General features: G+C 64.5%; 202 protein-coding genes, 6 tRNA genes, 6 pseudogenes and 1 riboswitch (2 of these 215 only partly in view). Of the genes and pseudogenes, 112 read left to right on the plus strand and 102 right to left on the minus strand.

Annotated features, from left to right (window positions below; translation table 11 throughout):
* The 5 genes from EJ073_RS01635 to EJ073_RS01655 form a co-directional block, all read right to left on the minus strand.
* A protein-coding gene (locus EJ073_RS01635; RefSeq protein ID WP_126054140.1) for a slipin family protein crosses the window boundary here: on the minus strand, positions 1–84 show its 5' end (the start). The gene continues 960 nt to the left of window position 1, outside the view; 84 of the gene's 1,044 nt are visible here — the first part of the coding sequence; it begins with the start codon at positions 82–84; the stop codon falls past the left edge of the window.
* A gap of 449 nt (positions 85–533) precedes the next feature.
* A tRNA-Arg gene (locus EJ073_RS01640) sits at positions 534–609 on the minus strand.
* Positions 610–611: 2 nt separating this feature from the next.
* Positions 612–685: transfer RNA gene (locus tag EJ073_RS01645), tRNA-OTHER, on the minus strand.
* 220 nt (positions 686–905) lie between these two features.
* Complete coding sequence (locus EJ073_RS01650) at positions 906–1,454, minus strand: histidine phosphatase family protein (protein WP_126054141.1); 549 nt, start codon at positions 1,452–1,454, stop codon at positions 906–908.
* Between the two features lie 83 nt (positions 1,455–1,537).
* Positions 1,538–4,549: a caspase domain-containing protein gene (locus EJ073_RS01655; protein WP_126054142.1), complete on the minus strand. Its 3,012-nt coding sequence runs from the start codon at positions 4,547–4,549 to the stop codon at positions 1,538–1,540.
* A 142-nt stretch (positions 4,550–4,691) separates the two neighbouring features.
* Here EJ073_RS01655 and EJ073_RS01660 point away from each other — a divergent pair, with 142 nt between their 5' ends.
* From EJ073_RS01660 to EJ073_RS01670, 3 genes are all read left to right on the plus strand, one after another.
* Complete coding sequence (locus EJ073_RS01660; RefSeq protein WP_126054143.1) at positions 4,692–5,642, plus strand: AEC family transporter; 951 nt, start codon at positions 4,692–4,694, stop codon at positions 5,640–5,642.
* Positions 5,643–5,817: 175 nt separating this feature from the next.
* Complete coding sequence (locus EJ073_RS01665) at positions 5,818–7,275, plus strand: NAD-dependent succinate-semialdehyde dehydrogenase (protein WP_126054144.1); 1,458 nt, start codon at positions 5,818–5,820, stop codon at positions 7,273–7,275.
* 96 nt (positions 7,276–7,371) lie between these two features.
* Positions 7,372–8,400 carry an aldose epimerase family protein gene (locus EJ073_RS01670; protein ID WP_126054145.1) on the plus strand — a complete coding sequence of 343 codons (1,029 nt, stop codon included), beginning with the start codon at positions 7,372–7,374 and terminating at the stop codon, positions 8,398–8,400.
* A 168-nt stretch (positions 8,401–8,568) separates the two neighbouring features.
* On the opposite strand, the pseudogene EJ073_RS01675 reads toward EJ073_RS01670, so the two are convergent.
* Positions 8,569–9,488: pseudogene (locus EJ073_RS01675) on the minus strand (sugar kinase).
* Between the two features lie 208 nt (positions 9,489–9,696).
* On the opposite strand from EJ073_RS01675, the gene EJ073_RS01680 reads away from it, so the two are divergent.
* Both EJ073_RS01680 and EJ073_RS01685 read left to right on the plus strand, forming a co-directional pair.
* Positions 9,697–10,140 carry a FixH family protein gene (locus tag EJ073_RS01680; RefSeq protein ID WP_126059054.1) on the plus strand — a complete coding sequence of 148 codons (444 nt, stop codon included), beginning with the start codon at positions 9,697–9,699 and terminating at the stop codon, positions 10,138–10,140.
* A 7-nt stretch (positions 10,141–10,147) separates the two neighbouring features.
* Entirely contained in the window at positions 10,148–11,356 is a 1,209-nt protein-coding gene (locus tag EJ073_RS01685) for a cytochrome c peroxidase (protein WP_126054146.1), read from the plus strand.
* A gap of 1 nt (position 11,357) precedes the next feature.
* On the opposite strand, the gene EJ073_RS01690 is transcribed toward EJ073_RS01685, so the two are convergent.
* Entirely contained in the window at positions 11,358–11,810 is a 453-nt protein-coding gene (locus EJ073_RS01690; protein WP_126059055.1) for an Lrp/AsnC ligand binding domain-containing protein, read from the minus strand.
* Positions 11,811–11,974: 164 nt separating this feature from the next.
* On the opposite strand from EJ073_RS01690, the gene putA reads away from it, so the two are divergent.
* Complete coding sequence (gene putA / locus EJ073_RS01695) at positions 11,975–15,586, plus strand: bifunctional proline dehydrogenase/L-glutamate gamma-semialdehyde dehydrogenase PutA (protein WP_126054147.1); 3,612 nt, start codon at positions 11,975–11,977, stop codon at positions 15,584–15,586.
* 88 nt (positions 15,587–15,674) lie between these two features.
* Positions 15,675–16,703, plus strand: coding sequence for a glycosyltransferase (locus EJ073_RS01700; RefSeq protein ID WP_126054148.1), 1,029 nt, complete (start codon positions 15,675–15,677; stop codon positions 16,701–16,703).
* 24 nt (positions 16,704–16,727) lie between these two features.
* On the opposite strand, the gene EJ073_RS01705 is transcribed toward EJ073_RS01700, so the two are convergent.
* Genes EJ073_RS01705 through EJ073_RS01720 form a run of 4 tightly spaced genes read right to left on the minus strand, consistent with a single transcriptional unit; the run spans position 16,728 to position 20,736 of the window.
* Positions 16,728–17,042, minus strand: coding sequence for an antibiotic biosynthesis monooxygenase (locus EJ073_RS01705; protein ID WP_126054149.1), 315 nt, complete (start codon positions 17,040–17,042; stop codon positions 16,728–16,730).
* Between the two features lie 34 nt (positions 17,043–17,076).
* On the minus strand, positions 17,077–18,120 hold the full coding sequence (locus EJ073_RS01710) for a TonB family protein (RefSeq protein WP_348627229.1): 1,044 nt from the start codon (positions 18,118–18,120) through the stop codon (positions 17,077–17,079).
* Between the two features lie 40 nt (positions 18,121–18,160).
* Positions 18,161–18,589, minus strand: coding sequence for a hypothetical protein (locus tag EJ073_RS01715; RefSeq protein ID WP_126054150.1), 429 nt, complete (start codon positions 18,587–18,589; stop codon positions 18,161–18,163).
* A gap of 5 nt (positions 18,590–18,594) precedes the next feature.
* Positions 18,595–20,736, minus strand: coding sequence for a TonB-dependent hemoglobin/transferrin/lactoferrin family receptor (locus tag EJ073_RS01720; protein ID WP_245455450.1), 2,142 nt, complete (start codon positions 20,734–20,736; stop codon positions 18,595–18,597).
* Positions 20,737–21,013: 277 nt separating this feature from the next.
* Here EJ073_RS01720 and hemP point away from each other — a divergent pair, with 277 nt between their 5' ends.
* From hemP to EJ073_RS01745, 5 genes are read left to right on the plus strand one after another with little or no spacing between them, the layout of a single operon-like run.
* Entirely contained in the window at positions 21,014–21,220 is a 207-nt protein-coding gene (gene hemP, locus EJ073_RS01725) for a hemin uptake protein HemP (protein ID WP_126054152.1), read from the plus strand.
* A gap of 36 nt (positions 21,221–21,256) precedes the next feature.
* Positions 21,257–22,318 carry a hemin-degrading factor gene (locus tag EJ073_RS01730; RefSeq protein WP_126054153.1) on the plus strand — a complete coding sequence of 354 codons (1,062 nt, stop codon included), beginning with the start codon at positions 21,257–21,259 and terminating at the stop codon, positions 22,316–22,318.
* An 11-nt stretch (positions 22,319–22,329) separates the two neighbouring features.
* Entirely contained in the window at positions 22,330–23,223 is an 894-nt protein-coding gene (locus EJ073_RS01735) for a hemin ABC transporter substrate-binding protein (protein ID WP_189375141.1), read from the plus strand.
* A gap of 2 nt (positions 23,224–23,225) precedes the next feature.
* The gene (locus EJ073_RS01740; RefSeq protein WP_126054155.1) at positions 23,226–24,326 is read left to right on the plus strand and encodes an iron ABC transporter permease; all 1,101 of its coding nucleotides are present in this window, start codon (positions 23,226–23,228) and stop codon (positions 24,324–24,326) included.
* Positions 24,327–24,333: 7 nt separating this feature from the next.
* A complete protein-coding gene (locus tag EJ073_RS01745) occupies positions 24,334–25,122 on the plus strand; it encodes a heme ABC transporter ATP-binding protein (protein WP_126054156.1) in 789 nt (262 codons plus the stop codon).
* A 13-nt stretch (positions 25,123–25,135) separates the two neighbouring features.
* Here EJ073_RS01745 and rirA read toward each other — a convergent pair whose 3' ends face one another.
* Entirely contained in the window at positions 25,136–25,597 is a 462-nt protein-coding gene (gene rirA, locus EJ073_RS01750; RefSeq protein WP_126054157.1) for an iron-responsive transcriptional regulator RirA, read from the minus strand.
* A 201-nt stretch (positions 25,598–25,798) separates the two neighbouring features.
* Here rirA and EJ073_RS01755 point away from each other — a divergent pair, with 201 nt between their 5' ends.
* From EJ073_RS01755 to EJ073_RS01765, 3 genes are all read left to right on the plus strand, one after another.
* Entirely contained in the window at positions 25,799–27,094 is a 1,296-nt protein-coding gene (locus EJ073_RS01755; protein WP_126054158.1) for a DUF445 domain-containing protein, read from the plus strand.
* Positions 27,095–27,161: 67 nt separating this feature from the next.
* Positions 27,162–27,590, plus strand: coding sequence for a phasin family protein (locus tag EJ073_RS01760; RefSeq protein WP_126054159.1), 429 nt, complete (start codon positions 27,162–27,164; stop codon positions 27,588–27,590).
* Positions 27,591–27,815: 225 nt separating this feature from the next.
* Complete coding sequence (locus EJ073_RS01765) at positions 27,816–28,307, plus strand: MaoC family dehydratase (RefSeq protein ID WP_126054160.1); 492 nt, start codon at positions 27,816–27,818, stop codon at positions 28,305–28,307.
* On the opposite strand, the gene EJ073_RS01770 is transcribed toward EJ073_RS01765, so the two are convergent.
* Positions 28,304–29,725: an MFS transporter gene (locus tag EJ073_RS01770; protein ID WP_245455662.1), complete on the minus strand. Its 1,422-nt coding sequence runs from the start codon at positions 29,723–29,725 to the stop codon at positions 28,304–28,306. The two genes, EJ073_RS01765 and EJ073_RS01770, sit on opposite strands and share 4 nt — an antisense overlap.
* 170 nt (positions 29,726–29,895) lie before the next feature.
* Between EJ073_RS01770 and EJ073_RS01775 the strand changes: the two genes are divergently transcribed.
* Positions 29,896–30,786, plus strand: coding sequence for a LysR family transcriptional regulator (locus EJ073_RS01775; protein ID WP_126054162.1), 891 nt, complete (start codon positions 29,896–29,898; stop codon positions 30,784–30,786).
* A 5-nt stretch (positions 30,787–30,791) separates the two neighbouring features.
* Here EJ073_RS01775 and EJ073_RS01780 read toward each other — a convergent pair whose 3' ends face one another.
* A complete protein-coding gene (locus tag EJ073_RS01780) occupies positions 30,792–32,210 on the minus strand; it encodes a PLP-dependent aminotransferase family protein (RefSeq protein WP_126054163.1) in 1,419 nt (472 codons plus the stop codon).
* A gap of 106 nt (positions 32,211–32,316) precedes the next feature.
* Here EJ073_RS01780 and EJ073_RS01785 point away from each other — a divergent pair, with 106 nt between their 5' ends.
* Positions 32,317–33,210, plus strand: coding sequence for a DMT family transporter (locus EJ073_RS01785; protein ID WP_126054164.1), 894 nt, complete (start codon positions 32,317–32,319; stop codon positions 33,208–33,210).
* A 15-nt stretch (positions 33,211–33,225) separates the two neighbouring features.
* On the opposite strand, the gene EJ073_RS01790 is transcribed toward EJ073_RS01785, so the two are convergent.
* The 3 genes from EJ073_RS01790 to EJ073_RS01800 are packed head-to-tail and all read right to left on the minus strand — an operon-like array spanning position 33,226 to position 35,655.
* Positions 33,226–34,266, minus strand: a complete 1,041-nt coding sequence (locus tag EJ073_RS01790) for a zinc-dependent alcohol dehydrogenase family protein (RefSeq protein WP_126054165.1) — start codon at positions 34,264–34,266, stop codon at positions 33,226–33,228.
* A gap of 35 nt (positions 34,267–34,301) precedes the next feature.
* Positions 34,302–34,952, minus strand: coding sequence for a maleylacetoacetate isomerase (gene maiA / locus EJ073_RS01795; RefSeq protein WP_126054166.1), 651 nt, complete (start codon positions 34,950–34,952; stop codon positions 34,302–34,304).
* Positions 34,953–34,956: 4 nt separating this feature from the next.
* Positions 34,957–35,655: a fumarylacetoacetate hydrolase family protein gene (locus EJ073_RS01800; RefSeq protein ID WP_126054167.1), complete on the minus strand. Its 699-nt coding sequence runs from the start codon at positions 35,653–35,655 to the stop codon at positions 34,957–34,959.
* A gap of 71 nt (positions 35,656–35,726) precedes the next feature.
* On the opposite strand from EJ073_RS01800, the gene EJ073_RS01805 reads away from it, so the two are divergent.
* Positions 35,727–35,966 carry a hypothetical protein gene (locus EJ073_RS01805; RefSeq protein ID WP_126054168.1) on the plus strand — a complete coding sequence of 80 codons (240 nt, stop codon included), beginning with the start codon at positions 35,727–35,729 and terminating at the stop codon, positions 35,964–35,966.
* A 12-nt stretch (positions 35,967–35,978) separates the two neighbouring features.
* Positions 35,979–36,662: a response regulator transcription factor gene (locus EJ073_RS01810; protein ID WP_126054169.1), complete on the plus strand. Its 684-nt coding sequence runs from the start codon at positions 35,979–35,981 to the stop codon at positions 36,660–36,662.
* Between the two features lie 90 nt (positions 36,663–36,752).
* Here the strand turns inward: EJ073_RS01810 and EJ073_RS01815 are convergent, their stop codons facing one another.
* The 4 genes from EJ073_RS01815 to EJ073_RS01830 are packed head-to-tail and all read right to left on the minus strand — an operon-like array spanning position 36,753 to position 40,058.
* Entirely contained in the window at positions 36,753–37,181 is a 429-nt protein-coding gene (locus EJ073_RS01815; RefSeq protein ID WP_126054170.1) for a hypothetical protein, read from the minus strand.
* A 13-nt stretch (positions 37,182–37,194) separates the two neighbouring features.
* Positions 37,195–37,455 (minus strand): hypothetical protein, encoded by a 261-nt coding sequence (locus EJ073_RS01820; protein ID WP_126054171.1) that lies wholly within the window; start codon positions 37,453–37,455, stop codon positions 37,195–37,197.
* 8 nt (positions 37,456–37,463) lie between these two features.
* A complete protein-coding gene (locus tag EJ073_RS01825; RefSeq protein WP_126054172.1) occupies positions 37,464–38,807 on the minus strand; it encodes a hybrid sensor histidine kinase/response regulator in 1,344 nt (447 codons plus the stop codon).
* Positions 38,808–38,822: 15 nt separating this feature from the next.
* The gene (locus EJ073_RS01830; RefSeq protein WP_126054173.1) at positions 38,823–40,058 is read right to left on the minus strand and encodes an FIST signal transduction protein; all 1,236 of its coding nucleotides are present in this window, start codon (positions 40,056–40,058) and stop codon (positions 38,823–38,825) included.
* Positions 40,059–40,272: 214 nt separating this feature from the next.
* Between EJ073_RS01830 and EJ073_RS01835 the strand changes: the two genes are divergently transcribed.
* The 3 genes from EJ073_RS01835 (at position 40,273) to EJ073_RS01845 (ending at position 44,058) form a co-directional block, all read left to right on the plus strand.
* Positions 40,273–40,773, plus strand: coding sequence for a (2Fe-2S)-binding protein (locus EJ073_RS01835; RefSeq protein WP_126054174.1), 501 nt, complete (start codon positions 40,273–40,275; stop codon positions 40,771–40,773).
* A 124-nt stretch (positions 40,774–40,897) separates the two neighbouring features.
* On the plus strand, positions 40,898–43,249 hold the full coding sequence (locus EJ073_RS01840) for a xanthine dehydrogenase family protein molybdopterin-binding subunit (protein ID WP_126054175.1): 2,352 nt from the start codon (positions 40,898–40,900) through the stop codon (positions 43,247–43,249).
* A 14-nt stretch (positions 43,250–43,263) separates the two neighbouring features.
* Entirely contained in the window at positions 43,264–44,058 is a 795-nt protein-coding gene (locus EJ073_RS01845; RefSeq protein ID WP_126054176.1) for a xanthine dehydrogenase family protein subunit M, read from the plus strand.
* A 69-nt stretch (positions 44,059–44,127) separates the two neighbouring features.
* Here EJ073_RS01845 and EJ073_RS01850 read toward each other — a convergent pair whose 3' ends face one another.
* The 3 genes from EJ073_RS01850 to EJ073_RS01860 form a co-directional block, all read right to left on the minus strand.
* Positions 44,128–44,616 (minus strand): SRPBCC family protein, encoded by a 489-nt coding sequence (locus EJ073_RS01850; protein WP_126054177.1) that lies wholly within the window; start codon positions 44,614–44,616, stop codon positions 44,128–44,130.
* 76 nt (positions 44,617–44,692) lie between these two features.
* A complete protein-coding gene (locus EJ073_RS01855) occupies positions 44,693–45,187 on the minus strand; it encodes a GNAT family N-acetyltransferase (protein WP_126054178.1) in 495 nt (164 codons plus the stop codon).
* A gap of 16 nt (positions 45,188–45,203) precedes the next feature.
* Positions 45,204–45,962: a copper homeostasis protein CutC gene (locus EJ073_RS01860; RefSeq protein ID WP_245455451.1), complete on the minus strand. Its 759-nt coding sequence runs from the start codon at positions 45,960–45,962 to the stop codon at positions 45,204–45,206.
* A 292-nt stretch (positions 45,963–46,254) separates the two neighbouring features.
* Here EJ073_RS01860 and EJ073_RS01865 point away from each other — a divergent pair, with 292 nt between their 5' ends.
* On the plus strand, positions 46,255–46,710 hold the full coding sequence (locus EJ073_RS01865; protein WP_126054180.1) for a carboxymuconolactone decarboxylase family protein: 456 nt from the start codon (positions 46,255–46,257) through the stop codon (positions 46,708–46,710).
* Positions 46,711–46,716: 6 nt separating this feature from the next.
* Here the strand turns inward: EJ073_RS01865 and EJ073_RS01870 are convergent, their stop codons facing one another.
* From EJ073_RS01870 to EJ073_RS01885, 5 genes are all read right to left on the minus strand, one after another.
* On the minus strand, positions 46,717–47,145 hold the full coding sequence (locus EJ073_RS01870) for a cupin domain-containing protein (RefSeq protein WP_126054181.1): 429 nt from the start codon (positions 47,143–47,145) through the stop codon (positions 46,717–46,719).
* 180 nt (positions 47,146–47,325) lie between these two features.
* A complete protein-coding gene (locus EJ073_RS01875; RefSeq protein WP_126054182.1) occupies positions 47,326–47,505 on the minus strand; it encodes a hypothetical protein in 180 nt (59 codons plus the stop codon).
* 151 nt (positions 47,506–47,656) lie between these two features.
* Positions 47,657–47,815, minus strand: a complete 159-nt coding sequence (locus EJ073_RS31375; RefSeq protein ID WP_189347342.1) for a hypothetical protein — start codon at positions 47,813–47,815, stop codon at positions 47,657–47,659.
* Positions 47,816–47,972: 157 nt separating this feature from the next.
* Complete coding sequence (locus EJ073_RS01880; RefSeq protein ID WP_126054183.1) at positions 47,973–48,152, minus strand: hypothetical protein; 180 nt, start codon at positions 48,150–48,152, stop codon at positions 47,973–47,975.
* 485 nt (positions 48,153–48,637) lie between these two features.
* Positions 48,638–48,712, minus strand: a tRNA-Asn gene (locus EJ073_RS01885).
* Between the two features lie 216 nt (positions 48,713–48,928).
* On the opposite strand from EJ073_RS01885, the gene EJ073_RS01890 reads away from it, so the two are divergent.
* The 9 genes and pseudogenes from EJ073_RS01890 (at position 48,929) to EJ073_RS01930 (ending at position 60,564) form a co-directional block, all read left to right on the plus strand.
* Positions 48,929–49,186 (plus strand): hypothetical protein, encoded by a 258-nt coding sequence (locus EJ073_RS01890; protein ID WP_126054184.1) that lies wholly within the window; start codon positions 48,929–48,931, stop codon positions 49,184–49,186.
* A 154-nt stretch (positions 49,187–49,340) separates the two neighbouring features.
* Positions 49,341–49,414 (plus strand) — tRNA-Cys (locus EJ073_RS01895).
* 92 nt (positions 49,415–49,506) lie between these two features.
* Positions 49,507–50,180, plus strand: a pseudogene (locus EJ073_RS01900) (protein-L-isoaspartate O-methyltransferase).
* A 183-nt stretch (positions 50,181–50,363) separates the two neighbouring features.
* Positions 50,364–51,752 (plus strand): TolC family outer membrane protein, encoded by a 1,389-nt coding sequence (locus EJ073_RS01905; protein ID WP_126054185.1) that lies wholly within the window; start codon positions 50,364–50,366, stop codon positions 51,750–51,752.
* A 266-nt stretch (positions 51,753–52,018) separates the two neighbouring features.
* A complete protein-coding gene (locus EJ073_RS01910; RefSeq protein ID WP_126054186.1) occupies positions 52,019–52,843 on the plus strand; it encodes a PopZ family protein in 825 nt (274 codons plus the stop codon).
* A 474-nt stretch (positions 52,844–53,317) separates the two neighbouring features.
* The gene (locus tag EJ073_RS01915) at positions 53,318–56,101 is read left to right on the plus strand and encodes a valine--tRNA ligase (protein WP_126054187.1); all 2,784 of its coding nucleotides are present in this window, start codon (positions 53,318–53,320) and stop codon (positions 56,099–56,101) included.
* A 360-nt stretch (positions 56,102–56,461) separates the two neighbouring features.
* A complete protein-coding gene (locus EJ073_RS01920) occupies positions 56,462–57,727 on the plus strand; it encodes an OmpP1/FadL family transporter (RefSeq protein WP_126054188.1) in 1,266 nt (421 codons plus the stop codon).
* Positions 57,728–58,028: 301 nt separating this feature from the next.
* The gene (gene ilvD / locus EJ073_RS01925; protein WP_126054189.1) at positions 58,029–59,753 is read left to right on the plus strand and encodes a dihydroxy-acid dehydratase; all 1,725 of its coding nucleotides are present in this window, start codon (positions 58,029–58,031) and stop codon (positions 59,751–59,753) included.
* Complete coding sequence (locus EJ073_RS01930) at positions 59,740–60,564, plus strand: tetratricopeptide repeat protein (protein WP_126054190.1); 825 nt, start codon at positions 59,740–59,742, stop codon at positions 60,562–60,564. Before ilvD ends, EJ073_RS01930 begins: the two co-directional genes overlap by 14 nt.
* A 31-nt stretch (positions 60,565–60,595) precedes the next feature.
* On the opposite strand, the gene EJ073_RS01935 is transcribed toward EJ073_RS01930, so the two are convergent.
* The 4 genes from EJ073_RS01935 to erpA form a co-directional block, all read right to left on the minus strand.
* On the minus strand, positions 60,596–60,889 hold the full coding sequence (locus EJ073_RS01935; RefSeq protein ID WP_126054191.1) for a hypothetical protein: 294 nt from the start codon (positions 60,887–60,889) through the stop codon (positions 60,596–60,598).
* A gap of 79 nt (positions 60,890–60,968) precedes the next feature.
* Positions 60,969–61,763, minus strand: coding sequence for an exodeoxyribonuclease III (gene xth / locus EJ073_RS01940; protein WP_126054192.1), 795 nt, complete (start codon positions 61,761–61,763; stop codon positions 60,969–60,971).
* On the minus strand, positions 61,760–62,164 hold the full coding sequence (locus EJ073_RS01945; protein WP_126054193.1) for a VOC family protein: 405 nt from the start codon (positions 62,162–62,164) through the stop codon (positions 61,760–61,762). The genes xth and EJ073_RS01945 overlap by 4 nt, the downstream gene beginning before the upstream one ends.
* Before the next feature lie 10 nt (positions 62,165–62,174).
* Positions 62,175–62,522, minus strand: coding sequence for an iron-sulfur cluster insertion protein ErpA (erpA, locus tag EJ073_RS01950; RefSeq protein ID WP_126054194.1), 348 nt, complete (start codon positions 62,520–62,522; stop codon positions 62,175–62,177).
* Positions 62,523–62,592: 70 nt separating this feature from the next.
* Here erpA and EJ073_RS01955 point away from each other — a divergent pair, with 70 nt between their 5' ends.
* From EJ073_RS01955 to EJ073_RS02015, 13 genes are all read left to right on the plus strand, one after another.
* Entirely contained in the window at positions 62,593–63,822 is a 1,230-nt protein-coding gene (locus tag EJ073_RS01955; RefSeq protein ID WP_126054195.1) for a deoxyguanosinetriphosphate triphosphohydrolase, read from the plus strand.
* Positions 63,823–63,886: 64 nt separating this feature from the next.
* Positions 63,887–65,644 (plus strand): arginine--tRNA ligase, encoded by a 1,758-nt coding sequence (argS, locus tag EJ073_RS01960; RefSeq protein ID WP_126054196.1) that lies wholly within the window; start codon positions 63,887–63,889, stop codon positions 65,642–65,644.
* A gap of 103 nt (positions 65,645–65,747) precedes the next feature.
* On the plus strand, positions 65,748–69,284 hold the full coding sequence (locus tag EJ073_RS01965) for an SPOR domain-containing protein (RefSeq protein ID WP_126054197.1): 3,537 nt from the start codon (positions 65,748–65,750) through the stop codon (positions 69,282–69,284).
* A 127-nt stretch (positions 69,285–69,411) separates the two neighbouring features.
* Positions 69,412–70,431: a beta-N-acetylhexosaminidase gene (gene nagZ / locus EJ073_RS01970; RefSeq protein ID WP_126054198.1), complete on the plus strand. Its 1,020-nt coding sequence runs from the start codon at positions 69,412–69,414 to the stop codon at positions 70,429–70,431.
* 63 nt (positions 70,432–70,494) lie between these two features.
* A complete protein-coding gene (locus EJ073_RS01975) occupies positions 70,495–71,295 on the plus strand; it encodes a ScpA family protein (RefSeq protein WP_126059057.1) in 801 nt (266 codons plus the stop codon).
* The gene (scpB, locus tag EJ073_RS01980) at positions 71,292–72,047 is read left to right on the plus strand and encodes an SMC-Scp complex subunit ScpB (RefSeq protein WP_126054199.1); all 756 of its coding nucleotides are present in this window, start codon (positions 71,292–71,294) and stop codon (positions 72,045–72,047) included. The genes EJ073_RS01975 and scpB overlap by 4 nt, the downstream gene beginning before the upstream one ends.
* A gap of 180 nt (positions 72,048–72,227) precedes the next feature.
* Positions 72,228–72,446 carry a twin-arginine translocase TatA/TatE family subunit gene (locus EJ073_RS01985; protein ID WP_126054200.1) on the plus strand — a complete coding sequence of 73 codons (219 nt, stop codon included), beginning with the start codon at positions 72,228–72,230 and terminating at the stop codon, positions 72,444–72,446.
* Between the two features lie 29 nt (positions 72,447–72,475).
* Entirely contained in the window at positions 72,476–73,234 is a 759-nt protein-coding gene (tatB, locus tag EJ073_RS01990; protein ID WP_126054201.1) for a Sec-independent protein translocase protein TatB, read from the plus strand.
* Positions 73,231–74,106 carry a twin-arginine translocase subunit TatC gene (gene tatC / locus EJ073_RS01995; RefSeq protein WP_126054202.1) on the plus strand — a complete coding sequence of 292 codons (876 nt, stop codon included), beginning with the start codon at positions 73,231–73,233 and terminating at the stop codon, positions 74,104–74,106. Before tatB ends, tatC begins: the two co-directional genes overlap by 4 nt.
* Positions 74,107–74,202: 96 nt before the next feature.
* Positions 74,203–75,507 (plus strand): serine--tRNA ligase, encoded by a 1,305-nt coding sequence (serS, locus tag EJ073_RS02000; protein WP_126054203.1) that lies wholly within the window; start codon positions 74,203–74,205, stop codon positions 75,505–75,507.
* Positions 75,507–76,265, plus strand: coding sequence for a 5'/3'-nucleotidase SurE (gene surE / locus EJ073_RS02005; RefSeq protein ID WP_126054204.1), 759 nt, complete (start codon positions 75,507–75,509; stop codon positions 76,263–76,265). Before serS ends, surE begins: the two co-directional genes overlap by 1 nt.
* On the plus strand, positions 76,262–76,921 hold the full coding sequence (locus EJ073_RS02010) for a protein-L-isoaspartate(D-aspartate) O-methyltransferase (RefSeq protein WP_126054205.1): 660 nt from the start codon (positions 76,262–76,264) through the stop codon (positions 76,919–76,921). Before surE ends, EJ073_RS02010 begins: the two co-directional genes overlap by 4 nt.
* A gap of 115 nt (positions 76,922–77,036) precedes the next feature.
* Positions 77,037–78,554, plus strand: coding sequence for a peptidoglycan DD-metalloendopeptidase family protein (locus EJ073_RS02015; RefSeq protein ID WP_126054206.1), 1,518 nt, complete (start codon positions 77,037–77,039; stop codon positions 78,552–78,554).
* 96 nt (positions 78,555–78,650) lie between these two features.
* On the opposite strand, the gene EJ073_RS02020 is transcribed toward EJ073_RS02015, so the two are convergent.
* The gene (locus tag EJ073_RS02020) at positions 78,651–79,526 is read right to left on the minus strand and encodes an ATP-binding protein (protein WP_126054207.1); all 876 of its coding nucleotides are present in this window, start codon (positions 79,524–79,526) and stop codon (positions 78,651–78,653) included.
* 276 nt (positions 79,527–79,802) lie between these two features.
* On the opposite strand from EJ073_RS02020, the gene yajC reads away from it, so the two are divergent.
* The 6 genes from yajC to EJ073_RS02050 all read left to right on the plus strand — a co-directional run bounded on the left by yajC (position 79,803) and on the right by EJ073_RS02050 (position 85,459).
* Positions 79,803–80,141, plus strand: coding sequence for a preprotein translocase subunit YajC (yajC, locus tag EJ073_RS02025; protein ID WP_126054208.1), 339 nt, complete (start codon positions 79,803–79,805; stop codon positions 80,139–80,141).
* A 52-nt stretch (positions 80,142–80,193) separates the two neighbouring features.
* Positions 80,194–82,749, plus strand: coding sequence for a protein translocase subunit SecDF (gene secDF, locus EJ073_RS02030; protein ID WP_126054209.1), 2,556 nt, complete (start codon positions 80,194–80,196; stop codon positions 82,747–82,749).
* 10 nt (positions 82,750–82,759) lie between these two features.
* Positions 82,760–83,149, plus strand: a complete 390-nt coding sequence (locus tag EJ073_RS02035) for an Mth938-like domain-containing protein (RefSeq protein ID WP_126054210.1) — start codon at positions 82,760–82,762, stop codon at positions 83,147–83,149.
* A 25-nt stretch (positions 83,150–83,174) separates the two neighbouring features.
* Positions 83,175–83,999, plus strand: a complete 825-nt coding sequence (locus tag EJ073_RS02040; protein ID WP_126054211.1) for a phytoene/squalene synthase family protein — start codon at positions 83,175–83,177, stop codon at positions 83,997–83,999.
* An 81-nt stretch (positions 84,000–84,080) separates the two neighbouring features.
* A complete protein-coding gene (locus tag EJ073_RS02045) occupies positions 84,081–84,509 on the plus strand; it encodes a hypothetical protein (RefSeq protein ID WP_126054212.1) in 429 nt (142 codons plus the stop codon).
* Positions 84,509–85,459: a sterol desaturase family protein gene (locus EJ073_RS02050; RefSeq protein ID WP_190233819.1), complete on the plus strand. Its 951-nt coding sequence runs from the start codon at positions 84,509–84,511 to the stop codon at positions 85,457–85,459. The genes EJ073_RS02045 and EJ073_RS02050 overlap by 1 nt, the downstream gene beginning before the upstream one ends.
* Here EJ073_RS02050 and trmFO read toward each other — a convergent pair whose 3' ends face one another.
* The 3 genes from trmFO to EJ073_RS02065 form a co-directional block, all read right to left on the minus strand.
* The gene (gene trmFO, locus EJ073_RS02055) at positions 85,460–86,869 is read right to left on the minus strand and encodes a methylenetetrahydrofolate--tRNA-(uracil(54)-C(5))-methyltransferase (FADH(2)-oxidizing) TrmFO (protein ID WP_126054214.1); all 1,410 of its coding nucleotides are present in this window, start codon (positions 86,867–86,869) and stop codon (positions 85,460–85,462) included. It abuts the gene before it with no gap.
* 413 nt (positions 86,870–87,282) lie between these two features.
* Positions 87,283–87,423, minus strand: a complete 141-nt coding sequence (locus tag EJ073_RS02060; protein WP_126054215.1) for a DUF1127 domain-containing protein — start codon at positions 87,421–87,423, stop codon at positions 87,283–87,285.
* 51 nt (positions 87,424–87,474) lie between these two features.
* Complete coding sequence (locus tag EJ073_RS02065; protein ID WP_006335194.1) at positions 87,475–87,615, minus strand: DUF1127 domain-containing protein; 141 nt, start codon at positions 87,613–87,615, stop codon at positions 87,475–87,477.
* Positions 87,616–87,846: 231 nt separating this feature from the next.
* Here EJ073_RS02065 and EJ073_RS02070 point away from each other — a divergent pair, with 231 nt between their 5' ends.
* The 3 genes from EJ073_RS02070 (at position 87,847) to EJ073_RS02080 (ending at position 91,055) form a co-directional block, all read left to right on the plus strand.
* A complete protein-coding gene (locus EJ073_RS02070; protein ID WP_126054216.1) occupies positions 87,847–88,965 on the plus strand; it encodes a DUF2157 domain-containing protein in 1,119 nt (372 codons plus the stop codon).
* On the plus strand, positions 88,962–89,543 hold the full coding sequence (locus EJ073_RS02075; protein ID WP_126054217.1) for a GDYXXLXY domain-containing protein: 582 nt from the start codon (positions 88,962–88,964) through the stop codon (positions 89,541–89,543). The genes EJ073_RS02070 and EJ073_RS02075 overlap by 4 nt, the downstream gene beginning before the upstream one ends.
* A 63-nt stretch (positions 89,544–89,606) precedes the next feature.
* Positions 89,607–91,055 carry an aromatic amino acid lyase gene (locus tag EJ073_RS02080; RefSeq protein WP_126054218.1) on the plus strand — a complete coding sequence of 483 codons (1,449 nt, stop codon included), beginning with the start codon at positions 89,607–89,609 and terminating at the stop codon, positions 91,053–91,055.
* 31 nt (positions 91,056–91,086) lie between these two features.
* On the opposite strand, the gene EJ073_RS02085 is transcribed toward EJ073_RS02080, so the two are convergent.
* Positions 91,087–91,169, minus strand: a tRNA-Leu gene (locus EJ073_RS02085).
* 343 nt (positions 91,170–91,512) lie between these two features.
* Between EJ073_RS02085 and tig the strand changes: the two genes are divergently transcribed.
* The 5 genes from tig to EJ073_RS02110 all read left to right on the plus strand — a co-directional run bounded on the left by tig (position 91,513) and on the right by EJ073_RS02110 (position 96,422).
* Positions 91,513–93,003 (plus strand): trigger factor, encoded by a 1,491-nt coding sequence (gene tig / locus EJ073_RS02090; RefSeq protein WP_126059058.1) that lies wholly within the window; start codon positions 91,513–91,515, stop codon positions 93,001–93,003.
* A gap of 179 nt (positions 93,004–93,182) precedes the next feature.
* Positions 93,183–93,707 carry a hypothetical protein gene (locus tag EJ073_RS02095; protein WP_126054219.1) on the plus strand — a complete coding sequence of 175 codons (525 nt, stop codon included), beginning with the start codon at positions 93,183–93,185 and terminating at the stop codon, positions 93,705–93,707.
* 185 nt (positions 93,708–93,892) lie between these two features.
* On the plus strand, positions 93,893–94,273 hold the full coding sequence (locus tag EJ073_RS02100; protein WP_126054220.1) for a cytochrome c family protein: 381 nt from the start codon (positions 93,893–93,895) through the stop codon (positions 94,271–94,273).
* Between the two features lie 34 nt (positions 94,274–94,307).
* Positions 94,308–95,237, plus strand: coding sequence for a heme o synthase (locus EJ073_RS02105; protein ID WP_126054221.1), 930 nt, complete (start codon positions 94,308–94,310; stop codon positions 95,235–95,237).
* 366 nt (positions 95,238–95,603) lie between these two features.
* Positions 95,604–96,422, plus strand: coding sequence for a DUF2189 domain-containing protein (locus EJ073_RS02110; RefSeq protein WP_126054222.1), 819 nt, complete (start codon positions 95,604–95,606; stop codon positions 96,420–96,422).
* Positions 96,423–96,566: 144 nt separating this feature from the next.
* Here EJ073_RS02110 and EJ073_RS02115 read toward each other — a convergent pair whose 3' ends face one another.
* From EJ073_RS02115 to map, 9 genes are all read right to left on the minus strand, one after another.
* Positions 96,567–97,040 carry an aminoacyl-tRNA deacylase gene (locus tag EJ073_RS02115; protein ID WP_126054223.1) on the minus strand — a complete coding sequence of 158 codons (474 nt, stop codon included), beginning with the start codon at positions 97,038–97,040 and terminating at the stop codon, positions 96,567–96,569.
* Between the two features lie 134 nt (positions 97,041–97,174).
* The gene (locus EJ073_RS02120; RefSeq protein WP_126054224.1) at positions 97,175–97,573 is read right to left on the minus strand and encodes a cytochrome C oxidase subunit IV family protein; all 399 of its coding nucleotides are present in this window, start codon (positions 97,571–97,573) and stop codon (positions 97,175–97,177) included.
* A gap of 26 nt (positions 97,574–97,599) precedes the next feature.
* On the minus strand, positions 97,600–98,322 hold the full coding sequence (locus tag EJ073_RS02125) for a heme-copper oxidase subunit III family protein (RefSeq protein ID WP_126054225.1): 723 nt from the start codon (positions 98,320–98,322) through the stop codon (positions 97,600–97,602).
* Between the two features lie 10 nt (positions 98,323–98,332).
* Entirely contained in the window at positions 98,333–99,037 is a 705-nt protein-coding gene (locus tag EJ073_RS02130) for a cytochrome c oxidase subunit 3 (RefSeq protein ID WP_126054226.1), read from the minus strand.
* Positions 99,034–100,803 (minus strand): cytochrome c oxidase subunit I, encoded by a 1,770-nt coding sequence (gene ctaD / locus EJ073_RS02135; RefSeq protein ID WP_126054227.1) that lies wholly within the window; start codon positions 100,801–100,803, stop codon positions 99,034–99,036. The genes EJ073_RS02130 and ctaD overlap by 4 nt, the downstream gene beginning before the upstream one ends.
* Positions 100,804–100,824: 21 nt before the next feature.
* The gene (locus EJ073_RS02140; RefSeq protein ID WP_126054228.1) at positions 100,825–101,697 is read right to left on the minus strand and encodes a cytochrome c oxidase subunit II; all 873 of its coding nucleotides are present in this window, start codon (positions 101,695–101,697) and stop codon (positions 100,825–100,827) included.
* Positions 101,698–101,850: 153 nt separating this feature from the next.
* Positions 101,851–102,615 (minus strand): TIGR01458 family HAD-type hydrolase, encoded by a 765-nt coding sequence (locus EJ073_RS02145; protein WP_348627231.1) that lies wholly within the window; start codon positions 102,613–102,615, stop codon positions 101,851–101,853.
* A 139-nt stretch (positions 102,616–102,754) separates the two neighbouring features.
* A complete protein-coding gene (gene radC, locus EJ073_RS02150) occupies positions 102,755–103,525 on the minus strand; it encodes a DNA repair protein RadC (RefSeq protein WP_126054230.1) in 771 nt (256 codons plus the stop codon).
* A gap of 32 nt (positions 103,526–103,557) precedes the next feature.
* Complete coding sequence (gene map, locus EJ073_RS02155; RefSeq protein WP_126054231.1) at positions 103,558–104,385, minus strand: type I methionyl aminopeptidase; 828 nt, start codon at positions 104,383–104,385, stop codon at positions 103,558–103,560.
* A gap of 298 nt (positions 104,386–104,683) precedes the next feature.
* On the opposite strand from map, the gene EJ073_RS02160 reads away from it, so the two are divergent.
* Together EJ073_RS02160 and EJ073_RS02165 are read left to right on the plus strand one after the other, a co-directional pair.
* Positions 104,684–104,971 (plus strand): hypothetical protein, encoded by a 288-nt coding sequence (locus EJ073_RS02160; protein ID WP_245455452.1) that lies wholly within the window; start codon positions 104,684–104,686, stop codon positions 104,969–104,971.
* Positions 104,972–105,291: 320 nt separating this feature from the next.
* Complete coding sequence (locus EJ073_RS02165; RefSeq protein WP_126054233.1) at positions 105,292–105,588, plus strand: DUF982 domain-containing protein; 297 nt, start codon at positions 105,292–105,294, stop codon at positions 105,586–105,588.
* Between the two features lie 27 nt (positions 105,589–105,615).
* On the opposite strand, the gene EJ073_RS02170 is transcribed toward EJ073_RS02165, so the two are convergent.
* From EJ073_RS02170 to EJ073_RS02200, 7 genes are all read right to left on the minus strand, one after another.
* Positions 105,616–105,975, minus strand: a complete 360-nt coding sequence (locus tag EJ073_RS02170; protein ID WP_126054234.1) for a hypothetical protein — start codon at positions 105,973–105,975, stop codon at positions 105,616–105,618.
* A 50-nt stretch (positions 105,976–106,025) separates the two neighbouring features.
* Positions 106,026–106,712, minus strand: a complete 687-nt coding sequence (locus EJ073_RS02175) for an aspartyl/asparaginyl beta-hydroxylase domain-containing protein (RefSeq protein ID WP_126054235.1) — start codon at positions 106,710–106,712, stop codon at positions 106,026–106,028.
* Between the two features lie 96 nt (positions 106,713–106,808).
* Complete coding sequence (locus EJ073_RS02180) at positions 106,809–108,275, minus strand: efflux transporter outer membrane subunit (RefSeq protein WP_126054236.1); 1,467 nt, start codon at positions 108,273–108,275, stop codon at positions 106,809–106,811.
* 97 nt (positions 108,276–108,372) lie between these two features.
* The gene (locus EJ073_RS02185) at positions 108,373–111,504 is read right to left on the minus strand and encodes an efflux RND transporter permease subunit (RefSeq protein ID WP_126054237.1); all 3,132 of its coding nucleotides are present in this window, start codon (positions 111,502–111,504) and stop codon (positions 108,373–108,375) included.
* Complete coding sequence (locus tag EJ073_RS02190) at positions 111,501–112,652, minus strand: efflux RND transporter periplasmic adaptor subunit (RefSeq protein ID WP_126054238.1); 1,152 nt, start codon at positions 112,650–112,652, stop codon at positions 111,501–111,503. The genes EJ073_RS02185 and EJ073_RS02190 overlap by 4 nt, the downstream gene beginning before the upstream one ends.
* The gene (locus EJ073_RS02195; protein WP_245455453.1) at positions 112,633–112,821 is read right to left on the minus strand and encodes a hypothetical protein; all 189 of its coding nucleotides are present in this window, start codon (positions 112,819–112,821) and stop codon (positions 112,633–112,635) included. Before EJ073_RS02195 ends, EJ073_RS02190 begins: the two co-directional genes overlap by 20 nt.
* Before the next feature lie 111 nt (positions 112,822–112,932).
* Complete coding sequence (locus EJ073_RS02200; protein ID WP_126054240.1) at positions 112,933–113,634, minus strand: hypothetical protein; 702 nt, start codon at positions 113,632–113,634, stop codon at positions 112,933–112,935.
* 229 nt (positions 113,635–113,863) lie between these two features.
* On the opposite strand from EJ073_RS02200, the gene EJ073_RS02205 reads away from it, so the two are divergent.
* The 3 genes from EJ073_RS02205 to EJ073_RS02215 all read left to right on the plus strand — a co-directional run bounded on the left by EJ073_RS02205 (position 113,864) and on the right by EJ073_RS02215 (position 118,252).
* Complete coding sequence (locus EJ073_RS02205) at positions 113,864–114,586, plus strand: response regulator transcription factor (RefSeq protein WP_126054241.1); 723 nt, start codon at positions 113,864–113,866, stop codon at positions 114,584–114,586.
* On the plus strand, positions 114,583–115,881 hold the full coding sequence (locus EJ073_RS02210; protein ID WP_126054242.1) for an ATP-binding protein: 1,299 nt from the start codon (positions 114,583–114,585) through the stop codon (positions 115,879–115,881). The genes EJ073_RS02205 and EJ073_RS02210 overlap by 4 nt, the downstream gene beginning before the upstream one ends.
* Positions 115,882–116,047: 166 nt before the next feature.
* Entirely contained in the window at positions 116,048–118,252 is a 2,205-nt protein-coding gene (locus EJ073_RS02215; RefSeq protein WP_126059059.1) for an adenylate/guanylate cyclase domain-containing protein, read from the plus strand.
* Between the two features lie 161 nt (positions 118,253–118,413).
* Here EJ073_RS02215 and EJ073_RS02220 read toward each other — a convergent pair whose 3' ends face one another.
* Entirely contained in the window at positions 118,414–119,286 is an 873-nt protein-coding gene (locus tag EJ073_RS02220) for a FecR domain-containing protein (RefSeq protein ID WP_126054243.1), read from the minus strand.
* A 99-nt stretch (positions 119,287–119,385) separates the two neighbouring features.
* Here EJ073_RS02220 and EJ073_RS02225 point away from each other — a divergent pair, with 99 nt between their 5' ends.
* Positions 119,386–119,790: a hypothetical protein gene (locus EJ073_RS02225; protein ID WP_126054244.1), complete on the plus strand. Its 405-nt coding sequence runs from the start codon at positions 119,386–119,388 to the stop codon at positions 119,788–119,790.
* A gap of 301 nt (positions 119,791–120,091) precedes the next feature.
* On the opposite strand, the gene EJ073_RS02230 is transcribed toward EJ073_RS02225, so the two are convergent.
* From EJ073_RS02230 to phaC, 4 genes are all read right to left on the minus strand, one after another.
* A complete protein-coding gene (locus EJ073_RS02230; RefSeq protein WP_126054245.1) occupies positions 120,092–120,382 on the minus strand; it encodes a hypothetical protein in 291 nt (96 codons plus the stop codon).
* Between the two features lie 300 nt (positions 120,383–120,682).
* A tRNA-Glu gene (locus tag EJ073_RS02235) sits at positions 120,683–120,757 on the minus strand.
* Between the two features lie 191 nt (positions 120,758–120,948).
* On the minus strand, positions 120,949–122,088 hold the full coding sequence (locus EJ073_RS02240) for a YcbK family protein (protein WP_245455454.1): 1,140 nt from the start codon (positions 122,086–122,088) through the stop codon (positions 120,949–120,951).
* Between the two features lie 326 nt (positions 122,089–122,414).
* Positions 122,415–124,250 (minus strand): class I poly(R)-hydroxyalkanoic acid synthase, encoded by a 1,836-nt coding sequence (gene phaC / locus EJ073_RS02245; RefSeq protein ID WP_126054247.1) that lies wholly within the window; start codon positions 124,248–124,250, stop codon positions 122,415–122,417.
* Positions 124,251–124,347: 97 nt separating this feature from the next.
* Between phaC and EJ073_RS02250 the strand changes: the two genes are divergently transcribed.
* From EJ073_RS02250 to recJ, 5 genes and pseudogenes are all read left to right on the plus strand, one after another.
* Positions 124,348–124,755: a hypothetical protein gene (locus EJ073_RS02250; RefSeq protein WP_127407160.1), complete on the plus strand. Its 408-nt coding sequence runs from the start codon at positions 124,348–124,350 to the stop codon at positions 124,753–124,755.
* A 45-nt stretch (positions 124,756–124,800) separates the two neighbouring features.
* Entirely contained in the window at positions 124,801–126,018 is a 1,218-nt protein-coding gene (locus EJ073_RS02255) for an LL-diaminopimelate aminotransferase (protein WP_126054248.1), read from the plus strand.
* Between the two features lie 46 nt (positions 126,019–126,064).
* On the plus strand, positions 126,065–127,378 hold the full coding sequence (locus EJ073_RS02260) for a homoserine dehydrogenase (RefSeq protein ID WP_126054249.1): 1,314 nt from the start codon (positions 126,065–126,067) through the stop codon (positions 127,376–127,378).
* A 225-nt stretch (positions 127,379–127,603) separates the two neighbouring features.
* Positions 127,604–128,587 carry a class II fructose-bisphosphatase gene (gene glpX, locus EJ073_RS02265; RefSeq protein ID WP_126054250.1) on the plus strand — a complete coding sequence of 328 codons (984 nt, stop codon included), beginning with the start codon at positions 127,604–127,606 and terminating at the stop codon, positions 128,585–128,587.
* Positions 128,588–128,652: 65 nt separating this feature from the next.
* Positions 128,653–130,436, plus strand: a pseudogene (recJ, locus tag EJ073_RS02270) (single-stranded-DNA-specific exonuclease RecJ).
* Positions 130,437–130,457: 21 nt separating this feature from the next.
* Here recJ and EJ073_RS02275 read toward each other — a convergent pair.
* The 3 genes from EJ073_RS02275 to folE all read right to left on the minus strand — a co-directional run bounded on the left by EJ073_RS02275 (position 130,458) and on the right by folE (position 132,645).
* Positions 130,458–131,429, minus strand: a complete 972-nt coding sequence (locus EJ073_RS02275) for a patatin family protein (protein ID WP_126054251.1) — start codon at positions 131,427–131,429, stop codon at positions 130,458–130,460.
* Between the two features lie 85 nt (positions 131,430–131,514).
* Complete coding sequence (hisI, locus tag EJ073_RS02280; RefSeq protein WP_126054252.1) at positions 131,515–131,973, minus strand: phosphoribosyl-AMP cyclohydrolase; 459 nt, start codon at positions 131,971–131,973, stop codon at positions 131,515–131,517.
* A gap of 36 nt (positions 131,974–132,009) precedes the next feature.
* Complete coding sequence (folE, locus tag EJ073_RS02285) at positions 132,010–132,645, minus strand: GTP cyclohydrolase I FolE (protein WP_126054253.1); 636 nt, start codon at positions 132,643–132,645, stop codon at positions 132,010–132,012.
* Between the two features lie 242 nt (positions 132,646–132,887).
* On the opposite strand from folE, the gene EJ073_RS02290 reads away from it, so the two are divergent.
* Positions 132,888–133,334, plus strand: a complete 447-nt coding sequence (locus EJ073_RS02290) for an iron-sulfur cluster assembly scaffold protein (RefSeq protein ID WP_126054254.1) — start codon at positions 132,888–132,890, stop codon at positions 133,332–133,334.
* Positions 133,335–133,342: 8 nt separating this feature from the next.
* On the opposite strand, the gene EJ073_RS02295 is transcribed toward EJ073_RS02290, so the two are convergent.
* Positions 133,343–134,248, minus strand: coding sequence for a LysR substrate-binding domain-containing protein (locus EJ073_RS02295; RefSeq protein ID WP_126054255.1), 906 nt, complete (start codon positions 134,246–134,248; stop codon positions 133,343–133,345).
* Between the two features lie 319 nt (positions 134,249–134,567).
* Here EJ073_RS02295 and yidD point away from each other — a divergent pair, with 319 nt between their 5' ends.
* The 4 genes from yidD (at position 134,568) to EJ073_RS02315 (ending at position 139,061) form a co-directional block, all read left to right on the plus strand.
* Positions 134,568–134,942, plus strand: a complete 375-nt coding sequence (gene yidD / locus EJ073_RS02300) for a membrane protein insertion efficiency factor YidD (RefSeq protein ID WP_126054256.1) — start codon at positions 134,568–134,570, stop codon at positions 134,940–134,942.
* Between the two features lie 146 nt (positions 134,943–135,088).
* A complete protein-coding gene (blaOXA, locus tag EJ073_RS02305) occupies positions 135,089–135,907 on the plus strand; it encodes a class D beta-lactamase (protein WP_126054257.1) in 819 nt (272 codons plus the stop codon).
* A gap of 153 nt (positions 135,908–136,060) precedes the next feature.
* On the plus strand, positions 136,061–138,037 hold the full coding sequence (gene thrS, locus EJ073_RS02310; protein ID WP_126054258.1) for a threonine--tRNA ligase: 1,977 nt from the start codon (positions 136,061–136,063) through the stop codon (positions 138,035–138,037).
* An 85-nt stretch (positions 138,038–138,122) separates the two neighbouring features.
* On the plus strand, positions 138,123–139,061 hold the full coding sequence (locus EJ073_RS02315) for a 1-acyl-sn-glycerol-3-phosphate acyltransferase (protein WP_126054259.1): 939 nt from the start codon (positions 138,123–138,125) through the stop codon (positions 139,059–139,061).
* 12 nt (positions 139,062–139,073) lie between these two features.
* On the opposite strand, the pseudogene EJ073_RS02320 reads toward EJ073_RS02315, so the two are convergent.
* Positions 139,074–140,038: pseudogene (locus tag EJ073_RS02320) on the minus strand (hypothetical protein).
* Positions 140,039–140,202: 164 nt separating this feature from the next.
* On the opposite strand from EJ073_RS02320, the gene EJ073_RS02325 reads away from it, so the two are divergent.
* Genes EJ073_RS02325 through EJ073_RS02335 form a run of 3 tightly spaced genes read left to right on the plus strand, consistent with a single transcriptional unit; the run spans position 140,203 to position 142,117 of the window.
* The gene (locus tag EJ073_RS02325) at positions 140,203–140,787 is read left to right on the plus strand and encodes a nitroreductase (protein WP_126054260.1); all 585 of its coding nucleotides are present in this window, start codon (positions 140,203–140,205) and stop codon (positions 140,785–140,787) included.
* 1 nt (position 140,788) lies between these two features.
* Entirely contained in the window at positions 140,789–141,397 is a 609-nt protein-coding gene (locus EJ073_RS02330) for a flavin reductase family protein (protein WP_126054261.1), read from the plus strand.
* A 45-nt stretch (positions 141,398–141,442) separates the two neighbouring features.
* On the plus strand, positions 141,443–142,117 hold the full coding sequence (locus EJ073_RS02335) for an isoprenylcysteine carboxylmethyltransferase family protein (RefSeq protein ID WP_126054262.1): 675 nt from the start codon (positions 141,443–141,445) through the stop codon (positions 142,115–142,117).
* A 33-nt stretch (positions 142,118–142,150) separates the two neighbouring features.
* On the opposite strand, the gene EJ073_RS02340 is transcribed toward EJ073_RS02335, so the two are convergent.
* Together EJ073_RS02340 and EJ073_RS02345 are read right to left on the minus strand one after the other, a co-directional pair.
* On the minus strand, positions 142,151–143,032 hold the full coding sequence (locus EJ073_RS02340) for a CoA ester lyase (RefSeq protein WP_126054263.1): 882 nt from the start codon (positions 143,030–143,032) through the stop codon (positions 142,151–142,153).
* Positions 143,032–143,484, minus strand: a complete 453-nt coding sequence (locus EJ073_RS02345) for a MaoC family dehydratase (RefSeq protein ID WP_126054264.1) — start codon at positions 143,482–143,484, stop codon at positions 143,032–143,034. Before EJ073_RS02345 ends, EJ073_RS02340 begins: the two co-directional genes overlap by 1 nt.
* 152 nt (positions 143,485–143,636) lie before the next feature.
* On the opposite strand from EJ073_RS02345, the gene EJ073_RS02350 reads away from it, so the two are divergent.
* Positions 143,637–144,758: a DUF2336 domain-containing protein gene (locus tag EJ073_RS02350; protein ID WP_126054265.1), complete on the plus strand. Its 1,122-nt coding sequence runs from the start codon at positions 143,637–143,639 to the stop codon at positions 144,756–144,758.
* 50 nt (positions 144,759–144,808) lie between these two features.
* Here the strand turns inward: EJ073_RS02350 and EJ073_RS02355 are convergent, their stop codons facing one another.
* Positions 144,809–146,875 carry an FUSC family protein gene (locus EJ073_RS02355; protein ID WP_126054266.1) on the minus strand — a complete coding sequence of 689 codons (2,067 nt, stop codon included), beginning with the start codon at positions 146,873–146,875 and terminating at the stop codon, positions 144,809–144,811.
* Between the two features lie 43 nt (positions 146,876–146,918).
* Positions 146,919–148,976, minus strand: a complete 2,058-nt coding sequence (gene parE / locus EJ073_RS02360; protein WP_126054267.1) for a DNA topoisomerase IV subunit B — start codon at positions 148,974–148,976, stop codon at positions 146,919–146,921.
* A gap of 253 nt (positions 148,977–149,229) precedes the next feature.
* Here parE and cpaB point away from each other — a divergent pair, with 253 nt between their 5' ends.
* The 9 genes from cpaB (at position 149,230) to EJ073_RS02405 (ending at position 158,678) form a co-directional block, all read left to right on the plus strand.
* Positions 149,230–150,141, plus strand: a complete 912-nt coding sequence (gene cpaB / locus EJ073_RS02365; RefSeq protein WP_126054268.1) for a Flp pilus assembly protein CpaB — start codon at positions 149,230–149,232, stop codon at positions 150,139–150,141.
* A gap of 114 nt (positions 150,142–150,255) precedes the next feature.
* Positions 150,256–151,611 (plus strand): type II and III secretion system protein family protein, encoded by a 1,356-nt coding sequence (locus EJ073_RS02370; protein WP_245455664.1) that lies wholly within the window; start codon positions 150,256–150,258, stop codon positions 151,609–151,611.
* 4 nt (positions 151,612–151,615) lie between these two features.
* Entirely contained in the window at positions 151,616–151,891 is a 276-nt protein-coding gene (locus EJ073_RS02375) for a hypothetical protein (RefSeq protein ID WP_126054270.1), read from the plus strand.
* 28 nt (positions 151,892–151,919) lie between these two features.
* Positions 151,920–153,134, plus strand: coding sequence for a response regulator (locus tag EJ073_RS02380; protein WP_126054271.1), 1,215 nt, complete (start codon positions 151,920–151,922; stop codon positions 153,132–153,134).
* The gene (locus tag EJ073_RS02385; protein ID WP_126054272.1) at positions 153,131–154,552 is read left to right on the plus strand and encodes a CpaF family protein; all 1,422 of its coding nucleotides are present in this window, start codon (positions 153,131–153,133) and stop codon (positions 154,550–154,552) included. The genes EJ073_RS02380 and EJ073_RS02385 overlap by 4 nt, the downstream gene beginning before the upstream one ends.
* 3 nt (positions 154,553–154,555) lie before the next feature.
* Positions 154,556–155,521, plus strand: coding sequence for a type II secretion system F family protein (locus EJ073_RS02390; RefSeq protein ID WP_126054273.1), 966 nt, complete (start codon positions 154,556–154,558; stop codon positions 155,519–155,521).
* 1 nt (position 155,522) lies between these two features.
* Entirely contained in the window at positions 155,523–156,491 is a 969-nt protein-coding gene (locus EJ073_RS02395; RefSeq protein WP_126054274.1) for a type II secretion system F family protein, read from the plus strand.
* Between the two features lie 136 nt (positions 156,492–156,627).
* Positions 156,628–157,104, plus strand: coding sequence for a tetratricopeptide repeat protein (locus EJ073_RS02400; RefSeq protein WP_126054275.1), 477 nt, complete (start codon positions 156,628–156,630; stop codon positions 157,102–157,104).
* 401 nt (positions 157,105–157,505) lie between these two features.
* On the plus strand, positions 157,506–158,678 hold the full coding sequence (locus EJ073_RS02405; RefSeq protein ID WP_126054276.1) for a diguanylate cyclase: 1,173 nt from the start codon (positions 157,506–157,508) through the stop codon (positions 158,676–158,678).
* Positions 158,679–158,691: 13 nt separating this feature from the next.
* On the opposite strand, the gene gcvP is transcribed toward EJ073_RS02405, so the two are convergent.
* Genes gcvP through gcvT form a run of 3 tightly spaced genes read right to left on the minus strand, consistent with a single transcriptional unit; the run spans position 158,692 to position 162,994 of the window.
* Entirely contained in the window at positions 158,692–161,502 is a 2,811-nt protein-coding gene (gcvP, locus tag EJ073_RS02410) for an aminomethyl-transferring glycine dehydrogenase (protein WP_126054277.1), read from the minus strand.
* Between the two features lie 16 nt (positions 161,503–161,518).
* The gene (gcvH, locus tag EJ073_RS02415) at positions 161,519–161,887 is read right to left on the minus strand and encodes a glycine cleavage system protein GcvH (protein ID WP_126054278.1); all 369 of its coding nucleotides are present in this window, start codon (positions 161,885–161,887) and stop codon (positions 161,519–161,521) included.
* Positions 161,888–161,893: 6 nt separating this feature from the next.
* Positions 161,894–162,994: a glycine cleavage system aminomethyltransferase GcvT gene (gene gcvT / locus EJ073_RS02420; protein ID WP_126054279.1), complete on the minus strand. Its 1,101-nt coding sequence runs from the start codon at positions 162,992–162,994 to the stop codon at positions 161,894–161,896.
* A gap of 149 nt (positions 162,995–163,143) precedes the next feature.
* Positions 163,144–163,230, minus strand: a riboswitch (glycine riboswitch).
* Between the two features lie 189 nt (positions 163,231–163,419).
* On the opposite strand from gcvT, the gene EJ073_RS02425 reads away from it, so the two are divergent.
* Positions 163,420–164,421 carry a hypothetical protein gene (locus EJ073_RS02425; RefSeq protein ID WP_126054280.1) on the plus strand — a complete coding sequence of 334 codons (1,002 nt, stop codon included), beginning with the start codon at positions 163,420–163,422 and terminating at the stop codon, positions 164,419–164,421.
* 192 nt (positions 164,422–164,613) lie between these two features.
* Here EJ073_RS02425 and EJ073_RS02430 read toward each other — a convergent pair whose 3' ends face one another.
* From EJ073_RS02430 to EJ073_RS02455, 6 genes are all read right to left on the minus strand, one after another.
* A complete protein-coding gene (locus EJ073_RS02430; RefSeq protein WP_126054281.1) occupies positions 164,614–165,405 on the minus strand; it encodes a molybdopterin-binding protein in 792 nt (263 codons plus the stop codon).
* A gap of 1 nt (position 165,406) precedes the next feature.
* On the minus strand, positions 165,407–166,228 hold the full coding sequence (locus EJ073_RS02435; protein ID WP_245455665.1) for a cytochrome b/b6 domain-containing protein: 822 nt from the start codon (positions 166,226–166,228) through the stop codon (positions 165,407–165,409).
* A 144-nt stretch (positions 166,229–166,372) separates the two neighbouring features.
* Positions 166,373–167,050 carry a DUF1345 domain-containing protein gene (locus EJ073_RS02440; RefSeq protein WP_126054283.1) on the minus strand — a complete coding sequence of 226 codons (678 nt, stop codon included), beginning with the start codon at positions 167,048–167,050 and terminating at the stop codon, positions 166,373–166,375.
* A gap of 25 nt (positions 167,051–167,075) precedes the next feature.
* Entirely contained in the window at positions 167,076–167,543 is a 468-nt protein-coding gene (locus EJ073_RS02445) for a YaiI/YqxD family protein (protein WP_126054284.1), read from the minus strand.
* 64 nt (positions 167,544–167,607) lie between these two features.
* Entirely contained in the window at positions 167,608–168,177 is a 570-nt protein-coding gene (gfa, locus tag EJ073_RS02450; protein ID WP_126054285.1) for an S-(hydroxymethyl)glutathione synthase, read from the minus strand.
* A gap of 63 nt (positions 168,178–168,240) precedes the next feature.
* Positions 168,241–169,368 (minus strand): S-(hydroxymethyl)glutathione dehydrogenase/class III alcohol dehydrogenase, encoded by a 1,128-nt coding sequence (locus tag EJ073_RS02455; protein WP_126054286.1) that lies wholly within the window; start codon positions 169,366–169,368, stop codon positions 168,241–168,243.
* A 261-nt stretch (positions 169,369–169,629) separates the two neighbouring features.
* Here EJ073_RS02455 and EJ073_RS02460 point away from each other — a divergent pair, with 261 nt between their 5' ends.
* The 3 genes from EJ073_RS02460 to EJ073_RS02470 all read left to right on the plus strand — a co-directional run bounded on the left by EJ073_RS02460 (position 169,630) and on the right by EJ073_RS02470 (position 176,313).
* On the plus strand, positions 169,630–171,642 hold the full coding sequence (locus tag EJ073_RS02460) for an acetyl/propionyl/methylcrotonyl-CoA carboxylase subunit alpha (RefSeq protein WP_126054287.1): 2,013 nt from the start codon (positions 169,630–169,632) through the stop codon (positions 171,640–171,642).
* A gap of 92 nt (positions 171,643–171,734) precedes the next feature.
* A complete protein-coding gene (dnaE, locus tag EJ073_RS02465) occupies positions 171,735–175,262 on the plus strand; it encodes a DNA polymerase III subunit alpha (RefSeq protein ID WP_126054288.1) in 3,528 nt (1,175 codons plus the stop codon).
* 40 nt (positions 175,263–175,302) lie between these two features.
* Positions 175,303–176,313, plus strand: a complete 1,011-nt coding sequence (locus EJ073_RS02470; protein WP_126054289.1) for a methyltransferase — start codon at positions 175,303–175,305, stop codon at positions 176,311–176,313.
* Positions 176,314–176,366: 53 nt separating this feature from the next.
* Here EJ073_RS02470 and EJ073_RS02475 read toward each other — a convergent pair whose 3' ends face one another.
* Positions 176,367–177,248 carry a DMT family transporter gene (locus tag EJ073_RS02475; RefSeq protein ID WP_126054290.1) on the minus strand — a complete coding sequence of 294 codons (882 nt, stop codon included), beginning with the start codon at positions 177,246–177,248 and terminating at the stop codon, positions 176,367–176,369.
* Positions 177,249–177,426: 178 nt separating this feature from the next.
* Here EJ073_RS02475 and EJ073_RS02480 point away from each other — a divergent pair, with 178 nt between their 5' ends.
* Positions 177,427–177,930 carry a hypothetical protein gene (locus tag EJ073_RS02480; RefSeq protein WP_126054291.1) on the plus strand — a complete coding sequence of 168 codons (504 nt, stop codon included), beginning with the start codon at positions 177,427–177,429 and terminating at the stop codon, positions 177,928–177,930.
* Between the two features lie 20 nt (positions 177,931–177,950).
* Here EJ073_RS02480 and EJ073_RS02485 read toward each other — a convergent pair whose 3' ends face one another.
* Positions 177,951–179,279, minus strand: a complete 1,329-nt coding sequence (locus EJ073_RS02485) for a DNA polymerase IV (RefSeq protein WP_126054292.1) — start codon at positions 179,277–179,279, stop codon at positions 177,951–177,953.
* A gap of 65 nt (positions 179,280–179,344) precedes the next feature.
* On the opposite strand from EJ073_RS02485, the gene EJ073_RS02490 reads away from it, so the two are divergent.
* The gene (locus EJ073_RS02490) at positions 179,345–179,932 is read left to right on the plus strand and encodes a GNAT family N-acetyltransferase (protein WP_126054293.1); all 588 of its coding nucleotides are present in this window, start codon (positions 179,345–179,347) and stop codon (positions 179,930–179,932) included.
* An 81-nt stretch (positions 179,933–180,013) separates the two neighbouring features.
* On the plus strand, positions 180,014–181,555 hold the full coding sequence (locus EJ073_RS02495; RefSeq protein WP_126054294.1) for a hypothetical protein: 1,542 nt from the start codon (positions 180,014–180,016) through the stop codon (positions 181,553–181,555).
* Between the two features lie 42 nt (positions 181,556–181,597).
* On the opposite strand, the gene EJ073_RS02500 is transcribed toward EJ073_RS02495, so the two are convergent.
* Together EJ073_RS02500 and EJ073_RS02505 are read right to left on the minus strand one after the other, a co-directional pair.
* Positions 181,598–182,251, minus strand: coding sequence for a hypothetical protein (locus tag EJ073_RS02500; RefSeq protein WP_126054295.1), 654 nt, complete (start codon positions 182,249–182,251; stop codon positions 181,598–181,600).
* Complete coding sequence (locus tag EJ073_RS02505; protein ID WP_126054296.1) at positions 182,248–182,547, minus strand: DUF3572 domain-containing protein; 300 nt, start codon at positions 182,545–182,547, stop codon at positions 182,248–182,250. The genes EJ073_RS02500 and EJ073_RS02505 overlap by 4 nt, the downstream gene beginning before the upstream one ends.
* A gap of 223 nt (positions 182,548–182,770) precedes the next feature.
* Between EJ073_RS02505 and EJ073_RS02510 the strand changes: the two genes are divergently transcribed.
* Positions 182,771–183,142, plus strand: coding sequence for a response regulator (locus tag EJ073_RS02510; protein ID WP_126059060.1), 372 nt, complete (start codon positions 182,771–182,773; stop codon positions 183,140–183,142).
* A gap of 27 nt (positions 183,143–183,169) precedes the next feature.
* Positions 183,170–184,543, plus strand: coding sequence for a PleD family two-component system response regulator (locus tag EJ073_RS02515; protein ID WP_126054297.1), 1,374 nt, complete (start codon positions 183,170–183,172; stop codon positions 184,541–184,543).
* Between the two features lie 416 nt (positions 184,544–184,959).
* Here EJ073_RS02515 and rpmG read toward each other — a convergent pair whose 3' ends face one another.
* The 8 genes from rpmG to EJ073_RS02560 form a co-directional block, all read right to left on the minus strand.
* Positions 184,960–185,127: a 50S ribosomal protein L33 gene (gene rpmG / locus EJ073_RS02525; protein ID WP_006201775.1), complete on the minus strand. Its 168-nt coding sequence runs from the start codon at positions 185,125–185,127 to the stop codon at positions 184,960–184,962.
* Positions 185,128–185,313: 186 nt separating this feature from the next.
* The gene (locus EJ073_RS02530; protein WP_126054298.1) at positions 185,314–185,772 is read right to left on the minus strand and encodes a hypothetical protein; all 459 of its coding nucleotides are present in this window, start codon (positions 185,770–185,772) and stop codon (positions 185,314–185,316) included.
* Positions 185,773–185,850: 78 nt separating this feature from the next.
* Positions 185,851–187,026 (minus strand): MFS transporter, encoded by a 1,176-nt coding sequence (locus EJ073_RS02535; RefSeq protein ID WP_126054299.1) that lies wholly within the window; start codon positions 187,024–187,026, stop codon positions 185,851–185,853.
* Between the two features lie 16 nt (positions 187,027–187,042).
* Positions 187,043–187,774, minus strand: a complete 732-nt coding sequence (locus EJ073_RS02540; protein WP_245455455.1) for an NUDIX hydrolase — start codon at positions 187,772–187,774, stop codon at positions 187,043–187,045.
* Positions 187,775–187,954: 180 nt separating this feature from the next.
* Positions 187,955–188,407, minus strand: coding sequence for a DUF983 domain-containing protein (locus EJ073_RS02545; protein WP_126054301.1), 453 nt, complete (start codon positions 188,405–188,407; stop codon positions 187,955–187,957).
* Positions 188,407–190,713: a ribonuclease R gene (gene rnr / locus EJ073_RS02550; RefSeq protein ID WP_126054302.1), complete on the minus strand. Its 2,307-nt coding sequence runs from the start codon at positions 190,711–190,713 to the stop codon at positions 188,407–188,409. Before rnr ends, EJ073_RS02545 begins: the two co-directional genes overlap by 1 nt.
* A gap of 5 nt (positions 190,714–190,718) precedes the next feature.
* Positions 190,719–193,286 (minus strand): type I DNA topoisomerase, encoded by a 2,568-nt coding sequence (gene topA / locus EJ073_RS02555; RefSeq protein ID WP_126054303.1) that lies wholly within the window; start codon positions 193,284–193,286, stop codon positions 190,719–190,721.
* Positions 193,287–193,627: 341 nt separating this feature from the next.
* The gene (locus EJ073_RS02560; protein ID WP_126054304.1) at positions 193,628–194,005 is read right to left on the minus strand and encodes a hypothetical protein; all 378 of its coding nucleotides are present in this window, start codon (positions 194,003–194,005) and stop codon (positions 193,628–193,630) included.
* Between the two features lie 182 nt (positions 194,006–194,187).
* On the opposite strand from EJ073_RS02560, the gene EJ073_RS02565 reads away from it, so the two are divergent.
* Positions 194,188–194,934 carry a cytochrome c biogenesis CcdA family protein gene (locus tag EJ073_RS02565; protein WP_126054305.1) on the plus strand — a complete coding sequence of 249 codons (747 nt, stop codon included), beginning with the start codon at positions 194,188–194,190 and terminating at the stop codon, positions 194,932–194,934.
* Positions 194,935–195,050: 116 nt separating this feature from the next.
* Here EJ073_RS02565 and EJ073_RS02570 read toward each other — a convergent pair whose 3' ends face one another.
* Positions 195,051–196,796: an adenylate/guanylate cyclase domain-containing protein gene (locus EJ073_RS02570; protein ID WP_126054306.1), complete on the minus strand. Its 1,746-nt coding sequence runs from the start codon at positions 196,794–196,796 to the stop codon at positions 195,051–195,053.
* Between the two features lie 612 nt (positions 196,797–197,408).
* Here EJ073_RS02570 and glmU point away from each other — a divergent pair.
* Positions 197,409–198,779 carry a bifunctional UDP-N-acetylglucosamine diphosphorylase/glucosamine-1-phosphate N-acetyltransferase GlmU gene (glmU, locus tag EJ073_RS02575; protein WP_126054307.1) on the plus strand — a complete coding sequence of 457 codons (1,371 nt, stop codon included), beginning with the start codon at positions 197,409–197,411 and terminating at the stop codon, positions 198,777–198,779.
* A gap of 41 nt (positions 198,780–198,820) precedes the next feature.
* Here the strand turns inward: glmU and EJ073_RS02580 are convergent, their stop codons facing one another.
* A complete protein-coding gene (locus tag EJ073_RS02580) occupies positions 198,821–199,153 on the minus strand; it encodes an ADP-ribosylation/crystallin J1 (RefSeq protein ID WP_126054308.1) in 333 nt (110 codons plus the stop codon).
* A 212-nt stretch (positions 199,154–199,365) separates the two neighbouring features.
* Here EJ073_RS02580 and glmS point away from each other — a divergent pair, with 212 nt between their 5' ends.
* Complete coding sequence (gene glmS, locus EJ073_RS02585) at positions 199,366–201,189, plus strand: glutamine--fructose-6-phosphate transaminase (isomerizing) (RefSeq protein WP_126054309.1); 1,824 nt, start codon at positions 199,366–199,368, stop codon at positions 201,187–201,189.
* A 104-nt stretch (positions 201,190–201,293) separates the two neighbouring features.
* Positions 201,294–202,052, plus strand: coding sequence for a DUF502 domain-containing protein (locus EJ073_RS02590; protein ID WP_126054310.1), 759 nt, complete (start codon positions 201,294–201,296; stop codon positions 202,050–202,052).
* Here the strand turns inward: EJ073_RS02590 and recG are convergent.
* Positions 202,004–204,111 (minus strand): annotated as a pseudogene (gene recG, locus EJ073_RS02595) (ATP-dependent DNA helicase RecG). The gene EJ073_RS02590 and the pseudogene recG sit on opposite strands and share 49 nt — an antisense overlap.
* Before the next feature lie 92 nt (positions 204,112–204,203).
* Between recG and EJ073_RS02600 the strand changes: the two are divergent.
* The 4 genes from EJ073_RS02600 (at position 204,204) to EJ073_RS02615 (ending at position 210,594) form a co-directional block, all read left to right on the plus strand.
* Positions 204,204–204,491, plus strand: a complete 288-nt coding sequence (locus EJ073_RS02600; protein ID WP_126059061.1) for a succinate dehydrogenase assembly factor 2 — start codon at positions 204,204–204,206, stop codon at positions 204,489–204,491.
* A 13-nt stretch (positions 204,492–204,504) separates the two neighbouring features.
* The gene (mfd, locus tag EJ073_RS02605; RefSeq protein WP_126054311.1) at positions 204,505–208,002 is read left to right on the plus strand and encodes a transcription-repair coupling factor; all 3,498 of its coding nucleotides are present in this window, start codon (positions 204,505–204,507) and stop codon (positions 208,000–208,002) included.
* Between the two features lie 333 nt (positions 208,003–208,335).
* The gene (locus EJ073_RS02610; protein ID WP_126054312.1) at positions 208,336–209,709 is read left to right on the plus strand and encodes a 3-deoxy-7-phosphoheptulonate synthase class II; all 1,374 of its coding nucleotides are present in this window, start codon (positions 208,336–208,338) and stop codon (positions 209,707–209,709) included.
* 180 nt (positions 209,710–209,889) lie between these two features.
* Complete coding sequence (locus EJ073_RS02615; protein ID WP_126054313.1) at positions 209,890–210,594, plus strand: hypothetical protein; 705 nt, start codon at positions 209,890–209,892, stop codon at positions 210,592–210,594.
* Between the two features lie 12 nt (positions 210,595–210,606).
* Here the strand turns inward: EJ073_RS02615 and EJ073_RS02620 are convergent, their stop codons facing one another.
* The 3 genes from EJ073_RS02620 to EJ073_RS02630 all read right to left on the minus strand — a co-directional run bounded on the left by EJ073_RS02620 (position 210,607) and on the right by EJ073_RS02630 (position 212,886).
* On the minus strand, positions 210,607–211,371 hold the full coding sequence (locus EJ073_RS02620; protein ID WP_126054314.1) for an RES family NAD+ phosphorylase: 765 nt from the start codon (positions 211,369–211,371) through the stop codon (positions 210,607–210,609).
* The gene (locus tag EJ073_RS02625) at positions 211,331–211,714 is read right to left on the minus strand and encodes an MbcA/ParS/Xre antitoxin family protein (RefSeq protein ID WP_126054315.1); all 384 of its coding nucleotides are present in this window, start codon (positions 211,712–211,714) and stop codon (positions 211,331–211,333) included. Before EJ073_RS02625 ends, EJ073_RS02620 begins: the two co-directional genes overlap by 41 nt.
* Positions 211,715–211,815: 101 nt before the next feature.
* Entirely contained in the window at positions 211,816–212,886 is a 1,071-nt protein-coding gene (locus EJ073_RS02630; protein ID WP_126054316.1) for a diguanylate cyclase, read from the minus strand.
* A gap of 320 nt (positions 212,887–213,206) precedes the next feature.
* Here EJ073_RS02630 and EJ073_RS02635 point away from each other — a divergent pair.
* The 3 genes and pseudogenes from EJ073_RS02635 (at position 213,207) to EJ073_RS02645 (ending at position 214,744) form a co-directional block, all read left to right on the plus strand.
* Positions 213,207–213,634, plus strand: a pseudogene (locus EJ073_RS02635) (GFA family protein).
* Between the two features lie 110 nt (positions 213,635–213,744).
* Positions 213,745–214,104, plus strand: coding sequence for a diacylglycerol kinase (locus EJ073_RS02640; RefSeq protein ID WP_126054317.1), 360 nt, complete (start codon positions 213,745–213,747; stop codon positions 214,102–214,104).
* A gap of 40 nt (positions 214,105–214,144) precedes the next feature.
* The gene (locus tag EJ073_RS02645) at positions 214,145–214,744 is read left to right on the plus strand and encodes a hemerythrin domain-containing protein (RefSeq protein ID WP_126054318.1); all 600 of its coding nucleotides are present in this window, start codon (positions 214,145–214,147) and stop codon (positions 214,742–214,744) included.
* Between the two features lie 3 nt (positions 214,745–214,747).
* Here EJ073_RS02645 and EJ073_RS02650 read toward each other — a convergent pair whose 3' ends face one another.
* On the minus strand, positions 214,748–215,359 hold the full coding sequence (locus tag EJ073_RS02650) for a DedA family protein (RefSeq protein WP_126054319.1): 612 nt from the start codon (positions 215,357–215,359) through the stop codon (positions 214,748–214,750).
* Complete coding sequence (locus tag EJ073_RS02655; protein WP_126054320.1) at positions 215,359–215,919, minus strand: DUF1003 domain-containing protein; 561 nt, start codon at positions 215,917–215,919, stop codon at positions 215,359–215,361. Before EJ073_RS02655 ends, EJ073_RS02650 begins: the two co-directional genes overlap by 1 nt.
* A gap of 89 nt (positions 215,920–216,008) precedes the next feature.
* Here EJ073_RS02655 and EJ073_RS02660 point away from each other — a divergent pair, with 89 nt between their 5' ends.
* From EJ073_RS02660 to EJ073_RS02670, 3 genes are all read left to right on the plus strand, one after another.
* Positions 216,009–216,722: a DNA-3-methyladenine glycosylase I gene (locus EJ073_RS02660; RefSeq protein WP_126054321.1), complete on the plus strand. Its 714-nt coding sequence runs from the start codon at positions 216,009–216,011 to the stop codon at positions 216,720–216,722.
* 127 nt (positions 216,723–216,849) lie between these two features.
* On the plus strand, positions 216,850–218,526 hold the full coding sequence (locus EJ073_RS02665; protein WP_126054322.1) for an NAD+ synthase: 1,677 nt from the start codon (positions 216,850–216,852) through the stop codon (positions 218,524–218,526).
* 423 nt (positions 218,527–218,949) lie between these two features.
* A complete protein-coding gene (locus EJ073_RS02670; RefSeq protein ID WP_126054323.1) occupies positions 218,950–220,755 on the plus strand; it encodes an ABC transporter ATP-binding protein in 1,806 nt (601 codons plus the stop codon).
* 70 nt (positions 220,756–220,825) lie between these two features.
* Here the strand turns inward: EJ073_RS02670 and EJ073_RS02675 are convergent, their stop codons facing one another.
* The 5 genes from EJ073_RS02675 to EJ073_RS02695 all read right to left on the minus strand — a co-directional run bounded on the left by EJ073_RS02675 (position 220,826) and on the right by EJ073_RS02695 (position 224,249).
* A complete protein-coding gene (locus EJ073_RS02675) occupies positions 220,826–221,137 on the minus strand; it encodes a PilZ domain-containing protein (protein WP_126054324.1) in 312 nt (103 codons plus the stop codon).
* 105 nt (positions 221,138–221,242) lie between these two features.
* Positions 221,243–221,731: an NUDIX hydrolase gene (locus EJ073_RS02680; protein WP_126054325.1), complete on the minus strand. Its 489-nt coding sequence runs from the start codon at positions 221,729–221,731 to the stop codon at positions 221,243–221,245.
* 209 nt (positions 221,732–221,940) lie between these two features.
* Positions 221,941–222,441: a xanthine phosphoribosyltransferase gene (gene gpt / locus EJ073_RS02685; protein WP_027145490.1), complete on the minus strand. Its 501-nt coding sequence runs from the start codon at positions 222,439–222,441 to the stop codon at positions 221,941–221,943.
* Positions 222,442–222,590: 149 nt separating this feature from the next.
* Complete coding sequence (locus EJ073_RS02690; protein ID WP_126054326.1) at positions 222,591–223,424, minus strand: universal stress protein; 834 nt, start codon at positions 223,422–223,424, stop codon at positions 222,591–222,593.
* An 81-nt stretch (positions 223,425–223,505) separates the two neighbouring features.
* On the minus strand, positions 223,506–224,249 hold the full coding sequence (locus EJ073_RS02695) for a competence/damage-inducible protein A (protein WP_126054327.1): 744 nt from the start codon (positions 224,247–224,249) through the stop codon (positions 223,506–223,508).
* A 136-nt stretch (positions 224,250–224,385) separates the two neighbouring features.
* Between EJ073_RS02695 and EJ073_RS02700 the strand changes: the two genes are divergently transcribed.
* A protein-coding gene (locus EJ073_RS02700) for an alpha/beta fold hydrolase (protein WP_245455456.1) crosses the window boundary here: on the plus strand, positions 224,386–224,927 show its 5' portion. 115 nt of this gene lie beyond the right edge of the window; the window shows 542 of its 657 coding nt (coding positions 1–542); the start codon lies at positions 224,386–224,388; the stop codon falls past the right edge of the window.

Raw genomic sequence — 224,927 nt, forward strand, 5'->3', positions numbered from 1 at the left:
CGAAACGAATTCCGGGTTCTTCAGATCGTGCCGGGACACTTCAAGGCGCCCGCGCCGGTTGGCAAGCCAATGCTCGCCCGGCATCAGGACAGCCTTGATCTCCCCTTGTAGAGGGTGACGGCCCGTTCGTTTTCCTTAACAAGGACGCGCTCGCGCCCAAGAACCTTGTCGAGAATGGTCATTGTCTTCACTCCTGTCGGGCATGGCCCCATGCGAGGCGTCAACTCATGCGTCGATCATCCTTTTCGTTTCTCGGTTCCTTTCCCGGCACGAATGATCCGGAGACCGGTGGCATCGCCAGGCAGCGGGCCGTCGGGAGCGGATCGCGAGACAGCGAAGCGGGCGCCGGAGGCCTTGGCCTCCCTTGCCGGCGACACTGCGCCTTGATCGTCACCGCGGGCCTGGCCGCGAGCCGATGGCGTCGGACCTTTCGATGCGGCCTTGGCCGAAGGCCTAGGCCGTCCGTCAGGTCTTTCGCATTCCGGTCCCCGGACCGATTTTTCCGAATAACACCGTGACAGGGTGGCTTGGCTTGGAAGGCCAATGGAGAAGGATTCGAACCTTCGACCGTCAGATTCGCGATCTGATGCTCTACCCAACTGAGCTATCCGTGGTGCAGACAGCAGGATTCGAACCTGCGACCTCCGGACCCAAATCCGGTGCTCTCCCCCTGAGCTACATCCGCGATCCCAACCTCCGAAACGGCGCCGTACACAGGGCGGCAGAGCCGCCTGCGCGGGCGGAGGCAAAAGCTCCAACCGTTGTGCTCGCTTCGGTTTTCGTGACCGGGAGCGCGCCTATAGACCCTGCGACGGGTTGTCGCAAGCGGCATTGTCGCGGCGGATTTGCGGCTTCTTTCGGTAGTGGCATTTCGGCAACAGATGCCGCCGCCGATCGCGGCCTCGTCAGAAGGTGACGCGGCCAAGCACTTTGAGGCCGTCGCCCTGCGGCTCGACGACCACCGCCTCGCCTTCGCGGGGCGTGACGCCGGTCAGCGCCACGATGTTCTCCAGATGGGTGACCAGCACCAGATTGTCGGAACCGGAATAGCCGCGGATCTCGGCCATGATTGCCGCGAGCTGCGCGGCCTTTTCCGCAGGGTCGGTCTTCAGGAGGTCGAGCGGCGCGAAGGGCTCCGGCTCAGCCTCGAAAGCGATGCGGGCGGTGTCGAGGCAGCGGCAGTAACGGCTGGAGAGCACGCGCTCGATGGGCGCGGCACGGGCAGCGAATAAAGCGCCGATCCGGCTTGCCTGTTGCTGGCCGCGCGCCGAGAGGTTGAGCTGGGTCGGGCATTGGGCGATGTCGAAATTGGCTGGATCGGCGGTGCCGGTGACCATGGCATGGCGCAGCAGCACGATATGGCCGCCGTCACGCAACAGTGCCCAGCCGGCATCCGTCGCATGCGCCGCGGCTGGGGCGACGAGCAGCATCAGCGCCAGCAGAAATCGAACCATCGGCCATCCTTCTTGCGTCCACCGGCGATGACGGCGGTGTGCGCATATAGGGACCGCAAAGCCGGCTGAAAGACAAGCACGGGCTATTTCTTCGCTAGTTGCTGCTTCACCAGCTCGATCTTCTTGTCGGTGAGCGGGATCGGGATGGTGTAGCCGGCTTCGGCAAAACCCTGCTTGGCGTTCTCGAAGAACTCGATCGCTTTCATATATTCGGCGTCGCCGCCGCCTTGGCTGGCGCGGTTCCAATGGACGTCGCCGAGATTGTTCTGAGCGAAGGCCCATTGCAGCGGTTGGCTCTCACGGGTGAACACCTTGAGTGTCGCCTGGAAGGCGGCTTCGGCCTCGTCCAGATATTTGCCGCTGCGTTCGAGCGTGCCGAGATTGAGCAGGCTCATGCCGATGCCGTTCTGCGCGTTTGCCCAGTCGACGGGCGCGGTTTCGAAGGTCTGCACCTCGAGCGCGGCCCGGCGCGCGGCGACCGACTCGGCCAGGGACTTGGTATCGCCTTCGGCCATGCTCAGCCAATGCAGCGCCGAGCCGAGGCCGGCCTGGGCCAGCGCCCATTGCCGCGGCGTCGTCTCGCGCTTGTATTCTCGCAACGCGTCGCGATAGGCCATCGCCGCATCCCTGTAGTGTTCCGGCTTGTCGGACAGGCCGCCGAGCAATTGCAGCGTGTTGCCGAGATTGTAGGCGGTCATCGCCCAGTCGAGCGGAAAGGCGCGCCTGGTGTAGATGCGCCGCGCCGCCCGGAAGGCGGCAACCGACTGCTCCAGTCTCGCCGGATCGCGGGCGCGCTGGCCGAGCGTCTGGTAGACCGAGCCGAGATTGTTCTGGGTGGAAGCCCAGTCCATCGGGAAACGCTTGCGGGTGAAGACGGTCAGCGCATCGCCATAGGCCGTCGCCGCTTCTTCGAGCTCGCCAGTGCCGAGATCGAAGCGGGCGGCGCTGCTCAGCGCGTTGCCGAGATTGAGCCGGCTGGTCGCCCAGGAAACCGGGAAGGTCTCGCGCGTGCGGATCTCGAGCGCGGCGCGGAAGGCCGCGGCCGCCTCGGTGATCTTCGCCTGATCGTTGCGCTGCGTGCCCAGCGACACCAGCGTGTTGCCGAGATTGTTCTCAACCATCGCCCACTGCGCCGGCGACTTCTCGCGCGTATATTCCTGCAGCGCCAGCCGATAGGCGGCCTCGGCCTCGGTGAGGCGTTCACCGCCGGGCTCCCGCTCCGAGAGCGCATAGAGCGCCAGGCCGAGATTGTTCTGCGAGGCCGCCCAGTCGAGCGGCACTTTCTCGCGCGGGCGCTTCACCAGCGTCGCGCGCATGGCGGCAACCGCCTCGTTCAAGTGCTTGGGGTCGCTCTCGCGCTCGCCGATCTTCAACAGCACATTGGCGAGATTGTTCTGGGCCGCGGCCCAATTGAGATCGTCCTTCTCGCGCTCGAAGACGGCAAGCGAGTCACGGAAGATCTGGGCTGCCGCTTCAAGCCTGGTCGTGTCGGTCTCGCGTTCGCCGATCGTCTGCAGCACCACCGCCATGTTGTTGCGGGTGATCGCCCAGTCGCGGTTCTGTTCGCCGTTGGGAATGAAGTTCAGGATTATCCGGTAGGCGTCGATGGCCTGTTGCAGCGCCTGTTTGTCGCCGGTGGCGGCACCGTGGGCGTTGAGCGCCTCGGCCTCCTGGTTCTTGTAGTTCCAGCGCAGCTTGTCGTCCCATTTCTCGACTAGCGCGAGGGCCTTGCCGTAGTCGCTCGCCGCCGATTTGTAGTCGAAGACCAGGGCGGAGGAGTCGGCGCGCCTGGCATAGATGGCGGCGTCTGCGAGCCGCTTCTGCTTGACCAGTTCCTCCGCCTGGTCGACGGCGCCGCTGGTCTGCTCGACCCGGGCCACCGCCTCGTCGAGGAACTTTCGCGCACTGACGATGGCGCCCTGGCCGATCGCCTTGTCGGCCGAGGCGACGAGGCGCTTGATCTCGGGGTCGTCGGTGCTGAGCGCGTCGCGCTCTGACAGCATCTTCTTCAGCCGCTCGGCCTGGGCATCGAGGAGCTTTTCCAGGTCCGTTGGATCCTCTGGTATCTTCTCCGTGCCCAGCGCCTTGAGCACGCCATAGAGCGCGTCGAGCGGCACGCCGTCCTGCTGCGAAGCCAGTTCCACTTGCGAGCGCTTCGGATCGGGCAGGTCGGCGATGGTCAAAAGCAGTTGCCGCCGCTCGCCGGTGATCAGCCCGTCATCGCCGGTCGGCTCCTGCGGCGCGACGCCGAAATAGAGCAATCTGCGCAGGCTTTCATTGACCCAGGGTCGCTGCCGCGCCTTGGTGTCGAGATAGACCTCCTCGGTCACCATGCGCATGACCGATCCGAATTCGGTGCCCTTCATCGCGGCGAGGTGGCGCAGCAGCGCCGCCGCATAGGGGCTGTTCTCGCCGGCGGCGCCATCGAGCGCCGGGCGTCCCGGCTCGGCGGCGAAGCCGACCACGGTTCCGAGGTTTTCCGTCGCCGGCGCGCTGCCGAGCGCCTTGGCGCCGCGCAACGGTTCCAGCCCGCCGGCGCCGATCGGCGAGGCCGAGGCGGTCGGCGCGCGGCGCAACTCCGCGCCGGGCGGGAACGGATTGGTGCGGCAGGCATCGAGCAGCATGATCGTCACCGGCACCGTCTTCTTCAGATCGTCCATGACGGCGGAGATCGGCACCAGCGCATTGTCGGCGTCCTTCAGCGAGGACATATCGGCATCGACCGGGACCAGGTAGTTCACGCCGCCGGCCTCGATGCCGTGACCGGAATAATAGATGAAGGCGACATCGGCGCCTTCGGCATCCTCGACGAAGCGCTCAAGGTCGCGCTTCAGTTTCGCGGCATCGCGATCGGTGACGCTGCGGGCATCGAAGCCGAGGTCGGTCAGCATCTTGGCCATGTCGCGGGCGTCATTGGCCGGGTTTGGCAGGGTGGCGATGTGCTCGTACGCCGATTGGCCGACGATGAGGGCGACGCCCTTGAGGTTCTCCGCGCCTTTGGCCAGCGTCGCGACAAGGCAGAGCAAGCCGGCGACGAAAACCGTCAGGCATGCCCTTGCCGAAAGGTGATGGTTCGAGCCCTCGACCAGACCCATTCGCCGCGTATCCCCTGACGATCCCAAGCCTCTATAACGCTGCCAGCCGACCTTGATCAATTCGGGCGGGGGCAGGAAGCGGGTGGGCCTTCCTCGGCCGGCGCGATTGCGTTGCAAACGGGGCTCGCCTATCACGGGAAAAATGTCTCCGCTCACCGAAACCGTCCTCTTCGTCTTCAGCCTCGTCGCGCTCGGCTACCTTGCCGGCTTCACCGGCTATCTGAAGCCGGCGAGCGGCGAGGGCATCTCCGAATTCGCCATCAACGTGGCGATGCCGCTGCTTCTGTTCCAAACGATGGTGAAGTCCGACTTCCACGGCGTGGCGCCATGGTCGCTGTGGGGCGCCTATTTCACGGCGGTCGCGATCACCTGGGCGGTGGGGCATCTCGTCACCACGCGGGTCTTCGGCAGGGATTCGCGCACGGGCATCGTCGGCGGCGTGTCGTCTGGCTATTCCAACATCGTCCTGCTCGGCGCGCCCTTCATCCTCGGCATATTCGGACCGAGCGGCTTCGAGGTCCTGTCGCTGCTGGTCTCCGTCCACCTGCCGGTCACGATGATGGCCTCGATCGTCCTGTTCGAGATGTTCGGCCGCGGCGCCGGCGAGCCCGCGCATCCGCTGCGTGTCGTCACCAGCTTCCTCAGGCGGCTGTTCCTCAATCCGCTGATCATCGGCATACTCGCCGGACTTGCCTTCCGCCTGAGCGGCGCGCCGCTGCCGGAGCTCGTCTCGCGTGTGGTCGATGCCCTGGCGGATACCGCCGGGCCGGTGGCGCTGTTCGCCATGGGGCTCAGCCTGCGCCGCTTCGGCATCTCCGGCAACATCCGGCCGGCGCTGGCGCTGTCGGCGCTGAAACTGTTCCTGATGCCGGGGCTAGTGCTTGGCCTGGTCTGGGTGCTTGGCCTGCCGCCGCTGACGGCCAAGGTGGCGGTGGTGGCGGCGGCTCTGCCCTCGGGCATCAATTCCTACCTGATCGCCGTCCAGTTCAACACCGGCCAGGCGCTGGCGTCGAACCAGATAACCATCGCGACGGCGAGCGCGGTGGTGACCACGTCCTTCTGGCTGACGGTGGTTCTCCACGTCTTCGGATAGGGGAGCGGCCGGCCAACTCTCGCCTTTGCTGGTCCAACCCCTATATGCCATCTTGCGATTGCTTGCCGGCCTTTCCCTAGGTTAAGAGCAGTGGCTCCAGCGTGCGGACATCGCGCACGCGCATTGAAGATATCCAGAAAAACGGCCGATCAGCGCGCCGAACGGAGGCCAGACCATGCTTCAGAAAACCAGCCATTTCATGCGCCAGGCCAATCTCATCAACGGTGAATGGGTGCAGGCCGACAGCGGCCAGACGGTCGACGTCAACAATCCGGCCACCGGCCTCAAGATCGGCACCGTGCCGAAGGCCGGCAGGGCCGAGACGCGCCGCGCCATCGAGGCCGCCGAGGAAGCCTTCAAGAGCTGGCGCAAGACCACCGCGCTCGAGCGCTCGAAGCTTTTGCGCAAGCTGCACGACGCGATGATGGACAATCAGGACGTGCTCGCGGAACTCTTGACCATAGAGCAGGGCAAGTCGCTGTTTGAATCGAAGGGCGAGATCGGCTCGGCCGCCGCCTACATACTGTGGTTCGCCGAGGAAGGCCGGCGCACCTACGGCGACATCGTGCCGTCGCCCTGGGGCGACCGCCGCATCCTGGTGACCAAGGAGCCGGTCGGCGTCATCGCCGCCATCACGCCGTGGAACTTCCCGTCCTCGATGCTCGCCCGCAAGCTCGGCCCGGCGCTCGCCGCGGGCTGCACCGCGGTGGTCAAGCCGGCCTCGCAGACGCCGTATTCGGGCCTCGCCTGGGGCGCGCTTGCCGAGGAGGTCGGCTTCCCCAAGGGCGTCATCAACATCCTGACCGGTTCGGCCGCCGAGATCGGCGACGAGATCTGCGCCAACCCGCTGGTCAAGAAGATCACCTTCACCGGCTCGACCGAAGTCGGCAAGATCCTGATCCAGAAGTCGTCCGTGACGGTCAAGAAAGTGTCGATGGAGCTCGGCGGCAATGCGCCGTTCATCGTCTTCGACGACGCCGACATCGACCGCGCCGTCACCGGCGCCATCACCGCCAAATACCGCAATTCCGGCCAGACCTGCGTGTGCACCAACCGCTTCCTCGTGCAGGCCGGCGTCTACGACAAGTTCGTCGAGAAGCTGGCCGCGGCAAGCAACAATCTGAAGGTCGGGTCCGGCCTTGAAGAGGGTGTGCAGCAGGGACCGCTGATCGACGACAAGGCGGTCGAGAAGGTCGAGGAACTGATCGCCGACGCCACGTCGAAGGGCGGCAAGGTGGTGGCCGGCGGCAAGCGCCATGCACTCGGCGGTTCGTTCTTCCAGCCGACGGTGATCGCCAATGCCACGCCGACGATGCGCTTCATGAAGGAAGAGATCTTCGGCCCGGTCGCTCCGGTGTTCAAGTTCGAGACCGAGGAAGAGGCGATCGCGCTCGCCAACGACACCGAATTCGGCCTCGCCTGCTATTTCTACACCGGCGATCTCGGCCGCGCATTCCGCGTCATGGAAGGGCTGAAATACGGCATGGTCGGTGTCAATGAGGGCCTGATCACCACACCGGAAGCGCCGTTCGGCGGCGTCAAGGAATCCGGTCTCGGCAAGGAAGGCGGACATCAGGGTATCGAGGACTATCTCGACACCAAATATGTCTGCATCGGCGGCCTCGGCCTCTGACAGCAAACGGAAGGGCAGGCGCAAGGCCTGCCTTTCCCATAATCCAACCCGGCCGGGACCGGCTGAGTCGACAGATCAACGAACTGACTTTCGGGCATGACGATGAAGGACGGCGAAGTCTTCGGCACGACGCAGGCGGGCGAACCCGTGCGCCGTTTCACCATTCGCGGCGGCGGCCTCACCGCCAACATCATCGGGCTTGGCGCCATCGTCCAGGATCTGCGGCTTGCCGGCCACGACGCGCCGCTGGTGCTGGGCTACGACCGTTTCGAGCCCTATGAGACCGACAGGGCCTTCTTCGGCGCCGTGGTCGGCCGCTTCGCCAACCGCATCCGCGATGGCCGCTTCACCATCGCCGGCAAGCGCTACCAGACAGAGCGCAACTTCCTCGACAAGCACACGCTGCATGGCGGCTCGGAAGGCTATTTCCACCGTCCGTGGACGGTCTCGCTGCATGGCCGGGATTTCGTCACGCTGACCTTGCATGACGCTGACGGCACGATGGGCTTTCCCGGCGCGCTCGACGTAACCTGCACCTACCGGCTCAAAATCCCCGGCACGCTCAGCGTCGAACTGACCGCCACGACCTCCGAGGAGCCGACGCTGTGCAATCTCGCGCAGCACTCTTACTTTAACCTCGACGACGGCGGCGCCGGCGATATCCTCGACCATCGGCTGATGCTCAATGCCGGCGCCTACACGCCGGTCGATGCGGAGATGATCCCGACGGGCGTGGTGAAGCCGGTCGACGACACGCCGTTCGACTTCCGCCAGGCGCGGGCATTGCGCATGGAGAGCGAGGGCGAGCAGCTTCCCTACGACCTGAACTTCTGCCTCGCCTCCACGCACGGGCCGCTCAAGCAGGCCGCCTGGGCGCAAGGCGCCTCATCGGGCGTCGAGATGGAGGTCTGGACCACGGAACCCGGTCTGCAGCTCTATACCGGCCAGTATCTGGCGCCGTCCTCGGCAGGGCTGGAGGGGCGTCAGTACAGGGCCTATTCAGGCCTCTGCCTGGAGGCGCAGGTCTGGCCGGACGCGCCGAACCGGCCCTATTTCCCGCAGGCCACGCTGTGGCCGGGGCAGATCTATCATCAGGTGACGGAATATCGGTTCCGGCTACCTTAAGCGTGCCGATATTCAGGTGAGGCCGGCCTGCGAACGCTGGTTTTCTGCGCTTCCGCTGCTCACGTACTCGAGTACGCTCCGCTCCGGTTCTCGAAAACCACCGTTTTGGTCGCTTCGCGCCCGTCTTCGACTCCGACTCGGCCTGACCTGAGTCTCAATACACCTTAGCTAGTTGCCGAACGCTGCTCTCAGCGTTTCAAATGGCGCCAGGGCGCCGCGCACCTGCACGACCGCGGCGGCAACGCGATGCGCGCGCAGCGCCGCGTCGGCGGGGCATGACCGGCAAGCCGGGCGGCGAGATAGCCGCCATTGAAGGAATCGCCGGCACCGGTGGTATCGACTGGCGTCGCGACATGCACGGCCGGAACCGGCTGGAAGGCACCCTTGACGGCGATCAGCGCCGCGTCCTCGCCATTCTTGACGACGACCTCGCCGACAAGTCGGCCGAGCCGGCCGGCGGTCACCTGTGGTGTCGCATCGCCAAACAGCATCTGCTCATCGGGAAAGGTCGGCAGCGCGATGTCGGTGACGGCAAGTGCTTCGGTGATTGCCGCTTGCGCCTCCTCGCGGCTGCGCCAGAGCAGCGGCCGGTAGTTGGGGTCGAATGCGACGCGCGAACCAGCCGCCCGCGCCTTGGCCACCGCATTGAGCAATGTCTTGCGCGAAGCCTCCTCTAGAATTGCCAAAGTGATTCCGGAAAAATAGACCAGCGCCTGGTTTTCAAGGCTTTTTGCCAAGGCGCCAGGGTCCGAAGCCAGTTGCCTGGCGGCGGCGTCGGCGCGCCAGTAGGTGAAGGCGCGTTCGGCGCCGGTCAGCGTGATGGCGTAAAGGCCTGGTCGGGCGCCTGGAATGACAGGGCTTTGGCCGATGCCGATGCCGTTTTCGGCGAAGAAGGCGATCTGCCCTTGCGAGAACGGGTCGTCGCCGAAGGCCGAGACATAAGTCGCCGGCCGCTCGCCGCTCAGCGCATGCAGCGCCCACAGCATGTTGAACGTGTCGCCGGCAAAGCCCATGCGCCAGTTCGGTCCCGCCTGGCCCGACAGTTCGAGCATGCACTCGCCGATCGAGGCGACGCCATTTGCAGCCATCTATCTGTCTCCCCGTGCATGTCGCGCAAAAGTGTCTAGCGTTTTGGGGATGACGACATGCACAAACCAACGAGGTGCTGCTGTAGCTTTTTGCGATGGGCAACGCCATGCTTGGCGGCTGCGGTTTTTTGCGTCAGAAGCGGTTTCCCACAGTCGCGGCGGGATGCGATCCGCCCGCTGGAACGTTGTCTTTGGAAAAGGAACCGGTTTGGCATCCCTATGGCGTTATCTTCTCGTGGGTCTTGGTCTGGCCGCCTTGCTGGCAGGTGTCCTTGCGATCGTCTATCTGACCGCTCCGCAAACGGCGTCGGGCCCCGATACGTCGCGCTCGAAGACCTCGGCAAACGGGCTGTTCGTTGCCAGCTTCCAGCCGGAGCGGGATGTGGTCCGGCAGGGCGAATTGCAGGCTTGGCTGCTGACGCTGAAGACAGTCAAGGGCGATCCGGTGGAGGGAGCGGCGATTGCCGTTTCCGGCGGCATGCCGCAGCACAATCACGGCCTGCCGACCAGCCCGCAGGCGACCGACTATCTCGGCGAAGGACGCTATCGCATCGATGGGCTGAAATTCACGATGAGCGGCTGGTGGCAACTGCGCTTGGCCATTTCGGCGGCGGCCGGTTCAGATACGGTCGTCTTCAACGTGGTGTTGTGAGCGGTCGATGAGGCGCCTCCTGCGAGTCCTGCCTCTCGTCGCACTGGTCGCCATGGCGCTGCTTGCCGGCTGCGGCAAGCCGCAGGTTTCCGATGCCGAGAAGAAGGTCATTGCCTCGCTGGCGCTGAACACGCTGCCGCCGCTGAAGCCCGACACCACCAATCGCTTCGCCGATGTGCCGGCGGCCGCGGCCCTGGGCTCGACGCTGTTCTTCGACCAGGGCATGAGCCGCGACGGCACCGTGTCCTGCTCGACTTGCCACAAGATCGATCGCCAGTTCCAGGACGACCTGCCGCAAGCGGTCGGCATCGGCCGCACCAACCGACGCACCATGCCGCTGGCAGGCGTGGCGCGCGATCCCTGGTTCTTCTGGGACGGGCGGCGCGACAGCCTGTGGGCGCAGGCGTTGACGCCGCTCGAAAACCCGCTCGAGCATGGCGGAAACCGCGCCGCTTTCGCGCATTACATCAAGAAACGCTTCGGCGAGCGCTACGAGCGCATCTTCGGGCCGCTGCCCGATCTCTCCACTGTGCCCGCCAATGCCAGCCCGCTCGGCACGGATGCGGAGAAGGCGGCCTGGGCCGCCATGCCCGTCAGCAAGGTCGAGGACGTCAACCGCGTCTTTGCCAATATCGGCAAGGCGATCGGCGCTTTCGAGCGGTCGATCGAGCCGCCGCAGACGCGCTTCGACCGTTTCGCCATCGATCTGGCATCTGGCGCCGAGCCACAAGGGGACGACGCCCTGTCGCCCGAAGAGATGCTTGGGCTGAGACTGTTCATCGGCAAGGCTAATTGCGTGACCTGCCACAATGGCCCGCGTTTCACTGACAACTCTTTCCACAATACCGGCGTGCCGCCGGTCAAGGACCTGCCGCCGGATCGCGGCCGCATCGATGCCGTGGTGCAGGTCGAGGCCGATCCGTTCAACTGCTTAGGCAAGTTCCGCGACGGCGACGACAACGCGTGCCGCGAGCTGCGCTTCATGGTGAAGGGCGGGCCGGACCTGGTGCGCGCCTACAAGACGCCGTCGCTCCGAGGCGCCGCTGCGCGCGCGCCCTACATGCATGCCGGACAGTTTGCGTCGCTCGAAGAGGTGGTCGAGCATTATTCGAAGGCGCCGGCGAGCGTCGAAGGTGTTTCCGAGGTCCACCCCGTCGAGCTTTCAGACCGCGAGCGCGCGGCGCTGGTGGCGTTCCTGAAGACGCTGTCAGAATGAGCTAGCGGTCCTTGACCGTCTCCATCGCCACGAAGGTGGAAGTCTGGGCGACATGGGGAAGCGCCGAAATGCGCTCGCCCAGCACCCGGCGGTAGGCGGCGATGTCGGTGGTGCGGACCTTCAACAGATAGTCGAAGCTCGACGCCATCATATGACATTGCTCGATCTCCGGCACCGCCTGCACGGCGCGGTTGAAGGCGTCGAGCGCGGCCGAGCGGGTGTCCGACAATTTCACCTGGACGAACGCGACATGGCCTTCTCCCATGCGCTCGCGATCGATGATCGCCTGGTAACCCCTGATGTAACCGTCCTTCTCCAGGCGCTTGACGCGCGCCTGCACCGGCGTCTTCGACAGGCCGACCTTGCCGGCCAGCTCAGACATGGAAAGCCGCCCGTCGCGCGCCAGTGCCGAAAGGATGTTGCGGTCGATGCGGTCCAATTGGTCTTCGATGATCGAATTCACAGTCTAAATGGCGAGAAGGTCGCGGCAGATCATAGTTCATTGGAACTGGCATGTCGATTTCTTTGGACCGACCGAAAACGGCAATTGTGCTAGCTTGCGCCATTCGGTCCGGTGACCGCCGGCCCGCTCCCTTAAGCTCGCTAGATAGGACAGCCATGCCCGCGCTCGATGCCATCCGCCAGCAGATCCGTGCCAACTACTTGCCCGACGAGGACGCCGCGGTGAAGCGGCTCGCCGACGGTGCGGGGCTTTCGGCGGATGACCGCAAGGCGATCTCGGCCCGCGCCGCCGATCTGGTGCGCGCGGTGCGCGGCTCGACCGATCCGAGGCTAATGGAAGTGTTCCTCTCGGCTTACGGATTATCGACCAAGGAAGGTGTCGCGCTGATGTGCCTGGCCGAGGCGCTGCTGCGCGTGCCCGACGCCGAGACGATGGACGATCTCATCGCCGACAAGATCGCGCCGCACGACTGGTCGGCGCATTCGGGCAGCTCGAGCTCCATCTTCGTCAATGCCTCGACCTGGGCGCTGATGCTGACCGGGCGCGTGCTGGACGAGGGCGAGGGCGGCATCGAGGGCACGCTGCGCGCCATGGTGCGCCGGCTGGGCGAACCCGTTATCCGCAAGGCGGTGGCGGCCGCCATGCGCGAGATGGGCGAGCAGTTCGTGCTCGGCCGCACCATCGCCGAGGCCGTCAAGCGCGGCCGGCCGATGACGCAGAAGGGCTATCTTTATTCCTTCGACATGCTGGGCGAGGCGGCCCGCACCGAGGCCGACGCGCTGCGCTATCACAAGGCCTATGCCGACGCGATCTCCTCACTCGATTCCGGTTCCAACGGGCCGGACATCCGCAACAACCACGGCATTTCGGTCAAGCTTTCGGCGCTGCATCCGCGCTACGAAGTGGCGCAGAAGGAGACGATGCTGCCGGTGATGGCCGAGCGGCTGCTGTCGCTGGCGCTGGCGGCGCGGCATTCGCGCATGGGGCTCAACATCGACGCCGAGGAGGCGGACCGCCTCGATCTGTCGCTCGACGTCATCGAGCGCGTGCTGGCCGAGCCGGAGCTTGCCGGCTGGAACGGTTTCGGCGTGGTGGTGCAAGCGTATGGGCCGCGCGCGGCCTTCGTCATCGACTGGCTCCACGCGCTGGCGAAAAAGTACGACCGCACCATCATGGTGCGGCTGGTCAAGGGCGCCTATTGGGACACCGAGATCAAGCGGGCGCAGACACTGGGGCTCGCCGGCTATCCGGTCTTCACCCGCAAGACCAACACCGATGTGTCCTACATGGCCTGCGCGAAGAAGCTGCTGTCGATGACCGATCGCATCTATCCGCAGTTCGCCACCCACAACGCGCACACGGTGGCCGCCATCCTGTCGATGGCCAAGGATCGCGACTCTTTCGAGTTCCAGCGGCTGCACGGCATGGGCGAGGCGCTGCACGAGACGGTGCGCCAGGCCGAAGGCACCCGCTGCCGCATCTATGCGCCGGTCGGCGCGCATTCCGACCTGCTCGCCTATCTGGTGCGCCGTCTGCTGGAAAACGGCGCCAACTCCTCCTTCGTCCACCAGCTCACCGACGAGGAGGTGGAACCGGAAGACATCGCCCGCGACCCGCTGGAAACGGTCGAGACGCAGGGGCCGGCCGCCAATCCGGCGATCGCCCGTCCCGCCGGGATCTTCGGCGCCGGCCGCCGCAATTCCAGGGGCGTCGACATCACCGATCCGGTGACGCTGGCGGCGATCGACAAGGCCAAGGCCGAGTTTGCTGGGCCGGACCGCTGGCACGCGAAGCCGGTCACGCGCGCCGCCGGCTACGGCAAGGAGCGCAAGGTAGTCAATCCGGCGAAGCCCGACGAGGTTGTCGGCACGATCCACGAGGCGGCCGCCAAGCAGGTCGCCACCGCCGTACGCATCGCGGTCGAGGCGCAGCCGGCTTGGGCCAAGCGCCCGGTCGCCGAGCGCGCGGCGATCCTGAACCGCGCCGCCGACCTCTATGAGGCCAACGCGGCCGAGTTCTTCGCGCTCGCCACCCGCGAGGCCGGCAAATCGCTGGCCGACGGCGTCGCCGAGGTGCGCGAGGCGGTCGATTTCCTGCGCTACTACGCCGCCGAGGCCGCCAATGCGGAAACGGGCACCGAGGCGCGCGGCGCGATCGTCTGCATCTCGCCGTGGAATTTCCCGCTCGCCATCTTCACCGGCCAGATCGCCGCGGCGCTCGTCACCGGCAATTCGGTGATCGCCAAGCCGGCAGAACAGACGCCGCTGATCGCCTTCCGCGCCGTCGAGATGCTGCGCGAGGCGGGCGTGCCGGAAGACATCATCCAGCTTCTGCCCGGCGATGGCCCCTCGGTCGGCGCGCCGCTGACGGCCGACCCGCGTATCGCCGGCGTCTGCTTCACCGGCTCGACCGAGGTCGCCAAGCTGATCGAGAAGCAACTGGCCGACACCGCCGCACCCGACGCCATGCTGGTCGCCGAGACCGGGGGGCTCAACGCCATGATCGTCGATTCCACCGCGCTGCCCGAGCAGGCGGTGCGCGACATCCTCGCCTCCGCCTTCCAGAGCGCCGGCCAGCGCTGCTCGGCGCTGCGCGTGCTCTATGTCCAGAAGGACGTAGAGAAGAAGATGCTGGAGATGCTGAGGGGCGCGATGGAAGCGCTCAACCTCGGCGATCCCTGGCTGATCTCGACCGATGTCGGCCCGGTCATCGACGACGAGGCGCAAACGTCGATCCGCGACTATTGCACCAGGATGGGCCTGCAGGGCCGGCTGATCGCCAAGCTCGAAGCGCCGAAGAGCGGCCGCTTCGTCGCGCCGCATGTCTTCCGCGTCAAGGGCATCGAGGAGATGGAGCGCGAGGTGTTCGGCCCGGTGCTGCATGTCGCCAGCTTCGACGCCGACGAGATCGACGCCGTTATCGCCGCCATCAACCGCAAGGGCTATGGCCTGACCTTCGGCCTGCACACGCGCATTGAAGGCCGCGTCCAGCATTTCGTCGACGGCATCCATGCCGGCAACATCTATGTCAACCGCAACCAGATCGGCGCCGTGGTCGGCTCGCAGCCGTTCGGTGGCGAGGGGCTTTCGGGCACGGGACCGAAGGCCGGCGGGCCGCATTACCTGCGGCGCTTCCGCAAGGGGCCGGAGGCAGGCACGCATGTCGCCGAGGGCCACAAGGTGACGGCAACCGAACTTGCCGACAATCTGCCCGATCCGACGCTCGGCGGCTGGTCGACGCGGCCCGACCGGGTGGCGATCCTGCGGAAGCACCTGCGCGGCAAGGGCGCGGCCGCCATCGGCGCGGCGGCAAGTATCGATTTCGGTCAGGTCGACCTGCCGGGTCCGACGGGGGAGGCCAACACGCTGTCGCTGGCACCGCGTGGCCGCGTGCTCTGCCTCGGTCCGGATACGGACACGCTGCTGGCGCAGGCGATCCAGGCGCTTGCCGCCGGCAACGCCGTGCTCGCGGTGGCGCCGGGCGCGCCGGCGGCGCTGTCGGCGCTAACCGGCAAGGGCCTGCCGATCGCCGCCATAGACGGCCGGCCGGACCCCGTCGAGGCGCGCGCACTGCGCGTCGATGTCGTCGCATTCTCAGGCACGCCGGAGGCGGCGCGCATCGTGCGCAAGGTTATCGCCGAGCGCGCCGGCCCGATCGTGCCGCTGGTCAGCGAGGTGCTCAATCCGGCTGCCTATGCGCATGAGCGCGCCGTCTGCGTCGACACCACGGCGGCGGGCGGCAATGCCAGCCTGCTGGCTGCCGCCTAAGGCACAGCCCAAGTCCGGGCGCGTGTTGCAAGGAGACCGCGCACCCGGATAAACATGCGCCGATCGATTACGCGGCGAGGCCGAACAGATGGAAGATAAATCGCCGTTCACGCTCCCGCGTGTCAGCGTGGTCATCACCAGTCACAACTATCGCGCCTATGTCGAGGACGCGATCCGCTCGGTTCTGGCACAGACCTATCGCAATTGGGACTGCGTGATCGTCGACGATGCCTCGGCCGACGGCTCGGCCGATCATATCCGTGCGCTGCTTGAAAAGATCGGCGATCCGCGCCTGCGCCTCCTGGCGCGGCCGCAAAACGGCGGCCAACTCGCCGCGTTCCGCGACGGCTTTGCAGCAAGCGACGCGCATTTCGTGGCGTTTCTCGATTCCGACGACATCTGGCTGCCGGACTTCCTGCTCGCGCATCTGTCGGCGCATCTCTACGCGACGCAGCCGGCGTCGCTGTCCAGCTCCGATCTTTTCCTCGTCGATCGCGAGCGCGCCTTGCTGGCCAGTAGCTTTGCGCTGCCGCGCAGGGAAGCGCACGCGCGCGGGACAATGATCCCACCCCACATACAGCATGGCGGACTCGCCTATCGGTCGGATTTTCCGGTGACCTATTTCGGACCCGATAGCTATGGCTGGATATGGGCGCCGACATCGTCGATGGTTTTCCGGCGTGGCGCGCTGGAACCCGTCCTGGCATTCCCCTTCAAGGTGTCGATCGGAACCGATTACCTGACGGCGACATGCGCGCATCTGGCCGCCGGCAGCCTCATCCTGTCGGAGTGCCTCGGCCTCTATCGCCTGCATGGCGCCAATGCCTCCGGCGGTCTCGCCTATGCCGGCGGCCGTATGCAGCTGTCGCCGGCCTATGCCTCCCTGGACGCCGCCATGGGCGCGGACGTGCTCGACTATGTCCTTGCCAATGCGGAGAGGCTCGGCGCCATCCACGGCAGGGATTTCGTGTCCGGCTTCCTGTCCAGCCATGTGAGGCGGTTCGGCGATTTGGCGAGCGATCCGCGGCTTGCGCCGCTTCTTGATCGCAAGAGCCGCTTGCGGCAGGCGCGCAAACGCTTTGTGCGGACGCTACGCCGGCTGGCTGGCGGTTCCTGAGGCTAGGCTCTCCCGAATAGCTCGTCAGGCGCCCTCGACGACCGAAAAGCCTTCGAATTGCGGATGGCCGAGATAGTGCACCTTGGAGGTGCCGGCGTTGCGGTGCGCGGCGCGGAAATTTTCCGATTTGGTCCAGGCGACGAAATCCTCGTGGCTGGCCCACACCGTGTGTGAGGCAAACAGCGTGTAGCCTTCGGCCTCGTTCAGCGGACCGCGCAGCAGGTGGAACTCCCTGAAACCTTTCATTTCAGACAGGCTGGAATCACGGTTCTTCCAGACATCCTCGAAGGCGTCTTCCGAGCCGTTCTGGACCTTGAAGCGGTTCATGGCGATGTACATTGGTTTCCTTTCATGCGGTTCGTTCCATCCACTTTCAAAATGGACCGATTTCGGCCTCGAACACCAAACTCCTGCTTGCGATGCGCGACGGAATTGGAGGGAAGGGGGCAGCATTGCGAACGATGCCGAGCGCGACCTGATCGAAACTCGACGATCCAGAGGTTTGCAGGATGCGTAGATCGTCGATACCACCACCGCTGCCGATCACGAAAGTCACGACGGCATTATTGACCGCGGTCAATTGCACTGACGGCGGAACGGCGCGGTTGACGCGGCTGAGCTTCCTGATGACGTCGCCGCGGTAATTGTACTCCGCAGCCTCGCTGCCTGCCTCTTTCTGCTTCTTGCCCTTGCTGGCCGCCTGTGCCAGCCGGTCTTGGCCCTCTGCGGTGCCGCGCTTGTTGTCCGTTTCTCTCGCTGTCGGGGATGGTGCCGACGGAGTCGGACGGGCGCTGGGGATTGGCGGCTGGTCTGGAACAACGACGGGAGTTTCATGGGTGGCAGGGGATTCGGTGCTGGCGACAACACTCTGGTCATCGGGGCGCGGGGAGCCAGCCACCAGTACGTCTGGCCGGCCGGCAGGTTCCGGCGACACTGCGGGAGGCTGTGCGGCTGCTTCCCGAGTGGGCTCGGAAGGCTGCGTTGGTGGCGCTGGTCTGACCGGCTTTGCCGGCTCCGGCCTGGCCGGCTTTGGCTCCAGCGTGACATTTATCGCCACCGGATCCCTGTCAAGCGCGCTGCCGGCAACCTTGTCTCCGGACTGGTCGCTGCCTTCCGATTGCTCCGAATCCGGCGATTTGAACGTGCTGGAAGGCGAGATCAGAAAGAACGCCGCCGCGGCGCCGTGGAGAATGCAGGAGACAATGACGGCAGCGGGCCATTTGCCGTTGCGGGCCGCCGCCTGCGCAAGTTCAGGCGGCTTGGCCGGCGCTATCGCCAGCTCGCTGCCGGCGTCGGAGAGGGGGATGATTTCCTGCATGTCGCGGGCCGGAAATTGCAGCGGCCTGCATGCAAAAGTCAAATCAAGATCATTTGCCCGCGGAGGTAACGCGCCGAGGCCGAGCAGCGGCCAGGCCACGGTCTCTTGCCTGAATGCGGGATGCAGCCCCAATGCCGTCTCAGACCCCGAAGGCGATGGTGGTTCGGGTCGAGGTCTTCAGTCCGCGCATGCAGGCGGCGGGCTCCACGCTTGCGCCGGCGCATTCGGTCGCGCTGTTGATCAGCACGCGGCTGACCTTGGCGCAGTCGGTGCCGGCAAGATCGAAACGCGTCACCTTGGTCTTGCTTACGGGAAGGTCCTTGAAGTCGAGTACGGTCAGGCGGTCGACGACGCCGGCCTCGTTGAACAGGGCGATCTCGAAGGCCGTTTTCGACAGGTCGGCGCCGAGCGCGTTGTTGACCACGAAGGTCAGCCTGCAGCCCTTGTCGGAGGGCTGCGCGGCATTGAGTTCGAGGTTGAGTTGAGGAACCGGCGAGGACTGGGCCCACGCCGGCGCCGCCGCAAGCGACAAGGTCAGCAGACGAAGCAGTCCCGTCAAGCTTGTCATTGTCGTCAGCCTCCAAAGCGCATGGTCGCCGCCAGCTTCAACGTGATGCCGGGTTCGTAGAGAACGGCAGTCGTGCTGCCGTTCAGCGGGTTGGTGTATTTGACGTCGAACAGATTGTCGGCGCGGAAGTCGAGTTTGAGATTGTCGGTCGCCTGGTAGCTGGCGAAGGCGTTGACCAGCGTATAGTCCTTGGCCACGGAGTTGCCCTTGGGCTTGCCGTTGTATTGCACCTCGCCGCCGACGGTCAGCTTGTCCTGGAGGAAACGAAGGCCGAGCTGCGCGGTGACCTGGGAGGAGGGGATGGTGGCAAGGTCGGCGCGCTCGCCTTCATAGGAAATGGTGTGGCCGTTGATGATCGAGGCCGAAAGCCCGGCATAACCCCAGCGGGCATCATAGACGCTTTCCAGTTCGAAGCCGTCGATCTTGGCCTTGGCGAAGTTCTGGTACTGGAAGCAGATCGGGATGCCGGGACCGAACGGGCAGCCGCTGGTCGGGTCGAAGGCCGAGAGCGTGACGCCGTCGATGTAGTCTTCGACATCGTTGTTGAAATAGGCGGCCTTGAGCCGCAGCGCGTCGCCGCCTTCGAAAATGTCGTTCCGCTTGTAGTTGACGCCGAACTCGACGGTCTTGCCGATTTCTGGCTTGAGATTGGGGTTGGGCAGGAACGGGAAGGTGACTCCTGCCGGATGGTTGCCGCTGATTAGGGTCTCCGTCAGCGAGGGCGAGCGGTAGCCTTCCGCGTAGGTGCCATAGAACTGCAGGCCAGACAGGCTGGCGCTTTCGAAGGGCGAGACGCCGACGGTGATGCGCGGCGACAGCCTGTCGCCGGACGTCTCGTTATCCGAATCCTTCAGGCTGTAGCTGTCGTAACGCAGGCCGGTGATGACCTCGAGCCATTCCCAGGTGAGCTTGTCCTGAACATATGCGCCCGAAACGTTGCGCTTGCCGGAGGGCGTGTAGAAGCTGTCGCCGCCGGCGGTGCCGCCCGTCTCGACATCGTCGCCGACCCAATCGCCGCCATAGGTCAGCTCGTGCGCGATGTCGGCGGTCTCGAAGCGAGAGGTGTTCCAGATGTCGATGCCGGTGGTGTCGACGTCGAAGGTCGAGGTCGAACCGGCCGGCAGCACGACGGGAAGACCGGTTTCCGGATCGAAGCGGTTTTGCGCGATGAGGCTGGTCAGATCGAGATTGGTCCTGTTGTAGGAGGCGTTGATGTGGAGGTCGAGCCAGCTCCTGGCGTCGTCGGTGATGTTGTAGCGGGCTGTAAATGTGTTCGACTTCAGGTCGACATCGTTGGCCGGCACGCCGCTGCTGGTCTCCGTCCAGCCGTCGCTGGAGCCGACCCAGCCGAGTTTCAACTCGCTGTTCTCGGTCGGGCGGATCGTGGTCTTGAGCAGGCCGCTCAGCACGTCGAAGCCGGTGCCGGCGACAGTGTCGCCGCCGCCATTCTTGTAGTCGTCATAGTCGCGGTAGACGATGTTGCCGAGCACATCCCAGTTCTCGTTGAAGCGGTAGGCGCCGGTGGCGCTGGTGGTCCAGCCCTTGCCGTTGCTTTCATAACGGCCGGTGAGCGCGCTAGCCCAGCTTTCCTCCGGCTTGAGGAAATCCTCGGCATCCTTGGTGTCGAAGAAGACGACGCCGCCGATGGCGCCGGAGCCGTAGGTGTTGGCGACCGGACCGCGGATCACGTCGACGGATTTGATAAGTTCAGGGTCGACGTAAAAGGTCGACTGCGTGCCATGATCGGAGCGCTGGAAATCCTGCCTGGCGCCGTCGATGATGACCGCGACGCGGCCGAAATCCTGCAGGCCGCGGATGTTGATGCTGGAGCTGACGCGGCGCGCGTCGGCCTGCACGGTTACCCCCGGCACGCCGAGCAGCATCTCGTTCGACGTCGTCGCCATGCGGCGATCGAGCTGCTCTCGGTCGACATGGCTGGCGGAGGCAAGCGACTGGATCGCCGTCTCGCCGGTGCGGCTGAGGACCAGGATCTTGTCGAGCAGCGTCGCCTCGGCCGGCTTCGTCTCTTCTGTCTTCTTTGCAGAATCGGTCTGCTGCCGCTCGCTTGCAGGCTGGGCGGCCTGTTGCGCGTTTGCCGGCGGTGTCAGGATCGCGATCACCGCCGCGCCGGCCAGAAGCGCGGCCATTCCCTTTGCCATAGACCGTTGCGCCGGGCCCGCGTTCTCATACGCCAGACCCAGCCTTTGCCAATTCGCCAACCCCATGCCCCAACTCCAAATCCAGTTCGATGCTGGCTGGCCGAGGCTCGCTGGCATTTTTCATCGCATCCGGTGCGTTAAATGTTGACTCATTTACTCCGGTATTGCACTGGTTATAAAACATGATTATTCGAGTCAAGAAATTAATCGGCATTTTATGCAGGCGTCCGGCCAGGTGGCCGGCACAGGGAAAGGACCGACCCAGATGAACACGCACAACGCAAACGATTTCCGCTATCGCGTCCGTCGTTCCGAAGACGTTGCCACCCGTTTCGACCGGGTTCCGCTGGCGGTGAGGACGCTCTCCAGCAACACGCTTTTCCAAGGCGAGCACGAGATCGGCATCGAGCACCATGGTGCGCTCTATCGGTTGAAGATCACCCGCCAGGGCAAGCTGATCCTCAACAAGTAAGCAGCAACCGACGACCGGCTGAAGGCAGGGGAAGACATGGACCAGCGCGTGAAACCCACACCGCATGAAATCCGGCGGGCGCGGGAAGACAATCCGAAAGCGCGCGAGCGCGACCTTGCCGCCGAACTCGGCATCTCGGAAGCGGAGCTCGCCGCGGCCCATTGCGGGCAGGGCGTCGTGCGGGTCGAGCCGCGCGTCAACGATTTGCTGACCGGCCTCGAAGCTGTCGGCGAGGTGATGGCGCTGACCCGCAATGAGAGCGCCGTTCACGAGAAGATCGGCGTCTACGACAAGGTCGTCACCGGCAACCACAACGCCATGGTGCTCGGCGAGAACATCGACCTGCGCATCTTCCCGAAAGTCTGGGCGCACGGCTTTGCCGTCGAGAAGCGCGACGGCGGCGACATCCGCCGCAGCCTGCAGTTCTTCGATGCTTCGGGCGAGGCGGTGCACAAGGTGCATCTGAGGCCCGCCTCGAACCTCTACGCCTACCATAAGCTGGTGGCGGAACTGGAATCGTCGAACCAGGAGCCGATCGTTTCCGTGTCGGCAAGCGGGAGCGACGACGAGGCCGAGGTCGAGGGGCAGGCGGCCAGCATCGACGATCTGCGCGACCGGTGGAGCAGGCTCACCGACGTGCATCAGTTCTTCGGCATGCTCAAGACGCTGAAGCTCAGCCGCCGCCAGGCTGTGCGCATGGTCGGCCAGGATTATGCCTGGCTGCTCGACAAGGATGCCGTAGCTGCCATGTTCCACCACGCCGCCGAAGGCGCGATGCCGATCATGTGCTTCGTGGGCAACCGCGGCTGCATCCAGATCCATTCCGGTCCGATCAAGTCGGTCAAGCCGATGGGACCGTGGATCAACGTGCTCGACGAGACGTTCCACCTGCATCTCAGGAACGACCGCATCCACGAGGTCTGGGCCGTGCGCAAGCCGACCAAGGACGGTCACGTCACCTCGCTCGAAGCCTACGGCGCCGACGGCAAGATGATCGTCCAGTTCTTTGGCAAGCGTCACGAAGGCGAGGGCGAGCGCGACGACTGGCGCTTCCTGGCCGAAAACCTGCCGCGCATTCCAAGCCCGACCGCGGCCTGAGGACGATGACCATGGTTTCCTTCCCCAGGCTGTCGCCGCTGACGCTCGCCCTGGCGATCGTGCTTTCGCTGCTCCTCGGCGTCCCGCAGGCTCGCGCCGAGAAAGCGGCGGCCTTTGCCGATACGTCGAAGATCATTGCCATCGGTGGCTCGATCACCGAGATCGTCTATGCGCTTGGCGAACAGGGCCATCTCGTCGCGCGCGACTCGACCAGCCGCTATCCGGAAGCCGCACTCAAGCTGCCCGACGTCGGCTATATGCGCCAGCTGTCGCCGGAAGGCGTGCTGTCGGTCAATCCATCGGGAATACTGGCCTTGCACGGCAGCGGCCCGAAGGAAGCGGTCGAGGTGCTGAAGAAGTCGAGCGTTCCGTTCATCGATGTGCCCGAACACTACACCCATGACGGGATCCTGGAGAAGATCCGCGTCGTCGGCAAGGCGCTCGGCGTCGATGCCAAGGCGGACAGGCTGGCCGCCGAGGTCGACGCCCGGCTGAAGGCCGCCGAGCAGCAGACGGCATCGATCAAGGAGCGTAAGCGCATCCTGTTCGTGCTGTCGACGCAGGGCGGCAAGATTCTTGCCGCCGGCAGCGAAACCGCCGCCGATGGCATCGTCAATCTGGCCGGCGGCGTCAATGCGGTCGAAGGCTTCTCCGGCTACAAGCAGATGTCGGACGAGGCGATCGTCACCGCCAGGCCGGAGGTCATCCTGATGATGGACAATGCCGGACCGGCGGTGTCCGACGACGAGCTGTTCTCGAACCCGTCCATCGCCTCGACGCCGGCCGGTGCTGCCCGCAAGGTCATCCGCATGGATGGCGGCTACCTGCTCGGCTTCGGACCGCGCACGGCAGAAGCCATCCGTGACCTTGCCGTTTCGCTCTATGGCGGCCAGGTCACGGACTGATCATGGCGGATCAATCGGTCGTCGGCGCGGCGGGGAGGATGGCGACGGTCGATGGCGACCGCTCGGCGCGCGCTCGCCTCGTCATACTGCTTCTGTGCCTGGCGCTTGCCCTCTCGGTGCTGCTGTCGCTGACATCGGGCGCTTCCGACGCCTCTACGGTCGGCGTCGTTCGTGACTGGCTCACCGGTGCGGTGCCAGGCGACGCGGCATTGAGCGCCCGCGACCGGCTGATCATCTACGACATTCGCTTGCCGCGCGTCCTGCTCGGGGTATTGACCGGCGCAGCACTCGCCGTGTCAGGGGCGGTAATGCAAGGGCTGTTCCGCAATCCGCTCGCCGATCCCGGCCTGATCGGCGTCTCGGCCGGCTCCAGCCTCGGCGCCGTCGCCGTCATCGTGCTCGGCTCGACCTGGCTTGCGCCATTCACCCTGGCGCTCGGCACGCTGGCCTTGCCGCTCGCGGCGTTCGCTGGCGGGCTGGCGGTGACGCTGCTGCTCTACCGGGTCGCGACCAGGCATGGCCGCACCTCGGTCGCCACCATGCTGCTTGCCGGCCTTGCGCTGGCCGCGCTCGCCATGGCGCTGATCGGCATATTGATCTTCATGGCCGACGATCGGCAGTTGCGCGACCTGACCTTCTGGCAACTCGGCTCGCTCGCCGGGGCGACCTGGCAAAAGATCGGCTCCGTCGGGCCCGTCATCGTTCTGGCGCTGTCGTCAATGCCGTTCCTGGCGCGCGGCCTCAACGCGCTGGCGCTGGGCGAAGCCACCGCCGGCCATTTGGGCATTCCGGTGCAGCGGCTGAAATACACGGCCATCATCGGCGTCTCGGCGGCGGTCGGCGCATCGGTGGCGGCAAGCGGCGGCATCGGCTTTGTCGGCATCGTCGTGCCGCATCTGCTGCGGCTGCTGATCGGACCGGACAATCGCTACCTGCTGCCGGCGTCGGCCTTGCTCGGCGGCTCGCTCTTGCTTCTGGCCGACGCGGTTGCCCGCACCATCGTAGCGCCCGCCGAACTGCCGATCGGCATCGTCACGGCGGTCGCCGGCGCGCCGTTCTTCCTGTGGATCCTGCTGCGCAAGCGCAGCGTGATCGACCTGTGAGGTTGGCATGATCGAAGCGCGCGATGTCTCGGTGGCGATCGGCGGCAGGAGCATCGTCGCCCATGTCGACTTCGTGGCGCCGCCGGGCGAGATCGCGGCCGTCGTCGGGCCCAACGGGTCCGGCAAGACGACCTTCCTCAAGGCGCTGTCGGGGGAGCTTGCCTATACGGGCGGCATTGCGCTCAACGGGCGCGACCTCACGGCGATGAAGCCGGTGCAGGCGGCGACCTATCGCGCCGTGCTGCCGCAGGCGACGACATTGTCGTTTCCGTTCACGGTGCGCGAGATCGTCAGGCTCGGCCTTGTCGGCGGACGCTCCGGCGTGCTGCCCGGCGAGGACGCGCGACTGCCCGAACGGGCGCTGGCCCGCGTCGATCTCGACGGCTTTGCCGGACGCTTCTACCAGGAGCTTTCAGGTGGCGAGCAGCAGCGCGTGCAGCTTGCCCGCGTGCTCTGCCAGGTCTGGGCGCCGGTGCTCGACGGCAAGCCACGTTACCTGTTCCTCGACGAGCCGGTGTCCAGCCTCGACGTCAAGCACCAACTGATCATCATGGACATTGCCCGCGACTTCGCCAGGCGCGGCGGCGGCGTGGTGGCCATCCTGCACGACCTCAACCTGACCGCCATGTATGCCGACCGCATCCACGTCATGCATCGCGGCCGGCTCGCCGCCGCGGGCGCGCCGCAGCACGTGCTGACCGACGAACTGATCGAGAAGGTGTTCGATTGCCGGTTGAAAGTTGGCGTGCTGCCGGTAGCCAATATGCCGTTCGTTTTGCCGCAATCGGCGGCCTAGCCGCCGGCTGCAATCAGGCGGCGGGGGCGCGCTGCTCCAGCATGTCGATGCCAAGCAGATGGCGCACATTCGGGCGCGCCGCCACCAGGTCTGCGATCGTGTAGCGCGACAGCACGGCAAAGAAGGCGTTGAGCGCCTCGCGCAGCGCCGAGTTCAGCACGCAGCTGTCGACCAGCGGGCATTCGGCCGCGTCGTTCTCGAAGCATTCGGCCATGGCGAAGCTCTCTTCGGTCACCCGCACGACGTCGAACAGGCTGATCTGCTCGGCCGGACGGCCAAGCCTGACGCCGCCATTCCTGCCACGAACCGTCTCGACCAGACCGTGCTCGACCAGCGGCTGCAGAATCTTGAACAGGAACAGCTCCGACACCGAATAGGCCGCGGCAATCTCGGGGATGCGGCTCAGCCGTTCGGTATTGGCGGCGCAATACATCAGGATGCGCATGGCATAATTGGTCTGGCGCGTCAGCCGCATTTCGTCCTCATGAACCAGTAGCTTGGACCCAATATGGCCTATACCTTGGAACAATTCCAGACTGGCGGCGCACGATAGATGAATAAACGCGTCAACTTTATGTGCATGGTGGCGCAAATTGTGAGCCGGACAGGGTATGGCGGGCATTTGGCCGGCGACGACCCTAGATAAGATCGCAACATCGATCAGGAGCGGCTCAGCATGTCACAAGCGGCCCCGGCCATGAACCATGTCCGATTCGACACCGACGCCGATGCCAAGCTTGCGGCGCTGCGGCGCACCAAGCTGGTGGCCGCCACGGCGCTGGCGCTTTGCGTTCTGGTCTTCGGGCTCGCCAAGTCGCTCGAGGGCACCTATCCGTGGCTCGGCTTCGTCGCTGCCTTCGCCGAGGCGGCAACCATCGGCGGCCTCGCCGACTGGTATGCGGTGGTGGCGCTGTTCAGGCGGCCGCTCGGCCTGCCGATCCCGCACACGGCCATCATCCCGGAGAACCAGGAGCGCATCGCCGACAATCTTGGCCGCTTCATCGAGGTCAATTTCCTGGCGCCGGAGCCGGTGCGCGAGAAGCTGGCCGAGGTCGACTTTTCCGCTTTGGTCGCCGACTGGCTGGCCGATGCCGAGCGCGCCGCCGGCCTGTCGCGCTTTGTCGCCCGCCTGGTGCCGCAGACGCTTGCCGCTGTCGAACAGTCCGGCCTGCGCGGCTTTGTCACCAGCCGCATGCTGGATGAGGTCGAGAAGGTGCCGCTGGCGCCGCTTGCCGCCGAGCTCCTGTCGACGCTCACCGACGATCGCCGTCACCAGAAACTGTTCGACGAATTCACCAGGGTGATCGGCCGCTTCCTCAACGACGAGGAGGCGCTCTCCGCCATGCGCGAGAAGATCCGCGAGGAATTGCCGTCGCTGTTCAACCTGTTTCGCGCCGATGCCTATCTGCTCAAGAAGATCGTAGCCTCAGCCGGCACGCTGCTCGAGGAGGTGAGGACCGATCCCGACCACCCGATGCGGGCCGAGTTCGACCGGTTTGCGAAGACTTTCATCGAGCGGCTGAGGACGTCGAAGCAATATGCCAGGCGGGCCGAGCAGCTGAAGCGCGATTTCCTGGCGCGGCCGGAAATGAAGGCGCTGGCCGGCGACATGTGGGAAAGCCTGCGGCAGTTCATAGAGCAGGACGCCAGGGCCGAGAATTCCCTGATCCGCGCCCACCTCGCCAACATGTTCGTCGAGGTCGGCCGCCATCTGGCCAGCGACGCGCGGATCAGGGCCGACATGAACCAGGGGTTCGTGGTGGCGCTGTCGTCCTTCGTAGAGAGCCAGAAGAGCGGCGTGTCGAAATTCATCGCCGACCAGGTCAAACGCTGGGATCTTGGCCAACTCACCCGGCTAATCGAGATGAACATCGGCAAGGACCTGCAATATATCCGCTTCAACGGCATGGTCATCGGCGGCCTTGCCGGCATCGTGCTTTACACGGCCGAGCGGTTGTTCCTCGTCAATTGACGCAAGCGTGGCGTGCTCTATTCTTCTGTCAGGGAAGGCCTTCGCGGCAGATTGGGGAGCAGAAGCCATGGCGAAACAACCGGACTCCGACTCGTTCCTGGACATGTTCAGCAGATTCGGCCGCGACCTGAAGATGCCGAATGTCGATGTCGAAGCCATAATCAGCCACCACCGCAAGAATCTCGAAGCGCTCGAAAAGTCCGCCAGGGCAGGCGCGGCCGGAGCGTCCTCGTTGCTTGCGCGGCAACGCGAGATGGTGCAGGAGGCGCTGCGCGAGATCACCGATCTGGCACAAAATTACCGGGCACCCGGCAATCCGCAGGAATTGATGACGAGGCAGGCGGAGTTCGCCCGCAAATCCTTCGAGACGGCGCTGAAGAATGCCGGCGAGGTGGCTGAAATGGCCAGGAAATCCGGCACGGAATCCATCGAGATCCTGCGCGAGCGCATCAAGGACGCGATGGCCGAAATTCGCTCCGGCTACGAGAAGAAGTGACTTTTCCAGTCAGCTTCGCTTTGCTGCCTGCCAGATATGATCGTGCATTTCGGGCGTTAAGTCCCGGGCGCGCGGAGGCCGCGCTTGCCTTCCGGCGACACTGTGGATGAGCTGCCACCCACGGCGGCAAAACGCGGCCTGTCGGAACCGAATTGCCCGGCGGCGAATTGACAGGGGGCTCCGCTTCGTGGTCGGGAGACGGGCGAAACGATCGGGAAAGCAGGAATGACGGAAGCACGGCCGAGGACGCCGCCGACCTTCGAGCAGTTGAGGACGATGGCCGGGCTGGAAGTCGGGGTGTCGGAATGGACGACGGTCGACCAGCACCGTATCGACCAGTTCGCCGAATGCACCGGCGACCACCAGTGGATCCATGTTGACCCTGAAAGGGCGAAGCGGCAGAGCCCGTTCCGCACCACGATCGCGCATGGCTATCTGACGCTGTCGATCATCGGCGCGCTGGCACTCGACATGGGCATCGTACCCGAAAACACCCAGGCCGCCTTCAATTACGGCTTCGACAAGGTCCGCTTCCTGTCTCCGGTTAGAGTCGGATCGAGAATACGGCTCCGCACCACGCTGCTGTCGATGGAGGACAAGGGCCCCGGCCAGTATCTGATGAAGGCCGCCAATACGGTCGAGATCGAGGGCGAGCAGAAGCCGGCCCTGACAGCCGAGACGCTGGTCATGCTCTACGAGCGCCGCAAGCGGGCTTAGGCAAGATCCTTGCGCTTGCCGCCCGCCCGCCGGCTGAACAGGGCAAGGCCGAGCGCAACCAGCGCAAGCGCCATCGCGACTCGGAACGTGACCTGCATCCCTAGCAGGGTTGCCGATGGGGTCGCTGAATCTGCTCCAGCAGATGCCGCGGCGAATATGGCGCCCATCAGCGATGCGCCGGTGATCAGGCCGAGATTGCGCGACAGGTTGACGAGGCCGGAGACGACGCCGCGCTGGTCGGCGGTCGCGGCCCCCATCACCGCGGTGTTATTCGCGGTCTGGAACAGGGCGTAGCCGCCGCTCAGCGCCAGGACCGGGACGACGTAGCCGGGAATGCCGAACGCGATCCGGATCGACGAGAGGGCAAACGTGCCGAGAACGAGCGAGGCCAGGCCGGCGATCATCGTCGGCTGGGCACCGAAGCGGTCGACCAGCCGCCCCGCCGGCACCGCAGCCAGCGTCGCGACCAACGGTGCCGTGGACATTACCAGGCCGACGGTGGCGGGGTCGAGGCCCAGCGCTCTGGAGAGGTAGAACGGCGCGACCACCAACTGGCCCATCACCACGGTCGAGACGACGACGCTCATGGCGAGGCTTGCGGTCAGCATGCGGTCGCCGAATGCAGCCAGGCGGACGAGCGGAGTCTCGACCTTCAATTCCGTCACGATGAACAAGGCGACGCCAAGGGCGGCAACGGCAAGCAGGCCGAGATTGAGCAGACCAAAGCTGCCCTTGCCCAGTGTCATGGCCAGCGCATAGGCGGCCAGCGTCAAGGCGAGCAGAACCGTCCCAGGAGTATCGAAGGTGCTTCGTCCCGGCCCGGACCTGCCTTCGTTGGGCAGTGCGCGCCAGGCAAGCGCGAAAGCCAGCATGCCGAGCGGCACATTGACCAGGAAGATCGCCCGCCAGCCGGCGCCGGCGATCAGCAACCCGCCGAGCGACGGGCCAAGCATGGTGCCGATCGACGACATGGCGCCGAGCAGGCCCATGGCGCTGCCGATCCTGGCCTTAGGGACGGTGCCGGCGACGAAGGCCAGCGTCAGCGCCATCATCACCGCCGCGCCAAGGCCTTGCGCGGCCCGCACCGCGATCAGCAGGCCAAGCGACGGCGCCAGCGCGCAGAGCGCCGAGCTGGCCGTGAACAGGGCGATGCCGCCGAGCAGCAGCGGCCGGCGGCCGACAATGTCGGCCAGCCGCCCGGCGCTGACGATCATGGTGGTGATGGCAAGCAGGTAGGCCAGCACCACCCATTGCACGGACTGGAACGAGGCGCCGAACGCCTGCATCAGGGCCGGCAGGCCGACGCTGGCGATGCTGGTGCCGAGCGAGGGCAACAGCGTGGCAAGCGACAGGCTGGCCAGCGCCCATCCGACCCGCGTGGGCGCAGCGCGGCCATTCCAGCTGCTCTCGGTTCCAATTTTTTCCGCAATGTCCGCCAAGATTTTGCTCCTTTGCCCTGGCATTGCCGGTGGCACCGCCAAGGCCGATCTGTCGGCCGGTCGTACGCTTGTGGCTGGCATGGCGGAAGACGCAGTATTTGCATCTTATTCATGCATGCGACGCCATATATCCGTGCTATGGTCCGGGCATGCCGTCGCCCGACCTCAACCTGCTTGTCGCGCTGGATGTCCTGCTGAACGAAGGCAGTGTGGCGCGCGCCGCGCAAAGGCTGCGCCTCAGCCCGTCGGCGATGAGCCGCACGCTGGCGCGCCTGCGCGAGGCGACCGGCGATCCGCTGCTGGTCCGCGCCGGCCGGGGCCTTGTGCCGACGCCGCGCGCGCAGGAATTGCGGCTGCAGGTGGGCCGCGTGGTCGAGGAGGGCGAAGCTCTACTGCGCCCCGCCAGGCTGCTAGACCTGCAAGGCCTGGATCGGACTTTCACGCTGCGCACCAATGAGAGCTTCGTCGAGGAGTTCGGGCCGCGGCTTGTCGCCAGCGTCGGCGCGCAAGCTCCCAATGTGCGGCTGCGTTTCGCGCCGAAGTCCGACAAGGACGTCGCTTCGCTGCGCGACGCGACCATCGATCTGGAGATCGGCGTCGCCGGCGAGACCGGACCCGAGATCCGCATCCAGACGCTCTTTCGCGACCGCTTCATCGGCGCGGCGCGGGCCGGCCATCCGCTGAGCCAGGGCGCCGTCACGCCGGAGCGCTTCGCGGCCGGCCGCCACATCAGCGTTTCGAGGCGCGGCCGCGAGAGGGGACCGATCGACGAGGCGCTGGAACAGCTTGGGCTGCGGCGGACCGTGGTATCCATGGTGTCGGGCTTTTCGGCGGCACTCGCCCTGGCGCGCGCGTCCGACCTGATCGCCAGCGTCCCTGAGCGGCACACCGAAGGGGCGCGCGCCGGCATGTTCAGCTTTGCCTTGCCGGTCGCGACGGCGGAGGTGACCATCTCGATGCTCTGGCACCCGCGCCTCGACGCCGATCCGGCGCAACGCTGGCTGCGCGATTGCGTGCGGGAGATTTGCGCGGCGCGCTGACCGGACTACCCGGACATCGCCGCTGCGAGCGCCGTGAAGATGTGTTCGTCACCCGACTGGGCGACGTTGAAGCGCAGGAAGCGGCTGGCCGTTCCGGACAGGCTGAACGCATTGCCGGGCGCCAGCACGACATTGTCGGCCAGCGCGCGGCGGGCGACTTCGGCTGCATCCACGCCCTCCGGCAGGCTGCACCACAGGAACAGGCCGGCCGGCTGGTCGATCCACGGCGTGATGCCGATCGACTTCAGGCGGGCACTCGTTTCGGCCATGGCGCGCGCAAGCCGGATGCGCAACGCCTCGACATGCTTGCGGTAGCTGCCGTCCTTCAGCAGGGTCAGCACCAGTTCGGCCGCCAGCCTGCCGCCGCCGAAGGTCGTGGCGATCTTGAGATCGGTGAGCTGCTCGATCCAGTCGCGGGGCGCGGCGATGAAGCCGCAGCGCACCGAGGCCGACAGCGTCTTGGAGAAGCTGCCGATCTGGACGACGCGGTTGAGGCCATCGAACGCCGCCAGGCGCGGGGCCGGGCTATGCTCGAAATCGGCGAAGATATCGTCCTCGACGATGGTGAGGTCGGCCTGGTCGGCGAGCTTGAGCAGCCGGTGGGCGGTGACCGGCGACAGGATCGCGCCTGTCGGATTGTGGATGCCGGAATTGGTGATGTAGAGGCGCGGCCGGTGCTCGGCCAGCACCTCGGCGAACAGGTCGATGTCCGGGCCCGACGGTGTGTAGGGAACGCTGACGACCTTGGCGCGATGGGCGCGCAGCAAGGCGTGGAAGTTGAAATAACAGGGGTCGTCGACCAGCACGGTGTCGCCGGGTTCGATCAGAAAGCGGCACAGGAGATCGATGGCCTGGGTGCCCGATTCCGTCAGCATGATCTGTTCGGGCGAGGCTTCGATGCCATGCCCGGCCATGCGCCGCACCAGCAAGTGCCGCAACGGCGCCAGGCCGAGCGGCGTACCGTAATCGGCAAGCGCGACATCGTCGGCGCGAGCCGCCGTGCGCAGCGCCCGCCGCAAGGCGGCCTGCGGCATCCATGCGGCTGGCAGCCAGCCGCAGCCGGGTTTTAGCACCTCGTCGCCGGCTTCCAGCGACTGGCGCGAGACCCAGAGCGGATCGACCTCGCGGTCAAGCCGGGGGCCGATCTCGGCCAGCGACAAGGGCGCCAGCTGGCCGGCGGCGTAGAAGCCCGACCCCGGGCGCGAGCGGATCGTGCCTTCGGCGGCGAGCCTCTCATAGGCCTCGACGACGGTGGATTTCGAAACTCGCATGGATTTGGCGAAGGCGCGGATCGACGGCAGCCGCGCCCCAGGCGTCAGGCTGCGGGCAGCGATCCGCTGACGGATGGTCGCCATGACAGTTTCGACAAGCGTGGTTGCGGCAAAAGTGCGCGCAGCGTCGGGTTCCAGAGCGAGTTCGGTCATCTGTATTGCCCAATCGGCCATTACAGTTTTGCAAAACTGTACCGCATTGTCTCTGGCCGCACCATAGGGCTCTGCCCGATAGAGGGCGAAAGAGATGAGGCCTGCAATGGACAAGACCGCGAGTGGCTGGGTGAACGGATTCATCGGCGTGTTGATTTTCAGTGGCTCGCTGCCGGCGACGCGCGTGGCGGTTGCGGATCTCGATCCGACATTCCTGACCTCGGCCCGAGCGGCGATTGCCGGCCTGCTTGGCCTGGCGATGCTCGCCTTGTTCCGGCAGAAGCGGCCGGAGCGCGAGGATCTGCTGTCGCTGGCGATCGTCGCACTGGGTGTGGTCGTTGGTTTTCCGCTGCTCACGGCGCTGGCGCTCAAGCATGTCACCTCGGCCCACTCCATCATCTTCGTCGGCCTGCTGCCGCTGGCGACGGCGATCTTCGGCGTGCTGCGCGGCGGCGACCGTCCAAGACCGGCATTCTGGCTGTTCTCATGCCTCGGCAGCGCGCTGGTGGCGGGTTTTGCTCTGACGCAAGGCGTGACCGCATCGCCGGTCGGCGACGGCCTGATGCTGGCTGCCATCATCGCCTGCGGACTGGGCTATGCCGAGGGTGCAGCGCTGTCGCGCAGATTGGGCGGCTGGCAGGTGATCTGCTGGGCTTTGGTGCTGTCGCTGCCGATCACGCTGGTGCTGACCTTTGCGACGCTGCCGCCATCCTTCGCCGACGTCGGCTCAAGCGCCTGGATCGGTCTCGCCTATGTCTCGCTGTTCAGCATGCTGATTGGTTTCGTGTTCTGGTATCGCGGCCTTGCGCAAGGCGGCATCGCCGCCGTCGGCCAGTTGCAACTGCTGCAGCCCTTCTTCGGCCTGGCGCTGGCGGCGACGCTGCTGCACGAGCAGGTCAGCCCGCTGATGTTGGTCGTCACGCTCGGCGTAGTGCTGTGCGTCGTCGGCGCCAAGAAATTCGCAAAGCAGGAGTTGCCGAGACGCGCGGCTTCGGCGTGACGGCGCCATCCGCACCTAGAACTTCGTCACCACGCCGATGCCGATGCCCTCGAAGCCGCCCATCGCCATCAAGGCCGCGGGCGCTTCTTCGAGGCTGATCTTCTTGCCGACCAGAAGTTCCGGCTTCAGCTTGCCGGTGCGGATCATCTCCATCATCGCCGTATAGCGGTACGCCTGCATGCCGTGGCTGCCGAGAATCTCGAGCTCGAAGGCGATCACCTTGTCCATCGGCACCTGCGGGCGCGCGTCGTCGGCCAGCATCAGGCCGACCTGAACGTGACGGCCGCGCCGGCGCAGATTGGCGATCGAGTTGAACGAGGTGGTCGGGTGACCGAGCGCGTCCATGGACATGTGCGCGCCGCCATTGGTGATCTGCTTGACCGCCTTGACCACGTTGGGCGTGTTCGAGGCATTGATGGTCGCCACGGCGCCGATCTTCCTGGCGAAGTCCAGCTTCTCGTCGGTGAGGTCGATGGCGATGACGTTGGCGCCCATCGAACTGGCGATCATGATCGCCGACAGGCCGACGCCGCCGCAGCCATGCACGGCCACCCATTCGCCCGGCTTCACCCGGCCCTGGTCGACGATAGCGCGGAAGGAGGTGACGAAGCGGCAGCCGAGGCTGGCGGCGGTGGCGAAGTCCATCTCGTCCGGCAGGCGCACCAGGTTGGTGTCGGCATGGTCGATGGCGACATATTCGGCGAAGGAACCCCAGCCGGTGAAGCCCGGCTGCGTCTGGTGCTCGCAGACCTGGTGATTGCCCGACGTGCATTCGAAGCAGCGGCCGCAGCCGACGGCGAACGGCACGGTGACACGGTCGCCGGCTTTCCAGCGGGTCACGCGCTTGCCGGCGGCGACGACAATGCCGGCCAGTTCGTGGCCGGGCACATGCGGCAGGGTGATGCCGTCATCATGGCCCATCCAGCCGTGCCAGTCGCTGCGGCAAAGCCCGGTCGCCTCGACCTTGATGACGACGCCTTCCGGGGCGGGCTTGGGGTCGGGAACGGTCTGGATCGTCGGCGTCTCGCCGAACTTCTCGAACACGACAGCTTTCATCGGCAACTCCCAATGCTCTACCCAGAATTGTGCGGCTACTCCGCGTCTATCTGATTCTCCGGCGCCGCCTTGCGGAAAGCCGGCAGCGCCATGCAGGCGGCGTGGATCCGCGAGATCACCGGGTAGGGCGCCATGTCGACGCCGAAGCGGGCATTGTTGGTGACCTGGGCGGCGAGGCAGATATCTGCAAGGCCGGGCGTGTCGCCGTGACAGAAGGTGCCGGTCTCGGGCGCTGAAGCGAGAATCGTCTCAAGCGGCTGAAACCCTTCGTTCACCCAGTGCCGGAACCAGTTGACGACATCCTGGTCGCCGGCGCCGAACAGCGTGCGCAGCGAGGTCAGCACGCGCAGATTGTTCACCGGATGGATGTCGCAGGCGATCATCTGCGCCAGCATTCTGACGCGCGCCCGGCCGCGCGCGTCCTTCGGCAGAAGCGGCGGCTCGGGCACGGTCTCGTCGAGATATTCGATGATCGCCAGCGACTGCGTCAAAAGCCGGCCGTCGCCAAGGATCAGCGCCGGCACCAGCCCTTGCGGATTGACCGCGAGATAGGTGGCTTCGAGGTGCTCGCCGTGGCGCAGATGGTGCGGCACGTAATCGTAACTGAGGCCCTTCATCTCCAGCGCGATGCGCACGCGGTAGGAGGTGGAGGAGCGGTAGTAGTTATGGAGGATTAGGTCGCTCATCGCTTCACGTCGTCGGTTGACCGATGGTGATTTCGATGGCGCCGATGCCTTCGACGCCGCCGGTCATCGTTTCGCCCGGCCCGACCGCGCCGACGCCGGCCGGCGTGCCGGTGAAGATCAGGTCTCCCGGCTCGAGCGTCACCGCCTCGCTGCAGATCGAGACGATGTCGGCAAGCGGCCAGATCAGCTCGGCAAGGTCGGCATCCTGCCGGACCTCGCCGTCGACGGCGAGCCAAATTCGGCCTTTCGAGGGATGGCCGGACTTCTGCGCCGGGACCAGTGGGCCGCATGGGGCGGAACGGTCGAAAGCCTTCGACCAGTCCCAGGGGCGCGCCGCCTTCTTCGCTTGGTCCTGCAGGTCGCGCCGGGTGAGGTCGATGCCGACGGCATAGCCCCAGACATGGGCAAGCGCCTCGTCGCGCGGAATGCGGAAGCCCGCATTGCCGATCGCCGCGACCAGTTCGATCTCGTGATGCAGGTTCGCGGTCAGCGGCGGGTAGGGGATGGTGGCGCCGCTGTCGACCACCGCGTCGGCCGGCTTGGTGAAGAAGAAGGGCGGATCGCGCTCGTCATTGCCGAGTTCGCGGGCATGCGCGGCGTAATTGCGGCCGACGCAGAAGATGCGGCGCACCGCGAAGCGTTCGTGCGAGCCGGCGACAGCAACCGACGGTGTTGCGGGCAAGGGGAGGACGAATTCCGTCATGCGCTTCTTTCAATCTATATTTCTGGCCGGCACATTCGGCCGAATTGGGCCACCGGGCAAGGGATGCGCAATTGCAAGGCACTGGTCCTGCCGGCGGGCGCCCGCTGGACATCAGCGGAACAAGGCCGCGCCGAGTTTCAAAAATCGTCGCGGCCAAAAGAAACAGCGCTGTGGGCCATCCGGCGGCATGTCGTTTACTTTCGCGGGTATGGCGCCGCCTGGGCACTGCAATCGACGGCAAGAATGGCGATGTATTGTTTGCCAATAATCTGGCCATGGTTGCCGGATTATCCTATTCTGAGCGCAAGTGAAGCGACCACATCATGACCGCAGTCAACGATCGCGCCCGGTTTCTGATCATCGACGACCATCCGCTGTTCCGCGAGGCGCTGCACAGCGCCGTGCAGATGGCCTATCCGGACGTCGATACGGTCGAGGCGCGCTCGATCGCCGAGGCGCTCGACCTGCTGGCCGGCCCGAAGCCGTTCGACCTCGCGCTGCTCGACCTCAGCATGCCCGACGTTCACGGGTTCGACGGGCTGCTGCAGCTCAGGACCCGCCATCCGCGCCTGCCGGTGGTGATCGTCTCGGGCTATGAGGAGCCGCGCATCATTTCCGAGGCGCTGTCCTACGGCGCGGCCGGCTTCATCCCGAAATCGGCGCGTAAGAGCGATCTCGCCGCCGCCATCCGCTCGGTGATGGATGGCGCGATCTATGTGCCGGAGACCTATGAGATCCAGGCGCCCGACGCCGACAGCGTCGACCGCGCCGACATGGTGCAGCGCCTGGCGCGGCTGACGCCGCAGCAACTGAGGGTCCTCCAGATGCTGCGCCAGGGTATGCTCAACAAGCAGATCGCCTATGAGCTGCAGGTCGGCGAGACCACGGTGAAGGCGCATGTCTCCGAAATCCTGCGCAAGCTCAACGTCTACAGCCGTACGCAAGCGGTGATCGAGGTGTCGAAGCTCGACAATGCGGAGCTGTTTCGGGATCAGGCGGGGTTTTGAGGTTTGCAATCACCCTGCAGGTGATAACGCCGAGCGAGCACGAAAAAGTGCACTGTCACCGTAATTCATTTCCGACAGACCCACAGGCCCCTAAAACGATATCGACGAAACGACTGCTCTCACTTCATCCAGTTCTTCATTCATAATCTCGCTTTCTTCGCCAAGGCCGACATAGGTCACGAAAGCAAAATCGTTCCCATTCGACAAGTACCAAGCAGACAACGTTTCATCTGCTTTCCGATACAATACGCCAACACTCATTGTGCTTGCGAATTTCTCCTCCGAAATATGATTGGTGTCTATGAGGTTGTTGTGGCAAAATTCGATCATGAACGATCTAAGAACATCGAAACCCGCGTTTGGTTTTTCCCCGCTCCGATATTTGGCGATAGAGAATTGAAGAGCGCCGACACCCGATGCCTTGGCTAAGGTAGGGGGCCACGCTCCAGGAACGTCGTCGGTTATGTCTTCCCATCCGGCAGCCAGGTCGAATGTGATGCCATGGAATTGTACTATCATTGCGATTTCTGGATCACTCCTGAGCTACTTGCTTAAGCTCGCGGCCATCGACAAAAAGTTGGACAATTCCTCCATCCGGGGGCCACAGGGACAGATATTTTCCGCTTTCCTCGATTTCGATGCGATTGGCAGAAGCGGATTCGGCGAAGAATCGGAATTCCACTTCTACTGTGGGATCGATCAGGTACTGGCGCGCCCAAGGCTCTACGACGATCCGGATCGCCCTATCTGTGTTGTTTCTGTAGACGATGGTTTGGTTGAGAGGCATCTGCAAGGACAGCCCTAAGCCAACAAATGCGCCAGCAGCGCCCGAAGCTGCGCCGGCTTCAGCGGCTTGCGCATCAGCTCGATGCCGGCGGAGCGGGCGGCCTTGGCGACAGGTTCCGAGCCGTCGGCGGTGACGATCAGCGCCGGCACCGGGCGGCCGAGATAGTCGCGGACCTCGGCGATGGTCGCGGTGCCGAGGTCGCCGCCGTCGAGATGCTGGTCGGCAATGACGATGTCGGGCACCCAGTCGGTGTCGCCGAGGAGATCGAGCGCATCGTCGGTCGAGGTCGCGGCGCGCACCTGGCACTGCCAGCGTTCGAGCAGGAAGGTCATCGCCTGCAGTACGTCGGCATCGTTCTCGACCAGCAAAACCTTGGTGCCGAACAGGCCGTAGCCGCGCGGCCGCTCCAGATCCGCCGTGCTGACGATCGCGTCGGCCGCGGCCCCCATGCCGACCGGAACGTCGATGTGGAAGATGGTGCCACGGCCGAGCTTCGACGAGAACGTCACGGGATGGCCGAGCGCCGCCGCCATGCGGCGTACGATGGCGAGGCCCAGTCCCAGCCCGCCGCCGGAAAGCCCGGTGTCGGTGAGCGCCGTGCTACCACGATGGAACTCCTCGAACACCGCCTCGCGCTGGTCGTCGGCGATGCCGCAGCCGGTGTCGGCGACGTCTATGCGGATGATATCGCCGCGATGCCTGGTGCCGACCAGCACGCCGCCGGAGCGGGTATAGCGCAGCGCATTGGACAGGATGTTCTGCAGGATGCGGCGCAACAGCGTGCGGTCGGAGCGCACCAGGACATGGACCGGCCGGAATTTCAGCGACAAGCCCTTCTTCTCCGCCTCCGGCAGGAAGTCCGAACGCAGCGAGGAAAACAGCGCCTCCAGGCTGACATCGCCGATCTCGGGCTGCACCACGCCGGCGTCGAGCTTGGAGATATCGAGCAGCGTGCGCAGTAGGTCCTCCATGGTCTCCAGCGAGCGCTCGACCTGGCGCACAAGCTTCTTGCCTTCCTCGCTGGTCTGCACTTCGGCCAGCGCCGAGACGGAGAGATGGGCGGCGTTCAGCGGCTGCAGCACGTCGTGGCTGGCGGCGGCCAGGAACCTGGTCTTGGAAAGGTTCGCCAGCTCGGCGGTTTCCTTGGCGGCGATGAGGTCGATGTTGGTCTGCTCGAGCCGGCGCAGGGTTGAGTGCAGCTCCTCGGTGCGGTTGCGCACCCGGTTCTCCAGCGAGATCGCGGTCTGGAACAGCGAGAAGGCATTGCCCTGCTGGTCCATCGAGCGCTCGACGCGGCTGACGAGGGCGGCGTTGATCTTCTTCAGCTTTTCGAGGTCGTTGATATCCCGGAGCGGCATGGGGCGGCCCGCGCGCTATTCGGCGGCCAGGCGATCGCCGAAGGCGATGCCGGTGAAGGTCTGGTTGAGGTGCATCGAGCGGTACTGTTCGCCGTAGGTGCCAAAACCGATGACGTTGTTGACGCGGTAGAGTTCGGAAATATCCCTGAACACCTGGCGGTTGCGCGCGTCGAGCCGCCGCAGCACGCAGTCGAAGCCGAGGATCATGTCGATGCCGCCCAGCCGCTCCCGGACGTCGCTGAGCGCGGCGCGCGTCGCCTCCACCATGTTCTTCGGCTGGGCGATGGAGAGCACGACGCCGTCGTCGATGGCGCAGAAGAAGGAGAGCGAGCCGTCGGCATGCATCCTCTGGATCGAGCGGCAGTAATATTCGCCGCGCACCTTCACCACCACCGGATGCGAGGCGAAGCTCAGCGGCGTCAGCGTATGCGGCAGGATCCCCACCGAGGCGGCATATTCCTCGGCGGCGTTGACGGCGTTGAATTCGCGCACGATGCGGTGATCGGGGTCGGAAGCGGTCACCACCAGCTTCTCGTCGGTGGGGATGAAATTGTCGGTCTTGAAGACGTGGAAGGGGATTTCGGTGGCGATCAGCATGATGATGGCGCTGTCGGAGGTGACCTTGCCGTTCGAGATCAGCGTGGTGGTCTCGAATTTGAGATCGTCGCCCGCCGAGCCGCCGATCAGCGGAATGCCGTCGAGCCCCCAATGGATGGCCGACGTCACTGCCTCCTCGGCATAGGACAGCCCGTCGATGAAGCAGAGCGCGAAGGTATCCTTGGCCCGTTCGTGCCCGACGCGGCCGCGCAGCGAGCGCCTGAGCGCCGCCACCTCGCCGGTGATCCTGTCCATGCCCGAGGAAGAGAGATTGTCGACCATGATGCTGGCCGTCGCGAACGAGGCGGAAGGCAGGAGCAGGGCAAGGATGTGGCCTTCCTCGAGGCCTTGCGGCGTGATTTCGCCTGCGGTCGAGCAGCCGGCATAGGCAAGCGCCGGCGCATGCTCCGTCAGCGCTTCCGACAGCACCCCCGCATCGACCAGGCTTTGGGAGAAGAACAGCAGCGCGAAGCCGGCGTCGATCGCCGCGGATTCCGCCGCGACCGCACGGGCAAAGGCGCCGGCGTCGGGCTCATCCGTGGTGAGCGCCGAGAGGCCGCATGCATAGCGCGTGCGCGAACTGGCCAGCTGCCTTCTCCTGCGTTTTCCTCCGACGTGTTTTTGTGCGCGTCGGGCGCGCGGCGTCGAAGGCATTGTTGTCTTCAAGGGGAGGCTTTGGCAATGGGCCGCCCCCCTCCGGCGTGACCGAAAGTACAATATGCGCCGTTTCGGGCGAACTGCATTCTCGCGCCGTGGAGGGGCTCGGTGTACTTTTTCCCGCATTTCTGTGCGGCATCAAGCAAACAGCCGGCGCGCCGGGAGGAAACGGCGCCAGGACACCAAGGCAAAAAATACCCAGGGAGGTTTCATGTCGGACATATCGTTGACGGTGAACGGCAAACGGGTCAGCGGCGCCGTCGAGGACCGCACGCTTCTGGTTCATTTCCTGCGGGAGGTTCTCGGCCTCACCGGGACGCATGTCGGCTGCGACACATCGCAATGCGGCGCCTGCATAGTGCATCTCGATGGCAGGGCGGTGAAGTCCTGCTCGATGCTGGCGGCGCAGGCCGCGGGGTCGAGCGTGGTGACGATCGAGGGGCTCGCCAACGGCGCCGACCTGCACCCGGTGCAGGCCGCGTTCAAGGAGCATCACGGTCTGCAATGCGGCTTCTGCACGCCGGGCATGATCATGACGGCGACCGACATGATCGCGCGCCATCCGGAAGGCCTCGACGAGGCCACGGTGCGCGCCGAGCTCGAAGGCAATATCTGCCGCTGCACCGGCTACCACAACATCGTGAAGGCGATCCTCGCCGCCTCGAAGGCGATGTCGAAGGGCGCCAAGGGCAAGGCGAAACAAGCTGCTTGATAGGGGAGTAAGGGAGTAGGGCAGTAAGGGAGTAGGTGAGTACGCCGTACCGAACCCGCTGCCGATTTCCCTACTGCCTTACTCCCTTACTGACCTACTCCCCTAAATTCCGGAGGAATTGCTAATGGGCATTGAAGGTGTTGGCGCCCGGGTGGCGCGCAAGGAAGACAAGCGGTTCATCACCGGCGCCGGCCGCTATGTCGACGACATGGTGGTTCCCGGCATGAAGCATGCCGCGTTCGTGCGCAGCCCGCACGCGCATGCGCAGATAAAGAAGATCGACGTCAAGAAGGCGCAAGCCATGCCGGGCGTCATCGGCGTCCTGACCGGCAAGGAGCTCAAGGCCGACGGCATCGGCAACCTCATCTGCGGCTGGATGATCCATTCCAAGGACGGCACGCCGATGAAGATGGGCGCATGGTCGCCGCTGGCCGTCGACAAGGTCCGCTATGTCGGCGATGCGGTCGTCATCGTGGTGGCCGAAACCAAGGGCCAGGCGCGAGACGCGGCCGAAGCTGTCGAGATCAGCTACAAGGAACTGAAGGCGGTGGTCGACGCGACCAAGGCGCTGGAGAAAGGCGCGTCGCAGATCCATACCGAAGCCGAGAACAACCTGATCTTCGACTGGGAGATCGGCGACGCCAAGGCGGTCGACGCGGCGATCAAGGGCGCGGCGCACGTCACCCGCATGAAGATCGTCAACAACCGGCTGGTGCCCAACGCGATGGAGCCCAGGGCAGCGCTTGGCCACTACGACAAGGCCGAGGATCACTACACCTGCTGGACGACATCGCAGAACCCGCATGTCGCGCGGCTGGTGATGAGCGCCTTCTACAACATCGCGCCGGAGAACAAATTGCGCGTCATCGCCCCCGATGTCGGCGGCGGCTTCGGCTCGAAGATCTACATCTACCCGGAAGAGATCGTCTGCCTGTGGGCCTCGAAGAAGACCGGCGTGCCGGTGAAATGGGTCGCCGACCGCACCGAGAGCTTCCTTTCGGATGCGCATGGCCGCGACCATGTCTCGACGGTGGAGATGGCCTTCGACAGGAACAACCGCATCACCGGCCTCAAGGTCGACACGATCGCCAATCTTGGCGCCTACATGTCGCTGTTCTCGTCCTGCGTGCCGACCTATCTCTATGCCACGCTGTTGTCGGGCCAGTACGACATCCCGGCGATCCACGCCAACGTTCGCACCGTCTACACCAACACGGCGCCCGTCGATGCCTATCGCGGGGCAGGGCGGCCGGAAGCGACCTATCTGCTGGAGCGCACGATGGAGACCGCCGCGCGCGAGCTCGGCGTGTCGCCGGCGGAGCTTCGACGCGCGAACTTCATCACATCCTTCCCGCACCAGACACCGGTGATCATGAACTATGACGCCGGCGACTATGGAGCCTCGCTCGACGCGGCGATGAAGGCATCGGACTATGTGGGCTTTGCCAAGCGTAAGGCCGCAGCCGCCAAGCAAGGCAAGCTGCGCGGCATCGGCATGAGCTGCTATATCGAGGCCTGCGGCATCGCGCCGTCGGCGGCGGTCGGCTCGCTCGGCGCCGGCGTCGGCCTGTGGGAATCAGCCGAGGTGCGCGTCAACGCCGTCGGCACGATTGAGGTGCTGACCGGCTCGCACAGCCATGGCCAGGGCCATGAGACGACCTTCGCGCAACTGGTCAACCAGCGCTTCGGGGTGCCGATCGACAGCGTGTCGATCGTCCATGGCGACACCGACAAGGTGCAGATGGGCATGGGCACCTACGGCTCGCGCTCGGGCGCAGTCGGCATGTCGGCGATCTCCAAGGCGCTCGACAAGGTCGAGGCCAAGGCGAAGAAGATCGCCGCGCATCTGCTCGAGGCCGACGAGAGCGACATCGTCATCGAAAACGGCGCGTTGAAGGTCGCCGGTACCGACAAGAACGTGCCGTGGTTCCAGATGGCGCTCGCCGCCTACACCGCCCACAATCTGCCGGCAGGCATGGAACCGGGCCTCAAGGAGACGGCGTTCTACGATCCGGCCAATTTCACCTTCCCGGCCGGCTGCTACATTTGCGAGGTCGAGATCGATCCGGAGACCGGGTCGACCGAGATCGTCCAGTTCGTGGCCGCCGACGATTTCGGCAACATCATCAACCCGATGATCGTCGAGGGCCAGGTGCATGGCGGCATCGCCCAGGGCGTCGGCCAGGCGCTGCTGGAAGGCGCCTACTACGACGCCAGCGGTCAATTGCTGACGGCGAGTTATATGGATTATACGATGCCCCGCGCGGACGACCTGCCGTCGTTCAAGGTCTCGACCTCGAACACGCCCTGCCCGAGCAATCCGCTGGGCATCAAGGGCTGCGGCGAGGCCGGTGCCATCGGCTCACCGCCGGCAGTGATCAATGCCATCACCGACGCCATCGGCATCGCCGACATCGCCATGCCGGCATCGCCCTCCACGGTGTGGACCGCGATCCGTTCGAAGACCAAGCACTGAGGGAGGGAGCAAGCATGTATTCGGTCAACTATCACCGCGCCGCCTCGGTTGCCGAGGCCGCCAAGCTGCTGAAGAACGGCGATGCCAAGCTCCTGTCGGGCGGCATGACGCTGATCCCCGCCATGAAGACGCGGCTCGCCGCGCCCTCCGACCTCGTCGACGTGTCGCGGCTGAAGGACCTTCAGGGCGTCAAGGTGTCGGGCAAGACGGTGACCATCGGCGCCGCCACCACGCACCATGATGTCGCCAATGACGAGAAGCTGAGGAAGGCCTGCCCGGCGCTCGCCCATTTGGCCTCGCTGATCGGCGACCCGGCCGTGCGCCACAGAGGCACCATCGGCGGTTCGATCGCCAACAACGATCCGGCGGCCGACTATCCGGCGGCACTGCTGGCGCTGGGGGCCACGATCGTGACCAACAAACGCGAGATCGCCGCCGACAAGTTCTTCAAGGGCCTGTTCGAGACGGCGCTGAAGGATGGCGAGATCATCACGGCGGTGAGCTTCACCGCGCCGGCCAAGGCGGCCTACGAAAAGTTCCGCAACCCGGCCTCGCGCTATGCGATCGTCGGCGTGTTCGTGGCCAAGGGCAAGGACGGGGTCCGTGCCGCCGTTACCGGCGCCGGCGACGATGGCGTGTTCCGCTCGAAGGAGATTGAGGCGGCGCTGGCGAAGAACTTCGCGGCTGCGGCTCTCGATGGCGTGAAGGTGCCGGCGAAGAACCTGATGAGCGACATCCACGCTTCGGCGGAGTACCGGGCCAATCTAATCGCGGTCATGGCCAAGCGCGCTGTTGCCGCCGCCGGCTGACACTTGCCATCACGTGAATAGAGAAGGGGCCGTTATGGCCCCCTTTTCGCCGCCGTCGCTGGGCCTGGATCAGGCTGCCTGGCGATTTTTCCGTCCGGACAGATAGCGGCGCAGGCCGGCTTCGCCACGCGGCGTCGTCCAGCGGTGGTTCCAGGCAAAGGCCTGCCTCAGCAGTGGCGCCAGAAACTTCAGGATCGGCCTCAGCACCGTGACCTGCCAGATCAGGTTGACCCGGGTGCCATTCCCCGAGGGCGACAGCTCCGCCCGCCACAGACCGTCGAAATCGCCAAAGGTCTTGACCACCACAAGCCGGCCGGGTTCGAGCTCGGCCGCCTCGATGATGAAGTTCAGTTCGTAGGGCAGGGCGCCGCGGGCGCGGGCCCTGGCCCGCGAGCCGACCACGCCCTTGCCCTTCTTGTCGAGCGGCACGACCTCCTTGTAGACGTCGCCCCACCAGAGCGGAAGCAACTCGGCGTCGGACAGCACATCCCACACTTCCTGCGGCGTCGCTTCTGGAATGTCCCAGCGCTCGTCGAAGCGGAAGACGTTGCTTGGCATCACGGTTCGCCCCCAGTGGCGGAGACGATCACTTTAGCGACGGCTTGTTTCATGCGCCAGTGCCGCTCGCCGGCGCTCAGGCGAGTTGTCGGAGGTAGTAGCGCACGGCCTTCTTGCCGCCATGGATGACCGCGTCGCCGACCTCGGCGAATCCCAGCGCCGCATGAAAGGCGTCCGAAGCCGGATTGGGCGGATCGGCATTCACCTCGCAGGTGACGATCGCTTGGCCGGAGCGCGCGACATACTCGAACAGATCCTCGTAGAGCCGGCGGGCATGGCCAAGGCCGCGCGCCGCTGCGGCGACGACGACCCGGTCGACATAGACGAAGCGCGGGTAGCGTTCGCGGAACCAGAGGAAGTTCGGGCTGTCGTAGTCGGCGTCCTGGTCGAAGGTCATGATGAAGGCCTCGAGCGCGCCAATGCGGCGCGCATAAAACGCCTCTCCGAGCAGGAAGGAGAGCCGCTCGGCTTCAAGCCAGGACAGTTCCGCCGCATGCTCGTTGTTGAGCGCGAGGATGGCGGGCTCATCTTCGGGCGAAACGCGGTCGATCGGCGAGCGTCCTTCGGTCATCGCATCTTCCCCGGGGTCAGGCCCTGACGGCCGCGATGGTCGCCGCCACCAATGCCCCGTCGGTCACCGTGGTTCGGTATTCGCGGTCGAGATCGCTGCCGCCCATGCCGACGCGCGGGTTGCGGTAGCGCATGGCGCTCGGCACATCGGCAAGTGCCGCGAAATGCATTTCCTTCAGCCCGGTCCTGGCGAGCACCTCGGCGATATTGTCGGGATCGAGCCCGCCGCAGCCGAGGATGATGATGCGCTCGCCAGCCTGGCGGACGAGCGCGGCCAGAAGCTCGGCGCCCTCCAGTGCCGAGTCGCGCTGGCCGCTGGTCAGCACGCGGCCGACCTTGCAGCGGACCAGTGCCTCGAGTGCCTCGGCCGGGTCGCGCGTCATGTCGAAGGCGCGGTGGCAGGTGACGTTGAGCGCGCCAGCCGCACGCGCCAGTTCACCCATGCGGGTCTCGTCGATGGTGCCGTCGGCGTTCAGGCAGCCGACGACGACGCCGGCGACGCAGAGGTCGGCAAGCGCGCTGACATCGGCGAGCATCGAACGGTATTCGGCCTCGCTATAGAGGAAATCGCCGCCGCGCGGCCTGACGATGACGTGGAACGGAATGGTGGCAAGCTCGAGCGCCGCGCGCACAGTGCCGAGGCTCGGCGTGATGCCGCCTTCGACCAGGCTGGCGCAGAGTTCGACCCGGTCGGCGCCGGCGGCCTGCGCGGCAAGCAGCCCGTCAATGCCTTCGACACAGAGCTCGATCAGGGTTGGCTGAGAATTCTTGGTCAAGATGCGGTCCGTCCGTATTTTCGGCGACAGCCCTAGCATCGGGTCCGCTGCCGTGAAAGCGGCAATGATCGGTCCAGCAGGCGGCGGGCGGCCTGCATTCGACAAGGTATGCTTGACAATTCAATAACTGAGGAGTTATGAGTTAATTCATAGCCGACGGGTTATTTATCGGGTGCGGCGGGAAAGGCGTCGCCCAGCCCGCCGCTCGGCGAAACAAGGAACCCTGGAGAAGCCAGGAACTCCGGATGCTCGGCACCCGGGGCTTGTAATAACACGCCCGAAGGAGACCATTGTGCAAGCACGACTGAAAAACCCCGTAATGCTCATTCCCGGCGCACTGCAGGCATTGCTGGCCCTGGACAAGTCGACCGAGGCGGCCGACGTGCCGTATGTGACGCGCAAGCTCGTCCACCTGCGCGCCAGCCAGATCAATGGCTGCAGCGTCTGCGTCGATATGCACGCGCGTGAGTTGAAGAAGGCCGGCGAGAAGGACGAGCGCATCTTTGCCGTCTCCGCCTGGCGGCGGACGCCTTACTTCAGCGAGCCGGAACGCGCCGCGCTTGCGCTGGCGGAAGCCACGACCCGGCTGAGCGACCGGGCCGACCCGGTGCCGGATCCGATCTGGGACGAAGCTGCCCGGCACTATGATGAAAAGCAACTGGCCGCACTGGTGGTGCAGATCGCCCTGATCAACGCCTTCAACCGCCTCAACGCCGCCACCGAGCAACCTGTCGGCGCGTGGGGGTGAGGGCGATTACTGGCGCAGCACCGTGTTCTTGGCGCCTTGCTCGACCTGGTCGATGACCAGCAGCTTCACCGGACTGTCGCCGATATTGGTGGCCTGGTGCCACTGGCCGATCATCTCGACGATGAAATCGCCGGTCTTGTAGGTGTTGCTGTTGCCGGTCTCGACATTGGTCACCTTGAGCGTCCCGGCCTCGACATAGGCGTAGCGCGGAAACGGATGCTTGTGGACCGGCAAGGTCGCGCCGACGGCGATCTCGAAGGTCGAAACGATGACCTCGACATTCTTCTGCGGCAGCGTGATCGGCTGGCCGGACGCCGTTTCCGTGCGATCGGCGAGCGGGGTCACGACGACAGGGTTTGCGCCGCTGTCCAGAGCGTTGGCGGCGGTTGCGGACAGCGCGACGGTCAGCAGCGCCGATGCCAGGACGTTTCGCATGATTCCTCCTCGGGTCTGGCAGACCATGGCGCGACGTGCGTGCGGGCGCAAGATTCGATGACAGTCCGCGCGCCACATCAGCATGACTGACGGCACGGGCTGTCGTGGCCGCAGCGGTGAGGAGTGCGAAAATGCGAGAATTGCGCGTCAGCCGCCGCTTCGGCTCATTCTGAGAGCCCTTCAACGCTTCATGAGGTCACGGTTGGACCGGATCTCGTGGCCGTACGAGCCGCTCGGCAGGTCAGCGGCCGCCTGCCGGAAGCTGTCTTCTATCCGTGTTGTGTAACGGCCTTCATTCTCCAGCCTGTCCCACAGGACAAAGCAGACTGCCAAGGCGATCACAATGAGCACCGGTCGCATCGGAAAATCTCCCTGAAGAGCTCCCGACAAAGCGCCTTGCATGATGATCCTGGTTTGGTCGAAATACAAGCGATTGCTAATATATAATGCCAACGCCTGCCGCACGCCTCTCAAATGGAGCGGCGGAATTTGTGACGAGCAGGTTACCGCGCTAGCCGGCGATGGCCATGCCAATGGCAATTCCCAGCCCGATGGCGATACCCATCAGGAGCTTGCCGGCGAGGTTGAGCGCGATAGCGCGGCCAACGGCGCGCACGTTGCTGCGGGGCTGTGCCACAGCCCTGGTCAGGTCGTCGAAAGTCGCTTCCACGGTTGCCACCCTGCGATCTTTTGAGGGTAGCCTAAATCATATCTCGGGTTATGTGAATCCCCATTTTGCTCTATGGCGGCGGCAAGCCACCGGCTGGCGCCACGAGGTGCATCTCCGCCCAGGACAGGCCCAGCCGCAACACCCGTTCAGCGCCCGCTCAGCGCCCGCTCAGGCGGCGCGCGGTGGCCGGCCCGGGCCCGCGCATATAGTGGAGTTCCGGCCGGTAGCGTGGCGCGACGAACTCGCGAAAGGCCAATGCCAAGCGGGTGAGGGCCATGCCCAGGGCCGTGACCAGGACCATCGTGGGAAGGCCGAACAGAAGTTTGTGCGACATCATTGTCCCAACCTCATATGCCGGTGTCGATAGGAACAGCGTCTTTGCGCCGGCATGCCTGAAGCTGTGGCAGCAAGAACCGTGCCACGCCTGCCCGGCGCGCGATTTGCCGCCTGAACCGAGGCGCGCAGGCGTCTCATAATGGGTCATTTGCTGCTGGCACCACAATTGCAACGTCAGCAGTGCCGGGTGTTGGGACCGGCACTTGGGGCGCAGGGGTGCCTCGCCGCTCCGCGAATGGAGCGGCGAGGTCGCTGCTTCGTTGTCATCGCTCTCGGTCGTACTCGCTGGTCATCGCCGAGCGGCAATCGGAGTGCTCACCGCTTCTCCCGAGGTCGCCAGCTATCCCGCAGGAAGCACGCCGCACGCGAGCCAACGCCGATCGATTCCGCGTGCAACTCGGCGCCTGGCGAAGTCGAATTGCGCAAATATGCCGTGGATCGGCCGTCTTCGGCCAATCCTGAAAACTCTGCAAATCTTGAAATTGTTGGCTCCCCGGGCCGGATTCGAACCAGCGACCAACCGGTTAACAGCCGGTTGCTCTACCACTGAGCTACCGGGGAACAGAGGCTCTTGTGTAAGTGGCGCTGCCTATAGCAAACCCGTTTCGGCTTTGCAAAGAAGCATTTCACATTTTTTTCCGCCATTTTGTGCATGGCAGTTTCTGGCAATCGCCGGCCGGGCTCCTCATATGAGCAATTCCGCAGGGAACGTGAGCGGGAAAAGGCCGTTCTGGCTATTGCTGGCCGATGACTCTATTCATGGAAACCAGGCACGACATGACTGCAGCAGGCGACAACGCACCGGCGCGGAAAATCACGGTCTTCGGCCGTGAATTCACCATGCCGCGCTCGCGCGGGCTCAGGATCGCCATCGGCGTCGTGCTGATTCTGGGCGGCATTCTCGGCTTCCTGCCCATCCTGGGCTTCTGGATGATCCCGATCGGATTGCTGGTGCTCTCCTATGAATTCGCCATGGTGCGCCGGCACCGGCGCCGCATCGTGGTATGGTGGGAACGCCGGCGTCGTCCGGATTGACTTGTCGGCCGGCGGCCACGGGCGCGCTGATGGAAACCGATCGGAAACGGTGTCCAGTTGTCCAATGAGGGAAAGCGCCGGGATTAACGCGCGGGCGCTTGACGGCATTTCACCGCCAACATATTGAGTTCGCTCGGAACGCCGGGAGCAACGAGGCCTCGTGGCGGAGTGGTTACGCAGAGGACTGCAAATCCTTGCACCCCGGTTCGATTCCGGGCGAGGCCTCCAGTTGCCGGCCCCCAATGGGGCAGGGGTTCCGGTTGGATTGAACCGCGGTCGAGGTGCGGCAAGCGGGATTTGTTGGGCGGACTGGTAGGAAAATGAGCGCTGATTTCTCCGAACGCCGCGTCAAGATGGTCGATGGCCAGGTCCGCACCACCGACGTGACCAGCGCGCCGCTGATCGAGGCCATGCTGTCGGTGCCGCGTGAGGCCTTTGTCGGCGACGGACAGCGCGATCTAGCCTATATCGATGAGGACATCCGCATTTCCAGCGGCGCCAACGGCAGCGGCGCGCGCTATCTGATGGAACCGTCTCCCCTCGCCAAGCTCCTGCAACTGGCTGAGATCGGCGCCGGTGATTCGGTGCTGGATGTCGGTTGCGGCACCGGCTATTCGGCGGCTCTTCTGTCGAGGCTGGCCCGCTCTGTCGTTGCACTGGAAAGCGATTCGGTGCTGGCGGACGGCGCTCGATCGGCGCTCGCGGCGCTGGCCTGCGACAATGTGACAGTGATCACCGGGCCGCTCCCGCAGGGTCATGCCTCCAAGGCGCCCTACGACGTCATCTTCATCGGCGGAAGCGTCGAGGAAGTGCCGGCCGCTTTGCTCGACCAGCTTGCGGAGGAGGGCCGACTCGTTGCCGTGGAAGGTCAGGGCAATTCCGGCGTGGCCCGGCTGTTTTTCAAGGCAGGGGGGTTGTAACGGGAAGACGGGCATTCAATGCGGCAATAAAGCCACTACCCGGATTTGAACGTACCCACGCATTTGAATTCTGAGCGGTTTTGCCTTGCAGTGAAGGCGCTGTCGTGATCGCTTGTGTTTGAACAATCGTTGCTGATCGCATAAACCGGGCATTTCGGGGCAGTCAGCGGGGGAACGATAGAAGCGCGGCGCCGGCTGTTCAGAGATGAGTGGCTGTCGTGGCGCGGTTCCCATGCAAAACGAATGAGGGATATTACGTGCCGTCCGTAAGCAAGACTGTTCTAGCCGCCTTCCTGGCCTCCGCGACCACCCTTTCGCCGCTGGCCGCCTCCGCGGAAAGCATCACCGGAGCGCTCGCAAAGGCCTACCAGAACAATTCCACACTGAATTCCGCCCGGGCCGGGGTGCGGGTCACCGACGAGGGCGTGGCCATCGCCAAGTCCGGCTGGCGCCCGACCGTCACCGGTTCCGGCAGCATCGACTACTCGAGCAGCCATCTCAACGGCACGAACCAGAGCGTGCGGCTGACCACCGGCAATTTCGGCGTCCAGATCGACCAGACGCTGTTCGACGGCTTTCAGACCAAGAACAATGTCGCGGCCGCGGAAGCCCAGGTGAGGGCCTCGGTCGAAAGTCTGCGCAACACCGAGGAGAACATCCTGTTCAACGCGGCGAGCGCCTATATGGACGTGATTCGCGACCGCCAGGTCGCTGTGCTCACCGAACAGAATCTGCAGTTCCTGACCGAGCAGGCGCGCGCCGCGCGTTCGCGATTCGAGGTCGGCGAGGGCACAAGAACCGACGTCGCCCAGGCTGATGCCTCGCGCTCGACGGCGGTGGCGCAGCTCAGCGCCGCCCGCGCCCAGGCGCTGGCCAGCGCGGCGACCTATCACCAGATCGTTGGCGACGAGCCCGGCAAGCTCAAGGCCGCGGCGCCGCTGGCCAAGCTGTTGCCGTCCAGCCTCGACGGCGCGATCGCGATTGCCGCCACCGAACATCCCGCCATCCTCGCGACGGAGCATCTGGTCGATGCCGCGGCATTCTCGGTCAAATCCCAGGAGGGCGCGCTGCTGCCGCAGCTTTCCGCCAATGCCGGTGTTTCCAGCGCTTACCGCAACACCGTTCCCGGCGTGCTGAGCACGTCCGACGGCACGACGAATTCGGCCAGCATCGGCGCGACGCTGACCATTCCGATCTATTCGGGCGGCCGTACCTCGGCGCTGGTGCGCCAGAGGAAAGAATCGCTGAGCCAGGCCCGGATCGAGGTCGATGTCAGCCGCGACACCGTGCGCCAGGCGGTGACGTCGGCCTGGACGCAATACACCGCCGCGCAGCAAAGCGTCGCCGCCAACAGGCAAGTCATCGCCGCCGCGCAACTGGCGCTCAACGGCGTCATCGAGGAGCGCAATGTCGGCCAGCGCACCACGCTCGACGTGTTGAACGCGCAGAACGCCGTCATCAGCGCCAAGATCAACCTTGCCAGTTCCGAGCGCGACGTGGTGGTGGCGAGCTATGCCATCCTGTCCGCGATCGGTCGCCTTTCGGTCGATCGTCTCGCCCTGAACGTGACGAAGTACAAGCCCGAAGAGCACTACAAGGCCGTCAAGGACAAGTGGTACGGGCTGCGCACGCCGGACGGCCGCTGACCGCTGCGTGTTGCCAGGTTCAAGAGCGCCGCGCGTCCGGGGATGCGCGGCGCTTTTGCTTTAGGCGGCTGTCCCAATGTCGCAGCGACCAGCTCCAGCCGTAGATGCGCTGATCGGCCTGTGTCGCCTAATCTGTTGAAATCCCACATCTCCCCAGATTGGGGATTCTCGGACGACGATCCGTCGGTTACCCTGTCGCCATGATTCGAATCCGGCCTTGCCGGAGCGGAAATCTGGAATGAGTCACAAGGGCGGCGGATGTGACAATGGCGACGGCAAGCAGCGCGCAGCGCGAACCCTCCATGGAAGAGATACTGGCTTCCATCCGGAGGATCATTGAGGACAGCGACACCGGCCGCAAACAGGCGGGGGACGCGAACGAATTGCGCCAGGATCTCCAGCCCGCGCCGACCGCCGCGCCGGCAAATGACGTGGATGCCTTCCGCGCCGAGCTCAATGCGGAGGTCCGCAAGCCCGCCTCCCTGGCCGAGGTTCAGGCACAGCTGGCGGCAGAGCCGACCGCCGCCCGCGTGGAAACGCCATCGCGCACGGATGCGGCCGCGGCCGTTGCGGCCAAGGCGCCGGTGACACTCGCGGAGGTGAGTGCAAGGATCGCCGCCGAACCGGCACTGGCTCAGCCGGCGGGATTTGCGGAAACCAGCGACACGATCGTCGCCGACTGGCAGCGCGAGATCGCCGCTGTCGGTGAAACGGCGAAGGCGGGTGCCGCGAGGCCGGAAAGGGTCGAGCCGAGCGCCCCGGATGTTGTGCCGGACGTTGCGATTGCCGAGGACGAGCTGGCGGATGAGGCCGCCTATGAACCGGCTGTTTCGCGCGTCGCTGCGGCGCCACCGCCCGAGGCGCCGCCCGCCCGCACGGCGATCCTTTCCGAGCATGTCGGCCGCCAGGTCGCCGCTGCCTTTGGCGAGCTTTCCGATGCCTTCGCCAGCCGCAGCAAGAAGACCTTCGACGAGATGGCCGAGGACATGCTGCGGCCGATGCTGCAGGATTGGCTGGACAACAACCTGCCGACGCTGGTCGAGCGCCTGGTACGCGAGGAAATCGAGCGCGTGGCGCGCGGCGCGCAATAGTTCCGTCGATAAGGTCAAACAAATGAAAGCGCCGCCTCAGGCGGCGCTTTTTTTGGCCGTGGCTCGGTCGGCTGACCTGGATGGCCAGGATCAGCGGTCAAGGACCGGCCCTTCAAAGCCATATACCGCCGTTATTCTCGGCTGATGCGCCGACGACTGACTTACAGCTATCGACTGCGGGCAACCCGGCCGCCGATCGCTATCGTGACCTGACGGGGGTTACAATTCACCATACTTTCTGGCACTTGCATGTCCGCCGCTCCGACTACGGCCCCGACTGTCAGGCATGTGGAAAGCCGTACCGCACATCAAGGGCAAAGTTCTGCGCCGAATGCGGGCATGGCCTGGCGTTGAAATGACCGGGGCGAAGCCTATTTGCCGCTGAAGGATCAAGGCAGCCCTGCGGTTGACTTGGCCAAAACCTTCCGATTTACACCGGGTCAGCAAACTCCCGACAGCGCGGACCGTTTTCCCATGCTCGAAAAAACCTACGACGCCAAAACCGTCGAGCCGAAGATCGCCAAAATCTGGGAAGTGGCCGATGCCTTCCGCGCCGGTGCCGGCGCGGAGGAGGGGGCGGAGGCCTTCACCATCGTTATCCCGCCGCCGAACGTCACCGGCTCGCTGCATATGGGCCATGCGCTCAACAACACGCTGCAGGACATTTTGGTGCGCTTCGAGCGCATGCGCGGCAAGAACGTGCTGTGGCAGCCTGGCATGGACCATGCCGGCATCGCCACGCAAATGGTGGTCGAGCGCCAGCTGATGGAAAAGCAGATCCATCGCCGCGACCTGGCTCGCGAGGAGTTCATCGAGAAGGTCTGGGAGTGGAAGGCCGAATCCGGCGGTGCGATCTTCAACCAGCTGAAGCGGCTCGGCGCCTCGGCCGATTGGTCGCGCGAACGCTTCACCATGGACGAGGGCCTGTCCAGGGCGGTTCTGGAAGTGTTCGTGACGCTCTACAAGGAAGGGCTGATCTACAAGGACAAGCGCCTTGTGAACTGGGACCCGAAGCTGCTCACCGCGATCTCCGATCTCGAAGTCGAGCAGCATGAGGTCAACGGCAATCTCTGGCATTTCCGCTATCCGGTCGAGGGCGCGGCGTTCGACCCGGAAGACCCCAGGACGTTCATCACGGTCGCGACGACGCGTCCCGAGACGATGCTTGGCGATACGGCGGTGGCGGTGCACCCGGACGACGAGCGCTTCCGGCACCTGGTCGGCAAGAACGTCATCCTGCCGATCGTCGGCCGCAGGATTCCCGTCGTGGCGGACGAATATTCCGATCCGGAAAAGGGCTCGGGCGCGGTCAAGATCACGCCGGCGCACGACTTCAACGACTTCGAGGTGGGCAAGCGCCACAAGCTGCCGGCGATCAACATCCTCACCGTCGAGGCGGCGATCAACCTCAAGGACAATGAGGATTTCCTGGCCGGTCTCGAGGGGACGCCAGAACGCCAGGCCGTATGGGACGAACTCAACGGCCTCGACCGTTTCGTCGCGCGCAAGAAGATCGTCGAGCTGATGGAGGCCGGTGGCTTCCTCGACAAGATCGAGCCGCACCGCCACACCGTGCCGCATGGCGACCGCGGTGGCGTGCCGATCGAGCCGTTCCTGACCGACCAGTGGTATGTCAACGCGGCCGAGCTGGCGAAGCCCGCGATCGCCTCGGTTCGCGAGGGCCGTACCAATTTCGTGCCGAAGAATTGGGAAAAGACCTATTACGACTGGATGGAGAACATCCAGCCCTGGTGCATCTCGCGCCAGCTGTGGTGGGGCCATCAGATCCCGGCCTGGTACGGGCCGGATGGACGCGTCTTTGTCGAGAAGACCGAGGAAGAGGCGCTCGCCGCGGCGATCGAATACTATCTGGCGCTGGAGGGGCCGTGGAAGGCCTGGGTCGAGGACAAGCTCGAGAATTTCAAGCCGGGCGAGATCCTGACCCGCGACGAGGACGTGCTGGACACCTGGTTCTCTTCCGCGCTTTGGCCGTTCTCGACGCTGGGCTGGCCGGACCAGACGCCGGAGCTCAAGACCTACTATCAGACCGACGTTCTGGTCACCGGCTTCGACATCATCTTCTTCTGGGTCGCCCGCATGATGATGATGGGCCTGCATTTCATGGACGAGGAGCCGTTCCACACGGTCTATGTCCATGCGCTGGTGCGCGACAAGAACGGGCAGAAGATGTCGAAGTCGAAAGGCAACGTCATCGATCCGCTCGAGCTCATCGACGAATACGGCGCCGACGCGCTGCGCTTCACGCTTGCGGTGATGGCCGCGCAGGGGCGCGATGTGAAGCTCGATCCGGCGCGCATCGCCGGCTACCGCAATTTCGGCACCAAGCTCTGGAACGCGACACGCTTCGCCGAGATGAACGAGGTGGCGCGCAACGACGATTTCCGGCTGAACGACGCCAAGCTCGCGGTCAACCGCTGGATCCTCACCGAGCTGACGCGGGCGGCGCGTGAAATCACCGACGGCATTTCCTCATACCGCTTCAACGACGCGGCGGGTGCCGCCTACCGGTTCGTCTGGAATCTGTTCTGCGACTGGTACCTGGAACTCCTGAAGCCTGTATTCATGGGCACGGACGAGGCGGCCAAGGCTGAGAGCCGAGCTTGCGTCGCCTTCGTGCTCGACGAGATCTACAAGCTGTTGCATCCGATGATGCCGTTCATGACCGAGGAGTTGTGGGCGCAGACCGCCGGCGAGGGCCAGGAGCGCGCTTCGCTGCTTTGCCACGCCGCCTGGCCGTCGCCGGACTTCGAGGACGCGGACGCGGCCGCCGACATCAACTGGCTGGTCGATCTCGTCTCCGGCATCCGCTCGGTGCGCTCGGAAATGAACGTGCCGCCGGCGGCGATCGCGCCGCTGATGGTGATCGGCGCCAACACGCTGACGCAAGAGCGGCTGGAGCGCCACGCCCAGGCCATCAAGCGGCTGGCGCGCGTCGGCGACATCGCGCTGGTCGACGCGCCGCCGAAGGGCTCGGCGCAGATGGTGCTCAACGAGGCGACGGTGTGCCTGCCGCTCGGCAGCCTGATCGACCTCGCGGCGGAAGCGGCGCGGCTGCAGAAGGAACTGGCCAAGGTGACCGAGGAGATCGCCCGCCTGCACAAGAAGCTGTCGAACGAGAAATTCGTCGCCAACGCGCCGGAAGAAGTGGTCGAGGCCGAGCGTGAAAAACTCGACGAATACCGCGAGGCGCAAGAGAAGCTTTCGGTGGCGTTGACCCGGGTGCGCGACGCCGGCTGAAGTCAAGATTCGCCTCTACTAGCAGGCAGGTTTCCGGTAGGTTAATTGCCTCGAAAACGGCCATGCCGTTGCGTTAATTTTGACGTAAACGGAAAGTTTTAGCCCCATTGTTGCCATAATGTAACAATGGGGCCAAATAGCCCCGAAAGGCCTTGTTTTTGAGCTTTTTGTGACAGGTTTCACAGATTTTTTCCGCCGAGTTGCCCCGGCAAAGCCATTTTTCGGCTAGGCGGCGGCATAGGCCGATAGGCCCGAAAGGAAGCCGGCCAAGGTGTACATGTACGCCTCCTGAATTCATTGTTGCGCCGTTAACCCGAATTGGTTCTAGCTTGATCCACTAGTATTTCGGGGAGGATATCCATGAACAATTTGCGTTTGAAAGCACTGCTGGGGGCGGGGTGCTTTTCGCTGGCCGCGATCGGTTCCGCGCATGCCGGCGGCCTGGAACGCGGCGGTTACGACATCGACCTGCTGTTCGATCCAGCGCAGGTCACCGGCGAGGCTTCCGCCACCTATGTGATGCCGCAACGAGACCTGAAGAACGTGGTGGACATCGACCCGACAAATGGGCCGCTTAATTTGTTGGGCGCATCCAACTCCGCCCGCGATACCGAAAGCTACTGGGTGCCAAGTGCCGGCATCAAGATCGGCATGGGCCCTGTCGATTGCCTCGGCGACTACGGCCAACCGATCGGAGCGTTCAGCAATCCCGGCGCCAATTGGGCCGGTGCGAACGGCAATATCATAACCAAGGTAAAGAGCGAAGCGCTGGGCGCAACCTGCTCGTACAAGATGGACCTTGGCAAAGGTCAGTTTCGGGTTCTTGGCGGCGTATTTCACGAGGATGTTTCGGGCTTCAAGGAGCAGTTGGTTGCTCCTCTCCCGGCATTCTTGGGCACGGGCGTAGGACGCCTCGATCTCGAGGGAGATGGCTGGGGATGGCGTGCCGGTGTCGCCTATGAGATTCCGGAAATCGCTCTGCGCGCCAGCCTGGTCTACAATTCGGCGGTGAAGCTCGACAACCTCGCCGGAACGCTCGACCTGACCCAGGTTTCCAGCATCATCGATCCGACAAATCCGCTGCTAGGTACCGTAACCAATGTCTATGGCTCCTCTGAAGTGCCGGACTCGGTGGAACTGAAGCTGCAGTCTGGTATCGCGCCAGGATGGCTGGCCTTCGGCTCCATCAAGTGGATGAACTGGAGCCAATTGCAGAGCATTCCGTTCTGCCCGACTGCGACGAAGGGCGTGTTTGCCTGCACCACCACCAGCGTGGTTCGCGCGACGTCATTGGATCTGCTCTACAGGGACGGATGGACTGTCTCCGGCGGCATCGGCCACAAGTTCAACGATCAGTGGAGCGGTGCGGCAGTTCTTACCTGGGATCGTGGTACCACCACCGGCCTCAGCGCCCAGACCGACACCTGGACCATCAGCGGCGGCGTGGCGTACACGCCGACCCAGAACATCGAGCTCCGTTTCGGTGGCGCGCTGGGCGTGCTCACCAGCGGGTCGATACATCCTGTCGTCGGCAGCGACGGCGTCACCTACGGCACCGACTATACCGCCGACTTCGGCAACGACCTTGTTTCCGCCGTCTCCACCTCGTTTAAGGTGAAGTGGTAAGCCCTTCAAACTGAACACAAAAGGCCGGGCATTGCCCGGCCTTTTTCGTTGGTGCCGTCAGGCGTGCGGGCGTCGCCGTAGCCGCACCAATCTCGCCGCGGTGCAGATTCGCCGCACATCCCGCGCCCCTCACAATTGTGACGTTTTAGCAACACTTTATGAACAACCCCAGCGCTACAGTTCCGGCCAGGGGGATTGCCCATTTCCCGCCATAAACCCGGCGCACCTCGAAATGGTCTCGGGACACGCGCCAAAAGGCTCGGCGATGGGGCAGGCCGCACCGCCCGCGGCAAGGACGAGTATGGACGCCAGAGTTATCTCCAAGGCCAAGCTGCCCAGCCGCTACGTGACCGTGGGTCCGGCGCGCGCGCCGCATCGCTCGTACCTCTACGCCATGGGATTGTCGGCGGCCGAGATCGCGCAGCCGCTGGTCGGCGTCGCCAGCTGCTGGAACGAGGCGGCACCCTGCAACATCTCGCTGATGCGTCAGGCGCAGGTGGTCAAGAAAGGCGTCGCCGCCGCCAACGGCACACCGCGCGAGTTCTGCACCATCACCGTCACCGACGGCATCGCCATGGGCCACCAGGGCATGAAATCGTCGCTTGTGTCGCGCGAGGTGATCGCCGATTCCGTCGAGCTGACCATGCGCGGCCATTGCTACGACGCGCTGGTCGGTCTTGCCGGTTGCGACAAGTCGCTGCCCGGCATGATGATGGCCATGGTGCGCCTCAACGTGCCATCGATCTTCATCTATGGCGGCTCGATCCTTCCCGGCAGCTATCGCGGCCGGCAGATCACCGTGCAAGACGTGTTCGAGGCGGTCGGCCAGCATTCGGTCGGCACGATCAGCGACGCCGAACTGCTCGAGATCGAACAGGCAGCCTGTCCGTCGGCCGGCTCGTGCGGCGCCCAGTTCACCGCCAACACGATGGCCACCGTCGCCGAGGCGATCGGCCTGGCGCTGCCCTATTCCTGCGGCGCGCCGGCACCCTACGAGATGCGCGACCGCTTCAACTACGCCTCCGGCGAAAAGGTTATGGAGCTGATCGCGAAGAACATCCGGCCACGCGACATCATCACGCTGAAGTCGCTGGAGAACGCCGCGACCGTCGTGTCCGCCACCGGCGGCTCGACCAATGCCGCGCTGCACCTGCCGGCGATCGCGCATGAGGCCGGGATCAAGTTCGACCTCTTCGACGTCGCCGCGATCTTCGAGAAGACACCTTACATCGCCGATCTCAAGCCCGGCGGCAAATATGTCGCCAAGGACATGTTCGAGGCCGGCGGCATTCCGCTGTTGATGAAGACACTGCTCGACCATGGTTACCTGCATGGCGATTGCATGACCGTGACCGGCCGTACTTTGGCCGAAAACATGCAGCATGTTGCCTGGAATGACAGCCAGGATGTGGTCCGTCCCGCCAACCGGCCAATCACCAAGACAGGCGGTGTCGTGGGCCTGAAGGGCAACCTTGCCCCCGAAGGCGCGATCGTGAAGGTCGCGGGCATGTCGGAACTGAAATTCTCGGGTCCGGCGCGTTGCTTCGATTCGGAAGAGGAGTGCTTCGAAGCGGTCACGCAGCGCAACTACAAGGAAGGCGAGGTTCTCGTCATCCGCTACGAGGGTCCGCGCGGCGGTCCGGGCATGCGGGAAATGCTGTCGACGACGGCGGCTCTCTACGGTCAGGGCATGGGCGGCAAGGTGGCGCTGATCACCGACGGACGGTTCTCGGGCGCGACGCGCGGCTTCTGCATCGGCCATGTCGGGCCGGAGGCGGCTATCGGCGGTCCGATCGGGCTCATCAGGGACGGTGACGTGATCTCGATCGATGCGGTCAACGGCACGATCGAGGTGGCGCTGTCCGACGCCGAGCTGGCGGCGAGGAAGAAGACGTGGAAGGCGCGCAAGACCGACTATCAGTCGGGCGCGATCTGGAAATATGCGCAGACGGTCGGATCGGCCCGCGACGGCGCGGTGACCCACCCGGGCGGTGCGAAAGAAACACATTGCTATGCGGATATCTGAGGTGTTGAGGTCGTCTGTCTTTTCGGCACTGGTCGCTGTGGCGACCTTGGGCGCCGTGGGCCAAGCCATGGCCTTCGACGACAAGGTATTCGACGACAAGACCGGCGTGAAGCCGCAGTCCAGCCCGTGGGCGGTGTTCCAGTTCGGCTTTTCCGCCTACAAGAACGGCCACAAGGACCAGGCGGTCGAGGCTTATAAATACGCCGCCGAGAACGGCCAGATTGGCGCCACCTGGAAGCTTGCGCGCATGTATGCCGAAGGCGACGGCGTGGCACGCGACGACTATGCGGCCTTCAAGTTCTTCTCGGAGATCGTCGACCAGGATGTCGAGCCGGGTTCGCCGGAGGAGAGCTATGTCTCCGACGCGCTGGTGGCGCTCGGCGACTATCTGCGCAAGGGCATACCCGGCAGCCCCGTCACGGAGAACGAGGTCGCGGCGCAGGAATACTACATGCGCGCGGCCGCCAACTACCGCAATCCGAACGCCCAATTCGAGATCGGGCAGATGTTCCTGAAGGGCGAGGGCGGCGTCAAGGCAAGCGTCAAGCAGGCCGGGCGCTGGCTCCAACTGGCGGCCGAGAAGGGCCATGCCGGCGCGCAGGCGACGCTCGGCAACCTCCTGTTCCAGAGCGGCAAGGTGGTGCGCGGCCTGGCGATGATGACGGCCGCACTCGAGCGTGCCGCACCGGCCGACCAGCCGTGGATCCGCAGCATGCAGGAAGAGGCCTTCGCCGCCGCCGGCGAAGCCGACCGCCGCACGGCCATCTCCCTGGCCGACGACATCCTGACGAAGGGCGGCGGCGACCAGTAAGCCGCGCCGCTGCCAAGTCACCCCAGGTAAATCAGTTCTCGGTCGGTTCCGTCGGCACCATGCTTGGCGCAGGCGTCGAGATCGGCGTGGTCATGACCGGCGGGGTCGTGCCCCGGCAGTCGTCATGGATCTTGGTCCACGAGGTGTTGTTGAGAACCATGTCGCAGCGGGCGAGGTGGCTTTCGCCGGCAATCGTCAGGCAGGCGGTCTCACCAATCTTGAACGATTTGCCGTTGGCAAGGCATGCCTGGGCGGCAAGCACCGGTGCCGGCGCGATCAACGCCAACACAAGACCAGCCGAGCAAAGAACAAACCGGATCGCCATCGAACCCCCGCAGCAAGTCGCATCAAACGCGCAATTTGTGGCGATATCAGGGTTTTGCGGAGATTTGCGTGAGTAGCCGTCAGGCGGGCTGCAGCGCCAGTTCGATCGCCACCGGCACGTGGTCGGATGGCTTCTCCCAGGCGCGGACATGCTTTTCGACCGAGGCCGAGGAAAAACGGTTGGCGGCTTCGGGCGACAAAAGCAGGTGGTCGATGCGGATGCCGTTGTTCTTCTGCCAGGCGCCGGCCTGATAGTCCCAGAACGTGTAGACATCGGACGAATCGGTGACGGCGCGCACTGCTTCGGTGAAGCCGAGGTTCTTCAGCCGACGGAAGGCCTGCCGCGTCTGCGGCTGGAACAGCGCGTCGCCCAGCCAGTTGTCCGGGAACCGGGCGTCGGCGGCTTCGGGGATGACATTGTAGTCGCCGGCCAGCACCAGCGCCTCCTCGAGCCGCAGCCGCTCCTGCGCCCACCTCTCCAGCCGCGCCATCCAGGACAGCTTGTAGGAGAACTTCTTCTCGTCGTCGATCGGATTGCCGTTCGGCAGATAGAGCGAGGCGACACGCAGCGCGCCCCTGTCGGTCGAGAACACGCCCTCGATGAAGCGCGCCTGCTCGTCCTCGTCATCGCCGGGCAGGCCCTTGATAACTTCGTCGAAGCGCAGCTTCGACAGGAGGGCGACGCCGTTGAAGCCCTTCTGGCCATGGGTCTCGACATTGTAGCCGAGCGCCTCGACCTCGGCGCGCGGGAACTGTTCGTCGACCGATTTGATCTCCTGCAGGCAGACGATGTCGGGCGCGCTTTCGGTCAGCCAGTGGGTGAGGTTGCCGATGCGGGCGCGCACGCCGTTGATGTTCCAGGTGACGATTTTCATGGATTGCCCTTGGGATCTTCGGACGGGAGGCGTTCGACGAGGCCGATCGTATTGCCTGCCGGGTCCTTTAGGAAGGCCATCCACTCGCTTTCCCCCGCCGGACCGAACTGGCCCTCGGTGTCGCGATGGACGAGTGCCGGCGGCGCGGTGAAGGGAATGCCCGCGGCCTTCGCCTGCGCATGGAAGGCTTCGAGGCCGGTAATGTCGAGATAGACGATGCCCGCCGGCACGCCATCGGTGAAGAACAGGCGCACGTCGCCGGCCATGATGAAGGCGATGCCCGGCGGATCGTAGCGCGCATGCACGCCCATGCCGAGCACGTCACGCCAGAAGGCGAGCGTGATGTCGAGATCGCGGCCGGCCGAGAGCGCGACCTGACGGACCGCGCCGATCGCAGGCATCCGATTTCTGCTAAACAGAGAAACTGGTGCCGCAGCCGCAGGAGGCGACGGCATTGGGGTTCCTGATCTGGAACGACTGGCCCATCAGGTCGTCGACGAAGTCGATCACCGAGCCGCCCATATAGACCAGCGACAGGTCGTCGATCAGCACGGTGGCGCCGTCCTTCTCGATGGCGACGTCGTCGTCGTTGCGCGTGTCGACGAGGTCGAACTTGTAGGAAAAGCCGGAGCAGCCGCCGCCTTCGACCGAGACGCGCAGCGCCGTCTTGCCCGGCTCGCCGGAAACGATCCTGGCGATCCGCTTGGCGGCGGCGTCGGTCATCTCGACCTTCATGGCAGTCTTGGCATCCGCGCCCATCGGCGTCACCTTGCTTTCGGTTTCATATGATAGGTATGAAGCGGGCGGGGCCAAGTCAACTGGTGGGTGAATGGACGTGCGGCAGGGCAAGGATGCTCTCGGCGACATAGGGTTCGGCTACCGGCCGCGCGCCGCCTATGCCAGCGATCCCGCGCGCTCGCGCGGCCGCCTGTTCGAGGAGGCCGAAAGCCCGACCCGCACGCCGTTCCAGCGCGATCGCGACCGCATCATCCATTCGACCGCCTTCCGCCGCCTGAAGCACAAGACGCAGGTGTTCGTCGCGCATGAGGGCGACCACTACCGCACGAGGCTGACGCATTCGATCGAAGTGGCGCAGATCGCACGCGCGCTGGCGCGGGCGCTGCGCGGCGACGAGGATCTGGCGGAGGCGGTGGCGCTGGTGCATGATTTTGGCCATACGCCGTTCGGCCATACCGGCGAGGAGGCGTTGAACGAGAAGATGGCCGCCTGGGGCGGCTTCGACCACAATGCGCAGTCGCTGCGCGTGGTGACGCGGCTGGAGCGGCGCTATGCCGAGTTCGACGGTCTGAACCTCACCTGGGAGACGCTGGAGGGGCTGGTCAAGCACAACGGGCCATTGACGAATGCCAAAGGGCAGGGGCTGAAGGGCCCGGTGCCGCAGGCGATCCGTGACTATTCGCAATTGCACGATCTCGAGCTCGACCGGTTCGCCGGCATCGAGGCGCAATGCGCGGCGATCGCCGACGACATCGCCTACAACACCCATGACATCGACGACGGTCTGCGGTCGGGCTTCCTGACGCTCGACATGCTGGAGGACGTCACCTTGCCGGGCTCGATCCTGGCGAGCGTACGAGCGCGCTACCCGGCGCTCGATCCGGTGCGCACCGGCCACGAGCTGATGCGGCGGCAGATCACTATGATGGTCGAGGACGTGATTGCCTCCACCCACGCCAACCTCGAGCGGCTAAAGCCCGAGAGCGCCGACGCGGTGCGGGCGGCGGGCGAGACGATGGTGACCTTCTCGGCCGGCATGGCCGCGACCGAGAAGGAGTTGAAAGCCTTTCTCTACAAGCACCTTTACCGGCACAGCGAGGTCATGCGGGTGCGGGCCGATGCCGAACGGATCGTGCGCGACCTGTTCGACTTCTATTTCGCCGCGCCGCGCGCCATGCCGGACGGCTGGCGCGAAGGACTCGATAGAGCGCAGGACCGCATCAAGGCGCGCGCCGTGGCGGATTTCCTGGCAGGCATGACCGACACCTATGCGCTGAAGGAACATCGGCGCTTGTTTGACCACACGCCCGATTTGAGCTAGGGCGGACGCGATTTTGCCGGCCAACGAGCCGGATTCCCTTGCACAGCCGCCAGAGCCAGACCCAATGAACATATTCGCCGATTTCAACGCGCGAGTCATAAAAGCCGTCGAAGCGCTTGATCTGAGAGACAAGGATGGCGCGTTGCTCGACTTGTCGCGCATCGCCGTCGAGCCGCCGCGCGACGCCAGCCATGGCGATCTCGCCACCAACGCCGCGATGGTGCTGGCCAAGCCGACCGGGCAGAACCCGCGCGCGTTGGCCGAAAGGCTGGCCGAGGCGCTGCGTGGCGACGCCGACGTCGCGGCGGCCGACGTCGCCGGTCCGGGCTTCGTCAATCTCAGGCTGCAGGATGGGTTCTGGCAGGCGCATCTGGCGGCGCTCCTCGGCGAAGGTCGCAACTATGGCCGCTCGACCATCGGCGGCGGCCGCAAGGCCAATGTCGAATATGTCTCGGCCAATCCGACCGGGCCCATGCATGTCGGCCATTGCCGGGGCGCGGTGGTGGGCGACACGCTCGCCAATCTGATGGCCTTCGCCGGCTACGATGTGACCAAGGAATATGTCATCAACGACGCTGGCTCGCAGATCGACGTGCTCGGCCGCTCGGCCCTGCTGCGCTATCGCGAGGCGCTCGGCGAGACGATCGGCGAGATCCCGCCCGGCCTCTATCCGGGCGACTATCTCGTGCCGGTCGGCCAGGCGCTGGCGCAGGAGTTCGGCGGCAAACTGCTGCAGATGCCGGAGGACGAGGCGCTGGCCATCGTCAAGGATCGCACTATCGACGCAATGATGGCGATGATCCGTGAGGACCTGGCGCTGCTCAACGTGCATCACGACGTGTTCTTCTCCGAGCGCACGCTGCACGCCGACCATGCCAAGAAGATCAGGGCGGCGATCGCCGACCTGACGCTGAAGGGTCATATCTACAAGGGCAAGCTGCCGCCGCCCAAGGGCGAGAAGCCGGACGACTGGGAAGACCGCGAGCAGACCCTGTTCCGCTCGACGGCCGTCGGCGACGACATGGACCGGGCGCTGGTCAAGTCGGACGGTTCCTTCACCTATTTCGCCGCCGATGTCGCCTACCTCAAGGACAAGGTGGAGCGCGGCTTCGTCGACCTGATCTATGTGCTGGGCGCCGACCATGGCGGATACGTCAAGCGGCTGGAGGCGCTCGCCCGGGCCATCGCCGGCGACGAGGTGAAGCTCACAGTGCTGCTTTGCCAACTGGTGAAGTTGTTCCGCGACGGCGAGCCGGTCCGCATGTCCAAGCGCTCCGGCGATTTCGTCACACTGCGCGAGGTGGTCGAAGAGGTCGGTCGCGATCCGATCCGCTTTATGATGCTTTACCGCAAGAACGACGCGCCGCTCGACTTCGATTTCGCCAAGGTGACCGAGCAATCGAAGGACAATCCGGTGTTCTACGTGCAGTACGCCTCGGCGCGCTGCCACTCGGTGTTCCGGCAGGCGAGCGAGCAGTTGGGCGAGGCTAATTTCGATCGCAACCGGCTGACGGCTTCGGTGGCTTCGCTCTCGGACGAGGGCGAAATCGGCCTGATCCGGAAGCTGGCTGAATATCCCAGGCTGATTGAGTCCGCGGCTCTTGCATTGGAGCCGCACAGGCTGGCATTCTACCTCTACGATCTGGCTTCCAGCTTCCATGGACACTGGAACCGGGGGACCGATAATCCCGACTTACGTTTTGTTAAGGTTAACGACCGACAATTGACGTATGCCAGACTAGGGCTGGTGCAGGCTGTTTCGGACGTTTTGACGTCCGGCCTGACGCTGATAGGGGCGGATGCGCCCACCGAGATGCGTTAGGTTTGACTAAAAAACCTGTCACCTTTTGCCCACATTGCGCTGGTAAGGGCCAACCCTGCGCGACGTCCATGGCGTCCGACTGTGTGCGAGTTCGGGAACAATAATGGCAGACAGAACCCAGCTGAAAGTAGCCGATCGCAACGACATCGCTGACGACGATCCGTTTGCGGAACTGACCAGGATCATGGGTTTCGACCCGCGCCAGCCGGTAAAGCCGCAGGCGCCTGTCCAGAAGGCTGCGCCCGCCAATCAGCCTGCCGCGGAGGGCGATTTCGACATCGACCTCGAGAAGGAACTGATGGGCGAGTTCGGCGCGGAGGAGAGCAAAGCCGTCGCGCAACCGAAAGAGCCGGCTTTCGAAGCCGCGGCCCGCAACGCGCTTGACGACGAGCTTGCGGCGTCGCTCGACCAGGACTTCGTGTTCGACGATATCGAGGACCATCATTTCGCCACCGCGCCCGCGGCAGGCGCTGTAGCGGCGCCGCAGGTCGATGCGGAGCCTGAGCTCGCAGCGGCCTTCGATGATGATCTCGGCCAGGCGGTCGCCAGTTCGCTCGAAGACGTCTCTCCGCTCGACGACGATCTGCCGATGGACGACGAGCTTGCCGCGTCGCTCGATCGGGAATTCCAGCTCGGCGATCATGCCGTCGAGGCAGTCGACCATCGTGCCGCAGAGGTTGCAGCGCCGGCGGTCGAAACCGCGTTCGAGGACGATTTCGATAATGCTGTTTCCCTGTCGCTCGAGGATGAACTGACGCTCGACGACCACGCGTCCGCTGATGACTACGTCGCTCTGGCCGTTGCCGAACATCCGGCGCCTGTTCAGGCTGTTGCCGACCAAGCGATTTCAGAGGAGGACTTTTCTGGTCACTTCGACGAGGCGATGGCCGATGTCGACACGGATATCGAGGCGCAGGCGGAACACCCGGCTGAAATCGATGAGCCGCTGACCGTCGAACAGCCTGCCGACGCTGCTTATGCCGCCGACACAGACGGTTCCGAGCTTGCCGAGCAGGCGTCCTTCGACGACGATTTCGCGCTCAGCATCGACGATGCCGAAGAGTCGCTGGCTGCCGCAGTGCCTGTCGAGCCTGTATATGCCGTCGAAGGCGATGCCACAGACCTTGCCGCGCAGGAAGCCTTCGAAGATGATGTCGAGCATGCGCTGACCGAAGAGGTTGAAGAGCCGGCTGCCGAATTCGCCGCCTTTGCGGACGAGCCGATCGCGCCTGCGGTCTTCGAGCTTGATATCGAAGATGCGCCGGCCGGAGAGGTTGAAGAACCTGCTGCCGAGATCGCCGCCGCTGCGGCCGAACCGATCACGCCCGCGGCCGTTGCGGTCGAGCCATCGGAACCTGCGACCGCCGCCAATGAGCGAAGCCTCGAGGATGAGCTTAACGCGCTGCTCGGCGCAATGAGCGCGCGGCCGATGCCCGTCGCTAGGGAACCCGAACCTATCCGTCAGCCGGTGGCGGAGAAGCCCGCGGATCAGCAGACCGTCGATGACCTCGATTGGGATCTCGACGGCCACGAGGACGCCCAGCCGCAGCAGGATGAGGCGGCCAAATCGGCCGAAGCCGATTCCGGCGATCTTCCGGGGGGTGAACTCGAAGGCCTGGATCTTTCTGCCAAGAATGCAACGGCCTCCGCCGACATTGACTTCGACGATGACGCATTTGATGCCGCCTTTGCCAAGGGCATTGAGGGCGATCGGGAGCCTGGCCATTCCGTGGCACCCGCCTCGCCTTCGCAGGACTGGCTGCGCTCGACCCCGCCCGAACCGGCGCGGTCGTGGAGCCGCGTGACCCCGGTCGCCGCACCTGCCCAGGCTTCATTCACAGCCCAGCCGACGGCGTCGGTGGCGCCGGTTTCGATCGCGCCGTCATACCGGCAGGAGCCGGTCGTGGAGGACGTTCCGGTCTATGCAGAGCCTGAGCCTGAGCCCGCGCAGCCGGACTATCAGCAAGCCTATGACGAGATGCCTGACGTCGAGACGGTCGACGTGCCGGAGCGTGTGGTGGCGCTTGCCGACGACCTCGAAATTCCCGAACTGGACTTCGAGGAAGAAAAGCCGGCAGCGCCGGCCTATGACGATCTCGATGCCGAGTTTGCCGGTCTGCTGAATGAAATGAACGCGGTCGAGGTCGCGCCCGCGCCGACACCGGCTCGAGCCGCCGCCTATGAGGACGACAGCTACGGCGCCGGATTCAAGCCGGGCCACGATCACGGCGACGCGCGCGCCTATGCGGCGGCGAAGCCGGCTGAAATGCTCGCAGCCCCAGCGCCGGTTTCCCAGGCCGCCGCGACGGGCGGCTTCGATATGGACAACCTGCCCGGCAGCCGGCCGGTCGCGCAGGCCGACGATTTCGCGGTCGATGAGCTCGACTACGACCCCGAGCTTGACCAGGAGATGGCGGTGCCGGGCCTTGCCGAGCGTGAGGCCGCTAGGCCGCGCGGCCGTGGCGTGCTGATCGCCGCCGTGGTCGGCGCCGTGGCCCTGGCCGGTGGTCTTGGCGCCTTTGCCTTGTCCTTTGGCGGCAAGGGCGGCAGCGAGGCGCCGGTTATCGTCAAGGCCGACAACGCGCCAATCAAGGTCAAGCCGGAGAATCCGGGCGGCACGGTGGTGCCAAACCAGGACAACAAGGTCTACGACGCGGTGGTCAAGGGTACCAAGCCGGCCGAGCCGGTGCAGGAAAAGCTGGTCACCAACACCGAAGAGCCAGTCGATGTGAAAGCCAAGGAGCCGGAGAGCCGCGTCGTCGATCTTTCGCCGGCCGATACCGACGCCGCTGCGGGCACGGACGCCGTGGGCAATGCCGCCGCGACGGCGATGCCGGGCGTGGATGCGCCGGGCAGCGCCGATGCGGCGCCGGCGCCGAAATCCGAGGATCGCATAGCCCAGGTCCTGCAGGAAGCCGACAAGGGGACCAATCCGGAAGTCGTCGCCGTCGCGCCACGCAAGGTCAGGACCATGATGGTCAAGCCCGATGGCTCGCTGGTTGCGCGCGAGGATCCTGCACCCGAGGCTGCTTCGCAGGTTGCTGCCGCCGAACCGGCCGATCCGGCGCCGCAGCATGTCGCCCCCGCGGCGCAGGCCGGCGCCGAGCAGACCGGCACAGTGGCGCCGGCGACCGATCAGGCGAGCGATCAGCCGACCGACCAGGTTGTCAGCGCCGACCAGACCGAGGCCGCACAGCCGCTCAAGCCGGCCGAGGCGCCAAAGGCCGAGGCGAAGGCCGAAGCCAAGACGCAGGCCGCCCACACCCAGTCGGCCAACACGCCGGCCACTGTTCCGGTGGCGCCGCAGCGTCCGTCCGACCAGCCGGTCGACGTCGTCGGCGAGGTGAAGCCCGACCAGGTCGCCTCCATATCGCCGAGCGCAGCAGCGGCAGGTGGTGGTTCGTGGTCGATGCAGATCGCCTCGCAGCCGACGGTTGAAAGCGCGCAGTCCACATACCAGGACCTGCAGCGCCGCTACGGCAGCGTGCTGTCGGGCCGCACCGCCAACATCGTCAAGGCCGAGATCGCCGGCAAGGGCACCTTCTACCGCGTCCGCGTGCCGGCGCAGTCGCGCAACGACGCGATCGCCCTGTGCACCAGCTATAAGGCGGCCGGCGGCAACTGCTTCGTGTCGCGCTGAGTCTGGGCGCAATCCAGTCAACCCGGCGCGGCCGCAGGGCCGCGCCGGTTTTTTGCGGGATCGGGCCTTCAACCGCTTGTCATGCGGGTGATTCCCTTTGTCCGCGCGAAGCCCTAAGCTCCAAGGCATGACCGAATCAAAATCCATGATCCTCGGCTGCGCCGGGAAATCGCTCACCCCAGAGGAAATCCGCTTCTATCGCGACGAGCGGCCCTGGGGTTTCATCCTGTTTGCCCGCAATGTCGGCGAGACCGAGCAGATCCGCGATCTGGTGGCTTCGATGCGCGACGCCGTCGGGCGTACGGACGCGCCGGTGTTCATCGACCAGGAAGGCGGCCGGGTGCAGCGCCTGCGGCCGCCGCTGGCACCGAACTATCCTGCGGGTGGCGCGCTCGGCGCGCTGTGGCGCAATGACCGCGAGGCCGGCCGCCGCGCCGCATGGCTGATGGCGCGCTTGCATGCCTTCGACCTGCTTCGTCATGGCATAACCGCCGATTGCCTGCCCGTGCTCGACGTGCCGGTGGAAGGCGCCAGCGATGTCATCGGCGCGCGCGCCTACGGCAAGGAGCCGGGTGCCGTGATCGAGCTCGGCCGCGCCGCGGCCGAGGGGCTGATGTCGGGCGGCGTGCTGCCGGTGATGAAGCACATTCCCGGGCACGGGCGGGCCTTTGCCGACACGCATTTCGAACTGCCGACCGTCGACACGCCGCTCAGCGAACTGCGCAGCCATGATTTCGCTCCGTTCAAGGCGCTCAACGATTTGCCGATGGCAATGACGGCGCATGTCGTCTACAGCGCCGTCGATCCGGAAAACCCGGCAACGACCTCGGCAAAGGTGGTCAACGACATCATCCGCGGCGAGATCGGCTTCGACGGTCTGCTGATGAGCGACGACACCTCGATGAAGGCACTTTCTGGGGATTTCCCGACAAAGGCGGCGGCGATCCTTGCGGCGGGCTGCGATCTGGTCCTTCACTGCAACGGCGTTTTCGAGGAAATGTCAGGCATTGCGTCACGCACCACGGCGCTTGCCGGCAAGTCGCTCGAGCGCGCCGAGCGGGCGCTGTCCTATATTAAAGATCGCGACCTCGCGAACGAGACCGAGATACGCGCCGAGTTTGCCACCTATTTCGACGCGGTGGCCTGACAGGGGAAAGAGACAGGGGCAGTGGCGGAAACATTGGACAGCAAGGCCGCGAAGGCCGCACCGATGGACCGTCTGTGGGCCGAGAACGACGATGCGCGCGTCACCGGCGATCCGTCGCTGGTCGTCGACGTCGCCGGCTTCGAGGGCCCGCTCGACCTTCTCCTGCACCTGGCGCGCAACCAGAAGGTCGATCTGGCGCGCATATCGATCCTGGCGCTGGCTGAGCAGTACCTCGCCTTCATCGAGAAGGTGAGGGCGCTGAGGCTGGAGCTTGCCGCCGACTATCTGGTGATGGCGGCGTGGCTCGCCTTCCTGAAGTCGAAACTTCTGATCCCCAAGCAGCCGGGCGAAGAGGGCGAGAGCGGCGAGGAACTGGCGGCGGTGCTGCAGTTCCGGCTGAAGCGGCTGGAGGCGATGCGCGATGCCTCGGCAAGGCTGGTCAACCGCAACCGGCTCGGCCGCGACGTGTTCGCGCGCGGCATGCCGGAGATGGTCATCATCGAGAAGCGCAACGCGTACTCCGCCTCGCTTTACGATCTGCTCACCGCCTATGCGCAGCAGCGCCAGAAGCAGGCGATCAACAATGTGACGATCGCCAGGCGTGGCGTGTGGTCGCTCAAAGATGCGCGCGACATCCTGAACAGGCTGGTCGGCACGCTCAGCGACTGGACGGCGCTGGACAGTTTCCTGATCGAGTATCTCGCGGCGCCGGAGGAGCGGCGCACGGCGGTCGCCAGCTCCTTCGCCGCGACGCTCGAACTGGTGCGTGAGGGCAAATTGGACTTGCGGCAGGAGCAGGTGTTCGCGCCGATCTATCTGCGCGGCCGCGCGCAAGGCATAAAGGCAGTCGAGGTGGTAGCATGAGCGAACGCGCCAACGCTTCGGTCATTCCGTTCAAGGTCGAGGACGAGGCCGAGGAACCTGCGGTCGAGCAGGCTTGCGTCGAGAATCCGGCCGAGCGGCTCGCTCTGGCGGAAGCCGTGCGCATGGCCGAGGCAATCATCTTCGCCAGCGCCGAGCCGGTCAGCGAAAAGCAGCTTGCCGCACGTCTGCCCGACGGCATCAACGTCACCGCTGCTATGGCCGACCTGCAGCAGATCTATGCCAGGCGCGGCGTCAATCTGGTGCGTGTCGGCGATGCCTGGGCCTTCCGTACCGCCGGCGATCTCGCCTTCCTGATGAGCCGCGACACCATCCAGCAAAGGAAGCTCTCCCGCGCGGCGCTCGAAGTGCTGGCGATCATCGCCTATCACCAGCCGGTGACGCGGGCCGAGATCGAGGACATCAGAGGCGTCGAAACCTCCAAGGGCACGCTCGACACGCTGATGGAGACGGAATGGATCAGGATGCGCGGCCGACGCCGTACGCCCGGCCGTCCCGTCACCTACGGCACGACGGACGCCTTCCTCGATCATTTCGCGCTGGAGGAGATCCGCGATCTTCCCGGCATGGAGGAACTGAAAGGCGCCGGGCTGCTTTCGACCCGCATGCCATCGAATTTCTCCGTGCCGCTGCCGCCGGCCGACCCTGACGCGCTGACCGAGGACGAGGATGCATTGACCGACATCGACCTCGAGGAACTCGGCCTGTTGACGCCGCGCGTCACGGAAGATTGACCCGTAAGATCCGTTGAAAACGGGCGGCAGGCGATGGGCTGCGCGGATTCGTAGCGGGCACTCGCGGCAAAAGTGCGTGACTTCCGACCGCCTTTCATCAACTCTGTTGCGGTTGTGTTTGAATCCCAACGCGAAAACGCATAGATCATCGCCAGGGAAATCATTCGAGAGAGAGTAGCTATGGGTTCGTTTTCGATTTGGCACTGGATGATCGTGCTGGTGATCGTGCTGCTGGTGTTCGGCCGCGGCAAGATTCCCGAGCTGATGGGCGACATGGCCAAGGGCATCAAGAGCTTCAAGAAGGGCATGGCCGACGACGACGCTGACGACAAGCGCACCGTCGAGCACCGCGCCGACGAAACCGTTTCGGCGGTGAAGGAGAAGGCCAGCAAGAGCTGAGCCCGAGGTTCTAGTCGGAACAGATTGCCATGTTTGAAGTCGGCTGGACCGAGATGCTGGTGATCGCGGTCGTCATGATCGTGGTCGTCGGGCCGAAGGATTTGCCCAATATGCTGCGCACCTTCGGCCGCACGACGGCAAAGCTGCGCGCCATGGCCGCCGACTTCCAGAAGCAGTTCAACGAGGCGCTGAAGGAAGCCGAGCTCGACGACGTCAAGAAGTCGGTCGACGAGCTCAGGGGGCTCAGCCCGGTCGCCGAGATCCGCAAGCAGCTCAATCCGTTCGAGCAGGCGGCGGCCGATGTCCGCTCTGGCGTCGATGCGGCGATGAAGCCGAAGCCTGCCGTCGATCCGGCCACGCCCGTTGCTTCGACGCCACAAGCCAGCGAACCGCTGAAGAACGGCGCCACGGTATTGCCTGGCGTCGAGGCGCCGGAAGCGACGCCGGCGGCGCCGATCTTTCCAGCGATGACCGACGATGCCGTGGTAACGCCGGCGGTTGCCGCTGCAACGGCGGCGCCGCAGACGGTGGAAGCCAAGAAGCCGGCCACGGCGAAGGCCGTCAAGGCACCAGCAACCGTGGCGAGGGCGACGGCTGCGAAGGCAAAGCCGACGCCAGCGAAAGCGGCCAAGCCAGCCGCGCCAGCAAAGACATCCAAGCCGGCCGCAACCAAGGCGGCGAGCAAGGCTGATGTGAAGCCCGCGCCGGCGACGAAGCCCGCGCCGGCGACGAAGCCCGCGCCGGCGACGAAGCCCGCGCCTAAGAAGACGGCGGGAGCCGCCAAGTGAGCGTCACGGACCAGGAAAGAGACGAAATTGAGAAATCGTCGGCGCCGCTGATCGAGCATCTGATCGAGCTGCGCCGGCGGCTGATCTGGTCGCTCGGCGGCTTCTTTGTCGCCTTCCTCGTCTGCTTCTTCTTTGCCAAGCGGCTGTTCAACCTTCTGGTCATCCCGTTCAAGTGGGCGACCCAGTGGGCCGGGCTCGACCCGCACAAGGTCGAGCTGATCTACACCGCGCCGCAGGAGTTCTTCTTCACGCAGGTGAAGCTTGCCATGTTCGGCGGCATGGTCATCGCCTTTCCGCTGATCGCTACGCAGATCTACAAATTCATCGCGCCCGGCCTCTACAAGAACGAGCGCAACGCATTCCTGCCGTTCCTGATCGCCTCGCCGATCCTGTTCCTGATGGGCGCGTCGCTGGTCTATTTCTTCTTCACGCCGATGGTGATGTGGTTCTTCCTCGCCATGCAGCAGACCGGCACCAACGACCAGGTGCAGATATCGCTGCTGCCAAAAGTGTCGGAATATCTCAGCCTGATCATGACGCTGATCTTCTCCTTCGGCCTGGTGTTCCAGTTGCCCGTGGTGACCAGCCTGATGACCAGAGTCGGCATGCTGTCGTCGAAGGCGCTGGCCGAGAAGCGCAAATGGGCGATCGTCATCGCCTTCGTCGTCGCCGCCGTGCTGACGCCGCCCGATCCGATGAGCCAGATCGGCCTCGCCATCCCGACCATCCTGCTCTACGAGGTCGCCATCTGGTCGGCCCGGCTGATCGAACGCGGCCAGGAGCGGGACCGTCTGGCGCGCGAGAAGCAGGAGGCCGGAGCGGAAATGGCCGAGAAGGCCGCTGATGCGTCGTCGACGCAGGCTCCAAGCTAGGCAGAGCCGGAAAAACACGGGCGGCGGCATTCGCCCGTCTTGCATCGATCATGGATGCGGTTTACGCCCTCGGGCCTTAGCCAAGGACGGACAACCATGCTTGACATCAAATGGATTCGCGACAACCCGAAGGCTCTTGCCGAGGCGTTGGTGAAGCGCTCGTGGTCAGCCGGGGAGGCGCAATCCACTGTCGACGGGCTGATCGCCAAGGACGAGGCGCGGCGCGAGCATTTGACAGAGCTGCAGGTGAAGCAGGAACGCCGCAACGCCGCCTCAAAGGAGATCGGCAACGCCATGCGTTCGGGCGACGCGGCGCTTGCCGAGAAGCTCAAGGCCGAAGTCGGCGAGATCAAGGCCTTCATCCAGAACGGCGAAGCGCGCGAGCGCGAGCTCGACAAGGCGCTGAACGACGCGCTGGCCGTGCTGCCCAACGTGCCGCTGGACGATGTGCCGGTCGGCAGGGACGAGCATGACAATGTCGTCAAGCGCATTGTCGGCAAGGCGCCGGCGCGGCCGAACTGGGTGAAGGAGCACTTCGAGGTCGGCGAAGCGCTGGGCATGATGGATTTCGAGCGGGCGGCGAGGCTTTCCGGCTCGCGCTTCACGGTGCTGACCGGCCAACTCGCGCGTATGGAGCGCGCGCTTGGCCAGTTCATGCTCGACCTGCACACGACCGAACATGGCTACGAGGAAGTCCAGCCACCATTGATGGTGCGCGACGAGGTGCTGTTCGGCACCGGGCAATTGCCGAAATTCGAGGGCGACCTCTTCTTCACTCCGCATGGCGATGGCCGCCTGGGCTTGATCCCCACCGCCGAAGTGTCGCTTACCAACCTCGTGCGCGAGGAGATCACCGCGCACGAAAAACTGCCGTTGCGCTTTACAGCGCTGACGCCATGCTTCCGCTCGGAAGCGGGGTCGGCAGGGCGCGACACGCGCGGCATGCTGCGCCAGCACCAATTTTACAAGGTGGAGCTGGTCTCTCTCACCGATCAGGAGACGTCGATCGCCGAGCATGAGCGCATGACGGAATGCGCCGAGGCGGTGCTGAAGCGACTGGAGCTGCCGTTCCGCACGGTGACGCTGTGCACCGGCGACATGGGGTTCGGCGCGCGCAAGACCTATGACATCGAGGTGTGGCTGCCCGGCCAGAACGCCTATCGCGAAATCTCGTCCTGCTCGGTCTGCGGCGATTTCCAGGCCAGGCGCATGGATGCCCGCTACAAGGACAAGGACGGCAAAGGCAACCGCTTCGTCCATACACTCAACGGTTCGGGCACCGCCGTCGGCCGCGCGCTGATCGCCGTCATCGAAAACTACCAGAATGAGGATGGCAGCGTAACCATTCCTGAAGCGCTGCGGCCTTACATGGGCGGTCTGACGAAGATCGAATCGAAGTAATGCGCATTCTGCTGACCAATGACGACGGCATCCACGCCGAGGGCCTGGCGTCGCTCGAGCGCATCGCGCGTACGCTGTCGGACGACGTCTGGGTGGTGGCGCCGGAGCAGGATCAATCCGGCTACGCGCATTCGCTGTCGATCTCCGAGCCGCTGCGGCTAAGGAAGATCGGCGACAAGCACTACGCCGTGCGCGGCACGCCGACCGATTGCGTCATCATGGGTGTCAAGAAGATCCTGCCGGGCATGCCCGACCTCATCCTGTCCGGCGTCAATTCCGGCGCCAACATCGCCGACGACGTCACCTATTCGGGCACCGTCGCGGGCGCCATGGAGGGCGCGCTGCTCGGCGTCCGCTCAATCGCGGTCAGCCAGGCCTATTCCTATGCCGGCGAGGACCGCGTCGTTCCCTACGAGACCACCGAGGCGCTGGCGCCTGCGCTGCTGAAAAAGCTGGTCGCAATGCCATTGCCGGACGGCGTGCTGCTCAACGTCAATTTTCCGAATTGCGCGCCCGACGAGATCGAGGGCACCGTCGTCACCTCGCAAGGCAAGCTGGTGCACAGCCTGTGGGTGGACGAGCGCCGCGACGGGCGCGGCCTGCCTTACTACTGGCTGCGCTTCGGTCGCGAGCCGGTCGAAGGCAAGAAGGGCACCGATCTCCATGCCATGCGCAACCGGCTGGTGTCGGTGACGCCGTTGCAGCTCGACCTTACCGCTCATGAAATTCGCGACCAACTGACCAAGGCGCTCGCATGAACCAGCCGATTTCAGTCGACGACCGCGAAGGTTTTGCCGCCTTCCTGCTGCGCCTGCGCGGCCGGGGGTCGGCGCCGAAGCCGCTGATTGCCGCCTTCGAGGCGACGCCGCGCCGTGGCTTCCTGTCCGGCCAGTTCCATTCGCTCGCCTGGTCGGACGGCATGCTGCCGATCGAATGCGGCGAGGCGATCGAGGGCGCCGACCTGCAGGCCGCGGTACTCGCGGCGCTTGGCATCGAGCCCGGCAACCGCGTGCTGGAGATTGGCACCGGGACTGGCTACACGGCGGCGGTGATGTCGCGGCTGGCGTCGCGCATCGTCACCATCGACCGTTACAAGACGCTGACCGAGCAGGCCAAACAGCGCTTCGAGGCGCTCGGCATCGGCAACGTCATCGTCCGCCAGGCGGATGGCTCCAACGGATTGCCGAATGAAGGGCCGTTCGACCGCATCGTCGCCTGGGCGGCCTTCGACAGCCTGCCGCGTTTCCTGCTCGACCAGTTGTCGAGCGGCGGTGTGGTCATCGCGCCGATCGGCCCGGAGGAGGGCGAGCAGGTGCTGGCAAAGCTCACCAAAGTCGGCAGCCGCTTCGAGCGCGAGGACATCGGTATCGTCAGGCTGCAGCCGATCCTGCGCAGCGTCGCCTCGGTTATCTAACCCTCCTCGAATATTTTAAGAAAATTTTCGCCGGATTCTAAGGGGTTAACCGGCCAGTAACATTAACGCGCTTTAATCATGACCAGTTTGTACCGGGTCTGTGCGGGTTAGTGCGATGCAATTCAGTGTTTTGAAGGCAAACGGACGCAATCTGGCGCGTGGCTGCGCCGTCCTCATGATCGCAGGCGCCGCCGCGGGGTGCAGCTCCCAGGTCGCCCGCTTCAATGGTGTCGACGACGTCTTCACCTCGTCGACCAACAATCAGCGCGCCATCATCGACAAGCAGGACGTCGCCCAGCCCTATCCGGGCGATGCGGTGGCGCCGGCGCCTGTCGACGGCAGTCATACCCAGTCGGTGAGCCGCTCCAGCCTCGAGCCGGTTTCGGTGCAGCAGTTGCCGCCGCCGGTGTCACAGCCAGCCCAGGCGTCCGCGGCGAAGCCGGTGCGCACCGCTTCGGAGCCGGTCCTGGCGCCGCCCGCCACGCATGTCGACAGGACGACGACCGGCACCGCCGCCCCGGCGACGAAGCCGTTCAAGGAGGCGCAGCCCGACGCGCCGAAGATGGCGGCCGCCGGCACGCCGCGCGCCACCGAGATCGTGGTCCGGGACGGCGAGACCATCTCCGGCCTGGCGCAGCACTACAAGGTGCCGGCCGACGTGATCATGAAGGTCAACGGGCTGAGCGCGACCAAGGGCCTGAAGACGGGCCAAAAGCTGGTCATTCCCGCCTATGCCTATTCGAGCAAGGAGCCGGCACAGAAACTCGCCGACACCAAGCCCGCCAATGCGCCGAAGCCCGCAAGCGCGCCCGAGAAGATCGCCGTGCTGCCGCAGCAGCCGAAGCTCAAGGACGGCAAGTCGGCCGCGCCGGTCGACGCTAACGCCGCCGCTAGCGGATCGAAGGACGCCAAGCCTGCGACGCAGGTCGCTTCGGCTAAGCCGGCCGGCGCCGGCGGCACCTACACGGTCCAGCAGGGCGACACCCTGTCGTCCATCGCCAGGAAGACCGGTGTCGGCGTCGTGGCGCTGAAGCAGGCGAACGGCATGCAGGACGGCCTGCTCAAGATCGGCCAGACGCTGAAGGTTCCAGCCGGCGGCACCGCGACTGTCGCCGCCGCCAAGCCGGTCAAGGTCGACCCGGTGACGACCGCCACCACTCAGCCGGCCGCGAAGCCGACCGAGACGCTCGCCTCCTACACGCCGCCGAAGAAGGACGCCAAGGTCATCCAGCAGGCCGAGGACGACGACGCGGTGGCGCCGGATGCAACCGGCATCGGCAAAATGCGCTGGCCGGTGCGCGGCCGCGTGATCTCCAATTTTGGCGGCGGCAAGGACGGCGTCGACATTGCGGTCCCGGAGGGCACGCCAGTCAAGGCTGCAGAGAACGGCGTCGTCATCTATGCCGGCGACGGGCTGAAGGAATTCGGCAACACCGTCCTGGTGCGGCACGAGAACGGGCTGGTCACCGTCTACGGCCACGCCAGCTCGATCGAGGTGCAGCGCGGCCAGAAGGTCAAGCGCGGCCAGGAGATCGCGCTGTCCGGCATGAGCGGCACCACCGACTCGCCGAAGCTGCACTTCGAAGTGCGCAAGAACTCCGCCCCGGTCGATCCGTCGGGCTATCTCGAATAGAAGAAGAAAAATTGCGGGCCGTCTGAGACCTCCAGTCCAGCCCGCCGGCTCAGCCCGCTCCGCAAGGGGCGGGCTTTTTCAGCTGTCTGCCTGACCTCAATCCTTCAGCGGCTTGCCGAGACGGCCGGCAAGGTCCTGGGTGAACTGCCATGCGACGCGGCCGGAGCGGCTGCCGCGCGTCGTCGCCCATTCCAGCGCCTCGGCGCGCAGCGCATCGGGGTCGATGGCCAGGCCGTGATAGCGGACATAGCCGTCGATCATGTCGAGATATTCGTCCTGCGAACATTTGTGGAAGCCGAGCCAGAGGCCGAAGCGATCGGACAGCGAGACCTTTTCTTCCACGGCTTCCGACGGGTTGATGGCGGTCGAGCGTTCATTGTCGATCATGTCGCGCGGCAAAAGATGCCGCCGGTTCGAGGTGGCGTAGAAGATGACGTTGGCGGGGCGGCCCTCGACACCGCCTTCAAGTGCTGCCTTCAGCGACTTGTAGGAGGTGTCGTCGTGGTCGAAGGAGAGGTCATCGCAAAACAGGATGAACCGGAAAGGCGCCGCCTTGAGCAAACCCATCAGCTTGGGCAGCGTGTCGATATCCTCGCGGTGGATCTCGATCAGCTTGAGCGGCCGATCGAGCTCGTCGGAGGCGTTGACGGCGGCGTGCACCGCCTTGACCAGCGACGATTTGCCCATGCCGCGCGCGCCCCACAACAGCACATTGTTGGCGGCAAAGCCCGAGGCGAAGCGCTCGGTGTTGTCGAGCAGGATGTCGCGCACCCGGTCGACGCCTCGGATCAGCCCGATGTCGACGCGGTTGACCTTGCGCACCGGCTCCAGATAGCCGGGATCGGCCTGCCAGACGAAGCAGTCGGCCGCCGCAAGGTCGGTTTGCGGTACCGGCGGCGGGGCGAGGCGAGTGACCGCTTCGATCAGGCGGTCGAGCTTCTGGTTCAGGGCGTCAAGGGTGCTGTCGGTCATGTCTTGTCTTTTTGGTCTGGCGTTCGGGATCGGCACCGGCGGAAATCCGCTCTTTCGCGGCGGGATAAGAACCGCTTCCAACCTTTTGCCGGAGCATGATCTTTTCCGCGGACCGCACCCGGCATTCGGCGATCATGCTCTAACACGCGCCAACCGGCCGGAAAAGCAGCGGATTCGCCCGGCGGCGCAGTTGCATTGGCAACTTTACCGACTATATTCCGGCCAAATTTCGCGGGGCCGCCTCGTGGCGGTTTTTCACCTTCCAGGAGTATCTTGATGTTCGTTACACCGGCATACGCCCAGGGCGTCGGCGCCTCGCCAGACATGTTCATCAGCATTTTGCCGTTTGTCCTGATTTTCGTGATCATGTATTTTCTGATCATCAGGCCGCAGCGCGCGCAGCTGAAGAAGCGCCAGGAGATGCTCTCGGCGGTGCGGCGCGGCGACACGGTCGTGACCGGCGGCGGTTTCGTCGGCAAGGTGACCAAGGTGATCGACGACCACGAACTCGAGATCGACCTCGGCGGTGGCACCAAGGTGACGGCGCTGCGCTCGACGATCTCGGACGTGCGCGTCAAGGGCGAGCCAGTGGCGAACCAGAATGCCAAGAAATAACCGAATTGAAGGCGGAACGCTGCCGCATGTACGCCTGAACGGATAAGAACGAATGCTCTATTTTTCGCGCCTGAAGATGATCCTGATCTGGCTGGCCGTGGCCGCCACAGTGGTCCTCGCCGCGCCCAATCTCTTCCCTGCCAGCACGTTGGCGCAACTGCCCAACTGGGTGCCGAAGCGGCAGATGACGCTCGGTCTCGACCTGCAGGGTGGTTCGCACATCCTGCTTCAGATGAACCAGAACGACCTGATCAAGGATCGACTGGAGACGTCACGCGACGAGATCAGGACGCTGCTGCGCGACGCCAACCCCAAGATCAACTATACCGGCCTGTCCGGATCCGGGCGCACGGTGCAGGTCCGCATCACCGATCCCAGCCAGATCGACGCCGCCAAGAAGGTGCTGAAGCCGCTGACCGACCCGGTGGCGGCGGGGCTGTTCACCGGCGGCTCCGTCCAGGAGATGACGCTGGACGATTCCGAGCCGGGCCTGCTCAAGTTCACCGTCACCGACGCCGGCATCAAATACCGCACCTCGACGGCGCTGACGCAGTCGATCGAGGTCGTCGAACGGCGCGTCAACGAACTCGGCACCACCGAACCGATCGTGCAGCGGCAGGGCGACGACCGTATTCTTGTCCAGGTGCCGGGCTTGCAGGACCCGCAAAGGCTGAAGGAAATCCTTGGCCAGACCGCCAAGCTGACATTCCAGATGGTCGACCAGTCGATGCCGGTGCAGGACGCGCTCAACGGCCGTCCGCCGGCAGGCTCCTCGATCCTCTATTCGCAGGACGATCCGCCGGTACCCTATCTGATCGAAAACCGCGTCATCGTTTCGGGCGAGAATCTCGTCGACGCGCAGGCGACCTACAATTCGCAGAACAACGAGCCTGTCGTTTCCTTCCGTTTCGATTCCAAGGGAGCCACCCGCTTCGGCCAGGCGACGGCGCAAAATGTCGGCAAGCTGTTCGCCATCATCCTCGACAACCAGGTGATCTCGGCGCCGCAGATCCGTGAGCCGATCCTCGGCGGCACCGGTCAGATCTCCGGCAATTTCACCGCTCAGAGCGCCAACGACCTCGCCGTGCTGCTGCGCGCAGGCGCGCTGCCGGCGACGCTGACCGTGATCGAGGAGCGCACGGTGGGTCCGGGCCTGGGACAGGATTCCATCCATGCCGGCAAGGTCGCCGGCATCATCGGCTCGATCCTCGTCGTCGCCTTCATGTTCGTCGCTTACGGCTTCCTCGGCTTCCTCGCCAATATCGCGCTCGCGGTGCATGTGGCGATGATCGTCGGGCTGTTGTCGCTGCTCGGCGCGACGCTGACCTTGCCTGGTATCGCCGGTATCGTGCTGACCATCGGCATGGCGGTCGATTCCAACGTGCTGATCTACGAGCGTATCCGCGAGGAGCGGCGCAACGGCCGCTCGGTGATCCAGGCGATCGATACCGGCTTCACCAAGGCGCTGGCGACCATCGTCGATTCCAACGTCACGTCGCTGATCGCGACAGTGGTGCTGTTCTACCTCGGCACCGGCCCGGTGAAGGGTTTTGCCATCACCTACGCCATCGGCATCCTGACCACGGTCTTCACCGCCTTCACCTTCACCAGGCTGCTAGTGTCGATCTGGCTGCGCCGCGCCCGGCCGAAGGAACTGCCGAAGGCGCCGGTGACCTTCATTCCGCCGGGTACGAAGATTCCGTTCATGGGTATCCGCCGTTGGACCTTCGCGCTGTCCAGCCTGCTGTCGATCCTGTCGGTCGTGCTGTTCATGACCGTCGACATCAATTACGGCATCGACTTCAAGGGCGGCTCGCTGATCGAGGTGCAGGCCAAGACCGGCAATGCCGATCTCGCCGACATCCGCGGCAGGCTCACGGAGCTCAACATCGGCGAAGTGCAAGTGCAGCAGTTCGGCGAGCCGAACGACGTGCTGATCCGCGTCGGCACCCAGGACGGCGGCGAGAACGCCGAGCAGACCGTCATCGACAAGGTGCGCGGCGAGTTGCAGGACCAGTATGATTTCCGCCGCGTCGAAGTGGTGGGACCGACGGTTTCGGGCGAACTCGCCAAGCAGGGCACGATCGCCATGCTGATCGCGCTGGTCGGCATCCTGATCTATGTCTGGTTCCGTTTCGAATGGCAGTTCGCTGTCGGCGCCATCATCGCCACGATCCACGATGTGGTCATGACGATCGGCTTCTTCGTCATCACCGGGCTGGAATTCAACCAGTCGTCGCTGGCGGCAATCCTGACCATCATCGGTTATTCGCTGAACGACACCATCGTCGTCTACGACCGCGTCCGCGAGGATCTTCGAAAATACAAGAAGATGCCGCTGCCGCAGCTGTTGAACAACGCCATCAACGAGACCCTGTCGAGAACGACGCTGACCTCGGTGACCACGATCCTGGCACTGCTGGCGCTGGTGCTGTTCGGCGGCGAGGTGATCCGTTCGTTCACCATGGCGATGCTGTTCGGCGTGGTGTTCGGCACCTATTCGTCGATCTTCATCGCCGCGCCGCTGCTGATCCTGTTCAAGTTGCGGCCGCAGGCCACGGCCGCCGACGAGGAGAAGCCGGTGAACGGCAAGGCCGTGGCGACCTGACGCCGCGGCCGTGGCCAAGGGCATCGTCATCCGCGAGGCGCATTTCCCCGGCCGGGCGCCGATCGAGGCCTATGGCAATGGCGGCTTCCGCTTCGCCGATATGTCGCATCGCGGCTCGCTGCTCTGCCTGCCGTCCGGCATCCATGGCTGGGAGCCGGCCGATCCGCTGGCGTTGACGGTGGCGGACTTCAGCAAGCTGCTCGCCGAGGCCGGCAAGGTCGAGATCGTGCTGGTCGGCACCGGCAAGGATCTGCGGCCGCTGCCTACGGCGCTGCGCGCGGCATTGAAAGAGGCCGGCATCGCCGCCGATCCGATGTCGACCGGCGCGGCGGTGCGGACCTACAATGTCCTGCTCGCCGAAGACCGCGCCGTGGCCGCGGCGCTGATTGCCGTCGACTGACGTGGCTGATACCGCCAACATCGTCATGGATGCGGTGCGCGCTTCTGACCATGACCGTTATCTCAGCGCGCTCTACGCGCCCGCCGACAAGCGCGACGCGCTGTTTTCGCTCTATGCCTTCAATGCAGAGATCGCGTCCGTGCGCGACCGTATCCACGAGCCGTTACCCGGCGAGGTACGGCTGCAATGGTGGCGCGATGTCATCGCGGCAGAGAACGATGCGGAGACCGGTCACCCGATCGCCGACGCACTGAGGGCGACGATTTCCGCCAATCGACTGCCGAAGACAGCCTTCGACAACATGCTCGAAGCGCGCATCTTCGACCTCTACGATGATCCGATGCCGTCGCGCACCGATCTCGAAGGCTATTGTGGCGAGACCGCCGCGGCACTCATCCAGCTTGCGGCGATGATGCTCGATCCCCAGGAGGCACCGCGTTTTGCCGACCTGGCGGGGAGGGCGGGTTGTGCGCAAGCGATCACCGGTCTTTTGCTGCTGTTGCCGCTGTACCGGAGGCGTGGCCAATGTTTTGTGCCTGCGGACATCCTCGCAGCGGCCGGCTCATCATCGGAAGAGTTCGTCAAAGGGGAGGGCGGCCCCGGCGCGCAACGCGCAGTGGCGGCGATGATCGCGCTCGCGCGAGACCATCTCGGTGCCTTCGAGCGAGGCGCCCCGGCGCTGCCGGCTTCGCTGCGCCCCGCATTCCTGCCGCTCGCGCTGACGCGTGCCTATCTCGGCAGGATGGAGAAGACTGAGCAATCGCCGCGCGGCGGTGCAGCAAAGCTTTCCACCTTGCGCAAGCATTGGCTGCTCCTGCGTCATGCCAGCCGAGGCTGGACGCCCCTTTGACGTAAACGTCAATCGTGCTAGGGGTTCTGCCTGTCGGACTCGCGTCGAAGAAGCGTGAGCCGCCGGAGGAGACGCCTTTCCATGAGCCTGCCCGTGCTGGTCGTCCTTGTCGTGTTTGGCATCGCGCTGTCGGTCGCGGCCGTGCATTTCACCGGCGGCACTACTACCGCGATGCTTGCCGGCGCGGATCGGGCACTTCAACGCTTCGCCGAGGACTTTCCGGACGAAATGGTGGCGAGGGTGCGTCTAACGGCGGATCGGCGGGCGGCGTTTCTCGAGCTTGGGCCGGCGCGCACCGGCATCGTCAGCAGCATCGGCGATTGCTTCCTGACGCGCATCGTCACGCCGCGCGATATCCTGGCCCTGACCGCAGACGACCCGCGGTCGATCTCCATCAGGCTCAACGACTTCACCTGGAAGGGCGGGCGCTTTGTCTTTGCCGACGAGGCCGACGCCAGGGCGGTGGCGGCGGCCTTGCAAGACCATGATCGGAACCGGGAGGCCGCGTGATGGACGATTACAATTTCCCGGAGGTCACCAAGCTTGCCATCCCGTTCTTCGTCGCCGCCATCCTGATCGAGCTCTGGCTGGTGCGAACCGGCCGCGCCAAGGGCTCGTTCGAAACGCGCGACACGCTGACCAGCCTGATGATGGAGACCGGCAATGTCGTGGCCGGCCTGTTGCTCGGTGTTTTGTCCTACTGGGCGCTGCTGTGGCTGTGGCAGTTTCGCTTCTTCAATCTCGGCCTGTCGGTCTGGGTGTTTTTGGCTGCCTTCCTGCTCGATGATTTGCGCTACTATGTCTATCACCGCATCGCGCACCGGGTGCGTTGGGTGTGGGCCGAGCACGTCAACCACCACTCCAGCCAGCACTACAATCTGTCGACGGCGCTCAGGCAAAGCTGGACCGGGCTGTTCACCTTCATGTTCGTGCTGCAGGCGCCGCTGGTGCTGCTCGGCTTCCACCCGGCGGTGATTGCCTTCACCTTCGGCTTCAACCTGGTCTGGCAGTTCTGGATCCACACCGAAGCGATCGGCAAGATGTGGGGCTGGTTCGAGTTCATCTTCAATACGCCCTCGCACCACCGCGTCCACCACGCCACCAATCCGCGCTATCTGGACGCCAACTATGCCGGCACGCTGATCATCTGGGACCGCATGTTCGGCACGTTCGTCGAGGAACTGGAGGAGGACCGGCCACGCTATGGCATCGTCAAGAACATCGGCACCTTCAACCCGCTGAAAGTGGCCTTCCACGAATGGATCGGCATGTTCAAGGACACGCTGATGCCAGGGCTGACGCTGCGCCAGCGTTTCAACTATTTCGTCCGGCCGCCCGGCTGGAGCCATGACGGTTCGCGCGAGACGTCGGAGACGCTGAAGGCGGCCTATGTCAGGCGAAATCCAGGCGATGCGGGCAAGCCGGGCTTGCCGACTGCGAACGCGGAGCCTGCGGAGTAGCTATTCAGCCGCCTCTGCCTGCGCCGGCAGGCCCAGCCATTGGCGGCAATCGGCCAGCGCGCGCCCCGTGATCGCGTGGCGCTTGGCGACCGTCTTGTCCTTGCCGCGCAGGCGTTTGCCTTCGATCTTCGGCGCTTCCACCGGCGGGAAAAGGCCGAAATTGACGTTCATCGGCTGGAAGGAGCGTTTGCCCGGTTCGTCGTCGGAAACGAGGTGGCCGCCGGTGATGTGGTTGAGCAGGGCGCCGAAGGCGGTGGTGAGTGGCGGCAACGATGGCGCATGGCCGAGACGCTCGGCGGCGGCGAAGCGGCCGGCGAGCAGGCCGATGGCCGCGCTCTCGACATAGCCTTCGCAGCCGGTGATCTGGCCGGCAAAGCGCAGGCCTGGCCGCGATTTAAGCTGCAGCGAAGCGTCAAGCAGGGTCGGCGAGTTGATGTAGGTGTTGCGGTGCAGGCCGCCGAGGCGGGCGAAATCGGCGTTTTCCAGGCCGGGAATGGTGCGGAACACGCGCACCTGCTCGGCATGCTTCAGCTTGGTCTGGAAGCCGACCATATTGTAGAGCGTGCCCAGTGCATTGTCCTGGCGCAGCTGGACGACGGCGTACGCCTTCACCGATGGATTGTGGACGTTGGTCAGCCCCATCGGCTTCATCGGTCCGTGGCGCAGCGTCTCGACGCCGCGTTCAGCCATCACCTCGATCGGCAGGCAACCGTCGAAATAGGGCGTGCCTTCCCATTCTTTGAACTCGGTCTTCTGGCCGTCGACCAGCGCCTGGACGAAGGCGAGATACTGGTCCTTGTCCATCGGGCAGTTGATGTAGTCCTTGCCGGTGCCGCCGGGGCCGACCTTGTCGTAGCGCGACTGGAACCAGCAGGTGTCCATGTCGATCGTGTCGAAATGCACGATCGGCGCGATCGCATCGAAGAAGGCGAGCGCATCGGCGCCAGTGGCCTGCGCGATCGATTGGGCCAGCGAAGGTGCGGTCAGCGGGCCGGTGGCGATGATCGCCTGGTCCCAGTCCGCCGGCGGCAGGCCGGGCACTTCCTCGCGCTGGATGGTGATCAGCGGATGCGCTTCGATCTTTCGGGTCACCGCCTCGGAAAAGCCGTCGCGGTCGACGGCCAGCGCGCCGCCGGCCGGCACCTGGTTCGCGTCGCCCGCGCTCATGATCAGCGAACCGGCAAGCCGCATTTCGGCATGCAACAGGCCGACCGCGTTGGTTTCGGCATCGTCGGAACGGAAGGAGTTGGAGCAGACGAGCTCGGCCAGACCATCGGTCTTGTGCGCATCGGTGCCGCGGACGGGCCGCATCTCATGCAGCACGACCGGAACGCCGGCCTCAGCGATCTGCCAGGCGGCTTCGGAGCCGGCGAGGCCGCCGCCGATGACGTGAACGGGATTTTTGCTCATGGGCGCCGGAATAATCGCTTGTCGCCGCGATTGCAATTGGCGCGAAGGACAGGAAAGGGCCGAAGGGCGGCAAAGCCGGCCTCAGAAACACAACACCCGCCGGGGAGGAGGTCCGGCGGGTGTCGTTTTGGGGGTCGATCCTCGGGAGGAGGTGAAGATCGACCGTATTCGTCATCGCCGGGGAGGAGGTCGGCTCTGACGAAATTCCTTTCGCCGTTTGAAAAGGGGCGAAACCTTTGGAAGACGAACTGCATTCGCTTCGAAAGACGAACAATGTTCGCTTCGGGAACAACGCCCGCCGGGGGAGGAGGTCCGGCGGGCGCCGTTTCAGTGGTCAACCCTTGGGAGGAGGTAAGGGTTGGCCGTATCCGTCAGGGTCGGGGAGGAGGTCGACCCTGGCGAAATTCTTGTACTTAGACCGCCTTGCGGGCGACCATCTTGATCTCGTCACGGACGATGCCGAGATCATGGAGCTGGCGATTCGACAGACGACCCAGCTCGGTAACCGTCTCGCGATAAACGCGCCAGTTACGATAGTTGCGGATCAGGTTCATTGTCGTTCTCTTCTTCAAAACTGGTTCGGACCATTCGCGGCCCGAAGCGGATTAGACCGCCTTGCGAGCGACGTAGTGGATGTCGCTGCGGCTGATGCCGAGGTCGGTCAGTTCACGGTTCGACAGGCGGCTCAGCTCGGAGACGGTGTCCCGGTAGCGGCGCCAGTTGCGGTAGTTGCGGATCAGGTTCATGGTAGTGCTCGTTTCGTCTTTCGTTCGGGTCATTCCGTTTGTGTACGAACAGAAAATAGGTGGGGTCATATCGATTTAAAAGTGCCATTGGCGCATGGCAGCAATGCAAATTGTGCAATGCAACACTAACGGCCATACGGCTTCGACATAAAGAAGCCCGAATCCGAAAATGCCGTGGTGTCAACGGTTTGACCGTGTGGGCTGGAAAAAGATCGAGGGCAGGGGGAAGGCATGGCGAGTTATGCGTCGCGGGTCAGGTCCGACATCGCCCGATGGCGGCAGGCTGGGCTGATCGATACGCCGACAGCCGAGGCGTTGACGCGCGATGTCGAAGCCAATGATCGGAGGTCGCTGAGCTTCGGGTCGATCCTGGCGATGATGGCGGCGCTTTTGTTCGGTGCCGCTATCCTGATCTTCGTCGCCGCCAATTGGGAAGCCATCCCACGGCTCGTTCGCGTCGCGGCGCTGTTCGCCGTCATCGTCGCCGGCTACGTCGGCGGCGCGGTGCTGAAGACACGCGACCATGGGGCAATCGGCGAGGCGCTGTGGATCGTGGCGGCGGCCGCTTTCGGCGGTTCGATCGCGCTGATCGGCCAGATGTACCACCTGACAGGCGACGAGGCCTCGGCGCTGCTCACATGGGGAGCCGGCACGGCCTTGGCGGCGGTCGCGTTGCGCTCGAACCCGCTCACCGTCGCCTCCCTCGGCATCGCCGACGCCTGGCTGCTTCTCAAATGGGGCGGTTTTTTCCGGCGCTCGGAATTTCCCCATCTCTTCGCAGCCATTGCGCTGGTGCTGTTCGCGATTTCGTTCTGGACCCGCAGCCGGGCGGCGCGGCATCTGATCATTCTGTCGGTCCTCTTCTATCTCGTGCTGCTGTCAATGGATCACAACACGCTGCAGGTCTCCGTTCCGCTGACGTTCGTTTCGGCGCTACTTTTTGCCGCCGCGGTCTTCGCCGCCGCACCGGTCGACAGAATCGTGCAGCTTGGCGGCCGGCTGCCCCTGCACGCGCTGATCGGCTTCCTCACCGGCATGGCGATGATCCAGTTCGAACTGGCCGACGAGGCGAGCTACAATGGCGCCTTCGCCATTGCCTCGGCGGTCGCGCTTGCCGCCATTGTCGCGGCGATCATGCTGGGTGGCCGCGAGAGCAGGGGCCTGCGCTGGGTCGCCTATGCCGGCTTCGCCTTTGAGCTCGCCATCATCTATGTGGTGATGTTGCAGTCGATGCTTGGCACCGCCGGCTTCTTCCTGGCCGCTGCAGTGCTGCTCGGCATAATGGCGCTGGTCATCATCCGCGTCGAAAAACGCATGAACGCGCCGACCACCGAAGGAGCCAAGGCATGACCGGCAAAAGACTGATCATCTCGGCGCTGCTGCTGGCGCTCGTCCAGATCGGCTTCCTCGGATGGATCATCGTCGGCAGGGCCGCAATCCTGCGGGATGGCAAGGAGGTCCTCCTGAAGGTCGAGCCGATCGATCCGCGCGATCTTCTGCGCGGCGACTATATCGTGCTGGGCTACGAGATCTCGCGCATCCCAGTGAAGCTGATCGCCAACATTCCGCCCGGCAAGTTCACCAGCAACGACTCAGAGCTCGTCGTCAGGTTGAAGCAGGGCGTCGAAGGCTATTGGCAGCCGAGCGCAGCCTGGTTTGATGCCGCACCGATGCCTGCGGCCTCCGACGAGGTCGACATCGTCGGGCAGGTGGCCGATGGCTGGGACCTGCGCGAGCCCGAAGCGACGATCGCGCCGGACTACGGCATCGAGCGCTTCTATCTGCCGGAAGGCGAGGGCATGGCGATCCAGAACGACATGCGGGTGCGGCCGTTCGCCGTCCGTGTCGCCATCGCCGCAAACGGGACACCGCAGGTCAAGGCGTTGATGGATGGCGACAAGACGCTGTTCGAGGAGCCGCTCTACTAGGGGCGGCCGCACCCGTGCGCATCTCGCGAAAACCTTGGATCTCCCGTCCGAGCAGTGTGAAGCATGACAATTGAACTGACGGCGCGCGGAGACATCAACCTCGATGCGGTCTTTCGTGTCGCCTGGCGGAAGGAGCCGGTGCGGATTAGCGACAAGGCTTTGCGTCGGATCGAGGAATGCCGCGCCTCGTTTCTGCGTCTCATCGAGACGGATCCCGCACCGATCATCTATGGCGTCACCACGGCGATGGGCGAACTGGCGAGCCGCAAGCTCGAGCGTGACGAGCGCGACCGCCATGCGCGCATCAAGGCGTTCGCTGCCGCGACCTCTTTCGGCGAGCCGCTGCCGGAGCGCGTGGTCAGGGCGATCGTGCTTGCCCGTCTCACCAACTTCATTGAAGGCAATGCCGCCACCTCGCCGCGCATCGCGCAAGCTGTTGCCGCCATGCTGGACGGCGGGCCGATGCCGATCGTGCCGTCGCAGGGCCAGGGCGGCGCCGGCGAGATCCTGGCTCTCTATCCGCTGTTCGCCGGGCTTTCGACGCGCTTCGACCTGGAGGTCAAGGAGCGGGGATCGCTCATCAACGGCTCGCCCTGCGCGGCGGCGCTGGTGGCGGACGCCGCGCTCGCGGCGCGCCGCCGCATCGGCCTCGCGCACAAGGTGTTTGCGCTGTCGATCGAAGCCTTTCGCGCACCGCTCGAACATTACGACGCCGCACTCGACGGGCTTTGGGGCGACGAACACGAGGCGGCAGCGCTGCAAGGTTTGAGGGAATATCTCACCGGCGCCGGCGACGGACGGCGCAACTACCAGGCGCCGGTCAGCTACCGCATCGTGCCGCGCGTGCTTGGCCAGGCGCATCGCGCGCTTTCCGGCGCGGAACGGGCGGCGACCGTGTCGCTGGCGTCGATCTCGGACAATCCGGTCTACGTACCGCCGGACGAGGCGTATCCGCTCGGGCGCTGCATCAGCACCGGCGGCTATCACAATGCGATGGCCACGCCTGCGCTCGACGATCTGGCAGCGATCTGGGCCGACGTCTGCCTGCTCTGCGACCGCCACGCCTCGAAGCTCCTGAACGGTAAGGTCTCCCTGCTGCCCGATCTTTTGATGACGGACCGGCATTGGGCCGACAGCGACGGCCACGGCAATGTCGGCTATGTGCCGATGGCGATCACCGGTTATCTGGAGCAGGCGAAGCTCGCGGCGCAACGCACCTTCATCCCAGGAACGGAATCTGCCGGTGCCGGCCAGGACGATGTCGCGACCACGGCGTTCCTCGCCTGGACCAAGGAGGCGACCGCCGGCCGCTGCCTCGACGCGGCGATGGCGATGCTGGCGATGATCGCCTCGCAGGCCCTTCACGTCACCGGCCGCGAGGCACCGCCTGCGCTGCAGCCGTTCGTTGCCGACGTCAGGACCATCGTACCGGCGGTCGGGGCCGACCGCGTGCTCGGTCCTGAACTGGCGGGATTGAGCGAATGGTTCACCGGCAAGGTCTTCGAGACGTGACCGTGGCGACTCGGTTTGTCAGCCGATGGGCTGGTGCGGGTAGAGGGACTCGAACCCCCACGTTTTCACGCCAGAACCTAAATCTGGTGCGTCTACCAATTCCGCCATACCCGCGTCGCCCGGCAATCCCATGTAGCCATCATTCTGTCAATGTCGCGATCAAAATGACCCTCAACCGCCTGAATGCGAAGATAGTTGAAAATTAGGCTGGCCTGTGACAAAAGGCGTGTCGAATGTGACGGGACGCGACGATCCGCTTCTACAGAATGTGATAAGAAGTAGGAAAAACAAAGACTTATTCACATTTTGGAACGCAGTTTGGAAAGGCTTTGAGCCGCTTTAGCGGTCAAACCGCAAGTTTCCGTTACCAAAAGCCATTCCCGGCAAGATTATACCGGCAGGCTGTAAGCGGCATGGGCCGTCTGGCAGTCTCATGGGTGAGAACAAAGGTTTTATGATGCAGGTCACCGAAACGCTCAACTCCGGTCTCAAGCGCGAGATCAAGATCACCGTGCCGGCCGGTGACATGGAAGCCAAGCTGATGGCGCGGCTTACGGATGCCCGCAACAAGGTTCGCATCAATGGCTTCCGCCCCGGCAAAGTGCCGGTGCAGCACCTGCGCAAGGTCTACGGCAAGTCGTTCATGGCCGAGGTCGTCAACGAGATCCTCAACGATTCGACGCGTTCGATCATCACCGGGCGCGGCGAGAAGGCCGCCATGCAGCCTGAAGTGATCATGACCGAGGACGAGAAAGAGGCCGAAAAGATCCTGGCCGGCGGCGCCGATTTCGAGTTCCGCCTCAACTACGAGATCATCCCGGCGATCGAGATCAAGGATTTCTCCGACATCAAGGTGACACGCCAGGTGTTCGATGTGCCGGACACGGAAATCGACGAGCAGGTCAAGCGCATCGCGGAATCGGCGCGCAGCTATGAGCCGAAGACCGGCAAGGCAGCCGAAGGCGACCGCGTGACCATTGACTATGTCGGCAAGATCGGTGGCGAGGCGTTCTCCGGCGGCGCCGGCAACGACCAGCCGCTGGTGTTGGGTTCCAAAGAGTTCATCCCGGGCTTCGAGGACCAGCTGATCGGCGCCAAGGCCGGCGACGAGAAGCAGGTCACCGTCACCTTCCCGGAAAACTACCAGGCTGCGCATCTGGCCGGCAAGGAAGCCACCTTCGACGTCACCGTCAAGGAAGTGGCGAAGCCGGGCGAACTCGAGATCAATGACGAGACGGCCAAGAACCTCGGCCTGGAATCGCTGGAGCGCCTGCGCGAGATCGTGCGCGGCCAGATCGAGAACCAGTTCGGCTCGATGACGCGCCAGAAGGTCAAGCGCCAGCTGCTCGACCAGCTCGACGCATCCTATTCGTTCGAGGCGCCCTCGAAGCTCGTCGAGGCCGAGTTCAACAACATCTGGAACCAGGTCAACCGCGATCTGGAAGCCGCCGGCCGCACCTTCGCCGACGAAGAGACGACGGAAGAAGAGGCGCGCGCGGAATATATGCGCCTGGCGGAGCGCCGCGTGCGCCTCGGCCTGGTGCTCGCCGAAATCGGCGAGAAGGCCGGCGTCACCGTCTCTGACGAGGAATTGCAGCGCGGCCTGTTCGAGCAGGTTCGCCGCTTTCCCGCCAACCAGCAGCAGGAAGCCTTCGAGTTCTACCGCAACAACCCGGACGCGCTGAACACGCTGCGCGCGCCGATGTTCGAGGAGAAGGTGGTCGACCATCTGCTCGGCCAGATCTCCGTCACCGACGTCAAGGTCGGCAAGGAAGAACTGATGGCCGACGACGAGGACAGCGAGACCGTGGCCAAGGCGAAGCCGGCGAAAAAGGCTGCATCGAAGAAGGCCGAAGCCAAGGCAAGTGAAGCCAAGGCCGGCGACGACGCAGAGGAACCAAAAAAGAAGGCGGCGCCGAAAAAGAAGGCCGCCAAGGACGCCGAGTAACGCGCGTACCAGACTTGAATTTGCCAAAGGCCGCCCTCGGGCGGCCTTTTTCGTTGAGGCCTGGTGTTGTGGCTTCGGCGCAACAGCGGCGTGCTCGAATGGTGGCGCGCGGCTGGCGATACGAAACCTTGATGATTATCTGCGCTTGTGTCGCGAAACAGAGGGCGTTGGAGGCATCGTTGAGGCGGTTCGTCGAAAAGGGCGGCGTGGTGGCGGCGGCGCTCGCTTTCATCTCTGCCTGCGGCGTGGCCGAGGCCGATGCCGCTCTCGACAATTGGCGTTTCGATACCAGCAATGACGGTCTGGTCACCGCCTCGCTTTATGCCGACAACAAGCTTCTCACCGGTGGCGGCGCGCTGGGCTACAGTCCGGTGCTGACCATCGCCTGCCAGCCGGGTGGCGAGCCGCACTGGAGCGAATGGGTGCAGCTCAACGATGCCGTGTCCGCCAGCCGCAAGATCACCATGTCGGTTACTGTCGACGGCGACCGCAAATTCGATGAGAGCTGGTCCGTCGGTACGCGCGGCAAGGTGCTGGTCAGGGATGGCGCCGATGGCATCAAGCGGCTGGTGCCGGCGAGCCGGCTTCTGCTTTCCTGGCGCTTCGGCCTGCTGGCGGGACGCGGCGAGGCGGATTTCGACCTTTCCGGACTTGGCGAGGCGGTCGACAGGATCGCCGGGGCTTGCAACACCGATCCACCCTGAGCGCGTCCTAAACCATCGCAATCTCTGGCTTTTTCTATCCGCCGTTCGGAATCCGTGGTATGTAGGTGCCGCAATTCCACTGCGGCAGTGCGGATATTCCGTACTTGCCATCAAAGGGCGCAAGCCGACGTGATCGGCTGCGTGAATCGTCCAAGGCAGGATGACGACCAGGGAGGAAGTGCCATATGCGCGCCATCGCATTTATTGCAGCCGTGTCCGTAACAGCCTTCACCGCCCATCCCTCGCAGGCGCAGGACGCCGCGGCGGGTGAGAAGGTTTTCGTCAAATGCAAGGTCTGCCACATCGCGGACGAGGACAAGAACAAGATCGGCCCTTCATTGCATGGCGTTATTGGCCGCACGGCGGGCACGCACCCTGATTTCGCATACTCCCAGGCGATGATCGATGCCGGCAAGTCCGGCGTCAAATGGGACGACCCGACGCTGACGACCTATCTTCACGATCCCAAGGCCATGGTCAAAGGGACCAAGATGGCGTTTGCCGGTCTCAAGAACGACCAGGACGTGGCCAACGTCATCGCCTATCTCAAGCAGTTCTCGCAATAGTCATTCTTCCTGCCTCCATCGGTGGTCGCCTGCAATGTCGACTAGGGAAAGCCGCCTCGAGGACAACGGCATTCGCCTCTCGGAAGCGACGGCCGCCGATTTCTTCGCGCTGCTCAAACCGCGCGTCATGGCGCTTGCCGTCTTCACTGCTTTCGTCGGCTTGATGGTGGCGCCCGGCGTGATGAACCCGGTCATCGCCGTGATCGCGATCGCGGCGATCGCCATCGGGGCAGGTGCGGCCGGTGCGCTCAACATGTGGTACGACGCCGATATCGATGCGTTGATGACGCGTACGTCGAAGCGGCCGGTGCCTTCGGGCCGCGTCACGCCGGGCGAAGCGCTCGGCTTTGGCCTGGTGCTTTCGGCGCTCTCAGTGATGACGCTGGGCGTGCTGGTTGGCTGGCTCGCGGCGTCGCTGCTTGCCTTCACCATCTTCTTTTACGTCGTGATCTACACGATGTGGCTGAAGCGTTCGACGCCGCAGAACATCGTCATCGGCGGTGCGGCGGGCGCGCTTCCTCCGGTCATCGGCTGGGCGGCCGCCACCGGTGCCGTCGGTGTCGAAAGCCTCATCCTGTTCCTGATCATCTTCCTGTGGACGCCGCCGCATTTCTGGGCGCTGGCCTTGTTCAAGGTCGGCGACTACGCCGCCGCCGGTATTCCGATGATGCCGAACGTGGCGGGCGAGGCTTCAACGCGCAGACAGATCTTCGCCTACGCGCTCATCCTGGCGCCGATCGGGGTGCTGCCCTGGCCTTTCGGATTCGCCAGCGGATTCTACGGGGTCGTCGCAGCGGCGCTGGGTATCGGTTTCATCTGGCGTGCCTGGAAGGTGCTGGCCGCTCGCGACAATGAGATGACGCCGGCAAAGGCGCTGTTTGCTTTTTCGATCGCTTATCTCTTCGCGATTTTCGCCACGCTGCTCTGCGACAGGATCGTTTCGCGCGTGGTCGCCTCACTCTGATCCCGATGGGCATGAGCCAGGTTCGCAGCCGCAGCCCGCGGGCCGCCTAGAACCTTGCTTCCAAAGCCATCACGCCGGCAGCGCAAAGAATCCGAGCAGCAGCAGAATGAGTATCCCAAGGCCGAGTATGAGAAGCGTCCGAGTGTCCATGACCTTCACCTTCGACCTGCAGGAGAATAGCGAAAAAAGGATCTTCGAGCCAGCCTGTGCTTGGGCCCACCCGGATCCCTTGCCGACAAAGGGCGACAAGTCCCGCGCAAAAGTGTATGGTGTTTGTGGTGCAGGTTGCGGTTTGCGTGACCAATCACGCAGAACGATAGCACCATGAAACCGCGACCGCGCCGGACCTGATCTGGAGGAATGGTCATGGCGAGCTTTCACGTTATTGCAGGTGCCAGCGAAACGCTGGAGCATACGAGAATTCGAAAAATCGGCGTTTCCGATCTTTTCGACGCGCTCAGACGCGGCGTCGACGATTTTATGGTCAAGCCCTCGCATATCGTGTTTCTCTGCCTGATCTATCCGCTGGTCGGCGTGGTTCTCGCCGCCTGGACATCGGGCGCCAACGCGTTGCCGTTGCTGTTTCCGCTGGTCTCCGGCTTCGCGCTGCTCGGCCCGTTCGCCGCGATCGGCCTCTACGAAATCAGCCGCCGGCGGGAGGCCGGTCTCGATGCCTCCTGGAGCCATGCCTTCGAGGTCAAGAACTCGCCCGCCTTGCCGTCGATCGCGGCGGTCGGAATCATGCTGTTTGCGATCTTCATCGCCTGGCTTCTGACCGCCCAGGCATTCTACGTGCATCTCTTCGGCCCGACGCCGCCGGCATCGCTGTCCGGCTTCATCAACGAAATATTCGCCACCGGGCGCGGCTGGACGCTGATCGTGCTCGGCCATGCCATCGGCTTCGTCTTTGCCGTGGTGGTGCTGTGCACCACGGTCGTCGCCTTCCCGCTGCTGCTCGATCGTGATGTCGGCGCGTACGAGGCGATCCACACCTCGGTGCGCGTGGTGATGGCGAACCCGATCGTGATGGCGGTCTGGGGGTTGATCGTCGCCGTTGCGCTGATCATCGGATCGATCCCGGTCTTCGCCGGCCTGGCGGTGGTGCTGCCGATTCTCGGCCACGCCACCTGGCACGTCTATCGCAAGGTCGTGGAACCGCCACCTTCGGTCAAACCGGCAGGTTGAGATTTGGGGCCGCGCCGTTTCGGCGCGGCTTAAAGCGCGTCGCGTCTGAACGGATTCAGGCGACGCGCTTTAAGCTTTTGTCTTTGTGCATGTCGTTGTCCCAAAACCGCTGCACACTTTTGGGTGACATGCATTTAGCTAGCTTCAGTAGGCCGGATGGCTGAAGCGGGCCTGGCGCGCATCCGTTGTCAGGTTACGAAAGTCCTTGCCGCTGACATGAACGAGCGTCCTGTGGTCGCCGCCTTCGAAATAGATGTCGTCGGCGTTGCCAAGGCTTTCGTCGAGGATCACCGGCACGTCATAGGCGGCTCCGATCGGTGGCACCGCGCCGATGTCGCAATCGCCGAAGAGCGAGACCACCTCGTCCTCGGAAGCAAGCCCGAGACGCTTATCCATGATGCTTTGCAACGTGCCGAGCTCGATCCTGTGCGTGCTCGGGACCACGGCCAGCGCATAACCGAGCTCGTGGTGGACGACCACCGATTTGGCCATGATGCTGCCGGGCACATGCGCGGCGATGGCGGACTGCCGGCTGGTGGACGTGCGGTGATGCTCGACGGTGTCATAGGAAACGCCCTTGCCGTCGATGAAATGCTTCAGTTTGTTCGCGATCGTCATTTTGGCTCCCCTTGCTTCAGGTTGTGATGCAATTGGAACGACGGCTGTCTTCGACCGTCTCCGATACCGACAAAGATGGCTCAGCCATCCATTGTTTCAAGGCGAGGCGACCGTCCAGCAACTCCGGCTGTGCGTCAGGGTCCGGCACCGAAAAACGTTACACGGGTGAAAAGCGTGTAGTCGGACTCGAAGACCATCATCATCGTGAACACCAGCACCAATATCGGCGGCAGGATGATCGCATAGGCGAGCGCCAGCCTTTCCCAGGCCATGTGCATGAAGACGGCGACGATCAGCCCGGCCTTGAGCATCATGAAGATCAGGATCAGCGACCATCTGAGATAGCCGTGCAGCCCGAAATAGTCGACCAAGTAGGAGCAGGTGCTGAGGATGAACAGCCACACCCAGACCACCAGGTAGAGCTTGATCGGATGCTCCTGATGCGCCTCGGCCACGGCGACCGTCGCAGCGTCATGCGCGTGGTCGGCGTGCAGTGCGTGTTGCCCGAGACCGTTTGCGGTTGCTTCAGCCATAGCTTCCTCTCAACAAAGCCTGCTTCTCACCAAAGATAGAAGAAGGCGAAAATGAACACCCAGACCAGGTCGACGAAGTGCCAGTAGAGGCCCATGATCTCGACATTCTCGTAGCGGCCCCTGCGGCTTGTGAAGAAGCCGGGCCGCCCGATGTCGTAGTCGCCGCGCCAGACCTTGCGCGCCGTGATGATCAGGAAGATCACGCCGATCGTGACGTGGGTGCCGTGGAAGCCGGTGATCATGAAGAACGAGGAGCCGAATTGCGCGGCGCCCCAGGGATTGCCCCAGGGCCGTACCCCTTCGGTGATCAGCTTGGTCCACTCGAAGGCCTGCATGCCGACGAAGGTGGCGCCAAGCGCGGCGGTCAACAGCATCAGGATCGCGGTCTTGCGGCGGTCGCGGCGGTAGCCGAAATTGACCGCCATGGCCATCGTGCCGCTGCTCGAGATCAGTACGAAGGTCATGATGGCGATCAGGATCAGCGGAATCTCCTGGCCGCCGATGCGCAGCGCGAAGACCTCGCTCGGATTGGGCCATGGCACGCGCGTCGACATGCGCGCCGTCATGTAGGAGAGCAGGAAGCAGCCGAAGATGAAGGTGTCGCTGAGCAGGAAGATCCACATCATGGCCTTGCCCCAGGACACGTTCTTGAACGCGCGCTGGTCCGAGGCCCAGTCAGCGGCAATGCCTTGCCAGCCGGAAGGCCTTGGCTCCGTTTGGCCGCTATGCACCAGTGTCGTCTCAGCCATCGCCTGCCTCCTAGGTCAGCAGCTGCCGGCAAATGTCGATGAACGTCGCGGCCCAGCCGGCCAGAAGGGCGAAGATGCAGAGCCAGACGAAAAGCAGGAAATGCCAGTACATGGCGCAGAGCTCGACGCCGAGGCGCAGCCGCTCCGGCCGAGCGCCGTTCCAGGCGCTAGCGCTCGTCCTGCCAAGGCCGATCAGACCCCCCAGTATGTGCAGGCCGTGCATGCCGGTGATCAGATAGAAAAAGCTGTTGGCCGGGTTGGCGGCGAGAAGATAGCCATCCTCGGTCAGTTGCCGCCACGCCACGAGCTGCCCGATGAGGAAGCCAAGCGCTGTTACCCCGGCCGTGACAAGACCCAGCCGGACATTGTCGACCTGGCATTTGCGCGCGGCGGCGACGGCGCATTGCAGCGCGATGCTGCTCAGCACCAGCACGCCGGTGTTCAGCCAGAGGAGGCGCGGCAGTGGCAGCGGCCGCCAATCCGACAGGCCCATGCGCATGAAATAGGCGCTGGTGAACAGCGAGAACAGGCAGCCGACGACGGCGAGGAAGACGCCGAGGCCGATCTTGGCGGTGGGCAGGGCCGACCGGTCGAGGTCGACGAAATCCCCTGCCAGGCCTTGTTCCAACCATGGTTTCGCCGTCAGCCGCTGGTGCGAGAGCCACCAGCCGGCGAAACCGGCGATCACAGCCAGGAAGACCAGGATGACGCTCATGCCGGCTCCTTGGAGAGGCCGAAATTGCCCGGCACGTTCTGCGGAATGAAGTCCTCCTTGGCGCCCGGCACGCTGTAGTCATAGGCCCAGCGATAGACAATCGGCAGCTCCTTGCCGAAATTGCCATGGGTCGGCGGGGTCTCCGGCGTCTGCCATTCCAGCGTCGTCGCCCGCCAAGGATTGCCGCCGGCCTCGCGGCCATTGCGGATGCTCCAGATCAGGTTGAACAGGAACACCATCTGGGCGAAGCCGACTATGAAGGCCATGATCGAGATGAACGAGTTCAGATGATGGGCCGACTCCGTCATTATCGTCATATCGGTCAGCTCCGCGTAGCGCCGCGGAATGCCGATCAGGCCAAGATAGTGCATGGGGAAGAAGATCAGATAGGCGCCAAGGAAGGTCACCCAGAAATGGAAGCGGCCGAGTGTCTCGTCGAGCATGCGGCCGGTGACTTTCGGGTACCAATGGTAGATCGCGCCCAGGATCACTAGGATCGGCGCGACGCCCATGACCATGTGGAAATGGGCGACGACGAACATCGTGTCCGACAGCGGTACGTCGACGACGACATTGCCGAGGAACAGCCCGGTCAGCCCGCCATTGACGAAGGTGACGATGAAGGCGAGCGCGAACAGCATCGGTATGGTGAGATGGATGTCGCCGCGCCACAGCGTCAGCACCCAGTTATAGACCTTGATGGCGGTCGGAACGGCGATGATCAGCGTGGTGGTGGCGAAGAAGAAACCGAAATAGGGGTGCATGCCGCTGACATACATGTGGTGCGCCCAGACCACAAAGCTCAGCGCACCGATGCCGACGATGGCCCAGACCATCATCCGGTAGCCAAAAATGTTCTTGCGCGCATGGGTGCTGATGAGGTCGGAGACGATGCCGAAGGCCGGCAGCGCGACGATGTAAACCTCGGGGTGGCCGAAGAACCAGAACAGATGCTGGAACAGGATCGGGCTGCCGCCATTGTGCTGCAGTTGTTCGCCCATCTCGACGATCGCCGGCATGAAGAAGGAGGTGCCGAGCACGCGGTCGAGCAGCATCATCACGCAAGCGACGAAAAGCGCGGGAAAGGCGAGCAGCGCCATCACGGTGGCGGTGAAGATGCCCCAGACGGTGAGCGGCAGCCGCATCATCGTCATGCCGCGGGTGCGCGCCTGCAGCACGGTCACGACATAGTTCAGGCCGCCCATGGTGAAGCCGATGATGAACAGGATAAGTGAGGAGAGCATCAGGATGATGCCCCAGTCCTGGCCGCCGGGCGTGCCGGTCATGATGGCCTGCGGCGGGTACAGCGTCCAGCCGGCGCCGGTCGGTCCGCCGGGCGCGAAGAAGCTCGACACCAGGACCAGCACGGCGAGCAGGTAGATCCAGTAGCTCAGCATGTTGACATAGGGAAACACCATGTCGCGCGCGCCGACCATAAGCGGGATCAGGTAATTGCCGAAGCCCCCTAGGAAGAGCGCGGTGAGCAGGTAGATCACCATGATCATGCCGTGCATGGTGATGAACTGGTAATAGGCCTCGGGGGTGATGAAGTCGAACGTGCCGGGGAAGCCAAGCTGCAGCCGCATCAGCCAGGACAGCATCAGCGCCACGAAGCCGATCGCCGTCGCCGTCGCCGAATACTGGATGGCGATGACCTTGGCGTCCTGCGAGAAGACGTATTTCGTCCACCAGCTGTGCGGATGGTAAAGTTCCATTTCCGCGACTTCGGCCGGCGGTACGGCATCTGCAGGCGTGATATCGACCATGGCGGCACCTCCGTGCCCTGTTCAGCGTGCCTCGACAGTTTCGAGTTTTGCCGCAACGTCCAGACCAGACGCCGTCGCCTGGTCGGCCGAGCCCGTCTTCTGGGGCGCCGACAGTTGCGCGAAAGTCTGCTGCTGGCCTAGCCAGGCCAGGTAGTCCTGTTCGGTATCGACCATGACCACGCCATGCATCAGCGGGTGACCCTGGCCGCAGAGTTCCGCGCACAGGACCTGGAAGGTTCCGGTCCTGGTCGGGGTGAACCAGAAATAGGTGACTGAGCCCGGGATCATGTCCATCTTGGCGCGGAATTCCGGGATGTAGAAATCGTGCAGCACGTCGACCGAGCGCAGCACCATCTTGACCGGCTTGCCGATCGGCAGGTGCAGATCGGCCGCCTCGACCACGACATCGTCCTGGCCGTTGGGATCGCCGGGGATGACGCCGAGCGGATTTTCAGCCGTTATGTCGCGAGTGTCAGAGGTGCCGAGCTTGCCGTCCTTGCCGGGCAAGCGGAAGCTCCATTGCCATTGCTGGCCGATGACTTCGACCTCGGTCGCGTCGCTCGGGACAGTGACGAAGCGGCTCCAGACGAACAGGCCGGGCACCAGAAGGGCGGTAACACCCACTCCCGTGACGACCGTCAGCCACCATTCGAGGCGCTTGTTCTCCGGTTCATAGGCGGCGCGGTTGCCTTCCCGGTGGCGGAAGCGGAACACGCAATAGGCCATGAAAAGCACCACGGCGGCGAAGACGACGCCGGTGATCCAGAAGGTTATGATGATGGTGTTGTCGATATAGTCCCAGTTCGAGGCAATCGGCGTCCACCACCATGGGCTCAGGAAGTGAAACACCACAGAGCCCACAACAACCAAAACGAGTACAAGCGCAATGGCCATGTCCCGTCCTCCCGGCATTCGAGGGGGCGCGAAGCCGTCCCGGTGAATGCCGCTGGCATCATAGCGTGATTTGCGGTTGAAATTCCAGAGCCGACTATGCGTGGGATGTACATGTGGACAAACTGGCGCGTCTGCAGTCACGGAGCCTCGTTTTCAGGTCGGACTGGATCGCGCGATGATCCAATCGGCGGCCGCCGCGAGATCGGCGACGGTCGCGGTCGGCGGCGGATCGAAGCGCTTCTCGTCGCCGCGGCGATATTTGCCGGTGCGCACCAGCAAGGCGCCCGAAAGCCCCGCGCGGAGCGCGCCGGCTATGTCGGCCTCGGCGTCGTCGCCAACCATGATCGCCTGTTCCGGCGGACAATTCATCGAGGCCAGCGCCGAGAGAAAGAATGCCGGTGACGGCTTGCCGAGAACGGTCGCGCGTTTCAGCGAGGCAAACTCCAGTGCGGCGACAAATGGCCCGGCATCGAGGCTGAGCGCGCCATCGGCATCGCGAAATGTCCGGTTAGTGGCGAGAGCCAGCAATTCGGCCCCCGCGACCAGTTCGCGGAACGCGTCGTTCAACACCGCGTAAGTCAATGCGTCGCCAGCGTCGCCGACGATGACGGCGCGCTTGTCGCGGGCCGGCAATTCGCCGAAATCCGGTTCGAGGCCGGGGTGGACCAGCAGATATGGCGCGCGGCCGTTGCGCAGCAGCCATTCGCGCGCGGCCTGCGCCGGGGTGAAGACATCGGCCTTGGCGGCGGTGAGGCCCATCGCCCCCAGATGGTCGAGAACCTTCTTTTTCGACGAGCGCGTGGTGTTGCTGACGAAGCGTATGGAAAAACCGGCCTGGCGCAGACGCGCGACGGCGTCGACCCCGCCCGATATGGCAGTCGCGCCATCATAGATGACGCCTGCGAGGTCCAGCAGCACGCCCCTTGTCATCACCCCAGCATGACGAGGAGCGCGCCATGCGTCAAATGCGAAAGGGATCAGATTGCGGCAAGTAGCTATGCTACCTATGCTTTCGTCGGGCCAAGTCGCCGGCGTGGGGCAGAGATCGACACCGAACTCAGATCAACAACAGCCCCTTCATGCTCGCATTGCCCTTTCGGCCGATGATGATGTGGTCGTGGACGCCGATGCCGAGCGGTTTTGCCGTTTCGATGATCTGCTTGGTCATCTCGATGTCGGCGCGCGACGGTGTCGGGTCGCCGGACGGATGGTTGTGGACCAGGATGATGGCGCTGGCCGAAAGCTCCAGCGCGCGCTTGACCACCTCGCGCGGATAGACCGGCGTGTGGTCGACGGTGCCGACCTGCTGCACTTCGTCGGCGATCAGCCCGTTCTTCTTGTCGAGGAACAGCACGCGAAACTGCTCGCGGTTTTCGAAGGCCATGGCTGACCGGCAATAGTCGAGAAGCTGCGTCCAGTTGGAGACGATTTCGCGGCCGTGCACCTCGCCGCGCGCCATGCGCTGCGCGGCCGCGGCGATCACCTTCAGGTCGACCGCCACCGAGGGGCCGATGCCCTTCACCTCCTGCAGCAGGTTGACCGGCGCGCCGAGCACTTCGGCGAAGGTGCCGAAGCGCGCCAGCAAGGCCTTGGCGATCGGCTTGGTGTCGACGCGCGGGATCAGCCGGAAGAGCAGCAGTTCGAGAAGTTCGTAGTCGGGGAGGGCGTCGGCGCCGGCGGCCGTGAAACGCTCACGCAAACGGTCACGATGGCCATGATAGTGCGGCTGTTCTGGTGTCGCCCTCTTTTCGACCGCCGCTTTGCCGGCCGGCGGTTCGATCCACCGCTCGGAGAAAAATCCCCGCTCGTCATCGCCGGTTTTTCCCATGAACCCGCCACCCCCGAAGGCTTTGAGGGAGACTAGGCCGGCAGGCCGGGGCGGTCGAGTTTTTTCGGCGAGAGCGTGAAGATCTCGCAGCCGGTGTCGGTGACGCCGATCGTGTGCTCGTATTGCGCCGACAGCGAGCGGTCGCGTGTGACCGCGGTCCAGCCGTCCGACAGCACCTTCACATGCGGGCGGCCGAGATTGATCATCGGCTCGACGGTGAAGATCATGCCCGGCCGCATCTCGACGCCTTCGGTGGCGGTGCCGTAGTGCAGGATGTTCGGCGCGTCGTGGAAAAGCTGGCCGACGCCGTGGCCGCAGAAATCGCGCACCACCGAGCAGCGCTCGGCCTCGGCATAGGTCTGGATGGCAGCGCCGATGGCGCCGGTGCGGGCGCCCGGCCTGATCGCGGCGATGCCGCGCATCAGGCACTCATGGGTGACCTCGAGCAGGCGCTCTGCGGCGCGCTTGATGGTGCCCACCGGATACATGCGCGAGGAATCGCCATGCCAGCCGTCGAGGATGTACGTGACGTCGATGTTGACGATGTCGCTGTCCTTCAGCGGCTTGTTGTCGGGAATGCCGTGGCAGACGACGTGGTTGATCGAGGTGCACGACGATTTGGTGTAGCCGCGATAGTTGAGCGTCGCCGGCAGCGCGCCATGGTCCATGCCGAACTCGAAGACGAAACGGTCGATCGTCTCGGTGGTGACGCCCGGCGCGACCATCGGCACCAGCTCGTCGAGGCAGCGTGCGGTGAGCTCGCAGGCCTTGCGCATGCCGGCAAAGCCTTCCTCGCCATAGAGGCGGATCTGGCCGGTGTTTCTGAGCGGTGCCGTGGCGGCGTCGAGATAGGTGACCATTTATGTCCGTTTGCCGGGGTGGTTGGCTCCTGATGCGAGCCGTCACGAAAAATCCCCCCAGATTTGGCACCGGAAGCCGCAAGGTTCAAGGACGAACTGCCGCTGCCGGACTTAAGCCCGCACTATTCGGCCCCGATGGCCGATGTCCCAGCCGTCCGCCCGGTCCGGTGCCGGATTGGCGCGGTGCTTTTCTCATGCGGCTCGACGGGGTAGGGCGAAGGGAAGAGTTTGGAGACTTGATGGCTTCCACGCGCGCAAGATCAATGCTGTCACTGGTTAGGGCGGCCTGCTGCTGCCGGTGTCGCTGCTCGGTCTCGCCCAGCAGCAGGCGATCAGCGCTGCCGCTTCGGGCGGCGCCGGCATCAGCTTGGCGCGGCAGGGCGACCAGGTCGCGCTGCCGCGCATCACCGGCAAGACGCAGGCGCTCGAGCTCCGCGCCGGCCGGGCGCTGCCGGTCAAGTTCCTGAGCAGCGATGCCGGCGCGCTTGCGCTGGCGGCCCATATTCTCCTGGTCGACCAGAATTCGCCGATCCAGGCGGCAGCCGCGCCAGCCGCCATATCCGCGCGGCAGGCGAGCACCAACTAGCCGCGCGCGCCGCCTTCCGCTTGATCTCGGCGGTCGCGGACCGCGCCATCAAACCATTCCCCATTCTTTCGCGCCGCGACCCGCGCGGCGGCCGTCCGTGGTCGCGTGGCGCGCCATTTTCGGAAACATGTTCACTGCAACTTCAACGCAACGCATCAAGACATTCAAGACACTGACGCGCGGTGCCTCGGCCGCGCTGTTTCTCTCGGTCCAGGCCGGGCTTACCGCACTCAGGACACATTCCTGAGTCAAAAGCCCGGCCAAAGCGATTTTTCAGGACGAACGCCGGTGCCGTGACAGCACCGGTCGGGAGACTTGGAATGGACAGATTGCAATTCGAGGTGCCGGTGCGCATCGCGCCTGCGCCCGGCCTGCCGGTCGAGGAGATCTACGGCGTCGAGCAGGCGCTCGATTTCCTGCAGGCCTGGCCGGCCCGTCGCCAGGGCAAGGTCCATGAGGCCGCCTTCAACGCCTGCTTCGGCGCCACGGTGGATGTGGTCAAGACCGAGGATGCCTGTCGCGCCTTTATGGCGTTCTGCCGCGTCAGCGGCCTGCTGGCCAGGGACATGATGGTTCCCGGCAAGCGCGGCGGCGAGGCGAGGGGGCTGCGGGTGTAAGCTTGCATCGTCCGCCTTTGCCGGCATCTAGCGGCTGAATTTCAGGTCCGGCTTGTCGCCGTCCCAACCCTGAAGCCCTCCAGGCGCCTCGCGAAAGCGCAGGCACCTTGTGCCCATCTTGCCGGCGATGCAGATCTGGTCGCCTTTAACGGACCAGCTTACGGACAGCGTGAAGGGCATGGGGCCACGGATGCTTCCCGTCCCATCCTTCTTGAGCGTGAATTTGAGCGTCTTGCCGTCGGGTGTATCCGCAGACCAGGGACGGCCGTCGGCGAGAACGGCGGCTGCCCTCTGCGGCGACAGGAAGGCCTGGTCCTGCGCGGCAAATGCAGCACCACCGGTAAGAATTGCGATCGAGGCTGCCACGAGCGGCACATTGATCTTCATTGCGATCTCCAGTCTTCGCTTGATTTGTTGGAAGGGCAGTCGGCCCGCATTCAGCCCGAAAAAGACACGCCCCGGTGGCGCATCCCAGTCTGCACGCCGCGAACGATCAGCCGGGACAGGATTTCCATGTCCAGCGGCATTCGCGGACGCCAGACATCAAGGAGAAGGGCGATCCGGGGCTGGTCGGCGTGGTTTGTCACCTCGTGCGGGAAGGTGTCGTCCCACAACATGCATTCGCCGTCGGCGATGCGTCTTTCCTGATGGTTGATCATCATGATCGTTGCCGGCCGCCCATCAGCCTGGCGCGGGATGGCGAGGCCAAGGTGAAACCGCATGATGCCGCGAAAAGGTCCGCGATGGCTGGGGATGTGCTTGCGCGGGGCCAGGAACGAGATCGCCGCCGATTTTACCTCCGGGCATCCGGCAAGCAGCCGGCTGAGCACCGGCATACGCACCAGGTTTTCCGGAACCGGAAGATCGTAGGCCTTGAGCACGAACATGCGCCAGTCGAGGCCGTCATTGGCCGAGATCTCCGCCTGCTCCGGCATGATATCGTGGAAGCGCGGCACCTTGCCGTGTTGCACCGAAAGCGCCTCGTCGCGGATCGCCTGCCAGGCGGCGGTGAACTTCGTGGCATTGGGAAAATGCGTGCCGGCATCAAGAATCGCCGGTGCATCTATGCGCTTTTCGTAGATACGACGGACGAGACCGGTTCCGAGATCGTAGGCGCTCGACATTTCATCACCTCGATGGGTTTACAGATATGGTGGGCGATTGCTTCCGGGCTGTTGCTCACGGAGATTTGTTTGCGCTGTTGAACTCTGCCTCCAATGTCATTGCGTCTTCGCGGCCAGCCTGGGGCCGGTGCTGGCGTCGACGATTTCGGGCTTTGCACTGTCGATGACGCCGTCCCAGCCACCGCCGAGTGCCTTGTTGAGCGCGATGTAGTCGGTGGCCAAGGAGACGCGGCTTTGCAGCATCGTGTCCTCGGCCGAATAGAGCGAGCGCTCAGCGTCCAGCACATCGAGCAAATTGGTTTCGCCGGACGTGTAGAGCGTCCGCTCGAGACGCGCCGCGTCGCCGTAGGATTTCGCCGACGAGGCAAGCTTGCCATTCCTGATGCGCTCCTGCGTCAGCGAAACGCTGGCGTTTTCCACATCCTCCAGCGCCGTCAGCACCGATGCCTTGTAGGCGATGAAATACTTGTCGCGCTCGGTCCTGGCGACGTCGGCGGCTGCCTCCAGCTTGCCGGCGCTGAACAGCGGCACGCTGAGCGTCGGCCCAAAGGACCAGCCGATGGTCGAGTTCTTGCCGAGATCGCCGAGCCTGAGGGCCGAGGTGTCGATGTTCCCGGTCAAGCTGACGCTCGGATAGCGGGCCGCCTCGGCCTGGCCGATCCTGGCGGTGTACTGAGCGTATTGCCGCTCCGCCAGGCGCACGTCGGGGCGGGCAAGCAGGATATCGGCGGGAATGCCGGCCGGCACCGGCAGGCGAGGCGCGGGAATAGGCGCGCCACGCTTCAGCCTGTCGTTCAGAGCCGCCGGCGGCCGTCCGGTGAGGACGGAAAGACGGTGCACCGCCTCGGCATAGCTTGCCTCCAGCGTCGGCACGTCGGCCTCGGTGCTCGCTGCCTGTCCCATGGCCTTGGCGACATCGGCTGCCGTCGCCGTGCCGGCTTCAGCCATGGTGCGGGTAAGGGCCGCGGTCTGTTTTTGCGACGCCGCCGAGCGGCGGGCAAGTTGAATACGGGCCTGATAACCGCGCGCCTGGGCGTAGTTCGAGGCGACATCGCCGATCATTGTGAGCAGCGTCGAGCGCAGCTCTTCCTCTGACGCATCCAGCCCGTAGCGGGCCGCCTCGACGCTTCTGCGGTTAGCACCGAACAGGTCCAGTTCCCAACTGGCGTCGAAACCGGATTGATATTCGCTGTAGACACTGTCCGAACCCGAGGTGGTCACGGCTGACTTGTTGCGCGTTGCCGATCCCGAGCTGTCCACGGACGGGAACAGGCTCGCCGCGCTCTGGCGATAGCTGGCGCGGGCCTCGCGTATCCTGGCCTTGGCGGTGGCGACGTCGAGATTGCCGGCAACCGCTTCCTCTACGAGCGCGTCGAGCTCCGGGTCGCTCAGCCGCTGCCACCATTTCGACAATTGTGCCGGCTTTGCCGGCGAAGCCTTCTTCTGGCTGCTCCAGGCCGCCGGCATCGGCAGAAGCGGCTTCTGATAGTCCGGGCCGACGACGCACCCGGCGAGCGTGGTCGCCGCCAGCATGACGACGCTCAGCCTAACCCAACTCGTCATACGCGTTACCTCAAATTCGATTGATCTTTGCCGGGCGCGAACAGTGCGCTCTGGCGGGATGGTCGAGCTGCAGGATCCAATCGGGGTCGCCTGGCGATCAGGCGTTCCCGGTTAGGCTTTCGGGCGAGACGGTAGGCTTTGCGGCTTCGGGCCCCTCGGCCAGCAGCTTGCTCAAATGGCGGGCGAGGAAGCGCTGGATGTCGTCCATGAAGGTGTAGACGACGGGCACGTAGACGAGGCTGAGCACGGTCGAGGAGAGGAGCCCGCCGATCACCGCGATCGCCATCGGCGCGCGCGTCTCGGCGTCGGCGCCGATGCCGAGCGCGATCGGCAGCATGCCGGCGCCCATGGCGATCGAGGTCATGACGATCGGTCGGGCGCGCTTGCGGGCGGCGTCGAGCAGCGCCTCGAAGCGGCCGAGGCCACGCTCCTTCTCGGCGACCAGCGCATATTCGACGAGCAGGATCGAGTTCTTCGCCGCGATGCCCATCAGCATCAGAAGGCCGATCAGCGGCGTGACGCCAAGCGCGTTGCCGGTGAGGAGCAGCAGGCCGAGCGCGCCGCCGACCGAGAGCGGCAGCGCGACCAGGATGGTCACCGGCTGGACGAAGCTGCGGAACAGGAGGACCAGCGTCAGATACATCAGCAGGATGCCGGCGGCGATCGCCGTGGCGAAGCCGGTGAACAGCTCCTGCATGCGGGCGGCGTCGCCGCGCGCCAGCTCGTGGACGCCGGCCGGCAGGCTCCGCATGATCGGCAGGGCGCGGATGGCCGCGGTGCCTTCGCCTAATGTCAGACCGGAAAGATCCGCCTCGACGGTGGCGCTGCGGCTGCGCTCCACCCGGGTCAGGCTGTTCGGCCCGGCGTTGAAGCCGATGTCGGCTACGGCGCCGAGCGGGACTGTGCCCTTGGAGCCGGTCAGCGGCAGGACGGCAAGCTTTGCCGGATCGTCGATGACGCCGTCCGGCAGGGTGACGACAATCGACACCTGGCGATCGCCAAGGTTGAACTTCGCCAGGTTGGTGTCGGTGTCGCCGATGGTGGCGATCTTGACCGTCGCAGCGATCTCCGTCGGCGTGACACCAAGCTCGGCCGCCTTGGCGCTGTCGGGGCGCACGATCAGCTCGGGCTTGGTGGTCGCGGCGGTCGAGGTCGGGTTGATCAGGCCGGGCACCGACTTCATCTCGTCGATCAGGGCATCGCTCGCCTTTTCGAGCGCTGCGCCATCATCGCCGACCAGCGTGATCGACACCTTGGCGCCGGAGAAGCCGTCGGCGCCGAACTGGATGCGGGCACCAGGAATGTCGTTCAGCTTCGGCGAGGCTTCGGCTTCGAACGCCTGCTGGCTGAGCAAGCGTTCGGCGCGCGGCTTCAGATTGATCGTGACGGTGGCGGTGCGCACCTCGGCCGAGCTCGAACTCTGGTTCGGCCCGCCGCCCGAGGAAGCGGCCGTGCCGATCGTGGCGAAGACGCTGTCGACGGCCGGTTCACGCTCGAGGCGCTCTGTAATGTCCTGCACCACGGCCGTTGTCTGCTCGATCGTCGAGCCCGGCTGCAGTTCGACCGAGATCATTGAGCGGCCGCGATCGGCCGCCGCCATGAATTCGGTAGGCAGTTTCGTGGCCAGGAGCATCGAGCCGGCGAAGAAGGCTATGCCGGCGAACAGCGTGATCCAGCGGCAATTGAGCGCCTTGCGCAGCAGCCAGAGATAGGTCGGCACCCAGGCCGGGAGGTCGTCCTCGCTGTGGCCGCCGGCGCGCACCAGATAGGCGCCCAACAGCGGCGTGAGCATGCGCGCCACCAGCAGCGAGAACAGCACCGACACGCAGACGGCGATGGCGAAGCTGATGAAGAATTTTCCGGGAATGCCGGGCATGAAGGCCACCGGCAGGAACACCGCGACGATGGTCGCGGTGGTCGCCACCACGGCAAGGCCGATCTCGTCGGCGGCCTCGATCGCCGCCTGATAGGCGCTGGCGCCGGTCTGGCGCATATGGCGAACGATGTTCTCGATCTCGACGATGGCGTCGTCGACGAGGATGCCGACCACCAGCGACAGCGCGAGCAAGGTGATGTTGCTCAGCGAGATGTCCAGGGCCGCCATGACGGCGAAGGTCGGGATCAGCGACAGCGGCATGGCGACGGCCGACACCAGCGTCGCCCTGATGTCGCGCAGGAACAACCAGACCACGCCGACGGCGAGCAGGGCGCCGAGCCACAGCGCCTCGAGGGCCGCGTCATAGCTTTCCTGCACGAAACCGGACGAGGAGGTGACCTCGCTGAACTTCGCCCCAGTGGCTTTCGCGCCGATTTCGGCGATCGCCGCGCGCGCGGCCTTGACGACGTCGATCTCGCTCGATCCGACCGACCTGTAGACGTTGAAGGCAACGACTTGCTTGCCGTCGAGATAGGCGGCCTGGCGCGGCTTCTCCCAGCTGTCGACCACGGTGCCGAGATCGGAAAGCTTGACGTCGCCGGCGCTGGAAAGCGCCATGCGGGTGTCGGCGAGCGCCTCGACCGTGGTGGCGCTGGCCAGCGTGCGCACAGACTGCTCCTGGCCGCCGATGGTGGCGCGGCCGCCGGGCTGGTTGACGTTGTTCGATGCCAGCGTCTGGCTGACGTCGCCGGCGCTGATGCCGAGCGCGGCCAGGCGGTCGGGATCGAGCTCGACGCGGATGACACGGTCGACGCCGCCGGAGCGGGTGATCTTGGAGACGCCGTCGACGCCGAGCAGGGCCTTGGCCACGTCGTTGTCAATGTACCAGCTCAGTTGATCGGGCGACATGGTCGGCGCCTCGACGACATAGGTCAGCACCGAATTGCCGTTGGCGTTGACCTTGGCCACGACCGGTGTCTGGGCGGCGGCCGGCAGGCTGGACTGCACGCCCGAGACCGCGTTGCGGACGTCGTTGGTGGCAGTCTCCGGATCGGTGCCGAGGGTGAACTCGACCGTGGTGACGGACGAGCCCTCGCTGATCGAGGTCGAGACATCGTCGACGCCTTCCAGTGTCGCCACGGCATTCTCGATCACCCGCGCGACCTGAACTTCCATCTCGCTCGGAGCCGCGCCCGGCTGCGCCACAGTCACGGTGACGGTCGGCAGGTCGATGTCGGGCATGTTGTTGGTGCGCAGCTGCATGAAGCCGTAGAGGCCGGCGATGGTAAGCGACAGGAAGAGCACGATGGTCGGAACCGGGTTGCGGATCGACCAGGAAGAAATGGCGTTCATTGCGCGCTCCCCGTCGAGCCCGCGGCAGCGCCGGCGTCGGCCACGGCGGAGGCGACGCGCACCAGATTGCCGTCCGAGAGGAAGCCGGCGCCGGCGACCACGACATGATCGCCTTCGGAGAGACCGCTTTCGATGGCGACACGGCCGCTCTGGCGCGTGCCGGTCGTGACGAGACGCGCGCTGACCTTGTCGGCAGCGTCGACGACGAAGACAGCCGGCTTGCCGTCATGCCAGACAAGCGCGGCTTCGGCGACGCTCAGCCGTTGCGAGGCGGCGGTCGCGATCGAGACGCGGGCGAACATGCCCGGCTTCAGGCGGGAGGCTTCGCCGAGCGAGACATAGACGGTGGCGAGCCGCGTGGTGGTGTTGACCGTTTCGGCGATCGAGGAAACGCTGCCGGCAAAGTGGCGGCCGGAGGCGTCGACAACGTCGGCGGCCTGCCCAACGGAGATCGCCGCCAGGTCCTTCTCGGGCACAAGCACGCCGACCTCCAGCCTGCCGTCGCGGATGATCTTCATCAGTTCGGTTCCGGCCTGGACGATCGACCCGGCGACCGCCGGCTTGCTGGAGACGATGCCATCGAACGGCGCACGGATGGTGGTGCGGTCGAGCTCGGCCTGCAGCCGCTCAGTGGCGGCTTGCGCCTGGTCGACCCCAGCCTTGCCGGTCTTGACGGCGGTTGTCTTCTCCTCTGCAGTCTCGGCGCTGACGGCGTTGCTGGCCAAGAGTTTGTCGGCGCGGGCGGCTGCCGATTTCGCGGATTCAAGCGTCGCCTGCGCCTCCGCGACCGCTGCCTTCTGCTCCGCGAGCTGGGCTTTGAGCAGCGAGTCATCCAGCCGGGCCACGACATCGCCCGCCTTCACATGATCGCCTTCGGCAACCAGCACGTCGGTCAGGCGCAAGCCGCTCTCCTCCGCTCCAATCGTCGCTTCCTGCCAGGCGGCGACCGTGGCGGTGGCGCTGACGGAAGCCGTGATCGCCTCGGAGCGGACCACCTCGACGGAAACGGTCAGCGTGGCGGCCTGAGCGGCCGTCCGCGCCGCTGGTTCGGGCGCGCCGCGGCCATAGGCTTTCAGCGCCACGACGGCGGCGAGCGCAACCAATGCGGCCAGCAGGAGGAGATGCCTCTTACGCAATTTTCTGGTCATGATTCTTGCTGCTTGAAGGGTCGGAGAGCGGAAGCGATAGGCGGTAGGCGGCGAAGCTCAGCCGGATCGCGCCCTTGAGCGTCTCCGCCGGCAGGACCAATGGCGTGGAGCGGGCGCGGTGGCCGATCGGCAGGCCTGGGCCGATGGAGGCGATCAGCCGCAGCATCATCAGGGCTTCCCACAATTGTCGTGCTTTCGTTTTTCAATGACTGCAGTCTGCCGCCTGCAGAACCGGCCGGCCCGTGAACGGGTGGGTCAGCGGGCCGGCCGGTGCAGCCGGTCAGAGTTGTTCGCCATTCCGGGGTAGGGGTGGCGGAAGCTGTCCGCCGCCAGGCAGACCTCCGGGGCCGGCTGCATCGTCCGGCGGATTGCCCCAGGGACCGGGGGGAGGGCCGTGGGGTCGTTCCGCCGAAGCGAGGATCTCGAGCTGCTCGGGCGTCAGCTTGGTGCGGAGCGCTGAGATCGCGTCCTTGAGCCTGGCTGCCGCGATGGCGTGCTGCGTCACGTCGTCGGCCAGCTTCTCCTGGAAGGCGAAGGGATCGCGGGCCTCAGGCTTGCCGGCGGGACCGTTGCCTGCCGCATCGGGGCCGCGCCCGCCGGTGCCGCCCGGACCATGGTCGGGCCGCGGTGGCGCCAGCACCGCCTGCAGGGCGCTGGTATAGTCGCGCCAAGCGTCGAGCTGCTCGGATCGCACACCGATCTTGGTCTCAAGCGCGGAAAGCCGGGCCGCGAGCATGAATTCCGGCGGCGGTCCCATCCGGCGTTCACCAAAGCGCTGCGGACCGTGGCCTTCCGGACCGAAGCCGTCCGGTCCGTGCCGCATCGGCCCATGTGGGCCGGGCCAGGGCATTGGCCCCCGGTCCGCGCCGTCCGGCTGCGCCAGCATCGGCGGCTGGTCACCGGGCGCATCCGGCTGCGCCGCCAGCACGGGATGAATGGCCGCGACCGAGAACAGGCCGAGCGCAAAAAGTCTGCTTCGCATGACGTAATCCTTTCCTGCATGCTTCGGATCGCTGGAGGATAGGAAGCGTCTTTTGCCGCTTTGCTTCGGCGCGTTGCTGAAGGTTTCCGCAAAAGGGAGATTTGTTTCCCAATGTTTCCGGGCGCCGGGTGGAAACATTGGGTTGCAATTTTCCATGCCGCTTGCCCGCCGCGCTCCTATAATCGCCGGCAAACAAGCAAACAGGGCAGGAAATGCAGGCGGGCAGGTAATGCAGGCACAACCCCACATCCTCGTCGTCGACGACGACCGCGAAATCAGGACGCTGCTCGGGCGCTATCTCGATGGGCAGGGCTTTCGCGTCTCGGTGGCGGCTGACCGGCGCGAATCCGAGCAGAAGCTCGGCTCGGGCCAGTTCGACCTGATCGTGCTCGACGTCATGCTGCCCGACGGCTCGGGCCTCGACATCTGCAGGGCGCTGCGCGATCGCAAGCCGCATATTCCGGTCATCCTACTGACGGCGCTGAAGGAGGATGTGGACCGCATCATCGGGCTGGAGCTCGGCGCCGACGACTATCTCGGCAAACCGTTCAACCCGCGCGAGCTTGCCGCCCGCATCCGTGCCGTGCTCAGGCGCTCAGCACCGGAAGAGGCTCCGCCGCGTGTGCGCGTCTACCAGTTCGCCGGCTACAGGCTGGAGCCGGACACGCGCAAGGTGATGGATGCCGAGGGCGCGCTGATCGACCTCACCGGCGCTGAGTTCGACCTGCTGCAGGTCTTCCTCGACCGCCCCGGACGGCTGTTGTCGCGCGATCAGTTACTCGATCTGACGCAAGGCCGCGAGCGTGACCCGCTCGACCGATCCGTCGACGTGCTGATGAGCCGACTGCGGCGCAAGTTCGGTGACGCGGGCGAGGGTCCGCTGTTCAAGACGGTGCGCAATGGCGGCTACCAGCTCACCGCGCGCGTCGAGACGGCCGAGGCCGAAGCATGACCTCGCTGCGCCGGCGCCTGATCATCCTGCTGGTCGCGTCGATCGTCGGCGTCGTGGGCCTTGCCACGTTCGTCGCGATCAAGGTGCTCGGCGGGCCGTCCCCCGAGCTCATCATGCGGCCGGTCGCCCGCCAGGTGCAGCTCATGGTGCAACTGGTTCCGGGCCATGTGGCCGGTCCGAGTGACGCGCCGATCAACATCAGCGACCGTCCCGCCGACGGTTTCGAGGACCTCAAGCACACGCGAGTGCTCAACGACATCCTGCATGACGACGGTCTCGACCTTTCGGCGACCGTCAGCCGCAACCCCGGCAGTCCCGGCATGGTCGCCTCGGTCGCGCTGCCCGGCAATCGCTGGATGATCGTCGACGTGCCGGACTTCAATCCACCGCGCGATGTCTGGTTCGTGCTGGCCGGCTGGATCACGCTGATCGCGCTCGGCGCCACGGCGGTCTCGGTCTATTTCACCGCCGTGCTGGTGCGGCCGCTGGAGATGCTGGAGACGGCGGTCAGCAAGATCGGATCGGACGGCGTGCTGGCGGCGGTGCCGGAGAAGGGGTCGGCGGAAGTCCGGGCGACGGCGCATGCGCTCAATCAGCTCTCCGCCAGGCTGAAGACGGCGATGGAGAGCCGCATGCGGCTGGTCGCCGCCGCCGGCCATGACCTGAGGACGCCGATGACGCGGATGCGGCTCAGGGCTGAATTCCTCGACGACGACCGCGAAAAATGGCTGCACGACCTCGATGAGCTCGACCGCATCGCCGACAGCGCGATCCGGCTGGTGCGCGAGGAGGTCAACCAGGATGCCGTCGAGCCGGTCGACCTGGCGAGGCTGCTGCGCGACATCCAGGCCGAGATGATCTCGCTCGGACATCCGGTCTCTGTCGGCCAGCTCGACAAAGTCTCGGTCAAGGCCGGCGCGCTTGGCCTCAGGCGGGCTCTGCGCAACCTGATCGTCAACGCCGCTACACATGGCAGGGGCTGCAGCGTTGCCCTGACGAGCGCCGGCGGCCAGGCCGTGCTGACCATCGACGATGATGGGCCGGGCATTCCGCCGGAACTGCTCAACAAGGCGTTCGAGCCGTTCTTCCGGGTCAATCCGGGGCGGCTGCAATCGATACCGGGGGCGGGGCTGGGGCTGGCCATCGCCAAGGAGATCATCGAGCGCTACGGCGGGACGATCGCTCTAGAGAACAGGGCGGGCGGGGGCTGTCGCAGAGGGTGGCTTTTCGAGCCGTTTCCTAGTGCAAAGAACACCAGTCAACTCGAAGCCTTGCGCGTGCGCATGCTCACTTAACCTGTTCAATCTCAGGAGCCGGCGCTAGGCCTTTCGGCGTTGCCTGCTAGGTTGGCGATTGCGTATTCGCCGGGAACAATGCAGCCTAGGCTTGGGGTTCGAGAAGCTACTTCCCGGGCGGGACCATGCAGGACGGATTCGCGGCACGGCAACTGGTGCAGAAGTCATGACACGCGCTCAGTTGGCCGGTGTCATCCTGGGCTTGTCGCTGGTAGCGGCGCTTACCATTGTCCGGGCGAGCGACCCGCAGCCGTTGAGACTCGCCCGCGAAGCGACGTTCGACCAATATCAGCGGCTGGCACCTCGCAGCTTCGAGGCGATGCCCGTCCGCGTGGTCGACATAGACGAGGCTTCATTGCGGCAGTTCGGGCAGTGGCCGTGGCCCAGGGATCGCATGGCGGCTCTGGTCGACAAACTGACGGAGCTTGGCGCGGCAGTCATCGCGTTCGACATCCTTTTCGCCGAACCCGATCGTCTGTCGCCTCGCAGTGTTGTCCGCGACGTGCCAGGCATCGATCCTGCCCTGCTCGATCGCCTGCCCGACAACGACGAGATCTTCGCCCGGTCGATCGCCGGCAAGCCGGTTGTCCTGGGTTACGGCATCTCCAACGAAGGGAACTATCATCCGCAGGTGAAGGCTGGCATTGCCTTTACGGGCGAGAGCCCGGTCGATGCTCCTCCCCATATCAGGGCAGCCACACCGCTGCGGCCGCAGCTTGAGGCCAATGCCGCCGGCATCGGACATATCAGCCTCAATCCAGGCAAATCGACCGCTGTCGTGAGGACAGCTCCACTCTTTCTGACTGATGGCGAGCAGCTTTATCCGGGTCTTGCTCTCGAAGCCATGAGGGTAGCGCAGGGCGCCTCCACCTATCTGATTGCCGGCGCGCCGGAAGGGCAGGGCATAATGACCTCCGTCAAGATCGGCGACTTCGTTATCCCGGTGACCTCGGCAGGCGAACTCTGGCTCTATGTCAGTCCCGACAGGGCGGAACGGTATGTTTCGGCGAAGGACGTGCTTGCACCCAATGGCGTCTCGCCCCAAACAAGGGCCGCGATCGAGGGCAACATCGTGTTTGTCGGCACCTCCTCCGCCGGGCTGCAGGATATTCGTGTCACGGCGCTCGGTGAGAACGTGCCGGGCGTCTCGCTCCACGCGCAGATGGTTGAACAGGTACTGTCCGGCCACTATCTGTCGCGGCCCGACTGGGCAAACGGGCTGGAAATCGCGTCGATCGCGATGCTGGGCAGCCTTCTGGTGCTTCTCACGATTTTCGTAAGCCCCGCGATTGCTCTCGCCTGCGGCCTGGCGATCACCGGTATGGCGCTCGTCGCATCATGGCTTGCCTTTTCGCTTGCGGGACTGCTGTTCGACCCGTTTGCGCCAATCGTCATGGGCTCGATCACGCATTTCGCGACCACCTCTTTCCGCTTCCTGGTGACTGACCGGGAGCGGCGCGCGATCCGGCGGGCCTTCGGTCAATATCTGTCGCCATCGCTGCTCTACCGTATCGAGCACACCCGCGACGCGCTTCGTCTTGGCGGCGACGACCGCGAGCTGACCGTGATGTTTGTCGATGTACGCAACTTCACCGAGATCAGCGAAAGACTGCCGCCCACCGCCGTCGTGCGGTTTCTGAACACGCTTCTCGACGCGCTCAGCCGTCATGTCACCGCCAACGAAGGCACACTCGACAAGTTCATCGGCGATTCGATCATGGCCTTTTGGAATGCCCCGATCGATGTCGCCGATCATCCCGCCAAAGCCGTTCGCGCGGCATTGGCCATGCGCGAGACGATTGCTCGCCTCAACGAAAGCGACGCATTCGGATTCGGCGCCGAGCAGACGGTTCGCATCGGCATCGGAATCCATACCGGCGTCGCCTGCGTCGGAAACATGGGTGCTGAGTCGCGATTCAACTATTCGGCGGTGGGCGACGCAGTGAACACCGCAGCGCGTATCGAGACGGTGTGCAAGACGGTGAGCTTCGACATCCTCGCGTCCGACGACACCGTAAGATCGCTGCCAGGCTGGGCTTTCCTCGACGCGGGATCGCTGGAGCTCAAGGGAAAAAGGGCGAGGACGAGAATCAATGCCGTCGTCGGCGATGAAAGTGTTGCCTCGTCGCCGGATTTTGCGGAATTGCGGCTTCTGCACGGCAAGCTCGTCGAAGCGTTGCGTTCGCGCTCGCCTGGCAGCCGAAAGATCATCGCGGCGGCCAAAGCCAAGGCCGCGGGCCTGCCGGCGGGCTTGCAGGACTTCTATGGCAGGATATCGCGCAGAGCGGATGATTTTCTTGCCAAACGGGCGGGTGCGGCGGCGGAAGCGAATGCCGGCTATGCGGAGCAACAATTCGGCTCCAACTCCTGACCTGCATTTGGACAGGGCAGTTGACCGCCGCGCTCGCTGCTCTTCAAGGGCAATGAGTTCGGCCACACCGATCTAGAAGCACTTAGCCCCGACCGGCCAGCGAAGCCGAATAGCGGAAGCGCCAGGAAAAAGAGCAGCTATCCGTTGCTCTTGCCGCCGCCCTATCCCTTCTTGCCAGGACCGTAGGATTTTCCGGGATTGCTGGGGTCGTGCTTGCCGGGGTCATTTCCATGACCGTTGTTGCCATCATCCGTTGGCGGGGCCGGCGGGTCCGGCGGATCCGGCGGATTGGGTGTGCCCGGACTGGGTGGACTGGGCGCCCGTTGCTGCTGCGGCCGCGGCGTATGCTCCTGCTGAATGGCGGCCGTAAGCCCGCAATTTCCGCCCGTACCGAAGCCTCCCGAAAGCTGCTGAGTGCCGGTCAGAAACGGCAACGCCCGCTGGGTGCCGAGTGCGGTGAGCACAGATCGATTGACCTTGGTAACGTCGCTCATAGCGCCTGATGGCGACGCGACCACACAATCGCAACGCTGCTTCAGTTCCCGGCATCCGCCACCGCTGCAGAACCGAGCCGACCCCTTCAGGAGCACGACGGCGGTTTTGCCGTTGGGCGCGATGTGAACATCGAATGCTGTTCCCCGCACGCCTATCGTGCCTGCAGGCGTGACGATCTGGTAGGCGGACGAGGACGAACTTCCGCTTATCCAGCGAAACGTTCCCTTGGCAGCGCGGATGGTAAGGTTCTTCACCGAATTATCATCGTTGAAGACGTACTTGTCGATGACGACGGAGGAACCCCACCCTACCGCCAGCTTGGTGCCATCCATGAACACGAATTGGCCAAGCCCGGTATTGGATGTCCTGATACGTTCGTCCCGGTGAACGGGTGCGCTGACCACCAGCGGTCCGGTTGCGCCGGTGACGGCAGTCTTGATCACGACTGCCTTGCCGACTGTTTCGGCGGCGGCTATCGGTGTCGCATTGTTGAGCGTCGCGGCAAGCGCGACAACAGCAACCCACCTCAAGGACGGCATTGCATCCTCCTGTAAGATCGATCTTTATTAGCAATTTCTTTATTAGCACATGTACCAAAGGTTGTCTTTACGGGAGGGCATACGTCAATTTGAGTAGACATGGCTCGTTTCCGCAGGCGAAGTTCGATCGGCAATTCGCAATTCGGCGGCGACCCGATGAACGGCCATCTGGACGAAATTCGCATCACGGTCGGTCATAACCGTTACGAGCTCGGACACGAGCTTCACGCCGCCGACTGCGGCTTTTCCCAAGGTCAAAAAATGCCGCGCGGTGCAAGGCAGGCATACTGGGCCGGCCTCAATGCGTCAGCGGTTGAACTTGCCTTCGTAGCCGTAGGAAATGTCACTCGGCAGACTGAGCGCTGCTTGCCGGAATTCGAGATTGAATATCTGATCCGTATACCGGCCATCGTTCAACAGCCCGTCCCATGCGAAGAACGCGGCAACCGCGACAAGGATGAGCATAAACGTTCGCATCGGAACCCCCTCTCTCAAGAGGGCTGAAGCTCTCCCATGGAATGCTTGCGCATCCTCAACACCAGCAAGCGCGTGGCCGCGAACGGTGTCATGACGAGAAACGTCATCGCGACGCTGATGAGGAATGACAACTGACAGAATGCGCTGGGAACGTAACAAACAGCTTCCATAGACCTAACCCCTTCAAACCACGGTTACTCTGGTGGCCTCCCTCCGCCCGCTCTCCAAGCATGATCCTGCTTCGGCAGAAATACAATAGGTTGCTAATATAAGATTGTCATCGCTTTGCTCTCCGCTGGCCAGCAGCACGAGCCTCGGCCTCAGCTTCTCAGTATTTGATTTTTCTTGATTCTATAGGTCCCAGCCCGGCAGATACGCGTCGCGCGACGTCTCTAACTAGATGATGGATCGCGCTCGGCTCGTTCTTGGCATATGCCGTGAAGAATTCCATCGACTGTGCAACCTGATAAATTTCCCGGAAGTTCCGCGACATCAACCCATCGTTGTCTTCAAACGGGTTCAACATCACGCACTCCATCCGCTCTACGGCGTCAGGAAATCTCGCGAGGTAGGCTTTGAGGAACTCCTCGATCTGTTCGTCGCTGAAATGCTTACCCATGGTCTCCTCCGCGCAGCAGTACATAGATAGCTAGTCCGGCAATCAGCAGGAGGATTGTAGTCTGCTGAGAGTTGTAAGGGTCGGCGAAGACGCCGAGCTCTGTGAAACCTCATATCGGGGTTCGCTGTTAGAGCAGCCGGCGAGAGCCGCAGCAGCCAGGCAAAGAACGGCAGTTCACATTTCCCCCTCTATTTCGCATGAGGAGCGGGAGCGTGACAGGTATCGCCCGCGCCGACAAAGCCGGGAGGGATATTGGCCATAAATTGGACAGCGAAGGGAGATTGCCAGCAAAGTGCTTGCTGGTACGCCCAAGGGGAATCGAACCCCTGTTACCGCCGTGAAAGGGCGGTGTCCTGACCGCTAGACGATGGGCGCGCTCAGATGAAGCGGCTTATAATTGCGTTGTTCGCAGCCGGCAACCCGTCTGCCGCTGCCTGCGACAACTTTTTTCTAGAGTGGCAAAAACCGCTCTTTCGGCGAGCCAAAGGCGCGGTTTTCGGCCTCGCGTAATCTTCCGGGATGTTCGGTGCTTTGCCTCGGCCGGCAGAAGTAAGCCGCCGCCGTCGCTAGCCGCGCCGGCGGCAGCGCCAGTTCCAGTCGCGCTCGGGGCCGACGTCGACATGGACGGATTCGGTGTGGCAATAGGTGCCGACGCCGCCGCGGCCGGGCATGGTACGGATGTAGCTCGCCAGCTCCCATTTGGAGACGCCGGGAACCTGGATGTCGGCGGCGGCGCAGTACATGTGCAGCGAATTCTTGGCGCCGTTGGCGCGGCGGTTGCGGGCCGGGTCGCGATAGCCTGAGGTGACGACCATCTTGCGGCCATAGTGGCCCTCGATCGTCTTCAGCACGCGCACCAGCGACGGCTTCAGGCAGGCGACGTCGACGCTTTCGTTCTGCTTCAGCAGGCCATTGGGCGCCAGCCTCGCCATGCCGGCGGCCGACGCCACCTGGTAGGAGCCGCCCTCGTCCTCGTTAAGGTCGACGTCGCTCTCATCGTCGATGCCGGATTTGCGCTTGATCTCGAACAGCGCGGTCTGGCGCACGCCGGGCAAGGCATCGGCGCCGGTGATGTGATTGCTTGGATCGTCGAGCGAGGCCAGTTGCACCGGCTTTTCGGCCGGGGTGGCGGAAGCGAGCGTGATGATCGGCTTGGCGGGCGCAGTCGCCTTGGCAACGGCCGGCTGCTCGCCCGAGCGCGCGTTGACCAGCGGCGCTGGGGCTGCCGAGGCCGGCGTGGTGCTGAACAGCGAGGCAAACAGGCCCTTCTTCGGCGCGGCGATCTGCTGCTGGGGTGCTTCGCCCGCCGTCACGTAGACGCCGTTGTTCATTGGCTGCGCGGCCGCCGCTTCAGCCTGCGGCTTGGGCGCGGTCGCGGCGGCGTCGCCAGCAGCGACCTGCTGGGCCACGACCTGTGTCTGTTCGGCTGTCTGCGCGGGCTGAACCAGCGGCTGCGGCGTGTTGCCGGCAACGGTGTCGGCACCGGCCGGCACGTTGATAGGGAAGGCCGATCCCGGCTTCGTCACCGGCACGTAGGCGACCTTTTCAGGCAAGGGCTTGTCGCCATCACCCATTACGGTCGATATCGCCTCCGAAGAGGCCGAAGTCACCTGCAGCGACGAATCGGTTGATGTTGCTGGCTTGGCGCTGGTTGCAGCGCTCATCTCGGTGGAGGTGGCATTATAGCCGGGCATGCCGACCGACATGGTGGGGTCGCCGGCGGAGGTGCAGGAGGCCAGAAGCACGGAGAAAAGCGCTGCCGCAATGCTGCGACCTTCCCTCCGCGCGAGACGCCAACCACCGGACTTCAAAACTAAATTCCCCCTCGGTAGCCGGCCGGCTCGTCATCGCCGCAGCGTTCTACGCCCCTCGCTACGACTGTTCTGTTCCCAAACCGGAAACGGGACCTGTGTCAAATCTGCAAGCCTCGGAAGTAATCGTTTTTTCCAGGCGAATTGAAGCCACCAGATAGTTGACGCCACCATTTCGACCTGTTTTGACGGGCCGTCAACTCACCAGACATTACAGTCTGTTACACGCGCACCTTGACATAGGTGCCCGGCGCATCCCCCAAGGTTTTCATATGCTTGCCGGGTTTGCGCGCCTGCACGCGCGCGTTGTTCTGGGTTTCGACCCAGTGCTGCCAGTGCGTCCACCAGGAGCCGGGATGCTCCACGGCCGAGGCGAACCACTGGCCGAAGTCGCCCACCGGCTTGCCGCCCGTCCAGTACTGGTACTTGTTCGCGGTCGGCGGATTGACGACGCCGGCGATGTGGCCGGAGCCGGCCATCACATACTCGACGCTGCCGCCGAAATAGCGCGAGCCGAGGAACACCGAGAGCGCCGGCGCGATGTGATCCTCTTTGGTCGCCAGGTTATAGACGGGGATCTTGATATCGGCCAGCGAGACGGTGCGGCCGGCAAGCTCCATCGTGCCGCGCGACAGATTGTTCTCGAGATAGCAGTTGCGCAGGTAGAAGGAATGGTTGGCCGCCGCCATGCGGGTTGAATCGGCGTTCCAGTACAAGAGGTCGAAGGGCAGGGGATCCTTGCCGCGCATGTAGTTGTTGATGACATAGGGCCAGATAAGGTCGCCCGAGCGCAGCATGTTGAAGGCGGTCGCCATCTTGGTGCCGTCGAGATAGCCCTTCTCGTTCATCGAGCGCTCGACCGCCGCCACCTGATCCTCGTCGACGAACACTTTCAGGTCGCCGGCATGGGTGAAGTCGACCTGCGTGGTGAAGAAGGTCGCCGATTTGATGCGGTTGTCGCCTTCCTGCGCCAGCAGCGCCAGGGCCGCCGCCAGCAGCGTGCCGCCGACGCAATAGCCGATGGCGTTGACGTCCTTCTCGCCGGTGGCCTTCTCGACCATGTCGAGGCCGTATTGCAGGCCTTCGCGGATATAGGCTTCCCAACCCTTGGAACCGTGGCGCTCGTCTGGATTGATCCAGGAGATGACGAAGACGGTATGGCCTTGCTCGATCGCCCAGCGGATGAAGGATTTCTGTGGGTTGAGATCGAGGATATAGAACTTGTTGATCCATGGCGGGCAGATCAGCAAGGGGCGCTTGAGCACTGTCTCGGTCGCCGGATCGTATTGGATGATCTCGGCGACGTCGCTGCGGCCGACCACCTTGCCGGGCGTCGTCGCTACGTTCTTGCCGATCTCGAAGGGCGAGTAGTCGGCCTGCCTGAGCTTCAGGTCGCCCTTGCCGGCGGCGATGTCCTCGGCCAGCATCTTCATGCCGCGTACCAGATTCTCGCCATTGGACGCGACGGTCTCGCGAAACAGCTCCGGATTGGTCAGGATGAAGTTCGACGGCGCGATCGCGTTCGACACCTGCTTGACGTAGAAGCTGGCCTTGTGGCGGGTGTGCTCGTCGAGCCCCTCGGCATGCTCGACCAGATCGCCTGCCCAGCGCGAGGTGACGAGATAGGCCTGCTTGAGGAAATCGAAGAAGGCGTTGCGGCCCCATTCCGGGTCCTGGAAGCGCTTGTCGCCGCGTTCGGGCTTGACGGCGTCGTCCGGCGCCTCGGCATTCGGGCTGACGCGCTGGATGGCGTTTGCCCACACCGTCATGTAGCCGGCGAAGAGCCGCGTCTGCGCTTCCAACGCGCGCTGCGGATCGGAGAGCCAGTATTCGCTGAGCTTAGAGAAGGTCTTGACCATGTCGACCACCGGCTCGGCGACATGGTCGCGCACCTCCCCCTTCTCGCGCGGCTCGGCCCAGGCGGAAGCCGCCTTGCCGGCCTGCTCGATCATACGCGCCATGTTCAACGCGAAGCGTTCAGGGTCCTTGACCAGATATTGCTCGACCGTCGAAGGTCCGCCATCTTCCGCTTTGTCCGAATCGGGCGCTTTGGACATGGTTCGCGGGGTTCCTCCCGGGGCGTTTTCTTGACATATTATCATGGGACATCTGACCGGGTCCAACACGCTCTAACCCGGCTGCCAGGAAAACAATATGACGATTAATATTGGCAAGACGGTTTTTTCGGCAAGCGCACGCATTTGCCGCATGGCCGCGGCGATGGCCTTGCTGTCTGCCGGTCTGGCGGCGGGCGGCTGCTCGACGAGCAACACCACGAACGCGGCGCCGGTCGCCGGCGTCGAAGGGCCAAAGGACACCGGTTCCTATCCGAACCTCAACATCCCGCCGCAGGTGGCCGCCAAGCAACTCACCAAGGAGGAGACCGACGCCAAGCTTGCCCAGTTGAAGGGCGAGCAGCAGGCGCAACTCGCCAAGAGCGGTGGCGGCGACCAGACCGCAAGCCCGGCGGCGCTCAACTCGCTGGCCAAGAACCATGGCGATCAGGCGCTGAAGCAGATCGAGACGAAATGCGATCCCGCCCTCGACCCTAGCTGCAATTAGGGATATATCGCGCGCCGAAACCACCTTTGAATGTCTGGAACTGACATGGAAGAATTTCACAAGGTCCGCCGGCTTCCGCCTTACGTGTTCGAGCAGGTCAACCGGCTGAAGGCCAGCGCCCGCTCGCGCGGCGCCGACATCATCGACCTTGGCATGGGCAATCCGGACCTGCCGACGCCGAAGGCCATCGTCGACAAATTGTGCGAAGTGGTGCGCGATCCGCGCACGCATCGCTATTCCTCGTCGCGCGGCATTCCGGGCCTGCGACGCGCCCAGGCGGCGTACTATCAGCGCCGCTTCGGCGTGAAGCTCAACCCCGATACGCAGGTGGTGGCAACCCTCGGCTCGAAGGAAGGCTTCGCCAACATGGCGCAGGCGATCACCGCGCCCGGCGACGTCATCCTGTGCCCGAATCCGACCTATCCGATCCACGCTTTCGGCTTCATCATGTCGGGCGGCGTCATCCGCTCGCTGCAGGTGGAGCCCGACGACGGCTTCATCCCGGCGGTCGAGCGCGGCATCCGCCACTCGATCCCGAAGCCGCTGGCGCTGATCCTCAACTATCCGTCGAACCCGACGGCGCTGGTCGCCTCGCTCGATTTCTACAAGGACGTCGTCGCCTTCGCCAAGAAGAACGACATCATCATCCTGTCCGACCTCGCCTATTCGGAGATCTATTTCGACGGCAACCCGCCGCCCTCGGTGCTGCAGGTGCCGGGCGCGATCGACGTCTGCGTCGAGTTCACATCGATGTCGAAGACCTTCTCCATGCCCGGCTGGCGCATGGGCTTCGCCGTCGGCAACGAGCGGCTGATCTCGGCGCTGACGCGCGTCAAGTCCTATCTCGACTATGGCGCGTTCACGCCGATCCAGGTGGCGGCGGCGCATGCGCTCAATGGCGATGGCGCCGACATTGCCGAAGTGCGCGAGGTCTACCACAAGCGCCGCGACGTGATGGTCGATTCCTTCAGCCGCGCCGGCTGGAACATACCGGCGCCGGCGGCCTCGATGTTCGCCTGGGCGCCGATCCCGGAACAGTTTCGTCATCTCGGCTCGCTCGAATTCTCCAAGCTCTTGATCGAGCACGCCGACGTAGCGGTGGCGCCGGGCGTCGGCTTCGGCGAGCATGGCGACGATTTCGTGCGCGTGGCGCTGGTCGAGAACGAGCACCGCATCCGCCAGGCGGCCCGCAACATCAAGCGCTTCCTGGCGTCCACCGCCAAGCAGCCCAACAATGTGGTGCCGCTCTCCGCGCACCGCTGAGTTCGCCTGACATCACCGATCGAATTTTTGAGGGGCATCGCCGGACATGGCTGAAGCGTTGCGTGTTGGAATTGCCGGCCTCGGCACGGTCGGCGCCTCGGTGGCGCGCGTGTTGCGCGACAAGGCGGCCGAGCTCACCCGCCAGTGCGGCCGCGACATCGTCGTGGCAGCCGTCTCGGCCCGCGATCCCAAGCGCGACCGCGGCGTCGACCTTGGCGGCGCGCAATGGTTCGACGATGCGGTCAAGATGGCGGAGGCGGCCGATATCGACGTCTTTGTCGAACTGATCGGCGGCGACGAGGGACCCGCGCGAGCCTCGGTGAAAGCGGCACTCGAGGCCGGCCGCCATGTGGTGACCGCCAATAAGGCGTTGCTGGCCAAGCATGGCGTGCAGCTGGCCGAGATCGCCGAGAAGAAGGGTGTGCTTTTGAATTACGAGGCCGCGGTGGCCGGTGGCATCCCCGTCATCAAGACGATGCGCGAGGCGATGGCCGGCAATTCGGTCACCAGGGTCTTCGGCATCCTCAACGGCACCTGCAACTACATCCTGACTCGCATGGAAGCCGAAGGCATCTCCTTCGACGCGGTCCTCAAGGATGCGCAAAGGCTCGGCTATGCCGAGGCCGATCCGACCTTCGATATCGAGGGCCACGACACGGCGCACAAGCTGTCGATCCTGACCAGCCTTGCCTTCGGCACGAGGATCGCCGCCAACGACATCTATATGGAAGGCATCTCCAACATCACCCAAGCCGACATCCGCGCGGCCGGGGACCTCGGCTATCGCATCAAGCTGCTCGGCGTCGCGCAGCGCACCGAGAGCGGCATCGAGCAGCGCGTGCACCCGACCATGGTGCCGACGGCTTCCGTCATCGCGCAGGTGCACGGCGTCACCAACGCGGTGGCGATCGAGACCGACATTCTGGGCGAGCTTCTGCTTTCCGGCCCAGGTGCGGGCGGCAACGCCACCGCTTCGGCGGTGATCGGCGATATCGCCGACATCGCCAAGAGCCGGCCGGGCTTCCAGCACGGACCGGTCTTCGGCCGCCCGGCGAAGGAGCTGAGGCCGTACAAGCGGGCCCAGATGCGCAGCCATGCCGGCGGCTATTTCATCCGGCTCACCGTGCATGACCGCATCGGCGTCTTCGCCGCGATCGCCAAGCGCATGGCCGACAACGACATCTCGCTGGAATCGATCGTCCAGCAGGCCGCAGGCCCGGAAACACACGCGCAGAAGACGGTCATCCTCGTCACCCACGAGACGACGGAAGCAGCGGTGCGCAAGGCCGTCGAGGGCATCACCAAGGATGGCCACCTGACTGACAAGCCGCAGGTGATCCGCATCGAACGGGCCGAATAGTTCGGACCAACTTCGCCTTCAATCGATTGATATTGCTGGGATTTCAAAAAATCCCCGGCCAAGTCTTGCCGTTGTCACGGAGCTTTGACACAAGAAACGCGCCTCTGCGGGAGGCGGGAGCAATTCCAGGAAAACTGCGCAGCGGTTTTCCCCGCCGAATTGCTCAAAACAAGTGTTAGAGCGACTCAAGATACGACCGCTCGCGTCAACGAGGATTTCCCACAGATGAACGTGGCCCAGAACATTGTCGCCGGCCTTGACCGGATACTCACCATGGAACTGGTGCGCGTCACCGAGCGGGCGGCGGTGGCGGCTGCCAGGCTGCGCGGGCGGGGCGACGAGAAGGCGGCCGACCAGGTCGCGGTCGACGCCATGCGCCAGGAGCTGAACCGGCTGGCTATCAAGGGCACGGTGGTGATCGGCGAGGGCGAGCGCGACGAGGCGCCGATGCTCTATATCGGCGAGGAGGTCGGTACCGGCATAGGTCCGGCGGTCGATATCGCGCTCGATCCGCTCGAAGGCACGACGATCTGCGCCAAGAACCTGCCCAATGCGCTTGCCGTCATCGCCATCGCGGAAAAGGGCAGCCTGCTATTCGCGCCCGACGTCTATATGGACAAGATCGCCATCGGGCCGGGCTATGCCGACGGCGTCATCGACATCGACGCGACGCCGGCCGAAAACATCGCCAGCCTGGCCAAGGCCAAGGGTGTCGCGGTGTCCGACATCACCGCTTGCATCCTCGACCGCCCACGCCACGCCAAATTGATCGACGCGGTGCGCGCGACCGGCGCGGCGATAAGGCTGATCGGCGACGGCGATGTCGCCGGCGTCATCCACACCACGGACCCCGACGAGACCGGCATCGACATCTATCTCGGCACCGGCGGCGCTCCGGAAGGCGTGTTGGCGGCGGCGGCGTTGCGCTGCACCGGTGGCCAGATGCAGGGGCGGCTGATCCTCGATACGCCGGAGAAGGTGGCGCGCGCGGCCAAGATGGGCATTGCCGACCCGAAGCGGGTCTACCAGGCGAAGGACATGGCGCGCGGCGACGTGCTGTTCGCGGCGACCGGCGTCACCGACGGCAACATGCTCGACGGCGTCAAGTTCGGCCGCACCTACATCACCACGCACACGATCGTGCTGCGCTCGTCGTCGCGGACGGTGCGCGAGATCAAAGCGCGTCACCAGGATCTGGAAAAGTTTTGATTCCGTCCCGATTGGCCGTCGCATATTAGTATCGGCACTATGAAAATATGCGGACGGCGCGTCGCATGACGGGCGAAAGACGGCTTTTCCTGGATGTCAGGCAATCGGCGACCGGTGTCTCGTGGGAGCATCGGCTGACTGAACGGCAGGACATGACGGCGCTCGCCATCGCGCAGGGCCATGGCGTCCCGGACATCGTGGCAAGGGTGTTGGCCGGGCGCGGCGTCAGCGCGGAGCAGACAGAGCGCTTCCTCGACCCGACGATCCGCGACCTGCTGCCGAACCCGGCCTCGCTCACCGATATGGACAAGGCCGCCTCCCGCATCGCGGAGGCGATCATCGCCAAGGAGAAGGTGGCGATCTTCGGCGACTACGATGTCGACGGCGCGGCCTCGTCGGCGCTGCTCAAGCGATTCCTCGCGCATTTCTCGGTGCCGTCGGAAATCTACATACCCGACCGTATCTTCGAGGGGTACGGTCCCAATCCGGAAGCCATGCGCGACCTCATCTCGCGCGGCGCCAAGCTGATCGTCACGGTCGACTGCGGCACCAACAGCGCCACTTCGATCGACGCGGCCAAGCAGGCCGGCGCCGATGTCGTGGTGCTCGACCACCATCAGGTCGGCGGCCCGCTGCCGGTGGCGAATGCTGTGGTCAATCCCAACCGCGAGGACGATCTCTCGGGGCAGGGTCATCTTTGCGCCGCCGGCGTCGTCTTCCTCTGCCTGGTGCAGACGGCGAAGATCCTGCGAAGCCGGCTGTCGGAGGCCGCCCCGCCGGACCTGCTGTCGCTGCTCGACCTGGTGGCGCTGGCGACCGTCTGCGACGTGGTGCCGCTCACCGGCGTCAACCGCGCCTTCGTGGTCAAGGGGTTGCAGGTGGCGCGCCAGCAGAGAAGCGAGGGGTTGGCAGCCCTTTCCCGGGTGTCGCGCATCGGCGAGCCGATCAGCACCTTTCACCTCGCCTACCTGATCGGGCCGCGCATCAATGCCGGGGGCGCATCGGCGATGCCGCGCTCGGCAGCCGCCTGCTTGCCACCGACGATCCGGTCGAGGCCGGCACGATCGCCGAGACGCTAGACCGGCTGAACCAGGAGCGCCAGCAGATGGAGCTGGAGATGCTGGCCGAGGCGCGCACCGAGGCCGATGCCGAGCTTGCCGGCGGCAATGGCCCGGCCATCGTCGTCACCGCCAGCCAGACCTGGCATCCGGGCATCGTCGGCCTGCTCGCCTCACGCCTCAAGGACCATGCGCGCCGGCCGGCCTTCGCCATCGCCTTCAACGCCAATGGGGTCGGCACCGGCTCGGGCCGCTCGGTGTCGGGATTCGATCTCGGCCGGCTGGTGCGCGAGGCGGCCGATGCCGGGCTGATCGTCAAGGGCGGCGGCCATGGCATGGCGGCCGGCATCACGGTGGAGCGGGCCGGGCTCGGCGCTCTCAGGGCCTTCTTCGAGGAGCGCGCGGCGGCCGACGTGTTCCGGCTGCAGGACGAGGAAAGCCTGGCGATCGATGGCGCGCTCGCCGCCGAGGGCGCGACGCTCTCCCTGCTCGATGCGCTGGAACAGGCCGGCCCGTTCGGCGCCGGCCATGTGGCGCCGGTGTTCGCGCTGCCGCGCCACCGGCTGACCGATGCGCGACCGGTCGGCACCAACCACATCCGCGCCGAGCTGCAGTCGCAAAGCGGTGGCCGCATCCAGGCGATCGCCTTTCGCGCCGTCGATACGGCACTCGGCGAATTCCTGTTCAGGAACCGGGGCAAGACGGTGCATGTCGCCGGGTCGCTGTCCGGCAATTACTGGAACGGCAACCGGACGGTGCAGTTCCGCATCACCGACGCGGCGCTTGCTTGAAAACCTGGCTGTAGCTTGAGATCAGGCCAGAACGGTCTGCAGGCGGGTCAGTTCGTTTATCTGCGCCATCGTCGCCTGGTAGCCGAGGCGGATCGCCTCGTCGGCGCGATGGAATTCGGTCAGGCCAATATGGCTGAGCTTGGGCTGCAGCGACATATCGGGCGGATCGCCGGCGAGCCTGGCGCGCGAGATCCGGTCCTGGATGATGTTGAAGGCTTCGACCATGACGCCGGTGATGCCGAGCCGCGTCTGGTGCGACTGGTGCACACTGTCGGCCCTGCCGGGTCCCGGCGCGTCCTTTTCAATGACCAGTTCACCGGCGCTGTGCTTGATGACGGCGGCGCGGCCGAACAGGTCATAGTGGAGGTTGACCGCCACGACGAGCGGCTGCTCGTAGGCGCGGCAAACCGAAACCGGCACCGGGTTGACCAGCGCGCCGTCGACCAGAATGCGGCCGTTGCAATTCACCGGCTCGAACACGCCGGGCAGCGCGTAGGAGGCGCGCATAGCCGTGATCAGCGAGCCCTTGGACAGCCAGATCTCGTGGCCGGTGCGGATTTCCGAGGTGACGGCGACGAAGGGCTTCGACAAATCCTCGAAGCGGATGCCGGCCAGATGCTCGCGCAGCCTTGCGTCGAGCTTCATGCCGCCGAACAGGCCGCTGCCGCGCAGGTTGAGATCGAGGAGGCCGAAGATGCGACGCTTGGTCAGGCTGCGGGCGAATTCCTCCAACTCGTCCATCTTGCCGGCCAGGTAGCAGCCGCCAACCAGCGCGCCGATCGAGGTGCCGGCGATCATCGACACTTCGATGCCGGCCTCGTCAAGCGCGCGCAGCACGCCTATATGGGCCCAGCCGCGCGCGCAGCCACCGCCGAGTGCCAGCGAAATACCCGTCTTCTTGCCAGGCTTCTGATCGGATGCGCCGCCGGACGAGGAGGGGCCATTGGCCTCTCGAACGTCTGGTCTGCCACGTAATGACGCCCATTCGAGCATCATAATCTCCCCTTATCCCACATCCTTTCTACAGCAAGGATGTTTGAGAATAGTGAATATTAGTGGTTTGTGAATATTGAATGGTTCACACCGGCTTCCGATACGTCTGTTCCGTATCGAACAGCGGCCTGCTGCCATCGTCGGCAAGCGTTGCCTTACCGTCGATCAGCCCCACCGTCCGATAAAAGCAGGAACGTCGACCGGTGTGACAAGTTGCGTCGTGGCCCAACACTTTCACGCGAAGCCATATCGAATCCTGGTCACAATCCGTGAGCATCTCTACGACGGTCTGGACATTGCCCGAGGTCTCGCCCTTCTTCCACAGCGCGTTACGCGAGCGCGACCAATAGTGGGCGATGCCGGTCTCCAGCGTCAGCGCCAGGGCCTCAGCATTCATGTGCGCCACCATCAGCAGCTTGCCGTCCTCGGCGTCGGTGACGACCGCGGTGACGAGGCCGGCCGCATCGAAGCGCGGGCAGAAGGCGGTGCCTTCCTCCAGTGCTTTCTTGTCCGAGGGAGCTTTCGGGAATTCCAGTGCCGACATCACCGGTCCTTGTCTTGGATGGCCGGCGAGGGCCGCTCAGGCCCCGCCGCCGCGCACCATGGTGACGAAGCGGACCTGCTCCTCGGGCGTGTCCTTGAAGACGCCGGTGAAGGTCGAGGTCAGCGTGGTGGAGCCCTGCTTGCGGATGCCGCGCATGGCCATGCACATATGCTCGGCCTCGATCATGACGGCGACGCCGCGCGGATTGAGCACGTCCTGGATGACGCCGGCGATCTGCGCCGTCATCGCTTCCTGGGTCTGCAGGCGATGGGCGAAGATGTCGACGACGCGGGCGATCTTGGAGAGGCCGACGACCTTGCCGTCGGGCAGATAGCCGACATGCGCCTTGCCGATGATCGGCACCATGTGGTGTTCGCAATGCGAGTGGAAGGTAATGTCCTTGACCAGCACGAGGTCGTCATAGCCGGCGACTTCCTCAAAGGTGCGGCCAAGTTCGTCGGCCGGGCACATGTCGTAGCCGTTGAACATTTCGCGAAACGCCTTGGTGACGCGCTTCGGCGTGTCGATCAGGCCCTCGCGGTCCGGATTGTCACCGGTCCAGCGCAACAGCGTGCGCACGGCCGCCTCGACTTCGGCTTCGCTCGGCCGGTCGGTGACGGGCTTTTCCATATAGGCGGAAGGGGGCATGAATTTCTTGATGACGGCATCCATAAAGGCGTCTCCCGTAGTTCCTCTCTCAGGAGGAACGAGTTGAACGGACCACGACCTTTCGGGTGTTAGAAACTCGCCCGGTTTCCAGCCCGTAAGCGGCGTGAACAAATTTGGGCACTGACGGCGGCGCTTGGTTGCCTTGTCGATGCCCGACTGCCAGCATTATATATGGTCGTGCCGAGCGAATGAAAGACGCATCAGCGGCAAACCCTGTTCGTTGGGCGGCGACAGATTGGAAAAAAATGATCGACGACGTCTACAATGCGAAAATCCTGGGCTTCGCCGGAAACATCGGGCGCGTCGGTCGGCTTGACCACCCCGACGCGACGGCGCGCGCGCATTCCAAACTGTGCGGTTCGACCGTCACCGTCGACCTGAAGATGGACGGCGACGTCGTCACCGATTTCGCGCATGACGTGAAGGCCTGCGCGCTCGGCCAGGCCTCGTCCTCGATCATGGCCCAGAATGTCGTCGGCGCGCACGCGGATGAGTTGCGCGCTGTGCGCGAAACCATGCTGAAGATGTTGAAGGAAAACGGCGCGCCGCCTGAAGGCCGTTTCGCCGACCTCAAATTCCTTGAGCCGGTGCGCGACTACAAGGCGCGCCATGCCTCGACCATGCTGACCTTCGATGCTGTGGTCGACGCCATCGGCCAGATCGAGAGGAAACGCGCCGGGCAGGCGGCTTAAGGATCGGGCTAGGCAGTTCTTCCGGTCACGGCGAACTCGCTTCTGATCCAGTCGGCGAACGCCTTGGCGGGTTCCGGCAGATCCCGCAAGCTCCTGGCCACCAGCCAATAGGCGCCGGAAGCAACATCGATGTCGAACGGCTTTATCAAAGTGCCTGACGCGAGTTCCTCGCCGATCTGCAAAAGATCGCCGAGCGCCACGCCGTGGCCGAGCAACGCTGCCTGCTTGGAAAGTGAGATGTCTGCCAGCATCGGACCCCGCGCGGGTACCGCGTCGGCGGGCACGCCGGCGGCCTGGAACCAGCGCGCCCAACCCTGGCGGTTCTCCTCGTGCAGCAGCGTGTAGTGGCGAAGGTCGATCGGCTTTTCCAGGGGAGGGCCCGATGCCAGCAGCCCTGGCGACAGCACCGGTGAATCGACAGTCGAGGCCAGGCGCTCGGCTTCGGTGCGCGGCCATGACGTGGCGTGCGCGCTGAAACGCAAGGCGAGTTCGGGCTGGTCGCTGCGGAACTCGATCGGCCGTACATCGACTTCCAGCGACACGTCGATGTCGGGCCGCAATTGGCGAAAGCGATTGAGCCGCGGGACCAGCCATACAGCGGCTAGCGATGGTTCAACGCTGACGCGGACCACCGATTGCGCCGGCGATGCCACCAGATCCGAAAGCACCCGGTCGATGTCGTCGAAGCTTCTGACCAATTGGTCGAGCAACCGTTGCCCCGCATCCGTCAGTTCGACCCGCCGATGCAGGCGGTGAAACAACGGCTGGCGCAGGAAAGTCTCGAGCTCGCGGATCTGCCGGCTGATCGCCGCCTGAGAGACATAAAGCTCCTCCGCTGCGCGGCTGAAGCTCAAATGTCGCCCGGCCGTCTCGAAGCTCCTGAGCGCTGTCAGTGGCAGCCGTCCTCGTTTCATTTCGCATAACCTCAGGTTATCCGAGGAGGAAATTATACTCGTTTGAGGAGGAAGGCCAGCGGTAGTCCAATCGATGCTCAAAGGAGCACTGCGATGAACCAGCTTCTGGACATTCTCAACGAGGTCATGCGGATCGCAACATTCCAGTGGCATGGCGCAGCCACGCCGAACCGCCACCATGATCGCAGCGATCTTCCCTCTCACCATGCCCAGTGGACCGACCGGCATCCTGTCCGCCGCTCGAGGTCGTGAGGCAAAGACCATTGCGTTCCCGGCGCGAAGCCCACATCTATCGCGCAGTGAAACAGGCTGCGGAGAGATGAGCGACTATCCTGGATATACGCACGGCGCCGGGCCGACCCGGCGCGGGCGCAACTGGCCGGGACCTTGGCGCAAGACGCCGGGCCGCGTCTTCGGCACGTCGCTCGTCCGTCTCTATCAATTGACGCTGTCCGGCTTCGTCGGCAATTCCTGCCGGCATTTGCCGACCTGCTCCGAATACGCGCATGAGGCGATCGCGCGCCACGGCCTGTGGGCCGGCGGCTGGATGGGGTTTTTCCGGGTGTTGCGCTGCGGCCCGTTCGGAACACACGGCATCGACCTCGTGCCCGAGACGCTCGCCAAGCGCTACGTATGGTTCATGCCGTGGCGCTATCGGCAGATCGGCAGGAAGCGCGGCAATCCCGAAGCCTGAGCGCCCGCCAAGGAGCGGCGGCCAAAGCTTCCTTAACGATTTGGTTAGGTTAACCGCATGTTGCTGTGAACTCGCGCATTTGAGACAAAATCGAGACAAGAGGCTTGGATAAATACGCTCCTGCCGCCCTTCAGGAGAGAAACGTCATGCGCCAGATAGACCGCCTTCCGTTCGTTTTTGCCATCGTTCTCTTCCTGCTGGCCTGGCTGCTCGGGTTCCCGATGCGCGCACAGTCGGCGCCGCTCGGCGATATCGAATGCACGCTGATCCAGGATGCGGCGAGCGGCGACACACTCTATCGCGACGGTGCCTGCGACCAACGCTTCAGCCCGGCCTCTACCTTCAAGCTGCCGCTGGCGCTGATCGGCTTTGACGCCGGCATCCTCGCCGACGAACACGCGCCGAACTGGGACTACAAGCCCGAGTTCAACGCGGTGAAGCGCGACCGGAAGACGGTCGATCCGACGATCTGGGAGAGAGACTCGGTCCTGTGGTATTCGCGCGAGATTACCCGCCGGCTCGGCGCTGAAAGATTTGCCGGCTATGTGTCGAAATTCGGCTACGGCAACGCTGATGTCACCGGCGATGCCGGCAAGAACGACGGCCTCACTCATTCCTGGGTGAACTCCTCGCTGGAGATATCGCCTGTCGAGCAAACCGCCTTCCTGCGCCGGCTGCTGGCCGGCAAGATGCCGGTTTCTGCCAAGGCGCATCAGATGGCGGAAGCGATCGTCCCGAGCTTCCAGGCAGGGAACTGGGCAGTGCAGGGCAAGACCGGCAGCACAAGGCTTGGCAATGGCGGCAAGGACATGCGCTCGCTCGGCTGGTTCGTCGGCTGGGCTGAAAAAGGCGAGCGCCGGATCGTCTTTGCCCGGTTGGTCGTCGGCACCAACCGCACCGACATGCCCAAGGGCTTGAAGACGCGCGCGGCGTTCTTGAAAGAGCTGCCCGGCTTGATCAAATAGGCGGAACGAGCGCTTTACGGCGCTGAAATCTACCCATAAAAGACTGCCGCCGCCGGACGCATCCGGCTTCTTGCGCATGCTCCAACCACTGCACTTTGGGCGACATGCATTTCACCACCCGCGCTCGTTTGCGGGACTGGATAGGAGAACTCTATGCTGAATTCCGTTTCCCTGACATTTCCCGACGGCTCCGTCCGCGACTACGACGCGGCGATGACCGGCGCCGGCCTTGCCGAATCGATCTCGAAGTCGCTGGCCAAAAAGGCGGTGGCCTATGCCATCGACGGCACCGTGCGCGACCTTTCCGATCCGCTCGGCAAGCCCGGCAAGGTCGAGATCATCACCCGCGAGGATCCGCGGGCGCTGGAACTGATCCGGCACGACGCCGCGCACGTGCTGGCGGAAGCCGTGCAGGAACTGTGGCCGGGAACGCAGGTGACCATCGGGCCGGTGATCGAGAACGGATTCTACTACGACTTCGCCCGCAACGAGCCGTTCACGCCGGACGATTTCCCGGTGATCGAGAAGAAGATGCGCGAGATCATCCAGCGCAACAAGCCGTTCAGCAAGGAAGTCTGGTCGCGCGAGAAGGCGAAGAAAGTGTTTGCCGACAAGGGCGAGCGCTACAAGCTGGAACTGATCGACGCCATTCCGGACGACCAGGACCTGAAGATCTACGCGCAGGGCGACTGGTTCGACCTCTGCCGCGGTCCGCACATGGCCTCGACCGGGCAGATCGGCAATGCCTTCAAGCTGATGAAGGTCGCCGGCGCCTATTGGCGTGGTGACTCGAACAACCCGATGCTGACGCGCATCTACGGCACCGCCTGGGCCGACCAGGCGCAGCTCGACGCCTACCAGACGATGCTGGAGGAGGCCGAGAAACGCGATCACCGCAAGCTCGGCCGCGAGATGGACCTGTTCCATTTCCAGGAAGAGGGACCCGGCGTCGTCTTCTGGCATGCCAAGGGCTGGAAGATGTTCCAGAACCTGGTCAACTACATGCGCCGACGCCTCGACGAGCAGGGCTATCAGGAGGTCAACGCACCGCAGGTTCTGGACAAGAGCCTGTGGGAGACATCGGGCCACTGGGGCTGGTATCGCGACGCCATGTTCAAGGTGACGGTGGCCGGCGACGACACCGACGACGACCGGGTGTTCGCACTGAAACCGATGAACTGCCCCGGCCACGTGCAGATCTTCAAGCATGGGTTGAAGTCTTACCGCGATCTGCCCGTCAAGCTTGCGGAATTCGGCAATGTGCATCGCTACGAACCTTCGGGCGCGCTGCACGGGCTGATGCGCGTGCGCGGCTTCACGCAGGACGATGCGCATATCTTCTGCACCGAGGAGCAGCTTGCGGCGGAGTGCCTGCGCATCAACGACCTGATCCTGTCGACCTATGCCGACTTCGGCTTCGACGAGATCAGCGTGAAGCTGTCGACGCGGCCGGACAAGCGCGTCGGCACGGACGAGGCCTGGGACCATGCCGAGGAGATCATGAGCGGCGTGCTGGAAACGATCCGCACACGGTCAGGCAACCGCATCAAGACCTCGATCAACCCGGGCGAGGGTGCGTTCTACGGCCCGAAATTCGAATATGTGCTGAAGGACGCCATCGGCCGCGAATGGCAGTGCGGCACCACGCAGGTCGACTTCAACCTGCCGGAGCGTTTCGGCGCCTTCTACATCGGATCGGATTCGGAAAAGAAGCAACCGGTGATGGTGCATCGCGCCATCTGCGGCTCGATGGAGCGGTTCCTCGGCATCCTGATCGAGAACTATTCCGGCCATTTCCCGCTGTGGTTCGCGCCGCTGCAGGTGGTGGTCGCCACGATCACATCCGATGCCGACGACTATGCGAATGAGGTGGTGGCCAAACTCAAGGCCGCCGGGCTTCTGGCGGAAGCGGATCTGCGCAACGAGAAGATCAACTACAAGGTCCGCGAGCATTCGCTGGCCAAGGTCCCCGTCATTCTCGTGTGCGGCAAGCGCGAAGCTGAGGAGCAGACGGTCAACGTCCGCCGGTTGGGGTCGCGCGACCAGGAATCGCTCGGCCTGGCCGAGGCGATCGCACAATTGAGCGAGGAAGCGATAACGCCGGATCGCAGGCGCAAACGCGCTGCCTGAATCCGCACATTCCCGATGGCTTGGCGGTGGAGCGATCCACCGCCATTTTCACATGGCTGTCACGCCAAAGCTGTAACGAGCCGCGATGCTCAAGCTGAAACTGCGGGAAAGACCGTTTCCCGAGCTTTCCTACGCCAACCCGCATCAGCCGGCGCTGACGCGCTGGTTCATCCATTCCGTCGAGGGCCTGTCCGGCCGCGACCGTTTTGCCGCGCTCTATGATTTCTGGCGGCGCCAGGTGGCGCCGAGCGGCGAGCGCGTGTTCAGCCGCATGCTGGAGCTCATTGACGTCAAGGTCCGGAACGCCGCTCCATGGCCGCCGGCGATGCTGCCCGACACGCCGCTGGTGATCGTCGCCAACCATCCGTTCGGCATCGGCGACGGTATCGCCGTGCTTTCGCTGGCCGAGCAGCTCGGACGGCCGTTCCGCGTCATGATCCACAAGGACCTGCTCAAGATCCGCGAGATGGAACCCTACTCGCTGCCGATCGACTTCTCCGAAACCAAGGAAGCGGTGAAGAACAACATGGCGGTGCGCCATGAGGCGGTGCGGCTGTTGAAGGAAGGTGTCACGATCATCGTCTTCCCGGCCGGCGGCGTCGCCACCGCGCCGAAAGGATTTGGCCTGGCGCGCGACCTGCCTTGGAAGATATTTCCGGCCCGGCTGATCCAGGACGCCAGGGCTTCCGTCATCCCGATGCATTTTTCCGGCCAGAACGGACGGCTGTTCCATCTGGTCAGCGGTCCAATGAACATGGCCGAGCGCGAGGGCCGGGTGGCGAAGTTCGTCGGCAGGGCGTCGCTGACGCTGCGCACCTCGCTGCTCATTCGTGAATTCGCGCGGTTGTCCGGCAAGGCCATAGACGTGCGCGTCGGCGACATCCTGACCTGGGACGAGTTGGAGCCGCTGCGCGACCGCAAGGCGCTGCTCGATCGGCTCCATCGCGGCGTCTTCGACCTGGCGCCTGCCGCGCCGCGCGGCCGGGCGCAATTCCTGCCGCGCCGCATGCGCAAGGCGGCCTGACGGGCAGGTTGATCAGTCCGCGCCTTCCTCGGGATCGATCGCCGAAGCCTCTGTGGCGAGAACCTCGATCTCCTGGTTCTGGCCGGCGACGACGGTGAAATCCTTCTGGTAGATGCGGTCGCGGTTCTTGGCGATAATGGTGTAGTCGCCTTCGGCCAGCACCATCGAGGCGAAGGCGCCGACAGTTTCCTTGATCGGGTCGCCGGATTCGTTGAGCAGCGACCAGGAAGTGTCGGCGATCGCTTCGCCGCCGGCCTCGCGCACCAGCTTCATCGTCATCTCGGCGGCGCGGTGCTCGACGGTCGCTTCGGTCAGCTTGCCGGCCTCGACACGGATGTCGGAGCGGATGACCGCATTCACCGAACCATAGGTGGAGACGACATGGTAGGTGCCGGCATTCAACCGCACCACTGCGTTCGGCTCGACATCGGGGACGATCAGGGCGCGGTCGCCATTGGCCTCGACCTTGTCCTCGTAGATCGAGAACCGCAGCTTCTTCGGCGGTATGTGCACGCCCCCGACAGCACGGCGTCGAGCTTGAGGCCACCGGCGTCGAGCACCAGGCTTTCGCGCTTGGCCTCCTTGCCCACGGTGATGCGCTTGGTGGCGCCGGCCCGCCCATAGGAAGCATGGACAAGATAGCTGCCTGGCTCCAGCTGGAACACGGCGGTGCCGCCATGCGCCGAAGCCACCATCGGCAGCTTGCCGTCGCTGGCCGGCTCGGGCTTGAAGACCCGCCAGACGATGCCGCGGGTGATGTCGTTGCCCTTGTCCGTCAGTTGCGCCGAGAGCGTGATGGCGCCGCCGCCGCTCAAGGCCAGCGATGTCTCGCCTTTCGGCGTCGCGTAGCTGGAAATCCCCGGCAGCTTCAGATTGCTGATGCCGTCCGCGTTCTGCGCCACGGCCGACGAAACCGGCGCCATGAACAGCGCCGCCGCCAGCCAGACCAGGAAAAGACGCAGTGTCCCCTCAAACATGCCTTGCGTTGAAGCCCAAGGCGGTGGCAATTTCAAGGCCTGAGAGTCCCAATCCCGTTCCGCAGGGCTCTTGCCATCCGGCGCGAAGCGCCAATGCCCGAGCCGCCCGAATTTCCCACAGGCGCGCTTCAGCCCAAAACCGAACTTCCAGGAGACTTGCGCCCATGGCGTCGCCGATCATCGACTTCCTGCTGACCCGGAACTCCGCGCCGATTCCAGACCTGAAAGAGCCGGCGCCCAGCGATGCCGAGATCGCCACCCTGATCACCGCCGCCACGCGCGTGCCGGATCACGGCCGGCTCGAGCCCTGGCGCTTCATCCTCTATCGCGGCGAGGCGCGCGTCGAAATCGGCAAGAAGCTGGCGGCCTTGGCCGAACAGCGCGAGGGACCGCTGCCCGAGGGCCGGCGTAACCAGGAACTCGCGCGGTTCTCGCGCGCGCCGCTGGTGATCGGCGTGGTGTCGGTGCCGAAGGAGAATCCGAAGATCCCGCAATGGGAGATGTTTCTCTCGGGCGGCATGGCGGCTATGAATCTGATGATCGCCGCCAATGCGCTGGGCTATGGCACCAACATGATCAGCAACTGGTATTCCGACGTGCCGGAGGGCAGGGCGATCCTTGGCCTGGCGCCGGAAGAGCGCGTGATCGGCTTCGTCCATATCGGCTCCTACCAAGGGCCGGCGCCGGAGCGGCCGCGGCCCGACCCGGCAAAGCTTTACGCCGACTATCAGGGACCGTGGGCTGGCTAGAATGTTCTACGAACCCTCGAAAGGGCACGGCCTGCCGCACGATCCGTCAAAGGCGATCGTGGCGCCGCGACCGATCGGCTGGATCTCGACCATCGACCGCCAGGGCAAGATCAACCTCGCGCCTTATTCGTTCTTCAATGCCTTTTCGACAAAGCCCTTCATCGTCTGGTTCTCATCGGAGGGTGAGAAGGACAGCGCCACCTTCGCCGAAGAGACCGGCGAGTTCGTCGCCAATCTGGTCAGCCGCGATCTGGCGCAGAAGATGAACCGCACCGCGGTCGACGCGCCGCGCGGCGTCAGCGAGTTCGGCTATGCCGATCTGACGATGGCGCCGTCGCGCCTTGTCGCGCCGCCGCGGGTGGCGGAGGCGCCGGCCGCGCTCGAGTGCCGGGTGACGGAGATCATCCGGCCGCGTGCGCTCGACGGCACGCAGACGAGTGCCGTCGTCGTCGCCGGCGAGGTGGTTGGCGTCCATATCGACGATGCCTATCTGAAGGACGGTATCTTCGACATCGTCAGGGCCGGCAATGTCGGCCGGCTCGGCTATATGGACTATGCCAGCATCGACGAGATTTTCTCGATGCGCCGGCCGCGCTGGGGAAAGGACTAGCAGAGCTCAGGTAAACGGCGGCGGGACATTCGCGGAAGGTTGGCCATGATCGCAAGACTGATCCTGCAGACTTTCGTGTGGTTCGGCGTCATGGGCGCCGTGCTGTTCCTCTCGGCCGGCACGCTGAACTGGCCGGGAGCCTGGGTGTATCTGGTGGCGATGATTGGACTCAGCCTCACCATGGGCGTGTCGCTCGCCCGGCGCGATCCCGGGCTGATGAACGAGCGGCTGCGCCCTCCGATCCAGAAGGACCAGACCGCGGCCGACAAGGTGCTCCTCTCCATACTGCTCATCGCCATCTTTACGTGGCTGGGTCTCATGGGGCTCGACTTTCGCCACGGCTGGTCGGCGGTTCCTTTCTGGGGACTGGCACTCGGTGGGCTGGTCCTGCTGGTCGGTATCTGGATCTGCTACCTGACGATGCTGGAGAACAGTTTTGCGGCGCCTGTAGTGAAGATCCAGGGTGAGCGCGGACAGCATGTGATTACCACGGGCCCCTACAGCTATGTCCGCCATCCGATGTATGCCGGCGCCATCCCCTACTTTGCCGGCACGGCGCTTCTGCTTGGCTCCTGGTGGGGGCTGGCCTCGGTGCTCTTTTTCATCGTGCTCCTGGCGGTCCGCATCTTTATCGAGGAGAGGACGCTGCGGACCGGCCTGCAGGGCTATGACGACTACGCGGCAAATGTCCGCTACCGGCTGATCCCGCTGGTCTGGTAGCCGCTGGCCAAGCGATCGGCGGCGAGCGATCGACTAGGCAGAAATCCCTGCCGCCCTGGCGCGGGCCAGCAATCGCTCGGCGAGCCGCAGGTGCGGCCGGTCGACCATTTTGCCGTCGATGCCGACGACGCCGGGATTACCCGCCGCCGCGAACGCGTCGACGATTGCCTGGGAGTGTCGCACGGCTTCCGCCGACGGCGTGAAGGCGGCGTTGATGACCGGCACCTGCGCCGGGTGGATGGCCATCTTGCCGGTGAAACCGTCGCGCTCGGCCTCGCGGCACTCGGCTCCGAAAGCTTCCATGTCGCGGAAATCCGGAAAAACGGTGTCGATCGCCGCGACTTCCGCCGCACTGGCCGCAAGGATGGTCATGGCGCGGGCAAGGCGGAAGACGTCGGTGTAGCGGCCGCTCGCGTCGCGCGCGGCGCGGGCGCCGATCGCGGCCGACAGATCCTCGGCGCCCCAGGTGAGGCCGGCAAGCCGCGCGCTGGCGCCGGCATAGGTTGCGGCCGTCAGCACGCCCGCCGGTGTTTCGGTGATGATCGGCAGGATCCTGATCGCGCCGTCAGGCAGGCCGTTTTCAGCCTCGTGCACCCTGAGCTTAGCCGAGAGCTGCTGGACATCCTGGCCGCTGTTCGACTTCGGCAGCATGATGCCGTCCGGCGCGGCTGCAACAAGCGCCGTCAGATCGTCGTCGGTGAGCCCCGTCGACAGATCGTTGACGCGCACATAGATCACGGATGCCGTCTGGTTCCTGTGTCCGGCGATGAAACGCGCCGCGATGTCGCGCGCCAACCGTTTGTTGCCCGTCGCGACGGAATCCTCGAGGTCGACGATGACCACGTCGGCGCCGGCGGCAAACCCCTTTTCGAGCTTCCTTTCGGAATCGCCCGGAACGAAAAGCAGCGAGCGCATCAGCCTGCCTTCTTCAGCATCATCGCCTGCCTCGTGCATTTGGCGACGAGAACATCATGCTGGTTGTAGGCGCGGTGTTCGAACTCGACAATGCCGCGGTCAGCCTTCGATTTGGACTCGCGCACCGAAATCACCGTGGTCTCGACACGGATGGTGTCGCCATGGAAGACCGGGTGCGGGAACACGGTTTCCTTCATGCCGAGATTGGCGACAGTGGTGCCGACGGTGATGTCGTTGACCGAAATGCCGATCATCAGGCCGAGCGTGAACAGCGAGTTGACCAGCGGTCTGCCCCATTCGCTCCTGGCGGCGAAGTCGAAGTCGATGTGCAGCGGCTGCGGGTTCAGCGTCATCACCGAAAACAGCATGTTGTCGCTCTCGGTGACGGTCTTGCGCAGCGTGTGGCGGAAGACGTGGCCGACGACGAACTCTTCGAGATAAAGCCCGGCCATGCACGATCTCCTCAGCGCCTCACGGGTTGATAGGCGCTGCCTGCCGCGCCCGCAAGCCAGTTAATAAACATGGTGAACCGTTCGTAAACCATTTCAGGCCTACGGTTTCCAGCGGGGCCGGGCCGTTCCGGCAAGGGGCGTAAGCAGGCGGTATGATTGTTTCGCATTTCCTGAAATGGATTGACACGGCAAGGGTTGCCGAGCGCGCCGCCGCGGCCAGCGCGCTGGCTCGCGCCTATATCAATTCCGACCTGCCTTTCGAGGACCGCTGCGCCGCGGAAGCCGCGCTGACGCTGCTGCTCGATGATGCCTCGTCGAAAGTGCGGCTGGCGCTGGCCGAGGCGCTGTCGATGAGCCATCACGCGCCGATACAGATCATCAGCGCGCTGGCTTCCGACCAGCCGGAAGTGGCCGCGATGGTGCTGGCGCGTTCGCCGCTGCTTACCGATGCCGATTTGATCGATCGGGTCGCCGGCGGCCAGAAGGCGACGCAGAAGCTGATCGCCGACCGGCCTGTCGTCTCGATGGCGCTGGCGGCGGCGATCGCCGAAATCGGCGAGCCGGAGGCCTGCGCGGTGCTGCTCGCCAACAGCGGCGCCGACATCGCCACGCTAAGCTTCCGCCGCATGGCGGAGCGCCACGGCCATCTGCCGCTGGTGCGCGAGGCACTGGTAGCCGACCGCCGCTTGCCCGCCGACTGCCGGCACATGCTCCTGGTCAAGCTCGGCGAAACGCTGAAAGGTTCGCCGCTGGTGCTGGCGCTGATGGGCGCCGCAAGAGCCGACCGCGTGATGCGCGATGCCTGCGCGAAGGCCTCGGTGACACTGATCGAAGGCACGCGTGCGGAGGAGCATGCCGCGCTCATCGAACATCTCAGGCTGCGCGGTGACCTGACCGCCAGCTTCATCATCCGTACCATCGCGCATGGCAAGGTCGACTTCTTCGGCTCAGCGCTGGTGGCGCTCGCTCAGCAGTCCGAGCAGCGAGTGAGGGCTCTTATGGCCGGCGGCCATGACGTAGCGCTGCAGGCTCTGTTCCGCAGCGCCGGCCTTGCCGCGGCCACCCACGGCATCATCCTGCGTGCGCTCAAGGTGTGGCGCGAAGTGGCCAATGGCAAGCGCATCGCCGGCGTGCAGGAAGTGAGCTGGCTGATGCTGAAGGAGCTCGGCGGGCAATCGGCCGAGGGCGATCTTGCCGGGCTGGTGAAGTCGATCCATCTCGAAGCCCTGCGCTACAATGCGCGCGGGCATGCTCTTGCCATAGCGGCGGCCTGACCTGACGCAATTCCGGACGGAAAACCCGTTTCTTACTTTCCCGGAATTGCCTAGGCCTTGTTCTTCATGAAGAAATCGGGGTGGTCCTCCATCGCCGCGGCGATGATGCGCAGCGAGGCGGCGATCTGCAGCATTTCGGGCCGGTCGCTTCGCTCGGCGATGCTCGCCGCATATTGCCTTGCGACGGCGACGGTCGCTGTCTGCGGCTCGCCCGGCCTCCTGAACAGCAATTCCCGCGCCAGGCCGCGCAGGAAATTGCCGACCGACTCCATGGTCTCGCGCGGAACGAGGGAATTCAGCTGGGCGCTGCGCAGCCGCAGAACCTCAAGCCCGACGGTCACGACGGCGATGCTGCCGCCCAGGATGGGGTCGCCTCTGCGACCCGTCCGCTGCAACTGCGGCATCAGCTGGTTGATGCGGTCGTAGGCCAGACTCTCGAAGGCCGAACGCCGGGGGATGCGCTCATGCAGGCAAAGCCGCGCCAGGTCTTCCCGCATTGCCTGGGAGATGCGGTCGACGGTGACCCAGGGATCGGCCGGCAGCACGACGATGAAGACGCCGATGGCGATCAGAATGCCGACCAGGATCGAGGCCGACCCGGCAAGAAACGGGCCGGGATCATAGACCATCTGCTGGTGCGGGCTGAGGAAGGCAAGGAAGTTGATGGCGAAGGCGGTGGCGACGCCGACATGGCGCGGATTGGCCATGCCGAGCGCTGCCGGCACCATGATCGGCACGACGAAGAGCGCGAACCAGCCGAAGCCGGGCCACGCCGGCAGCGCTATCTGGCCGACAAGGAATGCAAAGGGAAGCGCCAGCAGCGTTCCGGTAAAGAAGCCCCAGGCCGACTGGACCGGATCGGGGCGCGAGGCGAACAGGCTGGAGACGACGGCGACGAGGATGACGGTGCCGGCCGTCTCCGACCATTTTGTCGTCAGCCAGAAGGCCGCCACCAGTAGCGTGGCGAGGCCGGCGCGCACGGCGTTGCGCCATGCGGCGTGGTAGTCCCGGTGCACGACCAGTGCCGGCTGGCGCCGGTCGCGGGACGGCCGCGAGACCGGCGAGCGCAGCGCGTCGAGGCCGCGCATCACCTGCTTCAGCGCCTCCGCGAAATCGGCGGCGATGGCAAGGCGGGTGAGGGTGCCAACCTTGTCCTCGTCGGGCCCGGCGGGCACCGGCGGGGCCTCTCGCGCCTTGCTGGCGATCGCGTCAAGCCGCGCCACCCAGGGACCGGTGTCGTCGAGCGCGCCGGGTGTCGCCGCCAGTTCGCCGACGAAAGCCTTCAACTCGCTGCGAACCGGGATGAGAGCCGCGTTCTTCGGCGCGGCATGGCTATGCAATGCACGTGCCGCCGAGAGCGCCCACAGAAGCTGGCCGATCGTGCGACGGACCGGATGGGCGCGGGTGGCGAAGCTTGGCGCCTCGAGCCTTGCATAGGTGCGCATCTCGGCCAGCGTCTGGGCGTCGGTGATCAGCTTGCGCTGGAGACCGGCAAGCGTTGGGGCGTCACCGCCCGAGAAGGCGCCGCCGGCGTAGGTGGCAAGATCAAGGATGCTGCGCTTCAGCCTGGATATGATGGCGTCTGCCGCCAGCTTAGGCAGGATCAGCCGGCTGGTCAGGCCGGCGCAGACGATGCCGAGCACGATCTCGGCGCAGCGCGCGACGGCGAGATCGACGACAAGGTGCGGCTGACCGAACGCGGGCAGGCCGATGATCATCGCGGTGTAGCCGGCAAGCGCGGCGCCATAGGCTTCCGGATTGCGCAGCAGCGACGAGACCAGCGTGCAGATCCCGATCCAGATCGCGAGCGCGGCGACCAGTAGCCAAGGGTTGGCGCCGAACAGCGAGGTGATGCCGATCGCGGCCAGGCCGCCGGCCAATGTTCCGATCAGCCGGTAGAAGCCCTTGGCCAGCACCATGCCGGCGACCGGCTGGGCAACGATGAAAACCGTCATCATCGCCCATTGCGGATGATCGAGCCTGAGGGCATAGGCGGAAAGAAGCGCGACCAGCCCAGCCGACACCGTGCGCAGGGCGAAGATCCAATCCGAACGCGTCGGCTGTGTCAGTCCGCCGAACCTTGCCTCGATAACATCCTTCAGCCGCGCCAAGGTCACATGCTCGTCTCCGCACCGGAGCCTGATATGGACCGGTCGGCGGTCAGATATCCAGCACGTCCGCCTCGGCGAATTCGGCGCGCTCCTGGATGAAGCGGAAGCGCGCCTCCGGCTTGGTGCCCATCAGCGCGTCGACCGCGTCCTTGGTCGCCGCTTCGGCGTCGATCACGTCGACCCTGAGCAGCGTGCGCTTCCTGGGATCCATGGTGGTCTCCTTGAGCTGAGAGGCCATCATCTCGCCCAAGCCCTTGAAGCGGCCGATCTCGACCTTGGCGCGGCCTGTGAACTCGGTGCGCAGCAGCTCGTCCTTGTGCGCGTCGTCTCGAGCATAAGCGATCTTGCCGCCCTGCCGGATCGAATAGAGCGGCGGCACCGCCATGTAGAGATGGCCGCCACGCACAAGGTTCGGCATCTCCTGATAGAAGAAGGTGATCAGCAGCGAGGCGATGTGGGCGCCGTCGACATCGGCGTCTGTCATGATGATGACGCGGTCGTAGCGCAGGTCCTCGTCGCGGTATTTCGAGCGCGTGCCGCAGCCGAGCGCCTGGACAAGGTCGGAGATCTGCTGGTTGGCGGCGAGCTTGTCGTTGCCGGCGCTGGCGACGTTGAGGATCTTGCCGCGCAGCGGCAGCACCGCCTGGCTGGCGCGGTCGCGCGCCTGCTTCGCCGAGCCGCCGGCGGAATCGCCTTCGACGATGAACAGTTCGGCACCGGCGGCGGCGTTCTGCGTGCAGTCCGCGAGCTTGCCCGGCAGGCGCAGCTTGCGCACCGCGCTCTTGCGCGACACTTCCTTTTCCTGGCGCCGGCGCACGCGCTCGTCGGCGCGCGCAATCACCCAGTCGAGAAGCTTGGAGCCCTCCTGCGGATTGTCGGCCAGCCAGTGGTCAAACGGATCGCGGATGGCGTTTTCGACGATGCGCATCGCCTCGATCGTCGCCAGCCTGTCCTTGGTCTGGCCGACGAATTCCGGCTCGCGGATGAACACCGAGAGCATGCCGGCGGCCGAGATCATGACGTCTTCCGAGGTGATGACCGAGGCGCGCTTGTTGCCGATGAGATCGGCATAGGCACGCAGCCCGCGCGTCAGCACGTTGCGGAAGCCGGCCTCATGCGTGCCGCCTTCGGCGGTCGGGATGGTGTTGCAGTAGGAATTGAGGAAGCCGTCGCCGCCGAACCAGGTCACCGCCCATTCCAGCGATCCGTGGCCGCCCTGCTTGTCGCTTTTTCCCGCGAAGACCTCGCGCGTGACCTGGAATTCGTCGCCGAGCGTGGCCTTGAGATAGTCCTTCAGGCCGCCCGGGAAATGGAACTCGGCCTTGGCCGGCGTCTGGTCCTTCTCCTTGATCAGCGACGGATCGCAGGTCCAGCGTATTTCGACGCCGCCGAACAGATAGGCTTTCGAGCGGGTCATGCGGTAGAGGCGCGCCGGTTCGAACGCGGCGCCCTTGCCGAAGATCTGCTCGTCGGGGTGGAAGCGGGTCCTGGTGCCGCGGCGGTTATGGACCTCACCAAGATGCTCAAGACCGCTCACCGGGATACCGCGCGAGAAGCGCTGGCGGTAGAGCTGACGACCCCGCGCGACTTCGACCTCGAGATGGTCGGACAGCGCGTTGACGACGGAGACGCCCACGCCGTGCAGGCCGCCGGAGGTCTCATAGACCTTGCTGTCGAATTTGCCGCCCGAATGCAGCGTCGTCATGATGACTTCGAGTGCCGGCTTCTTGAATTTCGGATGCGGATCGACCGGGATGCCTCGTCCGTTGTCGGTGACGGTCAGGAAGCCGTCGGCCGACAGCTCGACATCGATGAAGGTGGCATGGCCGGCGACCGCCTCGTCCATCGAATTGTCGATGACCTCGGCGAAGAGATGGTGCATCGCCTTGTCGTCGGTGCCGCCGATATACATGCCGGGCCGACGCCGCACCGGCTCAAGGCCCTCCAGCACCTCGATGTCGGCCGCGCTGTAGCCTTCGCTGCCGTCGCGCGAGGCGGCCGGGCGCTTGGCCGCCGCCTGCACCAGCGGATCGGCCGGGCGCGTGGTGGCGCGAACCGGTTGCGGCTGCTTTTCCAGGTTGCCGAAAAGGTCGTTGCTGTCGTCCATGCTGGCCATTAGTCCGGTACTGCGAATCACTCTTCGATACTGCCACGCTTTTGACGGGCGAACGAGGTTCCTGTTCCGTTCGGGGAATTCGGCTCCTCTTACTCCAAAACCTTTCGATAACCAAGCTGGCGGAAATAGGTCGAATCCAACGGGTTCGGATACCTGATTCTTTAACAATAACCCCTAGCGTGAGCCCCAACGAATAAAAGACCACGGGCGTCAGGGGTTTCGCGTGAGGGGCAAGGCCATAACAATGATCGGCATCGCCGCCGTCTTCGGCGCGATCTCGATCTTTGCCGCGGATTTCTGGGTCAAGAGCCAGGCGAAAGCCGATTCCGAAGAGAAAACGGCTTCGATCGCGATGCCTGCCGAACCGAAGGTCGAGTTCAAGACCATTGTCGTGGCCAATGCGCCGCTGCGCTACGGCATGCAGCTCGACAAGGCGCAGCTCAATGAAATCCCGTGGCCGCAGGATTCTCTGCCGCAGGGCGCGTTCACCTCGGTCGACGAACTGCTGAAGCAAGGCAGTCGCGTGGTGCTGTCACCGATCGAGATCAACGAACCGGTGCTGCTCACCAAGCTGTCGGGGCCGAACGGCCGCGCGACACTTTCCAACATGCTGTCGCCCGGAATGCGGGCGGTGACCATCCGCACCGATGAGATCGCCGGCGTTGGCGGCTTCGTCACGCCGGGCGACCGCGTCGATGTCGTGCTGACGCGTGATGCCGGCGATATCCAGGAAGTCGCCAAGAACGCGCAGGGCGCATCCGGCTCGACGATCACCTCTGAAATCGTGGTGGCCGATGCCAAGGTCCTGTCCGTCGGCCAGGGCGCCGACGAGCGCCAGACCGAGCCGCAGGTTGCCAATTCGGTAACCCTCGAGGTGACGACCGAGGGCGCGAAGCAGGTGGCGCTGGCCCGCACCGTCGGCACGCTGTCACTGTCGCTCCGCTCCGCCAGCGACAGCAGCGCCGGCAAGGACGGCCTCACCACGATCTCATCCTTCGGCGGCTCGGTGGCGGCAAACGCGGGGGCGGCTGCCGGCGCGCTGTTCGAGGCGGTGGCGAAGGAGCCGGAGAAGCCGCAGTTCAAGACAATCATCGTGACGCGCGGCACGAAGGCCGAGGAATACAAGGTGCCATCGCCGGACCAGCAGCAGCAATAGCCGGTGGGGACCGGCGGGGACAGGACAATGTTTGGGCTGAACATACATAGCGTGAAGCGGGGGCGGCGCCTCGCGGGCGTGTTTGCCGTGGCGGTTTCACTGGCCGGGGTCGGCATGCTTGTCCTCAGCGGGCAGGCGCGGGCCGGCAATGACATCGTCTATGTCTCGGCGACCAAGAACGCATCGATCAAGGTGGCCAAGGGAAAGCCGCGGACGATCATGACGAGCGCGGCCTTCTACCAGATCGTCATCGGCGATCCGGAGATCGCCAACGTCAATCCGCTGACCGACAAGTCCTTCTATGTGCTGGGCAACAATCTCGGCACCACCGGCATCGCGCTGTTCAATGAGAACAAGCAACTGGTCGGCACGATCGACATCGAGGTGACGCTCGACACCGAGCAACTGGCGAACACCATTCGCGCCAGCGTGCCGGATGCCAAGATCAACGTCGGCTCGGCCAATGGCCGCGTGGTGCTGTCGGGCGAAGCGGACGATGCGGTCGCGGCCGAAAAGGCGAACAAGATCGCCACCCGTTTTTCCGGCAACGAGGAAGTCATCAACTCCGTCAACATCTCGTCCTCGCAGCAGGTCCAGCTCAACGTCCGCTTCGTCGAGATCAATCGCCAGGCCGGGATGGATCTCGGCGCCAAGTACAGCGCCAATTTCGCCTATGGCCTTGGCGGCCGCAACGTGGCGATCGAACCGGGCGATATTCCGGCGGCCGGAACTGGCGAGGTCATCGGCCGGCTGTTGTCGAACGGCGTTTCGATCGACATCGCCATCAAGGCGCTGGAGGAGCGCGGCCTTGCCCGGCGGCTGGCCGAGCCGAACCTGATCGCCCGTTCGGGCCAGACGGCGAGCTTCCTCGCCGGCGGCGAGTTCCCGATCCCGGTCTCCGAGGAAAACGGCAAGATCAGCGTCAGCTACAAGAAATACGGCGTCAGCCTGGATTTCACCCCGACCGTGCTGAAGGACGGGCTGGTCAGCCTCGACATCGCGCCGGAAGTGTCGTCGATCGATGCGTCCGCCTCCTACAATATCGGCGAGATCTCGGTGCCCGGCTTCATCGTGCGCCGGGCCAAGACCTCGGTCGACTTGAAGAACGGCCAGAGCTTCATGATCGCCGGCCTGCTGCAGTCGCAGAACGACATCACCACCTCGCGCCTTCCGGGTCTCGGCAAGCTGCCGGTGCTGGGCTCGCTGTTCTCGTCCAAGGCCTATCAGCGGCGCGAGACCGACCTGGTGATCATCGTCACGCCCTATCTGGTCAAGCCTGTCGATCCGTCGAAGAAGATGGTCGAGCCGACCGACGGCACGCAGCCGGCCAGCAATTCGGACTACTTCCTCAACAATACCGAGGAAGTGAAGGCTTCCGACCCGAACCGCGCCCTGGCGATGGCCGACGGCCGCGTCACGCAGCCCGCCGCGCCGACGGCAGGGCATTTCCTCGACCTGCCGAAGGATTGAAGTCATGCGTCCGGTTCCAGGCTTGATGGTTGCCCTGCTGCTCTCCGGTCTCTGCGGCTGCACCAGCGACGACTATGTGCGCACCGAGGGCGTGACGCCCGCCGCCGGCAACGCGCAGGCGGCCAATACGGTCATGCAGATGGTCGATCCGTGGAAATACGGCGTCCAGAACACCAGGCTGCTGGTGCCGGCGCAGCGCACCAGCACGTCGACGGCCGCCGCGGCCGGCGAGGCGGCGGGTGCAAAGACGGCTGAGACGACGAGCGCGACAACCAACTGATTTGGCACTGACCAGACGGGCTGACGACATGGCAAGCGGCATCAAGAGCAAGAAGATACTGCTCGTATCCACCGACAGGACGTTCCTGCAGGACACCCGCACGGCCTTCGCCGCTTCGGACGTCATCGAGCTTTTGACGGTCGACAAGAGCGTCAACGAGTTGCGCGGCGAAGTCCAGGAGACGGATTTCGGCGCGCTCATCGTCGACATGGACGCGGCGAAGCTGGAAGAGATCGAATCGCTGCAGCGCATCATGCGCCGGCTGGAAGGCCGGGTCCCGGTGGTCGTGGTCACGCAGGAATTCAACGCAGCGGCGGTGCGCATCCTGGTCCAGCTCAAGGTCGCCGACTTTCTGGTCAAGCCGATCACCACCGCCGACCTGGTGCGTTCCGTCGTGCGGGCGCTGCAGGGGCCCGGGCGGGAGGAAAACACCGAGTCGCAGATCTATACCTTCATGCCCGCCGCCGGCGGCGTCGGCACCACGACGCTGGCGCTGCAGACCGCCTTCCAACTGCATCATTCGGTGACGCGCGGCGCCTCGACCTGCGTCGTCGACCTCAATTTCCAGCAGGGCGCCTGCGCCGAATATCTCGATCTCGAGCCGCGCTTCGACATTACCGAGATCGAGAACCAGCCGGAGCGTCTCGACCGGCAGCTGCTGGACGTGATGCTGTCCAAGCATGCGAGCGGGCTCTGCGTGCTGGCGGCGCCGACGCGCCCGTCGGAGATGCGCTCCTTCAAGACCGACGTCGTGGTGCGCATGCTCGACCTCGTCTCGGCCTATTTCGACAATGTCGTCATCGACATGCCGCGCACCTGGTTCCCATGGACCGAGACGGTGCTGCTCGGCTCCAACAAGCTCTATATCGTGGCCGAGATGACGGTGCCGTGCCTGCGCCACACGCAACGCCTCATCCAGGCGATCTACGAGACCGCCGGCAGGGAGGTGAAGCCGAACGTGATCGTCAACCGCTTCGAGCAGAAGATGTTCGACAACGGCATCAAGCAGGCCGATGTCCAGGACATCCTCGGCGAGCATTTCGTCGGTGGCATCTCGAACAATTACCGGCTGGTGCGCGAGGCCGTAGACCGTGGCGTGCCGCTGCACGACATCGACCCGAACGCCAATGTCGTCAATGACCTGAAGAAGATCATCCTGCCCGAGGAAGCGGTGACGACGACGGCCAAGTCGAAGTCGCTGTTCGGCCTCGGCAAGGGCCTGCTGAAGAGGAAGGCCGGATGACCAGCCGCTTTTCAACGCTCCAGAACCGCGACCTGCGTCCGCAGCGCCCAGCCGAGGCGGCGCCGGTGACGCAGCACACCGTGGTCATCCCGACGACGCGCAAGCTTGTCGCGCCGAAGGTCGAGGCAGCCCCCGCCAAGAGCGCCAACAAGGTGCTCGACGCGCGGGTGCGTATCCACCGCATGCTGCTCGAGGAAATCAACCTCGTGGCGCTGGAACGGCTGCCGAAGGACGAGATGCGCCGGCAGGTGCATGAATTCGTCTCGGAAAAGACCCGCCATGAGCGAATGGCGATCAACACCGCCGAGCTCGACGCGCTGGTCGACGACATCGTCGACGAGATGGTCGGTCTCGGCCCACTGGAGCCGCTGCTCAAAGACCCCGAGATCAACGACATCCTGATCAACGGCCACCAGAATTGCTTCGTCGAAAGGCGCGGCAAGCTGCAGCAGGTGCATATCCCGTTCAAGGACGAGGCGCATCTGCTTCGAATCATAAACAAAATCGTCGCCGCGGTCGGCCGTCGCGTCGATGAGTCGGCGCCGATGGTCGACGCGCGCATGCTGGACGGCTCGCGTTTCAACGCCGCCATCCGGCCGGTTGGCGTCGACGGGCCGCTGGTGTCGATCCGCAAATTCTCCAAGAACAAGCTCGGCCTGCACAAGCTGGTCGAATTCGGCGCCATCACCCAGAACATGGCCGAGGTGCTGGCGGCGGCCGTGCATGCCCGCAAGACCACCATCATCTCTGGCGGCACCGGCACCGGCAAGACGACGATGCTGAACGCGCTGTCGGCCTTCATTCCCGAGGACGAGCGACTGATCACCATCGAGGACGCCGCCGAGCTGCAATTGCAGCAGCCGCATGTCGCGCGCATGGAGACACGGCCCGCCAATATCGAGGGCCACGGCGAACTGAAGCAGCGCGACCTGGTCAAGAACGCGCTGCGCATGCGCCCCGACCGCGTCATCCTCGGCGAGTGCCGCGGCGAGGAAGCCTTCGACATGCTGCAGGCGATGAACACCGGCCATGAAGGCTCGATGGCGACCATCCACGCCAACACGCCGCGCGACGCCATCTCGCGCCTGGAGCAGATGCTCGGCATGACCGGCATGCCGATGACGGTGCAGTCGATCCGCAGCCAGATCGCCAGCGCCATCGACATCATCGTGCAACTGACCCGCCTGTCCGACGGCAAGCGCAAGGTGACCAGCGTCGCCGAGGTGACCGGCATGGAAGGCGACGTCATCCAGATGCAGGAGATATTCCGCTTCGTGCGCACCGGCATGGAGGCGGACGGCAAGATCCTCGGTCACTACGAGGCGACCGGAATCCGCCCGCGTTTCCTCGAGGACCTGCGCGCCATGGGCATCGAATTCCCGGGCAAGTATTTCGAACCCGGCCGTCCACAGGAGTAACCGGTGTTCGGAGGCTTCAGCGCGATCTACGTCGTCTATGCCGCGGCAGCGCTCACCGGCATCATGATCGCAGAGGCGTGCTACCTGCTTTATGCCGGCCGCAGCGACAAACGCACCGCAATCAACCGGCGCATGAAGCTGCAGGAGAACAAGATCAGCCAGGAACAGGTGCTGATCCAGCTGCGCAAGGAACGCGGCCTGGAGGCCGGCAGCTCGGTGTTCTCGCTCGACCGGTTCCGCGCCTTGCGCACCCAGTCCGGCATGACGATGCCTCTGTCCAAATTCCTGGCGATCACTTCGGGCGCGGCGCTGGTGGCGGCGCTGGTCGCCATCTGGTACGGGCTGCCGTTGCTGCTCGGCCTTCTATTGTTTGTCGTCCTCTTGCCGGTGCTGCCCGTCATGTCGCTGCGCTTCCAGCGCGGCCGCCGGCTGAAACGGTTCGGCATGCAGTTGCCGGAGGCGCTGGAACTGATCACGCGCGGCCTGAAGGCCGGCCATCCGGTGCCGGTCGCCATCTCCATGGTGGCGCGCGAGATGCCGGACCCGATCGGCACTGAGTTCGGCGTCATCGCGGATGAGGTGACCTACGGCTCGGACCTGGTTTCGGCGCTGAATTCGCTGTTCGACCGGGTCGGCCATGAAGACCTGCCGTTGTTCGTCACCGCCGTGTCGATCCAGAACAGTTCGGGCGGCAATCTGCGCGAGATCCTCGACGGGCTGTCGTCGACGATCCGCGAACGCGGCAAGCTGCGTCGCAAGGTGCGCGCGATTTCGACCGAGGGCCGCATGTCGGCCTATATCCTGACGGCCGTGCCGGCACTTCTGTTCGCGGCCATCATGGTGATGATGCCGCAATTCTACAAAAGCGTCTGGGGCGAGCCGAAGACCTGGTACTTGCTTGGCGGCTCGGTCACCTGGCTGATGCTGGGCAATGCCATCATGTTCAAGATGTCGAACTTCAGGTTCTGACATGCAGGCTGTGATCGAATTCCTCGCTTCGCTCGCGCCGACCTCGCTGTTGCCGGTTGCGGTGCTGCTGCTGATGCTGGGTGGCAGCGCGGTGGCCTGGCCGCTGGTCGTTGCCAAGGGCGACCGCAACGAGGTCAAGCGCCGGCTGAAGGTGGAGGAGAGCAGCAAGGCCGTCGAGCAGACTGAGCCTGCGCCGCGGAAGAATTCCAACGCGGTGCGCGAGAAGGCGGTGAAGCGGGCGCAGGAATTCTACGCCAAGAGCGACCCCGAGAATGTCGCGCGGCTGCGCATGAAGCTCATCCAGGCCGGCTACATGGAACCGCGTGCTGTCGGCACCTTCTTCCTGATCCGCTTTGCCGCCTTCGTCGGCCTGGCTCTTGGCGCCCTGCTGCTCAACCACTGGATGGCGAGCGCGGATTCGACCATGACCAGCCGCTGGACCTTCGTCATCCTTTCGGGCGCTGCCGGCTATTTCCTGCCCGGTCTGGTGCTGACCCAGAAGGTGCGGGAGAAGATGCGCGAATACCGCAACGGCTTTCCCGACTTCATGGACCTGATGATCGTCTGCTCCGACGCCGGCATGAGCATGGAGGCCGGCATCGAGCGCGTCTCCAAGGAGCTCGCCAAGACCTATCCTTCGCTCAGCATGAACCTGCAGCTGGTATCGCTGGAGCTCAGGGCCGGGCGCAGCCTCGACGATGCGCTCAAGGCGCTCGCCGATCGTCTCAGCCTCGATGAGGTGCGCTCCTTCGCGACGCTGCTGCAGCAGTCCAAGGAACTGGGCACCAGCCTGTCGGGGGCGTTGCGCGTCTTTTCCGACGAGATGCGGCACAAGCGCATGTCGCTGGCCGAGGAGAAGGCGCATGCCCTGCCAGCCAAGATGTCGGTGCCGGTGACGGTATGCATCCTGCCGGTGGTGCTGATGATCGCCATCATCCCGATCATCGTAAAGATGACGACCGCGCACTGAACCCACGGCAACGCTGGTTAACGCATCCTTTGCGCGCAACCGAAATTTAGGGGCATTTCAGCACCGAAGCTTAATCGCTGCTGTGTACAGTGCTCCCTGAAGAACGACCCGGCAAATCGGGCGATGGGGCAGGGGCATGCGTCACAGACATCCCGCGGCAATGGCCGCATTGGCAGCCGTCTTGATGATCACCGGTTGCACGACCAGCAGTAACAGCGTCGACACGACCAAGACCACCGCGATCCAGCCAGCGTCCAAGGATGTCAGCGCTTCCGACCTGGCGGAGGGCAAGGCGCAGTTCCGCGAGGCGAATTACGGCCTTGCCGAAAAGCATTTCCGCAAGGCCGTCGAGCTCAAGGCCGACAATGCCGAAGCCTGGATGGGGCTGGCCGCTTCCTATGACGAGCTCGGCCGTTTCGACTTCGCCGACCGCGCCTATGACCAGCTCTTGAAGGTCGCCGGCCGCAAGCCGCAGATCGTCAACAACATGGGATATTCGCAACTGCTGCGCGGCAACAGGACGAAGGCAAGGGTTTTGCTGCTCGAGGCCAAGGCCCACATGGCCGATCCGACCGTGGTCGACGCCAACCTCGCGCTGCTGAACAAGAGCTAGAGGGCTTTCGCGCCTAGACTGAATCGTTCCGCCCGAATCGACTTAGTCGCTGCGAGACGAGACAATTTCAACCGGCACTATTTCCTGTTTGTCGATTTGCAAAAGACAATTCGACGGATGCGGCTTCCTGCTGGCGGACGCCGCTTTGTCAGCCGCATGCGCGATGCACAACATCGGGCATGCGGCCTCTTTCGCACGGGTCGCGTCGCGATCGTCGACAGAACTGTTTCAATATAAACCAGAACGTCTCTAGTCTTCGCGCGTGCCCTTCATAGTAGTGGACGCTTTGTAAACCTTGTCCGAAGGTTGCGTCGAAAGGTTAGCTGAAAACGGTGTCGGCGGGCCGTCGTTAACCTAGAATGGGGATGCAACCGACGTCTCCCAAGAGGCTGCGCTCAAGAATGTTGGATTTTAGTTCGCTCCTGCTCGCGGCGGCGCTGTCGGGCTCGTGCCTCAGCATCACGCTGTTTGCGATCTGGTTCACCGCGCCGCGGGCGCACTTCGTGCTGACGGTGGCGTGCGGCATGCTCGTGCTTGTCGCGCATGTCGTGCTGTTCTGGCAGTACACAAAGGAGCCCGGCCCTTTGCTGTGCCAGGCTACCCTTGCGCTGCTCAACCTGGGTTTTTTGGTGATCTGCCTGTCGTCCATGCAGTATCTCAGCGTGCCCGGCTACAAGCGCGTGATTGTGCCGACCCTGCTAGCAATGACCGTTTGCGCCGCCGTCACCTATTTCGGTTTTGACGGTATCGGCTTCATCCTCACCTATGCGACTGTCACGGCGTTGCTCGTCGTGATCGGTGTGATGTTTTGGATCAAGGGCGGCGGTCATGATCGCCGGATCCTGCTGGTCGTCTCATTCCTCAGCGGCACCTGTGCGGTGTCCTTCGCACTGTGTGGGTTGGTGCTGGCGATCCGTGGACAGTGGGTGCTTGGCTTGGCACCCAACAATTGGGCCGAACGGCTGAATTCCGTCGTTGCGGTCGCCTGCATGACCGGTCTCGGCGCGCTGACGCTTTCGCTGCACCACTTGCAGGCGCAGATCGAATTGAAGGCCGAGACCCTGACCGATCCACTGACGGGGCTGATGAACCGGCGGGCGCTGAACTCGCTCTATGGCGAGCGCGCCTTCGGACCGTTCATGGCGGTGGTGATGTTCGACCTCGACCATTTCAAGAGGACGAACGACCTGTTCGGCCATCCGGTCGGCGACAAGGTTCTGTGCCGCTTCGCCGCGATCATCAGGAAGTACGGCAGGAGCGGCGTCGACGCCTTCCGCCTTGGCGGCGAGGAATTCGCGCTGGTCATGTCGCGCATGACCGAAGACAAGGCCTTCGATCTTGCCAGCAAGATCGGCGTCGCCTTCGGCGCCGAGGTGGTGCCAACCCCGCGCGGCCCGCTGCGCAGCACTGTCAGCGGCGGCATCGGCTTCGGCAAGGCCGAAGGCAGCAGCCTCGACGATGTGCTGGCCGAGGCGGACAAGGCACTCTACGCGGCCAAGCATGCCGGACGGAACTGCGTTCTTGTCCTGGACAAGGTGAGCAAGGCCGACGGGCCGGCCTTGCGTTCCGCTTGATCGCTACCGAGCGCTACTCGGCAGCGCCCAGATATTCCGACAGCGGCGGGCAGGAGCAGACGAGGTTGCGATCGCCGGCGACATTGTCGATGCGCGACACCGGCGGCCAATATTTGGCCGACGTGTCGGCATCGCCTGCGGGATAGGCCGCTTCCAGACGCGAATAGGGATGCGTCCAGCTGCCGGCCAGCGCTTCCGCCGCGGTGTGCGGCGCGTTGACAAGCGGGTTATCGTTGAGCGGCCACTCGCCCTTCGCCACCTTGGCCGCCTCGCCGGCGATGGCAATCATCGCCTCGCAGAAACGGTCGAGCTCGCGCTTGGGCTCGGACTCGGTCGGCTCGACCATCAGCGTGCCGGCGACCGGGAACGACATGGTCGGCGCATGGAAGCCATAGTCGATCAGCCGCTTGGCAATATCGTCGACGCTGATGCCGGCGCTCTCCTTGAGCACGCGCGTGTCGAGGATGCATTCATGCGCGATGCGATCGTGCCTGCCCTTGTAGAGGAGCGGGAAATGCGGCGCGAGCCGTGTCGCCACATAGTTGGCCGAGATGATGGCCGTCTCCGTGGCCTGCTTGAGGCCAGAGGCGCCCATCATGCGGATGTACATCCAGGTGATCGGCAGGATGGATGCGCTGCCGAACGGCGCTGCCGACACGGCATGCGCCGACCCTTCCGTGACATGGCCCGGCAGATAGGGCTTCAGATGCGCCTTGACGCCGATCGGGCCGACACCCGGACCGCCGCCGCCATGCGGAATGCAGAAGGTCTTGTGCAGGTTCATGTGGCAGACGTCGGCGCCGATGTCGCCTGGTCGGGCGAGGCCGACCAGGGCGTTGAGGTTGGCGCCGTCGAAATAGACCTGGCCGCCATGCTCATGGATGAGCGCGCAGAGGTGGCGCGCGCCTTCCTCGTAGACGCCATGCGTCGAGGGGTAGGTGAACATCAGCGCCGCGAGATTCTTGGAATGCTCGTTGGCCTTGGCCCTCATGTCGTCCATGTCGATATTGCCGTCCTCGGAACAGCGCACGACGACGACACTCATTCCCGCCATCGCTGCGCTCGCGGGATTGGTGCCATGCGCGGAGGACGGGATCAGGCAGACGGTGCGATGACCCTCGCCGCGCGAGCGGTGGTAGGCGCGGATGGCGAGCAGGCCGGCATATTCGCCCTGGCTGCCGGCATTGGGCTGCAGGCTGACCGCATCGAAGCCGGTGATTTCCGACAGCCAGCCTTCCAGCTCGCCGACCATGGCGCGATAGCCGGCTGAATGGCTGGCCGGCGCGAAGGGATGCAGGTTGGCGACGCTCGGCCAGCTCACCGGCATCATCTCGGCGGCGGCGTTGAGCTTCATGGTGCAGGATCCCAGCGGGATCATGGCGCGGTCGAGCGCCAGGTCCTTGTCGGCCAGCCGGCGCAGGAAGCGCATCATGTCCGTCTCGGAATGGTTCTCGTGGAAGACCGGCTGGGTCAGGAATTCCTTGCCGCGCGGTTTTCCAGGCACGGTTTGGTCGGCCGCCGCGGGGGCCTTGGCGCTGAAGAGGCCGGCGATCGCCTCGAGGTCGGACTCGGTCGAGGTTTCGTCGAAGGCGACGCCGATATGGTCGGCGTCGATGACGCGCACGAGCCGGCCGGTCTTCTCGGCGGCGGCGGCGATCGCCTTGGCCTTGCCCCGCACTTCGACCATTACCGTGTCGAAACGGCTGGCGCCGAGCACGGCAACGCCCGATGCCGTGAGGCCGGCGGCCAGGCGCCCGGCGAGCCCGTGGATGCGCTCGGCGATCGCCTGCAGGCCGGCGGGGCCGTGCCAGATCGCATAGGCGGTCGCCATGTTGGCGAGCAGCGCCTGCGCGGTGCAGATGTTGGAGGTGGCCTTGTCGCGGCGGATATGCTGCTCGCGCGTCTGCAGCGCCAGCCGGTAGCCGGGACGCCCCTTGCTGTCGGTGGACTGGCCGACCAGGCGGCCGGGCATCAGCCGGGTCAATTTGTCGGAGACGGCGCAATAGGCGGCGTGCGGGCCGCCGAAGCCCATCGGCACGCCGAAGCGCTGCATCGGACCGACGGCGATGTCGGCGCCCAGTTTGGCCGGAGCATCGGTCAGCGTCAGGCCGAGCGGATCGGCGATGAAGATGACCAGCGCGCCGATGGCGCGGGCTTTCTCGATCGCCGCCTTGTGGTCGCCATAGACGCCGAAGGTGTCCGGCCAGGAGACGAGCAGCGCGGCGGTGTTGTCGTCGATCGTCTCGCCGTCGACCTCTGTGCCGAGCGGCTCGGCGCGGGTGCGCACGACGTCCAGCGTCTGCGGATGCGGCGTGCCGGCAATCGCCACCTTGGTGCGTTTGTCGCGGTGATGGCGAAGGGCAATGCCGACGGCCTCGGCAACGGCGGTGGCTTCGTCGAGGAGCGAAGCCGACGCCACCGGCAGGCCGGTCAGTTCGGTGACCAGCGTCTGGAAGTTGAACAACATTTCCAGCCGGCCCTGGCTGATCTCGGCCTGGTAGGGCGTGTAGGCCGTGTACCAGGCCGGGTTCTCGAACAGGTTGCGCTGAATGACCGGCGGCACGTGGACGCCGTGGTAGCCGGCGCCGATAAAGCTCTTCAGCACCGTGTTCTTGGCCATCGTCGCCGACAATTCGGCCAGTGCTTCGGCCTCGCTGGCCGGCGCGGGCAGCGTCAGCGGCTGGTCGAGGCGGATCGATCTCGGCACGGCCTGGCTGATCAGCGTCTCGACGGACGGGACGCCGATTACGGCCAGCATGGCTCGGACATCATTGAGGCCGGGGCCGATGTGGCGGGCCGAGAAGGGGTAGGGTGCTGCGGTCATCGTAACTGTCCTGCTCTCAACCGATATGGGCCTTGTAGGCAGCTTCATCCAGAAGCCCGTCGAGCTGGCCTTCATTGGCGAGCTTCATCTTCCACAGCCAGCCGTCGCCCGTGGCGGCCGAATTGACCAGCGACGGATCCGACGACAGCGAGGTGTTGGCCTCGGTGATCTCGCCGTCGGCCGGTGCGTAGACATCCGACGCGGCCTTGACGGATTCGACCACGACGGCGGTGTCGCCCTTGGCCAGCTTGCGGCCGACTTCCGGCAGTTCGACGAAGACGAGATCGCCGAGCTGCTCCTGCGCGTAGTCAGTGATGCCAACGGTGGCGACGCCGCCTTCGACACGGAGCCATTCGTGGTCTTCGGTGAAATAGGTCTTTGCCATCGGGAATTATCCTTTGCGGTAGCGATGAGGTGTGAAAGGCAAGGGGTTGATATCGATCGGGATTTTCGTCCCGCGCACATCGGCGAAAAGTTTGCTTCCGGGCCTGGCGAGTGCCGTGTTGACGTAGCCCATGGCGACCGGATGACCGGCCGACGGGCCGAAGCCGCCGGAGGTGACATGGCCAGCCGCATTGCCGGCGGCGTCGAAAAGCGCGGCGCCCGCGCGCACCGGCTGGCGGCCGTCCGGCTTCAGTCCGACACGTTTCTGCGCCGACCCACGCTCCAGTATGGCGCGCAGAGCGTCGGCGCCGATGAAGTGGCCGGCGGCACGGATATCCTTGGGGACGGCCCACATCAATCCGGCGCTGGCCGGATCGAATTCCTCGGTGATGTCCTGGCCATGCAGGCAGAGCCCGGCCTCCAGCCGCAGGCTGTCGCGGGCGGCGAGGCCGATCCACTGCACGCGCTCGTCGTTGAGCAATGTCGCGACTAGGTCCCGCGCATCCGCTTCCGGCAAGCCGATCTCGAAACCGTCCTCGCCGGTATAGCCGGAGCGGCTCATGAACCAGTCTTCGCGCGGCTCGATGCCGTGCATGAACAGCAGCGCACCGGTCTCGATGCCGGCGCGGGCAAGGGCGGCCCAGGCCTCGGGACCCTGGACGGCGAGGAAGACGCGGTCGAGCGCATCCACCTTTGCCTCGAAATCCCCGGCCAGCGCCCGCAGGTGCTTCTCGTCGACGGCTGCGTTGCCGGCGTTGGCGACGACCATGAAGCGGTCGTCGCCAAGCCTGGTGATGATGAGGTCGTCGATGATGCCGGCGGCCTCGTTGAGGAAGAAGGTGTATTTCGACTGGGAAATATCGAGCGCGCCGGCATCGAGCGGGCAGGCGCGGTCGAGCAGCGCAATCGCGCCCGGGCCGCTGACCAGGAACAGCTTCATGTGCGAAATGTCGAACAGCCCGGCATGCTCGCGGGTGTGAAGGTGCTCCTTCATCACGCCGGCCGGATAGGTGAGCGGCATCGACCAGCCGGCGAACGCGCCAAAGCGCGCGCCAGCAGCCCTATGCAGATCTTCGAGGGGTAGGTGTTTGGTTTCGTCGCCCGTCATGTCATCTCCAGAGTCGCACGCAATCGGCCGCTGATGGCGACCAGTCCGTGCCCCTCTGTCTGAAGCCTGAGAGACTCGCGCCCCGTAACTCTGTCGGCAGCGCTTACACCTTCGGCGCGGGGCGTGAGCCCCGACTTTCCAGAGTGTCTTTCCCGTCTACGGTTCTTTTGCCTGAGAGATTTCGGGCGATTTCCCCTTCGGCGGCAGCGCTCGCTGCTCTCTCCCGCAAACAGGTAGGACTCAAGTGTGAGCCCTCGACTCGTCATCCATAGCTTGTGAACGACACCTTGTCACCTGCCAGCGACATCTTGCTGACAAGTCTTCGCTAACCACGCGGTTTGCCGGTTTTTCAAGACACTGCCGATATGTTGCTCCGAAACGACCTTTTTGGGCCCGGCTACAGCCGGCGGCGGACGGGGACGACAATGGGCGAACTGATCATGAGCGCTCCGGTGGCGGGGCTGACCTCCAAGAACCGCATCACGGCCGAGGACGTGGTGATGCTGCGCCGCGAAGTGTTCGGCGACGGCATGGTGAGCCGTGGCGAGGCCGAGGCGCTGTTCGCGCTCGACCAGACGACGCGCGACAAATGCCAGGAATGGCCGGCGTTCTTCGTCGAGGCGGTCACCGATTACATCGTCCACCAGGAAAAGCCGACGGGTTACATCTCCGAGGACAATGCCAACTGGCTGATCCGGACGATCTCGCGCGACGGCATGGTCGACAGCCTGACAGAGCTCGAGCTCCTGGTGCATGTGCTGGAGAAGGCCAAATCGTCGCCCAGCCGGCTTTCCGCCTATGCGCTGGAGCAGGTCACGCATGCGGTGGTCGACGGCAAGGGACCTTTGATGCTGGGCGGCCAACTGGTTCCGGGACTGGTGGCCAAGGCCGAGGTCGATCTGTTGCGCCGCATTCTCTACGCCTATGGCGGCGACGGCAACATCGCGATCACCCGCGCCGAGGCGGACGTGCTGTTCAGGATCAATGAGAGCACCGCGGCGGCCAGCAACGACCCGTCCTGGAACGAGCTGTTCGTCAAGGCGATCGCCAATTTCGTCATGTGTTCGGCCGGATACGAGGCGCCGACGCGCGAGGTGGCGCTGCGCCAGGAGAATTTCCTCGATGATGCCGAGCCCGGAATCGGTGGCTTTTTCGGCCGCATGGTATCGGGCGGCCTCGCCGGCATCATGGGAGCCTACCGCTCGCCTGACGACATCGAGGCCGATTGGGAAGCCAGGAACCGGGCAGCCGAAGCAATGGCCCGCCGCGCCGAGACGGTCGATGCCGGCGAGGCGAGGTGGCTGGCTGAGCGAATCGGCCCGAACCGGCCGCTCAGCGAGAACGAGCGCGCGCTGCTGACGCTGATCAAGCATGCGTCGCCGGAAATCCACCCGGCGCTCAAGCCGCTGCTCGACAAGGTTGCTTAGGGCCCATTGATATTCAGGTGATGCCGGGGCAAATGGCGGTTTCCCGCGCTTCCGGCCTTCGCCGACCGAAGCGATCGTGAGACGCCGCACAGCCAAGGCTACGGCCGGCGTAGGCCGGTGCTCACGTACTTTGAGTACGTTCCGCTCCAGCTTCTCGGAGACCACTATTCTCGGCTCGACCCTGTACGGTCTTCAAATGCCGCCATACCAGTCGTAGCCGTTGTCCTCCCAATAGCCGCCGCGGCCGCCGCCGATCGCGGCGAAACTGTCGATCAGCTCTATTTTGTAGATGTATTTCGGCATCTTGTAGCCGAGCTGGCGCTCGACGCGCACGCGCAGCGGCGCGCCGTTCTCGACCGGCAGCGGCTTGCCGTTGAGGCCGTAGGCGAGGATCGTCTGCGGGTGGCGGGCGTCGATCAGGTCGATGGTGCCGTAATATTTGATGTCGCCGGAGAGAGACCGGTCGATCGTGTCGAGGCAGTGGAACATGACATAGCTGGCCTGGGGTTTCACGACCGCCTGGTCGAGAACCAGAGACAGCGGCGTGCCCGTCCATTTGGCGATGCAGCTCCAGCCCTCGACACAGTCGTGGCGGGTGATCTGGGTGCGGCTCGGCATGTTCTGAAGCTGCTCGCGGGTCAGCGCCAGCGGCTTCTCAACGAGGCCGGAGACTTCAAGGCGCCAGTCGGCGAAGTTGTTGGCAAGCAGCCCCTTGTAGGTGTCGTCGTCCGGCGCGGTGACGCCGTTCGGCCGCTGCGGCTGGCGGATGTCGGCCTCAGTGAATTCCTGGGCGAGCGCGTCACGGCCGGCCAGCAGGCGCTGGGCCCGGTATGTCAGGCCATTGGCGTTTTCGAGGAAGCTGCGCAGGCCACCGCCGACACCGAGACCGCTGTCGAAAGCATCGCAGCCGGACAGCGCGATGCCCGACAGGCCGAGACTGGCGGAAGTCAGGAATTTCCTGCGGTTGATCTGAAACTTCGCCATCTCAGGCGCTCCTCTCGGGCGAGTTGTCATCATGCGCCGGCGGGTCGGTGCGGTACCAGCCGGTGATGATCGAACGCAATTCGTTGACCGGGCCGGCGGCAAGGATCATCAGCATGTGGATGATGAAGAAGCCGACGAGCAGCACCATGACGGTGAAATGGATGGTGCGCGCCGTCTGCCTTCCACCGAGCAGGTCGTTGAGGAACGGCAGCACCGCGTTCATGCTGGGCGACATGGCAAGGCCGGTGATGATCATCAGCGGCAAGAGCACGAACAGCACGCCGCCATAGGCCATCTTCTGCAGCGTGTTGTATTCGCGCGTGTGATGGAACTTCAGCTTCGCGTGGTCGACGATATCCCGCGGCAGGCGCCGGAGATCGTCGAGGCGCGGAGCGAGATCGCGGCGGACATGGCCATTGATCAGGCCGGCGACCAGCCAGACGAGCAGGGTGGCGGAGAGCACCCAGGCGAAGAAGAAATGCACGACGCGGGCCGTGCCGAGATCATAGTAGGAGGGGATCGTGGCCCAGGAGGGGAAGGCGCGGGATGTCTCCTGACCGGGCGGTCCCGACCAGCCGAGCACGCCCGTCGTGTCGAAACGCCTGCCGAAGACGTCGGTGTAGCCGCGCGGACCCTGATCGGTGTTCTCGGCGCCGATGGCGAAGACGGTGTTGTTGTAGCCGAAGCCCGATTCCTTGCCGATGTAGAGCTGGGGGCGGGCATTGAAGATCTGCAGGCCGGAAAGCAGCATGAAGAACAACGCGATCGCCCAGAGCCAGTGGGTCAGCCGCGTCCAGCGCGACTGGCGGTAAATCAGCGTCATGTCGTTCGATGCGGCTGGCGCATCGGCGGCGGGGTCGCTCCTGGCAACGGTTTCCATCGGCTTTCGTTCTCCCGCAGTTCAGATCTTCGTTCTCCTTCCAATACGTCGCCGGCCCAAGCGATGTTTCATCCGATCACGGATTTATTACGGTGCGCCGAGGCTGACCGCCAGGTTGACCGCCGCCGCGACGATCACCGTGTTGAAGAAGAACGACAGGATAGAATGGATCAGTACCACCTGGCGCATGTGCGAAGTCGTGACGGCAGTGTCGGCGGTCTGCGCGGTCATGCCGATGACGGTGGCAAAATAGAGGAAATCCCAGCCCTCGGGCCGCTTGTCGCCGGGGAAGTCGAGACCGCCGACAGGCATCTTCCGCTTGCTGCTGGTGTCGATCTCGTCGCCGTTCATCCAGTAGACATGCGCGTAGTGGAGCGCCGCCATGGCGTGGATGGTGAACCAGCCGAGCGGTATCGACAGTATGGCGAAGCTGAGCTCGAATGGATGCGCGGCCTCCTTCTGGTTGATCAGATGGAACAGTGAAACGGTGGCGACACCGACGATGAAGAGCGTAACTGCAAAGATACCCAGTACAGGGAGGTCGGTAGCGCGCGCGTTCTTGCTGAGATAGTTGCCGGTAAGCCTCGGCATCAAGGCGAGGACCAGAACGATATAGGCGGCAAAGAAGACATTGGCGCCGATCGAGTAGGCAAGCGGCACGCGCAGGAGCAACGCTAGCAGCAAAGCGACGATGCCAATGGCCGCTGACAACGCGAACTGCATGTGCGGATGCATTGGCGTTTTGACGGATGTGTCGGCACCCATGGCCCGGCCTCTAAAGGCGTTCGGATCAGTCCGGTGTGACGGATTTCAACGCCCACCGCAAGATGCGGTCGAGCTCGCCAAGAAAGCGCGAGCGATCCTGCGGCGCGAAGGCGGCATTGTAGCCCTTGCTTTCGCCAGTCTCGCGCAGATGCTGCTTCAGGTCGCGCATCGCCACCGCCATGCCGATGGTTTCGGGCGTGAAGGGACGACCGGTCGGTCCCAGCACATGCGCGCCGAGCGCCACGGTGCGCGCGGCAAGCGGGATATCGGCCGTCACCACGATGTCGTTGGACACGGCATTCTCCACGATCCAGTCATCCGCCGCGTCGGCGCCCTTGGACACCACGACGTTGCGGATCATCGGATCGCGCGAGGGGCGCAGGCCGCCATTGGAGACATAGGTGACCACAATGCCGTGGCGCGCCGCGACCTTCTCGACCTCGGCCTTGACCGGGCAGGCGTCGGCGTCGACATAGATGACGGGTGCGGGCATCGTCCCTCCAAAACGAACATGGGGCCGGCTTTGACCGGCCCCATGGCAGAAATTCTCGAACTTGTCAGGCCGGCAGGGCGCCGGACTTCTTCGCGGTCCAGGTAGCGATGTAGTCCATCAGGCCGGGGTTGAGGCAGTCATAGGGCTCAAGCCCGATCGACTTCAACTGTGCCCGGATGCCATCCATACGGCTTGGATCGACACCGGATTCGATGATCGAGGACACGAAGGCGGTGAAGCCCGGCGGCGACCAGCCGTCTTCCTCGAAACGCTCGGGATGAATGAAGCTCAGGCCCTTGAACGGATGGTCGCGCTCGACCGGTCCATGCATGTGGACGCCGCAGCCGGTGCAGGCATGGCGCTGGATCAGCGCGCTTGGGTCGACCACCTTCAGCTTGTCGCCATTCTCCACGACGGTGACGTCGCCGGTGCCTGCCACGGCCACGACGGAGAATAAAGCGCCCTCAGGCTTCCAGCATTTGGTGCAGCCGCAAGCATGGTTGTGGGCGATCTGGCCCTTGACCTTCACCTTCACCGGCTTGCTGGTGCAGGCGCAGACCAGCGTGCCGCCGGCAAAGCTCGCGCTCTCCTTAGGCAGGCCATTGTCGATTTTCGGATGCAGTTTTTCCGCCATTCCATTCCTCCCATGTTTCACCACAGAGGTCGCCGGCCGGCTGGCCGGCGGCGTGCGGCTTCCTCAGTAAACCACGACACTCCGGATCGACTTGCCCTCGTGCATCAGGTCAAAACCCTTGTTGATGTCCTGAAGCTTCAGCGTATGGGTGATCATCGGGTCGATCTGGATCTTGCCCTCCATGTACCAGTCGACGATCTTCGGCACGTCGGTGCGGCCGCGCGCGCCGCCGAAGGCGGTGCCCATCCAGGTGCGGCCGGTGACCAGCTGGAACGGCCGCGTCGAAATCTCCTGGCCGGCGCCAGCAACGCCGATGATCACCGACTTGCCCCAGCCGCGATGCGAGGCTTCCAGCGCCTGGCGCATCACCTTGGTGTTGCCGGTGCAGTCGAAAGTGTAGTCGGCGCCGCCGATCTGGTCGGCGCCGCGCTTGGTCATGTTGACCAGGTAAGGCACGATGTCGCCGTCGATCTCCTTCGGATTGACGAAATGCGTCATGCCGAACTTCTCGCCCCAAGGCTTCTTGTCGTTGTTGACGTCGACACCGATGATCATGTCGGCGCCTGCGAGCTTCAGGCCCTGGATGACATTGAGGCCGATGCCGCCGAGGCCGAAGACGACGGCGGTAGCACCCTGCTCGACCTTGGCCGTGTTGATGACGGCGCCGATGCCGGTGGTGACGCCGCAGCCGATGTAGCAGATCTTGTCGAAGGGGGCGTCGGGATTGACCTTGGCGACCGCGATCTCCGGCAGCACGGTGAAGTTGGAGAAGGTCGAGCAGCCCATGTAGTGGAACAGCTTGTCCTTGCCCATCGAGAAGCGCGACGAGCCGTCCGGCATCAGGCCTTGGCCCTGCGTGGCGCGGATGGCGGTGCAGAGGTTGGTCTTGCGCGACAGGCAGGACGGGCACTGCCGGCATTCCGGCGTATAGAGCGGGATGACATGGTCGCCCTTCTTGACCGAGGTCACACCCTTGCCGACGTCAACGACGACGCCGGCGCCCTCATGGCCGAGGATGGCCGGGAACAGGCCTTCCGGATCGGCGCCCGACAGCGTGAATTCGTCGGTGTGACAGATGCCGGTCGCCTTGATCTCGACCAGAACCTCGCCATCGCGCGGCCCTTCGAGGTCGACCTCCATGATCTCCAGCGGCTTTCCGGCGGCGACAGCAACAGCGGCGCGCGTTTTCATGAGGCAGTTCCTCCCAAGGCAATCGACAATCTCTGATGTGGCCGGCTTGTTGAGCCTGCCCGGCGAAGCGAAATGCCCGCCAGCCCTCCGCAATGAGCCACGCGCCACTCTACAGAGTTCGGCGGCGGCGGCCAACTTCCTTGCGACGTTTTTCGGCGCGCTATTCGCAATCCGGGCAGGGCGGATGGGCGTCGCCCGGCCACTTGAGCCATGGCGGGATTGTCCATAGAACTGGTTTCTCGCCGGAGGAACGACGCCCGAATGTTCAAGAAGATCCTGATCGCCAATCGCGGCGAGATCGCCTGCCGTGTGATCAAGACGGCGCGCAAGATGGGGATTGCCACCATCGCGGTCTATTCGGACGCCGATCGCGACGCCGTGCATGTCGAGATGGCTGACGAAGCCGTGCATATCGGGCCTTCGCCCGCGGCGCAAAGCTATCTGCTCGCCGACAAGATCCTTGCCGCCTGCAAGCAGACGGGAGCGGAGGCCGTGCATCCCGGCTATGGCTTTCTTTCCGAACGCGCCGCCTTCTGCGAGGCGCTGGAGAAGGAAGGCATCGTCTTCATCGGCCCGAAGCCCAAGGCGATCAGGGCGATGGGCGACAAGATCGAATCGAAGAAATTCGCCAGCAAGGCCAAGGTCTCGACCGTGCCGGGCTGGCTGGGTGTCATCGAGGATGCCGACCATGCCGAGAAGATCGCCGGCGAGATCGGCTATCCGGTGATGATCAAGGCCTCGGCCGGCGGCGGCGGCAAGGGCATGCGCATCGCCTGGAACAAGGCCGAGGTGCGCGACGGCTTCGACAGGGCGCGCTCGGAAGCGAAAAGCTCGTTCGGCGACGACCGCGTCTTCATCGAGAAGTTCGTCGTCGATCCGCGCCATATCGAAATCCAGGTGCTGGCCGACGCGCATGGCAACGCGCTCTATCTCGGCGAACGCGAATGCTCGATCCAGCGCCGCAACCAGAAGGTGGTCGAGGAGGCGCCGTCGCCGTTCCTCGACGCCAAAACCCGCAAGGCGATGGGCGAGCAGGCAGTGGCCCTGGCCAGGGCCGTCGACTACCAGAGCGCCGGCACGGTGGAATTCATCGTCGACAGCGAGAAAAACTTCTATTTCCTTGAAATGAACACGCGATTGCAGGTCGAGCACCCGGTGACCGAACTCGTCACCGGCATCGACCTGGTCGAGCAGATGATCCGTGTCGCCGGCGGCGAGAAGCTCGCGATCAAACAGGGCGATGTGAAGCTCGACGGCTGGGCGGTGGAAAGCCGCCTCTATGCCGAAGACCCGTACCGCAATTTCCTGCCCTCCATCGGCCGGCTGACACGCTACCGGCCGCCGGAGGAGGGGACGTTCGGCGATATCGTCATCCGCAACGATACCGGGGTCACCGAGGGCTCCGAGATCTCGATGTTCTACGATCCGATGGTGGCCAAGCTTTGCACCTGGGCGCCGACGCGGCGCGAGGCGATCGACGCCATGTCGGAGGCGCTCGACAGTTTCGTCGTCGACGGCATCGAGCACAACATTCCGTTCCTGGCGGCGCTGATGCAGCATCCGCGCTGGCGCGAGGGGCGGCTGTCGACCGGCTTCATCGCCGAGGAATATCCGCACGGATTCGCGCCGATCACGCCGAACGACGAAGAAAAGGCGGTGCTGGCGGCGGTCGCCACGGCGATGGAGCTGCTGCGCCGCGACCGGCTCGACCGGCTGAGCGGACGGCTGGCGCCGCATTCGGGCATCCTCAAGCGGGACTGGGTGGTCAAGATCGGCGCCGACTACCTTTCGGCCGCCATCCTCGAAGGCATGGTCTCGATCCCGATGGAAGTCGATCTGTCGATCGATGGCGGCAAACCGCTGACGGTAGCGTCCGACTGGCGGCCGGGCGATCTCATCTGGCGCGGCACGGTCGGCGGCAACGCGGTCGCGGCACAGGTCCGGCCGGCGCTGAACGGCTTGCGCATCGCCTGGAAAGGCATGTCGGTGACGGCCCAGGCCATGCTGCCGCGTATCGCCGAACTCGAAAGGCTGATGCCGGAAAAGCTGCCGCCGGACACGTCGAAGATGCTGCTTTGCCCGATGCCGGGCCTGGTCGTGTCGATCGCAGTCGCCGAGGGCCAGGAGGTCAAGGCCGGCGAGACGCTGGCCGTGGTCGAGGCGATGAAGATGGAGAACGTGCTGCGCGCCGAACGCGACCTCACCGTGTCCAAGCTCAACGCCAAGCCCGGCGACAGTCTAGCCGTCGACGCGGTGATCATGGAATTCGCCTGACCTGTGCACAGGAGATCCCTGGACTCGCATCCCGCGCTCCCGGACAATACATCTGCACCGATTGTTGAGTCCCTTCGAGCGACGCGAGCCCCATGGCGGATGAACGACTTCCACGCGACCCGTTGCTGCGCGAAGCAGCGGTAAAGGACGCGCGTCCGGAAACGCCGGCGCGGCCGTTCATCCATCTGCGCGTGCACTCGGCCTATTCGCTGCTCGAAGGTGCCCTGCAACTCGGCGCCATCGTCGGCCATGCGGTCAAGGACGAGTGCCCGGCGATCGCCGTCACCGACACCAACAATCTGTTCGGGGCGCTGGAGTTCGCGCAGAAGGCGGTGAAGGACGGCATCCAGCCGATCATCGGCTGCCAGATCGATCTCGCCTTTTCCGGCGAAGCGGGCGATGCGCAGCGCGACCGCCGCCGCCAGGGGCCGGAGATGCACCCGATCGTGCTGATCGCCGCCACCGAGGCCGGCTACGCCAATCTGGTCAGGCTGATCAGTCGGGTCTACCTGGAAACGCCGCCCGGCGAGCCGGTGCACCTGACCAGCGCGATGCTCGAGGGACAATCCGACGGCTTGATCTGCCTGACCGGCGGTCCGCGCGGCCCGATCGGCCGCGCCCTGAAGGAGGACCGTCGCGACCTCGCCGAGCAGCGGCTGCTGACGCTGAAGGCGATGTTCGGCGACCGGCTCTACGTCGAGCTGGAGCGGGTCCAGGGCTACGACCGCATGATCGAGAAATCGACGGTCGACCTTGCCTACAGCCACGATCTGCCGCTGGTCGCCACCAACGAGGCGTTCTTCTCCAGGCGCGACGACTATGAGGCGCATGACGCGCTGGTCGCCATCGCCGAGGGTTCGGTGGTCGCCGCCGACAATCGCCGACGGCTCTCGCCGGACAATTTCCTGCGCAGCCAGGCGGAGATGGCGAAGCTGTTCTCTGACCTGCCGGAAGCGATCGACAACACGGTCGAGATCGCGCTGCGCTGTTCCTACTATCCGAAGAACCGCAGCCCGATCCTGCCGCGCTTCACCGGCGGCGATATCGCCGATAAGGATGTGGCGGAGAAGGCGGAGGCGGCCGAGCTCGCCCGCCAGGCGCGCGAGGGGCTGGAGGCGCGACTGGCCGCGCACGGACCGACGCCGGGCTATACGGTCGAGCAATATCGCGAGCGGCTCGATTTCGAGCTCGGCATCATCGAGAAGATGAAATTCCCCGGCTATTTCCTGATCGTTGCCGACTTCATCAAATGGGCGAAGTCGCAAGGCATTCCGGTCGGGCCGGGACGCGGTTCGGGCGCCGGTTCGCTGGTCGCCTATTCGACGACCATCACCGACATCGACCCGCTGCGCTTCTCGCTGCTGTTCGAGCGCTTCCTCAATCCCGATCGCGTCTCGATGCCTGACTTCGACATCGACTTCTGCCAGGACCGGCGCGAGGAGGTGATCCGCTACGTCCAGCAGAAATACGGCCGCGACCAGGTCGGGCAGATCATCACCTTCGGTACGCTGCAGGCGCGCGCCGTGCTGCGCGACGTCGGCCGCGTGCTGCAAATGCCCTACGGCCAGGTCGACAAGCTGTCCAAGATGGTGCCGCAGAATCCGGCCAATCCGGTCAAGCTGGCGGACGCCATCGCCAACGAGCCGCGCTTCGCCGAAGAGGCGGAGAAGGAGCCGATCGTCCAGACGCTGCTCGATACCGCGCAGAAGCTCGAAGGCCTCTATCGTCACGCCTCGACGCATGCCGCCGGCATCGTCATCGGCGACAGGCCTTTGTCGGAACTGGTGCCGATGTACCGCGATCCGCGCTCGGACATGCCGGTCACCCAGTTCAACATGAAATATGTCGAGCAGGCCGGGCTGGTGAAGTTCGACTTCCTCGGCCTGAAGACGCTGACCGTGCTGGAGACAGCGGTGAAGCTGATCCGCCGTCGCGGCATCGACATCGATCTGGCGACGATCCCGCTCGACGATCCCGATACCTACGCCATGCTGTCGCGCGGCGAGGTGGTCGGTGTGTTCCAGGTGGAAAGCGCCGGCATGCGCAAGGCGCTGATCGGCATGCGGCCGGACTGCATCGAGGACATCATCGCGCTGGTGGCGCTCTACCGCCCCGGCCCGATGGAGAACATCCCGACCTACAACGCCAGAAAGCATGGCGAGGAGGAGATGGCCTCGATCCATCCCAAGATCGACCATCTGGTGAAGGAGACGCAGGGCGTCATCGTCTACCAGGAACAGGTGATGCAGATCGCGCAGGAGCTTTCCGGCTATTCGCTCGGCGAGGCCGACCTTCTGCGCCGCGCCATGGGCAAGAAGATCCGCGCCGAGATGGACAAGCAGCGCGAGCGCTTCGTCACGGGCGCGGTCGAGCGCGGCGTCGGCAAGCCGCAGGCCGACTTCATCTTCGATCTTTTGGCGAAGTTCGCCGACTACGGCTTCAACAAGTCGCACGCGGCGGCCTACGCGGTCGTCTCCTACCAGACTGCCTACCTCAAGGCGCACTATCCGGTGGAATTCCTCGCGGCATCGATGACGCTCGACATGGGCAACACCGACAAACTGGCCGATTTCCGCCAGGATGCGCTGCGCCTCGGCATCGAGGTGGTGGCGCCGTCGGTGATGTCGAGCTTCCGCCCCTTCGAGGTCGGCCAGAACAAGATTTTCTATTCGCTGGCCGCGCTCAAAGGCGTCGGCGACGCGGCGGTCGAGCATATCGTCGCCATGCGCGGCGAAAAGCCGTTCAAGAGCCTGGCCGACTTCTGCGAAAGGGTCGATCCGAAGATCGTCGGCAAGCGCGTCTTCGAAAGCCTGATCATGGCCGGCGCGCTGGACTGCTTCGGCCATGACCGCGCTGCCATGATGGCCGGCGTCGAGCGGATGATGGGGCTGGCCTCGCTGGCGCAGCAGAATGCCGTCTCCGGCCAGGCCGACATATTCGGCGCCTCGCTCGGCGCCCAGTCGCAGGCGCTCAATTTGCCGGCGACCGAACCCTGGCTGGCGGCCGACCGGCTGCATCGCGAATTCCAGGTGGTCGGCTTCTATCTCTCGGCGCACCCGCTGGACGAGTACAAGGCGGCGCTGCAGAAGATGCGGGTGCAGAACTGGGCGGAGTTCTCGGCCGCGGTCAAGCGCGGTGCTGCCGCCGGTCGCCTCGCCGGCACCGTCACCACCAAGCAGGAGCGCAAGACCCGCACCGGCAACAAGATGGGCGTCGTGCAGTTCTCCGACACGACCGGACAGTACGAGGCGGTGCTGTTCTCCGAAGGCCTGGCGCAATTTCGCGATATGCTGGAGCCCGGCCGCTCGGTGGTGATCACTGTTTCGGCCGAAGACAGGCCGGAGGGCATCAATCTGCGAATCCAGACGGTGCAGTCGCTGGAAGATGAGGCAAGCCGCATCCAGAAGGCGTTGCGCATCTTCCTGCGCGACGCGGCGCCGATCAACATTCTCGCCAACCAGCTCGCCGTGAAGGGCGAGGGACAGGTGAGCTTCGTGCTGATCAAGGATGCCGGCCAGGGCGAGGTTGAGATCGAGCTGCCCAACCGCTACCGGATTTCGCCGCAGATCGCGTCGGCGATGCGCGCCGTGCCCGGCGTGGTCGAAGTGGAGCTTGTTTAGAGCCCGTTCCTTGTGATTTGCTGGCGATCCGAGGGGCGCCATGGATCCGCGAACAGCCGCTTTCGAACTGATACGGATGGTCAACCAATACCAGGTGTCGCAAGCGATCTCGGTTGCGGCGATGCTGGGCATCGCCGACCACATCAAGGACGGCGAGCGCTCGGCGGCTGAGCTGGCCAGCCTGACAGACACACATCCGCGCGCACTCTACCGCCTGTTGCGCGCGCTGGCGGCGGTGGGCGTCTTTCACGAAGGCGAGGACGGACGGTTCTCGCTGACGCCGCTCGGCGGCGCCTTGCGCTCGGACGCCGACCATTCGGCGGCCCCCTGGGCGTCATTTGTTGGCCGGCCCTACTACCGGCAGGCGTGGAGCGATCTGCTCTACAGCATCCGGACCGGCAAGAACGCGTTCCGCCACGCCCACGGCAAGGGGGTCTGGGAGTACCGGATCGAGCATCCCGAGGAGTCGGTGATTTTCGATCGCGCGATGGCGGCGAACTCGCGCGGCGTGGCGGCGGCCATCCTGGCGGCATATGATTTTTCGCGCTTTCCGGTGATCATGGATGTCGGTGGTGGCAGGGGCACGCTCCTTGCCGAAGTCCTCGCCGCCAGTCCCGGCAGCCGCGGCATCCTATTCGACCAGCCGCATGTGGTCGCGGCGGCCGGCCCGGTGATGGACGAGAAGGGTGTCGCCGATCGCTGCGACATCGTCGGCGGAGATTTTCTCGCCGCGCTGCCCGAGGGAGCAGACGCGCTGCTGCTGAAATGGATCGTGCATGATTGGGACGACGAGACCAATCTCGCCATACTGAGGAACTGCCGCAAGGCTCTTCAGCCGGACGGCAGGTTGCTGGTGCTCGAGGCCGTGCTCGCGCCGCCAAACGAAGGGGCGCGCGCCAAATTCGCCGACCTCAACATGCTGGTGGCGCCGGATGGCCAGGAGCGGACAGCCGACGAATACAGGCTGCTCCTGGCAAGGGCCGAGTTTGAGGTGACGGAGATCATCGAGGCCGGGCAGCACATTAGCATCGTCGAGGCGAGGCCGGCGTGATCGGCAAGTAGGCCGCCCGCCGATGCCGTCGAACCGTGAGGAACGAACCTTTCCTATGACGCCGCAATCTCTGCCGGTTCTGGCGCTTTGCGCTGCAGATTGAGTAGATTGCCGAGTAGGATCAGCAGCGCGCCGCCAGCGGTGAAGGCATCGATCTGCTCGTGGTAGAGCAGCCAGCCGATCAACGCTGACAACGGCACGCGCAAAAAATCCATCGGTGAGATGACAGTGGCGTCAGCGTAGGCAAGCGCGCGGGCCATGCAGAAATGCGACGACATGCCGGTGAAGGCGATCACCACGATCCATGGCCAGAGCTCGAGCGACGGGGTGCGCCATTCGTAGAGCGCCGGAGCCAGGCCGAGCACGGACTGGATGATGAGCATCCAGAAGATGATGCTGACGACGCTGTCGGTGCGTGTCAGCGACTTGACCATCACCACCGAGGTGCCGAAGCAGACCGCCGCGCCCAGCACGATGAGCTGTCCCACGTTCATGGAACCGAGGCCCGGACGCACGATGATCACCACCCCGACCAGCCCCAGAACGATCGCCGCCAGCCTTGGCCGCGAGAGCCTCTCGCCAAGGAAGCTGACCGCCAGCAAGGCCGTCCAGATCGGCGTCGTGAACTCGATCGAGATCAGCACGGCAAGCGGTATCAGCGTCAGCGCGTAAAGCCAGGCGGCCTGACCGGAATAGTGAACGACGTTGCGTGCAAGGTGGGCGAGCGGACGCTCGGTGCGCATCGCGGCGAAGCCACCGCTCATCATCACCAGCGGCAGCAGGATGAGGAAGCCGATGACCGAACGCAATTCCAGCACCTGGAAGACGTTGAGCTCGGCCGTCGTGGCGCGGCCGGCGACCGACATCGCCAGGAACGAGGCGATCGACAGCGCCATCCAGAACGCGGCCTTGGAGATCGAGGGAGCGGGTGCCATGCGCGTTATGTCGCAAGCCGGCGGGCCCGCCGCAACCGCTAGTCCACGCATTCGACTGGGCCAGCCGATGCGGCGTTAAAAAACAGTCACGTTGAAGGCGGAACCTGGGGTCGCCGCAGGCGTTCGAGTCCCTGTATCCGCGCTTAGGCATTTCCGATTCTACCGGGGGAGACCTTCGATGAAATCAATGCTGCTGCTTCTGCTCGCGGGCGGCCTGACCGCCGTGAGCCCCGCGCATGCCGACGATGCAGATTTCCTGCGCTCGTTCCAGGGCAGTTTCGCCGGCAACGGCACCGTCAAGGTGACCACCAACGCGCCGACGGTGAACGTCTCCTGCACCTTCAATTCCGGCGCGACGTCGACTTCGCTGTCGCTCGACGGCAATTGCCGAGGTCTCGTGCTGGTGACGCGGGCGATCAGCGCGGATTTGAAATCCAACGGCAAGGGCTATACCGGCGTTTATGTCGGCTCCCGTACCGGGCCGGCGCGGTTGAATGGCAAGCGGTCGGGCAATGCGCTCAGCCTCGCAATCCGATGGGCCAAAGAGGTGAATGGCGACCGGACGGCGCGGCTAACCGTCGAGAAGACCAGCGGGGACGGCATGCGGCTCACCGTGACAGACGCCGATCCGAAAACCGGCAAGACGGTGGTGACAAGCCGGATCGATCTCAAACGCACGTGAGTGGCGGAAGCCGAATTCGATCACTCCTCGATCGGCTCCGGCGGATTGGCGCCGCGGCCCCTGCCGAACGTATAGCCGGTTTCCACGGCCTTCTTGCCGAACTTGTCGCGCAATGAATCGATGGCGCCTTCGGCCAGCGCGCGCTTGCGCGACTGCACATCAACCAGATCGGGCGGATCGGCCTTCCCGTCGTCGGAGAGATCGCTGACGCCGATCCCGAGCAGGCGGTATTTCGTCCCGTCGGCCTCCCGGCGCAGCAGGTCGAGGCCGGTCTGGAAAATCCGGTCGGCCAGACGGGTGGGGTCGCCAAGCTGGCGGTTGCGCGTGCGGAGCTTGAAATCCTGCGTCTTCAGCTTCAGCACGACGGTGCGTCCGGCAATGCCCGACTTCTTCAGCCGAGCCGAGACCTTTTCCGACAGAGCCCGTAGCACGGGGACCAGTTCGGCCATGGTGCCGATGTCAGCGTCGAAGGTCGTTTCGGCCGACACGCTCTTGGCGTCGCCGCCAGGGTCGACGCGGCGGTCGTCCTGCCCGCGCGAGAGCCGGTAGAGCCGGTCGCCCATGACGCCGTAGCGGCGCATCAGCTCGGCCCGCTCCATGCGCTGCAGCTGGCCGATAGTGCGAATGCCGTCGCGTTCCAGGGCGGCCGCGAAGGCCTTGCCGACGCCCCAAATCATCGTCACCGGCTGCTCGGCCAGGAAGCCGATCGCCTCGGCCTCGCCGATCACCGAAAAGCCGCGCGGCTTGCGGAAGTCGGACGCCACCTTGGCGAGGAACTTGCAGTAGGAAAGACCGGCCGAGACGGTGATGCCGAGCGCCTTTTCCACGGTCAGCGCGAAGCGCGCCAGCACCAGCGCTGGAGGCATGCCGTGCAGGCGCTCGGTGCCGGCAAAATCGAGGAATGCCTCGTCGATGGAGAGCGGCTCGACCAGCGGCGTCAGCGCCTGCATCAACGCGCGGACTTCGCGCCCAACGCGGACGTATTTCTCCATGTCTGGAGGAATGACCACCGCCTCGGGACAGGCTTCAAGCGCCTTGAACATCGGCATTGCCGAGCGCACACCGTGGATGCGGGCGATATAGCAGGCGGTGGAGACGACCCCGCGCCTGCCGCCGCCGACGATGACCGGCTTGTCCTTCAGCGCTGGATTGTCGCGCTTTTCGACCGCCGCGTAGAAGGCGTCGCAGTCGATGTGGGCAAGGTGAAGCCGGTAGAGCTCCGGATGGCGCACGAGCCTGGGGCTGCCGCAGCGCTCGCAGCGCCGCCCGCCGCCGCGCTGGAGGGCCAGGCAGTCGCGGCAAAAACCGTGTTCAGGATTGTTGACAGGAGCCGCCATCGATGCGAACATAAAGAGAACAAACGCAATGGTACGACAGTGCTGGGCCTGCAACAAGGCTGGCCTGGGGAGAACTTATGAGCACGACCATAGCGCCGCTGGCGCCCGAGCTCTGGGCGGATTTCGAGGATCTTTTCGGCAAGCAGGGCGCCTGCTACGGCTGCTGGTGCACGCATTTCCGGCTGGCGCCGGCGGTGCGCCGGGCTAACGACAAGCAGCGCAACAAGGATCATATCAAGGCGCGAATCGAGGCCGGGCCGCCGCCCGGGCTGCTGGCCTTCGAGGATGGCAAGGCGGTCGGCTGGATGCAGATCGGACCGCGCGCCGACGTACCCGAATGGAACAACCCGGGCAGGGGATCGGCGCCGGTCGACCCGGCCGATACCGCCGACGCCAGTGTCTGGGCGATTTCCTGCTTCTTCATCCGCGTCAAGGCGCGGGGCAGGGGCATCTCGCATCGCCTCGTCGAGGGCGGCATCGAGTTTGCCCGGCAGAACGGAGCCCGGCTGGTCGAGGCCTGCCCGATCGACCTGTCGCGCGATTCGCGTTCGATCGGGCTGTTCGTCGGCTCATCGCGGGTCTTCGAGAAGGCCGGGTTCGAGAGGGTTGTCGAGCGCAAGCCCGGCCGGCCGCTGATGCGGCTGGTGCTTTTGCAAGGCGACTAGCCTTTGTCTTGCGGCTGTGATGGTATTTGCCTACCAGAAGCGCGAAGCGATTTTGTCTTCCGAGGTCAACGGAGAATCGACGTGAAGCGTGTCCTGCCCCTAGTTTTCCTTCTCTCGCTCGGCGCGCCGGCTTTCGCCCAGACGGTCGATAGCCAAGGCGCAAAGCAGCTTTCCGAGGACCTGTCCCGCTACGTCGGCAGGAAGGCGCTCGACACTGGTATGCTCAAGGTCTCCGTCGAAGGCGACGCCTACCGGGTTGCGATTGATTTCAAGGCGCTGATCGAGGCCCTGCCGGACCAAAAGCTGCTTAAGTTCGATGTCGCTCCTTACATCCTGAAGGTGAAGCCGCGCAGCGACGGGTCCTGGGACGTCTCGATGGATTTCTCGCAGAGCGCATCCTTCGAGTTCAACGGGCCGGAAGGACTGCAAAGCACACAGTTCACCGTCAAGGACGGCAAGGGCAGCGGCGTCTATGACCCCGCGCTCGCAGCCTTCACCAGCGGCGTCAGTACCATAGCCAGCATGACGATGACGTCCAAGGACGCCAAGCAGCATGTGGATGCCAGCTTCGGCGCCGGCACGGCGAACTTTGCCGCGACCAAGGCCGCCAATGGCGGCGTCGACGTCACGATGACGCAGAAGATGTCGAGCTTCACCGAGGCAGTCAATTTCGACGATCCCGAGAGCGGGATGAAGTTTCCGGTGACGATAAAGTCGCCGGAGCTGTCGGTGGATGCGAACGGCAAGGGCGTGCGGACCAAGCCGCTGCTCGACCTGCTCGCCTTTGCCGTGGCCAATGAGGACGAGGCGACGCTGAAGGCGAACCAGGCGCAGCTCAAGTCGCTGCTGCTGGCCGCGCTTCCGCTGTGGGAACGGCTCGACGGAGCGTATGGGTTCAAGGATTTCGCGGTTGAGAGCCCGGTCGGCACTTTCGGCGCCACGCAACTCAGCACGGCGTTTGGAATGGACGGCATCTCTCAGAGCGGCAAGATCAACTACGCGATCAAGGCATCAGGCCTGACGATCCCGCAGCAAATGCTGCCTGGCTGGAGTGTGGCGTTGCTTCCCACCGATATCGACCTGAACTTCGGTGGCGCCAACATCGACCTCGACAGCATGGCGAAGAAGGCGATCGAAACGCTTGATCTCAATAAGAATCCGCCGCTGCCGGAAGATTTCGGCGACCAGATCTCCGCCGATTTCCTGGCCAAGACGCCCAAGGCCGTCATCGGCCACAGCACCCTGAAGAACAAGGACATCGAGATCGCGCTGGAAGGCGAGATGACCTTCCCCGGCGAGAGGCCGGATGCGAGCATGACCGTCAACATCGCCGGCTACGACAAGATCGTCGAAGCCCTGCAGACCGCGGCCAAGACCGACCCGGAAGCCGCGCAGTATTTTCCGATGGTGCTTGCGGTCAAAGGGTTCGGCAAGACGCTGCCGGACGGACGTATCGAATGGGCGATCAACGCCAAGCCCGATGGTTCGGTGACGGTCAATGGCGCCATGCTGAAGCCGGCCGACCCGGTCCAGGACGACAGCACCGATCCGGATGACAGCGCCGACCAGGATGTCATTCCCGGCGAGGGCAACAGCGGGTCGGGCGCGAAGCTGCAGCCCTGACGCATTTTCAGGAAAGCGCGGAGCGGTTTCCCGCCCCGAGTTTTAGAGTCCGAGCGCGCTGGCGATCTTCGGCGCCGCCTCGTGCCAGTCCTCGACCGAGACGATGCCGTCAGGCGTTGGCGGCAGGAAGGCGCGCAACGAATTGTCGGCCATCAGGTGGAAGAGATGCGCGTCGGCCACCGAATTGCGCACCGATGCAAGGTTGTACGGCTGGTCGTCGACGAAGGCGACCGGCCGGCCCTTGGCGCCGCGCAGTTTGGCGACGGCCGGGCCTTTCGCCATTTCGGTCGTCAGAAGCGGGTAGGTCAGCCCGAGCGCATCGAGATGGGCGCGGCGCACCGCGCGGTGCTTGTGCGGCATGGCCGTCAACAGCACGATCTCGGCGCGGCCGCCAAATGTTGACAGCGCTTGCGCCGCGCCGTCGGTGACGCTTTGCCACTCGGCCTGGGCGTCGAAGAACTCGCCGAGCAGCGCCGTCACCTCCGCCTGCTCGATCAGCCGGCCGCTCGCCGTCTCGGCGATGTTGCCGGTGAGGCGGAAGGAGGCAAGCGTCAGGGCAAAGCCACGCGATTTCAGGAAATGCGGGAACGGCCGGATGAATTCCAGCACGACGTCATCGACGTCGAGCACCAAAAGCGGCCGGTCGTCGGCGGCAAGCTCCTCGATCTGCCGCGCCGTCTCGGGATCGTCGCTCATACCGAGCGCTCATGGTCGTCATTGCCGAGCGGCAGCGCCCGCAAGGCCTTGCCAACGGCGGCCGGCGGCGTGCCGGTCTCCTCGGCGAAGCGCAGCAGCGTCGGCTCATGGGCAAGGATGAACTGCAGCACGCCCGCCAGAAACCCCGGCTCGCTCGCCGCCCGCCTGATCGAGTGCGCCTCGATGCCGGTGATCGCCAGAAAGCGCGGCAAAAGCTCCGGATCGGCGGCAACGAAGCCGAGTGCCCTGATGGCAAGGGCTTCCGCTTCCTCGCGCATTGACGCTGCGTTTGCCATGACTACCTTTTGTGCGTGGAACTTGAGTCTCTCCGCAGTAACGGCAAGCGTCGCTTGCGGCAAGCCATCACCCTGCGCGGGCCGGAATCCGGACAGCTTTTGGGAGCGGCCGGTTTGCGTTTCGTCAATCATATTGGCGTAGGGTGGATGCGGGTTGGGTGCGATCCGGCAAGGACGCATGACGATGGTCTTCGGCGCCGAGGACCGTCGGGACGGGAAATCGATGCCTAAGAAGGTCATGATCGTCGAGGACAACGAGCTCAACATGAAGCTCTTTCGCGACCTCATCGAGGCCAGCGGTTACGACACTGTTCGCACACGCAATGGCCTGGAGGCGCTTGATCTGGCGCGCCAGCACCGGCCCGACCTGATCCTGATGGACATCCAACTGCCCGAAGTGTCGGGGCTGGAGGTGACCAAATGGCTCAAGGAGGATGACGACCTTCATTCGATCCCGGTCATCGCGGTGACGGCATTCGCCATGAAAGGTGACGAGGAGCGCATCCGCCAGGGCGGCTGCGAGGCCTATATCTCGAAGCCGATCTCGGTGCCGCGCTTCATCGAGACCATCAAATCCTACCTGGGCGATGCCTGATGCACAGCCAGACCGGAGCCTTGTGAGATGACCGCGCGGATCCTCGTCGTCGACGACATCCCTGCCAATATCAGGCTGCTCGAGGTCAGGCTGCTGGCCGAGTATTTCGAGGTGCTGACCGCTTCCAACGGGCCGGATGCCATCGAGACCTGCGAGAACGGCAAGGTCGATGTCGTGCTGCTCGACGTGATGATGCCCGACATGGACGGCTTCGAGGTCTGCCGTCGGTTGAAGAGCGACCCGGCGACCTCGCACATCCCGGTCGTCATGATCACCGCGCTCGACCAGGTCTCGGACCGGGTGCGCGGTCTCGAGGCCGGCGCCGACGATTTCCTGACCAAGCCGGTCAACGACCTGCAACTGATGACGCGCGTCAAGAGCCTGGTTCGGCTGAAGTCGCTGACCGACGAATTGCGGCTGCGCGCCTCGACCACCCGCAACATCGGCATAGAGGAGCTGTTGAGCCGCAACTTCTCCGCCGAGGATGCGAAGCCGAAGGTGCTCCTGATCGACGAGCGCAAATCCTCCTTCGAGCGCATCCGGAAGATGCTGCGCACCAGCGCCGAACTCGACGTCGCCACCGATCCCAATGCCGGTTTTTTCCAGGCCGCCGAAACGCCTTACGAATGCGTGCTGATCTCGACGGCCTTCGCCGATTTCGATCCGCTGAGACTGTGCTCGCAACTGCGTTCGCTAGACCGCACCCGTTTCCTGCCGATCATCCTGCTTGCCGACGCAGGCGAGGAGGGGCGCATCATCCGCGGCCTTGAGCTCGGCATCAACGATTACCTGACGCGGCCGGTCGACCAGCATGAGCTGACGGCGAGGCTGCGCACCCAGGTGCGCCGCAAGCGCTACAACGACCAGCTCCGCGCCAGCGTCACCCAGACCATCGAGATGGCGGTGACGGACGGGCTGACCGGCCTGCACAACCGCCGCTACCTCGACAGCCACCTGCAGACGCTGTTCGACCGCGCGGTGGCGCGGCGACGGCCGCTTTCGGTGATGATCACCGACCTCGACCGCTTCAAATCGATCAACGATGCGCATGGCCATGACGGCGGCGACGATGTGCTGCGCGAATTCGCGCGGCGGTTGCGCAAGAACGTGCGCGGCATCGACCTCGCCTGCCGTTTCGGCGGCGAGGAGTTCGTGGTGGTCATGCCGGACACGGAAGGTGCAGTGGCCGAGAAGGTCGCGGAACGCATCCGCGCCGAGATCGCCCAGATGCCGTTCATGGTCGGGCATGAGGGCAAGACGATAGAGGTTACCGTCAGCGTCGGCGTGTCGTCTCTGCTGAAGGGGGCCGATACGGTGGCCGCCCTGATGAAGCGCGCCGATCTCGCTCTCTACGAGGCCAAGAGCGGCGGGCGCAACCGGGTCGTTGCCAAGGCGGCGTAGGCCCGAGCGCCAATTTATCCGGTCAATCCGACAGGGTTAGCAATTTACCTTAATCCAAGCGATTCGGGAGGCTTGGTTAAGAAACTGTTGATTTTCATAAGGCCTTGCGCAAATGTACAGCATAGACAAAACGAGGCCGGCACGAGGGTAGACCGCCGGATCGTTCCGACAAATACCCCATGATGCTCAGGTCCGCCGCATCTCCTGGGTCCGTGGGGTCGGCCGGCCGGCGCTGGCACATAGTGGCCTCCTCGTACCGCTGCCAAACGCCGACCGGCCCCCTTTTTCCAAAAGTGAACGTCGGGACTTCGCGCCAATCGCTGGAAGCTCCTGCTAAGCGGGTCAGGCCGAATCGCCGGCCAAAACAAAAACGCCGCCCAAAGGGCGGCGTTTCGGCATTCTCGGAGGAAACCGGATTACTTGATCTTGGTTTCCTTGAACTCGACGTGCTTCTTGGCGACCGGATCGTACTTGCGGAACGACAGCTTGTCCGTCTTGGTGCGGCTGTTCTTGCTGGTCACGTAGAAGAAACCGGTGTCGGCGGTCGACAGAAGCTTGATCTTGATGTTTGCGGCTTTGGCCATGATGTTCGTCCGTTAATGTTCGTGGAGTTTTGGCCGCTGGAGCACGGGGAAAACACCCGGACGCGGGAAACTTGGCGCGACACATAAAGAACGCGCCCGGAAAGTCAAGCCCGGACGGGCTGCGGCGACGCTCGATGCGCCTTGCCGCCGGCAAGGGGAACCAGCCGGCGGCTGCAAGGTTGGCGGTCAAGCGTCTTCCCTGACCGGCGGGGCGGCCTTCTTCCAATCGCCCGTCGTGTTCCACCAGCGGTTGGGATTGGCGCGGTCGTCAAGGCCCTTCGAACGGCTGGCAAGCAGCGGCTGGATGCGGATCACCGGCTCCTCGTAGCTGTGCGCCTGGTAGATCGCCTCGACGACGCGGGCGGCCAGGGCCTGGTCGTCCGGCAATTCGAACGACACCTCGACCGTGCCCGGCCGCTGTCGCAGCAGCGTCTCGGCGCCGGCCGCTGCACCCTCGAGCGGCCGGTAGCGCTCGACGCCGTCGGCCGACTGGAAGGCGTTGCTGTCGTAGCTGCCCATGCCGAGCGGCGTAATGGCGACCACGGCGTCCATGATGCGGTCGACATCGGCTGATGGCGCCTGGAAGCTGACGAGCAGCAACAACTGCATCCGCACGGATTTGGTTTCGAAGCCACTGTCGATCATAAGACGTCTCCCTGCTTGAGGAGGGTCGGTATAGCAGGGGTGCTCCTGACACGGTGATGTCAGCAGCGTGATGTGATTCTACAGGACCTTGCGGATCAGCCGGACGCCGACCAGCGCGATATAGGCGGCGAAGAACAGGCCGAGCGACCAGCCGAAGCCGGAGGGGCCGAAAATATCCATGCCGACACCGATCGCCTGCGGGCCAAGCACCATGCCGACGCCGTAACAGAGCACGAAAGCGGCATTGGCCGAGGCAAGCTCATGGCCCGACAATTGCGAGCCGAGATGGGCAAGGCCGATCGTGTAGAGGGCGGCGACCACGCCGCCCCAGACGAACAGAAGGGCGGCCATCAAATGCCAGTTGCTGGCGAAATGCGGCATGAAGATCGTGCCGGCAAGCCCGACGGCGGCGCAGGCCAGCAGCAGATGACGGCGATCGGAAACGCGATCGCTGATCATGCCGATCGGAATCTGCAGCAGCACGTTGCCAAGGCCGATCATGGTGAGCAGCAGGGCAGCGTCCGCCTCGGAATAGCCGATGCGGTTGCCATAGACGGGGAACAGCGCAAAACCGCCCGTCTCGACGGCGCCGAACACCAGCACCGCGAAGGTCGCGGTCGGCACCAGCCAGATGTAGCGGAGAAAGTGGCTGGTCTCGCTGTCGGCGACGATCGTCGGGCTCTCGTCGCGCGCCGCCAGCACCGGAATGGCGGCCAGCGTCACCAGGCCTATGGTCACGCCGAAGGGCAGGAAGCCGGCACTGCCGAGATGGGCAAACAGCCATGGCCCGGCGGCGAAGCCGAGCGACAGCACGGTCGCGTAGATGCCGAGCACCAGGCCCCGCCGGTGCGGCGGCGCCGACGTGCTGATCCAGAACTCGGACAGGATGAACAGCACCGTCAACGAGATATGCAGCACGACGCGGAGCGGAAACCACATCCAGAAATCCGGCGCGAAATGGAAGCCGACGAAGGCAAGCGCGCCGGCGGCAATCATCAGCAGCATCGTCCAGGCGACACCGAGGCGCATGGCGAGCGGGGTGGCGAGCGGCGCTCCGGCGATCGAGGCAAGGCCGGCGACGGCGGTGTTGAGGCCGATCATCGAGGCCGAATGACCACGCGTTTCCAGGATGACGCTGAGCAGCGGCATACCGAGGCCGATGGCGATGCCGACGACGCTGATCGAGGAGATGGCAGCGATCATCGGTAGCCAGTGTACGCGTTCCTCGCCCTGTTGTTGGGTATCGACCGTCATGGGATGCCTGAATAGCCTAGAGGATTTCGCGGGTGAAGCGGTTGCGGACACGCCGGTAGAGAGGCACCGAGCCGCCCGGATGCAGCAGCGGATCATCGGTGAGCCGCTTTGCCAGCTCGTCCAGGATCATCCCGGTGATGTCGGGGATATCGGCCTGCCTGGCCTTGGCGAGCGGCAGCCAGACCAGTTCCTCCAGCTCGTTGGTCGGGCCGCCATCAGCCAGTTCAACCGCGACGTCGCCGCGCCAGGCGCTGAAGAAGCGCGTGTCGAAGCGACGCACCCGGTTCGGCGGCGTGATCGCGCGGGCGATGAAGCGCAGCGCATCCAGCGAGGGTACGACGCCATGTTCGGCAAAGCCCTGCCAGTCGCGCCTGGTGGTGGTGAAGGCGCCTTTGCGGCCGATGAGCAGGCCGGCTTCCTCATAGGTCTCGCGAATCGCCGAAAGCGCGATGGCACGGGCGCGGGCCACGCTGGTGCGGCCGAGGCCAGCGGTCAGGTTCGCTTCTTCCTGGGGGTGGAGGGCTGCGGCGACAGCAATGCGGCTGTCGGCCGGATCGGTGCGGCCGCCCGGAAAGACGAACTTGCCGGGCATAAAGGCGTGGCCGGCATGGCGGCGGCCCATCAGCACCAGGACCTCGTCGCCCTTGCGGTCGAGCAGGATCAATGTCGCGGCATCGCGCGGACGCAACGGCTTTGCGGCAGGCGCGGCAACGCTCGGCTCAAGCTTGTCGACATTCGCTTTGGTCATTCCGTCCCCGAGCTGATGCATGTCGCCCAAACGCCGTGTCTGTCTTGGGGATGATGACATGCATGAAAGCAAAGATCTGAAGCGCGTCGCGTGATCCCGTTCATATGCGAGGCGCTTTAGCGGAAACTTCCCGCATGCGAAAGTGGCGTTCAGCCGTCGCCGATTGCGCCAGCCGCGGCTTCAAGCCTCGGGATGGTGCTCGATGACGTCTTCTTCGCCGCCGAAGCCGTGCATATAGAGGGCCCATTGCAGGCCGATGACGGCGCCCTTGACCGGCTGTAGCAGCACGACCGCCAGAAGGATGGTCAGCGGCACCCAGATGAGGATGTGCTGCCAGGTGGAGAGCGTGGAGGTCGCCTCGACGCCCATGAAGGCGCCAAGCACGATATGGCCGACGATGACAACCACCAGATAGGCAGGCAGGTCGTCGGCGCGGTGATGGTAAAGTTCTTCGCCGCAATGATCACATCTGTCGACGGTCTTGACATAGGCGCGGAACAGCTTGCCCTCGCCGCAATGCGGGCAGCGGCCGAGCAGGCCCCGCTTCATCGCCGTCCACAGCGGGCGGGCGGTCCGGCCCGAATGGTGCTCGCCGCCGAAAACCTGGTCTTCCATCTGCAATTGCCTTGCCATCACCGTCTCCTGCCGCGCGGGCCCGAGCGCGATTGCGACGCGCGGGCGCGGCCCTTGGCTTTGTGGAACGACCGCTTGGAGCCGGGCAGCGGCTTCGGGTCGGTCAGCATTTCGAAACGCATCGCGCCGGCCATAGGCGCCACCTCGATCAGGCGAACCTCGACGCGGTCGGCAAGCTGATAGCCCTTGCCGGTGCGTTCTCCGAAAAGCGATCGGGCAGTTTCGTCGTATATATAGTAATCGCCGTCCAGACTTGACACCGGGATGAAACCATCCGCGCCGAACTGCGGCAATTGGACAAATAGTCCCGCTTTGGTGACGCCGGAGATGCGCGCGTCGAAACGCTCGTCGATGCGCTCGGCGAGATAGGCGGCGACCAGCCGGTCGACCGTGTCGCGCTCCGCCGCCATGGCGCGGCGCTCGGTGGCGGAGATCAGCGCCGAGACCTCCTCCAGACGCTCGGCTTCCTGCTGGGTGAGACCGCCCGGGCCGAGGTTCAGCGCGGCGATCAACCCGCGATGCACGATAAGGTCGGCATAGCGGCGGATCGGCGAGGTGAAATGCGCGTAGCGTTTCAAATTGAGGCCGAAATGGCCGATGTTCTTCGGCGAATACTCGGCCTGGCTCTGTGAACGCAGCACCACTTCGTTGACCAGCGCCTCATTGTCGGCGCCGCGCACGCGCTCGAGGATGCCGTTGAACTGGTTCGGCCGCATCTGCGCGCCGCGCGCCAGCGACAGGCCGAGCGTCTGCAGAAATTCGCGCAGCGATTCCTGCTTGGCGAGTGAAGGCGCGTCGTGGATGCGGTAGACCAGAGACTCCTTCTTCGCCTCCAGCGTTTCGGCGGCCGCGACATTGGCCTGGATCATGAACTCCTCGATCAGCTTGTGGGCATCGAGTCGATCCGGCACGACGACGCGGTCGACCGTGCCGTCCTCTTTGAGCAGGATCTTGCGCTCGGGCAGGTCGAGCTCGAGCGGCTGGCGGCCGTCACGGCCGCGCTTCAGCACCGCATAGGCATCCCATAGCGGCTTCAGCACCGTCGCGAGAATCGGCCCGGTCTTGTCGTCCGGCATGCCGTCTATGGCCGCCTGCGCCTGCGTATAGGCGAGCTTGGCCGCCGACTTCATCATGATCCGGTGGAAGGAGTGGCGAAGCTTGCGACCGTCGGCGGAGAAGGTCATGCGCACGGCGAGCCCCGGCCGGTCCTGGCCTTCGCGCAGCGAACAGAGGTCGTTGGAGATGCGCTCCGGCAGCATCGGCACGACGCGATCCGGGAAATAGACCGAATTGCCGCGCTTCAGAGCCTCGCGATCGAGCGCGCTGCCGTAGCGGACGTAGGCCGCGACATCGGCGATCGCCACCGTGACCAGCACGCCGCCGGAGTTCTTCTCGTCCGGGTCAGGCGTCGCGAACACCGCGTCGTCATGGTCCTTGGCGTCGGCCGGATCGATGGTGATCAGCGGCAGGTCGCGCCAGTCCTCGCGGCCGGCAAGCGTCGCGGGCTTCACCGCCTCGGCTTCGGCGAAGACGTCGGCCGGGAAGATGTGCGGGATGTCATGCGCGTGGATGGCGATCATCGAGACCGCCTTCTCGCTGGTCAGCGAGCCCAGAACGTTGAGCACCTTGGCCCTCGGCAGCCCGTAGCGGGAGGCGCGCGCGGGCTCGACCTCCACCAGGTCGCCGTTCCTGGCGCCGTTCTGGAATTCCTTGTCGACGATCAGTTCGGGCTGGCGCCGCTCCACCGGCTCGATGCGGAACGTGCCGTCCTTCAGAACGCGAAAGACGCCGAGCAGGGCATCGCTGCGCCTCTCGAAGATCTTCATCACCCGCCCGGTGTAGGCAGGGCCGGATGGATCGTCGGTCGGGAAGGTCTTGGCGAGCACCCGGTCGCCTATGCCCGGCGTGGGGCCGCTGCTTCCGCGCGAAACGCGGATGGAGACGACCGGCGGCGAGCCGGTGCCGCTATACTCGCTCGGATGCGCCAGGAGCACGCCATCGCTGTCGCGGCCAAATATGTCGAGCACGGAGACATGGGGCAGGGCGCCCGAGCGGGCGAGCCGCTTGCGTTCCCTAGTCAGCAGGCCCTCGTCCTGCAGGTCGCGCAACAGATCCTTCAGCCAGATGCGGTCCTCGCCGCGCAGCGCGAACGCCTTGGCGATTTCGCGCTTGCCGGAACGGTCCGGGTTCTCCGCGATGTAGCGCAGGATTTCGTCGCGCGACGGACGGTAGTCGTCCCGGACCTTGGCCCTCGTGTCGGCGGTACGCGGATCGCCGTGGCTTCGTCCGGAGATCCTGCGCGCCACGCCTGCTATCCCTTTTTCGCCGCCTTGCGGAACGGCTTCTTGCCGCCACCGCCCTTGGCCTCTTTTTCGGCGATCAGCGCCAGCGCGTCCTCAACCGTCACCGACTGTGGATCCTTGCCCTTGGGCAGCGTTGCATTGACCTTGCCGTAGTTGACATAGGGCCCGTATTTGCCGTCGCGCACGACGATCTTGCCGCCGCCGTCGGGGTGGTCGCCGAGGTCCTTGATCGCCGCGGGCGTGGCGCCATTGCGGCCGCCCTTGCCCTTCAGCTGCTTCTCCGCGATCACCGACACGGCACGGTTGAGGCCGATCGAGAACACGTCCTCGATGCTGTCGAGATTGGCATAGGTGCCGTCGTGCAGCACGAAGGGGCCGTAGCGCCCGAGGCCAGCAGAGATCATCTTGCCGGATTCCGGGTGCTTGCCGACGTCGCGCGGCAGCGCCAGCAGCGCCAGCGCCTTCTCATGGTCGATCTGCTCGGCCGTCCAGCCCTTGGGCAGGCTGGAGCGCTTGGCCTCCTTGCCTTCTCCGCGCTGGATATAGGGGCCGAAGCGGCCGCTGCGCAGCGTGATTTCCTCGGCTGTGTAGGGGTCCTTGCCGAGCAGCCTTGTACCATCCTCGCCATTGCCGTTCTCGCCATTGGGATTGGCGGCGTCGCCGAGCTGGCGGGTGAAGGAGCATTCGGGATAGTTCGAGCAGCCGACAAAGGCGCCGAACTTGCCAAGCTTCAGCGACAGGTTGCCGGTGCCGCATTTCGGGCAGATGCGCGGATTCGAGCCGTCCTCCCGCGCAGGAAACACCAGCGGCGCCAGTTCGTCGTTGAGCGCATCGAGCACGTCGGTGACGCGCAGTTCCTTGATGTCGTCGACTGCGCCGGAAAAATCCTTCCAGAAATCGCGCAGCACGTCCTTCCAGGCGAGCTTGCCGTCGGAAATCTCGTCGAGCTTTTCCTCAAGCGAAGCGGTGAAATCATATTCGACATAGCGCTCGAAGAAGCTTTCGAGGAAGGCCGACAGCAGACGGCCCTTGGCCTGCGGCACCAGCTTGCGGCGGTCGATGGTGACGTAGTCGCGATCTTCCAGCGTCTTCAGGATCGCCGTGTAGGTCGACGGGCGGCCAATGCCGAGCTCTTCCAGCTTCTTGATCAGCGATGCTTCGGAATAGCGCGGCGGCGGCTCGGTGGTGTGCTGGGTGGCGTTGATCGCCTGGCGGGCAAGCAGCTCGCCGGCGCGGATCTCGGGCAGGCGGCGGCTTTCCTCGTCCTCCGCATCCTCGTCCTTCTGGTCGGTATAGGCGGCGATGAAGCCGTCGAAGCGAACGACCGAACCGACGGCGCGAAGCTCGGCGGTGCGGGCGCCGTTGACCGCCTCGATCTCGACCGTGGTGCGCTCGATCTCGGCCGGCTGCATCTGGCTGGCGATGGCGCGCTTCCAGATCAGTTCGTACAGCCGGGCCTGGTCGGCATCGAGATATTGCCGCACAGATGCCGGCGTGCGCTTGAAATCGGTTGGGCGGATCGCTTCGTGCGCTTCCTGGGCATTCTTGGCCTTGGTCGTGTAGAAGCGCGGCTTTTCCGGCAGGTATTTCTGACCGAATTCGCTGACGATGGCATCGCGGGCGGCGTCGATCGCTTCCGGCGCCATCTGCACGCCGTCGGTTCGCATATAGGTGATCAGGCCGGCGGTCTCGCCGCCGATGTCCATGCCCTCATAGAGCCGCTGCGCCACCTGCATGGTGCGGGTGGCCGAAAAGCCGAGGCCAGACGAGGCGGCCTGCTGCAGCGTCGAGGTGGTGAAGGGCGGGCCCGGATTGCGCTTGGTGGGCTTGGCTTCGACCGACAGCGCCTTGAAGCTTGCCCCTTCCAGCATCGCCTTGATGTCGTCGGCCTGCGCCTTGTTGGCGATGTCGAGTTTTTGCAGCTTCTTGCCGGCAAAGGCGGTCAGCCGCGCCTCGAAACTGTCGTTGCGCGGCGTGTTGAGGATGGCCGCGATCTGCCAGTATTCCTCGCGGATGAAGCGCTCGATCTCCAATTCGCGGTCGCAGACCAGGCGCAGCGCCACCGACTGCACACGGCCGGCCGAGCGGGCGCCGGGTAGCTTGCGCCACAGCACCGGCGACAACGTGAAGCCGACCAGATAGTCGAGCGCACGGCGCGCGAGATAGGCATCGACCAACGGCGCGTCGATCTGGCGCGGATTGGCCATCGCATCCAGCACCGAGGCCTTGGTGATGGCATTGAAGACGACGCGGCTCACCGGCTTGTCCTTCAGCGCGCGCTTCTGCTTCAGCACTTCCAGCACATGCCAGGAAATCGCCTCGCCCTCGCGGTCCGGGTCGGTGGCGAGGATCAGGCCGTCGGCGTCCTTGACCGCCTTGGCGATGTCGGCGAGCCGCTTGCCGGAAGCGGTGTCGACCGACCAGGACATGGCGAAATCCTCGTCCGGGCGCACCGAGCCATCCTTGGCCGGCAGATCGCGGACATGGCCGAACGAGGCCAGAACCCGATAGTTCTTGCCGAGATATTTGTTGATTGTCTTTGCCTTGGCCGGCGATTCGACGACGACGACGTCCATGAGGTCTCATATCAGCTGTGGGGCGGCGGAAGAATTCCACTGCGCACGACGCGTTCTTTTTCGTCGCTCACATGGCCGTGCTTTTGCAATCGGTCAAGGGCAAGCGGCCAAAATGCGGGGACGTCCGCGGCAATACACTCTTAGAGTGTATGGAGAAGATCACATAATTTCGGGAAGGGTCGCCAGTGTATCGAGCCACCGGACCGAGCCCTCCCATTCAAGCGATTCAGTGCAGTGGCAATGCCGATCGAAGCTGGTGCGACGAGCATCACTGGCATGGCGGAACTGGCCGCCGGATGTATCCGGCAGCCAGTCTATATTCGGCCAGTCTCGAGCCGAACTCAGTCGGCCTTGACGATGTGCCAGACGCCGGCGACGCCGTCGCCGCTCACATCGCCGGCCTTCTTGTCCTTGACGAAGGTGTAAACCGGCTTGCCGTCATAGGCCCACATCTTGGTGCCGTCGGTGCGGTCGACGATCGTCCATTCGTCGTCCGCCTTGGCGCCGGCCTCGGCCTTCAGCGGCGGCCAGTTGGCGGCGCATTTGTCGTAGCAGTTCGACTTGCCCTTCTCATCCTTGTCGTAGGTGTAGAGCGTCATGCCCATGACATCGGTGTAGATCTTGGTGCCGCCGACCTCGGCTTCCTTCCACGCCTCGGCGGCAAGGGATGCGGCGGTGCTGAGCAAAAGCGCGGCCAACCCGGCTGTGATCGTTTTCATGGAAATCTCCCTGACGTGATCCTAACGAAGCGTGCGGAAATCGCGGCCTCTTTCGGGTCAACGCATTCGACGTGCCGTTTCTTCCAATCCGGCCGCGGAGCGGCGACTTGCCACGTGATGGTGATTGGCGAAGACGGCATTCCGTCGCTATATCGGCGCCAGCACAAACGGAACTGCACGAAATGGCATTGGATATCGGCTATGTCAGCGCGGTCGGAGCGGGGGCGATCTCGTTCCTGTCGCCTTGCGTGCTGCCGCTGGTGCCGCCTTATCTCTGCTACATGGCCGGTGTTTCAGTCGATGATTTCCGCGGCGATGCCGGCGCTACCGCCAGGGCCGGCGCGCGCGGCGCGCTGATTGCATCCTCCATCGCCTTCGTGCTCGGCTTCTCCACCGTGTTCGTGGCGCTCGGCGCCGGCGCCTCGACCATCGGTCACTGGCTCCGCGTCTGGCAGGAGCCGCTGGCAATGGTGGCGGGCGCCCTGATCATCCTGATGGGCCTCAATTTCCTCGGCATCCTGCGCATCCCGCTCTTGTCGCGCGAGGCGCGCTTCCAGTCGCAAGGCAAGCCCGCCAGCCTGGTCGCCGCCTACATCATGGGGCTGGCTTTCGCCTTCGGCTGGACGCCTTGCATCGGCCCGGTGCTGGGGCCGATCCTGACGTTGGCCGGCGGGCGCGAGACGGTGGGCGAGGGCGCGCTGCTGCTTGCCGCCTATTCGCTCGGTCTCGGTATCCCTTTCCTGATCGCGGCGCTGTTTTCCGGCGCCTTCATGCGCTTTCTTGGAAAATTCCGCGTCCATCTCGGCCGCGTCGAAAAGGCGATCGGCGCGCTGCTGGTCGTCGCCGGCATATTCTTCCTCACCGGCGGCGTGCAGAGCGCGTCGTACTGGCTGCTGGAGACTTTCCCGGCGCTAGGGCGGCTGGGGTAGTTTGCTACTTTGTGCGCTGGATCGAACTGTGGACCTGCTGATTAAGAATCAGGGACTTGGGACGTCGCCAGGCCGGACGTGACGCGCAGGAGAGGGCATCCTTGCAACCGCGACGATCACTCCGGCACGCCGGAGATGCCCAGCGCCTCGACGTAACGCTCGGCGAACACCTTGTCTTGCCAAGGGTTGATCTGCCTCTGCAGGGTGAGCGTGTAGGTCGGAAACGCCTCCATCAGCCGCCGCGCCGCCGCCCGTGCCTCGTCCAGCCGGTTGAGTTTGACCAGCGCCATGATCACCACCCGGTGCGAGGAGCCGTAGTTCGGCATCTCCTGCAGCGCGCGTTCTCCCCATGCCAGCGCTTCCTCGTAGCGCTCGAGCATCAGATAGCTCATCCCGATGCCGGAGAGCGCGATGCCCTTCTCGGGGTCGACCGGGCTCAGCCGCATTGCCCGGTGAAAGTGCTCGATCGCGACGAGCGGGCGGCTGGAATGTGCGTTCACCCAACCGCAGCTCGTATGGCCCTGCGCCGAATTGGGATTGAGCATTAGGGATCGTTCGATCGTGGCCAGCGCCATCTCGTAGTCCTTCGCGCTGTAGGCCATCACCTGCGCGGCGAAGCGTAGGCTCGTAGGGTCGTCGCGCGCTTCCGCCAGCACTTCGCGCGCCATGCGCGCGGCGACCCGGATATCGTCGGGCTCGTGCCAGCACTGGCTTACGGATATGCTGCGGATATAGGCGCCGAGTGCCTTCGCCAAGTTGAAGTCAGGGTCGATGCTGAGCGCCTCGTTGGTGAGCCGACGCACGTCGGCAAAGCCTTCGCGGGTCATGCTGTAGAAGCGCGGCAGCGCGCGAAGGTAAAGGTCGTAGGCGCTCATGTAGTCGGTCGGCTTCATGCGCGCCTGCTTGATCTCCTCCAGCCGGATGCTCGGCTCGACGGCACCGACGACGCTTTCGGTCACCTTGTCCTGCAGGTCGAAGATGTCGCTCACGTCGCCCTCGAAGCGGTCGGTCCAGACATGGTGTCCGCTGATCGCGTCCACCAACTGCCCACTGATGCGCACCCGCGATCCTGCTCTGCGGATGCTGCCTTCGAGCACGTAGCGGACGCCCAACTCGCGCCCGACCTGGCGCAGGTCCACCGCCCGGCCCTTGTAGGTGAAGGACGAGTTGCGGGCGATCACGAAGAAGGAGTTCACCCGGCTCAATCCGGTGATGATGTCCTCCACCAGCCCGTCGGCGAAGTATTCCTGGTCGGGGTCGCCGCTCATGTTGGTGAAAGGCAGAACCGCGATCGAGGGTTTCTCGGGCAGGGGAGGCGGGGCAGCCACCGAGGCGCTGGCGTCGGTCTCGACGCGGTAGGCGCGCACAGGCCGCTCAATGTTCTTGAGGCGCAGCTCGCCGAGCGGCATGAAGCCGCAGTCGAGCTTGCCCTGAAGGTGGTCGTAGGCGGTGCCCGAGACGACCACGGTGCCGGGATCGGCGATGCCTTCGAGGCGGGCGGCGATGTTGACCCCGTCGCCATAGAGGTCGCCGTCCTCCTCGCAGATCACGTCGCCCAGATTGACGCCGATGCGCAAGCGAATCCGCTCTTCCTCGGGCGTCTCCGCCTCGTGTTCTGCCAGGGCCTGCTGGATTGCCATCGCCGAGGTCACCGCGTTAACGACGCTCGCGAACTCGCACAGCATGCCGTCGCCGGTGAGCTTGACGATCCGACCCTGATGCTCGGTGACCAGCGGTTCGAAGAGGTCCTTGCGGTAGATCTTCAGCCGCTCGAGCGTGCCGCGCTCGTCGCGCTCCGTCAGACGCGAATAGCCGACGACGTCGCAAGCCAGGATCGCTGCGAGGTGGCGCTGCGTGGTCATTGCACCGCTCAGCCAAGCGCCTGCACGCGGGCCGCCCGGCGTCCATGTCCTGCTAACTTCCAGACGCCCCACGCGCATGGTATCCATCTCTCCCAGTCCGCCTCTCCCAGTCCGCCGGTTCGCTGATACAGAACGGAGAACGCAGCTTGCCTTCGCGAGATTTCGCCATCCCGCTTGTGAAGCGTGGAACGTTCCAGTCACCGCGCCAGCAGCCAACCGACGACACGCCCGCGCAGCCTCTGGGGACGCTGACTCACCACTCCCAGAAGGCCGGAGATATTTGCTGCCTTGTGTAACCGGTTGACGCCACCGTGTCGGTGCTTTTGTATCGGGGTGTCACACCGAACGTTCGCGCTTGGAGGTGTCGCAACGCTGCCGTCCGACGCAGGGGTGTGTCCGGTTGAAGCCGGAAAAGCGGTGAGGCAAATAGATCATAGCCAAATTTTCATATGAATTATCAAAAAGATAGAACGACGTAGAATTCCCAACGAACGACCCGCTGATCAAGAGTCAGCTGCTCCGCCGTCTCACCGGAATTTAACCGCATTGGTGCAGCATGGGCAGCACTGCTAGCATCCATTGATTCAAACGCTTTTCGTACGGTTGCCCTTCATGAGCCAGAAATCCTGCCTGTCCGTCATCCTTGCCGCCGGCGAGGGCACGCGCATGAAGAGCGCGCTGCCCAAGGTGCTGCATCCTATCGCCGGGCTGCCGATGGTGGCCCATGTGGTGAAGGCGGCCGAGGCCGCCGGCAGCGGCGATCTGGCGCTGGTGATCGGCCATGGCGTGGAGGAAATGCGCAAGGCGGCGCAGAAATTTGCGCCCAAGGCGGAGACCTTCGTGCAGGAGAAGCGGCTCGGCACCGCGCATGCCGTGCTTGCAGCGCGTGCAGCAATATCAAAGGGTTACGACGACATCCTGGTGATGTTCGGCGATACACCGCTGATCGATCCGGAAGCGCTTGCCGTCGCGCGGCGGAAACTGGCGGAAGGTGCCGCCGTCGTCGTCGTCGGGTTCCGTCCGCCCAACCCGACCGGCTATGGCCGCCTGATCGAGAAGGGCGGCCGGCTCGTCGCCATCCGCGAGGAGAAGGATTGCTCGGCGGAGGAGAAGAAGATCGGCTTCTGCAATGCCGGCATGATGGCGGTGGCGGGCAAGCACGCGCTCGAACTGCTCGACAAGGTCGGCAACAGCAACGCCAAGGGCGAGTTCTATCTCACCGACATCGTCGAGATCGCCGGCGCCCGAGGCCTGGACGTCGTGGCGACGGAAGCCAGTTTCGAGAGCGCGCTCGGCATCAACAACCGGGCCGAACTCGCCGAGGCGGAAGGCATCTGGCAGGCGCGCCGGCGGCGCGAGGCGATGCTGTCCGGCGTGACGCTGATCGCGCCCGAAACCGTATATTTCTCGCACGACACCGAAATCGGCGCCGACGCAGTGGTCGAGCCCAATGTCTGGTTCGGCCCGGGCGTCAGGATCGCCACGGGCGCCAGGATCCATGCCTTCAGCCACATAGAGGGGGCAACGATCGCCGCCAATTGCGATGTCGGTCCGTTCGCGCGGCTGCGGCCGGGTGCCGACCTCAAGCAGAAGGCCAAGGTGGGCAATTTCTGCGAAGTCAAGCAGGCGACGATCGAGGAGGGCGCCAAAGTCAACCACCTGACCTATATTGGCGATGCGCGGATCGGCGCCGGGGCCAACATCGGCGCCGGCACCATCACCTGCAACTATGACGGCTATTCGAAATTCTTCACCGATATCGGCGAGGGCGCCTTCATCGGCTCCAACTCCTCGCTGGTCGCGCCTGTCTCGATCGGCAATGGCGGCTATATCGCCTCGGGCAGCGTGATCACCGAAAGCGTGCCCGACGATGCATTGGCCTTCGGTCGCGCCCGCCAGAAGACCATTCCCGGCAAGGGCAAGGAAATACGCGAGCGCTTTGCCTCGGCGGCAGCGAAAAAGAAAGCCGGCGCCGACCACTAGCGGTCAGCCGGCGGGCTCGCTTTCCTTGCCGAAAGCGGCGGTCACTTCGATCCGACGATCGACTTGTTGAATTCAGGCAGGTCTTCGGCAGGGATCCAGTATTCCAGATGCGCCTTGCTGCCGGCATGCTCGACCCGGTACCGGTCGAGAAAACTCTTCAACACGTCAAACCGGGTGACGAAACCCGAGCCGCTTGCGGGTACGTTCCAGTCGCGTGCGATCTGCACGGCGTAGGCTTCGGATAGGACCGGATAGAAAATCGGCTGTTCGGGCAGCCGTGGCGGAAACGCCCGCATGCCCGATGCCTCGATCAGCTTCAGCTCTTGTGATCCGACAGGACGCCAGAGTGCCACCGTGGGTTTGGCTACGCTCATGGCCAGACTTTAGCCAGATATTTCTGAAACGAGAACCAAGCGCTTGAAAAACCGAACGATTGCAGTAATCGGATTGCAACAGCGGTCTGTCAGGGTGCATTGCGAGCAAGACCCGTTCCGCTGACACGGAACGAAACGCAAAGTGACTTTCACGGCAGGCCCGCAATCCCTAGATAGCGCTGGGTTTCTGCAGGGAATCGGGGGTAACGGCCATGTGCGGCATCGTCGGAATTGTCGGCCATTCGCAGGTCGCGCCGCTCATCGTCGACGCGTTGAAGCGGCTGGAATATCGCGGCTATGACTCGGCCGGCGTCGCCACCATCGAAAATGGCGAGCTCGGCCGCCGCCGCGCCGAAGGCAAGCTGATCAACCTCGAACGCCGGCTGAGGGAAGAGCCGCTCGACGGCACGATCGGCATCGGCCACACGCGCTGGGCCACCCATGGCGTGCCGAACGAGACCAATGCGCATCCGCATTTTTCCGACGGCGTCGCGATCGTCCACAACGGCATCATCGAGAATTTCGCCGAACTGCGCGACGAGCTGACCCGCGACGGCTACAGCTTTTCCTCGCAGACAGACACCGAGGTCGTCGCGCATCTGGTAGCCCGCGAACTCGCCAAAGGGCTGAAGCCCGTCGAGGCCGCGCACCAGGCGCTGAAGCGGCTCTCTGGCGCCTTTGCGCTGGCCATCATGTTCAAAGGCGACGAAGACCTCATCATAGGCGCCCGCAACGGTCCGCCTCTGGCAGTCGGCCATGGCGACGGCGAGATGTTCCTCGGATCCGACGCCATTGCGCTGGCGCCCTTCACCAACTCGATCACCTATTTGGAAGACGGCGACTGGGCTGTGGTGCGCCGCAACGAGGTCGCCATCTTCGACATGGACGGCAACAAGGTCGACCGCAAGCGCCAGCAGTCGCTGTCGACCGGTTTCATGGTCGACAAGGGCAACCGGCGGCATTTCATGGAAAAGGAAATCCATGAGCAGCCGGAGGTGATCTCGCACACGCTGGCGCATTACGTCGACTTCATCTCCGGTGTGTCGAAGCCGCTCGAGCTGCCCTTCGATTTCGCCAAGATCGGCCGGCTGGCGATATCGGCCTGCGGCACCGCCTATCTGGCAGGCCTGATCAGCAAATACTGGTTCGAGCGCTATGCGCGGCTGCCGGTCGACATCGATGTCGCCTCGGAATTCCGCTACCGCGAGATGCCGCTGTCGTCGAACGACGCCGCCTTGTTCATCTCGCAGTCGGGCGAGACCGCCGATACGCTGGCCTCGCTGCGCTACTGCCGCCAGGCCGGCATGAAGCTCGGCGCGGTCGTCAATGTGCGCGAATCGACCATGGCGCGCGAGTCCGACGTCGTCCTGCCGACACTGGCCGGGCCTGAGATCGGCGTCGCCTCGACCAAGGCCTTCACCTGCCAGCTCTCAGTGCTGGCTTCGCTCGCAGTGCGGGCGGGCGTGGCGCGCGGCACGATCTCGCGCGATGAGGAGAAAGTGCTGGTGCGCGAGCTTTCAGAGGCGCCCCGCTTCGCCAACCAGGTGCTGAAGCTGGACAGCCAGATCGAGCGGATCGCGCGCGAGCTGTCCCGCTACAGCGATGTGCTCTACCTCGGCCGCGACACCAACTTCCCGCTGGCCATGGAAGGCGCGCTGAAGCTCAAGGAAATCTCCTATATCCATGCCGAGGGCTATGCCGGTGGCGAATTGAAGCATGGACCGATCGCGCTGATCGACGAGCACATGCCAGTCATCGTCATCGCTCCGCATGACCGCATCTTCGAAAAGACGGTGTCCAACATGCAGGAAGTTGCGGCGCGCGGCGGCAAGATCATCCTGATCACCGACAGCAAGGGCGCGGCGCAGGCGAGCGTGAAGACGATGGAGACAATCGTGCTTCCCGAGGTGCCGGAGATCATCTCGCCGATCATCTATGCGCTGCCGATCCAGATGCTCGCCTATTTCACCGCAGTGTTCATGGGCACCGACGTCGACCAGCCGCGCAATCTGGCGAAGTCGGTGACGGTGGAGTAGCTGAATCTGCGCCGTTCCGCCGCGGGCGCTCTTTAAAAACTTCGCAGTTCCAAACCGTGTTGCGGTTCACTAATGTTGCGGCGCAACCTGCGCTGCGGTGATCCATGTCCGACGCCCCGAAGACCTCAGGCATGACCCGGCTCAGGAACTATTTCCTGACGGGCTTCATTGTTTGCGCGCCGCTGGCGATTACCGCCTATATCGCCTGGTCCTTCATCCGCTGGGTCGATTCCTGGGTGAAGCCCTATATCCCGCTGCGCTACAGCCCGGACACCTATCTGCCGTTCCCGGTTCCCGGCTTCGGTCTCATCGTTGCGCTGGTGCTGATCACGCTGATCGGCTTCATGACCGCCAACATCGTCGGCCGCGCCATTGTCAATTTCGGCGAGCGGCTGCTTGGCCGCATGCCGCTGGTGCGCGGCATCTATGGTTCGCTGAAGCAGATTTTCCAAACGGTGCTCTCGAACAAGGGCGACATGTTCCGCCAAGTCGGGCTGGTCGAATATCCGCGCAAGGGCATCTGGTCGCTGGTCTTCGTCGCCAGCGAGAAGGAAACCGAGATCAACCAGAAGCTCGACCAGGAAGGGGACCCGCTGATTGCGGTGTTCATGCCGTGCACGCCGAACCCGACCACCGGCTTCCTGATGTATGTGCTGAAATCCGATATCGTGCTGCTCGACATGACAATCGAGGACGGCGCCAAGCTGATCGTTTCGGCCGGACTGGTGGCGCCCGAGGTGAAGAGCAAGCTGGTGACCGTAAACGGCGAGCAGATCGAGGGCACGCTCGCCAATCCGCCGATAGGCGCCGGGCCTCAGCCGGCGCGCAGCAGGCGCACGGCCTCGTCACGGCCGAACAGGTAGAGCAGCAGGCGCAGCGCCTCGCCGCGTTCGGACTGCAGTTCCGGATCGCGTGACAGGATCAGCCTGGCGTCGTCGCGCGCAGCCTCGAGAAGATCGGCATGCGCCTCGATGCGCGCTACCTGGAAACCCGGCGTGCCGGACTGGCGCGTGCCCAGCAACTCGCCTTCGCCGCGCAGTTTCAAATCTTCTTCGGCGATCAGGAAGCCGTCCTCGGTCTCGCGCATCACCGACAGGCGGCGCTTGGCCGTCTGGCCGAGCGGGTCCTTGTAAAGCAGCACGCAGGAGGAGGGCTTGTCGCCGCGCCCGACGCGGCCGCGCAACTGATGCAGTTGGGCAAGACCGAAGCGCTCGGCATGCTCGATGACCATGATCGTGGCGTCCGGCACGTCGACGCCGACTTCGATGACGGTGGTGGCTATCAGGATGCGTGTCTCCCCCTGCTTGAAGGCGCGCATCGCCTCGTCCTTCTCGGCACCCTTCATGCGGCCATGCACGAGGCCGATCTGGTCGCCGAAGAGCGGCTTCAGCGAGGCGAAGCGATCCTCCGCCGACATCAGCTTGACCTCTTCGGATTCCTCGACCAGCGGGCAGATCCAATAGATCTTCTGGCCGTCAGCGACGGCGTCGCGCATGCGCCCGACCAACTCGTCCAGCCGCTCCAGCGGCAGCGTGACGGTGCGGATCGGCTGACGGCCGGCGGGTTTCTCGGTCAGCTTGGAGACATCCATGTCGCCAAAGGCGGTCAACACCAGCGTGCGCGGGATCGGCGTTGCCGTCATCACAAGCATGTCGGGCGCGTCGCCCTTGGCGGTGATGGCAAGCCGCTGGTGGACGCCGAACCGGTGCTGCTCGTCGACGACGGCCAGGACGAGATCGTGGAACGTGACCGATTCCTGGAACAGGGCGTGCGTGCCGACGACGATGTCGATCTCACCGCTGGCCAGCCCTGCCAGTGTCTCCGTGCGCTCGCGACCCTTTTCGCGGCCGGTGAGGATGGCGGTGCGCAGGCCTGCCTTTTGCGCCAGGGGCGCGATGGTTGCCAGGTGCTGGCGCGCCAGGATTTCGGTCGGCGCCATCAGCGCCGCCTGGCCGCCAGCCTCGACGGCGCGCGCCATGGCAAGGAGTGCCACCACCGTCTTGCCGGAGCCGACATCGCCTTGCAGCAGGCGCAGCATGCGCTCCGGGTCGGCGAGATCGGCAAGGATTTCGGCGAGCGCGAATTCCTGCGAAGGCGTCAGCGAGTAGGGGAGTGCTTCGCGCAGCTTTTCGACGACGCTGCCATCGCCGGTCAGCGGCCGGCCGGACAGCCGGCGGATCCTGGCTCGCACCAAAGCGAGGGACACCTGGCCGGCCAGCAGCTCGTCATAGGCAAGCCGCCGCCACGCCACCCCTCGACCGCCACGTCGATCGGGTCTGCCGGATAGTGGATGCCGGCAAGCGCATCGGCGAAGGGTGGAAATGTCTGGCGGCGCATGAAGGCGTCGTCCTGCCATTCCGGCAACTCCGGCAGGCGGCCAAGCGCCTGGCCGATGGCACGGCGCAGCACCTTGCCCGAGAGACCGGCGGTGAGCGGATAGACCGGCTCGACCAGTGGCAGGTTTTCCGCTTCGCCGGCCAGCGCGACGTGGTCGGGGTGGACCATGGTCGGGCGGCCGTTGAACCATTCCATGCGGCCCGAGATGACGACATGCTCGCCCACCGGCATCGACTTTTCGAGATAAGCGGCGTGGGCATGGAAAAAGGTCAGCGCGATCTCGCCGGTGTCGTCATGGGCGTAGACCCGGTACGGCACCGACCTGTTACCACGCGGCGGCGGCTGGTGGCGGTCGATGCGTACCTCGAGGGTGACGATCGCGCCTTCGGCGGCAAGCGCTATGCCCGGCCGGTTGCGGCGGTCGATCACTGTGTGCGGCAGCACGAACAAAAGGTCGCCGGCGCGCGCGGCGCGGTCGCCGAGATCGGCGGCCACTACCTTTTCGATCAACATGCCTACCTTCGGCCCGACGCCGGCAAGCGAAGTGATCGGGACGAACAGCGGATCGAGGAGGGAAGGGCGCATGTTGTCAGCTTATGTCGCGACAACCATTGCGCAAGGCTGACACCGCCCTCTATCCACGCTATATGCGCCGCTTCAGCAAGGGACGCGGCGCCATGACCGGGACACAACGATCAAGCGAAGGGCTGGATGCCCGCCGCCGCAAGCTCCTGTTCCGCTCCTGGCATCGCGGCATGCGCGAGATGGACCTGATCCTGGGCTCCTTCGCTGATGCCGAGATCGGTGACTTGACCGATGCGGAAATCGACCAATATGAAAAGCTCCTTGAAATCCCCGACACCGAATTCCTGCCTTTCATCACCGGCGAACGTCCGGTTCCGGCCAACATCGACTGCGCTGTCCTGCAAAAGATCCTGGCGTCGCGCCGGACCATGACATTTTGAAAAACGCATACAAATGAGCCTTATTCCCTCCATCGGCCTGCCGAAGGGCCGCGCCGGCCAGTTCATCGTCGACGGTGTCGCCGACGGCTACGAAGCTTTCGCGCTGGTGCAGACGGCGCTTGAGATCGCGCCCGAAAAGCCGGTGCTGTTCGTGGCCCGCGACGGGCAGCGCCTGCCGGCGATCACCGAGGCGCTGGCCTTTGCCGCGCCTGGCCTGCCGGTGCTCGAACTGCCCGCCTGGGACTGCCTGCCCTACGACCGCGTCTCGCCGGGCTCGGATGCGGCGGCGCGGCGGCTCGACGCGCTGGCCGCCATGATCGCGCTGGCGAGGAAGCCGCATCGCGCCGTGATCCTCACCACCGCCAACGCGCTGCTGCAGCGCATCCCGCCGGCCGATCTCATCGAAGCCCAGACCTTCCACGCCAGGCCCGGCAATCAGATCGACATGAAGGCGCTGGTGTCGCGGCTGGAAACCTCCGGGTTCGAGCGGGTGCCGACGGTGCGCGGCGTCGGCGAGTTCGCGGTGCGCGGCGGCATCCTGGACCTCTTCGCGCCCGGCTGGAGCGAGGCGCTCAGGCTCGATTTCTTCGGCGACACGCTGGAATCGATCCGCGTCTTCGACGCCGCCACGCAGCGCACCACCGGCCAGCGCAAGTCGATGGCGCTGCAGGCGATGAGCGAAGTGGCGCTGACGCCGGAGACGATCAGCCGCTTCCGCCGCGCCTATATCGAGGCGTTCGGCGCGCCGTCGCGCGATGACGGGCTCTATGCCGCGGTCAGCGAAGGGCGGCGCTTTGCCGGCATGGAGCACTGGCTGCCGTTCTTCTACGAGCGGCTGGAGACGGTGTTCGACTACCTGCCCGACGTGCCCGTGGTCTTCGACCATCTGGCGCATGAGGCGCTGGCCGAACGCCACACGCTGATCCTTGATCACTACGAAGCGCGCCGCAAGCAGGCCGACGGTGCGTTGAAGGACGCGGTGCCCTACAAGCCGGTGGCGCCGGACCTGCTTTATCTCTCGCCGGAGAATCTCAAGGCGTCTCTCGGCCCGCGCGAAGACATCGACTTCACCGTCTTCGATGCGCCCGATGTGGGGGGCAAAAAGGTTTTCCATGCCGGTGCGCGGCATGGCCGCAGCTTCGCCGAGGAACGCGCCGATCCCAACACCAACGTCTTCGATGTCGTGGTGAAGCACATCGCCGACGAGCGCGCAGCGCGCCGCCGCGTCGTCATCGCCGGCTGGACCGAAGGCTCGCTCGACCGGCTCGGCCAGATCCTGGCCGAGCATCATCTTGGCAATTTGAAGCCGGTGGCGACGCTTGCCGAGGCGGAAAAGTTGGAGCCGGGGCAGGCGGGCCTTGCCGTGCTGCCGCTCGAATCCGGCTTCGAGACCGAGAGACTGGTCGTCGTTGCTGAGCAGGACATCCTCGGCGACCGGCTGATCCGGCGCTCCAAGCGCAAGAAGCGCGCATCAGACTTTATCGCCGAAGCCTCGTCGCTGTCGTCTGGCGATATCGTCGTCCATACCGACCACGGCATCGGCCGCTTCGTCGGCCTGCGCACGATCGAGGCGGTCGGTGCGCCGCATGACTGCCTGGAAATCCACTATGCCGGCGACGACCGGCTGTTCCTGCCGGTCGAGAACATCGAGCTTCTGTCGCGCTACGGCTCGGATTCGGCCGAGGCGACGCTGGACAAGCTCGGCGGCGGCGCCTGGCAGTCGCGCAAGGCGCGGCTGAAGCGGCGCCTGCTCGACATGGCCGGGCAGTTGATCCGCATCGCGGCAGAGCGGCAGATGCGCTCGGCGCCCGCCATGATCCCTGCCGAAGGCCTCTATGGCGAGTTCTCCGCGCGCTTCCCCTATGAGGAGACCGACGACCAGCAGGGCGCGATCGATTCCGTCATGGACGATCTCGGCGCCGGCAAGCCGATGGACCGGCTGGTCTGCGGCGATGTCGGCTTCGGCAAGACCGAAGTGGCGCTGCGCGCCGCGTTCATCGCCGCCATGGAAGGTTTCCAGGTCGCCGTGGTGGTGCCGACTACCTTGCTGTCGCGCCAGCACTTCAAGACCTTCTCGCAGCGCTTCTCCGGCCTGCCGATCCGCGTCGCGCAGGCGTCCCGGCTGGTCGGTTCCAAGGAATTGGCCGAGACCAAGAAAGGCATTGCCGAGGGCACGGTCGACATCGTCGTCGGCACCCATGCGCTGCTGGGTTCCGCGATCTCGTTCAAGAATCTCGGCCTGCTGATAATCGACGAGGAGCAGCATTTTGGCGTCAAGCACAAGGAGCGGCTGAAGGACCTGAAGAGCGACGTGCACGTGCTGACGCTGTCGGCGACGCCGATCCCGCGCACGCTGCAGTTGGCGCTGACCGGCGTGCGCGAACTGTCGCTGATCGCCACGCCGCCGGTCGACCGCATGGCGGTGCGCACCTTCATCTCGCCCTTCGATCCGCTGGTGATCCGCGAGACGCTGCTGCGCGAGCGCTATCGCGGCGGCCATTCCTTCTATGTCGTGCCGCGCATCAGCGACTTGACCGAAATCCATGATTTCCTGAAGCAATCGGTGCCGGAGCTTAAAGTGGCGGTGGCGCATGGTCAGATGCCGCCGGGCGAGCTCGACGACATCATGAACGCCTTCTATGACGGACAGTACGACGTGCTTCTGTCGACCACCATTGTCGAATCCGGCCTGGACATCCCGACCGCCAACACGCTGATCATCCATCGCGCCGACATGTTCGGCCTGTCGCAGCTCTACCAGCTTCGCGGCCGCGTCGGGCGCTCGAAGGTGCGCGCCTACGCGCTGTTCACGCTGCCGGCCAACCGCAAGCTTACCGACACCGCCGAGCGGCGGCTGAAGGTACTGCAGTCGCTCGACACGCTCGGCGCCGGCTTCCAGCTCGCCAGCCATGACCTCGATATCCGCGGCGCCGGCAATCTTCTGGGCGAGGAGCAGTCCGGCCACATCAAGGAGGTCGGCTTCGAGCTCTACCAGCAGATGCTGGAAGAGGCGGTGGCCGAGGTGAAGGATTCCGGCGAGGTGCAGGACGGTGGCTGGTCGCCGCAAATCGCCGTCGGCACGGCGGTGATGATCCCGGAAAGCTACGTCCCGGACCTGCAGCTCAGGCTGGCGCTCTACCGCAGGCTCGGCGACCTCGAAAGCACCGAGGAGATCGACGCCTTCGGCGCCGAGCTGATCGACCGTTTCGGACCGCTGCCAGAAGAGGTGACGCATCTCTTGAAGATCGTCTTCATCAAGGCGCTTTGCCGCAGGGCCAATGTCGAGAAGCTCGACGCCGGCCCCAAAGGCGTCGTCATCCATTTCCGCAAGCGTGAATTCTCCAACCCGGTCGGGCTGGTCAAGTTCATCGGCGAGCAGGGCTCGCTGGCCAAGATCCGGCCCGATCACAGCGTCGTCTTCATCCGCGACTGGCCGAACGCCGAAAAGCGACTGGCGGGCTCGGCCGTGGTGATGACGCAGCTGGCGCGGCTGGTGGAGAAAGCCGCCTAGGTGTGTTGAGTTTCAGTTGATGCCGGCCTGCAAATGGCGGTTTCCCTGCGCTTCTGGTATCACGTGCTTTGAGTACGCTCCGCTCCGGTTCTCGGAAATCACCATTTTCGGCTCGGCCTAACCTGAATCTCAACACACCTTGGCCAGCAACGCTCATTCGCCAGCGCTCAAATTCCGGTCTAGAATAGGAATTCGGCTTCGTGTAAGGAGCCGCCACCCCATATTGGGCTGGAATGGCGGGCGAGGGTGCCCGTTCATCTGTTTGTTTGACGCAATTCCGCGCGGAATCACGCTTTTCCTGGAATTGCTGCTGAAGGGCCTTTGGGTGCAACGATGACGAAATGGTCGCCGAATTCGTGGAGAGAAAAGCCGATCAAGCAGGTTCCCGCCTATCCGGACCTTGCCGCGCTGAAGAACACGGAAGCCCAACTCGCCACCTTTCCGCCTTTGGTTTTCGCCGGTGAGGCGCGCAAACTGAAGAAGCAGTTGGCGGCCGTTGCCGCCGGTGATGCATTCCTGCTCCAGGGCGGCGATTGCGCCGAGAGCTTCGCCGAGCATGGCGCGGACAACATCCGCGACTTCTTCCGCGTCTTCCTGCAGATGTCCGTCGTTCTGACCTTCGCCGGCGCGCAGCCGGTGGTGAAGGTCGGCCGCGTCGCCGGCCAGTTCGCCAAGCCGCGCTCTTCCGACAATGAGACCAAGGCCGGCGTGACGTTGCCCAGCTATCGCGGCGACATCATCAACGGCATCGAGTTCGACGCCAAGTCGCGCATTCCCGATCCCGCCCGTCAGGAGATGGCGTATCGCCAGTCGGCGGCGACGCTCAACCTTCTGCGCGCCTTCGCCCAGGGTGGTTATGCCAGCCTGGAGAATGTGCATCGCTGGATGCTTGGTTTCGTCTCCGACAGCCCGCAGGGCGAAAAGTACGAGTCGCTCGCCAACCGCATCACAGAGACCATGGGCTTCATGCGCGCAGTCGGCATTACCTCCGAAACCAACTTCGCGCTGCGCGAGACCGATTTCTACACCAGCCATGAGGCGCTGCTGCTCGGCTACGAAGAGGCGCTGACCCGCGTCGATTCCACCTCCGGCGACTGGTACGCCACGTCGGGTCACATGATCTGGATCGGCGACCGCACCCGCCAGCCCGACCATGCGCATGTCGAATATTGCCGCGGCATCAAGAACCCGCTCGGGCTGAAATGCGGCCCGTCGCTGACACCGGACGGCTTGCTGGAGCTGATCGACCTGCTCAACCCGGAGAACGAGCCGGGACGGCTGACGCTGATCGCGCGCTTCGGCGCCGACAAGGTGGCCGAGCATCTGCCGAAGCTGGTGCGCGCGGTGCAGAAGGAAGGCCGCAGCGTGGTCTGGTCGTCGGATCCGATGCACGGCAACACGATTGAGGCGGCCGGCTACAAGACACGGCCGTTCGACCGCATCCTGAAGGAGGTGCAGACCTTCTTCGAGGTGCACCGCGGCGAAGGCACGCATCCCGGCGGCATCCATGTCGAGATGACCGGCAAGAACGTTACCGAATGCACCGGCGGGGCCCGTGCCATCACCGCGGAAGACCTGCAGGACCGCTACCACACGCATTGCGATCCGCGCCTCAACGCCGACCAGGCGATCGAGCTCGCCTTCCTGGTCTCGGACCTGCTCAAGAAGAGCCACACGGTCCAGCACAAGCAGGCCGCCAACGGCTGAGCCGCTTGCTGGTTTGAATCTGCGTGATCAAAGGCGCCGGAGAAATCCGGCGCCTTTTTTTGTTTCGGGCCGAGGAGCGGTAACATCAGAGCTTACGAAAATGTGTTCTGGCGCGACCATTGCAAAACCAAGATTGGATGGAACTGCATCGTCCACCCCCAACTGGTTCCAGCATTCACCATGCGTCACAAGCATGCCGTCATCCACCACCGCGCCCTTGATTTCTGGTCGGCTCGAGCGGCGGTCCTCGTCATCATCTGCCTGCAGCTTCTGGTCATAAACGACTTGTCGTTCGGCCCGCGCTGGCTGGCGCCTGCGATCGAGGCGGTGCTGCTCGTGCCCCTGTCGATCGCGACGGCGTGGACGCAAATGGCGACGCAGAAGGCCATTGATCACGAACATTGGTACGCGATCGGCCGGTTTCGCCTTTACATCCGCCGCACCGCGCTGGTCCTCACCGGCGTCATCAGCGTCATGAACTGCGGGGCGCTGGTCTTCTTGGTCAAGGCGCTGCTCGAAGGCCATGCCGGCGCCGGCACGACGCTGCTTGTCGATGCGCTGAACATCTGGGTCACCAACGTCATCGTCTTCGCGCTTTGGTTCTGGAGCACGGACCGGGGCGGGCCGCCGACCTGTGGGCTGGTCAAGCGCGCGCAGGCCGATTTCCTGTTCCCGCAGATGACGCTGCCCGACCGAGAAATCCGCGGCTGGCTGCCCGGCTTCGTCGACTATGCCTTCCTGGCGTTCACCAACGCGACGGCATTCTCGCCGACCGACACCTTGCCGCTCACCCAGCGCGCCAAGCTCTTGATGATGGCGGAGGCGTTGATCTCGCTGCTGACGATCGCGCTGGTGGCGGCGCGGGCGGTGAACATCCTCGCCTGAATCACGACACAGCTAGCGGCCGCGCTCCCAGCGCAAGTTCGTGAGCCGTGGGTCGGTGAAGGCCGCCCTGGAGAATTCGATCCGCTTTTCCGGAAACTCGCAGATCGCCTGCACGCCGAAGACGCCGAGGCGAATGCGCCAGGTCTGCGGCTCCAGCGGCTTTGCTTTTGCAAAACCCTTGCACGTCAACAGCGCAATGTTGGCGCCTTTCGGGTCGCGCGCCGAGCGGTAGCGGATCGCCTCCAGCCCGGCCTCGCGCGCGACATCGGCGATGGCCTGGCAAGCGGCGTAGTCGGTCGGATGCGTCCATGCGGCCGCGTCGCGGTCGAGCGGCGGCCTGGTCAGGTCGATGGCGGCGCATTTGATGGCGGCGGAAAAGGCAGTGTAGTCGGCGGCGTCGCGCGGCCAGGGCGTGTCGGGCGATTCGGCGAAGAACAGCAGGCGGTAGAACGCCATCTCGGCGACAGCCGTGAACATGGTCTCAGCCGCATAGTAGACGCCCCTGGTCCGGCCGGCGCGGCGAAAGCGCGAGCCATGGGGGTAGACCGAGCCGTAGCGGAAGGGCGTCGCCAGCAGGTAGTGGAGGTGCCGGCACTCGAGCGGGATCTGCGGCTTCGTCTCCTCGATCAGCTCTTCCAGCAAGGCCTGCTCGTCGAGCGTGTCGACGACCTTCAGCGTCGAGACGCGGTGCTGCGCCTCGACCATGCGCCAGTACTTGCCTTCAAGCCGGGCGGATTCAGACGAGAGCGCGTCGGGAGTCCAAATAGGCGATGACATCGACAAGTCCTGATATCGACTGGATTTTCTCGATCGGGGCGCTGTCGAAAGCCGTATTAGCGTTCTTCAGCCAGGCCCGGGCGATGCTCTCGTCGCCGCCGACGATGGCGTCGAGAGAACGGAACAGCCGGACGAACAGGACGGCCAGCTCGAACGGCTTGGTGCCGCGCTCGAGCAGGAATTCCTGCTTGCGCATGCGCGAAACCGTGGCTTCCGAGACGCCGATGACGGAAGCCAGCACCCTGGCGGTGACGTCGAGCAGTTCCGCGGCGCGCAGCGTGGCCCTGGTCACGACCGCGTTTTCGGCCGCGCCGGTGGCGATATGAGATTGCACGGACGGCATGACTGTTCCTTTCCATGGAAAATATAGTCCACAAAAATTCATATGGAAAGGTGTTGTGTCGAAAGAATCCGCGACAGCCGGATCCGTCAGGGCCGAGAAAATCAGTCTTTCTTGTAGAGCAGCCAGCTCTTGCCGGCGCGACCGGCCATCGCCGAATGCCTTGTCACGCGGTTGCGGCCGCCGACCTTCGAGCGATAGAGCGCCCGGTCGGCCTTGGTGTAGAGGTCCTCGGGGCTTTCGGCCTCGGACGCCATGCAGATGCCCATCGACACGGTCACCGTGCCGTAATTGGTGCCGGTCTGGCTGCTGGTGAACGGCGTCTGCTCGATCAGCGTGCGAATGCGCTCGGCGATCTCGAAAGTCGTGTCTTCGCTGGCACCCTCGACGATCAGGGCGAATTCCTCGCCGCCGGTGCGGGCAACGAACATGTCGCCGCGAATGCTGGTCTGGAAGATCTCGGCGATGATCTGGATGATCCTGTCTCCGACTGGATGGCCGAAGCGGTCGTTGATGTCCTTGAAGCGGTCGATGTCGGCGAGGATCAGGGCATTGAACAGGATGCCCTTGTTGGAGTTGTAGATCTTGGTGATTTCCTTATCGAAGGCGCGGCGGTTCCAGACCTGCGTCAAGGGATCGGTGTCGGCGAGCCGCTTGTACTCCTCGAGCTTCGACTTGACGCTCTCGAGCTCGGCGGTCTTTTCGCTGAGCGTGCTCGCCACTTGCCTGCCATGGTCGATCGTCGAGTTGGTGGCCGCCGACATGGCGGTGACGATCTTCTGCAGCAGGTCCTGCGACAGCATGCTGCGGTTGCCGAGCCCACTCGACGTCTCGTCGAGGATGCGGCCGTATTTCTCGATGTGGGAACGCTCGCTGCGCAACAGCGAGGCGATATCCTCGAGTTCCTTGGCGATGACGTCGCGCGCGTGCTCGACAATGCCGGGGCCGTGATGCTGGGCAAAGAAGGTTCGGCCGATGCGGTCGAGTTCCTCCTGGGTCGGCCGGTTGCTCAGCGAGACGACGGCTAGGCTGAGTTCATGATTGCTGCCGCTCAGAGCCTCGTAGAAGATCTCGTAGTTGCGCGGCAGGCCAAGCACGCCAAGCTGGCGCATCGTCGCCACGACGGTGCTCGCTATGTCGGTGTTCCTGTCGTTTGGAACGAAAGCCGGCTGCATGTTCTGTTCACTCCTCAAGAGCCAACGCAGAACCTGCGCGTGCCGATGTCGCCATGAGGGGAGTGCGACCGGAAATGCCAGACACGAGAAGAATCGCGTCCCCGCTCACGACCTTCACTTGCAAACGACCATAGATGCGAGCGCGCTAAAGTTTCCTTAATAGGCTGGATTTCAACACGGTTTTCTCTACCCCAGGATGCAATAACCGCTTATGCAGGCGCGGGGCGAAACGTGTCCTCTTCATGTCGCATTTGCCGATGCCCGGCGGGCGCAAAACTGGAATCCTGCTGCTGACAGGTGATGAATTCTAGGAGGGCGGAATGGATGACAATCACAACGGAGCTTGCCTGTGCGGCGCGGTGCGCTTCAGGACGAGGGGGCTCTGCGCGGTGTCGTCTATTGCCACTGCTCGCAATGCCGCAGGCAGAACGGCCATTTCGTTGCGGCGACCTCGGCCAAGGATGCCGATATCGACATAGAAGGAGCCGAGGCGCTCACCTGGTATGGCGCCTCCGACGTCGCCAGGCGCGGGTTCTGCCGCATCTGCGGCTCGCTCCTGTTCTGGAAGCATAACGAACTGGATCAGATTTCGATCATGGCCGGCGCCTTCGACAGGCCGTCCGGACTTGCCGGGGAAAGCCATATCTTCGTTGGCGACAAGGGCGACTATTATTCGATCGACGACGGGCTGCCGCAGTTCGAGAAATCGTCGCCCTCGGTCAAGGTCGCCGGTGAGGCCGCCGAATGACCAGCAAGCGAGTACAGCGGCAGAGCGCGTGATTTTTGGCGGCACTGCCTTATTCCATTGATCCAGCCGTTGCTATATCCCCTGCCGGTCACTCGGAAAGGGATTTGGGCATGCAGCGGCTGATCGATGCTTTCTTCAACTCGGTGCGGGCGTTCCGCAAGCTGGCTGCCCACGAAAAAGCCTTCCAGCAGGAGCTGATGCTGCTCACCCTTGCCCTGCCGGCGGGCTGGTTCATCTCGGTGTCGTGGCGCGGCTACGCGCTGCTGCTCGGCGCGGTGCTGCTCCTGATCATGGTCGAAGTGCTCAACACCGGCATCGAGGCTGCCTGCGACGCCTTCAGCCGCGAGTTCAATGTCGACATCCAGCTCGCCAAGGATTGCGGTTCGCTGGCGGTGCTGATCTCGGTGGTGATCGTGGCCGGCGTCTGGGGCATCGCCATTATCGAGCGCATCACGGGACTACCGATCTAGTATAGCGCTTCCTACATGACGGTTACCAAAGGAGACTGTCATGTCGGACGCCGCTGATTTTCTGTTGCTCGAGCGAGCCGGGCTGCCGGACGATCTGCGCTGGCTGACGCAAAAATATCCGCGCGAGACTTGGCAGGGCCACGGCAATATTCATGGCCTCGCCGCTATGTGGCTTGGGCGGCACGACATGTTCCGCGAACTCGGCGGCATGCTGGCCAACGGCATTGGTGACTATCGCGAAGGCAGGCTGACAGCGCCGGACTTCGCGCGTTGGTTCGCGCCGCGGCTGAACCATTTCCTTGGCAATCTCGACGGCCACCATAATGTCGAGGACTACCAATACTTCCCGGCCTTCGCCAAGGCTGAGCCCCGGTTGAAGCGAGGCTTCGAGATACTCGACGCCGACCATCACACCATACACGAAGGGCTGGAACGCAACGCCGAGGCGGCGAATGCCTTTATCCGCACGCTCGAGGAGAGCGAGGACAGACAGCGCTTTGCCGCCGACGTCTATGCCGATGAGAACAGCCGGCTGATCGCCATGCTCACAAGGCACCTGGCCGACGAAGAGGATTTGATCATCCCGCTGATCCTCGACCGTGGCGACCGCGCCCTCGACACCGACATCGACATCGACTGAGCTTTACCTGGCTTCGCCCTGACCGTCCCCTGCGTCCCTGGCGCGTTCCTTCCTGGCGACGGAGTGGGCGAGGAACCAGGCGAGGCTGGCGACGACAAGCCCGATTGCCAGCGCGATCAGCAGCCGTTCGTGGCGCGCCAGCGCCTGGCCGACGACGCGCTCGGCGCCCAGTCCGAAAACGTAGCCGACCGTGCAGAACAACGCCGCCCAGACCAGCGACGAGATGGCGTTGAGGACGACGAAGCGCATCACTGTGATGTTGGCGAAGCCGGCTGCGACGCCGCCGACCAGGCGCATGCCGTAGATGTAGCGGTTCGAAAGCACGAAGATGTTGGGATGGGAGGAGACCAAACGGAAGGCATGGCTGAAGCCTGGCCGCGCCTTCAGCTTGAGCACATAGGGATGATCGGCGAAGTTGCGGCCGAGGATGAAGAAGAAGGTGTCGCCGGCGAAGGCGCCGATGGCTGCCGCCAGGAAAGCCTGCCAGGCCATGAAGACATGCTGATGCGCAAAGAAGCCGGCGAGTATGGCGGCGCTTTCGCCTTCGGCGACGCAGCCCAGGAAAACGGCGAACAGACCGTACTGCTCGATGAGATGGTGGATGGCCTCGGTCATCAGGGACTTTGCCGCGCCGACAGCTTTTCATCGATGCGCCTGACCTGCTCGGCCAGCCGCAGGATCTCGTCGCGCATGCCGATGATCTCGCTGTGGCGCAGTTCGTCCAGCTTCTCATGCAGCGCCATGATCTCGATCTCGGCCTTGAGGTTGACCTCATAGTCGTGGGCGGCGTCGATACGGTCGCGCTCGGTCTGGCGGTTCTGCGACATCATGATCACCGGCGCCTGCAGTGCTGCGATCATCGAAAGCACCAGGTTGAGGAAAATAAAGGGATAGGGGTCGAAGGCGTCGCGAGACAGCAGCCAGACATTGCCGAAGGTCCACAAGACCAGGAAGGCGATGAAGGTCAGGATGAACGACCATGAGCCGCCGATGCGGGCGATAGTGTCGGCGACCCGGTCGCCGAACGTCTGGTGAAAGGCGACGGCCTTGTTGGTGTCCTTCGAGATGGTGGTGCGATCAAGCGCGCTTTGCAGCACCCGGCTTTCGAGCTTGCTCAATGCATCCGGCCTTTGCCTCAGCCAGCGGTTCGCCAGATCCTCGACTGTCTTGTTCATGTGTCGCCTCCGTCACCGTCCGCGATAAGAGGTAGAGGCTGCCGGTTCGAACGGGAAGTGGTAGATTGACGCGACTTGCGAGGAACCAAATGGCTGACTTTCAAAGAATCCGCGCCCGTGCGGCAAAGCGCAAGGGCGGCGAAGCGGCGCTGGCGTCGCTGCTCGGGCCGCTGCCGGACAATAAGGCCGTGGCTAAGGTCACGGATGACCGCATCCTGTCGACGATGGCCGAGCGGATTTTCGCCGCCGGTTTCGTCTGGCGCGTCATCGAACAGAAGTGGCCGGGTTTCGAGGAGGCGTTCCTCGGTTTCGAGCCGAAGCGCTTGCTGTTCCAGCCCGACGATTTCTGGCATGAACTCGCCTCCGACAAGCGCATCGTGCGCAATCCGCAGAAGATCAAGGCCGTCCGCGACAACGCCGCCTTCGTCGAGCGCGTGTCGAAGGAGCATGGCGGCTTCGGCAAATTCCTCGCCGCCTGGCCGGCCGACGACCAGGTCGGGCTGACGGCCTATCTCGGCAAGCACGGCAGCCGGCTGGGCGGCAACACCGGCCAGTACTTCCTGCGCTGGCTGGAGTGGGACACCTTCGTCGTCTCGGCCGACATGGCGGCGGCACTTCGCGATGCCGGCATCGACATCGCCGAGAACCCGACCTCGAAGCGGGACCTCGACAAGATCCAGGCGCAGATCAATCAATGGTCGGCTGAAACCGGCCTGCCGCGCCGGCACATCTCGCGCATCCTGGCGATGTCGATCGGCGAGAACCGCTCCGTGGAAGCGCTGAGCGAGTATATGAACGACTAGGCTTGGGTCGGCGAAATCTCGCGGTCGAAATCGATCGATCGGGATACGATCAACATCCGTCGATCGATCCTATTTGGTACAAGCAATCGCCATTGCCCGGCGATTTCGGCCACGCTAAACCCACTGCATGACCAAGAAGCCCGACATCCTGCGCATCGCCATCGCCCAGCTCAACCCGACCGTCGGTGACGTCGCCGGCAATCTTGCCAAGGCGCGCGAGGCGAGGGCGGATGCGGCCCGGCAGGGCGCCGATCTCGTGCTCTACACCGAGCTCTTCCTCGCCGGCTATCCGCCGGAAGACCTGGTGCTGAAGCCCGCTTTTCTGAAGGCTTGTGAAAAGGCCGCGGAAGATTTCGCCAAGGACACTGCGGATGGCGGTCCCGGCGTCATCATCGGCACGCCCTTGAAGCGCAAGAGCGGCACGCACAATTCGATCATCGTCGCCGATGGCGGCAAGATCCTGGCCGAACGCTACAAGCTCGACCTGCCGAACTATGGGGAGTTCGACGAAAAGCGCGTCTTCCAGGCCGGGCCGGAACTGCAGGGGCCGGTCAACTTCCGCGGCGTGCGCATCGGCATTCCGATCTGCGAGGACATCTGGGGCGAGGTCGCCGTCTGCGAGACGCTGGCCGAAAGCGGCGCCGAGATCCTGCTGGTGCCGAACGGCTCACCCTACTATCGCGCCAAGATCGACGTCCGCCATCAGGTCGTCATCCGCCAGGTCATCGAAACCGGCCTGCCGATGATCTACGCCAACCAACTGGGCGGCCAGGACGAGCTGATCTTCGACGGCGCTTCTTTCGCAATCGGCGCGGACAAGACGCTTGCCTTCCAGATGAGCCAGTTCGAGGACGCGGTCGACGTCACCACCTGGAAGCGCACGGATGACGGCTGGGTCTGCGCGGAAGGGCCGATGTCGAAGATCCCGGAGCGGGAAGAGGCCGACTATCGCGCCTGCATGCTTGGCCTGCGCGACTACGTCAACAAGAACGGCTTCAAGAACGTCGTGCTCGGCCTGTCCGGCGGTATCGATTCGGCGATCTGCGCCGCCCTTGCCGTCGATGCGCTGGGCGAAGAACGGCTGCGCGCGGTGATGATGCCCTACCGCTATACCTCGAAGGATTCGCTGAAGGACGCCGAGGACTGCGCCCGCGCGCTTGGCTGCCGCTACGACATCGTACCGATCTTCGAGCCGGTCGAAGGTTTTCTGCACGCGCTGACGCAGATGTTCGAAGGCACCAAGGAAGGCATCACCGAGGAGAACCTGCAGAGCCGCGCGCGCGGCACCATCCTGATGGCGATCTCCAACAAGTTCGGTTCGATGGTCGTCACCACCGGCAACAAGAGCGAGATGTCGGTCGGTTACGCCACGCTTTACGGCGACATGAATGGCGGCTTCAACCCGATCAAGGACCTCTACAAGATGCAGGTCTATGCACTGTCGCGCTGGCGCAACAGCCACGTGCCGCCGGGCGCGCTCGGCCCTTCCGGCGAGGTGATCCCGAAGAACATCATCGACAAGGCGCCGTCGGCGGAGCTGCGCGAGAACCAGACCGACCAGGATTCGCTGCCGCCCTATCCGGTGCTGGACGATATCCTTGAATGCCTGGTCGAGCACGAGATGGGCGTTGACGAGATCGTTGCGCGCGGCCATGACCGGGCGACAGTGGCGCGGGTCGAGCACCTGCTCTACATCGCCGAATACAAGCGCCGGCAGGCCGCACCGGGCGTGAAGATCACTAGGAAGAACTTCGGCCGCGACCGCCGCTATCCGATCACCAACCGGTTCAGGGACGGGCGGTAAGCGCTCCGTCCGCAGCGCAGCCGCATAGCCTGAGCCACGGCAACGGCACAACCCGCCGTTGTTGCAAAATCGTCTCACTGCTTGGACCAGATGCGCATTTGGTCGCAGCCTGGCTTGGCGATGCGCAGGGGCGTCTCTATAAAGGCGTCTCCGCGATTCTCCACCTGGAGGAACCGAATGCCACAATTTGACATCGTTATGCGAGGCCGCGAAGCCTAGGTCCTGATCGAGGCCTCGCGAAGGCTTGCCTTCGCGACAAGAACTCGATCGAGGAGAGGCATCTGCCGCTGCCGGTCGCCGCCGGCATATGGGCGTGCCGCCACTATGCTGAACCTCCGCATTCCCGGCGCCAGATTGGCGCCAACGCGGTTTTCTCAATTTCCAGCTTACCGGGACCGGGCACATTTGCGCCTGGATGACATCATGGCTCGTTTTCGAATCGATCTGCGTGCCGAAGCCTTCCGCAGCGTGCTTGGCTTCACGCTCGGCCATTGGCGGCGCCAGCCGTGGCGGCTTTCGCTGATCATGGCCGCCTTCCTTTTGTCGACGCTGGCCGATGTGCTGACGCCGCTCTATTCCGGACGGCTGGTCGACGCCGTCGCCAGCAGTGGTGCTGCCGACGACGTCGCCTGGAACGCGGCAATCTCAGCCTTCTGGATGCTGGTCGCCCTGGCGCTGACCGGCGTCGTGCTGCGCAACGCCGCCTTCATGGCCATCGTCGAGCTGACGCTGAAGATGATGGCCGACATCGCCGCCGACGCCTTCCACCGCGTCCAGCGTTTTTCCACCGACTGGCATGCCAACAGCTTCGCCGGCTCGACCGTGCGCAAGATCACGCGCGGCATGTGGGCGCTCGACCTGCTCAATGACACGATCCTGATCGCACTGTTGCCGTCGGTCGTCATGCTCGTCGGCTCGACCCTGCTGCTCGGCTGGTTCTGGCCGCTGATGGGCGCGGTGGTCGCCGCTGGCTCTGTGCTGTTCATCATGGTGACGGCGATGCTGTCGCTTGGCTATGTCGCGCCGGCGGCCCGGCTCGCCAACACATGGGATACGCGCCTTGGCGGTTCACTCGCCGATGCGGTGAGCTGCAATGCCGTGGTCAAGGGTTTCGGCGCCGAGGCGCGCGAGGAAGCGCGTCTTGCCTGGGTCGTCGCCAAATGGCGCGCCCGCACCCGCCGCACCTGGGTGCGCGGCACCGTCAACGGCACCACGCAGGGCACGATGCTTCTGCTGCTGCGGACGGCTGTGATCGGTCTGGCGCTGATGCTGTGGGCGTGGGGCGAGGCCAGCGCCGGCGACGTCGCCTTCGTGCTCACCTCGTTCTTCGTGCTGCAGGGCTATCTGCGCGACATCGGCACGCATATCCGCAACCTGCAGCGTTCGATCAACGACATGGAGGAACTGGTCGACTTCCAGGCCGAACCGCTCGGCATCGAAGACCGGACGACCGCGGGGCCGATCCGCATCAGCGATGGAGGCATCAGCTTCGACAAGGTCACCTTCCACTATGGCAACCATCGGCTGCCGCTCTACCGCGATTTCTCGGTCGAAATCGCGCCCGGCGAGCGCGTCGGGCTGGTCGGCCATTCCGGTTCGGGCAAGACGACCTTCGTCAAGCTGATCCAGCGCCTCTACGATGTGAACGCCGGCAGGATCCTGATCGACGGCCAGGATATTGCCGAGGTGGCGCAGGCATCACTGCGCGCGCAGATCGCCATCGTCCAGCAGGAGCCGATCCTGTTCCACCGCTCGCTGGCCGAGAACATCGCCTATGCCCGGCCCAGCGCCACGCAGCCCGAGATCGAGCATGCGGCGCGGCTGGCGAGCGCGCATGAGTTCATCGCCAACCTGCCGAAAGGCTATGGCACGCTGGTCGGCGAGCGCGGCGTGAAGCTGTCGGGCGGCGAGCGCCAGCGGGTGGCGATCGCGCGTGCCTTCCTCGCCGACGCGCGCGTCCTGATCCTCGACGAGGCGACGTCCAGCCTCGATTCGGAATCGGAGGTGCTGATCCAGCAGGCGATGGAGCGGTTGATGGTCGGCCGCACGACGCTGGTCATCGCCCACCGGCTGTCGACCGTCAGGGCGCTCGACAGGCTGCTGGTGTTCGATCGTGGCCGCATCGTCGAGGAGGGCTCGCATGACCAGCTGATCCGGCTGAACGGCGGCATCTATCGCCGCTTGTTCGAACGCCAGGCGCTCGAGCTGACCAAGGGTCTGGTCATCTGACGTGAAAGAGGGCATCCACTCGCTCCGGACGCCCTTCAAATCGACACAGAGGCAAGGCCCGCTGAGGCGATCAGCCGTAGTGCAACTTCGGCTTCGGCTCGGTGCCGGTGAACTGGACGCCGACGCGATCGTTGCGGCGCCAGCGGACCTCCGATCGGTAGGCGACGCCGTCGACCGGTACATAGAGCAGGAAGCGATCGGGAACGCGGGCGTCCGGCGCGACCTTCAGCTCGGCGCCGCCCTCATTCTGGTTGCGCAAGGTGCAGCTGATCTCGGAATTCTTGATGCCGGTGATGATCGAACCGCCCTTGAGCACGCGCTGGCGGTGCTTGCGACGGCTGTCGCTGGAATTGTTTTCGAGTGGTTGTGTGGTGTTGGTCATCGCCAAGTATGCCAGGGCAGCCGAATCGATCTTAGAGGTCATACTGGCGCGCGGCAATGACCGGTCCGAAGCATGGCTCCGCCGTGCCGGTGTTAGGCGGTCAATTCACGCGAATTTGCGCGGATTGGCGCAGAAATGGGCGATGATCTGGCAGAGGTCCGGCTCGTTGACCATGCGCACGGCTTCGGTCGAGTTCACCCATTTGCGGGTGCGCGCCCGCTTTTCCTTCCAGCGGTCGGCAACGCGGTCGACCCGCAGCGGGAAGACCAGCACCTCGCAAGGCACTTCCTCGCCGGAAGCGAGTGCCTTGGCATAGAAATAGCGGCCGGCTTCGAGATGGGAGACCGTGCCGCGCAACCCGGCTTCTTCGCCGGCCTCGCGCGCCGCCGCCTCGCAAAGCGGCTCCTTGGCTTCCGGCCAACCCTTGGGCAGCACCCAACGGCCGGTGTCGCGGCTGGTGATCAGCATGATCTCGACGCCATCGCCGGCCTCGCGCCAGGGCAAAGCGGCAACCTGCAGGCGGCACGGCGCGGTGCCGAACAGTCGCCGGACCCTTTCGGCTAGATGATAGTGCGTCGTTGGCCTCGTCAACATTGGAGAAGCTAGCCCCAGCCCTCGAACTCGTTGTCGCCTTAAGAAACGAATCTTACGACCGATTATACGCAACAAAAGTAAAAAACTTCACAGGAACTTGTTGAATTCCACCAAGAAAAGTCGATCACGCGAAACAGGGCTCTCGGCGCTCCTTGCTCGCGTAGCAAAAAAATGCACGCTGAATCGTTTCAGTAGAATATCTAACCAGGTCAGCCGGCGTGATCGTCGGCGATCGGCTTCTGGTAAGTGAAGCCCATATCCCAGGGAAAGTAGATCCAGGTATCCTGGCTGACCTCGGTGACGAAGGTATCGACCAGCGGTCGCCCCTTCGGCTTGGCGTAGACGGTGGCGAAATGCGCCTTAGGCATCATGGCGCGTACGATGCCCGCGGTCTTGCCGGTGTCGGTGAGGTCGTCGATGATCAGCACACCGGCGCCGTCGTCGGCGAGCAACGCCGGCGTGATTTCCTTCAGAACCTGCAACTGCCCCTGGCTGGTGTAGTCGTGATAGGAGGCGACGCAAACCGTCTCGATGACCCGGATGCCGAGCTCGCGCGAGATGATGGCGGCTGGCACAAGGCCGCCGCGGGTGATGCAGACGATCGCCTTCCACTGCCCCTTGCTGGCGCCGGCAAGCCGCCAGGCAAGCGCGCGGGCGTCGCGGTGGAACTGGTCCCAGGAGACCGGGAAGGCTTTTTCGGGAAGGGACATTTTTCGCGCACTCCGCAACACGCGACCAGGCGCGTGACGACATCCAAGGGGAATGCAGGCGGAATTAGCGGGAAAATGCCGCCCTTGGCAAGGTGGCGGCTAGCGATACCGGTGGACTTAACGCCGCGCTTGCTTTGAACGGCGTTAGGTCATCTAGACAGGAAGGCCGCCACTGGCGCGGTGCGCAGCACCGTGCGTGTCACGCCGCCGAACAGCAGTTGGCGCAGCCAGGAATGGCTGTAAGCGCCGAGCACGAGCAAGTCGGCGCCGGTCTCGGCGATGCGTGTCTGGATCAGGTCATCGACGGAACCGCCATTCGACCTCTGCACCGAGACGCTGACGGTGGCGCCGTGCCTGGAGAGCGCCGCGGCGATCTCGGCGCCGGCGGCCTCCGGGGCTTCGTCCAGCGTCTCCGGCGGATCGATGATCAATATGTCCGTCTTCTCCGCCTCGCTGATGAAGGGCAGGGCGTCGAAGGCGGCGCGTGCGGCCTCCTTGCTGCCGTTCCAGGCCAGGAGCACACGCTTGAAGGTTGTGATGAGGGGGCCTTCATGCGGCACCACGAGCACGGGCCGTCCGGCATCATAGACCAGCGTGTCGACATCGGCGCTCGGATCGCCGCCGGTGTCGCGCTGGGCGGCGATGATCAGGTCGGCTGCACGGACGCTTGAAATGCCGGTCAGCGCGCTGTCGCCGGAAAAGCTCTCGAGGCTGCGCCACTCGAAGGATAGGCCCGACGCTTCGATGCGCCTCAGGAAAAGCGCTTCCAGCTTGTCGGCGCGTTCCCGGTTCATCTCGGCCGACACCTGCAGGAACTCGGTGTCCGGAAAGCCGGTCGCCGAGGTGTAGGGGACTGGAAGCGCCTCGGCATGGATGCCGACGAGATGGCTTTGAAAGCGGTCGGCAAGCGGGATGGCGCAATCGAGCACGCGCTCGGCGTCCTGCTCGTTCTGCAATATGGCGACGATGGTCTTGAAGCGCATGGCAATCCCTCATCTTGCGGCGATCGAAAATCGCCTGCGACAAACGCTAGAGGAGCGCGCTTGGTTCCGGAATGACCTGGATCAACCGGCCGCCTTGGCGAGGCCGGCCACCATGGCTTCGACATCCCTGCGCGCGGCCTCCAGCGCTTCCTCGCTGCGGGCGCGCACGACGAGTTCGGTCCAGAACTTGCCGTCGCCATATTTCGGGTAAGAGCCGATGATGGTGTCGGAATGCGCCTTCTGGATATCGGCCAGGGGGCCGCCGATCAGGCCCTCGCCGAACGGGCACTGGACCGTCACCGACAGCATTTTGGTCCCCGCCTTCAGCGTCGGCACGACATTGTCGAGCATGGCCTGGAAGATCGACGGCACGCCGGCCATGACATGGACGTTGCCGATGCGGAAGCCCGGCGCGATAGACACCGGATTGTCGATATGGTCGGCGCCACGCGGCATGCGCGCCATGCGCTTCCTCGCCTCGGTGTATTCAATGCCGCGCGCGGCATAGCTCGCTTCCAGCATCGCATAGGCCTTGGCGTCGTATTCGCATGGCACGCTGAACGCCTTGGCGATCGAATCGGCGGTGATGTCGTCATGCGTGGGGCCGATGCCGCCGGTGGTGAAGACGTAGGTGTAGCGAGCGCGCACGGCATTGACCGCGGCGACGATCTCGTCCTCCTCGTCGGCAACGATGCGCACTTCCTTCAGGTCGATGCCTATGGCCGTCATGATGTCGGCAAGGTGGCCGATGTTCTTGTCCTTGGTCCGGCCCGACAGGATCTCGTCGCCGATGACGAGCATGGCGGCGGTGACAATTTCAGGCATGGCTGGCTCCGGCAAACAGGGTCGCCTGAGATAGCGCGGCGATGGGCCGCCGGCAATCAGCCAGCACTATGCCACGGCGGCGCCTTGCAGCGACATCTGCGGCGGGTAATCTGCCTCGGTCTGCTGCGGGTGGAAGATGTCGATATCGATTCTGTGGTGGCTGCTCGGTGGCGTGGTCGTGCTGGCGGTCGTGGTACTTCTTTTTTTGGTGCTGGCGACATGGTGGATCGCCGCCAAGGCGAAACGGCTGGTGCCGGCGCGCGGAACGTTTGTCGAGATCGACGGCAACCGCATCCATTATGTCGAGGAAGGCGAGGGCAGGCCGATCGTTTTCCTGCATGGGCTAGGCGCCCAGCACCATCATTTCCGCCACACGCTGTTCGGCCGTTTTGGCCCCGGATATAGGCTGATCGCGCTCGACCGTCCGGGCTCTGGCTATTCGGTGCGGGCTGGCGACGCCACCGGGCGACTGCCCGAGCAGGCCGAAATCGTGCGGCGCTTCATCGACAAGCTGGGGCTGGAGAAGCCGCTGGTCGTTGGTCATTCGCTGGGCGGCGCAATCGCGCTGACGCTGGCGGTGGAGCACCCCGGGAGGATTTCGGGCATCGCCTTGCTCGCACCCCTGACGCATCTGGAAACCAGGGTGCGCCAGAAATTCGACCTGCTCTACGTTCCTTC

It is taken from the genome of Mesorhizobium sp. M4B.F.Ca.ET.058.02.1.1 (genome assembly GCF_003952505.1).
GTDB lineage: Bacteria > Pseudomonadota > Alphaproteobacteria > Rhizobiales > Rhizobiaceae > Mesorhizobium.

Excerpts from the sequence above, each read along its gene's own strand:
- EJ073_RS01650 (WP_126054141.1), bottom strand. The coding sequence starts at position 1,454 with ATGGTTCGATTTCTGCTGGCGCTGATGCTGCTCGTCGCCCCAGCCGCG.
- EJ073_RS02020 (WP_126054207.1), bottom strand. The coding sequence starts at position 79,526 with ATGACCGACAGCACCCTTGACGCCCTGAACCAGAAGCTCGACCGCCTG.
- EJ073_RS02620 (WP_126054314.1), bottom strand. The coding sequence starts at position 211,371 with ATGTCATCGCCTATTTGGACTCCCGACGCGCTCTCGTCTGAATCCGCC.
- EJ073_RS01800 (WP_126054167.1), bottom strand. The coding sequence starts at position 35,655 with ATGACGGAATTCGTCCTCCCCTTGCCCGCAACACCGTCGGTTGCTGTC.
- EJ073_RS02275 (WP_126054251.1), bottom strand. The coding sequence starts at position 131,429 with ATGCTCGAATGGGCGTCATTACGTGGCAGACCAGACGTTCGAGAGGCC.
- putA (WP_126054147.1), top strand. The coding sequence starts at position 11,975 with ATGCCCGCGCTCGATGCCATCCGCCAGCAGATCCGTGCCAACTACTTG.
- phaC (WP_126054247.1), bottom strand. The coding sequence starts at position 124,250 with ATGTCCAAAGCGCCCGATTCGGACAAAGCGGAAGATGGCGGACCTTCG.
- EJ073_RS02400 (WP_126054275.1), top strand. The coding sequence starts at position 156,628 with ATGCGTCACAGACATCCCGCGGCAATGGCCGCATTGGCAGCCGTCTTG.
- EJ073_RS02485 (WP_126054292.1), bottom strand. The coding sequence starts at position 179,279 with ATGTTCGCATCGATGGCGGCTCCTGTCAACAATCCTGAACACGGTTTT.
- EJ073_RS02535 (WP_126054299.1), bottom strand. The coding sequence starts at position 187,026 with ATGACGGTCGATACCCAACAACAGGGCGAGGAACGCGTACACTGGCTA.
- EJ073_RS02655 (WP_126054320.1), bottom strand. The coding sequence starts at position 215,919 with ATGAACAAGACAGTCGAGGATCTGGCGAACCGCTGGCTGAGGCAAAGG.
- surE (WP_126054204.1), top strand. The coding sequence starts at position 75,507 with ATGCGCATTCTGCTGACCAATGACGACGGCATCCACGCCGAGGGCCTG.
- EJ073_RS02370 (WP_245455664.1), top strand. The coding sequence starts at position 150,256 with ATGCTTGTCCTCAGCGGGCAGGCGCGGGCCGGCAATGACATCGTCTAT.
- EJ073_RS02210 (WP_126054242.1), top strand. The coding sequence starts at position 114,583 with ATGACCTCGCTGCGCCGGCGCCTGATCATCCTGCTGGTCGCGTCGATC.
- EJ073_RS02100 (WP_126054220.1), top strand. The coding sequence starts at position 93,893 with ATGCGCGCCATCGCATTTATTGCAGCCGTGTCCGTAACAGCCTTCACC.
- EJ073_RS02040 (WP_126054211.1), top strand. The coding sequence starts at position 83,175 with ATGGATGCGGTGCGCGCTTCTGACCATGACCGTTATCTCAGCGCGCTC.
- EJ073_RS02570 (WP_126054306.1), bottom strand. The coding sequence starts at position 196,796 with ATGACCACGCAGCGCCACCTCGCAGCGATCCTGGCTTGCGACGTCGTC.
- EJ073_RS01850 (WP_126054177.1), bottom strand. The coding sequence starts at position 44,616 with ATGCCAAGCAACGTCTTCCGCTTCGACGAGCGCTGGGACATTCCAGAA.
- EJ073_RS02425 (WP_126054280.1), top strand. The coding sequence starts at position 163,420 with ATGGGCGAACTGATCATGAGCGCTCCGGTGGCGGGGCTGACCTCCAAG.
- EJ073_RS02610 (WP_126054312.1), top strand. The coding sequence starts at position 208,336 with ATGACGAAATGGTCGCCGAATTCGTGGAGAGAAAAGCCGATCAAGCAG.
- EJ073_RS02185 (WP_126054237.1), bottom strand. The coding sequence starts at position 111,504 with ATGAACGCCATTTCTTCCTGGTCGATCCGCAACCCGGTTCCGACCATC.
- EJ073_RS02505 (WP_126054296.1), bottom strand. The coding sequence starts at position 182,547 with ATGGCAAACGCAGCGTCAATGCGCGAGGAAGCGGAAGCCCTTGCCATC.
- EJ073_RS02545 (WP_126054301.1), bottom strand. The coding sequence starts at position 188,407 with ATGGCAAGGCAATTGCAGATGGAAGACCAGGTTTTCGGCGGCGAGCAC.
- EJ073_RS02180 (WP_126054236.1), bottom strand. The coding sequence starts at position 108,275 with ATGACGAGTTGGGTTAGGCTGAGCGTCGTCATGCTGGCGGCGACCACG.
- EJ073_RS02115 (WP_126054223.1), bottom strand. The coding sequence starts at position 97,040 with ATGACGATCGCGAACAAACTGAAGCATTTCATCGACGGCAAGGGCGTT.
- serS (WP_126054203.1), top strand. The coding sequence starts at position 74,203 with ATGCTTGACATCAAATGGATTCGCGACAACCCGAAGGCTCTTGCCGAG.
- ilvD (WP_126054189.1), top strand. The coding sequence starts at position 58,029 with ATGGACGCCAGAGTTATCTCCAAGGCCAAGCTGCCCAGCCGCTACGTG.
- EJ073_RS01930 (WP_126054190.1), top strand. The coding sequence starts at position 59,740 with ATGCGGATATCTGAGGTGTTGAGGTCGTCTGTCTTTTCGGCACTGGTC.
- rirA (WP_126054157.1), bottom strand. The coding sequence starts at position 25,597 with ATGCGGCTGACGCGCCAGACCAATTATGCCATGCGCATCCTGATGTAT.
- EJ073_RS01935 (WP_126054191.1), bottom strand. The coding sequence starts at position 60,889 with ATGGCGATCCGGTTTGTTCTTTGCTCGGCTGGTCTTGTGTTGGCGTTG.
- EJ073_RS01810 (WP_126054169.1), top strand. The coding sequence starts at position 35,979 with ATGACCGCAGTCAACGATCGCGCCCGGTTTCTGATCATCGACGACCAT.
- EJ073_RS02385 (WP_126054272.1), top strand. The coding sequence starts at position 153,131 with ATGACCAGCCGCTTTTCAACGCTCCAGAACCGCGACCTGCGTCCGCAG.
- EJ073_RS01985 (WP_126054200.1), top strand. The coding sequence starts at position 72,228 with ATGGGTTCGTTTTCGATTTGGCACTGGATGATCGTGCTGGTGATCGTG.
- EJ073_RS02455 (WP_126054286.1), bottom strand. The coding sequence starts at position 169,368 with ATGAAAACGCGCGCCGCTGTTGCTGTCGCCGCCGGAAAGCCGCTGGAG.
- EJ073_RS01890 (WP_126054184.1), top strand. The coding sequence starts at position 48,929 with ATGACTGCAGCAGGCGACAACGCACCGGCGCGGAAAATCACGGTCTTC.
- argS (WP_126054196.1), top strand. The coding sequence starts at position 63,887 with ATGAACATATTCGCCGATTTCAACGCGCGAGTCATAAAAGCCGTCGAA.
- folE (WP_126054253.1), bottom strand. The coding sequence starts at position 132,645 with ATGGATGCCGTCATCAAGAAATTCATGCCCCCTTCCGCCTATATGGAA.
- EJ073_RS01975 (WP_126059057.1), top strand. The coding sequence starts at position 70,495 with ATGGACCGTCTGTGGGCCGAGAACGACGATGCGCGCGTCACCGGCGAT.
- EJ073_RS02110 (WP_126054222.1), top strand. The coding sequence starts at position 95,604 with ATGGCGAGCTTTCACGTTATTGCAGGTGCCAGCGAAACGCTGGAGCAT.
- EJ073_RS02080 (WP_126054218.1), top strand. The coding sequence starts at position 89,607 with ATGACAATTGAACTGACGGCGCGCGGAGACATCAACCTCGATGCGGTC.
- xth (WP_126054192.1), bottom strand. The coding sequence starts at position 61,763 with ATGAAAATCGTCACCTGGAACATCAACGGCGTGCGCGCCCGCATCGGC.
- EJ073_RS02590 (WP_126054310.1), top strand. The coding sequence starts at position 201,294 with ATGTCCGACGCCCCGAAGACCTCAGGCATGACCCGGCTCAGGAACTAT.
- EJ073_RS02670 (WP_126054323.1), top strand. The coding sequence starts at position 218,950 with ATGGCTCGTTTTCGAATCGATCTGCGTGCCGAAGCCTTCCGCAGCGTG.
- EJ073_RS01730 (WP_126054153.1), top strand. The coding sequence starts at position 21,257 with ATGGACCAGCGCGTGAAACCCACACCGCATGAAATCCGGCGGGCGCGG.
- EJ073_RS02510 (WP_126059060.1), top strand. The coding sequence starts at position 182,771 with ATGCCTAAGAAGGTCATGATCGTCGAGGACAACGAGCTCAACATGAAG.
- EJ073_RS01955 (WP_126054195.1), top strand. The coding sequence starts at position 62,593 with ATGGACGTGCGGCAGGGCAAGGATGCTCTCGGCGACATAGGGTTCGGC.
- EJ073_RS02200 (WP_126054240.1), bottom strand. The coding sequence starts at position 113,634 with ATGCGAAGCAGACTTTTTGCGCTCGGCCTGTTCTCGGTCGCGGCCATT.
- EJ073_RS01830 (WP_126054173.1), bottom strand. The coding sequence starts at position 40,058 with ATGCCTTCGACGCCGCGCGCCCGACGCGCACAAAAACACGTCGGAGGA.
- EJ073_RS02330 (WP_126054261.1), top strand. The coding sequence starts at position 140,789 with ATGTTCTACGAACCCTCGAAAGGGCACGGCCTGCCGCACGATCCGTCA.
- EJ073_RS01915 (WP_126054187.1), top strand. The coding sequence starts at position 53,318 with ATGCTCGAAAAAACCTACGACGCCAAAACCGTCGAGCCGAAGATCGCC.
- EJ073_RS02290 (WP_126054254.1), top strand. The coding sequence starts at position 132,888 with ATGATCGACGACGTCTACAATGCGAAAATCCTGGGCTTCGCCGGAAAC.
- scpB (WP_126054199.1), top strand. The coding sequence starts at position 71,292 with ATGAGCGAACGCGCCAACGCTTCGGTCATTCCGTTCAAGGTCGAGGAC.
- EJ073_RS01740 (WP_126054155.1), top strand. The coding sequence starts at position 23,226 with ATGGCGGATCAATCGGTCGTCGGCGCGGCGGGGAGGATGGCGACGGTC.
- EJ073_RS02240 (WP_245455454.1), bottom strand. The coding sequence starts at position 122,088 with ATGTCGGTCGGCATGCCCGGCTATAATGCCACCTCCACCGAGATGAGC.
- map (WP_126054231.1), bottom strand. The coding sequence starts at position 104,385 with ATGGTCACCTATCTCGACGCCGCCACGGCACCGCTCAGAAACACCGGC.
- EJ073_RS02195 (WP_245455453.1), bottom strand. The coding sequence starts at position 112,821 with ATGATGCTGCGGCTGATCGCCTCCATCGGCCCAGGCCTGCCGATCGGC.
- EJ073_RS02345 (WP_126054264.1), bottom strand. The coding sequence starts at position 143,484 with ATGGCCGGGCTTTATCTCGAAGAGTTCGTCGTCGGCCACGTCTTCCGC.
- EJ073_RS02060 (WP_126054215.1), bottom strand. The coding sequence starts at position 87,423 with ATGAACCTGATCCGCAACTATCGTAACTGGCGCGTTTATCGCGAGACG.
- glmS (WP_126054309.1), top strand. The coding sequence starts at position 199,366 with ATGTGCGGCATCGTCGGAATTGTCGGCCATTCGCAGGTCGCGCCGCTC.
- EJ073_RS01840 (WP_126054175.1), top strand. The coding sequence starts at position 40,898 with ATGGGCATTGAAGGTGTTGGCGCCCGGGTGGCGCGCAAGGAAGACAAG.
- EJ073_RS01835 (WP_126054174.1), top strand. The coding sequence starts at position 40,273 with ATGTCGGACATATCGTTGACGGTGAACGGCAAACGGGTCAGCGGCGCC.
- EJ073_RS02675 (WP_126054324.1), bottom strand. The coding sequence starts at position 221,137 with ATGACCAACACCACACAACCACTCGAAAACAATTCCAGCGACAGCCGT.
- EJ073_RS01715 (WP_126054150.1), bottom strand. The coding sequence starts at position 18,589 with ATGACAAGCTTGACGGGACTGCTTCGTCTGCTGACCTTGTCGCTTGCG.
- EJ073_RS02140 (WP_126054228.1), bottom strand. The coding sequence starts at position 101,697 with ATGGCCATTGCGCTTGTACTCGTTTTGGTTGTTGTGGGCTCTGTGGTG.
- EJ073_RS02335 (WP_126054262.1), top strand. The coding sequence starts at position 141,443 with ATGATCGCAAGACTGATCCTGCAGACTTTCGTGTGGTTCGGCGTCATG.
- EJ073_RS02680 (WP_126054325.1), bottom strand. The coding sequence starts at position 221,731 with ATGTTGACGAGGCCAACGACGCACTATCATCTAGCCGAAAGGGTCCGG.
- gcvT (WP_126054279.1), bottom strand. The coding sequence starts at position 162,994 with ATGACGGGCGACGAAACCAAACACCTACCCCTCGAAGATCTGCATAGG.
- hemP (WP_126054152.1), top strand. The coding sequence starts at position 21,014 with ATGAACACGCACAACGCAAACGATTTCCGCTATCGCGTCCGTCGTTCC.
- EJ073_RS02515 (WP_126054297.1), top strand. The coding sequence starts at position 183,170 with ATGACCGCGCGGATCCTCGTCGTCGACGACATCCCTGCCAATATCAGG.
- EJ073_RS01670 (WP_126054145.1), top strand. The coding sequence starts at position 7,372 with ATGACGATGAAGGACGGCGAAGTCTTCGGCACGACGCAGGCGGGCGAA.
- EJ073_RS02480 (WP_126054291.1), top strand. The coding sequence starts at position 177,427 with ATGAAATCAATGCTGCTGCTTCTGCTCGCGGGCGGCCTGACCGCCGTG.
- EJ073_RS02690 (WP_126054326.1), bottom strand. The coding sequence starts at position 223,424 with ATGCGCTTCAAGACCATCGTCGCCATATTGCAGAACGAGCAGGACGCC.
- EJ073_RS02440 (WP_126054283.1), bottom strand. The coding sequence starts at position 167,050 with ATGGGTGCCGACACATCCGTCAAAACGCCAATGCATCCGCACATGCAG.
- EJ073_RS02165 (WP_126054233.1), top strand. The coding sequence starts at position 105,292 with ATGGACAGATTGCAATTCGAGGTGCCGGTGCGCATCGCGCCTGCGCCC.
- EJ073_RS02010 (WP_126054205.1), top strand. The coding sequence starts at position 76,262 with ATGAACCAGCCGATTTCAGTCGACGACCGCGAAGGTTTTGCCGCCTTC.
- cpaB (WP_126054268.1), top strand. The coding sequence starts at position 149,230 with ATGATCGGCATCGCCGCCGTCTTCGGCGCGATCTCGATCTTTGCCGCG.
- EJ073_RS01685 (WP_126054146.1), top strand. The coding sequence starts at position 10,148 with ATGAGGCGCCTCCTGCGAGTCCTGCCTCTCGTCGCACTGGTCGCCATG.
- EJ073_RS02260 (WP_126054249.1), top strand. The coding sequence starts at position 126,065 with ATGGCTGAAGCGTTGCGTGTTGGAATTGCCGGCCTCGGCACGGTCGGC.
- EJ073_RS02350 (WP_126054265.1), top strand. The coding sequence starts at position 143,637 with ATGATTGTTTCGCATTTCCTGAAATGGATTGACACGGCAAGGGTTGCC.
- topA (WP_126054303.1), bottom strand. The coding sequence starts at position 193,286 with ATGGACGTCGTCGTCGTCGAATCGCCGGCCAAGGCAAAGACAATCAAC.
- EJ073_RS02230 (WP_126054245.1), bottom strand. The coding sequence starts at position 120,382 with ATGGGTAAGCATTTCAGCGACGAACAGATCGAGGAGTTCCTCAAAGCC.
- EJ073_RS02190 (WP_126054238.1), bottom strand. The coding sequence starts at position 112,652 with ATGACCAGAAAATTGCGTAAGAGGCATCTCCTCCTGCTGGCCGCATTG.
- EJ073_RS02445 (WP_126054284.1), bottom strand. The coding sequence starts at position 167,543 with ATGCCCGCACCCGTCATCTATGTCGACGCCGACGCCTGCCCGGTCAAG.
- EJ073_RS02580 (WP_126054308.1), bottom strand. The coding sequence starts at position 199,153 with ATGAGCGTAGCCAAACCCACGGTGGCACTCTGGCGTCCTGTCGGATCA.
- tatB (WP_126054201.1), top strand. The coding sequence starts at position 72,476 with ATGTTTGAAGTCGGCTGGACCGAGATGCTGGTGATCGCGGTCGTCATG.
- EJ073_RS01755 (WP_126054158.1), top strand. The coding sequence starts at position 25,799 with ATGTCACAAGCGGCCCCGGCCATGAACCATGTCCGATTCGACACCGAC.
- EJ073_RS02565 (WP_126054305.1), top strand. The coding sequence starts at position 194,188 with ATGGCATTGGATATCGGCTATGTCAGCGCGGTCGGAGCGGGGGCGATC.
- EJ073_RS02405 (WP_126054276.1), top strand. The coding sequence starts at position 157,506 with ATGTTGGATTTTAGTTCGCTCCTGCTCGCGGCGGCGCTGTCGGGCTCG.
- EJ073_RS01700 (WP_126054148.1), top strand. The coding sequence starts at position 15,675 with ATGGAAGATAAATCGCCGTTCACGCTCCCGCGTGTCAGCGTGGTCATC.
- EJ073_RS01735 (WP_189375141.1), top strand. The coding sequence starts at position 22,330 with ATGGTTTCCTTCCCCAGGCTGTCGCCGCTGACGCTCGCCCTGGCGATC.
- yajC (WP_126054208.1), top strand. The coding sequence starts at position 79,803 with ATGTTCGTTACACCGGCATACGCCCAGGGCGTCGGCGCCTCGCCAGAC.
- EJ073_RS02660 (WP_126054321.1), top strand. The coding sequence starts at position 216,009 with ATGGCTGACTTTCAAAGAATCCGCGCCCGTGCGGCAAAGCGCAAGGGC.
- EJ073_RS02170 (WP_126054234.1), bottom strand. The coding sequence starts at position 105,975 with ATGAAGATCAATGTGCCGCTCGTGGCAGCCTCGATCGCAATTCTTACC.
- parE (WP_126054267.1), bottom strand. The coding sequence starts at position 148,976 with ATGGACGACAGCAACGACCTTTTCGGCAACCTGGAAAAGCAGCCGCAA.
- EJ073_RS02630 (WP_126054316.1), bottom strand. The coding sequence starts at position 212,886 with ATGCAGCCGGCTTTCGTTCCAAACGACAGGAACACCGACATAGCGAGC.
- EJ073_RS02015 (WP_126054206.1), top strand. The coding sequence starts at position 77,037 with ATGCAATTCAGTGTTTTGAAGGCAAACGGACGCAATCTGGCGCGTGGC.
- glmU (WP_126054307.1), top strand. The coding sequence starts at position 197,409 with ATGAGCCAGAAATCCTGCCTGTCCGTCATCCTTGCCGCCGGCGAGGGC.
- EJ073_RS02615 (WP_126054313.1), top strand. The coding sequence starts at position 209,890 with ATGCGTCACAAGCATGCCGTCATCCACCACCGCGCCCTTGATTTCTGG.
- EJ073_RS02215 (WP_126059059.1), top strand. The coding sequence starts at position 116,048 with ATGACACGCGCTCAGTTGGCCGGTGTCATCCTGGGCTTGTCGCTGGTA.
- thrS (WP_126054258.1), top strand. The coding sequence starts at position 136,061 with ATGCTGAATTCCGTTTCCCTGACATTTCCCGACGGCTCCGTCCGCGAC.
- EJ073_RS02225 (WP_126054244.1), top strand. The coding sequence starts at position 119,386 with ATGGCTCGTTTCCGCAGGCGAAGTTCGATCGGCAATTCGCAATTCGGC.
- EJ073_RS01945 (WP_126054193.1), bottom strand. The coding sequence starts at position 62,164 with ATGCCTGCGATCGGCGCGGTCCGTCAGGTCGCGCTCTCGGCCGGCCGC.
- EJ073_RS01760 (WP_126054159.1), top strand. The coding sequence starts at position 27,162 with ATGGCGAAACAACCGGACTCCGACTCGTTCCTGGACATGTTCAGCAGA.
- EJ073_RS02340 (WP_126054263.1), bottom strand. The coding sequence starts at position 143,032 with ATGCGCTCGCTGCTTTTCGTTCCGGGCGATTCCGAAAGGAAGCTCGAA.
- EJ073_RS02105 (WP_126054221.1), top strand. The coding sequence starts at position 94,308 with ATGTCGACTAGGGAAAGCCGCCTCGAGGACAACGGCATTCGCCTCTCG.
- EJ073_RS02490 (WP_126054293.1), top strand. The coding sequence starts at position 179,345 with ATGAGCACGACCATAGCGCCGCTGGCGCCCGAGCTCTGGGCGGATTTC.
- EJ073_RS02530 (WP_126054298.1), bottom strand. The coding sequence starts at position 185,772 with ATGATCGACAGTGGCTTCGAAACCAAATCCGTGCGGATGCAGTTGTTG.
- secDF (WP_126054209.1), top strand. The coding sequence starts at position 80,194 with ATGCTCTATTTTTCGCGCCTGAAGATGATCCTGATCTGGCTGGCCGTG.
- EJ073_RS02255 (WP_126054248.1), top strand. The coding sequence starts at position 124,801 with ATGGAAGAATTTCACAAGGTCCGCCGGCTTCCGCCTTACGTGTTCGAG.
- EJ073_RS01845 (WP_126054176.1), top strand. The coding sequence starts at position 43,264 with ATGTATTCGGTCAACTATCACCGCGCCGCCTCGGTTGCCGAGGCCGCC.
- EJ073_RS02435 (WP_245455665.1), bottom strand. The coding sequence starts at position 166,228 with ATGACGCTGATTTACCGCCAGTCGCGCTGGACGCGGCTGACCCACTGG.
- EJ073_RS01790 (WP_126054165.1), bottom strand. The coding sequence starts at position 34,266 with ATGAAAGCTGTCGTGTTCGAGAAGTTCGGCGAGACGCCGACGATCCAG.
- EJ073_RS02475 (WP_126054290.1), bottom strand. The coding sequence starts at position 177,248 with ATGGCACCCGCTCCCTCGATCTCCAAGGCCGCGTTCTGGATGGCGCTG.
- EJ073_RS02470 (WP_126054289.1), top strand. The coding sequence starts at position 175,303 with ATGGATCCGCGAACAGCCGCTTTCGAACTGATACGGATGGTCAACCAA.
- EJ073_RS02315 (WP_126054259.1), top strand. The coding sequence starts at position 138,123 with ATGCTCAAGCTGAAACTGCGGGAAAGACCGTTTCCCGAGCTTTCCTAC.
- ctaD (WP_126054227.1), bottom strand. The coding sequence starts at position 100,803 with ATGGTCGATATCACGCCTGCAGATGCCGTACCGCCGGCCGAAGTCGCG.
- EJ073_RS02625 (WP_126054315.1), bottom strand. The coding sequence starts at position 211,714 with ATGCCGTCCGTGCAATCTCATATCGCCACCGGCGCGGCCGAAAACGCG.
- EJ073_RS01775 (WP_126054162.1), top strand. The coding sequence starts at position 29,896 with ATGCCGTCGCCCGACCTCAACCTGCTTGTCGCGCTGGATGTCCTGCTG.
- EJ073_RS01815 (WP_126054170.1), bottom strand. The coding sequence starts at position 37,181 with ATGATAGTACAATTCCATGGCATCACATTCGACCTGGCTGCCGGATGG.
- EJ073_RS02560 (WP_126054304.1), bottom strand. The coding sequence starts at position 194,005 with ATGAAAACGATCACAGCCGGGTTGGCCGCGCTTTTGCTCAGCACCGCC.
- EJ073_RS02695 (WP_126054327.1), bottom strand. The coding sequence starts at position 224,249 with ATGCCTGAAATTGTCACCGCCGCCATGCTCGTCATCGGCGACGAGATC.
- gcvH (WP_126054278.1), bottom strand. The coding sequence starts at position 161,887 with ATGGCAAAGACCTATTTCACCGAAGACCACGAATGGCTCCGTGTCGAA.
- EJ073_RS02065 (WP_006335194.1), bottom strand. The coding sequence starts at position 87,615 with ATGAACCTGATCCGCAACTACCGCAACTGGCGCCGCTACCGGGACACC.
- EJ073_RS02125 (WP_126054225.1), bottom strand. The coding sequence starts at position 98,322 with ATGGCTGAGACGACACTGGTGCATAGCGGCCAAACGGAGCCAAGGCCT.
- EJ073_RS02650 (WP_126054319.1), bottom strand. The coding sequence starts at position 215,359 with ATGACCGAGGCCATCCACCATCTCATCGAGCAGTACGGTCTGTTCGCC.
- EJ073_RS01870 (WP_126054181.1), bottom strand. The coding sequence starts at position 47,145 with ATGCGAAACGTCCTGGCATCGGCGCTGCTGACCGTCGCGCTGTCCGCA.
- glpX (WP_126054250.1), top strand. The coding sequence starts at position 127,604 with ATGAACGTGGCCCAGAACATTGTCGCCGGCCTTGACCGGATACTCACC.
- EJ073_RS02045 (WP_126054212.1), top strand. The coding sequence starts at position 84,081 with ATGAGCCTGCCCGTGCTGGTCGTCCTTGTCGTGTTTGGCATCGCGCTG.
- hisI (WP_126054252.1), bottom strand. The coding sequence starts at position 131,973 with ATGTCGGCACTGGAATTCCCGAAAGCTCCCTCGGACAAGAAAGCACTG.
- tig (WP_126059058.1), top strand. The coding sequence starts at position 91,513 with ATGCAGGTCACCGAAACGCTCAACTCCGGTCTCAAGCGCGAGATCAAG.
- EJ073_RS02395 (WP_126054274.1), top strand. The coding sequence starts at position 155,523 with ATGCAGGCTGTGATCGAATTCCTCGCTTCGCTCGCGCCGACCTCGCTG.
- EJ073_RS02175 (WP_126054235.1), bottom strand. The coding sequence starts at position 106,712 with ATGTCGAGCGCCTACGATCTCGGAACCGGTCTCGTCCGTCGTATCTAC.
- EJ073_RS01875 (WP_126054182.1), bottom strand. The coding sequence starts at position 47,505 with ATGCGACCGGTGCTCATTGTGATCGCCTTGGCAGTCTGCTTTGTCCTG.
- EJ073_RS02295 (WP_126054255.1), bottom strand. The coding sequence starts at position 134,248 with ATGAAACGAGGACGGCTGCCACTGACAGCGCTCAGGAGCTTCGAGACG.
- EJ073_RS01825 (WP_126054172.1), bottom strand. The coding sequence starts at position 38,807 with ATGCCGCTCCGGGATATCAACGACCTCGAAAAGCTGAAGAAGATCAAC.
- EJ073_RS02600 (WP_126059061.1), top strand. The coding sequence starts at position 204,204 with ATGACCGGGACACAACGATCAAGCGAAGGGCTGGATGCCCGCCGCCGC.
- EJ073_RS01785 (WP_126054164.1), top strand. The coding sequence starts at position 32,317 with ATGGACAAGACCGCGAGTGGCTGGGTGAACGGATTCATCGGCGTGTTG.
- EJ073_RS01665 (WP_126054144.1), top strand. The coding sequence starts at position 5,818 with ATGCTTCAGAAAACCAGCCATTTCATGCGCCAGGCCAATCTCATCAAC.
- blaOXA (WP_126054257.1), top strand. The coding sequence starts at position 135,089 with ATGCGCCAGATAGACCGCCTTCCGTTCGTTTTTGCCATCGTTCTCTTC.
- EJ073_RS02130 (WP_126054226.1), bottom strand. The coding sequence starts at position 99,037 with ATGAGCGTCATCCTGGTCTTCCTGGCTGTGATCGCCGGTTTCGCCGGC.
- EJ073_RS02250 (WP_127407160.1), top strand. The coding sequence starts at position 124,348 with ATGACGATTAATATTGGCAAGACGGTTTTTTCGGCAAGCGCACGCATT.
- EJ073_RS02205 (WP_126054241.1), top strand. The coding sequence starts at position 113,864 with ATGCAGGCACAACCCCACATCCTCGTCGTCGACGACGACCGCGAAATC.
- EJ073_RS02645 (WP_126054318.1), top strand. The coding sequence starts at position 214,145 with ATGTCGGACGCCGCTGATTTTCTGTTGCTCGAGCGAGCCGGGCTGCCG.
- EJ073_RS01855 (WP_126054178.1), bottom strand. The coding sequence starts at position 45,187 with ATGACCGAAGGACGCTCGCCGATCGACCGCGTTTCGCCCGAAGATGAG.
- gpt (WP_027145490.1), bottom strand. The coding sequence starts at position 222,441 with ATGTCCCTTCCCGAAAAAGCCTTCCCGGTCTCCTGGGACCAGTTCCAC.
- EJ073_RS02380 (WP_126054271.1), top strand. The coding sequence starts at position 151,920 with ATGGCAAGCGGCATCAAGAGCAAGAAGATACTGCTCGTATCCACCGAC.
- EJ073_RS02050 (WP_190233819.1), top strand. The coding sequence starts at position 84,509 with ATGGACGATTACAATTTCCCGGAGGTCACCAAGCTTGCCATCCCGTTC.
- EJ073_RS02070 (WP_126054216.1), top strand. The coding sequence starts at position 87,847 with ATGGCGAGTTATGCGTCGCGGGTCAGGTCCGACATCGCCCGATGGCGG.
- EJ073_RS02430 (WP_126054281.1), bottom strand. The coding sequence starts at position 165,405 with ATGGCGAAGTTTCAGATCAACCGCAGGAAATTCCTGACTTCCGCCAGT.
- dnaE (WP_126054288.1), top strand. The coding sequence starts at position 171,735 with ATGGCGGATGAACGACTTCCACGCGACCCGTTGCTGCGCGAAGCAGCG.
- EJ073_RS01745 (WP_126054156.1), top strand. The coding sequence starts at position 24,334 with ATGATCGAAGCGCGCGATGTCTCGGTGGCGATCGGCGGCAGGAGCATC.
- EJ073_RS01655 (WP_126054142.1), bottom strand. The coding sequence starts at position 4,549 with ATGGGTCTGGTCGAGGGCTCGAACCATCACCTTTCGGCAAGGGCATGC.
- trmFO (WP_126054214.1), bottom strand. The coding sequence starts at position 86,869 with ATGAGCAAAAATCCCGTTCACGTCATCGGCGGCGGCCTCGCCGGCTCC.
- radC (WP_126054230.1), bottom strand. The coding sequence starts at position 103,525 with ATGGGAAAAACCGGCGATGACGAGCGGGGATTTTTCTCCGAGCGGTGG.
- EJ073_RS01660 (WP_126054143.1), top strand. The coding sequence starts at position 4,692 with ATGTCTCCGCTCACCGAAACCGTCCTCTTCGTCTTCAGCCTCGTCGCG.
- yidD (WP_126054256.1), top strand. The coding sequence starts at position 134,568 with ATGAGCGACTATCCTGGATATACGCACGGCGCCGGGCCGACCCGGCGC.
- EJ073_RS01705 (WP_126054149.1), bottom strand. The coding sequence starts at position 17,042 with ATGTACATCGCCATGAACCGCTTCAAGGTCCAGAACGGCTCGGAAGAC.
- EJ073_RS02375 (WP_126054270.1), top strand. The coding sequence starts at position 151,616 with ATGCGTCCGGTTCCAGGCTTGATGGTTGCCCTGCTGCTCTCCGGTCTC.
- EJ073_RS01765 (WP_126054160.1), top strand. The coding sequence starts at position 27,816 with ATGACGGAAGCACGGCCGAGGACGCCGCCGACCTTCGAGCAGTTGAGG.
- EJ073_RS01920 (WP_126054188.1), top strand. The coding sequence starts at position 56,462 with ATGAACAATTTGCGTTTGAAAGCACTGCTGGGGGCGGGGTGCTTTTCG.
- EJ073_RS02665 (WP_126054322.1), top strand. The coding sequence starts at position 216,850 with ATGACCAAGAAGCCCGACATCCTGCGCATCGCCATCGCCCAGCTCAAC.
- EJ073_RS01720 (WP_245455450.1), bottom strand. The coding sequence starts at position 20,736 with ATGGCCGCGCTTCTGGCCGGCGCGGCGGTGATCGCGATCCTGACACCG.
- EJ073_RS02120 (WP_126054224.1), bottom strand. The coding sequence starts at position 97,573 with ATGGCTGAAGCAACCGCAAACGGTCTCGGGCAACACGCACTGCACGCC.
- EJ073_RS02325 (WP_126054260.1), top strand. The coding sequence starts at position 140,203 with ATGGCGTCGCCGATCATCGACTTCCTGCTGACCCGGAACTCCGCGCCG.
- EJ073_RS02500 (WP_126054295.1), bottom strand. The coding sequence starts at position 182,251 with ATGAGCGACGATCCCGAGACGGCGCGGCAGATCGAGGAGCTTGCCGCC.
- EJ073_RS01965 (WP_126054197.1), top strand. The coding sequence starts at position 65,748 with ATGGCAGACAGAACCCAGCTGAAAGTAGCCGATCGCAACGACATCGCT.
- EJ073_RS02220 (WP_126054243.1), bottom strand. The coding sequence starts at position 119,286 with ATGCCGTCCTTGAGGTGGGTTGCTGTTGTCGCGCTTGCCGCGACGCTC.
- nagZ (WP_126054198.1), top strand. The coding sequence starts at position 69,412 with ATGACCGAATCAAAATCCATGATCCTCGGCTGCGCCGGGAAATCGCTC.
- mfd (WP_126054311.1), top strand. The coding sequence starts at position 204,505 with ATGAGCCTTATTCCCTCCATCGGCCTGCCGAAGGGCCGCGCCGGCCAG.
- EJ073_RS02540 (WP_245455455.1), bottom strand. The coding sequence starts at position 187,774 with ATGACCAAAGCGAATGTCGACAAGCTTGAGCCGAGCGTTGCCGCGCCT.
- EJ073_RS01880 (WP_126054183.1), bottom strand. The coding sequence starts at position 48,152 with ATGATGTCGCACAAACTTCTGTTCGGCCTTCCCACGATGGTCCTGGTC.
- EJ073_RS01780 (WP_126054163.1), bottom strand. The coding sequence starts at position 32,210 with ATGACCGAACTCGCTCTGGAACCCGACGCTGCGCGCACTTTTGCCGCA.
- gcvP (WP_126054277.1), bottom strand. The coding sequence starts at position 161,502 with ATGACCGCAGCACCCTACCCCTTCTCGGCCCGCCACATCGGCCCCGGC.
- EJ073_RS01910 (WP_126054186.1), top strand. The coding sequence starts at position 52,019 with ATGGCGACGGCAAGCAGCGCGCAGCGCGAACCCTCCATGGAAGAGATA.
- gfa (WP_126054285.1), bottom strand. The coding sequence starts at position 168,177 with ATGGCGGAAAAACTGCATCCGAAAATCGACAATGGCCTGCCTAAGGAG.
- EJ073_RS02460 (WP_126054287.1), top strand. The coding sequence starts at position 169,630 with ATGTTCAAGAAGATCCTGATCGCCAATCGCGGCGAGATCGCCTGCCGT.
- maiA (WP_126054166.1), bottom strand. The coding sequence starts at position 34,952 with ATGAGCGACCTAATCCTCCATAACTACTACCGCTCCTCCACCTCCTAC.
- erpA (WP_126054194.1), bottom strand. The coding sequence starts at position 62,522 with ATGGGCGCGGATGCCAAGACTGCCATGAAGGTCGAGATGACCGACGCC.
- rpmG (WP_006201775.1), bottom strand. The coding sequence starts at position 185,127 with ATGGCCAAAGCCGCAAACATCAAGATCAAGCTTCTGTCGACCGCCGAC.
- EJ073_RS02075 (WP_126054217.1), top strand. The coding sequence starts at position 88,962 with ATGACCGGCAAAAGACTGATCATCTCGGCGCTGCTGCTGGCGCTCGTC.
- EJ073_RS02640 (WP_126054317.1), top strand. The coding sequence starts at position 213,745 with ATGCAGCGGCTGATCGATGCTTTCTTCAACTCGGTGCGGGCGTTCCGC.